At 70.2% G+C, this 230686-nt stretch carries 217 protein-coding genes and 1 pseudogene (2 of these 218 running past the window's edge); 86 read left to right on the top strand and 132 right to left on the bottom strand.

All coding sequences use genetic code 11. The features are described 5' to 3' along the window. On the bottom strand, positions 1-311 hold the beginning of the coding sequence (locus FHU38_RS12430) for a putative protein N(5)-glutamine methyltransferase (RefSeq protein ID WP_167170513.1). The gene continues 487 nt to the left of window position 1, outside the view; 311 of the gene's 798 nt are visible here — the first part of the coding sequence; its start codon is at positions 309-311; its stop codon lies off the left edge, out of view. Positions 312-606: 295 nt separating this feature from the next. Between FHU38_RS12430 and map the strand changes: the two genes are divergently transcribed. Then, positions 607-1431: a type I methionyl aminopeptidase gene (gene map, locus FHU38_RS12435; RefSeq protein WP_167170516.1), complete on the top strand. Its 825-nt coding sequence runs from the start codon at positions 607-609 to the stop codon at positions 1429-1431. Between the two features lie 49 nt (positions 1432-1480). Here the strand turns inward: map and FHU38_RS12440 are convergent, their stop codons facing one another. After that, positions 1481-2062 (bottom strand): AAA family ATPase, encoded by a 582-nt coding sequence (locus tag FHU38_RS12440; RefSeq protein ID WP_313886752.1) that lies wholly within the window; start codon positions 2060-2062, stop codon positions 1481-1483. A gap of 335 nt (positions 2063-2397) precedes the next feature. Further along, complete coding sequence (locus tag FHU38_RS12445; RefSeq protein WP_167170519.1) at positions 2398-2973, bottom strand: CGNR zinc finger domain-containing protein; 576 nt, start codon at positions 2971-2973, stop codon at positions 2398-2400. A 102-nt stretch (positions 2974-3075) separates the two neighbouring features. On the opposite strand from FHU38_RS12445, the gene FHU38_RS12450 reads away from it, so the two are divergent. Beyond that, entirely contained in the window at positions 3076-4209 is a 1134-nt protein-coding gene (locus FHU38_RS12450; protein ID WP_208415649.1) for an MFS transporter, read from the top strand. Positions 4210-4314: 105 nt separating this feature from the next. Here FHU38_RS12450 and FHU38_RS12455 read toward each other — a convergent pair. Continuing rightward, positions 4315-4626: pseudogene (locus FHU38_RS12455) on the bottom strand (hypothetical protein); the annotation flags it as partial. Between the two features lie 66 nt (positions 4627-4692). Here FHU38_RS12455 and FHU38_RS12460 point away from each other — a divergent pair. From FHU38_RS12460 to FHU38_RS12470, 3 genes are all read left to right on the top strand, one after another. Next, positions 4693-5505: a glycerophosphodiester phosphodiesterase gene (locus FHU38_RS12460; protein WP_167170526.1), complete on the top strand. Its 813-nt coding sequence runs from the start codon at positions 4693-4695 to the stop codon at positions 5503-5505. A 76-nt stretch (positions 5506-5581) separates the two neighbouring features. Further along, positions 5582-7006 carry an MFS transporter gene (locus FHU38_RS12465; RefSeq protein WP_167170529.1) on the top strand — a complete coding sequence of 475 codons (1425 nt, stop codon included), beginning with the start codon at positions 5582-5584 and terminating at the stop codon, positions 7004-7006. Positions 7007-7413: 407 nt separating this feature from the next. After that, entirely contained in the window at positions 7414-7758 is a 345-nt protein-coding gene (locus FHU38_RS12470) for an RNA polymerase-binding protein RbpA (protein WP_009154485.1), read from the top strand. Positions 7759-7842: 84 nt separating this feature from the next. Here FHU38_RS12470 and FHU38_RS12475 read toward each other — a convergent pair whose 3' ends face one another. Genes FHU38_RS12475 through FHU38_RS12485 form a run of 3 tightly spaced genes read right to left on the bottom strand, consistent with a single transcriptional unit; the run spans position 7843 to position 11893 of the window. Beyond that, entirely contained in the window at positions 7843-8637 is a 795-nt protein-coding gene (locus FHU38_RS12475; protein ID WP_167170531.1) for a polyprenol monophosphomannose synthase, read from the bottom strand. Positions 8638-8653: 16 nt separating this feature from the next. Beyond that, positions 8654-10258 (bottom strand): apolipoprotein N-acyltransferase, encoded by a 1605-nt coding sequence (gene lnt / locus FHU38_RS12480; RefSeq protein ID WP_313886753.1) that lies wholly within the window; start codon positions 10256-10258, stop codon positions 8654-8656. Positions 10259-10267: 9 nt separating this feature from the next. Further along, complete coding sequence (locus FHU38_RS12485; RefSeq protein ID WP_167170534.1) at positions 10268-11893, bottom strand: amidohydrolase; 1626 nt, start codon at positions 11891-11893, stop codon at positions 10268-10270. Between the two features lie 97 nt (positions 11894-11990). On the opposite strand from FHU38_RS12485, the gene FHU38_RS12490 reads away from it, so the two are divergent. Together FHU38_RS12490 and FHU38_RS12495 are read left to right on the top strand one after the other, a co-directional pair. Further along, a complete protein-coding gene (locus tag FHU38_RS12490; protein ID WP_167170537.1) occupies positions 11991-13370 on the top strand; it encodes a KamA family radical SAM protein in 1380 nt (459 codons plus the stop codon). A 121-nt stretch (positions 13371-13491) separates the two neighbouring features. After that, positions 13492-14574 (top strand): GDSL-type esterase/lipase family protein, encoded by a 1083-nt coding sequence (locus FHU38_RS12495; protein WP_167170539.1) that lies wholly within the window; start codon positions 13492-13494, stop codon positions 14572-14574. Between the two features lie 23 nt (positions 14575-14597). Here the strand turns inward: FHU38_RS12495 and FHU38_RS12500 are convergent, their stop codons facing one another. The 7 genes from FHU38_RS12500 to FHU38_RS12530 form a co-directional block, all read right to left on the bottom strand. Beyond that, positions 14598-14897, bottom strand: a complete 300-nt coding sequence (locus FHU38_RS12500; RefSeq protein ID WP_167170542.1) for a hypothetical protein — start codon at positions 14895-14897, stop codon at positions 14598-14600. Then, positions 14884-15111, bottom strand: coding sequence for a hypothetical protein (locus tag FHU38_RS12505; protein WP_167170545.1), 228 nt, complete (start codon positions 15109-15111; stop codon positions 14884-14886). The genes FHU38_RS12500 and FHU38_RS12505 overlap by 14 nt, the downstream gene beginning before the upstream one ends. Before the next feature lie 31 nt (positions 15112-15142). Beyond that, positions 15143-15598: an Lrp/AsnC family transcriptional regulator gene (locus FHU38_RS12510; RefSeq protein WP_167176006.1), complete on the bottom strand. Its 456-nt coding sequence runs from the start codon at positions 15596-15598 to the stop codon at positions 15143-15145. Next, complete coding sequence (locus tag FHU38_RS12515) at positions 15595-16749, bottom strand: M24 family metallopeptidase (RefSeq protein ID WP_167170548.1); 1155 nt, start codon at positions 16747-16749, stop codon at positions 15595-15597. The genes FHU38_RS12510 and FHU38_RS12515 overlap by 4 nt, the downstream gene beginning before the upstream one ends. A gap of 11 nt (positions 16750-16760) precedes the next feature. Then, positions 16761-18710, bottom strand: coding sequence for a M48 family metallopeptidase (locus tag FHU38_RS12520; RefSeq protein WP_167170551.1), 1950 nt, complete (start codon positions 18708-18710; stop codon positions 16761-16763). Between the two features lie 14 nt (positions 18711-18724). Further along, the gene (locus tag FHU38_RS12525; RefSeq protein ID WP_313886754.1) at positions 18725-19327 is read right to left on the bottom strand and encodes a LemA family protein; all 603 of its coding nucleotides are present in this window, start codon (positions 19325-19327) and stop codon (positions 18725-18727) included. 95 nt (positions 19328-19422) lie between these two features. Continuing rightward, the gene (locus FHU38_RS12530) at positions 19423-20097 is read right to left on the bottom strand and encodes a dienelactone hydrolase family protein (protein ID WP_167170554.1); all 675 of its coding nucleotides are present in this window, start codon (positions 20095-20097) and stop codon (positions 19423-19425) included. Between the two features lie 122 nt (positions 20098-20219). On the opposite strand from FHU38_RS12530, the gene FHU38_RS12535 reads away from it, so the two are divergent. Further along, positions 20220-21212, top strand: a complete 993-nt coding sequence (locus FHU38_RS12535; protein ID WP_167170557.1) for a 5'-3' exonuclease — start codon at positions 20220-20222, stop codon at positions 21210-21212. Here the strand turns inward: FHU38_RS12535 and FHU38_RS12540 are convergent. The 4 genes from FHU38_RS12540 to FHU38_RS12555 form a co-directional block, all read right to left on the bottom strand. Then, positions 21200-21625: a DUF4333 domain-containing protein gene (locus FHU38_RS12540; protein ID WP_167170560.1), complete on the bottom strand. Its 426-nt coding sequence runs from the start codon at positions 21623-21625 to the stop codon at positions 21200-21202. The two genes, FHU38_RS12535 and FHU38_RS12540, sit on opposite strands and share 13 nt — an antisense overlap. Before the next feature lie 36 nt (positions 21626-21661). Further along, complete coding sequence (locus tag FHU38_RS12545) at positions 21662-22867, bottom strand: GNAT family N-acetyltransferase (protein ID WP_167170563.1); 1206 nt, start codon at positions 22865-22867, stop codon at positions 21662-21664. Between the two features lie 43 nt (positions 22868-22910). Continuing rightward, the gene (locus FHU38_RS12550) at positions 22911-23663 is read right to left on the bottom strand and encodes a DUF4333 domain-containing protein (RefSeq protein ID WP_167170567.1); all 753 of its coding nucleotides are present in this window, start codon (positions 23661-23663) and stop codon (positions 22911-22913) included. A 152-nt stretch (positions 23664-23815) separates the two neighbouring features. Beyond that, complete coding sequence (locus tag FHU38_RS12555) at positions 23816-26575, bottom strand: DEAD/DEAH box helicase (RefSeq protein ID WP_167170569.1); 2760 nt, start codon at positions 26573-26575, stop codon at positions 23816-23818. A 90-nt stretch (positions 26576-26665) separates the two neighbouring features. Here FHU38_RS12555 and FHU38_RS12560 point away from each other — a divergent pair, with 90 nt between their 5' ends. Beyond that, on the top strand, positions 26666-27031 hold the full coding sequence (locus FHU38_RS12560; protein WP_167170572.1) for an MmcQ/YjbR family DNA-binding protein: 366 nt from the start codon (positions 26666-26668) through the stop codon (positions 27029-27031). A 2-nt stretch (positions 27032-27033) separates the two neighbouring features. Here FHU38_RS12560 and FHU38_RS12565 read toward each other — a convergent pair whose 3' ends face one another. From FHU38_RS12565 to pafA, 7 genes are all read right to left on the bottom strand, one after another. Then, positions 27034-27915, bottom strand: coding sequence for a diacylglycerol/lipid kinase family protein (locus FHU38_RS12565; RefSeq protein WP_167170576.1), 882 nt, complete (start codon positions 27913-27915; stop codon positions 27034-27036). Between the two features lie 6 nt (positions 27916-27921). Then, positions 27922-28881 carry a twin-arginine translocase subunit TatC gene (gene tatC / locus FHU38_RS12570; RefSeq protein ID WP_167170579.1) on the bottom strand — a complete coding sequence of 320 codons (960 nt, stop codon included), beginning with the start codon at positions 28879-28881 and terminating at the stop codon, positions 27922-27924. 50 nt (positions 28882-28931) lie between these two features. After that, positions 28932-29246, bottom strand: coding sequence for a Sec-independent protein translocase subunit TatA (gene tatA / locus FHU38_RS12575; RefSeq protein ID WP_167170582.1), 315 nt, complete (start codon positions 29244-29246; stop codon positions 28932-28934). A 52-nt stretch (positions 29247-29298) separates the two neighbouring features. Then, positions 29299-29505 (bottom strand): bacteriophage holin, encoded by a 207-nt coding sequence (locus FHU38_RS12580; RefSeq protein WP_167170585.1) that lies wholly within the window; start codon positions 29503-29505, stop codon positions 29299-29301. A gap of 10 nt (positions 29506-29515) precedes the next feature. Beyond that, positions 29516-30496, bottom strand: a complete 981-nt coding sequence (locus FHU38_RS12585) for a helix-turn-helix transcriptional regulator (protein WP_167170588.1) — start codon at positions 30494-30496, stop codon at positions 29516-29518. Then, positions 30493-31476: a helix-turn-helix transcriptional regulator gene (locus tag FHU38_RS12590; protein ID WP_167170591.1), complete on the bottom strand. Its 984-nt coding sequence runs from the start codon at positions 31474-31476 to the stop codon at positions 30493-30495. Before FHU38_RS12590 ends, FHU38_RS12585 begins: the two co-directional genes overlap by 4 nt. A 93-nt stretch (positions 31477-31569) precedes the next feature. After that, a complete protein-coding gene (pafA, locus tag FHU38_RS12595; protein ID WP_009154462.1) occupies positions 31570-32928 on the bottom strand; it encodes a Pup--protein ligase in 1359 nt (452 codons plus the stop codon). Positions 32929-33017: 89 nt separating this feature from the next. Between pafA and FHU38_RS12600 the strand changes: the two genes are divergently transcribed. Then, complete coding sequence (locus FHU38_RS12600; RefSeq protein ID WP_313886755.1) at positions 33018-34535, top strand: bifunctional phosphatase PAP2/diacylglycerol kinase family protein; 1518 nt, start codon at positions 33018-33020, stop codon at positions 34533-34535. A 1-nt stretch (position 34536) separates the two neighbouring features. Here FHU38_RS12600 and prcA read toward each other — a convergent pair whose 3' ends face one another. The 9 genes from prcA to arc form a co-directional block, all read right to left on the bottom strand. Continuing rightward, positions 34537-35349: a proteasome subunit alpha gene (gene prcA / locus FHU38_RS12605; RefSeq protein ID WP_167170594.1), complete on the bottom strand. Its 813-nt coding sequence runs from the start codon at positions 35347-35349 to the stop codon at positions 34537-34539. 73 nt (positions 35350-35422) lie between these two features. Further along, positions 35423-36283, bottom strand: a complete 861-nt coding sequence (gene prcB / locus FHU38_RS12610) for a proteasome subunit beta (protein ID WP_167170598.1) — start codon at positions 36281-36283, stop codon at positions 35423-35425. A 74-nt stretch (positions 36284-36357) separates the two neighbouring features. Next, positions 36358-36552, bottom strand: coding sequence for a ubiquitin-like protein Pup (locus FHU38_RS12615; protein WP_009154458.1), 195 nt, complete (start codon positions 36550-36552; stop codon positions 36358-36360). Positions 36553-36640: 88 nt separating this feature from the next. Then, a complete protein-coding gene (gene dop, locus FHU38_RS12620; protein WP_167170602.1) occupies positions 36641-38143 on the bottom strand; it encodes a depupylase/deamidase Dop in 1503 nt (500 codons plus the stop codon). Positions 38144-38254: 111 nt separating this feature from the next. Next, on the bottom strand, positions 38255-38899 hold the full coding sequence (locus FHU38_RS12625; RefSeq protein WP_167170605.1) for a hypothetical protein: 645 nt from the start codon (positions 38897-38899) through the stop codon (positions 38255-38257). Further along, positions 38896-39834, bottom strand: a complete 939-nt coding sequence (locus FHU38_RS12630) for an aldo/keto reductase (RefSeq protein WP_167170608.1) — start codon at positions 39832-39834, stop codon at positions 38896-38898. Before FHU38_RS12630 ends, FHU38_RS12625 begins: the two co-directional genes overlap by 4 nt. 65 nt (positions 39835-39899) lie before the next feature. Further along, entirely contained in the window at positions 39900-41015 is a 1116-nt protein-coding gene (locus FHU38_RS12635; protein WP_167170611.1) for an epoxide hydrolase family protein, read from the bottom strand. A gap of 134 nt (positions 41016-41149) precedes the next feature. Then, entirely contained in the window at positions 41150-41560 is a 411-nt protein-coding gene (locus FHU38_RS12640) for a hypothetical protein (protein ID WP_390623274.1), read from the bottom strand. A 111-nt stretch (positions 41561-41671) separates the two neighbouring features. Continuing rightward, positions 41672-43489: a proteasome ATPase gene (arc, locus tag FHU38_RS12645; protein WP_167170614.1), complete on the bottom strand. Its 1818-nt coding sequence runs from the start codon at positions 43487-43489 to the stop codon at positions 41672-41674. Between the two features lie 520 nt (positions 43490-44009). Here arc and FHU38_RS12650 point away from each other — a divergent pair. After that, a complete protein-coding gene (locus tag FHU38_RS12650; RefSeq protein WP_167170617.1) occupies positions 44010-44498 on the top strand; it encodes a hypothetical protein in 489 nt (162 codons plus the stop codon). 115 nt (positions 44499-44613) lie between these two features. Here the strand turns inward: FHU38_RS12650 and FHU38_RS12655 are convergent, their stop codons facing one another. Then, positions 44614-45435, bottom strand: a complete 822-nt coding sequence (locus FHU38_RS12655) for a tRNA (adenine-N1)-methyltransferase (protein WP_167170620.1) — start codon at positions 45433-45435, stop codon at positions 44614-44616. Positions 45436-45497: 62 nt separating this feature from the next. Beyond that, positions 45498-46658 (bottom strand): site-2 protease family protein, encoded by a 1161-nt coding sequence (locus tag FHU38_RS12660; RefSeq protein ID WP_313886756.1) that lies wholly within the window; start codon positions 46656-46658, stop codon positions 45498-45500. Between the two features lie 108 nt (positions 46659-46766). Here FHU38_RS12660 and FHU38_RS12665 point away from each other — a divergent pair, with 108 nt between their 5' ends. The 3 genes from FHU38_RS12665 to FHU38_RS12675 all read left to right on the top strand — a co-directional run bounded on the left by FHU38_RS12665 (position 46767) and on the right by FHU38_RS12675 (position 49554). Beyond that, positions 46767-47675, top strand: coding sequence for a RecB family exonuclease (locus FHU38_RS12665; RefSeq protein ID WP_167170622.1), 909 nt, complete (start codon positions 46767-46769; stop codon positions 47673-47675). Between the two features lie 40 nt (positions 47676-47715). Continuing rightward, a complete protein-coding gene (locus tag FHU38_RS12670; protein WP_167170625.1) occupies positions 47716-48513 on the top strand; it encodes a thioesterase family protein in 798 nt (265 codons plus the stop codon). Between the two features lie 111 nt (positions 48514-48624). After that, entirely contained in the window at positions 48625-49554 is a 930-nt protein-coding gene (locus FHU38_RS12675) for a ParA family protein (protein WP_167170628.1), read from the top strand. 25 nt (positions 49555-49579) lie between these two features. Here FHU38_RS12675 and hisG read toward each other — a convergent pair whose 3' ends face one another. Next, a complete protein-coding gene (hisG, locus tag FHU38_RS12680) occupies positions 49580-50425 on the bottom strand; it encodes an ATP phosphoribosyltransferase (protein WP_167170631.1) in 846 nt (281 codons plus the stop codon). Positions 50426-50472: 47 nt separating this feature from the next. Continuing rightward, complete coding sequence (locus FHU38_RS12685; protein ID WP_167170634.1) at positions 50473-50736, bottom strand: phosphoribosyl-ATP diphosphatase; 264 nt, start codon at positions 50734-50736, stop codon at positions 50473-50475. Positions 50737-50892: 156 nt separating this feature from the next. Between FHU38_RS12685 and FHU38_RS12690 the strand changes: the two genes are divergently transcribed. After that, positions 50893-51696 (top strand): class I SAM-dependent DNA methyltransferase, encoded by an 804-nt coding sequence (locus FHU38_RS12690; RefSeq protein WP_167170638.1) that lies wholly within the window; start codon positions 50893-50895, stop codon positions 51694-51696. A 20-nt stretch (positions 51697-51716) separates the two neighbouring features. Here the strand turns inward: FHU38_RS12690 and FHU38_RS12695 are convergent, their stop codons facing one another. Next, complete coding sequence (locus FHU38_RS12695) at positions 51717-52385, bottom strand: HAD family hydrolase (protein WP_313886757.1); 669 nt, start codon at positions 52383-52385, stop codon at positions 51717-51719. A gap of 450 nt (positions 52386-52835) precedes the next feature. On the opposite strand from FHU38_RS12695, the gene FHU38_RS12700 reads away from it, so the two are divergent. After that, positions 52836-53726, top strand: a complete 891-nt coding sequence (locus FHU38_RS12700) for a PAC2 family protein (protein ID WP_167170641.1) — start codon at positions 52836-52838, stop codon at positions 53724-53726. Between the two features lie 38 nt (positions 53727-53764). Next, positions 53765-54943 carry an MFS transporter gene (locus FHU38_RS12705; protein WP_390623321.1) on the top strand — a complete coding sequence of 393 codons (1179 nt, stop codon included), beginning with the start codon at positions 53765-53767 and terminating at the stop codon, positions 54941-54943. Here the strand turns inward: FHU38_RS12705 and FHU38_RS12710 are convergent. Continuing rightward, positions 54883-55707 carry a metallophosphoesterase family protein gene (locus FHU38_RS12710; protein ID WP_167170644.1) on the bottom strand — a complete coding sequence of 275 codons (825 nt, stop codon included), beginning with the start codon at positions 55705-55707 and terminating at the stop codon, positions 54883-54885. The two genes, FHU38_RS12705 and FHU38_RS12710, sit on opposite strands and share 61 nt — an antisense overlap. Positions 55708-55879: 172 nt before the next feature. Between FHU38_RS12710 and FHU38_RS12715 the strand changes: the two genes are divergently transcribed. Next, positions 55880-57502, top strand: coding sequence for an ABC-F family ATP-binding cassette domain-containing protein (locus FHU38_RS12715; protein WP_167170647.1), 1623 nt, complete (start codon positions 55880-55882; stop codon positions 57500-57502). Positions 57503-57581: 79 nt separating this feature from the next. Here the strand turns inward: FHU38_RS12715 and mshC are convergent, their stop codons facing one another. Further along, positions 57582-58820, bottom strand: a complete 1239-nt coding sequence (gene mshC, locus FHU38_RS12720; protein ID WP_167170650.1) for a cysteine--1-D-myo-inosityl 2-amino-2-deoxy-alpha-D-glucopyranoside ligase — start codon at positions 58818-58820, stop codon at positions 57582-57584. 279 nt (positions 58821-59099) lie between these two features. Between mshC and FHU38_RS12725 the strand changes: the two genes are divergently transcribed. Next, positions 59100-60440 (top strand): MFS transporter, encoded by a 1341-nt coding sequence (locus FHU38_RS12725; protein ID WP_167170654.1) that lies wholly within the window; start codon positions 59100-59102, stop codon positions 60438-60440. A gap of 68 nt (positions 60441-60508) precedes the next feature. Here the strand turns inward: FHU38_RS12725 and FHU38_RS12730 are convergent, their stop codons facing one another. Together FHU38_RS12730 and FHU38_RS12735 are read right to left on the bottom strand one after the other, a co-directional pair. Then, positions 60509-62464, bottom strand: coding sequence for a vWA domain-containing protein (locus tag FHU38_RS12730; RefSeq protein WP_167170657.1), 1956 nt, complete (start codon positions 62462-62464; stop codon positions 60509-60511). Continuing rightward, on the bottom strand, positions 62461-63870 hold the full coding sequence (locus FHU38_RS12735) for a sigma 54-interacting transcriptional regulator (RefSeq protein ID WP_167170660.1): 1410 nt from the start codon (positions 63868-63870) through the stop codon (positions 62461-62463). Before FHU38_RS12735 ends, FHU38_RS12730 begins: the two co-directional genes overlap by 4 nt. Positions 63871-63937: 67 nt before the next feature. Here FHU38_RS12735 and FHU38_RS12740 point away from each other — a divergent pair, with 67 nt between their 5' ends. After that, positions 63938-64726: a hypothetical protein gene (locus FHU38_RS12740; protein WP_167176020.1), complete on the top strand. Its 789-nt coding sequence runs from the start codon at positions 63938-63940 to the stop codon at positions 64724-64726. Between the two features lie 44 nt (positions 64727-64770). Here FHU38_RS12740 and FHU38_RS12745 read toward each other — a convergent pair whose 3' ends face one another. From FHU38_RS12745 to fabG, 3 genes are all read right to left on the bottom strand, one after another. Further along, positions 64771-65823 carry a ferrochelatase gene (locus FHU38_RS12745; protein WP_167170663.1) on the bottom strand — a complete coding sequence of 351 codons (1053 nt, stop codon included), beginning with the start codon at positions 65821-65823 and terminating at the stop codon, positions 64771-64773. 63 nt (positions 65824-65886) lie between these two features. After that, positions 65887-66654, bottom strand: a complete 768-nt coding sequence (gene fabI, locus FHU38_RS12750) for an enoyl-ACP reductase FabI (RefSeq protein WP_167170666.1) — start codon at positions 66652-66654, stop codon at positions 65887-65889. A gap of 139 nt (positions 66655-66793) precedes the next feature. Next, complete coding sequence (gene fabG, locus FHU38_RS12755) at positions 66794-67498, bottom strand: beta-ketoacyl-ACP reductase (RefSeq protein ID WP_167170668.1); 705 nt, start codon at positions 67496-67498, stop codon at positions 66794-66796. A 295-nt stretch (positions 67499-67793) separates the two neighbouring features. Here fabG and FHU38_RS12760 point away from each other — a divergent pair, with 295 nt between their 5' ends. From FHU38_RS12760 to FHU38_RS12775, 4 genes are all read left to right on the top strand, one after another. Further along, positions 67794-68621 (top strand): SAM-dependent methyltransferase, encoded by an 828-nt coding sequence (locus FHU38_RS12760; RefSeq protein WP_167170671.1) that lies wholly within the window; start codon positions 67794-67796, stop codon positions 68619-68621. A 42-nt stretch (positions 68622-68663) separates the two neighbouring features. Then, positions 68664-69113 carry a pyridoxamine 5'-phosphate oxidase family protein gene (locus FHU38_RS12765; RefSeq protein WP_167170674.1) on the top strand — a complete coding sequence of 150 codons (450 nt, stop codon included), beginning with the start codon at positions 68664-68666 and terminating at the stop codon, positions 69111-69113. Positions 69114-69177: 64 nt separating this feature from the next. Continuing rightward, entirely contained in the window at positions 69178-69606 is a 429-nt protein-coding gene (locus FHU38_RS12770) for an acyl-CoA thioesterase (RefSeq protein WP_167170677.1), read from the top strand. A gap of 51 nt (positions 69607-69657) precedes the next feature. Next, entirely contained in the window at positions 69658-70125 is a 468-nt protein-coding gene (locus tag FHU38_RS12775) for a tRNA (cytidine(34)-2'-O)-methyltransferase (RefSeq protein WP_167176022.1), read from the top strand. A 19-nt stretch (positions 70126-70144) separates the two neighbouring features. On the opposite strand, the gene FHU38_RS12780 is transcribed toward FHU38_RS12775, so the two are convergent. From FHU38_RS12780 to FHU38_RS12800, 5 genes are all read right to left on the bottom strand, one after another. Then, positions 70145-71125, bottom strand: a complete 981-nt coding sequence (locus FHU38_RS12780) for a VWA domain-containing protein (protein WP_167170680.1) — start codon at positions 71123-71125, stop codon at positions 70145-70147. Next, positions 71122-72072, bottom strand: a complete 951-nt coding sequence (locus tag FHU38_RS12785) for a DUF58 domain-containing protein (protein WP_167170683.1) — start codon at positions 72070-72072, stop codon at positions 71122-71124. The genes FHU38_RS12780 and FHU38_RS12785 overlap by 4 nt, the downstream gene beginning before the upstream one ends. 8 nt (positions 72073-72080) lie before the next feature. Further along, the gene (locus FHU38_RS12790; protein WP_167170686.1) at positions 72081-73112 is read right to left on the bottom strand and encodes an AAA family ATPase; all 1032 of its coding nucleotides are present in this window, start codon (positions 73110-73112) and stop codon (positions 72081-72083) included. A 123-nt stretch (positions 73113-73235) separates the two neighbouring features. After that, positions 73236-73814, bottom strand: a complete 579-nt coding sequence (gene mobA / locus FHU38_RS12795) for a molybdenum cofactor guanylyltransferase (RefSeq protein WP_449314277.1) — start codon at positions 73812-73814, stop codon at positions 73236-73238. Positions 73815-73938: 124 nt separating this feature from the next. Then, positions 73939-75348 carry an NlpC/P60 family protein gene (locus tag FHU38_RS12800; RefSeq protein ID WP_243852246.1) on the bottom strand — a complete coding sequence of 470 codons (1410 nt, stop codon included), beginning with the start codon at positions 75346-75348 and terminating at the stop codon, positions 73939-73941. 141 nt (positions 75349-75489) lie between these two features. Here FHU38_RS12800 and FHU38_RS12805 point away from each other — a divergent pair, with 141 nt between their 5' ends. The 4 genes from FHU38_RS12805 (at position 75490) to FHU38_RS12820 (ending at position 81237) form a co-directional block, all read left to right on the top strand. Then, positions 75490-75975: a hypothetical protein gene (locus FHU38_RS12805; RefSeq protein ID WP_167170693.1), complete on the top strand. Its 486-nt coding sequence runs from the start codon at positions 75490-75492 to the stop codon at positions 75973-75975. A 2-nt stretch (positions 75976-75977) separates the two neighbouring features. Beyond that, positions 75978-77444: a flagellar basal body protein FliL gene (locus tag FHU38_RS12810; RefSeq protein ID WP_167170696.1), complete on the top strand. Its 1467-nt coding sequence runs from the start codon at positions 75978-75980 to the stop codon at positions 77442-77444. 206 nt (positions 77445-77650) lie between these two features. After that, the gene (locus tag FHU38_RS12815; RefSeq protein WP_167170699.1) at positions 77651-80455 is read left to right on the top strand and encodes an aconitate hydratase; all 2805 of its coding nucleotides are present in this window, start codon (positions 77651-77653) and stop codon (positions 80453-80455) included. A 68-nt stretch (positions 80456-80523) separates the two neighbouring features. Then, positions 80524-81237 (top strand): sulfite exporter TauE/SafE family protein, encoded by a 714-nt coding sequence (locus FHU38_RS12820; protein WP_167170701.1) that lies wholly within the window; start codon positions 80524-80526, stop codon positions 81235-81237. A gap of 23 nt (positions 81238-81260) precedes the next feature. Here the strand turns inward: FHU38_RS12820 and FHU38_RS12825 are convergent, their stop codons facing one another. From FHU38_RS12825 to FHU38_RS12850, 6 genes are all read right to left on the bottom strand, one after another. After that, positions 81261-81737, bottom strand: a complete 477-nt coding sequence (locus FHU38_RS12825) for a nitroreductase family deazaflavin-dependent oxidoreductase (protein WP_167170704.1) — start codon at positions 81735-81737, stop codon at positions 81261-81263. 12 nt (positions 81738-81749) lie between these two features. After that, positions 81750-82736, bottom strand: coding sequence for an L-histidine N(alpha)-methyltransferase (egtD, locus tag FHU38_RS12830; protein ID WP_167170707.1), 987 nt, complete (start codon positions 82734-82736; stop codon positions 81750-81752). Further along, the gene (gene egtC / locus FHU38_RS12835) at positions 82733-83500 is read right to left on the bottom strand and encodes an ergothioneine biosynthesis protein EgtC (RefSeq protein ID WP_167170710.1); all 768 of its coding nucleotides are present in this window, start codon (positions 83498-83500) and stop codon (positions 82733-82735) included. The genes egtD and egtC overlap by 4 nt, the downstream gene beginning before the upstream one ends. Before the next feature lies 1 nt (position 83501). Beyond that, entirely contained in the window at positions 83502-84857 is a 1356-nt protein-coding gene (gene egtB / locus FHU38_RS12840; RefSeq protein ID WP_167170713.1) for an ergothioneine biosynthesis protein EgtB, read from the bottom strand. 5 nt (positions 84858-84862) lie between these two features. Next, positions 84863-86146 (bottom strand): glutamate-cysteine ligase family protein, encoded by a 1284-nt coding sequence (locus FHU38_RS12845; protein ID WP_167170716.1) that lies wholly within the window; start codon positions 86144-86146, stop codon positions 84863-84865. A 91-nt stretch (positions 86147-86237) separates the two neighbouring features. After that, positions 86238-87164 (bottom strand): LysR family transcriptional regulator, encoded by a 927-nt coding sequence (locus FHU38_RS12850; RefSeq protein ID WP_009154411.1) that lies wholly within the window; start codon positions 87162-87164, stop codon positions 86238-86240. A gap of 107 nt (positions 87165-87271) precedes the next feature. On the opposite strand from FHU38_RS12850, the gene FHU38_RS12855 reads away from it, so the two are divergent. The 6 genes from FHU38_RS12855 (at position 87272) to FHU38_RS12880 (ending at position 93399) form a co-directional block, all read left to right on the top strand. Then, positions 87272-88459 (top strand): Glu/Leu/Phe/Val dehydrogenase, encoded by a 1188-nt coding sequence (locus FHU38_RS12855; protein ID WP_167170718.1) that lies wholly within the window; start codon positions 87272-87274, stop codon positions 88457-88459. A 136-nt stretch (positions 88460-88595) separates the two neighbouring features. Then, positions 88596-89183: a TetR/AcrR family transcriptional regulator gene (locus FHU38_RS12860; protein ID WP_167170721.1), complete on the top strand. Its 588-nt coding sequence runs from the start codon at positions 88596-88598 to the stop codon at positions 89181-89183. A 188-nt stretch (positions 89184-89371) separates the two neighbouring features. Continuing rightward, entirely contained in the window at positions 89372-90688 is a 1317-nt protein-coding gene (locus tag FHU38_RS12865) for a hemolysin family protein (RefSeq protein ID WP_167170724.1), read from the top strand. Further along, a complete protein-coding gene (locus tag FHU38_RS12870) occupies positions 90685-91734 on the top strand; it encodes a hemolysin family protein (RefSeq protein ID WP_167170727.1) in 1050 nt (349 codons plus the stop codon). The genes FHU38_RS12865 and FHU38_RS12870 overlap by 4 nt, the downstream gene beginning before the upstream one ends. Positions 91735-91736: 2 nt before the next feature. Further along, complete coding sequence (locus tag FHU38_RS12875; RefSeq protein WP_167170731.1) at positions 91737-92636, top strand: 3-methyladenine DNA glycosylase; 900 nt, start codon at positions 91737-91739, stop codon at positions 92634-92636. A gap of 106 nt (positions 92637-92742) precedes the next feature. After that, positions 92743-93399: a substrate-binding domain-containing protein gene (locus FHU38_RS12880; protein ID WP_167170734.1), complete on the top strand. Its 657-nt coding sequence runs from the start codon at positions 92743-92745 to the stop codon at positions 93397-93399. On the opposite strand, the gene FHU38_RS12885 is transcribed toward FHU38_RS12880, so the two are convergent. Beyond that, entirely contained in the window at positions 93380-94183 is an 804-nt protein-coding gene (locus FHU38_RS12885) for a helix-turn-helix domain-containing protein (RefSeq protein WP_449314281.1), read from the bottom strand. The two genes, FHU38_RS12880 and FHU38_RS12885, sit on opposite strands and share 20 nt — an antisense overlap. A 173-nt stretch (positions 94184-94356) precedes the next feature. Between FHU38_RS12885 and FHU38_RS12890 the strand changes: the two genes are divergently transcribed. Continuing rightward, complete coding sequence (locus FHU38_RS12890) at positions 94357-94731, top strand: nuclear transport factor 2 family protein (protein WP_167170737.1); 375 nt, start codon at positions 94357-94359, stop codon at positions 94729-94731. Between the two features lie 51 nt (positions 94732-94782). On the opposite strand, the gene FHU38_RS12895 is transcribed toward FHU38_RS12890, so the two are convergent. The 9 genes from FHU38_RS12895 to FHU38_RS12935 all read right to left on the bottom strand — a co-directional run bounded on the left by FHU38_RS12895 (position 94783) and on the right by FHU38_RS12935 (position 102008). After that, entirely contained in the window at positions 94783-95349 is a 567-nt protein-coding gene (locus tag FHU38_RS12895) for a MerR family transcriptional regulator (protein ID WP_167170740.1), read from the bottom strand. A 364-nt stretch (positions 95350-95713) separates the two neighbouring features. After that, positions 95714-96187, bottom strand: a complete 474-nt coding sequence (locus tag FHU38_RS12900; protein WP_009154401.1) for a bifunctional nuclease family protein — start codon at positions 96185-96187, stop codon at positions 95714-95716. 234 nt (positions 96188-96421) lie between these two features. Next, positions 96422-97174, bottom strand: a complete 753-nt coding sequence (gene ftsR, locus FHU38_RS12905) for a transcriptional regulator FtsR (RefSeq protein WP_167170743.1) — start codon at positions 97172-97174, stop codon at positions 96422-96424. After that, positions 97171-97635 carry a glycogen accumulation regulator GarA gene (garA, locus tag FHU38_RS12910; RefSeq protein WP_009154399.1) on the bottom strand — a complete coding sequence of 155 codons (465 nt, stop codon included), beginning with the start codon at positions 97633-97635 and terminating at the stop codon, positions 97171-97173. Before garA ends, ftsR begins: the two co-directional genes overlap by 4 nt. A 93-nt stretch (positions 97636-97728) precedes the next feature. Further along, entirely contained in the window at positions 97729-98112 is a 384-nt protein-coding gene (gcvH, locus tag FHU38_RS12915) for a glycine cleavage system protein GcvH (protein WP_167170746.1), read from the bottom strand. A 22-nt stretch (positions 98113-98134) separates the two neighbouring features. Further along, entirely contained in the window at positions 98135-98761 is a 627-nt protein-coding gene (locus FHU38_RS12920; RefSeq protein WP_167176028.1) for a CDP-alcohol phosphatidyltransferase family protein, read from the bottom strand. A gap of 76 nt (positions 98762-98837) precedes the next feature. Then, positions 98838-99044: a hypothetical protein gene (locus FHU38_RS12925; RefSeq protein WP_167170749.1), complete on the bottom strand. Its 207-nt coding sequence runs from the start codon at positions 99042-99044 to the stop codon at positions 98838-98840. 241 nt (positions 99045-99285) lie between these two features. Further along, positions 99286-101001: an AMP-binding protein gene (locus FHU38_RS12930; RefSeq protein WP_167170751.1), complete on the bottom strand. Its 1716-nt coding sequence runs from the start codon at positions 100999-101001 to the stop codon at positions 99286-99288. 134 nt (positions 101002-101135) lie between these two features. After that, positions 101136-102008, bottom strand: coding sequence for a crotonase/enoyl-CoA hydratase family protein (locus tag FHU38_RS12935; RefSeq protein ID WP_208415660.1), 873 nt, complete (start codon positions 102006-102008; stop codon positions 101136-101138). Positions 102009-102064: 56 nt separating this feature from the next. Between FHU38_RS12935 and FHU38_RS12940 the strand changes: the two genes are divergently transcribed. Then, complete coding sequence (locus FHU38_RS12940) at positions 102065-102958, top strand: alpha/beta fold hydrolase (RefSeq protein ID WP_167170754.1); 894 nt, start codon at positions 102065-102067, stop codon at positions 102956-102958. Here the strand turns inward: FHU38_RS12940 and cobA are convergent. From cobA to FHU38_RS12965, 5 genes are all read right to left on the bottom strand, one after another. Further along, positions 102894-104147: a uroporphyrinogen-III C-methyltransferase gene (cobA, locus tag FHU38_RS12945; RefSeq protein ID WP_167170756.1), complete on the bottom strand. Its 1254-nt coding sequence runs from the start codon at positions 104145-104147 to the stop codon at positions 102894-102896. The genes FHU38_RS12940 and cobA overlap by 65 nt on opposite strands. A gap of 100 nt (positions 104148-104247) precedes the next feature. Continuing rightward, positions 104248-105678: a pyridoxal phosphate-dependent decarboxylase family protein gene (locus tag FHU38_RS12950; RefSeq protein WP_167176032.1), complete on the bottom strand. Its 1431-nt coding sequence runs from the start codon at positions 105676-105678 to the stop codon at positions 104248-104250. Between the two features lie 32 nt (positions 105679-105710). Beyond that, positions 105711-107045, bottom strand: coding sequence for an MFS transporter (locus tag FHU38_RS12955; RefSeq protein WP_167170759.1), 1335 nt, complete (start codon positions 107043-107045; stop codon positions 105711-105713). A gap of 85 nt (positions 107046-107130) precedes the next feature. After that, positions 107131-108150 (bottom strand): LLM class F420-dependent oxidoreductase, encoded by a 1020-nt coding sequence (locus FHU38_RS12960; protein ID WP_167170762.1) that lies wholly within the window; start codon positions 108148-108150, stop codon positions 107131-107133. Positions 108151-108163: 13 nt separating this feature from the next. Continuing rightward, positions 108164-109084: an oxygenase MpaB family protein gene (locus FHU38_RS12965; protein WP_167170765.1), complete on the bottom strand. Its 921-nt coding sequence runs from the start codon at positions 109082-109084 to the stop codon at positions 108164-108166. Between the two features lie 57 nt (positions 109085-109141). Between FHU38_RS12965 and FHU38_RS12970 the strand changes: the two genes are divergently transcribed. Beyond that, positions 109142-109750 (top strand): TetR/AcrR family transcriptional regulator, encoded by a 609-nt coding sequence (locus FHU38_RS12970; protein ID WP_167170768.1) that lies wholly within the window; start codon positions 109142-109144, stop codon positions 109748-109750. On the opposite strand, the gene dmpG is transcribed toward FHU38_RS12970, so the two are convergent. Together dmpG and FHU38_RS12980 are read right to left on the bottom strand one after the other, a co-directional pair. After that, complete coding sequence (dmpG, locus tag FHU38_RS12975) at positions 109751-110776, bottom strand: 4-hydroxy-2-oxovalerate aldolase (RefSeq protein WP_167170771.1); 1026 nt, start codon at positions 110774-110776, stop codon at positions 109751-109753. It abuts the gene before it with no gap. After that, complete coding sequence (locus FHU38_RS12980; protein WP_167170774.1) at positions 110773-111690, bottom strand: acetaldehyde dehydrogenase (acetylating); 918 nt, start codon at positions 111688-111690, stop codon at positions 110773-110775. Before FHU38_RS12980 ends, dmpG begins: the two co-directional genes overlap by 4 nt. 41 nt (positions 111691-111731) lie before the next feature. Between FHU38_RS12980 and FHU38_RS12985 the strand changes: the two genes are divergently transcribed. Then, positions 111732-112481 carry an IclR family transcriptional regulator gene (locus FHU38_RS12985; RefSeq protein WP_167170777.1) on the top strand — a complete coding sequence of 250 codons (750 nt, stop codon included), beginning with the start codon at positions 111732-111734 and terminating at the stop codon, positions 112479-112481. A gap of 165 nt (positions 112482-112646) precedes the next feature. Here FHU38_RS12985 and xylA read toward each other — a convergent pair whose 3' ends face one another. Further along, positions 112647-113816 (bottom strand): xylose isomerase, encoded by a 1170-nt coding sequence (gene xylA / locus FHU38_RS12990; RefSeq protein ID WP_167170780.1) that lies wholly within the window; start codon positions 113814-113816, stop codon positions 112647-112649. A gap of 112 nt (positions 113817-113928) precedes the next feature. Between xylA and FHU38_RS12995 the strand changes: the two genes are divergently transcribed. Both FHU38_RS12995 and FHU38_RS13000 read left to right on the top strand, forming a co-directional pair. Next, the gene (locus FHU38_RS12995; RefSeq protein ID WP_167170783.1) at positions 113929-115113 is read left to right on the top strand and encodes an ROK family transcriptional regulator; all 1185 of its coding nucleotides are present in this window, start codon (positions 113929-113931) and stop codon (positions 115111-115113) included. A 61-nt stretch (positions 115114-115174) separates the two neighbouring features. After that, the gene (locus FHU38_RS13000; RefSeq protein ID WP_167170786.1) at positions 115175-115561 is read left to right on the top strand and encodes a PPOX class F420-dependent oxidoreductase; all 387 of its coding nucleotides are present in this window, start codon (positions 115175-115177) and stop codon (positions 115559-115561) included. Positions 115562-115582: 21 nt separating this feature from the next. Here FHU38_RS13000 and FHU38_RS13005 read toward each other — a convergent pair whose 3' ends face one another. Continuing rightward, positions 115583-116290: an MBL fold metallo-hydrolase gene (locus FHU38_RS13005; protein WP_167170789.1), complete on the bottom strand. Its 708-nt coding sequence runs from the start codon at positions 116288-116290 to the stop codon at positions 115583-115585. Between the two features lie 95 nt (positions 116291-116385). Here FHU38_RS13005 and FHU38_RS13010 point away from each other — a divergent pair, with 95 nt between their 5' ends. The 3 genes from FHU38_RS13010 to FHU38_RS13020 all read left to right on the top strand — a co-directional run bounded on the left by FHU38_RS13010 (position 116386) and on the right by FHU38_RS13020 (position 118493). Beyond that, complete coding sequence (locus FHU38_RS13010) at positions 116386-117195, top strand: class I SAM-dependent methyltransferase (RefSeq protein ID WP_167170792.1); 810 nt, start codon at positions 116386-116388, stop codon at positions 117193-117195. A 70-nt stretch (positions 117196-117265) separates the two neighbouring features. Then, positions 117266-117721: a hypothetical protein gene (locus FHU38_RS13015; RefSeq protein ID WP_167170794.1), complete on the top strand. Its 456-nt coding sequence runs from the start codon at positions 117266-117268 to the stop codon at positions 117719-117721. Positions 117722-117749: 28 nt separating this feature from the next. After that, entirely contained in the window at positions 117750-118493 is a 744-nt protein-coding gene (locus FHU38_RS13020; RefSeq protein WP_167170797.1) for a decaprenylphospho-beta-D-erythro-pentofuranosid-2-ulose 2-reductase, read from the top strand. Here the strand turns inward: FHU38_RS13020 and FHU38_RS13025 are convergent. Both FHU38_RS13025 and FHU38_RS13030 read right to left on the bottom strand, forming a co-directional pair. Further along, on the bottom strand, positions 118447-120099 hold the full coding sequence (locus FHU38_RS13025; RefSeq protein WP_167170800.1) for an FAD-dependent monooxygenase: 1653 nt from the start codon (positions 120097-120099) through the stop codon (positions 118447-118449). The genes FHU38_RS13020 and FHU38_RS13025 overlap by 47 nt on opposite strands. A 2-nt stretch (positions 120100-120101) precedes the next feature. Continuing rightward, positions 120102-121064 (bottom strand): MBL fold metallo-hydrolase, encoded by a 963-nt coding sequence (locus FHU38_RS13030; RefSeq protein WP_167170803.1) that lies wholly within the window; start codon positions 121062-121064, stop codon positions 120102-120104. A gap of 92 nt (positions 121065-121156) precedes the next feature. On the opposite strand from FHU38_RS13030, the gene FHU38_RS13035 reads away from it, so the two are divergent. Next, positions 121157-121696 carry a MarR family winged helix-turn-helix transcriptional regulator gene (locus FHU38_RS13035; protein WP_167170806.1) on the top strand — a complete coding sequence of 180 codons (540 nt, stop codon included), beginning with the start codon at positions 121157-121159 and terminating at the stop codon, positions 121694-121696. A gap of 56 nt (positions 121697-121752) precedes the next feature. Here FHU38_RS13035 and FHU38_RS13040 read toward each other — a convergent pair whose 3' ends face one another. Continuing rightward, positions 121753-122739 carry an Acg family FMN-binding oxidoreductase gene (locus tag FHU38_RS13040; protein ID WP_167176036.1) on the bottom strand — a complete coding sequence of 329 codons (987 nt, stop codon included), beginning with the start codon at positions 122737-122739 and terminating at the stop codon, positions 121753-121755. A 197-nt stretch (positions 122740-122936) separates the two neighbouring features. Between FHU38_RS13040 and FHU38_RS13045 the strand changes: the two genes are divergently transcribed. Further along, positions 122937-123596 (top strand): response regulator transcription factor, encoded by a 660-nt coding sequence (locus FHU38_RS13045; protein WP_313886758.1) that lies wholly within the window; start codon positions 122937-122939, stop codon positions 123594-123596. A gap of 33 nt (positions 123597-123629) precedes the next feature. Here FHU38_RS13045 and FHU38_RS13050 read toward each other — a convergent pair whose 3' ends face one another. The 3 genes from FHU38_RS13050 to FHU38_RS13060 all read right to left on the bottom strand — a co-directional run bounded on the left by FHU38_RS13050 (position 123630) and on the right by FHU38_RS13060 (position 127156). Further along, positions 123630-125372, bottom strand: a complete 1743-nt coding sequence (locus FHU38_RS13050; RefSeq protein ID WP_167170812.1) for a sensor histidine kinase — start codon at positions 125370-125372, stop codon at positions 123630-123632. Between the two features lie 75 nt (positions 125373-125447). Next, entirely contained in the window at positions 125448-126188 is a 741-nt protein-coding gene (locus FHU38_RS13055) for a hypothetical protein (protein ID WP_167170815.1), read from the bottom strand. Continuing rightward, positions 126185-127156 carry an Acg family FMN-binding oxidoreductase gene (locus FHU38_RS13060; RefSeq protein ID WP_167170818.1) on the bottom strand — a complete coding sequence of 324 codons (972 nt, stop codon included), beginning with the start codon at positions 127154-127156 and terminating at the stop codon, positions 126185-126187. The genes FHU38_RS13055 and FHU38_RS13060 overlap by 4 nt, the downstream gene beginning before the upstream one ends. Before the next feature lie 192 nt (positions 127157-127348). On the opposite strand from FHU38_RS13060, the gene FHU38_RS13065 reads away from it, so the two are divergent. After that, positions 127349-127819 (top strand): universal stress protein, encoded by a 471-nt coding sequence (locus FHU38_RS13065; protein WP_167170821.1) that lies wholly within the window; start codon positions 127349-127351, stop codon positions 127817-127819. A 63-nt stretch (positions 127820-127882) separates the two neighbouring features. On the opposite strand, the gene FHU38_RS13070 is transcribed toward FHU38_RS13065, so the two are convergent. The 3 genes from FHU38_RS13070 to FHU38_RS13080 all read right to left on the bottom strand — a co-directional run bounded on the left by FHU38_RS13070 (position 127883) and on the right by FHU38_RS13080 (position 130355). Then, complete coding sequence (locus FHU38_RS13070; protein WP_167170824.1) at positions 127883-128482, bottom strand: CBS domain-containing protein; 600 nt, start codon at positions 128480-128482, stop codon at positions 127883-127885. Further along, the gene (locus tag FHU38_RS13075) at positions 128482-129375 is read right to left on the bottom strand and encodes a universal stress protein (RefSeq protein ID WP_167170826.1); all 894 of its coding nucleotides are present in this window, start codon (positions 129373-129375) and stop codon (positions 128482-128484) included. The genes FHU38_RS13070 and FHU38_RS13075 overlap by 1 nt, the downstream gene beginning before the upstream one ends. A gap of 68 nt (positions 129376-129443) precedes the next feature. Further along, positions 129444-130355, bottom strand: coding sequence for a universal stress protein (locus tag FHU38_RS13080; RefSeq protein WP_167170829.1), 912 nt, complete (start codon positions 130353-130355; stop codon positions 129444-129446). A 134-nt stretch (positions 130356-130489) separates the two neighbouring features. Here FHU38_RS13080 and FHU38_RS13085 point away from each other — a divergent pair, with 134 nt between their 5' ends. Beyond that, a complete protein-coding gene (locus tag FHU38_RS13085; protein ID WP_167170832.1) occupies positions 130490-131482 on the top strand; it encodes an Acg family FMN-binding oxidoreductase in 993 nt (330 codons plus the stop codon). A gap of 206 nt (positions 131483-131688) precedes the next feature. On the opposite strand, the gene FHU38_RS13090 is transcribed toward FHU38_RS13085, so the two are convergent. Then, positions 131689-134397 (bottom strand): HAD-IC family P-type ATPase, encoded by a 2709-nt coding sequence (locus tag FHU38_RS13090; RefSeq protein WP_167170836.1) that lies wholly within the window; start codon positions 134395-134397, stop codon positions 131689-131691. A 130-nt stretch (positions 134398-134527) separates the two neighbouring features. Between FHU38_RS13090 and gap the strand changes: the two genes are divergently transcribed. Together gap and FHU38_RS13100 are read left to right on the top strand one after the other, a co-directional pair. Further along, positions 134528-135535, top strand: a complete 1008-nt coding sequence (gene gap / locus FHU38_RS13095) for a type I glyceraldehyde-3-phosphate dehydrogenase (RefSeq protein ID WP_167170839.1) — start codon at positions 134528-134530, stop codon at positions 135533-135535. A gap of 1 nt (position 135536) precedes the next feature. Then, on the top strand, positions 135537-136790 hold the full coding sequence (locus tag FHU38_RS13100) for a site-2 protease family protein (RefSeq protein WP_167170842.1): 1254 nt from the start codon (positions 135537-135539) through the stop codon (positions 136788-136790). Here the strand turns inward: FHU38_RS13100 and FHU38_RS13105 are convergent. Beyond that, positions 136726-137889, bottom strand: a complete 1164-nt coding sequence (locus FHU38_RS13105; protein WP_167170845.1) for a lycopene cyclase family protein — start codon at positions 137887-137889, stop codon at positions 136726-136728. The two genes, FHU38_RS13100 and FHU38_RS13105, sit on opposite strands and share 65 nt — an antisense overlap. Positions 137890-138067: 178 nt before the next feature. Here FHU38_RS13105 and FHU38_RS13110 point away from each other — a divergent pair, with 178 nt between their 5' ends. Together FHU38_RS13110 and FHU38_RS13115 are read left to right on the top strand one after the other, a co-directional pair. Beyond that, the gene (locus FHU38_RS13110; protein WP_167170848.1) at positions 138068-138973 is read left to right on the top strand and encodes a universal stress protein; all 906 of its coding nucleotides are present in this window, start codon (positions 138068-138070) and stop codon (positions 138971-138973) included. Continuing rightward, on the top strand, positions 138973-140418 hold the full coding sequence (locus FHU38_RS13115; protein ID WP_167170851.1) for a bifunctional aminoglycoside phosphotransferase/ATP-binding protein: 1446 nt from the start codon (positions 138973-138975) through the stop codon (positions 140416-140418). The genes FHU38_RS13110 and FHU38_RS13115 overlap by 1 nt, the downstream gene beginning before the upstream one ends. A gap of 425 nt (positions 140419-140843) precedes the next feature. On the opposite strand, the gene FHU38_RS26970 is transcribed toward FHU38_RS13115, so the two are convergent. From FHU38_RS26970 to FHU38_RS13130, 3 genes are all read right to left on the bottom strand, one after another. Next, positions 140844-141128 (bottom strand): hypothetical protein, encoded by a 285-nt coding sequence (locus FHU38_RS26970; RefSeq protein WP_208415662.1) that lies wholly within the window; start codon positions 141126-141128, stop codon positions 140844-140846. Positions 141129-141260: 132 nt separating this feature from the next. Next, positions 141261-142241, bottom strand: a complete 981-nt coding sequence (locus tag FHU38_RS13125; RefSeq protein WP_167170854.1) for a DUF3048 domain-containing protein — start codon at positions 142239-142241, stop codon at positions 141261-141263. 67 nt (positions 142242-142308) lie between these two features. Continuing rightward, a complete protein-coding gene (locus FHU38_RS13130) occupies positions 142309-143340 on the bottom strand; it encodes a zinc-binding alcohol dehydrogenase family protein (RefSeq protein ID WP_167170857.1) in 1032 nt (343 codons plus the stop codon). A 191-nt stretch (positions 143341-143531) separates the two neighbouring features. On the opposite strand from FHU38_RS13130, the gene FHU38_RS13135 reads away from it, so the two are divergent. After that, entirely contained in the window at positions 143532-144140 is a 609-nt protein-coding gene (locus FHU38_RS13135) for a DoxX family membrane protein (protein WP_167170861.1), read from the top strand. Between the two features lie 95 nt (positions 144141-144235). Here the strand turns inward: FHU38_RS13135 and FHU38_RS13140 are convergent, their stop codons facing one another. Further along, complete coding sequence (locus FHU38_RS13140; protein ID WP_167170864.1) at positions 144236-144796, bottom strand: CBS domain-containing protein; 561 nt, start codon at positions 144794-144796, stop codon at positions 144236-144238. 12 nt (positions 144797-144808) lie between these two features. Beyond that, complete coding sequence (locus FHU38_RS13145; RefSeq protein ID WP_167170866.1) at positions 144809-145462, bottom strand: Rv1733c family protein; 654 nt, start codon at positions 145460-145462, stop codon at positions 144809-144811. 185 nt (positions 145463-145647) lie between these two features. Here FHU38_RS13145 and FHU38_RS13150 point away from each other — a divergent pair, with 185 nt between their 5' ends. Further along, positions 145648-146067 carry an Hsp20/alpha crystallin family protein gene (locus FHU38_RS13150; RefSeq protein ID WP_167170868.1) on the top strand — a complete coding sequence of 140 codons (420 nt, stop codon included), beginning with the start codon at positions 145648-145650 and terminating at the stop codon, positions 146065-146067. Positions 146068-146147: 80 nt separating this feature from the next. Then, complete coding sequence (gene ppsA, locus FHU38_RS13155; RefSeq protein WP_167170871.1) at positions 146148-148463, top strand: phosphoenolpyruvate synthase; 2316 nt, start codon at positions 146148-146150, stop codon at positions 148461-148463. A gap of 60 nt (positions 148464-148523) precedes the next feature. Here the strand turns inward: ppsA and FHU38_RS13160 are convergent, their stop codons facing one another. The 4 genes from FHU38_RS13160 to FHU38_RS13175 form a co-directional block, all read right to left on the bottom strand. Next, positions 148524-149420, bottom strand: coding sequence for a universal stress protein (locus tag FHU38_RS13160; RefSeq protein WP_167170874.1), 897 nt, complete (start codon positions 149418-149420; stop codon positions 148524-148526). 96 nt (positions 149421-149516) lie between these two features. Next, entirely contained in the window at positions 149517-152177 is a 2661-nt protein-coding gene (locus FHU38_RS13165) for a bifunctional acetate--CoA ligase family protein/GNAT family N-acetyltransferase (RefSeq protein ID WP_167170877.1), read from the bottom strand. A 5-nt stretch (positions 152178-152182) separates the two neighbouring features. After that, positions 152183-152719 (bottom strand): universal stress protein, encoded by a 537-nt coding sequence (locus FHU38_RS13170; protein ID WP_167170880.1) that lies wholly within the window; start codon positions 152717-152719, stop codon positions 152183-152185. After that, positions 152716-153126: a hypothetical protein gene (locus FHU38_RS13175; RefSeq protein ID WP_167170883.1), complete on the bottom strand. Its 411-nt coding sequence runs from the start codon at positions 153124-153126 to the stop codon at positions 152716-152718. The genes FHU38_RS13170 and FHU38_RS13175 overlap by 4 nt, the downstream gene beginning before the upstream one ends. A gap of 400 nt (positions 153127-153526) precedes the next feature. Between FHU38_RS13175 and FHU38_RS13180 the strand changes: the two genes are divergently transcribed. The 6 genes from FHU38_RS13180 (at position 153527) to FHU38_RS13205 (ending at position 162997) form a co-directional block, all read left to right on the top strand. Next, a complete protein-coding gene (locus tag FHU38_RS13180) occupies positions 153527-154531 on the top strand; it encodes an ABC transporter substrate-binding protein (protein ID WP_167170886.1) in 1005 nt (334 codons plus the stop codon). Positions 154532-154541: 10 nt separating this feature from the next. After that, on the top strand, positions 154542-155324 hold the full coding sequence (locus tag FHU38_RS13185; RefSeq protein ID WP_167170889.1) for an ABC transporter permease: 783 nt from the start codon (positions 154542-154544) through the stop codon (positions 155322-155324). Beyond that, the gene (locus tag FHU38_RS13190) at positions 155321-156103 is read left to right on the top strand and encodes an ABC transporter permease (protein ID WP_167170890.1); all 783 of its coding nucleotides are present in this window, start codon (positions 155321-155323) and stop codon (positions 156101-156103) included. Before FHU38_RS13185 ends, FHU38_RS13190 begins: the two co-directional genes overlap by 4 nt. A gap of 13 nt (positions 156104-156116) precedes the next feature. Beyond that, positions 156117-156920: an ABC transporter ATP-binding protein gene (locus FHU38_RS13195; RefSeq protein ID WP_167170891.1), complete on the top strand. Its 804-nt coding sequence runs from the start codon at positions 156117-156119 to the stop codon at positions 156918-156920. 80 nt (positions 156921-157000) lie between these two features. Then, complete coding sequence (locus FHU38_RS13200; protein ID WP_313886759.1) at positions 157001-159820, top strand: patatin-like phospholipase family protein; 2820 nt, start codon at positions 157001-157003, stop codon at positions 159818-159820. A gap of 45 nt (positions 159821-159865) precedes the next feature. Then, the gene (locus FHU38_RS13205; protein ID WP_313886760.1) at positions 159866-162997 is read left to right on the top strand and encodes a BTAD domain-containing putative transcriptional regulator; all 3132 of its coding nucleotides are present in this window, start codon (positions 159866-159868) and stop codon (positions 162995-162997) included. Here the strand turns inward: FHU38_RS13205 and FHU38_RS13210 are convergent. Continuing rightward, the gene (locus tag FHU38_RS13210; protein ID WP_313886761.1) at positions 162972-164150 is read right to left on the bottom strand and encodes an FAD-dependent monooxygenase; all 1179 of its coding nucleotides are present in this window, start codon (positions 164148-164150) and stop codon (positions 162972-162974) included. The two genes, FHU38_RS13205 and FHU38_RS13210, sit on opposite strands and share 26 nt — an antisense overlap. Before the next feature lie 138 nt (positions 164151-164288). Beyond that, positions 164289-164690, bottom strand: coding sequence for an arsenate reductase family protein (locus FHU38_RS13215; RefSeq protein ID WP_167176038.1), 402 nt, complete (start codon positions 164688-164690; stop codon positions 164289-164291). A 147-nt stretch (positions 164691-164837) separates the two neighbouring features. On the opposite strand from FHU38_RS13215, the gene FHU38_RS13220 reads away from it, so the two are divergent. Then, positions 164838-165296, top strand: a complete 459-nt coding sequence (locus FHU38_RS13220) for a hypothetical protein (protein WP_167170895.1) — start codon at positions 164838-164840, stop codon at positions 165294-165296. 81 nt (positions 165297-165377) lie between these two features. On the opposite strand, the gene FHU38_RS13225 is transcribed toward FHU38_RS13220, so the two are convergent. The 8 genes from FHU38_RS13225 to FHU38_RS13260 all read right to left on the bottom strand — a co-directional run bounded on the left by FHU38_RS13225 (position 165378) and on the right by FHU38_RS13260 (position 173304). Continuing rightward, positions 165378-166841: an aldehyde dehydrogenase family protein gene (locus tag FHU38_RS13225; RefSeq protein ID WP_167170896.1), complete on the bottom strand. Its 1464-nt coding sequence runs from the start codon at positions 166839-166841 to the stop codon at positions 165378-165380. Positions 166842-166959: 118 nt separating this feature from the next. Beyond that, positions 166960-167826 carry an IclR family transcriptional regulator gene (locus FHU38_RS13230; protein ID WP_243852247.1) on the bottom strand — a complete coding sequence of 289 codons (867 nt, stop codon included), beginning with the start codon at positions 167824-167826 and terminating at the stop codon, positions 166960-166962. A 167-nt stretch (positions 167827-167993) separates the two neighbouring features. Further along, entirely contained in the window at positions 167994-169232 is a 1239-nt protein-coding gene (locus FHU38_RS13235; RefSeq protein WP_167170898.1) for a styrene monooxygenase/indole monooxygenase family protein, read from the bottom strand. A 52-nt stretch (positions 169233-169284) separates the two neighbouring features. Continuing rightward, a complete protein-coding gene (locus tag FHU38_RS13240; protein ID WP_167170900.1) occupies positions 169285-170535 on the bottom strand; it encodes a styrene monooxygenase/indole monooxygenase family protein in 1251 nt (416 codons plus the stop codon). Continuing rightward, complete coding sequence (locus tag FHU38_RS13245) at positions 170528-171175, bottom strand: GTP-binding protein (protein WP_167170902.1); 648 nt, start codon at positions 171173-171175, stop codon at positions 170528-170530. Before FHU38_RS13245 ends, FHU38_RS13240 begins: the two co-directional genes overlap by 8 nt. Next, entirely contained in the window at positions 171150-171527 is a 378-nt protein-coding gene (locus FHU38_RS13250) for a DUF742 domain-containing protein (protein ID WP_009154330.1), read from the bottom strand. The genes FHU38_RS13245 and FHU38_RS13250 overlap by 26 nt, the downstream gene beginning before the upstream one ends. A 23-nt stretch (positions 171528-171550) precedes the next feature. Beyond that, on the bottom strand, positions 171551-171991 hold the full coding sequence (locus FHU38_RS13255; RefSeq protein ID WP_167170904.1) for a roadblock/LC7 domain-containing protein: 441 nt from the start codon (positions 171989-171991) through the stop codon (positions 171551-171553). Next, positions 171988-173304 carry an ATP-binding protein gene (locus FHU38_RS13260; RefSeq protein ID WP_167170906.1) on the bottom strand — a complete coding sequence of 439 codons (1317 nt, stop codon included), beginning with the start codon at positions 173302-173304 and terminating at the stop codon, positions 171988-171990. The genes FHU38_RS13255 and FHU38_RS13260 overlap by 4 nt, the downstream gene beginning before the upstream one ends. A 314-nt stretch (positions 173305-173618) precedes the next feature. Here FHU38_RS13260 and FHU38_RS13265 point away from each other — a divergent pair, with 314 nt between their 5' ends. Next, positions 173619-174125, top strand: coding sequence for an ATP-binding protein (locus tag FHU38_RS13265; protein WP_167170908.1), 507 nt, complete (start codon positions 173619-173621; stop codon positions 174123-174125). A 182-nt stretch (positions 174126-174307) separates the two neighbouring features. Here the strand turns inward: FHU38_RS13265 and FHU38_RS13270 are convergent, their stop codons facing one another. The 3 genes from FHU38_RS13270 to FHU38_RS13280 all read right to left on the bottom strand — a co-directional run bounded on the left by FHU38_RS13270 (position 174308) and on the right by FHU38_RS13280 (position 178451). Beyond that, positions 174308-175195, bottom strand: a complete 888-nt coding sequence (locus tag FHU38_RS13270) for a methylenetetrahydrofolate reductase (RefSeq protein ID WP_167170910.1) — start codon at positions 175193-175195, stop codon at positions 174308-174310. A gap of 116 nt (positions 175196-175311) precedes the next feature. Further along, complete coding sequence (locus tag FHU38_RS13275; protein ID WP_167170912.1) at positions 175312-177147, bottom strand: bifunctional homocysteine S-methyltransferase/methylenetetrahydrofolate reductase; 1836 nt, start codon at positions 177145-177147, stop codon at positions 175312-175314. Then, entirely contained in the window at positions 177144-178451 is a 1308-nt protein-coding gene (locus FHU38_RS13280) for a PucR family transcriptional regulator (protein WP_167170915.1), read from the bottom strand. The genes FHU38_RS13275 and FHU38_RS13280 overlap by 4 nt, the downstream gene beginning before the upstream one ends. Positions 178452-178786: 335 nt before the next feature. On the opposite strand from FHU38_RS13280, the gene FHU38_RS13285 reads away from it, so the two are divergent. Beyond that, positions 178787-179047, top strand: coding sequence for a hypothetical protein (locus FHU38_RS13285; RefSeq protein WP_167170917.1), 261 nt, complete (start codon positions 178787-178789; stop codon positions 179045-179047). Here FHU38_RS13285 and FHU38_RS13290 read toward each other — a convergent pair. Then, on the bottom strand, positions 179007-180416 hold the full coding sequence (locus FHU38_RS13290) for a pyridoxal phosphate-dependent decarboxylase family protein (RefSeq protein WP_167170919.1): 1410 nt from the start codon (positions 180414-180416) through the stop codon (positions 179007-179009). The two genes, FHU38_RS13285 and FHU38_RS13290, sit on opposite strands and share 41 nt — an antisense overlap. Further along, on the bottom strand, positions 180340-181305 hold the full coding sequence (locus FHU38_RS13295; protein ID WP_167170922.1) for an EamA family transporter: 966 nt from the start codon (positions 181303-181305) through the stop codon (positions 180340-180342). The genes FHU38_RS13290 and FHU38_RS13295 overlap by 77 nt, the downstream gene beginning before the upstream one ends. 69 nt (positions 181306-181374) lie before the next feature. Here FHU38_RS13295 and FHU38_RS13300 point away from each other — a divergent pair, with 69 nt between their 5' ends. The 8 genes from FHU38_RS13300 to FHU38_RS13335 all read left to right on the top strand — a co-directional run bounded on the left by FHU38_RS13300 (position 181375) and on the right by FHU38_RS13335 (position 188331). Beyond that, on the top strand, positions 181375-182232 hold the full coding sequence (locus tag FHU38_RS13300; protein WP_167170925.1) for a LysR family transcriptional regulator: 858 nt from the start codon (positions 181375-181377) through the stop codon (positions 182230-182232). A gap of 47 nt (positions 182233-182279) precedes the next feature. Next, positions 182280-183428, top strand: coding sequence for a cysteine--tRNA ligase (locus FHU38_RS13305; protein ID WP_167170927.1), 1149 nt, complete (start codon positions 182280-182282; stop codon positions 183426-183428). A gap of 273 nt (positions 183429-183701) precedes the next feature. Further along, positions 183702-184415 carry a TenA family transcriptional regulator gene (locus tag FHU38_RS13310; protein ID WP_167170929.1) on the top strand — a complete coding sequence of 238 codons (714 nt, stop codon included), beginning with the start codon at positions 183702-183704 and terminating at the stop codon, positions 184413-184415. A gap of 9 nt (positions 184416-184424) precedes the next feature. Then, on the top strand, positions 184425-184757 hold the full coding sequence (locus tag FHU38_RS13315) for a Rieske (2Fe-2S) protein (RefSeq protein WP_167170932.1): 333 nt from the start codon (positions 184425-184427) through the stop codon (positions 184755-184757). Positions 184758-184762: 5 nt separating this feature from the next. Continuing rightward, positions 184763-186010 (top strand): NAD(P)/FAD-dependent oxidoreductase, encoded by a 1248-nt coding sequence (locus FHU38_RS13320; protein ID WP_313886762.1) that lies wholly within the window; start codon positions 184763-184765, stop codon positions 186008-186010. Further along, positions 186007-187443, top strand: coding sequence for an aldehyde dehydrogenase family protein (locus FHU38_RS13325; RefSeq protein WP_167170938.1), 1437 nt, complete (start codon positions 186007-186009; stop codon positions 187441-187443). Before FHU38_RS13320 ends, FHU38_RS13325 begins: the two co-directional genes overlap by 4 nt. A gap of 52 nt (positions 187444-187495) precedes the next feature. Then, complete coding sequence (locus FHU38_RS13330) at positions 187496-187864, top strand: Rieske (2Fe-2S) protein (protein WP_167170941.1); 369 nt, start codon at positions 187496-187498, stop codon at positions 187862-187864. 11 nt (positions 187865-187875) lie between these two features. Then, a complete protein-coding gene (locus FHU38_RS13335) occupies positions 187876-188331 on the top strand; it encodes a RidA family protein (protein ID WP_167170944.1) in 456 nt (151 codons plus the stop codon). A 64-nt stretch (positions 188332-188395) separates the two neighbouring features. On the opposite strand, the gene FHU38_RS13340 is transcribed toward FHU38_RS13335, so the two are convergent. After that, on the bottom strand, positions 188396-188857 hold the full coding sequence (locus FHU38_RS13340) for a GlcG/HbpS family heme-binding protein (RefSeq protein WP_167170947.1): 462 nt from the start codon (positions 188855-188857) through the stop codon (positions 188396-188398). 136 nt (positions 188858-188993) lie between these two features. Here FHU38_RS13340 and FHU38_RS27995 point away from each other — a divergent pair, with 136 nt between their 5' ends. Continuing rightward, a complete protein-coding gene (locus FHU38_RS27995) occupies positions 188994-190673 on the top strand; it encodes a PucR family transcriptional regulator (protein ID WP_167170949.1) in 1680 nt (559 codons plus the stop codon). Between the two features lie 20 nt (positions 190674-190693). Here FHU38_RS27995 and FHU38_RS13350 read toward each other — a convergent pair whose 3' ends face one another. After that, on the bottom strand, positions 190694-192019 hold the full coding sequence (locus tag FHU38_RS13350; RefSeq protein ID WP_167170951.1) for an MFS transporter: 1326 nt from the start codon (positions 192017-192019) through the stop codon (positions 190694-190696). Positions 192020-192259: 240 nt separating this feature from the next. Between FHU38_RS13350 and FHU38_RS13355 the strand changes: the two genes are divergently transcribed. From FHU38_RS13355 to FHU38_RS13375, 5 genes are all read left to right on the top strand, one after another. Beyond that, positions 192260-193846 carry a hypothetical protein gene (locus FHU38_RS13355; protein WP_167170953.1) on the top strand — a complete coding sequence of 529 codons (1587 nt, stop codon included), beginning with the start codon at positions 192260-192262 and terminating at the stop codon, positions 193844-193846. Between the two features lie 122 nt (positions 193847-193968). Beyond that, positions 193969-194376 (top strand): SgcJ/EcaC family oxidoreductase, encoded by a 408-nt coding sequence (locus tag FHU38_RS13360; protein WP_167170955.1) that lies wholly within the window; start codon positions 193969-193971, stop codon positions 194374-194376. 315 nt (positions 194377-194691) lie between these two features. Further along, entirely contained in the window at positions 194692-197061 is a 2370-nt protein-coding gene (locus FHU38_RS13365) for a wax ester/triacylglycerol synthase domain-containing protein (protein WP_167170957.1), read from the top strand. Then, positions 197058-197954 carry a DMT family transporter gene (locus FHU38_RS13370; RefSeq protein ID WP_167170959.1) on the top strand — a complete coding sequence of 299 codons (897 nt, stop codon included), beginning with the start codon at positions 197058-197060 and terminating at the stop codon, positions 197952-197954. Before FHU38_RS13365 ends, FHU38_RS13370 begins: the two co-directional genes overlap by 4 nt. Continuing rightward, positions 197951-198691 carry an SDR family NAD(P)-dependent oxidoreductase gene (locus tag FHU38_RS13375; RefSeq protein ID WP_167170961.1) on the top strand — a complete coding sequence of 247 codons (741 nt, stop codon included), beginning with the start codon at positions 197951-197953 and terminating at the stop codon, positions 198689-198691. The genes FHU38_RS13370 and FHU38_RS13375 overlap by 4 nt, the downstream gene beginning before the upstream one ends. Positions 198692-198715: 24 nt before the next feature. Here the strand turns inward: FHU38_RS13375 and hpnH are convergent, their stop codons facing one another. The 17 genes from hpnH to FHU38_RS13460 form a co-directional block, all read right to left on the bottom strand. Continuing rightward, a complete protein-coding gene (gene hpnH, locus FHU38_RS13380) occupies positions 198716-199726 on the bottom strand; it encodes an adenosyl-hopene transferase HpnH (RefSeq protein ID WP_167170963.1) in 1011 nt (336 codons plus the stop codon). Next, complete coding sequence (locus FHU38_RS13385) at positions 199723-201234, bottom strand: 4-hydroxy-3-methylbut-2-enyl diphosphate reductase (protein WP_167170966.1); 1512 nt, start codon at positions 201232-201234, stop codon at positions 199723-199725. Before FHU38_RS13385 ends, hpnH begins: the two co-directional genes overlap by 4 nt. Further along, positions 201218-203128 (bottom strand): squalene--hopene cyclase, encoded by a 1911-nt coding sequence (gene shc / locus FHU38_RS13390; protein ID WP_167170969.1) that lies wholly within the window; start codon positions 203126-203128, stop codon positions 201218-201220. Before shc ends, FHU38_RS13385 begins: the two co-directional genes overlap by 17 nt. Continuing rightward, a complete protein-coding gene (locus FHU38_RS13395) occupies positions 203125-204132 on the bottom strand; it encodes a polyprenyl synthetase family protein (RefSeq protein ID WP_167170972.1) in 1008 nt (335 codons plus the stop codon). Before FHU38_RS13395 ends, shc begins: the two co-directional genes overlap by 4 nt. Further along, positions 204129-205463: a hydroxysqualene dehydroxylase HpnE gene (gene hpnE / locus FHU38_RS13400; protein WP_167170975.1), complete on the bottom strand. Its 1335-nt coding sequence runs from the start codon at positions 205461-205463 to the stop codon at positions 204129-204131. Before hpnE ends, FHU38_RS13395 begins: the two co-directional genes overlap by 4 nt. Next, positions 205460-206317 (bottom strand): presqualene diphosphate synthase HpnD, encoded by an 858-nt coding sequence (gene hpnD / locus FHU38_RS13405; RefSeq protein WP_167170978.1) that lies wholly within the window; start codon positions 206315-206317, stop codon positions 205460-205462. Before hpnD ends, hpnE begins: the two co-directional genes overlap by 4 nt. Continuing rightward, the gene (gene hpnC / locus FHU38_RS13410; RefSeq protein WP_167170981.1) at positions 206314-207249 is read right to left on the bottom strand and encodes a squalene synthase HpnC; all 936 of its coding nucleotides are present in this window, start codon (positions 207247-207249) and stop codon (positions 206314-206316) included. The genes hpnD and hpnC overlap by 4 nt, the downstream gene beginning before the upstream one ends. 776 nt (positions 207250-208025) lie before the next feature. Further along, positions 208026-208376, bottom strand: a complete 351-nt coding sequence (locus FHU38_RS13415; protein ID WP_167170984.1) for a sporulation protein — start codon at positions 208374-208376, stop codon at positions 208026-208028. Between the two features lie 25 nt (positions 208377-208401). Beyond that, on the bottom strand, positions 208402-208959 hold the full coding sequence (locus FHU38_RS13420) for an Rv1733c family protein (RefSeq protein ID WP_167170986.1): 558 nt from the start codon (positions 208957-208959) through the stop codon (positions 208402-208404). A 108-nt stretch (positions 208960-209067) separates the two neighbouring features. After that, entirely contained in the window at positions 209068-210123 is a 1056-nt protein-coding gene (locus FHU38_RS13425; protein ID WP_167170989.1) for an NAD(P)-dependent alcohol dehydrogenase, read from the bottom strand. A gap of 3 nt (positions 210124-210126) precedes the next feature. After that, entirely contained in the window at positions 210127-211038 is a 912-nt protein-coding gene (locus FHU38_RS13430) for a universal stress protein (protein WP_167170992.1), read from the bottom strand. A gap of 164 nt (positions 211039-211202) precedes the next feature. Beyond that, complete coding sequence (locus FHU38_RS13435) at positions 211203-212000, bottom strand: PPOX class F420-dependent oxidoreductase (protein ID WP_167170995.1); 798 nt, start codon at positions 211998-212000, stop codon at positions 211203-211205. Positions 212001-212100: 100 nt separating this feature from the next. After that, on the bottom strand, positions 212101-213417 hold the full coding sequence (locus FHU38_RS13440) for an MFS transporter (protein WP_167170998.1): 1317 nt from the start codon (positions 213415-213417) through the stop codon (positions 212101-212103). A gap of 309 nt (positions 213418-213726) precedes the next feature. After that, on the bottom strand, positions 213727-214227 hold the full coding sequence (locus tag FHU38_RS13445; protein WP_167171001.1) for a DinB family protein: 501 nt from the start codon (positions 214225-214227) through the stop codon (positions 213727-213729). Positions 214228-214341: 114 nt separating this feature from the next. Beyond that, positions 214342-215025, bottom strand: a complete 684-nt coding sequence (locus FHU38_RS13450) for a hypothetical protein (protein ID WP_167176040.1) — start codon at positions 215023-215025, stop codon at positions 214342-214344. 98 nt (positions 215026-215123) lie between these two features. Further along, positions 215124-215927 carry an ABC transporter permease gene (locus tag FHU38_RS13455; protein ID WP_167171004.1) on the bottom strand — a complete coding sequence of 268 codons (804 nt, stop codon included), beginning with the start codon at positions 215925-215927 and terminating at the stop codon, positions 215124-215126. Next, positions 215927-216868: an ATP-binding cassette domain-containing protein gene (locus FHU38_RS13460; protein WP_167171007.1), complete on the bottom strand. Its 942-nt coding sequence runs from the start codon at positions 216866-216868 to the stop codon at positions 215927-215929. The genes FHU38_RS13455 and FHU38_RS13460 overlap by 1 nt, the downstream gene beginning before the upstream one ends. Before the next feature lie 60 nt (positions 216869-216928). Between FHU38_RS13460 and FHU38_RS13465 the strand changes: the two genes are divergently transcribed. Then, positions 216929-217717: a TetR/AcrR family transcriptional regulator gene (locus tag FHU38_RS13465; protein WP_243852248.1), complete on the top strand. Its 789-nt coding sequence runs from the start codon at positions 216929-216931 to the stop codon at positions 217715-217717. Positions 217718-217739: 22 nt separating this feature from the next. Here the strand turns inward: FHU38_RS13465 and FHU38_RS13470 are convergent, their stop codons facing one another. After that, positions 217740-218003: a hypothetical protein gene (locus tag FHU38_RS13470; RefSeq protein WP_167171010.1), complete on the bottom strand. Its 264-nt coding sequence runs from the start codon at positions 218001-218003 to the stop codon at positions 217740-217742. Between the two features lie 192 nt (positions 218004-218195). On the opposite strand from FHU38_RS13470, the gene FHU38_RS13475 reads away from it, so the two are divergent. The 3 genes from FHU38_RS13475 to FHU38_RS13480 all read left to right on the top strand — a co-directional run bounded on the left by FHU38_RS13475 (position 218196) and on the right by FHU38_RS13480 (position 220002). Beyond that, entirely contained in the window at positions 218196-218804 is a 609-nt protein-coding gene (locus FHU38_RS13475; protein ID WP_167171012.1) for a TetR/AcrR family transcriptional regulator, read from the top strand. Between the two features lie 121 nt (positions 218805-218925). Beyond that, a complete protein-coding gene (locus FHU38_RS28180; protein WP_390623322.1) occupies positions 218926-219009 on the top strand; it encodes a putative leader peptide in 84 nt (27 codons plus the stop codon). A gap of 63 nt (positions 219010-219072) precedes the next feature. Beyond that, the gene (locus FHU38_RS13480) at positions 219073-220002 is read left to right on the top strand and encodes a sulfite exporter TauE/SafE family protein (protein ID WP_167171015.1); all 930 of its coding nucleotides are present in this window, start codon (positions 219073-219075) and stop codon (positions 220000-220002) included. A gap of 6 nt (positions 220003-220008) precedes the next feature. On the opposite strand, the gene FHU38_RS13485 is transcribed toward FHU38_RS13480, so the two are convergent. Continuing rightward, positions 220009-225507: an ATP-binding protein gene (locus FHU38_RS13485; RefSeq protein ID WP_167171018.1), complete on the bottom strand. Its 5499-nt coding sequence runs from the start codon at positions 225505-225507 to the stop codon at positions 220009-220011. Positions 225508-225744: 237 nt separating this feature from the next. Between FHU38_RS13485 and FHU38_RS13490 the strand changes: the two genes are divergently transcribed. The 5 genes from FHU38_RS13490 to FHU38_RS13510 form a co-directional block, all read left to right on the top strand. Further along, complete coding sequence (locus tag FHU38_RS13490; protein ID WP_167171021.1) at positions 225745-226536, top strand: IclR family transcriptional regulator; 792 nt, start codon at positions 225745-225747, stop codon at positions 226534-226536. An 81-nt stretch (positions 226537-226617) separates the two neighbouring features. Then, positions 226618-227721 carry an ABC transporter substrate-binding protein gene (locus FHU38_RS13495; protein ID WP_313886763.1) on the top strand — a complete coding sequence of 368 codons (1104 nt, stop codon included), beginning with the start codon at positions 226618-226620 and terminating at the stop codon, positions 227719-227721. A gap of 14 nt (positions 227722-227735) precedes the next feature. After that, complete coding sequence (locus tag FHU38_RS13500) at positions 227736-228587, top strand: ABC transporter ATP-binding protein (protein ID WP_167171024.1); 852 nt, start codon at positions 227736-227738, stop codon at positions 228585-228587. Then, positions 228584-229378 (top strand): ABC transporter permease, encoded by a 795-nt coding sequence (locus tag FHU38_RS13505; protein WP_167171027.1) that lies wholly within the window; start codon positions 228584-228586, stop codon positions 229376-229378. Before FHU38_RS13500 ends, FHU38_RS13505 begins: the two co-directional genes overlap by 4 nt. Before the next feature lie 33 nt (positions 229379-229411). Next, positions 229412-230686: the 5' portion of an FAD-dependent oxidoreductase gene (locus FHU38_RS13510; protein ID WP_167171030.1), read on the top strand. The gene runs 15 nt beyond the window's last position; the window shows 1275 of its 1290 coding nt (coding positions 1-1275); its start codon is at positions 229412-229414; the stop codon falls past the right edge of the window.

Consider the following 230686-nt stretch of genomic DNA (forward strand, 5'->3'; position numbering starts at 1 on the left):
CCGCAGCCGCAGCACAGGTCCACCACGACGGCACCGGGCCGGGCAAGCGTCGCTGCCTGTCGCGCGAGGAACTCGGTGCGGCGGCGAGGAACGAACACGCCGGGGTCCACGGCGACGCGCAGCCCGCAGAACTCAGCCCAGCCGAGGACGTGTTCCAGCGGAACACCCGACACCCGCCGGTCGAGCAACAGGCGAAGCTCGGCCGGGTCCGTGGTGGCCGCGCTCAGGAGGTGGGCCTCGTCCTCCGCGAACACGCAGCCCGCCGCCCTGAGGGTGCGGACCAGCATGGCTTGATCAAGGGGGAGTGACATCGAAAGCGCCCTTCGAGTGCCGTGGGCGCTCACGCTCGTCGAGCGGTCAGCGGACCGCCGGGGTGAGCACCCGAACGTTACTGGCGGAAACGGGTCTCACCTCCTCGGCCGATGTTGCTGCGTGGACCGACCCTACCGGACCGCACCAGTGCCTCGGGCCCTTGCCTTGATCAGGGAAGCCGAAGCCAGCCGGACCAGGTGTGCGCCGACTGAGCCGAAGACTGGTATTTCTATACCGACAGACGCTAGGGTGCCGGTATAGAAATACCAACACTCCGGAACGTGCGAGGCACTCGTGATCGAACTGAAGACGTCCGCGGAGATACAACGAATGCACCTGGCAGGCCGGTTCGTCGCCGAGGTGCTCTCCGAGGTCGGCCGGCTTGCCGATGTCGGCGTGAACCTCCTGGACCTGGAGCACCACGTGCGCGGCATGCTCGGACGACGCGGGGCGCAGTCGTGCTACTGGGACTACGCGCCGTCCTTCGGAAGGGGCCCGTTTCGCAACGTCATCTGCCTGTCGGTCAACGACGCTGTCCTGCACGGTTTGCCCCACGACTACACCCTTCGCGACGGGGACGTGCTCAGCATGGACCTCGCCGCCAGTATCGACGGTTGGGTGGCCGACTCGGCGCGCACGATCGTCGTCGGAACCGCCGCCGAGCAGGACCTGCGGCTCATTCGCGCGACCGAGGAGGCGCTGGAGGCGGCGATCGACGCGGCGCGCCCGGGAAACCGGCTGGGGGACATCTCCTCGGCGATCTGGGCGGTGGCCCGTGACTACGGCTATCCGGTCAACGCCGAGTTCGGTGGCCACGGGCTGGGCCGCACCATGCACGAGGAGCCGCACGTGTCCAACCGGGGCAGGGCCGGACGCGGCCTCACCCTCCGCCCAGGCCTGACCCTCGCGCTCGAACCCTGGTTCGCCCGTACGACCGACCGCATCCGCTACGACGCCGACGGCTGGACGATTCGGTCGGCCGATGGCTCACGCACTGCCCACTCCGAACACACGATCGCCATCACAGCCGACGCCCCCTTGGTGCTCACCCGGCGTGAATCGGAGCGCCCCGCGACGCGGTCGAGCACCGCCGGCAGGCTATCCACAACGGACGGCTGATCGCGGAGCCTCGCGACGCCGGGCAGTCCGGTGGCTGTCGCCGCGTCGGCTACCAAGCGGGCAGGCTGACTCGCAGCCGCAGGCCGTGCGCGACGGCCACGCGGTCGACGATCGTGGTCGTGTGCCAGCCGCGCAGCCCGGCGTGCAGGGCCGCGCGCACCCGGGGCAGCCGCCGGACGTGCCGGAGGAACGAACCCCGGCGCAGCACCCGCCCTCGGCTGCGTTGACCGGCGGCGGCCTGCTCGGGCGGGCACTCCACCCACACGAAGTGCCGGGCACGCCCAGCGAGCTGCCCCAGCAGTCGCAGCCATGCCCTGGTCGCCGCGCCGGTCGCGGGATCGTGCACCACTACCGGGCTGGCGTCGCGCAGGACGTGCCACGTCACGCGAAGCCGGTGCAGGACATGCACCAGTGGTCGGTACCGCGAGTACGGCGTCCTCGGCAGCAGAGCGCGGAGTCGGTCCCGCAGCTGGTCCGAATCCAGCACCGTGACCGGAGTGTCCGATTCGGTGCAGCGCAGCAGTGTGCTCTTGCCGGATCCGGGTAGCCCCGCGATGACCACCAGTGCCCTTGGTTCGATCGTCAGACGCCGCATGAAGGGGCCAACGAACGCCGAGCGGGCGTAGTTCACCGCGAGCGGCCTCCTCGTTGCGCAAGTGCCACCACGTGCCGGCGACAGCGACGCGGTGGCGTGAACCATATCTCGACTGGCGTGGACTCAACGGCGAGTTGGAGCCGCTGCTGACGAACCGGACGAGCGGCCCGAGGACGCTACTTGACATAATGTAGCTTATCGGCGCGCAAGGTACGGGAGTCGAAGTAGATGCGACTACTCCCGCCCCCTCGACATTGGCCGCAGTTGACCAAGCTCTGGCCGGTGCCGATCAGCGCCGACGCGCTCGGGTTCGCGAGCGTGCACTCCCGGTGCAGCGCGGCCAGGCGCGAAGTGGGATGATCTCTGCGCGATCAAGCATTGGAGGTTGTCCGGCTTCGCCGGTGGATGGCGTTTTTCACTCGGTTCTGACAGGGGGTGCCGCAGAACCGGCGAGTGCCATTCTTGGAGTGGTCGACATAGACCCGGTCACACCTCGGGGCGCCGCAGATGCCGAGGCGGCCAGCGCCGGTGCTGCCGATGGCCATCGTGAGGGCGGCAGCACATCCGGCAGCCCAGCCGACACCTAGGTCGCTCGTCGGGCCGTGAAAGTGCATGTGCCACTCGTGGCCGAAACGGTCCAGGCGAGGCTGCGGTTGGCACCATTCGAGTAGCGCGTTGACCTTGCTCCCCGCCTCGTCGAGGTCGTCGGCCTCGATGGCCTCGAACACATGTCGTGCTTCTACGGCAAAGCGAGTCAGCAAGCGCTCGTCCTCTTCGGTGACCTCGGGGACATGACCGTCCCGGACTAGCGCCGCGCCCAATGCCTGTCGCCGCTCCATGCCGGTGGGTGGCTGCCAGTCACGACCGGCGGACTCGGTGCCGGTCAACAGATTCACCAAGTCGGTTCCAACGCGCAACAGGTCCATGACGTGACTGTCAAAACGCATTTGACCAGTCTAATGGCGGGCTCTATGTTGGTGTCCGTGACTGCCAAACGCATTTTAGACAGTCCCACTGGGGTGTGCTCGTCGGCGAGACTGCCGCGCGCCGTGAAGGTCCTGCTCGTGGCGCGCTTCGTCAACCGGATGGGGGCTTTCTCGATGCCCTTTCTGGCCTCACTGCTCGTGCATGACCACGGAGCGAGCGCGCGTGTGGCGGGCCTTGTGGTCGGTGCATTCGGCTTGGCGACGATTCCGTCGCGACTGATCGGCGGTCTGCTCGCTACGCGCGTGGGCACCAAGCCCGCAGTTCTGATCGGACTCGCAGGTACCGCCGCTGCTCAACTGCTGGTCGCGGCCGCACCAGGGTTGGCGGTCGCCCTCGTCGGGGCGGTCCTGCTCGGGTTGTGCTTCGAGATCTACGAGCCGGCGAGCCAGGGTCTCGTCGCCGATGTCACCGCGGAAGAATCCCTGCCCCGCGCCTACGGATTGTTAGGGGCGACCTTGGCGGCTGCGGGGTTGCTCGCAGGCCTGCTTGCGGCCGCAGTGGGGCGTGTCGGTCTGTCCTGGCTGTTCGCCGCCGACGCCATCAGCGCGGTCGCTTGTCTGGTCCTGGTCGCCGCATGGCTCCCCGCTACCCCGCCATCCGGCGCAGGTGACGGACCCAATCCAATGTCCTCGCCGTGGAGGGACACGGGGTTGTGGTTGCTGATGACCACCGGCACCACGTTCGCCGCCGTCTACATGCTCATCCCCATGGCCATGCCGCTCGCGCTTGTGGCGGCGGATCGACCCGCGTCGGATGCGGGGCTACTTCAAGCCCTGGCCGCATTGGTCATTATCGCGGCGCAGCCGCTGCTGCGACACAGCGCGAACATCACCGGTCGAATCGTTGCCGGGTACGGTCTCCTCGCCGTGGGGTTAGCAGTCGCAGGACTCCACATGACCATGGCTGGTTATGTCGCCGCGACGATCATCATCGCCCTGGGGGACGTGCTACTCCTTGGATACTCCTACACGCTTGTCGCCGCCATTGCGCCGGAAGGCTCCAAGGCCACGTACTTCGCCATTTACGGCATTACCTGGGGTGTCGCCCTCACGGTGGGCCCACCTGCCATGGGCCAGTTGCTCGACAACGGCTTCGGAACATTCTGGCTAGCCTGCTCCGCCGTGATGCTAGCCACCGGCATCGCTCAAGTGGTCATCAACCGAGTGATCCGGGTCGGCAAACTCGAACGGGCTTGACCGCACTCCACTGGTGATCTCGCCGTGAATCTCCGCCCTACTCCCGGCTCGTGAACTCCCGTTCCCGCCAGTTGATGTCCGTGCCCGAACCGGCGCGTTCTCGGTGTCCTCGGTGGCCGTCACCACGTCCTCGGCCGCGCAGCGCAACTGGAACAGCCGGTCCTGCAACATGGCTAGCTCCGTGGCGGACAGTACGACGGCGTCTTCCGGCAGCCCGCCGCGCTGCACGGCGAGCCGGCGCTCGTAGGCGCGCTGCCTGCAGGACTGGCCGCAGTAACGGCGACGGCGGCCGACCGTGCCACCGTGCCGCAACCGCTGCCCACACCAACCGCAATGGGTCGGCACCGGCTTGCGCAGTCGAGCCAATTCGTCACGTGACGCAATTGCGGGGGTGGTGTGCTCGGCCGGTTCGCTCACTTCGCCGACCCTAACCGGTCACCACACGCTCATGCCTCGGCCACGCCGAGCAGGCACACTGACCGTATGACCGTGGCGCATCCCTACCTCGCCGAGCCGCTGCCACGAGCGTTCGCGCACCGGGGTTGGCATGTAGGCGAGCTGGCGAACATGGAGAACTCCCTGCCGGCCTTTCGGCAGGCCGTCGCGGAGGGCTACCGCTACATCGAGACCGACGTGCACGCCACCTCCGACGGCGTGGTCGTGGTGCACCACGACGCGTCGCTGGACCGCACCACCGACGGCACCGGGCCGATCGCCAGGCAGTCGTGGAACACCGTTCGCCGTGCGAAGGTCGGTGGCAAGGCAGGCGTGTCGCGGCTGGAGGACGTGCTGGAGGAGCTACCGGGCGCGTTCTTCAACGTCGACGTCAAGGCGGGCGCGGCGGTGGAGCCGTTCGTGCGCGCGCTGCGGCGTACCAATGCCTTCGACCGGGTGGCCGCCGCGTCGTTCTCCGACGCGCGACTGGCGCGTCTGCGCAAGCTGGCGGGCCCACGGCTGATCACCTCGCTCGGCCCGCGCTCAGCGGCCGTGCTGTGGGCCAACGGCTGGCTGCCGTTCCTGCGACCGGGCTTCCTCAGCCGGGGCGTCATGGCGCAGGTCCCGCTGCGGCAGGGCCCCATGACGATCGTGGACCGGGCGTTCCTGCGCGCGGCCACCAGGGCTGGCATCGAGGTGCACACCTGGACGATCGACGACAAGGAACAGATGCGGGCGTTGCTGGACCTCGGCGTGCACGGCATCGTGACCGACAGGCCGGACCTGCTGCGCGAGTTGCTGATCGAACGTGGCGCGTGGCAGCCGGGCGCAGGCGGGCAGCACGGCGACGCGGTCAGTTGACAGCCGGCTGAGTGCCAGCACAGCGCGGCCGAGTACTCTCCGCTCACCAACCTGAGAACCGTGCGAGGAGCCCGGCATGAGCACGCTCCCCCATGGCCCCGTTCCGGCCACCGACCCGCGGGAACGCAAGCGCGAACAGCGTGGCTGGTACTTCTACGACTGGGCGAACTCCACGTTCTTCACCTCGGTCATCACCGTGTTCGGCGCGCTGTACATGAGTTCGGTGGCGGCGGCCGACGCAAGGGACGACTTCGCCCGCAACGGGCCCACGCCGTGCGTGAACCCCGACGGCACCGACAACTACCTGCGCGACTGCGACATCAGCCTGCTGGGGTTCGAGTTCCCCGCTGGGTCGTTGTGGGGCTACCTGCTGGCCGTGGCCACCGTGGTCCAGGTGCTGGTGCTGCCGATCACCGGCGCCATCGCCGACCGCAGCCAGTACAAGAAGCGCATCCTCGGTTTCTTCGCCTTCCTCGGTGCCGCCGCCTCGGCGCTGCTGTTCTTCATGACCGACGGTTTGTGGCAGCTCGGCGTCGTGCTCTACATCCTGGGCAACATCGGCTACGGGGCCTCGATCGTCACCTACTACTCCTTCCTGCCCGACATCGCCACGCCCGACGAACGCGATGTCGTGTCGGCGCGAGGCTGGGCTTTCGGTTATCTCGGCGGCGGCATCGCGCTGGCGCTGCAGCTGGCGTTCTACCTCAACCGGGACGCCTTCGGGGTCAGCGAGTCCACGGCCGTGCGGATCTGCTTCCTCACCTCGGGGCTGTGGTGGGCAGCCTTCACGATCATTCCGCTTCGCAGGTTGCGGGAACACCAGCGCCCGCACGGCAGCGAGCACGGAGCGTCGGTGCTGCGGGCGGGTTTCACCGAGTTGCGCCAGACGATCAGCGCCGCCCGGGCGTTCCCGCTGACGCTGGCGTTCCTGGGCGCCTACCTGGTCTACACCGACGGCATCTCCACCGTGGTCGCCGTCTCCGCGCAGTACGGCAAGGAGGAGCTGCGGTTCTCCAACGAGGTGCTCATCGCCACCATCCTGGTCATCCAGTTCGTCGCCTACCTCGGCGGAATGGCTCACGGCCTGGTCGCAAGGCGGATCGGCGCGAAGAAGACCATCCTCGGCAGCCTGGTGATCTGGATGGTCGTCGTGGCATCGGCCTACTTCATCCAGGCAGGTCAGGAGTTGCAGTTCTATGCCGTGGCCGCGGGTATCGGGCTGGTGCTGGGCGGCACCAACGCGCTGTCGCGCTCGCTGTACAGCCAGCTGATCCCGGCCGGCAAGGAGGCGCAGTACTACTCGCTGTACGAGATCGGTGAGCGCGGTACGTCCTGGCTGGGTCCGCTGCTGTTCGCCGCGGTGGGTCAGGCGACGGGGTCGTTCAGGTACGCCATCATCGCGTTGCTGGTGTTCTTCGTGGTGGGCTTCGTGCTGGTGGCGCTGGTGCCGGTGAGAAGGGCCATCGCGGCGGCGGGTAACCGCGAACCCGCCGTGTTGTAGCCGCCGCCCCGGTCGGGGGTTCACCACGTCAGCCGGTGAGGTGAAACCCATGCCGACACGCGCGTCGACGCGTTCGGCTACGGTGAGTTACCGGGTACTTTGACGACGGTACCTCCGCCTCGGCAGAGGCGGAGCAGGTGCCCCTGGTCAGGGGCAGCTCCGGCTGATGTGGCCTGGACCGCACCGCTAGCCCAGGAGGGGGAAATCCCCAGGAGGGGGGCCGTGACGCGTCACGCGAACGCGTCACATGTCTCCCTAGATTGAGAAAGCCGTTCCGCGCGGGGTGAGGCTTGCCCGCTCGTGAGTAACGACATGGTCTGTTGGGAATTCAACCGGCCTAGCGTGTCGTTGCACAGGGTGAGCATCGCCCTGGCTCCTGAACGGGAGCCGACTGAAAGGACCCCATCATGGCCGACCGTGTTCTTCGTGGAAGCCGGTTGGGAGCGGTCAGCTACGAGACCGACCGCAATCACGACCTCGCCCCTCGACGTACCGTTCGCTACTCGTGTCCCAAGGGCCACGAGTTCGAGGTGCCGTTCTCGGACGATGCCGAGATTCCGTCGGTGTGGGAATGCCGGTTGCACGGCAGTGAGTCGGAGATCGTGGACGGCGGGCAGCCTGAGCCCAAGGAGGCCAAGCCCCCGAGGACTCACTGGGACATGCTGCTCGAGCGACGTTCCATCCCGGAGTTGGAGGAGTTGCTCAACGAGCGACTCGCCGAGTTGAAGGGCAGGCGAGGCCGCACGGCGTAGCGGCCGCGAGCCGACCGCTCCCCCTTGGCAGGCGGCGGGCCCCCGCGACAGTGACTGTCGCGGGGGCCCGCCGCTGTCATGAGGTCAGCGCCGCACGCGTGACCGCGACGAGCGCAGCCCGCGCAGCAGCGTCCGCAGTTGCTCGGCCCGGTGGCGCAGGCCCCACTGCGCGACCTTCAGCGCGGCCTCCCCCACGATCGAGCCGCTCATCTTCGACTCACCGGATTCCCGCTCGGTGAAGGTGATCGGCACTTCGAGCACGTCGAAGCCCGCCTGCACGGTGCGCCAGGTGAGGTCGATCTGGAAGCAGTAGCCCTGCGAGGTGACCTCGTCCAGTGCCAGCTTCTCCAGCACCGGTCGCCGGTAGGCGCGAAACCCCGCGGTGATGTCGTTGACCCGCACACCCAGCGCCAACTGGGAGTACAGGTTGGCCACCCGCGAGAGCAACTGGCGGTGCCTCGGCCAGTTGACGACGGCGCCGCCGGGCACGTAGCGGGACCCGATGACCAGGTCGGCGTCGGCGAGGGCGGCCAGGACCCTCGGCAGGTCCTCCGGCGCGTGCGAGCCGTCGGCGTCCATCTCCACCAGCGTGGCGTAGCCGCGGTCGATCCCCCAGCGGAACCCGGTGATGTAGGCGGCGCCCAGTCCGGCTTTCTGGGTGCGGTGCAGCACGTGGACGCGGCTGTCGGCAGCGGCCAGCTCGTCGGCGACCTCGCCGGTGCCGTCAGGGCTGCCGTCGTCGACGACCAGTGCGTGGACCTGCGGGAGCGCGGCGTGTAGCCGTTCCAGCAGTGGCGTGAGGTTCTCCCGCTCGTTGTAGGTCGGGATGATCACCAGCACCGGGTCGATGGCGCCGGTATGGGGTTTCCCCTCCGCCATAGACTCCCCCTTCTCGTCACGTGTCGTCGGCTACGGTGCGCCGCGTGCGCGGCCGGAGCACGAACCCGGTGACCACGGCGGCGAGCGCGGCACCGATGAGCACGTACTCGGTCCACGCACCGAGTCGATCCGACAGCGTAGTCTCCTGCCGCAGTGGCACGTCGGCCACCAGCGTCGCCGCGGTGTACAGGCTGGTCGACTGCTGAACGCTGCCGTCGGGTGCCACGATCGCGCTGATCCCGCTGGTTGCCGCCACGACGGCGGCCCTGCCGTGTTCGACGGCACGTAGCCGGGACATGGCCAGTTGCTGGTGGCTCATCTCCCCCGGCCCGTACCAGGCGTTGTTGGTTGGCACGACCAGCAGTTGCGCGCCCGCGTCGACCGCGTCGCGGGAGGGATAGTCGTAGGCGACCTCGTAGCAGATCACCGGCCCGGCCCTGGTTCCCGCGACGTCGAGGGCGCCCGCATCGGTACCCCAGCGCATGTCGCGGGTGTTGTCCAGGAACGGGGTGAACCACTTCGCGATCGACCGCATCGGGACGTACTCGGCGAAGGGCACCAGTTCCTGCTTGGCGTAGCGCTGCGTCGGCCCGACGCCGGGTTGCCAGGCGATGACGGCGTTCTCGGTCTGCCCACCCTCGCCCGGCTGGTAGAGCGCACCGATGAGGGTGGGCGTGTCCAGTTCGTCGACGAGGGCGTCGATGGTGGGGTCGTCGCCGAGGACGTCGGTGGCGGTCTCCGGCCAGACCACCAGGTCAGGCCGGGGCAGTGTGCCGTCCCGAATGTCGGCGGCGAGTTTCTCGGTTTGTGCGAGGTGGTTGGCGCGGACGATGTCGCGTGCACCGAGCAGGCCTAGCCCGAGGTCGGGGGCGTTGCCCTGCACCACGGCGACGGTGCGGGTGCCGGTTTGCGCCTCGGTGCCGACGGCTGGCCACACGGCCAGGCCCGCGACGGCGGGGAGCACGGTGGCCAGCGCGGGCGCGATCCAGCCACGGTGGGGTCGCCAGTCTCGCTCGCGGGCGCGCACGATCCACTGCGCGAGGCCGAAGCCGGTCACCAGCACGGCGAAGCCGACCAGCGGGACCCCGCCGACCGAGGCCAGCGAAAGGAACGCGCCTTCGGGCTGGCTGAAGCCGACCCTGCCCCAGGGGAAGCCGTTGGTCGGCCAGCGCGAGCGTGCGGCTTCCTGCAGCAGGAACACCAGTGCCAGCCACACGGGCGCGCCGGGCAGCCTTGCCACGAACGGCATCAGCCAGCAGGCGGCGCCGAGGTAGATCGCCAGTACGGTCGACAGTCCGAGCCAGGGGGCGGAACCGAACTCGTCGCCGAGGAAGTTCTCGATCCAGATCAGGTGGGCGAGGTAGAACGCCAGCCCGAACACGGTGCCGTAGCCCGCGCTGCCCCACGGGCCGCGACCGTGCAGCACCAGGCCGAGGCCGGTGAAGGCCAGCGGGGCCAGCCACCACAGCGGGCGGGGTTCGAAGCTGGCGAAGAACACCAGACCCGATGCCGCGGCCAGGGCGAGGCGGCCGAGCACGGGCAGGAGTCGCCGCAGCCGAGCCCGGCGTGGCTGTTGCGTGGTGGTCACGGGGGTCGCTGGGGTCGCGGCCGTGGCGGTCACTCGTCCAGCCTATTCGCCGGAGGTGAACTCGTCGTAGATCACCCGGCCCGCCAGCACGGTGCGTAGGCAGCGCGGCAGCTTCTCGCCCGGGTCCAGTGGGGGCAGTCCGGGCACCCGGGCGCGGGGGTCGGTGGACCAGCGTTGCACGCGGGTGTCGGGGGTGGCCACCACCAGTTCGGTGGCGTCCCAGATGGCGTAGTGGGCGGGGGCGCCGGGCACCAGGCTGCCGGTGTTGCCGTCGCGGTTGCCGGCGGCGCGGTGACCGGCACGGGTGTGGGCGTTGAACGCGGCCCTTGCCGATATGCCCGCGCCGGGTGTGCGGTGGTGCACGGCGGCCCGCACGGTGGCCCACGGGTCGAGCAGGGTGACGGGCGCGTCGGAGCCGAACGTCAGCAGCAAGCCCTCGGCGGCGAGTGTGGCGAACGGGTTCAGCGTGGTCGCGCGGTCGGGTCCGAGCCGGGTGGCGTACATGCCGTCGCGGCCGCCCCAGGCCGCGTCGAACAGTGGTTGCACCGACGCGGTGACACCCCAGCCGGCCAGTTGGCGTGCCTGCTCGCGGTCGATCATCTCCACGTGCTCCAGCCGGTGTCCGCGCGCGGCCAGCCGTGCCCGTCCGGCGCCGTTCGCGCCGAGCGCCTTCTCCGCGAGGGCGAAGCCCGCGACGACCTCGGTGACGGCCGCGTCACCGATGACGTGGAACCCGGCCTGGATTCCCGCCTCGGTGCAGGTAACGAGGTGATCGGCGATGGCGGCGGCGTCGAGGTAGCGTGCGCCGGTGGTGTGTGGCCGGTCGGCGTAGGGCTGGTGCAGCGCGGCGGTGGCCGAGCCCAGCGCCCCGTCGACGAACAGGTCCCCTGCCAGGCCGCGCGCACCGAGGCGGTGGGCCAACTCCGCGGCACCCAACTCGCCCCAGTAGGCGATGACCTCGGGCACGTCCGGCTGTCGCGCCAGTGCCAGCAGGGCACGCAGGTCGTCCTCACCGGAGATGTCCGGGCCCGCGCATTCGTGGACGCTGGCGATGCCCGCCGCTGCCGCCGCGCTCAGGAACGCCTGCTGGGCGCGGCGGCGCTGCTCCCCGGTGATGGCGGCTCGCGCCGCGCGGCGAACCCGGTGGTGGGCCGCACGGGTCAGTGGGCCCTGCGGTGACCAGCCGTCGGCACGCTCGGCGTCGGGGGCAAGCGCGAGCAGCGCGGTGGAGACCAGCGCGGAATGCGCGTCGACGCGGGTGAGGTACACCGGCACGCCGCCCGCGGCCTCGTCGAGTTCGGTGCGGCTGGGTAGCCGCGGGCTGCTCCAGGTGGTCTCGTCCCAGCCGTGCGCGAGCAACACCTCGCCGGGAGTGGCGGCCGCGCGGACGGCGGCGAGCAGTTCCCCGGAGTCGCCGACCCCGGAAAGGTCGAGGCCGGTGAGATGCAGCCCGGTGGCGGTGGCGTGCACGTGGGCGTCGACGAACGCGGGCGTGACCAGCGCGCCGTCGAGTCGCACGACCTCCGCGTCGGGGTGCAGTGCCTTGCCTGGTTCGTCCTGCCCCACCCAGACCACGGTGTCGCCGGTGACGGCCATGGCGGTGGCATCGGGCGTGCTCGGCGAGTGGATGCGGCCCCCGACGAGCAGGGTGGTGTCGGTTGTGCTCACGGGTTGAGTCTGCCAGCTCTACCCGGGAGAGAAGATTTGTGCCTACTCATAGATATGGCAGGATATTTTCACGACATAACCAACATTAGGAGCAGATGTGACTGCGATCCAGGAACCTGCTACCGAGCTTCCCGAGCAGCCCTACACCTACCGGCGTGCCGAGTTGGTCGAACCCGACTGGCGCCGGTTCCCCGGCTGGCGGGATGTCACCGAGGCCGAGTGGCGCGATGCCCAGTGGCAACGGGTGCACTGTGTGCGAAACGTCAAGCAGTTGCGCTCCGTGCTCGGGGACCTGCTCGACGAGCGCTTCTACGCCGATCTCCTCGACGACCAGCGGCACGCGGCGACGATGTCGATGTTGCTGCCGCCGCAACTGCTCAACACCATGGCTGCGCACGCCGGGTCGGACCCCGGCAAGGTCACCGACGCCTTCTACGCCGACCCGGTCCGCCGCTACATGCTGCCCGTGCTCAGCGACCGTGACCCGGACTGGCCGAGCCACCCGTACTCGCAGCGCGACTCGCTGCACGAGGCCGAGATGTGGGCCGTGGAGGGACTGACCCACCGCTACCCCACCAAGGTGCTGGCCGAGCTGCTGTCCACCTGCCCGCAGTACTGCGGGCACTGCACCCGCATGGACCTGGTCGGCAACTCCACCGAGCAGGTCGACAAACACAAGCTCAGCCTCAAACCGGTGGATCGCCAGGACGCCATCGTCGACTACCTCAAGCGCACCCCCGGGGTGCGTGACGTGGTGGTCTCCGGCGGCGATGTGGCCAATGTTCCCTGGCACCAACTCGAGGCGTTCCTGATGCGGTTGCTCGACATCGACACCGTGCGCGACATCAGGCTCGCGACCAAGGCCCTCGCCGGCCTGCCGCAGCACTGGCTGCAACCCAAGGTCGTGGAAGGGCTGGCGCGGGTGGCGGGAACCGCCCGCCGTCGCGGGGTCAACCTCGCGATCCACACCCACGTCAACCACGCGAACTCGGTGACTCCGCTGGTGGCGGAGGCCGCGCGGACAGCGCTGGATGTGGGCGTGCGCGACGTGCGCAACCAGGGTGTGCTCATGCGCGGGGTCAACGACACGCCCGCTCAATTGCTGGACCTGTGTTTCGCGTTGCAGGACGAGGCCAACATCGCGCCCTACTACTTCTACATGTGCGACATGATCCCGGGCGCGGAGCACTGGCGGCTAGCCGTGTGGCAGGCGCAGGAACTGCAACACGCCATCATGGGCTACCTGCCCGGCTACGCCACCCCCCGCATCGTGTGCGACGTGCCCTACGTGGGCAAACGCTGGGTGCACCAGGTCGCCGAGTACGACCGGGAACGCGGTATCTCCTACTGGACGAAGAACTACCGCACCGGCATCGAACACGACGACCCGGAGGCGCTGGCCCGCCGCTACCCCTACTACGACCCGATCTCCACCCTGCCCGAGGCGGGCAAGGCCTGGTGGCGGGCCGCGGACTGAACCGCACCGAAGGTGTCACCACCGGCACTCGGTGGTGACACCTTCACCTCCACCGACCACGATGGTCCGGTCACGGCGGGGCGGCCCAAGCGATCACCGGTTTTGCGTACACTCGTCCCCGATGTCGCGCTCTCGCTGGTGGCTGGCGGGCCTTGCGCTCGCCGGTGTCGTCGTGCTGGTCGCGGTCCTCGTACTTGTCGATGTCGGCGATCAGGGCCCCACCGATCGGCCCGGCCCGCCGGGCACCGGGCCGCTGACCGTGGTTTCCATGGGTGACAGCACGATCTCAGGCGAGGGCGCAGGCGACTACACCCCGCGGACCAGCGGTCGAGGCGGCAACTGGTGCCACCGCTCGACTAACGCGCTGGTGCACAAGGTGCGCTACGGCGGCGCCGTCGAGTCGGTCAACCTGGCGTGCTCGGGCGCACCGTCAGGACACGTCGCACTCGGCGACGTCAAGCAGTACACGGAGCCGTCGCAGGCTGCCCAGCTTCGCGAACTGGTGAAGACCCACCGTGTGGTGGCCGTTGTCGTCGCCATCGGCGCCAACGACGAGCCGCACTTCTCCCGGCTGATCTCGGAATGCTTCACCGCGTGGTTCATGGAGACCGGTTCCCCGTGCAGTGAGCGCATCAAGGCGGACTGGCAGTCCCGCGTCGACGCGATGGTGCCGAAGGTGACGGCCGCGTTGCGCGACATCCGGACGGTGCTGCGGCAGGCCGGTTACGACCGCGAGGACTACGAACTGCTGTTGCAGTCCTACGCCTCGCCGATCGGCGCGGACATCCCCGAAACCCTGCGTAACCTCAACGGCTGCCCGTTCCGGGTGGACGACCTGAAGTGGGTTGAGCAGACCGGGGCGGTGTCGCTGTCGGCGGGCCTGCGGCGGGCTGCAGGCCAGGCCGGTGCCCGGTTCCTCGACCTTTCCCGCGCCGGGGAGGGACATGAGGCGTGCAGCGGCGGCGACCGTGCCGACAACGAGTGGTTCACCCGCTTCACGGTGCAGTGGGACGACCTCAAGGTCGTGGAGCGCGCCTCGCACGCGCTGCAGGAGTCGTTCCACCCCAACGCCAAGGGCCATGAGCAGTTCGCCCGCTGCGTCAGCGAGTTCCTGGCCACCAACGATCCCGCCGCCGCCTGCCTGGAGGGGCAGGACGGCAACCTGCACGCCGCGCCGTCACCGGCCGCGCGGGGCAACAGCTGACCGACGACCGCCTCGCGGCGGTCTCACAGGTCCAGCGCAGCGCGCAGCGCGCTGTCGATCTGCTCCTGCACGTCGGCGCCGATCTCGGCGACGCACCGGTCCAGCCATGGCCGATAGACCCGGGTGAGGTTCAACGTGGACACCCAGTAGCGGCCGTCGACGGCCACGCCGAGGATGTCCTGCGGGTCGTAGTCGAGCAACTCGGTGCCCAGCAGCCACGGCCGCTGCGAGTCGTTGATGCCGTCCGACGACAGCAGCAGCAGCTGGCGGGCGTGAGCCTGTTGTGTTGGCGGGTGGTAGGTCCAGACCTCACCCCTGCGCACGCAGCTCCTCCAGCGCGGCGGCCAGCTCCACCTCATCGCCGTGCGCCTTGCCGTGGGCGTCCTCGGTCGTGGGCCGGTAGCCGGTGCGCACCGCTTCCCGGCGCGCGGCCTTCGACAGCCACGACGAGACCGACACCCCGTCGGCCTTGGCTGCCCGCTCGGCGAACTCCAGCGCGCTCGCGTCCAGCGACAGGGTCACCTTGCGTGTTGCCATACCAATCATCGTACCGCTCACCGTGCCGTCCTCACAGTGTCGGTGAGCGGCCTTCGAACGGTGTGGACAGCACCACGGTGGTGCGGGTCGAGACCTTGGCCGCTTCCCGGATGCGCCGCAGCAGATCCTCCAGCGCCAGTGGTGAGGCAACCCGCACCAGCAGCACGTAGGACTCGTCGCCCGCCACCGAATAGCACGACTCGATCTCGCTGATGTGCTCCAGGCGCTGCGGGTAGTCGTCGGGCGCGGCCGGGTCATTGGGCGTCAGCGAGATCAGCGCGGTCAGCGGCAGCCCGATCTGCTCACCATCGAGCTTGGCGGTGTAGCCCTTGATCACCCCGCGTTGCTCGAGCCTGCGCACCCGCTGGTGCACCGCCGACACCGACAGCCCTACCCGCTCGGCCAGGTCGGTGAAGCTGCACCGGCCGTCGGCGGCCAGCTCCCTGACGATCGCCTGGTCCAGCGGTTCCAGTGCCCCCACCGTCAGGCATCCAGCACGGTGAGTTCGTGCGGCCGGTTGTTCAACGGCTCGGCGCCGTCGGAGGTCACCACCACGATGTCCTCGATGCGCGCGCCCCACCGGCCCGCCCGGTAGACGCCCGGCTCAACGCTGAACGCCATCCCCGGTTCCAACGGCAGGTCGTTGCCGCCCACCAGGTAGGGCTCCTCGTGCACGTCCAGCCCGATCCCGTGGCCGGTGCGGTGGATGAAGTACTCCCCCAGGCCCGCCCCGGCGATGATGTCGCGCGCCGTGGCGTCGACATCCTGTGCCGTCACGCCGGGCGCCACGGCCGCCACGGCCTCCCGCTGCGCTCGCAGCAGCACCGCGTAGCTGTCGGCCACGTCGGGTTCGCTGGGTTGGCCCACCGCGTAGGTGCGGGTGCAGTCGGAGTTGTAGCCCTCGGGGATGGGGCCGCCGATGTCCACCACGACGACGTCGCCTCGCTGTATCACGCGATCGGACACGTCGTGGTGCGGGCTGGCGCCGTTGGGCCCGGACCCGACGATCACGAACTCGGCGCTGGCGTGGCCCTCGGCCACGATGGCCTCGGCGATGTCGGCGCCGACCTCGGCTTCGGTGCGGCCCGGTCGCAGCCACTCGCCCATCCGGGCGTGCACGCGGTCGATGGCTTCGGCGGCCGTGCGCAGTGCCGCGATCTCGGCCGCGTCCTTGCGCATCCGCAGCTGGCGCAGCACGGGGCCCGCCAGTACCTGTTCGGCCGCACCCAGTGCGTCGCGCAGGCCCAGCACGTGCAGCGCGACCATGGTGTCGCTGACCGCCACCCTGCGCGAGCCCGCGAGCCGGTCGGCCACCATCCGGTAGGGGTCCTCGCCGTCCACCCAGGTAACCAGTTCGACGCCGAGGTCGTCGGTGGGCACGTCGGCGTAGCCGGGTGCCTCCAGCTTCGGCAGCACCAGCGCGGGGGTTGTGGATTCGGACTCCGCTGACGGAACCACCAGCGCGGTCAACCGCTCGAACGAGCCGCCCGCCTGTCCGATGAGATAGCGCAGATCCGATCCCGGTGCGACGAGCAGCGCGTCGGTCCTGGCGTCGGCAGCCGCGCCGCGGGCGCGGTCCAGCCGCGCGCGGAGGGTGGCGGCATCAGGGGCTGGCGTGTGCAACGATCGGCGCGACATGGGTGCAAAGCCTAGTCCGGCGCCGCGTCGGGGGCCGCCCCGGCAGGCCGTGCACCCGCCAGCGGCGGCAGCGGGCAGTGCAGCATCGCGCACACGGTGCGCAGCAACTCCGACTCCTCGATCGTGAGTGTCCCGTCGTGGCCGATCACGGCGACGATCGCCTCGACAAGCCGCTCCTTGGCGCGTGCGGGCAACCCGTCCAGCGTTGGCCAGGCCGCGTCCAGCGCGAGGTGTCCCTCGGTGGGCGGCCGGTACGGCAGGTCGGCGGCGGGCAGCATCCGGGTGAGCCCGGCGCGGTAGGCGGCCTCGGCCGCGTCCGGTTCGGAGTTGCCCACGTCGGCCAGGACGGACAGCAGGGTGGCGATCGCACCATGGGCGCGGCGCGGTGAGGTGTGTCGCCGACCCCACGGCGGTGTGCGATGCGCCGCCTCGTACAGCTCCCGGTGCAGCAACGTCGACAGCGAGTACTCGAACAGGCTGCTCCTGCCATCGGCGGCCGCCAGCGCGGTGATGCCCTGCAACACGGTCTCGATCTCTTGCGCCGGGCGGTGCCGCAGCGCGGGAAGCGCCAACTCCGTCAGCGGCAGCCGCAGCTCGGGATCGAGCCCCGCGAGCGAGCCGGCCTCGCGCCAGGCGGCGTCGGCCAGCGGCTGCCCGAATCGCGCGGCCAGCGTCTGGTACTGGCGGTGCCGAACCTGCTCATCGGCCGACAACAGCAGACCGTAGGTCAGCGGTACCACGGCATCGGTGCGGTGAGCCCGGTCGAGCAGGTCTTCGGGGATGCGCGCCAGCAATGCCCCCGCATGCGGGTAGGAGCTGGCGGCGGGGTTGCCGACGTTGGCGACGACCCGGTCGGGGTGGGCAGGGAACGTGGCCGCCTGCCTGGGCGGTGGCGGCGGTGGTGTCGCTGCGGGAGTGAGCCCCAGCGCGGCGTCCTCACGCAGCCCCGACGGCGGGTGGGCCGACCACTGGTCGCGCAGCCGCCGCAGCTCGTCGGGGTCGAACGTGGGGTCGAGCACCCGGATGCGCTCGACCAGCGGCGGGTGGGTCGCGAACAGCGACACGAACTTGCGGCCCTCGCCGAACAGCATGTGGCTGACGTCCTCGGTCTTGCCGCTGCGTAGCTGCGACCCGGTGGGCAACCCGCCGATCTTCTTCAACGCGCCGGCGAGGCCCTCGGTCTGCCGCGTGTACTGCACGGCGGAGGCGTCCGCCAGGTACTCCCGCTGCCGTGACACCGCCGCCTTGATGAGCCTGCCCGCGACCACCCCGATATAGCCCGCGGCCAGCGCCGCCAACGCGACGATCACCAGCGCGCCCGCGCCGCTGTCCCTGCGCCCGCCGCCGCGTCCGCCTGCCAGCAGGATGCGGCCCACCACGGCCAGCCCCACGATCCCGGCGAGCACACCCATCAACCGGATGTTGAGCCGCATGTCACCGTTGACGACGTGGCTGAACTCGTGGGCGATCACCCCTTGCAGCTCGGCCCGGTTGAGCCGTTCCAGCGCGCCGCCGGTCACCGCGACGGCGGCGTTGGCGGGCGACCAGCCCGCGGCGAAGGCGTTGATGCCGGGTTCGTGTGGCAACACGTACAGGTCGGGAACGGGTGCGCCGGAGGCGATGGCGATCTCCTCCACCACGTTGCGCAGCCTGCGCAGGTTCGGGTCAGTGGTGTCCTCTGGCACGGCCACGCCGCCGAGGCTGCGGGCGACCCGCGCGCCACCGCCGTGGCGCAGCATCACCGTCCTGATCCACGAGGTGAGCCCGATCAGCGCCGCGGTCACGCCGCTGACCACGGCCAGCGTGGTCACGACCGTGTCGGTGGGCGCCTCGGCGAGTCCGAACGCCAGGTAAGCCGCGAGGTCGACCACGGCGACAATGCCGACCACAGCCAGCGTGAAGAGCCACACCAGCCGCACCGACACCTTACGTACCGACTGCTGACGTTCGAAGAAGTTCATGGCCACCCGCGGCGTCAGAACGAGATGCGCGGCGCCTCGCGCTGCTCTGGTTCGTCGATGACGAGCAGCGCGGCCGGACCGAACCCGAACATGCCCGCGAGCAGGTTCGTCGGGAACGTCTCGCGCTTGTTGTTGTAGGCCATCACCGAGTCGTTGAACGCCTGCCGGGCGAAAGCGACCCGGTTCTCCGTGGAGGTCAGCTCTTCCGACAGTTGCATCATGTTCTGGTTGGCCTTGAGGTCGGGATAGGACTCGGCCAGCGCGAACAACCTGCCCAGTGTCTGGCTCAACGCCGTCTCCGCGCCGGACAACTGCTGCATCGCGGCGGGATCACCGGGCTTGCCCCTGGCTTCCTGCTGGGCGGCGACCGCGCCGCCCCTGGCCGCGACGACCGACTCCAGCGTCTGCCGCTCGTGCCGCAGGTAGCCCTTCGCGGTCTCGACCAGATTCGGGATCAGGTCGTGCCGCCGGGTGAGCTGCACGTCGATCTGCGCGAACGCGTTCTGGTAGGCGTTGCGGCGGCGGACGAGGCCGTTGTAGCTCGAGATCGCCCAGATCACGAGCAGCAACACCACGACGGCCGCCACCACGAGCCCCACGATGGCTGCGGTACCCACTGCTGGCCTCCCCTGCTCGACGCTGTCCAGCATAGGCGCAGTAGGGGTGTGGGGCGCGCAGGAACAGCCGGGACCCGCGGTTCGGCTCGCTTGGCTCAGTCAGGTTCCGGCGAGCCGCCCTTGACGTGTTCGGCGAAGAAGCGCAGCACTCGCTGCCAGGAGTCGGCCGCCGCGGCGGGGTGGTAGTTGCGCCATTGGTCGTTGAAGAAGGAATGCTTGGCGCCCGGATAGACCTTCAGGTCGTGGGCGGTGCCAACCGCTGCCAGTTCGGTGTCCAAGATCCGTGCGGCTTTGGTGGTGAGGTCCCTTTCCGCCCATGAGCCCACGACCGGGCACAGCCGGCGGATTGCCTCACGCGGCCTGGGCGCGGCACCGTAGAACGGCGCGACCGCGCTCAACCGGTCGTCAGCGCACCCCCAGGTCAGGACAATCGAGCCGCCCAGACAGAATCCGATGGCGCCGATCCGGTCACCGTCGACCGCGGAATGGTCGGCAAGCTGACCGAGCGCGGTCTTCAGTGCCGGAACACCGTAGTGCTCGAGATTCCCGGCCATCGCTCCCACGAACATTCGGGCCATGCATACGACACGGTTGCGGTTGCCGAACAGGTCGACCCCGAGCGCGGCGTACCCCTCAGCGGCGAAACGCCGGCAGATGTCGCGGATGTTGTCGTTGAGGCCAGCCGCCTCATGGATGACCACGACCCCCGGACAAGGTCCTTCCTCTTGGGGAAGCGCCAGGTAAGAGGTGCCAGGCAGTTCGCTCCTCATCGCCTCAGTCTGCCCCTGACAGCGTCCCAGGAGGTATCGCTTGACCGCGGCGTCTCCCACGGGGCTGCGGGCCGGCGATCATCCCGTCGGCGCGGCCGGAAACCGTGTGGCAGGCTGTGCGCGTGACAGCTCCGCTTGCCCTGCTCGACGCCGCGAGCCTGTACTTCCGCGCGTTCTTCGCGGTGCCGGAGTCGCTGACGGCACCGGACGGCACCCCGGTCAACGCCGTGCGCGGCTTCGCGGACACGGTCGCGCGAATCCTCACCGATCGCCGGCCCGGCAGGCTGGTGGCGTGTCTGGATGCCGACTGGCGGCCGGATTTTCGGGTCGAGGCGTTGCCCAGCTACAAGGCCCACCGGGTTGCCGAGCAGGGCGGTGCCGGCCAGGTGGATGTCGAGGAGGCGCCGGACACCCTCGGCCCGCAGGTACCGATCATCCTGGAGTTGCTGGAGGCGGTGGGATTGGCCACGGCGCAGGCCCAGGGGTTCGAGGCCGACGACGTGATCGGGACGCTGGCCACCCGTGAGGACAGGGACCCGGTTGAAGTGATCACCGGAGACCGTGATCTGTTCCAGCTCGTGCGCACCGAACCGGTGCCGGTGTCGGTGATCTACGTCGGCAGGGGCTGGGCCAAGGCGCAGGTGCTGGGGCCGGCGGAGGTCGCCGAGCGCTACGGGGTGCCGGTGGACAACGCGGGGCCCGCCTACGCCGACATGTCCATGTTGCGGGGCGATCCTTCCGACGGGCTACCGGGCGTGCCCGGCGTCGGTGAGAAGACCGCGGCGACACTGATCACCCGGTTCGGCTCACTGGAGGCGCTGCTGGCGGCGGCCGAGGCGGAAAGTCCCGACCTGCCCGCGAAGACCAGGGCCAAGCTGCTGGCGGCGGCCGACTACCTGGCGGCGGCACCGGTGGTGGTCCGGGTCGCCCGCGACGCGCCCGTGGTGTTCTCGCGGCAGGACCGGGTGCCGGACTCTCCTGCCGATCCCGACCGGGTCGCCGAGCTGGCCCGGCGCTGGAACCTCGGCGGTTCGGCGGAACGGCTGCTCACCGCCGTCAGCAGTGTCACCGCCACCCTGACGACCAGGCAGGGTGAGCAGGCTCAACCGGGGTAGCCGACCTCGTACTCGCCGTCCTCGTTCTTCACGGTGATGGGCACCCGCTGGGTGTCGCCGTCGACGACCGCGGTGCAGTCGAACGTCAACCCGACCTCCACCGGCTGCTCGGGCGGGCAGGTAACGCTTTCCACCCCTTCGATGCCGTAGCTGTCGGTGAGGATGCGCAGCACCGAATCCCGCATCACTTCGGGGTCGAACACCCTGGGAAGCGGGGTCAGCGGTGCCGAGGCGGTGCCGTTGGTGTCGTCCGGCGGTGGCGACACCATCGACTCCATCGCCGCCGTCGAGCTGCTTGTGGTCTCCGCCAGGGTCAGCGACGGTGTGGCACCTTTGCCACCGCCGCTGTCGCAGGCGGCGAGCAGCAGGCAGCCACCCGACAACATCGCCAACAGCACAGTGCGTACCCGCAACGCCGGACACCCCGAGAAGTTGATCGTGACTTCGAGTCAGAAGAAGGTACCGCACCACGGCGTGGCGCGCGTACCGAACAGCCGATCCGCCTGCTCGGCGACACCCTCCCCCGCCAGCCGCACGCGCCCGACCCGGGCCAACGCCGACGGTCGCCAGCCTCCGAGGTAGATCATCGCCAGCGCGTCGACGCCGAGCCGCAGCCGCGGTGCCGAGTCGGTGCGCTCGACCCCGTCCGGACCTACCAGGAAGCTACCGGTGTTGCTGGCCAGCATCGGATCGTTCACCTCCACCACCAGCGGTTCCCCCTCCCAACTGCGTGCCGCCAGCGCGGTGGGCACGTCGATCAGCCGCAACCACGTCTCGTCTGCCGTGGCGGTCACCTCGCAGGCTCGGGGGTCGGTGAACAGCAACTCCACCGGTTCCCCCAGCGGCCTGCCGTCGGCCCTGATCTCGTCGACGAGGTCGACTCCGAGCAGGAACCGCCACAGCCCGGCGAAAGCCTCCGCGCTGCCCGCCTGCAGATCCAACAACCGCATGGTTCCCACGAACCCGGACTGCTTGCCCACCACCCGGTACAGCGCGAACCCGTCGGCACCGTGCGGCCCGTGATGGAGCACCGTGACCACGGGCTCGTCGGTCTTGCGCAGCGCGATCCACATCGACCGCCACCAGTAGGAGCTGCGCGTCATCATGCCTGGCAGGCGGGCCATGTCGGCGTAGATCCCGGGCAGTCGTTCCGGTGCGGTGTCGAGGTCGAGCAGTTCGCATTCACCGCCAGCGGGCACCTCGGGCCGCAGCCGGGCCAGCCTGCTGTTCACCGTCAACGAACGGCTGAGGGTGGCAACGCCGTAGCCGAACCGGCCGTAGATCACACCTTCCGTTGCGTACAGGCTCGCCGCGGGCACCGCCCTGCGTGAGAAGTCGTCGAGCTGCGCGCGCATCAGCTCGGTGAGCACGCCACGCCGGGTGCGGTCGGCACGCACACCCACACCGGTGACCGCCGCGAGCGGCACGGTGGCGCCGCCGGGAACGGTCAGGTCCGCGTCGGTACTGCGGGCGGTGCCCAGCAGCTCACCGGTGCCGGAGTCGAACACACCGAGGTTGCGCCCTGGCTGGTACGCCTGCTCGGCAACAGGCCATTCCTCGTCGGAGAGCGGCTTGGCATGCAGCGCGGCCCGAAACAGCCCGCTGGCCGTGCGCAGTTCCTGCGGCCGCAACGCACGTGTCACAAGATCCGTCATGCTGCCGATCCTGTGCGCATTCGCCCGCGCCGCGCCACCGGATTTACTGCTTCTGCTGGATCTGGCCGACCTCGTAGTGCCCGTCGTCGCTCTTGACCTTGATCGTCACCGACTGCTGCTGCCCGTTGATCGTCACCTGGCACTGGAACTCCGTGCCGGCCTTGACCTCCTGGTCAGCTGGGCAGCTCACGCCCTGCACTCCCTCGACGGCGTAGCTTTCGGTGAGCACCCGCTGGATGTCCTGCTGCATCTGCTGGTTGTCGAACACCTTGGTGACGAGCACGCCTGGCCACAGGAACAACACGACCGCCGCCGCGGCGACCACGACACCCAGCGCGGCGATGCCGATCCACAGCCCCTTGCCCTTGGACTGCCCCTGCCCCGGCGGTGGTGCCCCGTAGCCGGGCTGGCCATAGGGCTGCTGCCCGAACTGCCCGAACTGGCCCGGCTGGCCGTACCCCGGTTGACCGTAGGGCTGCTGCCCATAGCCGGGCTGGGGCTGCTGCCCGAACTGCGGCTGCACGCCGTACTGCCCCGGCTGGCCGTAGGGCTGCTGCCCATAGCCGGGCTGGGGCTGCTGCCCGTAACCCGGTTGCTGACCATACGGAGGCTGCTGCGCCTGCTGACCCGGGTCTCCCAGCTGACCCGGCTGGCCGGGTTGGCCGGGTTGGCCGGGTTGGCCGGGTTGGCCGGGTTGGCCGTAGCCACCCTGGTTGGGAAAGCCCCCCGACGGGGACCCCGAAGGCGGTTGCTGGCCCCACTGTTGAGGGTCGTTGCCTCCGTACGGCGTGCTCATCGTGTGCCTCCGCCACTCCACCGACATGTTTGCGCGCATCCCGTGTGCCGACAGCGCCGACTGTGCCGACTGTGCCCGCAACGGTGTCGTGCGCGATCCAACCACACCGGCACGCGCAACACACGCAAAGGGCACGAGGCGGCCCGACCGGGTCAGACCACGCCCGCGGCCACCACACCGCGGCGCAGCGACCGCACCGCCTTGGCGGCCGTGCCTCCCACCGGATGCTCCTTGCCGAGCACGTCCCTTATCTGGTCGAGAAGGTCGATCACCTGCCTCGACCAGCGGACGAAGTCGCCCGCGGACAACTCCTGACCGTTGGCGTCCGCCGCGGTCAGCACGCGCTCAAGCGACTCACCCCGCGCCCAGCGATACACCGGCCACGCGAACCCCGCGTCCGGCTCCCTGGTGCGGTCCAGCCGGTGCCTGCGTTCGTCCTCCACGAGATCGGCCCACAGCTTCACCGTCTGCTGCCACGCGCCCGGCACCGCACCGGAGGGCAGCTTCGGTTCGGCCGCCGAGTCCTTGCGCGCCTCGTACACCAGCGCGGACACCACGGCCGCGAGTTCGGGCGGGGTGAGCCCGTTCCACACCCGGTGCCGGATGCACTCGGCCGCGAGCAGGTCCGACTCGCTGTACAGCCTGGACAGCAGCCGCCCGTGCTCGGTGACCTCGTTTCCGCCTTCGCCCAGGTAGCCGCGCTCGGTCAGCAGCGACCTGATCCGGTCGAACGCGCGTGCCAGCGAGTGTGTCGTGGCCGCCACCTTGCGTTCCAGTTGCGTGTTCTCCACCGACAGCCGCTGGTAGCGCTCCACCCAGCGCAGGTTGGCTTCGCGCTCGGCAAGGCCGTGTGCGGGGTGCGCGCGCAGCTCACGGCGCAGCGACACCAACTCGGCGTCGGAGTTGACGTCGCTGTGCCGCCGCTGTCGCTTCGGCCTGCTGATGCCGGTCTCCCGCAGCGAGGAGGCGATGTCGCGGCGCGTCTTCGGCGATCGCAGTTCCACGTACTTGGGCAGGCGTAGCCGCCCCAGCGGTTCCACGGGTGCGGGGAAGTCGGTCACCGACAGCGCTCCCGACCAGCGGTCCTCGGTGACAACGACCGGCCTCGGCTCCCGGATGGGGTCCAGACCGGGGTCGACCACCACGGCCAGCCCGGCCCTGCGGCCAGCGGGAACCGAGATCACGTCGCCCTTGCGCAGCTTCTCCAGCGACTGCGCGGTCTCCGCCCGCCGAGTCGCCGAGTTCTGCCTGGACAGCAGCTTCTCCCGCTCGGAGATCTTCCTGCGCAGTTCCAGGTAGGACAGTAACTCGTCGAACTCCCCGGTGACCGCCTCGGCGTAGCCTGCGAGCGCCTCCTTGTTGCGCTCGATGCGGCGGGACAGGCCGACCACCGACCGGTCGGCCTGGAACTGGGCGAAGGACTGCTCGAGCAGTTCCCTGGCCTGCGCGGCACCGAACTGGCCGACCAGGTTGATGGCCATGTTGTAGCCGGGCCGAAACGACGAGCGCAACGGGTAGGTGCGGGTGGAGGCCAGGCCCGCCACCTGGCGGGGGTCCACTCCCGGCTGCCACAGCACGACGGCGTGGCCCTCGACGTCGATGCCTCGCCGTCCGGCTCGGCCGGTGAGCTGGGTGTACTCGCCAGGGGTCAGGTCGACGTGGGCCTCGCCGTTGTACTTCACCAGCCGTTCGAGCACCACGGTGCGGGCGGGCATGTTGATGCCCAGTGCCAGCGTCTCGGTGGCGAAGACGGCCTTCACCAGGCCCTGCACGAACAGGTCCTCGACGGTTTCCTTGAACGCCGGAAGCAGGCCGGCGTGGTGGGCGGCGATGCCCTGTTCCAGGCCTTCCCGCCATTCCCAGTAGCCCAGCACCGCCAGGTCGGTCTCAGGCAGGTCGGGGGTGCGCTCAGCGACGATGCGACGCACCTGCTCGGTCTCCTCGGGCGTGTTCAGCCGCAGCCCGGAACGCACGCACTGCGCCACGGCGGCGTCACAGCCGGCACGGGAGAAGATGAACACGATCGCCGGCAGTAGCCCGGCCCGGTCGAGCCGGTCGATAACCTCGATGCGTGAGGGCGGGCGGTAGCGCGGCAGTCGTGGCGGCTGGCCCCTGCGTGCGCCGCGAGGTCCGCGCAGCGCGGCGGGGGCGTGCATTCGCGCGGCGTCCTCGACCTTCCGCAGCAGGTTGGGGTTGATCTTGGGTTCGCCGGTGTCCCTGTGCTCACCCGCGAACAGGTCGAGCAGCCGCCCTCCAACCATCATGTGCTGCCACAGCGGCACGGGCCGATGCTCGTCGACCACCACAGTGGTGTCACCGCGCACCGCCATGAGCCACTCACCGAACTCCTCGGCGTTGCTCACCGTCGCCGAAAGGCCCACGAGGCGGACGTACTCGGGCAGGTGCAGGATGACCTCCTCCCACACCGCGCCGCGGAAGCGGTCGGCCAGGTAGTGGATCTCGTCCATCACCACGTAGCCGAGATCGCGCAGCGTCGTCGAGCCCGCGTACAGCATGTTGCGCAGGACCTCGGTGGTCATCACCACGATCTGGGCGTTGCCGTTGATGGCCGTGTCGCCGGTGAGCAGCCCGACAAGTTCCGGGCCGTACCGCGCGGTGAGGTCGGTGTACTTCTGGTTCGACAGCGCCTTGATGGGCGTGGTGTAGAAGCACTTGCGACCCTCGGCCAGCGCCAGGTGGACGGCGAACTCGCCGACGACCGTCTTGCCCGCACCGGTCGGTGCGCACACCAGCACCCCGTGGCCGTCCTCCAATGCCTCGCAGCCGCGTAGCTGGAAGTCGTCGAACTCGAAGGCCAACTCGCCGGAGAACCGGGTCAGCTCGGGGTAGGAGCCTCGCCGCCGCGCGGCCGCATAGGCGCCTGCGGGGGTCTGTGAAGTGGATGAGCCCACGGCGCCAGGGTTCCATACTCGTGGCAGGCCGTGCATGCGGCGGGTGCGCGAGCGCCGCCACGTGTCGGTGCCGCGCACTAGGCTGGCCGGATGACTCCACGGGACCTGCGCGCAGCCTGCCTCGCCCTGACCGGCGTGCGGGAGGAGTTCCCGTTCAACGAAGCCACCAGCGTGTTCAAGGTCGAGGGCAAGATGTTCGCGCTCAGCGCACTCGACGCCGCGCCGCTGCGGGTGAGCCTGAAATGCGAACCGGACCTGGCGCTGCGGCTGCGGGCGACCTACCCTGCCGTCACCGCCGGCTACCACCTGAACAAACGCCACTGGAACACCGTCGAGCTGGACGGCTCGGTGCCCCACCAACTGGTGCTGGACATGATCGAGGACTCCTACGACCTCGTGGTGGCGCGGCTGCCCAAGGCGACGCGGCAGCGACTGGGCTGGCGCCCCGAGTCATGACCTCAGCCGAGGACGGTGAGCGCCTCGGGAACGCAGGTCACGGTTACCGGCAGTGTGCCGAGCGGCTCGCCATCGGCGTAGGCGGGCCAGTCGTTGCCCGACAGCGTGACCTGCCTGGCGCGCAGGGTGCGCACGGCGGGGTGGTTCAGGTGCTTGCCCGTGCGCAGGGTGGGCAGCATCCGGATGAGCTGGCCGCGGCTGGCCCGCCCCACGACGGTCAGATCGAACAGTCCGTCGTCGGCTCGTGCGGAGGGGCAGATCGGGATACCGCCGCCGTACCACCCGGTGTTGCCTACCGCCACGAGCGTGGCCTCCAGGTCGAGCCGGTCGGTGTCGGTGGTGACGGTCAACCTTCGCGTCCGAAACGAGGCCAGTTCGGCGACGACGGCGAGGTCGTAGCGGCGCGGCCCGCTGGGCCAACGCATCCGGTTCGCGCGCGCGTTGACCGACGCGTCGAACCCGGCGCACAGCACGGTGCTGAACCAGGTGTCGCCGAGCCTGCCGAGATCCATCTTGCGGGTACGGCCCGCCAGCAGCGCCGCCGCCACGGCATCGACAGCGGCGAGCGGATTGGTCGGCATACCCAGCGCTCGGGCCAGATCGTTACCGGTGCCGGAGGGAATCACGCCGAGCGCGATGTCGGTGCCAGCGCAGAACTGCACGGCCTGATGGGCCGCGCCGTCCCCACCGAGCACCACCAGCGCGTCCAGCCCTGCGCCGTGTGCCTCACGCATCAGGGCGTGCGACTCCTCCACCGTGTTGGCCGCCAGCAGATCCAGCCGGTCGGTGGCGCCACGCAGCCGTGCCGCCACGGTTCCGGCCACCCTTGCCGCCGCACCCTTGCCTGAGTCGGGATGCACGGCCAGCGCCACTCGAAGTCCCATCGGCGGCTACGTCACGTCGTCTGTACCGGCGTTGCCGGACTGCTTGGCGCGGGGCTCGTCGTCAACGGACGTGGGGGTGTAGTCGAACGGCGCCGCCTCGTCGTCGGCGAGCTGATCCCAGCCCTCCTCGGCCCGGTGCCGGTCGCGCTTGCGGTCGTGCAGCCTGGTGAGCTGCAGCGCGAACTCGAACAACAGTGTCAGCGCACCCGCGAGCGCGATCATGGAGAACGGGTCGGCTGGCGTCACGAACGCCGCGAAGACGAACAGGATGAAGATGATCCCGCGACGCCACTTCTTGAGCTGCTCGTAGCGCACCACGCCTACCCGGTTGAGCATCACCACCAGCAGTGGCAACTCGAAGCTCACGCCGAAGATCAGCAGCAGCGAGACCACGAACGAGACGTACTTGTCGCCGGTGAACCAGGTGTCGAACGCACCGCCACCGAAGTTGGTCAGCAGCTCCAGCGCGTGCGGGACCATGAGGTAGGCGAGCACGACACCGAAGGCGAACAGCACGCTGGCGAAGCCGACGAAGGTGAGGGCGTACTTGCGTTCCTTGGAGTACAGCCCCGGCGCGATGAACGCCCACAACTGGTACAGCCACGCCGGGGCGAATAGCACGGCACCCGCCGTCAGGCCGACCTTAAGCTGGATCATGAACGCCTCGAACGGCACCGTCTGCAGCAGCCTGCACGGCGGTTCCTTGGGGAACCGCTGCTCGGGCGGGATAGCGCAGTACGGGCCGGTGACGAGGTCACCGAGCGACGGGATGGGACCGACCCGGTTGCTGAACCACAGGAAGCCGACGATTCCACCCGCCACGAGCGCGAGCAACGCGAAGCCCAGCCTGCGGCGGAACTCGTAGATGTGCTCGATCAGCGTCATGGTGCCGTCGGGGTTGTGCCGACGGCTGCGCGCGCGCCGCTTGCTCCCGCGCCGTTCGCGCTTGTCGGGGGAATCCGCCACGGGCAGCTTCCGTTTCTTGTTCGCGGTCGAAGGGTCGGCTCAGGCGGGCGCTACTTCTGGGTCTGGTCGAAGCTGGAAGTGGCCTGCTGCTTCTTGAGCTCGTCCAACTGCCGCTGTAGCTGCTCCACCTGGGTGTCGGTGTTCACCTGTGCGGACTGGGGCAGCTGCCTGGTCTCCGGCTCGGTTGCCTGGTTGGTCTGCGTGGCCGCCTCACCGGACTCGCCACGCATGTCCTTGGTCTCGGCCTTGAAGATCTTCATCGACTTGCCGATCGACCGCGCGGCGTCCGGCAGCCGCTTGGCACCGAACAGCAACACCACAACAAGGACCAGGATGATCAAGTGCCACGGCTGCAAAGCATTCATCGGTGGCCTCCTCACTCGTTCAGGGTCGATCGTACTTACTCGCGGTCGCGGATCAATGCGTTCGGCGGCGCCGACCCCCCACGGCGACCCGGAGTGCAGCCCACCGTGCGCGCAGCAGCCCGAGGTGATCGCGCGTACTCGTAGACACCATGCTGGCCGTGTCGCCATACCCGCGCAAGAGTCTGGCTACACGCGTTCCCAGAATTCCGAGTACTGCGATCCCGATGACGACGAGCACGATGCTCAGCTCGTAGAACACGGTAGGAAGCCTACTGGTTCAAAGTGACGGGAAGATGACGTGCTCGCGCCAGCGCGTCGGCGGCTCGCTTGCGTACGGCTTGCGCCAGAGTCGGCGGCTTCTCCACCGTCAGCTGCCCTCCGAGCCGCAACACCAGCCGCACCAGCCACGACTCGTCGCCGTAGCGCATCCGCACCCGCAGCCTCCCGCCCTCGAGCTCGGCCAGTTCCTCGCACGGGTAGTACTCCGCGACCCACCGCGCGTCCGGTGCCAGCACCAGCTCGGCTTCTGGATAGTCCGGTCGGGGCGAGAACACGCCCTTGGTGAGGTCGGTCGGCTCGGCACCGCGCGGCGGCGCGGCGGGTTCGGGCAGGACCACCAACTCGTCGACCCGGTCGAGCCGGAACAGCCGTACCGCGTTCGCGCGGCGACACCACGCCTCCAGGTAGCCGACCCCCTGCACGATCAGCAGTCGCATCGGGTCCACGGTGCGTTCGGTGATCTCGTCCTTGGATGCGGTGTAGTACCGCATCCGCAGCGCCCGGCCTGCCTGCAGCGCCTCGCGCATCTTCTCGCGGGTGCGGGCGGTGTGCCGGGCTTCCCGGACCCCGTGGCCGACCACAACGCCGGACGGCTGCGCGTCACCGGCGGCCGCTTCGATCTTCGCGATCGCCCTGTGCACCGCCTCGGTGTCGACCACACCAGGAGTCTCGGCCAGCGCCTTCAGCGCGATCACCAACGCGCTGGCCTCGCCGCCGGTCAGCCGCAGCGGCCTGCGCATGCCCGCGTCGAAGGTGACCGAGACGGTATCGCCATCGAAGGACAGGTCGATGAGGTCGCCGGGACCGTAGCCCGGCAACCCACACATCCACAGCAGCTCCAGATCCTTGCGTAGCTGCTTGGCGCTGACATCGAAGTCCTGCGCGGCCTCCGCGATCCGGATACCTGGCCTGGCCAGCAGGTAGGGCACCAGAGCCAGCAGTCGCGGCAGCCGCTCGGCCGAACCGCTCATGCCGACACCCCCTGCGCCACCCGCTCCAACCGGTCGGTGACCGCCTTGGCCAGCACGTCCGGTTCCAGCACGAGCACATCCGGCCCGTATCCGGCGATCCAGTCGGCCGCGCCTTCCGGGTAGTACAGGTCGATCTCGACAATGTCGCCGTCGGTGTCGTCCACAGCCATCCGGTCGAGCACAGTGGCGCGCCTGCGCACACCCGCCGCACGCCCGTCGGCCAGCCACAGCCGCGCCTTGGCCACCGGCGAACGGTCGTGGTCACGCTCACCCGAGCCCGCCACGAACTCCAGCAGATCCACATCGGGTGGCCTGCGCACCGTCGAAGGAGCCCCCAACGTGCGGACCTGACCGGTGATCCGCGACAGCCGGAAGCAGCGCGGAGCGTCGCGGTCGCGGTCGTAGCCCACGACGTACCAGCGCGCCCGCCAGGACACCACACCCCACGGTTCCAGCGTGCGTGGGCGGCGCTCCGGTGATCCCGACCGCCGGTAGTCGAAGCGCACCACCTGTCCCTGCTGCACCGCCGAGAGCAGCGGAGCGAACGCGGGCTCGGTGTGCACCCGCTGCTCGACGATCGGCGGCGCGTTCTCGTCCACCTCGACACCCGCGGCACGCAGCTTGACCAGTGCACCCTGCGCCTGCCCTGTCAGTTCGGGCGAATCCCACAGCCGCACCGCCAGCGCGACGGCGGCGGCCTCGTCCGGCGCCAGCTCGATCTCACCGAGCTCGTAGTCGCGGCGAGCGATGCGGTAGCCCTCCACCGGGTCGAAGGCGGAGTTGCGCCCGGTCTCCAGCGGGATACCGAGTTCACGCAGTTCGGTCTTGTCCCGCTCGAACATCCGGGAGAACGCCTCGTCGGTCGCGGCGTCGGAGTACCCGGGCACAATGCCGCGAATCCGCTCGGCGGTCAGATACTGCCGAGTGGACAACAGAGCGAGTACCAGGTTGACCAGGCGCTCAGCACGCGCGGTGGACACCCTGCCAACCTTAGCTCCCGGGCCGCGCCGTTTCCTCGCAGGTAGGCCACCGTGGCGCGGGTCGCCGGGCCGCAGGCACCCGCGCCGTGCCTGTCACAGCGAGTTGATCAGGCGCTCCACACGCTCGTCGACCGACCGGAACGGGTCCTTGCACAGCACGGTGCGCTGGGCCTGGTCGTTGAGCTTCAGATGCACCCAGTCCACCGTGAAGTCGCGACCGGCCTGCTGCGCGGCGGCGATGAAGTCGCCCCGCAGCTTCGCGCGTGTGGTCTGCGGCGGGGTGTCCTTGGCCAGCTCGATCTCACCGTCGTCGGTCACCCGCTTGACCATGCCCTTGCGCTGCAGCAGGTCGAACACGCCCCTACCCCTGCGAATGTCGTGGTAGGCCAGGTCCAGCTGCGCGACCCTCGGGTCGGAAAGGTCGAGGTTGTTCTTGCTGCGGTAGCGCTCGACAAGACGATGCTTGATCGCCCAGTCGATCTCGGTGTCGATCTTGGAGAAGTCCTGCTGTTCAACCGCGTCCAGCGCGCGGCCCCACAGCTCCACCACCCGCTCGGCGGTCGGGCCCGAACCGTTGGTCTCCACATGCCGCACCGCGCGGGCGTGGTACTCGCGCTGGATCTCCAGCGCCGAGGCCTCCCTGCCACCCGCCAGCCGCACCTGGCGCCTTCCGGTGAGGTCATGGCTGATCTCGCGGATCGCGCGGATCGGGTTGTCGAGGGTGAAGTCGCGGAACTGCACCCCCTGCTCGATCATCTCCAGCACCAGGTTGGCCGAACCGACCTTCAGCAGCGTTGTCGGCTCCGCCATGTTCGAGTCGCCCACGATGACGTGCAGCCTGCGATAACGCTCAGCGTCGGCATGCGGCTCGTCGCGGGTGTTGATGATCGGCCGGGACCGAGTAGTGGCACTGGACACGCCTTCCCAGATGTGCTCGGCGCGCTGCGAAAGGCAGTACACCGCACCACGGGGTGTTTGCAGCACCTTGCCCGCACCGGAGATGAGCTGACGCGTGACCAGGAACGGCAACAGCACGTCGGCGATCCGCGAAAACTCACCCGCACGGGTTACCAGGTAGTTCTCGTGGCAGCCGTAGGAGTTGCCTGCCGAGTCGGTGTTGTTCTTGAACAGGAAGATGTCGCCGCCGATGCCCTCGTCGGCGAGCCTTCGCTCGGCATCGACGAGCAGATCCTCCAGGATCCGCTCCCCTGCCTTGTCGTGCGTGACAAGCTGCGTCAGGTCGTCACACTCGGCGGTGGCGTACTCGGGGTGCGAGCCGACATCCAGGTAGAGCCGGGAACCGTTGGACAGAAAAACGTTCGAGGACCGACCCCACGACACCACTCGCCGAAACAGGTAGCGCGCCACTTCGTCGGGAGACAACCTGCGCTGCCCATGGAAGGTGCAGGTAACCCCGAACTCGGTTTCGATCCCAAAGATCCGCCGCTGCATCCTTCAAGGGTATGCGCTAACCGGCCCACCACGACCAACGAATCCGGCGTCGAAACGGTGTCAGTACCCAACGGCTACCGTGGACCACCGTGCCGGACCCAGTGCCCAACTCGCTGCCCAACTCGCTGCCGAGAACCTTACGCCAGGTAGGCGCGCGCGACCGCGCCCTCGTCGCGCGCAGCGCATCCCTGCCCGCATCCCCCGCCGACGCGCTGCTGCGCACCCTCAGCCGCTCCGCGAACAAGGGACGCCTGTGGTGGACCGTCGCCGCCGCGCTCGCCACCCGCAAGGGCGCCCCACGGCGCGGCGCCCTGCGCGGCCTCGCAGCCGTGGCGGGTGCCAGCGTCGCCGCCAACCTCATCGCAAAGCCACTGTTCCCCCGCCGCAGACCGGCCGCCGAACTGGTCCCCGAACCTCGCAGGCTGGTCAAGCGACCGACCTCGTCATCGTTTCCCTCCGGGCACGCCGCCTCGGCCGCCGCGTTCGTGACCTCGGTGGCCATGGAGGCACCGTCACTGGGCCTCGCGCTGGCCCCCGCCGGCGCTGCGGTGTCCTACTCCCGCATGCACACCGGCGTGCACTGGCCCAGCGACATCGGGGCAGGAATGCTCATCGGCGTCGCCGCCGCGCTCGCCACCCGGCACTGGTGGCCGCTGCACCCGGACACCCCCGCCCGCACCGCACACCGGGCCCACGCCCCCGTGATGCGCGACGGCGAGGACATGCTCGCCGTGGTCAATCCCGGTTCCGGTGACGCCGCCAACGACCCCACCGACCAGGTCCGCTACGCCTGGCCCAAGGCCACCCTGCTCTACCCCGACCCCGGCTCCGACATCCGCACCCAGCTCGAAACCGAGATCCGGCGCGCCGACGGCCGGGTGCGCGCGCTCGGAGTCGCGGGCGGCGACGGGACCGTCGCCGCCGTCGCCTCGGTCGCCGCCGACTACGACCTACCGCTCGCGCTGATTCCCGCGGGAACCCTCAACCACTTCGCCCGCGACGTCGGCGTACGCGCCATGCGAGACGCCGACGCGGCGACCGAAGCTGGCTCCGCCGTGGGCATCGACCTCGGCGAGGTCGAGGTCTCCGGCGCGGGCGCCACCAGCCGCCGCTGGTTCGTCAACACCGCCAGCCTCGGCGGCTACCCGGAAATGGTGCGCCTGCGGGAGAAGATCCAGCAGCGCCACCCCAAGTGGCCCGCCGCCGTCATCGCGCTGATCCGCACCCTGCGCCGCGCCAGGCCGCTGCGGGTTCAGCTCGAAGGCAAACCCATGACCCTCTGGATGATCTTCGTCGGCAACGGCACCTACGCGCCGAGGGGCTTCGGTCCCTCACGCAGGCCCGCGCTCGACACCGGCCTGCTCGACGTGCGGTTCCTGCGCGCCGACCTGCCGTACTCGCGGGCGCGGTTCGTGCTGGCCGTGTTGACGAACACGCTCACCACCAGCCATGTCTACCGCCAGGTCGACCTGCCCTCGCTCGATGTCGAACTGCTCGACGGAAACCGCAGGCTCGCCACCGACGGCGAGGTCGGACCACTGGGCCGCAGGTTTCGGTTCCACTCCCGACCGAGCGCGTTGACGATCTACCGGCTGCCGGACAGGTGACTCAGGCCTGCGACGGGCCGGACTCGCCGGAAGCCTGCCCGTTGCCGTTACCGCCCTGGTCCTCGGCGGGCCGCTGCCCGTTACCGTCCTCGCCCTTGGCGGGCTCCGCCGGGCCCGGCATCAACGCGTCCAGCGCGGCGCCGGTGATACGCCGGAACTTGCGGCCTGGCCGCTCCCTGTCCAGCACGGCGACCTCGAGCTTGCCCGGCTCGCCCTCGCCGTTACCGGTCGCACCCGGCGTGGCAGGGGCCCGCAACGCTTCCACCGCGACCCGCAGCGCGTCGGCCAGTTCCATGCCGTCGGAGAACGCGTCCTTCAGCCTGGAGTTGATCGTGTCAGCCTGACCGCCCATCACCACGAACTTCGGCTCGTCCATCACGATCGAGCCGTCGTAGGTCAGCCGGTACAGCTCGTCCTCGTCCGAGGTCGCCCCCACCTGCGCGACACAGATCTCCACCTCGAACGGCTTGAGTTGCTCGGTGAAGATCGTGCTCAGCGTCTGGGCGTACACGTTGGCCAGCGCCCTGGCGTTCACATCACGCCGGTCGTACTGGTAACCCTGCAGGTCCACGTGCCGGATACCGCCCCTGCGCAGGCTCTCGAACTCGCTGTAGCGGCCCACCGCGGCGAACCCGATCCGGTCGTAGATCTCCGAGACCTTGTGCAGCGTCGGCGACGGGTTCTCCGCGACGAACAACACGCCGCCCCGGTACTTGAGCACGACGACGCTTCGTCCACGGGCGATGCCCTTACGGGCGAGCTCGGAACGCTCACGCATCAACTGCTCGGGTGAGGCGTACAGCGGCATCGTCACTGGAGTTGGCTCCGCTCTGCTCGTCTGGTCAGTGTCATCAACGTCATCAACGCTGTCATCAACGGTCCGAAAGTCAGCCGAGCCGCCCCGGCCGCTCGGACCTGCTCTCCACCACGGCCCGCGCGATTGTCGCGGTCTCCTCATCCGGCGTCTTCACGGCGCCATGCTCGGCCGTGATCGTGACCACCGTCGGGTAGATGTTGCGCACCAGGTCGGGCCCGCCCGTGGCGGTGTCGTCGTCGGCCGCGTCGTAGAGCGCCTCCACCGCCGCGCGGGTGGCCGCCTCGGCGTCGGCATCGGGATCGTAGAGCTTCTTCAACGACGACTTGGCCAGTACCGACCCCGACCCCACGGCGTGGTAGCCGGCCGTCTCCTCGTACCGGCCACCGGTCACGTCGAACGACACGATCCTGCCCGCACGCTTGGGGTCGGCGGAATCGATGTCGTAGCCGACGAACAGCGGCAGCACCGCCAGACCGGCCAGCGCGACGTCGAGGTTGCCCTTGACCATGTTCGCCAGCTTGTTCGCCTTACCGTCCAGCGAAAGCGAAACACCTTCGATCTTCTCGTAGTGGGCCAGCTCCACCGTGTAGAGCCGGACGAGTTCCAGCGCGATACCGGCGGTGCCCGCGATGCCGACCGCGGAGTACGCGTCGGTGACGTAGACCTTCTCCAGGTCCCGTGTGGCGATCATGTTGCCGGTGGTGGCCCTGCGGTCACCGGCGATCAGCACGCCGCCGCTGAACGTAGCGGCGACGATGGTCGTGCCGTGCGGCGGCTCGATGGCGCTGCCCGGCGCCAGCACACCGTCCGGCTTCTTGCTCGGCAGCAGTTCAGGAGCCTGCGCCCTCAGAAAATCGGCGAACGACGACGTTGTCGACGACAGGTAGGCAGCGGGCAGCGCGAAGCCCGAGTTGCGCGGAGTGTGTTCCATGCGTGCTCGTAGTTCCCATCGACGAGGCGGACGACAGTGCGGTCAGAAAGCTTATGGGATGGCGTCTTTCGACCCTACTGCCCGCCCTTTTGCACGTAGGCACGCACGAAGTCCTCGGCGTTCTCCTCCAGCACGTCGTCGATCTCGTCGAGGATCGTGTCCACGTCCTCGCCGAGCTTCTCGCGGCGTTCCTGGCCGGCAGGCGCACCAGCCTCGACATCGTCGTCGGAGTCGCCGCCACCGTGCTTTTCAACCTTCTCCTGAGCCATGCTCGCCTCCCGGTGTGGCCGTTGGCCTCTAGACTACCCAGACCTACCCGCATTCGGGGGTTCGGTGATCCTCCGGTGATCTTCACACTCACCCCGATGTCGTAAGGGCCTCCACCAATTCCTCGGCCGTCTCCGACTCGTCCAGCAGCTTGCCGACGTGCGCCTTCGTACCCCGCAGCGGCTCCAGCGTGGGGATGCGCACCAGCGACTCCTTGCCCACGTCGAAGATCACCGAGTCCCACGACGCGGCGGCGATGGAGTTGGCGTACTTCTCCAGCGTCCTTCCCCTGAAGTAGGCACGGGTGTCCGACGGCGGGTTGGTGATCGCCGCCTGCACCTCCTCCTCGCTCACCAGGCGCTTCATCGAACCGCGCGTGACCAGCCGGTTGTACAGGCCCTTGTCCAGCCGCACGTCGGAGTACTGCAGATCGACCAGATGCAGCCGAGGCGCCGCCCAGCCGAGCTGATCCCGTTGCCGGTAGGCCTCCAGCAGCCGCAACTTCGCGGGCCAGTCCAGCCGGTCGGCGCACTCGGCTGGGTCGCGGGCCAGCGCGTCCAGCACCTCGCCCCAGACCCGCAGCACCTCCTTGGACTGCTCGTCGGCCCCGGTTCGCTCCAGATGCTCCGCCGCCATCTCGTGATAGGCGTACTGCAGGTCCAGGCCGCTGTACTTGCGCCCGTTGGCCAGCTCCACCGTGGTCTTCAGCGTCGGATCGTGGCTGATCTCGTGCACGGCGCGCACCGGCTCGTCCAGCTTGAGGTCGTCGAAGCGCACCCCCTGCTCGATCATGTCGATGACCAGCGCCGTCGTGCCCAGCTTCAGAAACGTCGCGTACTCGGCGAGGTTGGCGTCCCCGACGATCACGTGCAGCCTGCGGTACTTGTCGGCGTCGGCGTGCGGTTCGTCCCGTGTGTTGATGATCCCGCGCTTCAGCGTGGTCTCCAGCCCCACCTCGACCTCGATGTAGTCGGCGCGCTGGGAAAGCTGGAAGCCCGCCTCCTCACCTTGCTGGCCGATGCCCACCCGGCCCGAGCCCGTGATCACCTGCCTGGACACGAAGAACGGCGTCAGCCCGGCGATGACGGCGGTGAACGGCGTGGAGCGCGCCATGAGGTAGTTCTCATGGGTGCCGTAGCTGGCGCCCTTACCGTCGACGTTGTTCTTGTAGAGCTGCAGCGGAGGCTGGCCGGGTACGGTGGCGGCCCGGATCGCCGCCTCCTCCATGACCCGCTCTCCGGCCTTGTCCCAGATCACCGCGTCCCGCGCGTTGGTCACCTCGGGCGCGGAGTACTCCGGGTGGGCGTGATCGACGTACAACCGCGCACCGTTGGTCAGGATGACGTTGGCCGCACCGAGGTCCTCCACATCGGGGTCGGGGCCCTGCTGGCCCGGTCCCGTCAAATCGAACCCGCGTGCGTCGCGCAGCGGCGACTCCACCTCGTAGTCCCAGCGGGCCCTGCGTGCTCGCGGGATGTCCGCGGCCGCCGCGTAGGCCAGCACAACTTGGGTGGAGGTCAGCACCGGGTTCGCCGTCGCATCGCCCGGCACCGCGATCCCGTACTCCACCTCGGTTCCCATGATCCGCCGCATGGCACCAAGCGTACGGGTCTTCGCGCCGGTGTACCCGTCCGCCCGCACGCCGGTGCTGCTCCGGCGGAGTGAGATCGACGTGAGATCGACGTGAGATCGACGCTGCCGGTGTCAGTCGTTGGCCGGGAGTTTGGCCGCGGCTATCGGGGCCATTCGCAGCACGGCCTCCCTCGCCCTGACCTGCTCACCGGCACTGACCTGGATGCCGGAGAGCACCTGGCCCGAGGCGAGCAGCAGCGTGCAGGTGTTGTCGACGCACCAGCCGCGATGCGCCTGGACGTCGGGCCTGCTCGGCAGGGTCAACTCCGCTCCGGGGCAGCGCACCCTGCCGTTGAGCACGTCGGCCGCGGGGCGATCGACGTAGCCCGTGACCAGCTGGTCGAGCGTGGACCCTGTGGGGTACTCCCACCGCAGCAGCGTGCGCTGTCGACCGATCAGGCCCACCGGTACGGCGGCGAGGCATCCGCTCGCCACGCTGGGTGGGTCGACAGCCCGGACTCCCTCGCCCGCGAGGTCCTGCTCGCCGAGTACCGCCCGTTCCACGGCCTGCTCCACCTCGGCCGGGTCCGCGCCGGGTGTGGTGGCCTGCGATTGCGGCGGCGCGGTCGTGGACGGGCGCGTGGCGGCCGAGGTCGACTCGGCGCCGCTGTCCGAGTCGACCTGCCGTTCGCTACATCCGGCCAGCCCACCCGTCACCAGCAGCGTAACCGCGGCGATCAACACCGGTACCGCACGCACGGCTCGGACACTAGTCATTGCCAGTGCATACCCGATCGCCTGGACCAGTAGCGTTCGGGTTCCTCCCGCAGTTCGGCCAGTGCGGCCAGGTCCTCGCTGTCCAGCGCGAGCTGCGCGCCGACGAGGTTGGCGGCCAACTGCTCGGGGCCCGCAGGGCCGAGCAGCACAACGTCGGCCCACGATTGCGCGAACACGAAGGCCAGCGCCACCGCGTCGGTGGACACTTCGTGGGCTTCGGCGAGTTCAGTCAACCGGCGAGGTGGTTCGACGGCGAGCCTGCCATTGGCCAGTGTTTCCTTGACCTGCACCAGCACTCCGGCCGCATGCGCGTCCGCGAGCGCCTGGCCTGCTGAGGTTTCCAGCGGATTCCAGGTCGACTGCACGGCACTGAACAGGCGGACACCCGCCACCTGTAGTTCGAGCGCCCGCCGGATCGTTTCCGCCTGCCCCGGCCCTGAGGTAGTGAATCCCACGGCGACGCCGCGATCGGCCAGCTCGGCCAGCGCCTCGAGCAGTGGTTCGTCGGTGAACAGCCCGCTGTCAGCGGTCAGTGAGTGCACCTGGTAGAGCGTGATGACGTCACCCAGCAGCGCCGCCGTCTCCGCCCACTGCTCGCGGAAGCGCTCCAGCGAGTGCTCCTTGACCTCGTGGACCCGCGCATCCAGCCGCCACTGCCCGACGTAGCGGTATCCCCACTTGCTCGAGACGATGACGTCGGTGTGGCCGCGGTCGGCGAGCCAGGCCGCGAGGAACTCCTCGGCCCGGCCGTAGGAGCGGGCGGCATCGACCCGCCGGATACCCGCGGCGTAGGCACGGTCGAGCACCGCGTAGGTCGCCGACCGCATTGCCTCGACGTCCCGGTGCGAGGGCAGGGCCGCCGTTCGACCGAGATTGAGGTAGGCGGGCCTGCCGAGGGCGGCGAGCCCCACCGCGATCCTTGCGGTGTTGGTCATGTGGGAGACGGTACCGAGGACGTCGTCGTGAGGTGTGTTCGCACACGGCGGTGTCGTATAGGACGTTATACATCGATTTCGGGTGGTGGCGGCTGCCGGTGGTCGCTGTTGCCGAGGAAGAAGGCCCGAACGTCTTCGGCGAGCAGTTCGGGCACCTCCATCGCGGCGAAGTGGCCGCCGTGCTCGAACTCCGACCAGTGCCTGACGTCGTACAGCCGCTCGGCCAGTGGTCGAACCGACTGCGTGATGTCGTGCGCGAACACCGCCACGCCAACCGGCACCTGGCACGGTTCGCTTCGCCTCGGCGCCTCGTGGTGTAGTCGCGCCGAGGACGCCGCGGTGGCGGTCAGCCAGTACAGCGAGACATTGGTGAGCAGCCGGTCGTCACTGATCCGCGACCGCGGGTCCGTCCACTGTGCGAAGCGCTCGGCGATCCAGACGAGTTGCCCGACCGGTGAGTCGGTCAGGGCGTAGCCGATGGTCTGCGGGGTGAGCGCCTGCAGGGCCTGGTACGGCGGGCGATTCGCCAGCAATCGCCTGACCTTGTCCAGCCGAGCCTCGTCCGTTGCCGACAGCTCGATGTCGGCGTCCGGCGCAGGCCGGGTCGGCAGGTAGTTGACGTGCACCCCGACGACCCGCTCCGGGGCCAGCGCGCCGAGCGCCAGCGAGATGCCCGCGCCGAAGTCGCCGCCCTGCGCGCCGTAGCGCTCGTATCCGAGGCGGCGCATCAGCTCGGCCCAGGTCCGTGCCACCCGGGCGACATCCCAGCCGCGCTCGTGGGTGGGCCCGGAGAACCCGTATCCGGGGATGGACGGGATCACCAGGTGGAAGTCGCGCGACAGCGGCTCGATCACGTCGAGGAACTCCAGGAACGAACCGGGCCAGCCGTGAGTGAGGATCAGCGCTAGCGCGTTCGGTTTCGGCGACCGGACGTGGACGAAGTGGATGTTCTGGCCGTCGATCTGGGTGGTGAAGTGCGCGAGCTTGTTGAGCTTGGCCTCCTGGTGGCGCCAGTCGTAGCCGGTGCGCCAGTAGTCGGCGAGTTCCTGAAGCCGTCCCAGCGGGAACCCGTAGTCCCACCCGGCATCGCTGATCTCGTTGGGCCAACGGGTGCGGACGAGCCGGTCGGCCAGGTCGTCGAGATCGGCCTGGGGCACGTCGATGTGGAACGGTTCGATCATGAAGTCTCAGCTCCGAATGGGTTCGCTCAGCCACACCTGTTAGTGCGACTAATGTTTATGCCCCAAACGGTAGCACAGTCATTAGTCGCCCAAACGACTTTTTCTGGGGCCGTCACCGCCGACTCGGCGCCCGGTTAACCGCCGCTGCCCGAACCGCCGCTGCCCGAACCGCCGCTGTCGGAGCGGCGCAACAACTCGAGGAACTGCTCGGCGGACAGCACTTGCCGATGCAGTTTCTCCAACCGCGCCGCGGGCGCCCGCACGTAGCCCTTGCCGAACACCGGTGCGATCTGGCGCAGGCTGGCACCGGCCTCCCTTGCCGCGAGCAGCGCCCAGTCCGACGCATTGGCAAGCGCCGTTGCCGCCTGCCGCAATTGACCGAGCACGCCGATCAGCTCCGCCGCCTCCACCTCCCCCGCCCGCACCGCGCCGGCGATCTCTTCCAGCCACGCCAGGACGTCGGCGTCGGTGACCGGTGCGCGCAGTGATGGGCGCGGTGTTGGTGGACACGGTGTGGCGTCGTTGTCGATTTCGTAATCGCTCACAAAGCCCAACCGTATAGGACGTTATACAGAATGGCCAGTCGGCTCGAACGCAGTTCGCCCCGGCCGCGAGCGCGGCCGGGGCGAACTGCTGTGCTGAGGTTCAGCGCGGTGTCACAGGTACTGGCCGGTGTTGGTCGCCGTGTCGATGACCCTGCCGGATTCTTGGTTCTTGCCGGTGACCAGCGTGCGGATGTAGACGATCCGCTCGCCCTTCTTGCCCGAGATACGCGCCCAGTCGTCGGGGTTCGTGGTGTTGGGCAGGTCCTCGTTCTCCGCGAACTCGTCGACGATCGCGTCGAGCAGGTGCTGCACACGCAACCCCGGCTGCTGGGTCTCCAGCACCGACTTGATGGCCGACTTCTTCGCCCTGTCCACGATGTTCTGGATCATCGCGCCGGAGTTGAAGTCGCGGAAGTAGAGCACTTCCTTGTCCCCGTTGGCGTAGGTGACCTCCAGGAAGCGGTTCTCGTCGGTCTCCTCGTACATCCGCTCCACGGTGTGCTGGATCATCGCGTCGATCGTCGCCTGCCGATCGCCACCGAACTCCAGCAGGTCGTCGGAGTGGATCGGCAGGTCGGCGGTGAGGTACTTCGAGAAGATGTCCTTCGCGCCCTCGGCGTCCGGCCGCTCGATCTTGATCTTCACGTCCAGCCTGCCCGGTCGCAGGATGGCCGGGTCGATCATGTCCTCGCGGTTGGAGGCGCCGATCACGATGACGTTCTCCAGCCCCTCCACACCGTCGATCTCCGAAAGCAGCTGCGGAACGATCGTGGTCTCCACGTCGGAGGAAACGCCGCTGCCACGGGTGCGGAAGATCGACTCCATCTCGTCGAAGAACACGATCACCGGAGTGCCCTCGGACGCCTTCTCCCTCGCCCGCTGGAAGATCATGCGGATGTGCCGCTCGGTCTCCCCCACGAACTTGTTCAGCAGCTCGGGACCCTTGATGTTGAGGAAGTACGACTTGGCGTCGGCCGCCGCCCCGTCGCCACGTGCCTGCGCCACCTGCTTGGCCAGCGAGTTCGCCACCGCCTTCGCGATGAGCGTCTTTCCGCATCCGGGCGGCCCGTACAACAGCACGCCCTTCGGCGGCCGCAACTGGTACTCCAGGTACAAATCCGAGTGCAGGAACGGCAACTCCACGGCGTCGCGGATCTGCTCGATCTGCCGGTAGAGCCCGCCGATGTCCTCGTAGCGGACGTCGGGAACCTCCTCGAGGACCAGGTCCTCCACCTCGGCCTTGGGCACACGCTCGTACGCGTAGCCCGCCTTGGAGTCCACCAGCAACGAGTCACCGGGCTTGAGCGTCTGATCGGCCAACGGGTCCGACAGCCACACCACCCGCTCCTCGTCGGCGTGGCCCACAACGAGCGCCCGCGCGCTGCCGCCCTCGGTCTCCGGCAACAGCACCTCACGCAGCGCGCAGACCTCCCCGGTGCTTTCGAATCCGCCGCTCTCCACCACCGTCAGGGCCTCGTTGAGGCGGACGCTCTGGCCCCTGTGCAGCGTCTCCACCTCGACCGCAGGCGAAACCGACACCCGCATCTTCCTGCCCGCGGTGAAGACGTCCACCGTGCCGTCTTCGTACGCGGCCACGAACACTCCGTAGCCGCTCGGAGGTTGCGCGAGCCGGTCGACCTCCTCCCGCAGAGCCATCAGCTGACTGCGCGCCTCACGTAGCGTCTCCACCAGCTTGTTGTTGCGCTCGGTCAGCTGGCTCACCCGTTCGGTCGCCTCGGCGAGCCGCTGCTCGAGCACCCGGTTCTGCCGCGGCGAATCCGTGAGCTTGCGGCGCAGGAGGGCGACCTCTTCCTCGAGGAAGCGAATCTGCCGTGCCTGCTCGCTCGCTTGCGTTCCCGCGGTTGTAGCTCCGCTCGTCTCTGAAGAGTCGGCCTCGTCGTGCCGACCTCCGGGAAGGTCGTGTTGCATTTCGGCACCTCCTCGGAATGCATTTGCTTCCACGGTACCGGCGATCACCGACATGAAAAGCCCTATCCGCGTTACAGGATCGGCGCGTCGCTCGGTCGCCGCGGAGTACCCGGTGCCGGATGAGTCGACTCTCCAGCCGGTCTTCCCCTTGCCACCGCGGACAAAACGGTCATCAGGCAGGGTAAGGGAAACGGGCCAACGCCCCGCCGCTACGATCGCACCGAATCGGTGCGGGCTGTGAGATACCCGCAGGTTGAGACAGCACTAGGGGGCAACCGTGACGTATCCGCCGCAACCTCCGGGATGGCAGCCACAACACCGACCACACAACGCATGGGGGCAACAACCAGGTGGACACCCGCCACCCGGTGGAGGTGGACCTGGCGGCACACAACAATTCGGCCAATTCGGCCCACCTGGCCCACCTGGCCCGCCCGGCGCTTCACAGCCGCCCGGTTTTCCTTCCGGACCCGGCCAACCGCCCCCTCCGAAGAAGCGCACCGGTCTCATCGTCGGTCTGGTGATCGCCGGAATCGCCCTCGTCGGCGGAGCCATCACGCTCGTGCTGCTGCTGGGCGACGACGAGCAGCGGACAGACGGACCGGGTCCGGTGGCGACGGGCTCCCCCGCCTCGGCCACACCCACCGAGCAGCCGGACACGTCGGCGTCCGAGCCGACCTCCGAGCCACCGAACACCTCCGGACCCACCGACGACGGCAAGGAACCCGCACCCGGCGGGCAGCCATCCAACCAACTGCTCGCCGAGTCGCTGATCAGCGCGATCAACGACCACGACGGCACCTCGATGGTCGACATGGTGTGCCGCACCATCAGCGGCGTGGACGAGCCCGATTTCCGCGACGACACCTCCGCCGAACTCCTCGATGCGCGCGACGACGGCGAGAACGGCTCGATCGACTTCACGGTCACCGAAGGCGGCCGCAGCGAGGACGTCACGTTCAAGACAAGGACCGAGGGCGGCATGTGGTGCCTGGCGGGGCCGGGCTGAGCTCGACACAAGCAGCCCGATACAAGCAGCCCGATACCAGTCCGACACACAGCTGTCCGGCCAGGAGCCCGGCACAACCGGGCGGGCCGCTCGTCGCGGCCCGCCCGCCCACCGTTCAACCCCTGCTCGGCCTGCGCTGCCTCCGAGGCGGGGCTACGCCCTCGGCCAGTCTGCGAGTGGTGAGCAGGAACGCCGTGTGCGCCACCATGCGATGGTCCGGCCGCACCGCGAGACCGACAACGTGCCACGGCCGCATCAACGTCTCCCACGACTGCGGCTCGGTCCAGCAGCGCTGCTCCCGCAGCGCCTCGGTGACCGTCGACAGCTGCGTCACCGTCGCCACGTAGACCACCAGCACCCCGCCCGGCACCAGGCTGGCCGCGACACCCGGCAGTACCTCCCACGGGGACAGCATGTCCAGCACCACCCGGTCGACCTCACCCTCGTGCGCGGCGACGTCGCCGACGTGGAAGGTCCAGTTCGCTGGTCGCTCACCGAAGAACCGCTCGACGTTGCGTTCGGCGTGCTCGGCGTGATCGGCACGCAACTCGTAGGAAGTGACCGTTCCCTCGCTTCCCACGGCCCGCAGCAGCGAGCAGGTCAGCGCGCCAGAGCCCGCCCCCGCCTCCAACACCCTGGCCCCGGGGAAGATGTCACCCCACATCACGATCTGCGCGGCGTCCTTGGGGTAGATGACCTGCGCGCCACGGGGCATCGACAACACGTAATCCGGTAACAGCGGCCGCAGCGCCAGGTAGCTCGTACCGCCACCGGATGTGACCACCGAGCCTTCCGGCCGACCGATCAGGTCGTCGTGGGCCAGCACACCACGGTGCGTGTGGTACTGCGCTCCCGGCTCCAGCACGATGGTGTAGTGCCGTCCCTTCGGATCGGTCAACTGCACGCGATCACCCTCACGAAACGGCCCTGCTGACACCGCACCTCCACCTTCGCGACCCGAATCAACGGTCGATCGTGGCAGACCGCGCCCGACCCGGCTCAGGCGGTGTACCCGACGCGACCGGACAGGGCCGCTCGCAGGTCGTCGCGGTGCAGCACCCCAGCGGGCTTGCCGTCGGTGTCCACCACCAGGAACTGCCAGGTGGGCACCTCACGCACGTGTTCGGCGATGTCGGCCCCAGACTCCGAAAGCAACAACACCGTCTCCGGCCGAATCGGCTCGGCCGCCTGTTCGGCGGGAGACTGCGGCGAGTCCGCCGCCAACCGCTCGGCAGCGGCCTCGTCGAGCAACCCGGCCGCCACCCCGTCGGCGCGCACCAGCACTACTCCCCTGCCCGCCGAAGCGGTCAGCGCCGCGGCGACCGGGCTTTCCGCCGGGAGTTGCAGCACCGGTCGCATCAGGTCGGCCAGTCGCAGCCCGTCCGGCCACTCGCGCCGGTCCTCCGCCGCGAACTCACCGGTGGCGCCGGTGGCCACGAACCACGCCGTCACCACACAGACACCGAGCCGCAGCCACCTGTCCTCGCTGCCGACAGCCAGCCCCCACAGGGCCCACACCAGCAGCGCCACAGCCACCAGGCCGCCACCGGCCACCGCGACCCTGGTTCCGGTCGCCCTCGTGCCGCTGAGCGCCCAGACCCCCGCCCGCAGCAGCCTCCCGCCGTCAAGCGGCAACCCCGGCAGCAGGTTGAACAGCCCAACCGCGAGGTTGGCCACTGCGCACTGGGCCACAAGCAGCCAGGTGGAGCCGTCCGGCGGCAAGGCAGGCAGCAGCGCGCCACAGAACACCGCCAGCAGCACCGACACCACGGGACCCGCTATGGCCACGAGCCCTTCCTGGCCGGGCCGCCGCGGTGAGCGCGCCACCTCGGACAGTCCTCCCAGCAGGAACAACCGCAGCCTGCGTACCGGAAGGCCGAGCCGCAGCGCCACCAGGCAGTGACCGAGTTCGTGAGCCAGTACCGAAAGTCCGAGGAGCAGGGCGAACGCGGCGGCCAGCGTCCACGACGTGGCCGCGTCGGCCTCAGGCAGCAGCCGGGACACCAGCGGCGCGTACAGCACGACGACGATCAGCGAACCGATCCACCACGAAGGGGCCAGCAGCACGGGGACGCCACCGACACGAAAGAGCAGCAGGCCACCTTCCGCCGCGACGGGGCGCCGCCGCCCGGCTCCGCCGACCTCGCTCCTCGCGTCCACCAGGAGAGGGTAGAACGTCCGGCGTTGGGCGCTCGTTACCTCCCGTGGTCGATCACGTCCACGCCGGGTCACGGCGTGTTGTCGTACCGTGCCATTACGCTCCCAGGCATGGCAGAGGGCGCGATCGACACCACCACCACCACCACGAGCACCGTCACCGTGTCACCGCGCGACGGGCTGCGACGGCCTGCCCTTTCGCCGTCCAGAGCGAGCGACTTCAAGCAGTGTCCGCTGCTGTACCGCTTCCGTGCCGTGGACCGGTTGCCGGAGGTGCCGACCAAGGCGCAGGTGCGGGGAACGCTGGTGCATTCGGTGCTGGAACAGCTGTTCGCGCTGCCCCGCCAGCAGCGGGTCCCCGAACGCGCACGAGAATTGCTCGCGCCCACCTGGGAGCAGCTCTCGGCTGAATGCCCGGAATGGACGCAACTGTTCGCGCAGGACTCCACGGCGGAGATGCGAGACTGGCTTGACTCCGCAGGCCGGCTCGTCGACGCCTATTTCGAGCTGGAGGACCCCCGCAGGCTGGATCCGGAGGCCTGCGAGCTGCACGTGGAAACCGAGTTGCGTTCCGGTGTGCTGCTGCGCGGCTACATCGACCGGCTGGACGTCGCCCCCACCGGCGAGATCCGGGTGGTGGACTACAAGACCGGCGCCGCCCCGAGGCAGGTTGGCGAGGCCAAGGCGATGTTTCAGATGAAGTTCTACGCGGTCGTGCTCTGGCGGCTGCGCGCGGTGGTGCCCAGCCAGCTCAAGCTCATGTACCTCACCGACGGGCAGGCACTGGCCTACACCCCCGACGAGCCGGAGCTGCTGCGTTTCGAACGGACACTGGAGGCGATCTGGGAGGCGATCCTGCGGGCGGGCAGGACAGGTGACTTCCGGCCGAGCAAGAGCAAGCTGTGCGACTGGTGCTCTCACCAGGCCCTGTGTCCCGCCTTCGGCGGGACGCCGCCAGAATATCCGGGTTGGCCCGAGCCCGACCCCGGGGAGGAGTCGGTGCTCGACCGGGCCGACTGAGCCGACTGACCTGTTCCGGCACAGGGCGAAGGAGACCATCGTGGCCGAGGCGTTCTACCTGCCGCTGGGGCAGGGCCGGTTCCAGCCCACCGAGCACACCTCCGGGCCGTGGACGCCACAGGCGCAGCATTTCGGTCCGCCTTCGGCGCTGCTCGTCCGCGCGCTGGAAGGGGTTCCCGCCGAGCGGGAGACGCAACTGGGCAGGGTCACCATCGAGATTCTGGGGCCCGCGCCGCTGCGGGAGCTGACCGTCACCGCCCGGCTGGAGCGCCCAGGCCGGTCGGTCGAGCTGCTCAGCGCGGAGCTGACCGCGGGTTCCCGTACCGTTGCCCGCGCCTCGGCCTGGCGGTTGAGCAGTAACGACACCGGTGCCGTCTCGGCGGGTGCCTCGGCGCCGCTGCCGCCGGTGGCGGACTGCGGACCGGCGCGGTGGCCGTCGGACTGGCTGGGTGGCTACCTGCACGCCATGGAATGGAGGACGGCCAAGGGTGACCTGTGCGACCCCGGTCCCGCTGCGGTCTGGGCCCGGCAGCGCTTCCCACTCGTCGACGGGGAGAAGCCCAGCGCGCTACAGCGGCTGTTCACCGTCGCCGATTCCGGCAACGGTGTGTCCAACCGGCTCGACCCGAACCAGTGGTGGTTCATCAACCCGGAGTTGACCGTGCATGTCCTGCGCGAGCCCATCGGCGAGTGGATCGGGCTGGACGCTGCCACCGTGGTCGGGCCCGCCGGGGTGGGCACGGCCACGAGCACGCTGCACGACGAGGGCGGGCAGGTGGCGACCGGATCACAGGCATTGCTCGTTCGCAGACGTGAATCCGCTGCTCAGCAGCCGTGACCGGGAATCGGTGCGAAACCGACGCCGAACACTCCAGGGTCCACGCCACCCGTTCCGGTGACTGATCCACTACCCTGCTCGCAAACCACGAGACCCGGGAGCTGGCGCACAGTGCAGATCACCTCGGTGGTCAACCAGAAAGGCGGAGTCGGCAAGACCGCGCTCAGCGTTGGTGCCGCCGCCGCCCTCGCCGAGCGAGGTCGCAGGGTGCTGCTCATCGACCTGGACCCGCAGGGGCACGCGACCACCGAACTGCTCGGCCTGCCCGAACCGCCACCGGAAGCGCCGAGCCTGGCCAAGGCGCTGACGAAGCTGTGGCGAGGCCCCATCGAGGAACTTGTGGTACCCCACCCCCGCAGCAACATCGGCAGGGGCGGCGCCTTCGACGTAATCCCGACGTCACCGGGCATGTTCGACCTGATCCGCAGGCTTGACCAGTTCCGGGTCCCCGGCTGGCAGTTGGCGAGGGTGATCCAGTTCGCCAACTACGACCACGTCATCATCGACTGCCCGCCCGCACTGGACGTACTGACCAACAACGCGCTGGTGGCCACGCACGGCATCCTCGTGCCCGTGCAGCCCGACCGGACCAGCATCAGGGCACTGCGGCTGATGCGGGAACAGATCAGCTACCTGGAGGCGGCCGCGCGGCGACCGCCGATCGTTTACCACGGCCTGGTCCCAGGGCTGTACCGCCGACCCATCTCGGCATACGCGGTGGCAGCGCTGGAGGAGTTGCGGACCTTCGGCATCCCGATGTTGGCGCACGTGCCGCTCAGCGTCGTGGTCAACGAGGCGGCCGCCAAGGGAGTGCCCGTCACGACGTTCGCACCCGAGACCATCCAGGCGGCGGCCTATCGCGACATCGCACAGGTGCTGGACGCGGTCGCCGTGCGGCACCGGCCCATGGCGCCGACCGCCGACCAGGAGTTCCTGTTCGAGGACTTCATCGCCGACCTCGCGCAAACCCGCGCCGCCAACGACAGCGGCGGGCGTCGTGGGTTGTACGACCTGATGCCCAAGCGGCCGCGCCCACGCTGACCCCGCATCGTCCGCTTCGCCGGCGTCACAGCCTGCAGGAACGGATGTCGGAGGCCAGGATCGCGCGGGCACCGGCGGCAGCAAGCTCGTCCATGATCGAGTTCACCTGCTTGCGCGGCACCATGGCGCGCACCGCGACCCAGTCGGCGTGCGCCAGCGGTGCCACCGTGGGCGACTCCAGTCCCGGTGTGATCGCGATCGCCCGCTCCAGCAGCGATCGGGGGCAGTCGTAGTCCAGCATCATGTACTGCTGCGCGAACACCACGCCACGCAGCCGGGCAGCGAGCTGGGCGATGGGTTTGGAGTCCCCGTTGCCCGCCCTGTGCACGAGAACCGCCTCGGACACACAGATCGGGTCGCCGAAGGCAACCAGGTTGTGCTGGCGCAGCGTCCTGCCGGAACCGACCACGTCGGCGATCGCGTCGGCGACGCCCAGCTGCACCGAGATCTCGACGGCTCCGTCCAGCCGGATCACCTCGGCCTCCACACCCTGGCGGGCCAGATCGTCGCGCACCAGCCGGGGATAGGAGGTGGCGAGGCGCTTGCCGTGCAGGTCGGTGACCGTCCAGTCGCGACCCTGCGGGGCGGCGTAGCGAAACGTCGAGCCGCCGAAGCCCAACTGCAGTGTCTCCTCCACGGGCGCGCCCGAGTCCAGCGCGAGGTCGCGGCCGGTGATACCGAGGTCGAGTTCTCCCGAACCCACGTAGATCGGGATGTCCTTGGGGCGGAGGAAGAAGAACTCCACCTCGTTCACGGGGTCGAGGACGGTGAGGTCACGCTGCTCGTGCCGCTGGCGGTATCCGGCCTCGGCCAGCATCTCCGATGCCTGTCCCGCCAGTGAGCCCTTGTTCGGCACCGCCACGCGCAGCATTCCTCGTTCTCTCCTTCTCGGTTCGGCGACCGCCGCGTGAGTCGTGTTCACAGGTAGCGGTAGACGTCTTCGAGCGAAACGCCTCGCCCCAACATGAGCACCTGAACCCGGTACAGCAGTTGGGAGATCTCCTCCGCCAGCCGCTCGTCGGACTCGTGCTCGGCCGCGATCCAGACCTCGCCCGCCTCTTCCAGCACCTTCTTGCCCTGTGCGTGTACACCGGCGCGCAGCGCGGCCACCGTCCCCGAGTCTTCGGGTCGGGTGCGGGCGCGCTCGGCCAGTTCGGCGTACAGCTCGTCGAAGGTCTTCACGACTCCAAATACTTCCATCCATCGGTCACGGCTCGGCGGCCGGGCCACCGGGCGCCGCGACCGCGCGGGGTGTCGCCCGGCAGTGTTGACGCGCCACGGGGAATGCACTTGGCTGAAACTCGCGCAGGATCCCTTCCGGAACGGAAAGGTTGTGATATGAGCGACACGAGGCCCTCCTCGGAAAGCGCGGCGAAGGAAGCGAACCGGACCCAGCACGACATCAAACTCCCGCGGCATCCCGAGCAGGTCGATCAGGACAGCGAGTACTGCTCGGTCCTGCTCGACGGTGTGTGGCAGGACATCCGATTCCACGATTACGGCCGAATCTTCGCCATTCCCGGCCTCTACGAACAGCTCTTTCACGACATTCTCGACTGCCGTTCCCCCGACGTCGTCGCGAAGTTGCTCAAAGAGGAATTGCAGCGCGACAACGTCACCGCGGCCTCACTTCGGGTACTCGATCTGGGCGCGGGCAACGGGCTGGTCGGCGAGCAGTTGCGGACGGTGGGTGTCGGTCACCTGGCTGGCATCGACATCCTGCCGCAGGCGCGGACCGCCGCGTTGCGCGACCGGCCGGAGGTCTACGACGCCTACCACGTGCTCGACATGACGAACCTGTCCGAAACGGACAGCCTGCTGCTCGAGCGGCACAGTTTCAACGCGCTGACCTGCGTGGCGGCACTCGGCTACGGTGACATCCCGCCCTCGGCGTTCCGGGCCGCGTACAACCTCGTCAGCGACGGCGGCTGGGTGGCGTTCACCATCAAAGACCGGTTCCTCTCCGACTCCGACACCTCGGGGTTCGCCACGCTCATCGCTCGATGCAGGCAGGCGGGTCTGCTCAACGTGCGCGCCCGCGAGCGCTACCGGCACCGGCTGGACATCAGCGGCCGCCCACTGCACTACTTCGCGCTCGTCGGCACCAAGCAGGGTGACATCCCCGCCGACCTGCTGCCCTGATCAGTACTGACCAGGCAGCCTCAGCGGTCGCGCGCCAGCCCGCTGATGGTGGCGGCATCCACTCCGACCAGCGAGGTTCGGAAGATGCGCCGCCGCCCCGGTTCCACCCCAACATCGCAGGGCACCACGAGCACGGTGCAGCCTGCCGAGGCCGCCGATTCCGCGCCGACCGGGGAGTCCTCGACGGCGACGCAGCGGGCCGGGTCGGCGCCCAGCAGGCGGGCTGCCCTGCGGTAGGGCTCGGGGTGCGGCTTGTTCAACCCGTCCACTTCGTCGCCGCACACGGTGGCGTGGAAGAAGTGCCTGCCAATGGTGTCCAGCGCCAGTTCGGTCAGCGAGCGCTCGGTGGAGGTCACCAGGGCGCACGGGATTCCGGCTTCGCTCACCGATTCCAGCGCCTCGCGTGCACCGGGACGCCAGGGCAGCTCGTCGCCGAACAGGTTCGTCGTGCGTCCCCGGATCCATTCGCTCACTTCCGTGACGGCGTCGTGGCTCGGCTCGCGATTCGCCAGTGTGAGCAGGTATCGCGAGGTGGCGGTCAGGTTCGACCCAACCAGCGTGGCCCGCTGGCTAGCCGACAGGCTGCCGCCGAGCCAGTCGGCCGCCTCGTAGAGCGCGACGTCCCACAGCTTCTCGGAGTCGACGAGTGTGCCGTCCATGTCCCACAGCACGGCCGCCGGCGGCCGCACCTCCCCTGCTGTGTGCTGACCTGCAGGTTCACCAGAGAACGCGGTACTCAGGATGCCCTCCGAAGCTCACCGTGCGACGACCCGTGCGACAACTCACCCTAGAGCCACGGTGCGCGGCACCCGCCGCCACGGCGACGCGGATGTGGGCGGCGGCCGCGTTCCCGTGCTTGCGGCCGGCCTCGTCGAACGCGGATCACCAGTGGCGCCGCCACCAAGTTCGCCTGCCTGCTCGCGGCCCAGCGTCACCGACCCTGTTCCCGCCGTCCGCGGCGGGCGGTCGGTCCACGTTGTCTCCCGGTCGTCGATGAGGCCCCCGTTGCCGTAGCGTGCCGCAGCGCGGCGGGGTCGGCGGGCCCGCTGCGCACGCCGAGACAGTAGCGCGATACGGCGACTGCGGCCGCGTGCCGCCTGCGGTCTCCGCAAGTACTCGCCGGGCCGTAGGCTGGGCATGTGAGCACGCCCTTCGACGAGACCGACGAGACGGCTGCCGAACCACGGGAGCCCAAACCGGTGATGATCGTGGCGTTCGAGGGTTGGAACGACGCAGGCGACGCCGCGAGCACCGCCATCGAGCATCTCCAGCTGAACTGGGACGCCAAACCCCTCGCCGAACTCGACCCCGACGACTACTACGACTTCCAGGTCAGCAGGCCGACGGTGAAACTGGTCGACGGTGTCACCCGCAGAGTGGAGTGGCCGACCACGAGGCTCGCGGTGTGCAGGCCGGAGGGGCTGGGGCGAGATCTCGTACTGGTGCAGGGACCCGAGCCGAACATGCGCTGGCGCGCCTTCTGCGCGGAACTGCTCGAGCACGTGGAACAACTCGAGGTCTCGACCGTGGTGACGCTGGGTGCCCTGCTCGCCGACACGGCGCACACCCGGCCGGTGCCGGTAACCGGCACCGCCTACGACGCCGAGGCCGCGGCGAGGTTCGGACTGGAGCGCAGCCGCTACCAGGGCCCGACGGGCATCGTCGGGGTGCTGCAGGACGCCTGCGTGCAGGCAGGGGTGCCCGCGGTGTCGGTGTGGGCTGCTGTGCCGCACTACGTGTCCCACCCGCCGTCACCGAAGGCCACGCTGGCGCTGCTGCAGAAGCTCGAGGACGTGCTCGAGATCGAGATCCCGATGGGGGCGCTGCCCGAGCAGGCGCAGGAATGGCAGCAGACCGTCACCGAGATGGCCAACGAGGACGAGGAGATCAGCGAGTACGTGCGCACGCTCGAGGAGCGCGGCGACGCCGAGATCGTGGTCGACGAGGCCAGCGGCGACAAGATCGCCGCCGAGTTCGAACGCTACCTGCGCCGCCACCGCCCTGACGGGCCCGGCTCCTCGGGCCGCTGAACGGCGGCACCGGCACCTCCCGGCTCACCCGGGGTGCCCTGTACGTCGGTGCGCTGCTCGGCCCGTTCGGCGGTGGCATCGTCACCGCGATCCTGCCCGAGCTCGGCGCCAGCTTCCAGGTGTCGGCATCGGCGGCGGCGACCTCGCTGACCGCCTACCTGGTCCCGCTCGCCGGGCTGATGCTGGTCTCCGGCACGCTCGGGGAGCGCTGGGGTCCAGGCCGCACCATCCGGCTGGCTTACGTGGTGTACGCGCTGGCCGCGGCTGCCGCCGCCGTGGCGCCGTGGTTCTGGCTGTTCCAGCTCACCAGGGGGATTCAGGGAGCGGCGAACGCGTTCACGTTGCCGTTGCTGATGGCCAAGCTGGCCGCGAGCACGCAACCGCAGCGGCTGGGGAAAGCACTCGGTCTGTTCGGCTCGATGCAGGCACTCGGGCAGACCTCTGGGCCACTTGTGGGTGGACTCGCCGCCGAGGTGTCCTGGCGGTGGGGTTTCGCCGGGATCGCGGCCACGGCGGTGGTACTGGCGACGCTGACGCTGCCTCCCGATCCGCCGCTGGACCGCTCCCGTCCCCCTCGGTTGCGTGACGCCTGGACCCGCTCGATCGTGCTGCCCGGGCTACTGGCCCTGGTCGGGTGGGCGTGCCTTTCCGGCATCTCGTTCCTGGTCGCCTTCCGGCTGGAGGACACCTTCGAGCTCACCTCGGCGGTGCGCGGGCTGGTGCTCACCGGGTTCGGAGTCGCCGGGTTCCTCACGGCGAGGCTGGTGGGAAGCGCCGCCGACCGGTTCGGCGTCCGGGTCGCCGGGTTCACCGGCCTGGTCGCGGGGGCGGCGCTGGTGAGCGCGGCCGGGCTGGTGGGTACGGTGCCGGCTGTCGCGGCGAGCTGGGCGCTGGCCGGGGTCGCCGCGCAGCTCGTCATCGTCGCGGTGAACGTGTCGGTGGTGTCGGGACGGCCACGCGGCCGGGGTGGGGCGATCTCAGCGGTACAGGCGCTGCGGTTCCTGGGCATGGCCGCCGCGCCCGCGCTGTTCACCGCCCCCTACCGGTTCGATCCCGTGCTCGGCTTCGTGGTGCCCGCGGCGCTACTGGCGCTCGTGGCGCCCGCCGCCCTCGCACTGGGCCGCCCGCACGGCGGGCGAGGTGACACCGGTGCCGGTCACAGCACCCGCCGCAAAGGCACCGCTCCCCCCGCGCGCCTGCGCCACTCGCGTGGGTAGCCGAGCGACACCTCCTCGAACCGGACCCCGTCCGCGTAGGTGGTGCGAGGGATGTGCAGGTGCCCGTAGACGGCCAGCTCGGCCCGGAAGCGCACGTGCCAGTCGGCGGTCTCCTCGGTACCGCACCACATGGCGAACTCGGGGTGACGCAGCGGTGCGGTCGGGTGTCGGTGCAGCGGCCAGTGCGAGACCAGGACGGTGCCGTGGTCGGCGGGGATCTCGGCCAGCCGCTTCTCGGTGAGCCGCAACCTGCGCGCACACCACTCCTGCCTGCTGCGGTAGGGCTGCGGGTGCAGGTAGTACTCGTCGGTGCACACAACTCCCGCTTCGCGGGCCTGGCGCAGCGCCTCCTCGACCGCCCTGCCGTGAGCGCAAGGGGTGCGCCAACTGTAGTCGTAGAGCAGGAACAGTGGCGCCACCGTCAGCGGCCGCTCCGCGTACCGCCACACCGGGTAGTCGTCCTCCGGGGTCAGCACGTCCACGGCTCGGCAGCGGCGCACCAGCTCGTCGTATCTGGCCTCGCCGCGCGCCCGTACCGGGTCGGCGGGAGTGGTCCACAACTCGTGGTTGCCTGGAACCCACACCACCTTCGCGAAGCGTTCCCGCAGTGTGGCGAGGGTGTCCACGACCACGCCGACCCGCTCGGCGACATCGCCCGCCACGATCAGCCAGTCGCTCGCCGTGGTGGGTCGGATCGCGTCGAGGTGGTCGGAGTTGCCTCGGTGGGTGACATGCAGGTCACTGGTGGCGTACAGCTGCGGCACGGCCCCACCGTATCGCCGCCGCGGGCGACCGGCCCGAAAACGCGTTGGGCGGCCCACAGCCCGCCTGTTAGTCTCGGGTAATCATGAAGAACTGACACCGCGCCAGAACCCGCGTCCGAGGCATCGCGCCCGGCGGGTGCTCCGTGTCCACGAAGCGGCCGGTGATCATCTCGTGTCCACGCATTGCTTTCCGTCCTCTCCCTCGGTTTCGCTGCGCGCTCGCGACCTCAGCTACGGCTACGGCGACCGGATCGTGTTCACCGGCGTCGATTTCACCGCTGGCGCGGGCCAGCGCGTCGGCCTGGTCGGCGAGAACGGCGCGGGCAAGACGACGCTGCTGCGGCTGCTGGCCCGGCGGCTGACACCAACGTCCGGCACGGTCGACGGCGGCGACGACATCGGGCTGCTCCACCAGGAGCTGCCACTGCCGCCGGGGGCGACGATCGCCGAGGTGATCGACGACGCGCTGGCACACTTCCGCACGGTCGCACGGCGGCTGGACTGCCTCGGCGAACGGCTGGCCGAACACCCCGACGACCAGGACGCGCTCTCCGAGTACGGGCGGGTGCTGGAGTGGGCGCAGGCCCACGAACTGTGGGACGCCGATCGCCGCGCCGCGCTGGTGTGCGCGGGCCTCGGCGTCGGACACCTCGGCAGCGACCGCAAGCTGGGCACGCTGTCCGGTGGTGAGCGCTCCCGCCTTGCGCTCGCGGCGCTGCTGGTACGCAGGCCGAGGACGCTGTTGCTTGACGAGCCGACCAACCACCTCGACGACGGGGCGCTGGAGTTTCTCGAAAGCCACCTGGCCGCACTGACGGGCGCCGTGGTGCTCTCCTCGCACGACCGGGTCTTCCTCGACGCGGTCTGCACCCACATCGTGGACCTCGACCCCGCCCTCGGCGGCCCCACCCGCTATCGCGGCCGCTACAGCGACTACCTGCTGGCCAAGCGAGCCGAGCGGGCCCGCTGGGAGCAGCGGCACACCGAGGAACAGCGCGAGCTGCGGCGGTTGCGGCACACGGTGGCGGTCACCTCCCACGACATCAACCACGACCGCCCGCCCCGCGACAACGCGAAGCTGGCCTACGACTACAAGACGGGACGGGTGCAGCGGCAGATCTCCCGCCGGGTACGCGACGCGCGGCGCAGGCTCGCCGAACTCGAACAGACCCAGGTGAGCAAGCCGCCACCGCCGCTGCGGTTCGCGGGCGCGCTGACCGCCGAGTCCGTGCCACCACTGCTGCTGTCGGCACGCGACCTCGAAGTGCCCGGCAGGCTGCGACTGGACGAACTGATCATCGACGGCACAACGCGGCTGCTCGTCACCGGCGGCAACGGCACGGGCAAATCGACACTGCTCGCGGTGCTGGCTGGCAGGCTGCGGCCCGCGCGAGGTGACCTCTGGCGCACCGACGGCCTGCGCACCGCCCTGCTGGAGCAGGACGTCACCTTCGCCGACCACACCCGCACCCCGCGCGAGCTCTACACCCGCAGCGCGGGCCCGGACGCGCCCGCGCTGCCGGAACTGGGGTTGCTGTCGCCGCGAGACGTCGACCAGCCGCTGGGCAGGCTGTCCGTCGGGCAGCGGCGCAGGCTGGCGCTGGCACTGTTGCTCGCCGACCCGCCGCAGCTGCTGCTGCTCGACGAGCCGACCAACCACATCTCACCGGCGCTTGCCGAGGAACTGACCGAGGCGCTGGGCGGCGCACCCGGCGCGGTCGTGGTGGCCTCCCACGACCGCTGGCTGCGCCGTGGCTGGTCGGACCGAGAGCTTGCCGTGGAAGGGTCCGCGTGACGCCACCCGACGTGCTGGACGAGGTGTCGCGGAGCGATGGCCACCCGGCGCGGGCTCGCTCGGGCGAGGCGCAGCCGAGCTACAGCGTCACACCGAGCAGCGAGTCCACGGCGTTCCTGATCAGTGAGCCCGCGCCCGGATCGCCGCCGGCGCGGTCGAGCGCTTCCCGTGCCCACGCGTCCACGGCCGCCAGCGCCTTCGGCGTGTCCAGGTCGTCGGCGAGGTGGGCGCGCAGCCGCGCCACCGTGGCCTCCGCGTCGGGCCCCTTGGACAGCGACACCGCTTCCCGCCACCGCCGCAGCCGGGCCTGCGCCTGCTCAAGCAGGCCGTCGGTCCATTGCCTGTCACTGCGGTAGTGGCCGTCGAACAGCGCCAGCCGGATCGCCGAGGGCTCGACCCCGTCCGCGCGCAACCGCGACACGAGCACCAGGTTGCCCTTGGACTTCGACATCTTCTCGCCGTCCAACGCGATCATCCCGGCGTGCACGTAGTGTCGCGCGAACGGGTGCTCGTTCGACAGCGCCTCGGCGTGCGCGGCACTGTACTCGTGGTGCGGGAAAGCCAGGTCCGAGCCACCGCCCTGCACGTCGAAGCCGAAACCGAGCCGGTTCAGCGCGATCGCGCTGCACTCGATATGCCAGCCGGGCCTGCCGGGGCCGAGTTCGGATTCCCAGAAGGGCTCACCCGGGCGCGCCGCGCGCCACAGCAGCGCGTCGAGCGGGTCACGCTTGCCTGGCCGGTCGGGGTCCCCGCCGCGCTCACCGAAGAACGCGGCCATCATGGCGTCGTCGTAGTTGGACTGGTAGCCGAACCGGCCGGTGTAGGAGCGGTCGAAGTACACGTCCGGGTACCGTGGGTCGTCCACGCGGTAGGCCGCGCCCGACGCCAGCAGTTTGGCGATCGCCTCGACGATCTCCGGGATGCTCTCCACCGCTCCGATGAAGTCACGCGGCGGCAGTACCCGCAGCGCCTCCATGTCCTCGCGGAACAACGCCGTCTCCCGCATCCCGAGCACCACCCAGTCGTCGTGGTCCCGTTCGGCGCGCTCCAGCAGCGGGTCGTCGATGTCGGTGACGTTCTGTACGTAGTGCACCTCGTGCCCGGCGTCGAGCCACTGCCGGTGGATCAGGTCGAAGGCCAGGTAGGTGGCCGCGTGCCCCATGTGCGTGGCGTCGTAGGGAGTGATGCCACAGACGTACATCTTCGCCAGCCGCCCGGGCGAGGTCGGCCGGAGCTGGCCGGTCGCCGTGTCGAACAGCCGCAGCGGGCGCGGGGTACCGGGGACACGGGGCACGGCGATGGAGGACCAGGTCTGCATGCCCCAACCCTATGTGGCCCTGCCGGGAACCTGGCCGCACCTTCCCGCCTGTTGGGAGTGTGCGGGTGGCCGATGTCACCGACCACCCACCCTGCTGCCCCCTGGCAGGTCGCGGCGGGTGAGCGCGCCGCGAAACACGACAGATGACGTAGTGAGGATCGGCTCATGAGCGCATGGTCAGCGGGCCGATTCGGCTGCTTGTATGCATCGCATCGAAGGCGGGCATCGGCCTGGTGTGGTGCGCTGCCCGCGCTCTGGCGTCGAAAGGACTGCGGCACTATGGCAGCCTCACAATCCGGCACCTCCCCGTCGAAACGGGGAATTTTCGCCGCCAGCTTCATAGGCACGTCGATCGAGTGGTACGACTACTACATCTTCGGCACCGCTGCGGCACTGGTGTTCGGCTCCCTGTTCTTCCCCGAGTTCTCGGCCACGGCGGGCACGCTGGCCGCGTTCAGCGCCTTCGCCGTCGGGTTCATCGCCCGGCCACTCGGCGCGGCCGTGATCGGACACTTCGGCGACCGCATCGGACGCAAGTCGATGCTGGTGCTCACCCTGCTGCTCACCGGTGGAACAACGTTCCTGATCGGTGTGCTGCCGACCTACGCGGCCATCGGGCTGGCAGCTCCCGTACTGCTGACCCTGCTGCGCGTGTTGCAGGGATTCGGAGTCGGCGGGGAGTGGGGAGGCGCCGTCCTCATCGCGACCGAACACGCCTCCCCGCGCCGCCGCGCCGTCTACGGCAGCTTCGCGCAGTTCGGCGTTCCGGTCGGGGTGTTGACGTCGAACCTGGCGTTCCTGTCGGTGTCGGGCATGTCCGACGAGGCGTTCCTCGACTACGGCTGGCGCATCCCGTTCCTGTTCAGCATCGTGCTCGTGGTCGTCGGCATCCTCGTGCGAAGCAGGCTGCGCGACGCGCCGGAGTTCGAGAGGGCCAAGCAGCAGAAGGATCTGGCCAAGGTGCCGATCGCGGAGCTGTTCCGGCAGCAGCCACGCAACCTGGCGCTGGCGAGCCTCGCCTCCATCGCGCCGCCCGCCGTCGGCTACACGGTGATCGTCTACATGCTCACCTACGGCACCACCGTTGTCGGCTTCGACCGCACCACCCTGCTCACCTTGATCCTCACCTCAACGGCACTGTGGATCGCGACGATCGTGGTCGCAGCGCTGCTGGCCGACCGGTTCGGCGCCAAGCGGGTCTACACGCTGGGTGCGCTGACCGCCGTGCTGTGGCCGCTTCCGATGTTCGCTCTGGTCAACACGGGCGAGACGATGCTGGCACTGCTCGCCTTCGTCGTCGCCGCGATCGTCCAGGGAATCATGGCTGGCGCCCAGGGTGGGCTGTTCAGCGAGATCTTCCCGGTGCGGGTGCGCTACAGCGGCATCTCCATCGGCTACCAGATGGGCGGCATGCTTGGTGGCGCACTGACCCCGATCGTGGCGACGGCGTTGTACGGCGCCTACAACTCCTCCACGCCCATCGCACTGTACGTCGCGGGAATGTCGCTGCTGAGCTTCCTTGCGGTGCTCGGCATCCGCACCGGTGACCACACCGACACGGCCGATTCCTCGCGGCCTGCTACCGCCGGAGCGGCGCAGCGAGCCGAACTGACCGACTGACACGCTCCCTGCCCGCCGCGGCTCGGCCGGGGCGGGCAGGGCTGCGGCGGTGCCGGCGTCGGTGCCGGTCAGCGTGTCCGGCGGCGCAGGTAGTCGCCCACCACCGCCGCGCCGAGCCCTTCGGTGTCCGGAGCGAGCACGCGCCCGCCGCTTCGGCGGGCGAGCAGATCGACGAACGCGGCGAGCCGCGGATCGTCACCGAGCCGGAACACGGTGAGCGCGACACCCAGCTTCGCGAGGCGATCCACTTCGGACAGGGTCTTGCGCAGTGTGCGTGGGCTCGGCGGGTAGTCGAACTCGGCTTCGCCGTCGGGTTCGAGGTGCGCCGTGGGTTCGCCGTCGGTGACCAGCAACACCACCGGCTGCGCGTCCGGGTGCCTGCGCAGGTGACGTCCGGCGAGCAGCAGGGCGTGATGCGCGTTGGTGCCCTGCTCCCACGTGCCCTCCATACCCACGAGGTCGGGTAGTTCCACCTCGGCCGCGTACCTGCCGAAGGTGATGAGCCGCAGCGCGTCGTCGCGAAACCTCGTGGAGATCAGCTGGTGCAGGGCCAGTGCCGTGCGTTTCATCGGCAGCCACCTGCCCTCGGCCACCATCGACCACGAGGTGTCCACGCACAGCGCCACGGCAGCCCGCGAGCGGTGTTCGGTCTCGGCGACCTCCACATCCGACACGTCGAGCCGGACTCGGCCACCACCGCCCGCCGCCGTCCGCAGCACCGCGTTGCGCACCGTGCGCGAAACCGCCCACGGCTCGGTGTCGCCGAACTCCCACTGCCTGGTGGAACCGCTGGGTTCTCCTGCCGCACCCGCCGAGGAGGTGTCGCGCTGCCCGGTACGCCCACGCAGTGAGCGCACCACGTCGGCGAGCGCGGTCTCCCCCAATCGCCGCAACGCCTTCGGCGACAACCGCAGCGAACCGTCCGGTGCCCGCTGCAACAACCCTTCGCCGCGAAGCTGCTGCTGGAGTTCGGACAGTCGTGCGGCGTCGACCCTCGCGTCCTCACCGAGCTGGCGCTCCAGGGCGTCGAGGTCGATGTCCTCCAGTCGCGCCCCCGGATAACCCTGCGAAAGCTGCTCGGCGAGCGCGTCCAGTTCGGCAAGCTCGGTCATCGCCCGTACACCGTCGGCGAGTCCGAGCGGGTCGTCGCCTCGCAATCGCGCCGACGAGGTCCAGTCCTGATCCGGGCGCAGGCCACGCAACTGGGAGTCCAGTTGGGACAGCTGCTGGGCGATGCGGGGATCGCCGAACGCCTGCTGCGACAGCTGCGCCAGCTCCTGCCGCTGCTCAGGGGTCATCGAGTTCAGCATCCGGGCGGCCGCGGCGGAGCGGGCGGCCAGCGCGTCGATCAACTCGTCGATGTCGCGGGGATTCTCCGGGAAGAACTCACCGTGCCTGCGCATGAACTCGGCGAACCGCTCGTCGATGTCGCCGTAGCCGCGCGCGTGCGCTGCGAGCAGCGCGTTGAGGTCGGCAAGCATCTGGTTGACCCGCTCGACGTCCTGCGGCGTCGTGGAACGCAGCGCTTCCTTCATCCCTTCGAAGCGCGACTCCAGCAGTTGTTGGCCCAGCAGTTCGCGGATGCGCTCGTAGTTCTGCCTGCCGGTCTGCGACATCCAGTCGTAATCCGCTAGCTCGCGCACCGCTGCCGCGGTCCCCGGTGGCAGGGCGTCGAGTCGCGCCTCGCGAAAGCGGGCGTCGTCGCCAGGATCGGGGAACAACGCCTTGCGTTCGGCCCGCAGCGCGTCGTCGAGCAACCGCTGGACCTCGCCCAGTGTGCCGTCGAGCCGGTGCCTGCGCTGCAACTCGGAGCGCCGCTGCCACACCCGGCGGGTCAGCTCGTCGAGTCCCGTGGTGTCGCGGGTTCCCCTGCGCAGCAGCTCCTGCAGCGCGGAGCGGGGCGAGGACCCCGCCAGCACGTCCTCGCCGATCGCGTCCATGGCCTCGCGCAGATCGATCGGCGGCGCCAGCGGGTCGGGACCGTCGTGGTACGGGCCGTAGGAGTACGCCTCCGGCAATGTCATGGCCCGTACACCGTGGTGGTGTCGTCGGCGTCCTTGGCCAGCTTGCGTGTCAGGTACAGCGATTCAAGGGCCAACTCCACCGCCGCGGCTATCCGCCCTGGCGGTTCGTCCGCCGACACCCCGGCGCGCTGTGCCACCTCGTGCAGCACCGGCAGTTCCGGCAGCGCGGCGAGCACGTCCTTGCCCGGTACCCGCTCACCCGTCGCGACCAGGTGCCCGTCTGCGACGGCATCGGCAAGCGGGCGCAGGTCGAGACCGGCGAAACGGTCCCGCGCGGTCTCCGCGATCGCACGGCGCAGCAGATGCACCAGGTGTTCGGTCTCCCTGCCCTCCTCGCCGGGCTCGAACTCCACCTTGCCGCGCAACACGGCGGGAACCGCGTCCAGGTCCACAGGCCGCGCAACGGCCGGAGTCTCACCGGTCAGCGCGGAGCGGCGCAGCGCGGCCGCGGCCACGGTCTCGGCCGCGGCCACGGCGAACCTGGCCGAAACACCGGAACGCTGGTCGACGACGTTGGACTCCCGCAGGTTGCGCACGAACCGGGCCAGCACCTCCAGCAGCGGCTCGCCGACCTCGGCGACCAGGTCGGCCTCCTGCCGAACGACGCCCACCTCGGCCGCCACGTCCAGCGGGTAGTGGGTGCGGATCTCGGCGCCGAAGCGGTCCTTCAGCGGCGTGATGATGCGGCCGCGGTTGGTGTAGTCCTCCGGGTTGGCCGTGGCGACGAGCAGCACGTCCAGCGGCAGCCGCAGCGTGTAGCCGCGAACCTGGATGTCGCGCTCCTCCATCACGTTCAGCAACGCGACCTGGATGCGCTCGGCGAGGTCGGGCAGTTCGTTGACGGCCACGATGCCACGGTGCGCCCTGGGCACGATCCCGAAGTGGATGGTTTCGGGATCACCGAGGCTGCGCCCTTCCGCCACCTTCACCGGGTCTACGTCGCCGATCAGGTCGCCCACCGAGGTGTCAGGTGTGGCCAGCTTCTCGGTGTAGCGCTGGCTGCGGTGCAGCCACGTCACGGGCGCGGAGTCACCGAGCTCGGCGACTCTGCGCCGGGAGGCGGGGGTGATCGGGTCGAGCGGGTGTTCGGCGAGCTCGGAACCCTCCAGCACGGGTGTCCACTCGTCCAGCAGCCCCACCAGCGTGCGCAGCAGCCGCGTCTTGCCCTGGCCTCGCTCGCCGAGCAGCACGACGTCGTGGCCCGCGAGCAGCGCTCTTTCGAACTGCGGCAGCACTGTGCGGGAGAAGCCGACGATCCCCGGCCACGGCTGGCCTCCCGCCCGCAATGTGGCGAGCAGGTTGTCGTGCAACTCGGTCTTGACGCTGCGCGGGACGTAACCGGCGGCGCGCAGTTCGCCGAGGGTGCGGGGTAGTGCTTCGGGTGGTGGGAGTGAGGAGGCGGTCACTCCTATGACGCTACTTGCGGTTTCGCCGTGCGTCGACGTGGAGCGGCTCCAGGTACGCTCGATTCCTGTGTGTTGTCCCAGCGCGACCCTTGCCGTCTGGTCCTCGGCGTGGCTGCATGGTGCGGCCGCGTCCGACGACGCGCTCGATGCCCTGCTGACCTGGGGCGAGGCCCACGAGGTGGTCGCGGCCGATACCGCCACCGCCGACTCGTTCGACGTTCCCGTGACCGGTGCCGTGCCCGCCACCCCCGCCCGGTTGCTCGCGGCGCTGCGGCGACTCGGCGGCACCGATGCGCGGCTCGTGCTGCCGGTACCCGGTGATCCTCGTGGGCTCGGAGGTGGCGGGGCGTTCACCGATGCCGCGCTACGCGCGGGCGAGGCGGTGGTCTTCGTCGGCCTCGGCTACGGGGTGGTGCCGCAGGCGATCGCCGAGGGGCTGATGCGGTGGACGGTGCTGGCCACCTCGGCCGACGCCACGCCGGAATACGTCTCACTCGCCGAGGCCGAGCACGGTCTCACCGACGCCATCCGCGACAGTGCGGGCGCGCTGCAGGCGCTGGACGTCGCCAGCGAGCGCCCAGGGGTGCGCGAGGAGTTGTCGGCGCGACTGCGGGCGACGCCGAGGGCGCAGTGGCCGGACGGCACGCCGGGCAGGGCGCTGCGGGTGCTGCAACGTGCCGAGGAGGTCGCCGCGATCCTCGCGCTCGCCCACGCCGACCAGCCCGGCGGGGCGCTGTCGGCCTCGGCGGCCTCGCGCAGGGCCGACGCGTTGCGGCCGCTGACCGACGCCGTGCGCATGGCGCGTTGTGCCGCCGTCAACGAGGCGGTGCGGGTACTGGCGGGTGCCGCGGGCTGAGCGCCCGTGCCCGCTGTGCCGCTGCTGAGCCCGCTTTGAGCCCGCTAGTGAGCCCCTTTCCCTGCCTTGGGCCGCTTGAGCGGCTCGCAGCAGCGGACCGCGCACGGGCTGCCGTTGACGGTCGACCCGGCGGCGGGAAGCTGAGACAGCTTGCGAGCCCGCACGTCCGCGGTGTGTTCGGAGACCAGCTCGACCACCAGCTCGGCGAACCGGGGGTCGGCGTTGGGGGTGGCTGAACGTGAAAAGCCCATGCCGAGCTCGGCGGCGCGGTCGGCTGCCTCGTTGTCCAGGTCCCAGATCACCTCGAGGTGGTCGGCCACGAACCCCACCGGGCACACCACCACGGCGGGCACACCGTCGGCGTGCAGCGCGTCGATGTGATCGACGACGTCCGGCTCGAGCCACGGCACCTCCGGCGGGCCGGAGCGCGACTGCCACACCACGTCGTAGCTGTCGATTCCCAGTTCAGCTGCCACCAGCCTGGCCGCCTCGGCGACCTGGCGCGAGTAGCGGTGGCCGCCCTCCTCCGGTGGGCCCGCCGCCGCGTCGGCGGCCAGCGGCACCGAGTGCGCCGTGAACACCGTGCGCGCCCTGCCACCCAGTTCGGCGTGCGCCACGCGTACGGCGTCGGCGACGGCGCCGATGAACAGCGGATGATCGAAGAACTGGCGCAGCTTGCGCAGTTCGGGTGCGCCCCGCCCCACCGAGGCGCGAGCGCGCGCGATGTCCTCGTCGTACTGCCTGCACGCGGAGTAGCCGCCGTAGGCGCTGGTGGGGAACACCAGCGCACGCTTGGCCCCGTCGGCGGCCATCCGCGCGACGGTGTCCTCCACCATGGGGTGCCAGTTGCGGTTACCGAAGTACACCGGCAGGTCCATGCCGCGCGCCGCCAGCTCCTTCTCGACCGCGGCGATCGCCTCCCGGTTGAGCCGGTTGATCGGGGACACACCGCCGAAGTGCTGGTAATGCTCGGCGACCTCCGCCAGCCGCTCCGGGGGCACCCCCCTACCCCGGGTCACGTTCTCCAGGAACGGCATCACCTCGTCGGGCCCCTCGGGGCCCCCGAAGGACAGCCACAGCACAGCGTCGTATGTCACGCTGTCCATCCTCCCGCCGCGCCACGGTGCACGCGATACCGGGTGCGGCGGCTGTCGCGGCTGTCACTGACCCGTGGCGTGCACCCCTCCGTCCACCCAGATCATCGAGCCGGTGGTGGCGGGCAACCAGTCGGAAAGCACCGCGCAGATGCTCTTGGCCACCGGCGTGGGGTCGGTGGTGTCCCAGCCCAGCGGCGCGCGGTCGCCCCAGCCGTTCTCCAGCTCCTCGAAGCCGGGGATCGACTTCGCGGCCATCGTCTTCACGGGCCCCGCGGTCACCAGGTTCACGCGGATGCCGCGCGGGCCGAGGTCGCGTGCGAGGTAGCGGTTCACCGACTCCAGCGCCGCCTTGGCCACGCCCATCCAGTTGTAGGCGGGCCAGGCGACCCGCGCGTCGAAGTCCATACCCACGATCGAGGAGCCCCGGCCCAGCAGCGGCAGCACGGCCACCGCCAGCGACTTGTAGGAGTAGGCGGAGATGTCCACGGCCTTGCCCACGTCCTCCGACGGCGCGTCGAGGAACGGTGAGCCGAGGCAGCTCGGCGGCGCGAACGCGATCGAGTGCAGCACGCCGTCGAGACCGGTCACGTGCTCGCGCACGCGGTCGGCGAGGGTGTCCAGGTGTTCGGGGTTCTGCACGTCCAGTTCCAGCACGGGCGCGGGTTCGGGCAGCCGCTTCGCGATCCGCTCCACCAGGGACAGCCTGCCGAACCCGGTAAGCACCACCTGCGCCCCCTGCTCCTGCGCGACCCTGGCCGCGTGGAACGCGATCGACGCGTCGGTGATCACGCCGGTGATCAGTAGCCGCTTACCTTCGAGCAGTCCGGACACCCTGTCCTCCAGTTCGATGTGACGTGCGATATGTGCGGGAAAACGCGCTCGGCGGTGTCGCCGGTGTCGCCGGTGTCGGTCGGCGTGGATCGGCGTCGGTCGGCGCCCGTCACTGCCGTCACTGCCGCCAGTGTCGTCGTCAGTGGCCCATGCCGAGGCCACCGTCCACGGGCAGCACCGCGCCGTTGATGTAGTCGGCCTCGTCGGAGGCCAGGAAGCGCACCGCGCGGGCGACGTCGGCGGCCTCGCCGTAGCGGCCCGCGGGGATCTGCGCGAGCGCCGCCTCGCGTTGCTGCTCGGTGAGTTTGCCCGTCATGTCGGTGACGATGAACCCGGGTGCCACGACGTTCGCCGTGATGCCCCGCGAGCCGAGTTCGCGGGTGAGCGAGCGGGCCAGCCCGACCAGTCCCGCCTTGCTGGCCGCGTAGTTGACCTGCCCGGCGCCACCACTGAGGCCGATGACGGAGGAGATGAATACGAACCGGCCCCACTTGGCCCGCAGCATGCCGCGGGAGGCGCGCTTGGCCACGCGGTAGGCGCCGGTGAGGTTGGCGTCGACAACCCGCGTGAACTGATCCTCACTCATGCGCATCAGCAGCGTGTCATCGGTGATCCCTGCGTTGGACACCAGCACCTCCACCGGACCCTGGTGTTCTTCGACCTGCTTGAACGCGGCGTCGATCTGCTCGGTGTCGGTCACGTCGGCCTGCACACCGAACAGCCCCTCGGGTGCGCCCGAGCCACGGTGGGTCACCGCGACGGCGTGCCCGGCGGCCGCGAGTTCCCTCGCGATCGCCAACCCGATGCCGCGATTGCCGCCGGTGACAAGAACGGACCGTCCCACGTGAGCACTCCTAGCGCCGCCGCTGCTGTTGCTGACGCGGTGAGGTTATCCGTTGGCCTTCGCGACGTCGCGGGCGCCACGACCTACCCCTCGGTAACTGTCAGTTGTCCTCGACACGGCTTCACCGCGCTCGGCAGCCCCAAAGGTGGTACCAAAACGCGATGTGGATCACTACACTCCTCGTGACCAACTGACGACAGCATGCGCTATCTTGGCCACCCTTGACGGGTGGCGAAACGGCGGTGATCGGCCTCGCCGCCCAAACCGGCGCGAGAGGTAACGAGGAGGATCGCCGGTGTCCGAAACACATCCGCCGTCGGCATGGCTCGACACGAGCAAGCCGAGCATCGCGCGCGTCTACGACGCGAGTCTTGGCGGCAAGGACAACTACGAGGTCGACCGGCAGGCCTACCAGAGACTGCTGGACGTGGCCCCGCACCAGAGCGAGGTCAGCAAGATGAACCGGCGCTGGCTGGTGCGGGTGGTGCGGTATCTCGCCAAGGACATCGGCATCGATCAGTTCCTTGATCTGGGCAGCGGGCTGCCCACCGCGGAGAACACCCACCAGGTGGCCCAGCACAGCAACCCGGAGGCCCGCGTCGTCTATGTCGACATCGACCCCGTCTGCAGCGCCCACGGGAGGGCACTGCTGGAGGAGAACGAGGAAACGCGGTTCGTCGAGGGTGACCTCACCAAGCCGGCCGAGTTGCTTGCCGATCCCCGGATCAACGGCTTCCTCGACTTCGACCGTCCCGTGGTGCTCATGCAGTGCGGCACCCTGCACCACGTGCCAGACGAGGGCGACCCGGCGGGCATCATGCGTGCCTACATCGACGCGCTGGCGCCCGGCTCGCATGTCGCGCTGACACATTTCTGGGACCCCTGCGACGAGGACCCTGCGCTGCACGAGCAGGCACGCAAACAGGAGCACATGCTCACCAAGCTGGGCCTGGGCTCGGGGTGGTGGCGCAGCCGCGAACGCATCGCGGAACTGTTCGGCGACCTGGAGCTGCTGCCGCCCGGCCTGGTGGAGCTCGACCGGTGGTGGCCGACCGGCCCCGCGCTGCGCGAGCCGTGGCCCGAGGAACACCTGATCCTCGGCGGCGTCGGCCGCAAACCGTAACCGTTACCCACACTCGGCCCCACGATTCGGAGAACACATCTCATGCAGCTCACCCAGGCCGACGAGCAGACGCGTGACAAGCTGGTTCGCGTGCTCGGCGAGAACAGCTCGATGTTCCTGGCCACCTCGGCCGACGACGTCTGGAACGCCGGTGCCTTCTACGCCGAACTCGACCCGTTCACGCTGACCCTGGTGCTCGAGGCAGGCGGCACCACGCTGCGCAACATCAACGCCAACCCGTCGGTGGCCGTGGTGATCGCGCCGTCCGGCCCGTTCCAGCCGTTCCTGCAGGGCCGGGCCACGGCAAAGGTGCGCGACGCCGAGGGCAAGGAGGAGACCATCGCCGCGCTGCTGCGCAAGGAACCGCAGATCAAGGCGTTGATCGAAGCCGCGCCGGTGGAGGCCGTAGACCTCAACGTTTCCCGCTGGCGGGTGACCGATATCGGCGAGGGCTGGCTGCCCGGCAGGGAGTTGGCCGCTCCACCTGCCTGAGCCCCCGGCACCGCAGCCGGTCTCGCCGCCGGGCGACGCGCGGCGCTGTCGTAATCTGCGCCGCATGGCGAAACAGCAGCGGCAGCCCGTTGTCCGCATGCCCCTCAGGGTCCGTTACCACGAGTGTGACCAGCAGGGCATCGTGTTCAACGCCCACTACCTCGCCTACGTCGACATGGCCTCCTTCGAGTTCTGCAAGGTCCTGTTCGGCTCCCACACCAACCTGATCGAGCAGGGAATCGACATGGTCGTCGCCGAGTCGAACCTGCGCTACCTCAGGCCGTGCCGTTTCGAGGACGAACTGGCCGTGGCACTGACCGTCGACCACGTCGGCAACACCTCGATGGTGCTCGGCATCCGCATCGAGCGCGGCGACGAACTCGTCGTCGAGGGCAGCAACCGCTACGTGTGGGTGGGCACAGCCGATCATCGGCCGACCGTGCCGCCTGAGCGGGTGCGCACGGCGCTGCTGTCGGCACGGGGCGACAGCTGACGGCGCGACCCCGCCGCGCCGTCAGGTCCCGCTTTGGGAAAGATCGGTACCGTGTTCCGCATCGTGTTCTACCGGCCCGAGATCCCGCCCAACACCGGCAACGCGATCCGGTTGGCGGCCAACACCGGGTGTGAGTTGCACCTGATCGAGCCGCTTGGCTTCTCCATGGCGGACAGGTACCTGCGGCGCGCGGGTCTGGACTACCACGACCTCGCGCACGTCCGCGTTCACCGCGACCTGGCGACGGCGCTGCGGCTGCTCGCGCCCGCACGGGTGTACGCGTTCACCGCCAGGGCCACCCACAGGCACACCGACGTCGCCTACGCCGAGGGTGACGTGCTGCTGTTCGGTCCGGAATCGGTCGGGCTGCCCGAGGAGGTACAGCACGACCCGGCCGTGACGGAGCTGCTGCGGGTGCCGATGCTGCCGTCCTCCCGGTCGCTCAACATCACCAACGCCGCCTCGATCGCGGTGTACGAGGCGTGGCGCCAGCACGACTTCCGAGGTGCCTGCGGCTGAGCAAGGCGCGGTCGGCAGCTCAGGGAAGTCGCTGGCCGAGGAAAAGCGAACTGCCCGCGGCGCCGATGAGCACGATGGTGCCCAGCACCACCCATGGTTTGCTGGCGTCGACGTCCTTGGTCTCGTAGCCGATCTGCTCGCCCAGGCTCTCGTACACGCGCTTGAGTTCCTCGGCGGAGGCGGCCTTGTAGAAATCGCCGCCGGAAAGCCGGGCGATCTCGCGCATCGAGGCGTCGTCAACCTCAACGGGTACCTGCTTGCCCTCGATCTCCACCGTGCCGTGCGATGTTCCGAACGAGATGGTGCTGACCGGGATCTGCTTCTGCTTGGCGACTCCCGCCGCGGTGAACGCGCCCCTCGGCGCGTACTCGTCCTGCGGCACGGTCTGCTTGCCGTCGGTCATCAGCACGATCCTGGCGGGCGGTGGGCCGTCGGCGCCGCCCACCACCGCGGAGAAGCTGTCGATGGATTGGACCGCCGCGAAGATCCCCTCACCGGTGGCGGTGGACTGAGCGAGTTTCAGGTTGTCGATGGCACGTACCACGCCCTGCCGCTCGGTGGTGGGTGCGACGAGCACCGTCGCCGTGCCCGCGAACGAGATGAGGCCGAGGTTCACCCCCGGCGTGAGCCCCTGCGCGAACGACCGCGCCGCTTCCTGCGCGGCCTTCAGCCGGGTCGGCTCGACGTCGGTGGCCTCCATCGACAGCGACACGTCCACCACGAGCATCACCGTGGCACGGTTACGCGGCACCTTCTGCTCGGCCGTGGGGCCCGCGAGGGCGAAGGTGAGCAGGAGCAGCGACACGATCAGCAACGCGGCGGGCACGTGCTTGCTCCAGCCCTGCCCGCGTGGCGCCACCCGCTCCAGCAACTCGAGGTTGGCGAACCGCATGGTCCGCCTGCGCCGGGCGCGCATGGCCAGCACGTAGCCCGCGACCACCGCGGCGACCACCAGCAGCAGCAGGAACCACCACGGCGAGTTGAATCCGGTGATACTCACGACGCGGCCCCCGACCAACCGCGTTTGCGAGCCACCGCGAATCGCACCAGATCGGCGATCCAGTCCGAGTCCGTGCGCAGCACCAGGTGGCCCGCCCCCGCCTGCCGCACGGCCCTGGCCACCTCGTCGCGGTGGGTGTGGGCCGCCGCGGCGAACTCCTTGCGCAGCAACGCGGAGGCGTTGACCTCCCGCTGCCTGCCGGTCTCGGGGTCGGCGAGCACGATGGTGCCGACATCGGGCAGGTCGACGTCACGGGGGTCGAGCAGCTCGACGGCTACCAGGTCGTGCCGCGCCGACAGTGCCCGCAGCGGCCGCTCCCAAGTGGTGGGCCCGAGGAAGTCCGACACCACCACGACCAGTCCGCGCCTGCGAGGCGGGCGCCGTAACTGATCGACCAGCCGCGCCAGGTCACCCCGGGTGCCTTCCGCCGCGCGTGGGGTTTGAGCCACCCTGCGCACCAAGTTGCGCGCGTGGCCGAGCCCGCCCCTCGGCGGGACACGCACCGTGGTGTCGCCGTTGGAGATGAGCGCCCCGATCCGGTTCCCGCCGCCGCCGGTCAGGTGCGCGACCGCGGCGACGGCGCACACGACCAGATCGCGCTTCTCGCACACGGCGCTACCGAAGTCCAGGCTCGGCGAAAGGTCCGCGACCACCCAGGTCTCCAGTTCCCTGTCCGCGACGGTCTCCCTGATGTGCGGTGTGGTGGTGCGTGCGGTGACCGCCCAGTCCATCCTGCGCACGTCGTCCCCCGGCTGGTAGGGGCGCGCCTCACCCGGCTCCGAGCCGGGACCCTGCACCAGGCCGAGGTGGTTGCCCTGCAACAGGCCGTCCAGCCTGCGCCGCACGTCCAACTCCAGCGTGCGCAGCCCGGCCTCCAACCGTTCACCACGCAGAACAGGAGGGGCCCATGCGGGCCTGCCGCCGCGAATGTCGTTCGGTTCAGTCATGACGCCCGCTACCTGCCGGGCACACCTGCCGCGACAGGCTGACCCGGTGCCTGCGGCCGAGCCGAGACCTGCGGCAACGGCACCGTCTGCAGGATGCGGTTGATGATGTGGTCCAGCGGCACTCCGTCGGCCAGCGCGTCGTAGGACAGCACCAGCCGATGCCGCAACACGTCGGGAACCACGTCGACCACATCCTGCGGCAGCACGTAGTCGCGGCCGCGCACCAGCGCCAGTGCGCGGGCGGCGGCGATGATGCCGAGGCTCGCACGCGGCGAAGCGCCGTAGGACACCCAGCCCGCCACATCGGTCAGCCCATGCTCGCCGGGGGTTCGGGTGGCCAGCACCAGCCGCACGACGTAGTCCACCAGCGCATGGTGGACGAACACCTGCGAGGCCACCTGCTGCAGCCGCACGAGTTCGGCCGGGCTGAGCACCTCGTTGGGCTCCGGCGGGGTCACCCCCATCCGGTAGACGATCTCGCGCTCCTCCTCCGCCGTCGGGTACTCCACAACGATCTTGAAGAGGAACCTGTCACGCTGGGCCTCCGGCAACGGGTACACGCCCTCGTTCTCGATCGGGTTCTGGGTGGCGAGCACGAGGAACGGGTCGGGCATCGGGAAGGTCTCACCCCCGATGGACACGTGCCGCTCGGCCATGATCTCCAGCATCGCCGACTGCACCTTCGCGGGCGCGCGGTTGATCTCGTCGGCCAGCACGAAGTTCGCCACGACCGGGCCCAGCTCCACGTCGAACTTCTCGCTGGCCTGCCGGTAGATCCGGGTGCCCACGATGTCGGCCGGCACGAGGTCGGGGGTGAACTGCACGCGGGAGAACGTGCCACCCACCACGCGAGCGAACGTCTCCACCGCCAGTGTCTTCGCGACACCGGGCACACCTTCCAGCAGCAGGTGCCCCTTGGACAGCAGGCCGACCAGCATGCGCTCCACGAGCCTGTCCTGCCCGACGATGACGCGCTTGACCTCGAACACGGTGCGTTCAAGCAACTGGGCGTCCCGCGCCGGGGTGCCGGGCTCGGTCACACCTACCTCCTCGCTGGCGACCAATCTGCGCTACTCCCGTGACCGTACCCGCCCCCGCGGGCACGGCTGATCGCGACCGTATCCCCCAGCAAACCCGTTCGGCGGTGTGACGGCTGTGAAGCTCTACCTGCGTTCCAGGTCGGCGGGTGTGTCCACGTCGTCGGCTTCCCCCTGCCGGGCGACGACCTCCACAATGGACAACCGCCCCAGCGTGGACCGCAGCGCCGCGCCCTCGGGCCCGGCGGGCAGCACGGCGCGCAGCCGCGCCACGCGCCACACCCCGATGAGCCACTGTCTGCGGCCGTCGGCGTCCACCAGCACGGCGCCGTCGGCGCCGTCGGTGGCAGCTGCGCCCGCTGTGCCCGCTGTGCTCGACGTGCCTGCCGTGCCGCCGACCGCGGCGACGAGGCGTTCCACCGTGGCGGTGGAGATGCCCGGCAGATCGGCGGCGAGCACGGCGACCAGTTCGGTGTCCACCAGCGCAAGGCCCGCGGCCAGCGCCGCCACCGGACCGCCGCCGGGAGGGTCCTCCCTGACCCACCGCACCCCGGGCAGACCCTCCCGCCGTGGGCCGACGACCACGACGGGATCGGCACCGGCCACCGCGGCCACGGCCCGGTACAGCAACGGCGGCCCTTGCGGGGCGAGCATGGGCTTGTCGACACCGCCGAGCCTGCGAGCGGCGCCTCCCGCCAGGATCACACCGGCGAGCGTGGGAGGCCGTGCGTGAGGCTCGGTACGCGCTGTCGGCTCGAAGGACACGCCTTCAAAACCTAGTCCAACGCCACGCCGAACGCGCACGGCACCCGCGCGCGGCACCCGGCCCTCAGTCGACCAGGCGCACGGCGTAGGGCATGATGCCGCCGTAGCGCACCGGGGCGATGCGCACGTGCGAGCCGGAGTACGGAGCCTCGATCATCCGCCCGTCACCCAGGTACAGCGCGACATGATGGATACGGCTCGGGCCCCAGAACAGCATGTCGCCTCTTCTCGCCTGCGACAGCGGCACCCTGCGTCCCGCGTTGTACTGGTAGCCGCTGTAGTGCGGGAGCGACTCCACATCGGCGAAGGCGTAGATCATCAGGCCGGAGCAGTCGAAACCGACCTTGTTGTAGTCGCCGTAGCTGTCGGCGACACCGCCGTCCCGGATGCCGTAGGTGGGTCCCGACGCGTTGCCCCCACCCCAGGCGTAGGGGACGCCCAGTTGCGACATGGCCCGTGCGATGACGTCCTCGACGGTGGCCGAGGAGGTCGCATGGCTCACGGGCGCGACCCCGCCTGCGGCCACCTGCGCCAACTGCTGCTCCTCTTCGCGGCGCTTGCGCGCGAGCCACTCCTCGTAGCGCTCACGCTGGCCTTCCAGCCCGTGCACGCGGCGCTGCGCCGCGAACAGCCGCTGTTCCACCTGCTGCTTCTCGGCCTCGACCTCGGCGGTGCGCGCGGCCTGGCCGCGCTGCGCCGCCACGGCCGCGGCCCGTGCCTCGTCGGCGGCGACCTTGGCCTGTTCCGCCTCGGCTCTGCGCTGCCGCGCCAGCCGCAGCGCGGCGCGGGCGGCGGCGTCGCTGTTGGCCTTCTCTATGCGGGCCTTGCGAAGCCCCCGCAGTGCGTCGAGTTGGCTGCCGCCGACCGCTTCCAGCAGTTGCGCCCTGTCCAGCAGGTCCTTCGGGGTGTCCGAGCCGAGATAGGCTCCGATGGAGCCGATGGTGCTGCCCTGCTGGTAGCTGCCCGCGACGAACCGGTCGAAGTCCTTCCTGGCCCGCTCGATGGCGGCCGCGGCCGCGTCCGCCTCGGCTCTCGCGGCGGCGGCGTCCCGCTCCGCTGATTCGGCGGCGGAGCGCGCCTGGCTCAGGTCGACCAGCGCCCTGTTGGCCTCCTCCAGCTTCAGCGCGACCTCGTCGCGCAACTGGGCCAGCCGCGCCTGCACCCGCGCCAGCTCACCGGAAAGCCTGCCGACCTCCCCTGCGCGCTGGTCGGCCACACGCCTGCTGTCTTCCAGCTCGGAGTCGCTGGGGTTGGGAGGGGGCGGTGGCACCGCGAGCCCGGTCCCGGTCACGCCGAGCAGGACCGCCGCCGCCAGCGCGCCCGTGACCATGCCGCGACGGACCACGGCGGGTGACGTCGGGGCCGAACCCGCCCGGGGTGGCGCGTTGTGGCGCACGCCGCTGCCGCGCGATTCGTACGACCCGTGCGGCACAGCATCCACCTCCTGCATTCGGACCAGCACTGACTGTGCCATTCGGACCACATCGGCACCAATCACACCAGCAGGAACGGCCGCCTCTTGCGCCACAATTCGCTGACAAGGGGGACCACAGCTCCCCCGATCCGCCTAGTGCGGGATGATCCGTGCTGGCGCATGGCGAGCAGGGGGCGTGGTATGGCGAGGCGGTTCGTGATGCCCACCCGCGTCTTCGCGGGCACGTGCGTGGTGGGACTCCTCGTCGCCTCCGTCGGCACGTTCCTGCCGTGGTTCTCCTCCGGCGGTGTGGAACGCGACAGCTATCAGGCGGCGGCCTTCGCCGACTCCCTTGCGTTGGTGGACAACCCACTGCTGGGCCTGCTGCTACGTGCCTGGATCGGCGTGCCGTCGCTGTCCGCGGTGTGCGTGGCGCTGTTCGCGCTGGGACTCCTCCGCGTGGCGGCGGTCACCACGCTGCCGCTGGCCACACTCGTGGGAACCGTTTCAGTGGTCGCGATCGTCCAAGCTGCCGGTTCGGCGGGAGCGGTCTCGGTAACGGCGACCGGCCCCGCCACGACCACTACAGGGATGACGACCGCGATGCTCAGCGCTGTGGGGGTGCTCGTCTCCTACTGGGGGAAACGCGACCGGCGCTGCGCGGAAACCGGAAGAGCAGGTGTGTGAGCGTGACCAGTCCAGGCCAAGGGGATCAGTGGCCGCAACAATATCCGCAGCAGAACCAGCAGCAGTGGCCTCAGCAGAACCCGCAGCAGTATCCGCAGCAGCCGTTCCCGCAGCCGCAGCAACAGGACCAGCCTGGCGGTTACCAGCAGTACCCTCCCACCGCGCCGCAGCAGCCCTACCAGGGGCAGTACGGCCACACCGCGCAGTACACCCAGCCCGCCGGCTACCCTGCGCCGCCGGGACAGGGCAAGAGCAGGCGCGGCCTGGTCATCACGCTGGTCGTGCTGCTGGTGCTCGCCGTGGGTGGTGGCGCGACGTGGTTCGCGCTCAGCAGGGGCGAGTCGGTGGCCGCCGGTGCGACGAGCCCGAACGAGGCCGCGACCAACCTCGCGAACGCGCTCGGCAGTAGAGACCTCGTCGGGGTGCTGAGCACGCTGGCTCCGGCCGAGGCCTCGCTGTTGGTGGACGCCACAAGGCAGTCCGCCGAGGAGTACCAGCGGCTCGGCGTGCTGACCCAGGATCTGGATCTGGAGAACTTCCAGGGCATCGAGATCAAGACCGAGAACCTGCGGTTCGCCGAGCCGGAGCGGATCAACGACCACCTCGCCATCACCAAGCTCACCGGCGGCAAGATCACCGTCGATATCGACCCCGGCCGGATGCCCATCGCCCAGGAGTTCCTGGACGCGCTGACCGCCCAATCCGGCGCCGGTCTGTCGCGCGAGCCGGAGCATCACACGCTCGACATCGCACAACTCGTGCGTGAGGCAGGCGAACCACTGCGGATCGCCACGGTGCAAGACGACGGCGGCTGGTACCCGAGCCTGCTGTACACGGTGGCGGACCTGGGGTTGCTCGCCAATGGTGAGTCGTGGCCACAGGAGTCGATCCCGCACCGCGGCGCCGACTCCGCCAACGCCGCGGTCCAGCAACTCGTGCAGGCGGCGCTGGACGCCGACCTCAACCGGATGATCGAACTGCTGCCGCCCGACGAGATGGCCGTGCTGCACGACGTGGGCCCGGTGCTGGTTTCCTCGGCGGCCGACGAGGCGGAGCCCACCGGCGTCGAGGTCACCCAGCTGCGGACCGAGACCAGTGACGTCGACGGTGGCACCCGCACCACGATCACCTCCGTCGAACTACGGGCACCGGGCGAGGGCACGGCCTCGGTCACCAAGAACGGCGGTTGCTACCAGCTGGAGAGCCCGGGATTCCGCGAGGAGCTCTGCGGGGACCAGGTCGGGGCGATGATCGCCGCCGAAGCCGACGGGCCCATGCCACCCGCGCTGCAGGAAGCGCTGACCAACCTCATGGGCGGCGTGTTCGAGCAGGGTCTCGGCGTGGTGACCACCGAGGTCGACGGCAAGCACTACGTCAGCCCGTTGCGCACGTTCCAGGAGCTGGGCATGTCGTTCCTGCGCAGCATGCAGCCGCAGGACCTCAAGGCGATGATCGAAGCCGGTAACTAGCCCGCTCCGCGGTGGTCGTGAGGGCCCGGTCTCCCGCCTGCCTCGGCGGGGTGCCGGGCCCTTGGCCTACCCCGACTTGAACCCAAAAAAGGACAAGCGTACTGTTTTAGGTAGCAGGGCGCCGGTGAGCCCACCTCCTGCGGGCACGATGGGGGTGCGCGAGACTCGACCTGCTGACCCGGACAACCGCCGCCATGGAGTGAGACGTGACTGCAGCCAGCAAGGACAGCTTCGGAGCTCGGGACACGCTGAAGGTCGGGGACGCCTCCTACGAGGTGTTCCGCCTGAACAAGGTCGAGGGCGCGCAACGCCTGCCCTACAGCCTGAAGATCCTGCTCGAGAACCTGCTGCGCACCGAGGACGGCGCCAACATCACCGCAGAGCACATCCGCGCACTCGGCAACTGGGACCCCAGTGCCGAACCGTCGACCGAGATCCAGTTCACCCCGGCCCGCGTGGTGATGCAGGACTTCACCGGCGTGCCCTGCGTGGTTGACCTCGCCACGATGCGGGAAGCGGTGAGCGAGCTGGGCGGCGACCCGAACAAGGTGAACCCGCTGGCGCCTGCCGAACTCGTCATCGACCACTCGGTGATCATCGACGTGTTCGGCAGGCCGGACGCCTTCGAGCGCAACGTCGAGATCGAGTACGAGCGCAACCGCGAGCGCTACCAGTTCCTGCGCTGGGGCCAGAACGCGTTCGAGGAGTTCAAGGTCGTTCCGCCGGGTACCGGCATCGTGCACCAGGTCAACATCGAGTACCTGGCGCGCACCGTGATGGCCCGCAACGGGCAGGCCTACCCGGACACCTGCGTGGGCACCGACTCCCACACCACCATGGTCAACGGGCTCGGCGTGCTGGGCTGGGGCGTCGGCGGCATCGAGGCCGAAGCCGCGATGCTCGGCCAGCCGGTGTCGATGCTGATCCCGAAGGTGGTTGGTTTCAAGCTCACCGGCGAGATCCCCTCCGGTGCTACCGCCACCGACGTGGTGCTCACCATCACCGAGATGCTGCGCAGGCACGGGGTCGTCGGCAAGTTCGTCGAGTTCTACGGCGACGGCGTCGGCGCGGTGCCGCTGGCCAACCGCGCCACCATCGGCAACATGAGCCCCGAGTTCGGCTCCACCGCCGCGATCTTCCCCATCGACGACGAGACGTTGCGCTACCTGAAGCTGACCGGCCGCTCCCCCGAGCAGTTGGCGCTGGTGGAGGCCTATGCCAAGGAACAGGGACTGTGGCACGACCCCGAGCGCGAGCCGGAGTACTCCGAGTACCTCGAACTGGACCTTTCAACAGTGGTGCCGTCGATCGCGGGTCCAAAGCGCCCGCAGGACCGCATCGAGCTCACCGACGCGAAGCCCTCGTTCCGCAAGTCGCTGCACGACTACGTCGAGGAGAACTACCCCGTCCCGCACACCAAGCTCGACGAGGCATCCGAGGAGTCCTTCCCCGCCAGCGACTCGCCTTCGCTGTCGTTCGCGGACGAGACAGCGGTGGACGTGCACTCCGCCGCGGACGGCTCCTCTGGCAGGCCGAGCAAGCCGGTGAAGGTCAGCATGCCCGACCGAGGAGAGTTCGTGCTCGACCACGGTGCCGTGGTGATCGCCTCCATCACCTCCTGCACCAACACGTCCAACCCGTCGGTCATGCTGGGCGCAGCACTGCTGGCCCGCAACGCGGTCGAGAGGGGCCTCACGGTCAAGCCGTGGGTGAAGACGTCGATGGCGCCGGGCTCGCAGGTCGTCACCGACTACTACGAGAAGGCCGGGCTGTGGCCCTACCTGGAGAAGCTGGGCTACCACCTGGTCGGTTACGGCTGCACCACCTGCATCGGGAACTCGGGGCCGCTGCCGGAGGAGATCTCCGCCGTGGTGAACGAGCACGACCTGACGGTGGTGTCGGTGCTTTCCGGTAACCGCAACTTCGAGGGCCGGATCAACCCCGACGTCAAGATGAACTACCTCGCCTCGCCGCCGCTGGTGATCGCCTACGCGCTGGCCGGCACGATGGACTTCGACTTCGAGACCCAGCCGCTCGGCCAGGACCCGCAGGGCAATGACGTGTACCTGCGCGACATCTGGCCTTCCCCCAAGGAAATCCAGTCCACGATCGACTCGGCGATCACCCAGGAGATGTTCAGCAAGGACTACGCGAACGTCTTCGAGGGCGGGCAGCGCTGGAAGTCACTGCCCACTCCGGAGGGCAAGACGTTCACCTGGGACCCCGAGTCCACCTACGTTCGCAAGCCGCCGTACTTCGAGGGCATGACGCGGGAACCGGCTCCGGTGACCGACATCCAGGGCGCCCGGGTACTCGCCAAGCTGGGTGACTCGGTTACCACCGACCACATCTCCCCCGCGGGCGCCATCAAGCAGGACTCCCCCGCCGGTCGCTACCTCACCGAGCACGGCATCGAGCGCAAGGACTTCAACTCCTACGGCTCCCGCCGAGGCAACCACGAGGTGATGATCAGGGGCACGTTCGCCAACATCCGGCTGCGCAACCAGTTGCTCGACGACGTGCAGGGCGGCTACACCCGCGACTTCACGCAGGAGGGCGGACCGCAGGCGTTCATCTACGACGCCGCGCAGAACTACGCCGCCGCGGGCATCCCGCTGGTAGTGCTCGGCGGCAAGGAGTACGGCTCGGGCTCCTCGCGGGACTGGGCGGCCAAGGGCACCAGCCTGCTCGGTGTTCGTGCCGTGATCGCCGAGTCGTTCGAGCGCATCCACCGGTCGAATCTGATCGGCATGGGCGTGATCCCGCTGCAGTTCCCCGACGGTGAGTCCGCCAAGTCGCTCGGTCTGGACGGAACCGAGACCTTCGACATCTCCGGCATCACCGCGCTGAACTCCGGCGAGGCACCCCGTACCGTGCACGTCACCGCGACCAAGAGCGACGGCGCCAAGGTGGAGTTCGACGCCGTGGTCCGCATCGACACCCCGGGTGAGGCCGACTACTACCGCAACGGTGGCATCCTGCAGTACGTGTTGCGCAAGATGACGGCCTGACACGTCCAACTCGCGACCCCGGCGCCGAGGCCCGGTGCCGGGGTCGTGTGCGATCAGCGGGGAAACGCATGTCGGTGGTGGTGCTCGCGGGCGTCGTGGTATTCCTCGGCGCGCTGGTGCAGGGCGCGGTGGGATTCGGTATGAACCTCATCGCGGCGCCGCTGCTGGCGTTGCTGGAGCCGGCGTTCGTGCCGGTGCCGCTGCTGCTGGTCGCCAGCGCGCACGCCGTGCTCGCGGTGCTGCGGGAACACACCGACACCGACTGGCGTGGCGTGTGGTGGGCGATGCTGGGCCGCGTTCCAGGCACCGTGCTCGGTGTGGTGGCCGTGGCCACCGTCGCGCAACGTCCCTTCGCGGCGATCGTGGGAGTGTCGGTGCTGGTGTGCGTGGTGCTTTCCGTCCTGTCATGGCGGCCGCGCCCCACGCCGGGCTCGCTGCTCGTCGCGGGTATCGCCAGCGGCACCTTCGGCACGGCCGCGTCCATCGGCGGTCCCCCGCTGGCCTTGCTGTACCAGCACGAACCCGGACCGCGGATCCGCTCCACGATGGCGGCCAGCTTCGTGATCGGCTCGGCGATCTCCATCGCAGGGCTCGGCATCGGCGGACAGCTCAGGCCGGAACAGTTGCGGATGGTGCTGTGGCTGTTGCCGTTCCTGCTCGGCGGATTCCTGCTGTCCGGGCCCGCGCGCAGAATCCTCGACGGCGGCCGGATTCGCGGTGCCGTGCTGGTCGTGGCCGCTGGAAGCGCCACGACCCTCATCGCGCGCAGCCTGCTGGGCTGACGCGGAGCTCCCGGGCCGCGACCTCAGTGCTCGCGCGGGGCGAGCACGAACACGGGCAGTTCCCGGCCCGCTTCCCGAGCCTCCATGGCGTAGCCCGGCCAGAACCGCACCAGCCGCCGCCACATCTGTTCGTACTCCTCGCCCTTCAGCTCGCGCGCCCACACCCGCGTCTGCCCGCCACGCACCGACACGGTCGCATCCGGATGAGCACGCAGGTTGAACGCCCAGTCCGGGGCCCGGCGGCGACCCCAGTTGGAGCCGGTGACCACGTACTCGTCACCGTGCGGGTAGTAAAGCAGATTCCTGCTGCGTGGCAGCCCGCTTTTGCGGCCGAGGGTGGTCAGCCGCAGCGACGGCAGGCCCGCGATCGCGACCAGACTGACCCTGCCTTTCGACAGCCGGTGCAACCGGGAGTCAGCCCACACGATGCCGCCCGCGAGCCGCATCAGCCACGGTCGGGTCCCCAGCGCGCGGGCAAGCATCGGCAACGGGTTGCGCATGCCGCTATTCGATCACGAGCCGTCGTCGGCCCCCGCACGAGCCAGCGAAACACCGAACCGGCCTTGTTGGTCGGTCCACCAGTGCGACAGCTCGAACCCGGCCTCCGCCAGCTCGGCACGCACGCCTTCCCGCCGGAACTTCGCCGAGATCTCGGTGCGCACGTGCTCACCCTCGGCGAAGGTGACCTCCAGGTTCGCCCCCGGAATCCGCACCCGCGTCCGGGCGCGCGCCCGCAGCCGCATCTCGATCCACTCGTTGTCCTCGTCCCAGTAGCTGACGTGGTCGAACGCGGCCGGATCGAAGTCGGCACCGAGTCTGGTGTTGAGCACGCGCAACACGTTGCGGTTGAACTCGGCGGTCACCCCTGCCGCGTCGTCGTAGGCGCGCACGAGCGTGCCGGCGTCCTTGACCAGATCGGTGCCCAGCAGCAGCCACTCCCCTTCGGACAGTACGTCGCGCACCGAGCGCAGGAACTTCGCGCGGTCGGCAGGGGCCAGGTTGCCGATCGTGCCGCCGAGGAAGGCGACCAGCCGAGGTTGCTCACCCGGCAGCAGTCCCAGGTGCTCGGTGAAGTCGCCGACGACGCCGTGCACCACGAGGCCGGCGTAGTCCCCTGCGATGGCGTCGGCGGCCTCCGACAGCGCCGAGGCCGACACGTCCAGTGGGACGAACTCGCTCAGGGTGCCGTGCTCGCGCAGCCCGTCGAGCAGCAGCCTGGTCTTCTCACTGGAGCCCGATCCCAGTTCCACCAGCGTTCGGGCCGAGGTGGCGGAGGCGATGGCGGCCGCCTCGCGCGCGAGCACCTCCCGCTCCGACCGCGTCGGGTAGTACTCGGGTAACTCGGTGATGCGTTCGAACAGCTCGCTGCCTCTGGCGTCGTAGAACCATTTCGAGGGCAGCCATTTCTGCCTCGCCGAGAGCCCCTCCCGCACGTCCTCCCGCAGGGCTTCGGTGACGTCCTCGGTGCTGCCTCGCACGTCGAGTTGCCGCTGGCTCACGCCTGTCTCCGTTCTGTCTCGATGGGACGCAGCTCCACCTCACCGGGTGTGCCACGCCGTGCGACAACCACGTGCCGGTCGGGCACGGGCTGCCACGTGGGGTCGTCGTCTACCGGTTCCGATGCGATCAGCACACTGTCGGGCCAGGTCCGTACCGACAACGCGTGTGTCCACGCGGTGGCGACGAGCAGGTCCGCGTCGGTGAACAGGAGGTTGAGCCGCGAGCCCGGCGCGGCGTGCTCCACCTCGAGGACGAGTTCCGTCACCGCGGCAACCGGGTCGGTACCGCCACGCAGCCGGTCGCACAGCAGTGCCCACAGCAGTGCCGAGTCGGTAGGGGCCTGCAGCCGCAGCAGGTCGGCGACCGGCAGTTTCTCCGCGAGCCCCGCGACCGATTCCGGCCAGCCACGCACGACTCCGTTGTGGCTGAACAGTCCTGCCTCGGCCGAGAACGGCGCGCACGCCCCCTCGCAGACGGGCATTCCCGGGGTCGACGAGCGCGCGGCGGCGAGGAACGACGGCGAGCGCACGGTGCTCGCCAGCCTGGGAAGGGCCTCGTCCGCCCACAACGGCAGCGGCCTTCGGTAGTGGGTGGGGCCGCCGTCGTCGGCGAACCAGCCGAGCCCGAACCCGTCGGCGTTGACGGTGCCACCCGCGCGCATGTCCTTGGGAGCGTAGGACTGCACCAGCAGCGAGTGGGGCGCGTCGAACATCGGCCACGCCGGCGAGGACGGCACACCGAGGTAGCCCAGGTGTCGGCACACGTCAGGGCCTCTCGTCGGAACGCAGGTCCCTCGCGCAGCGGAACCCGGCGAAGATCTGCCTGCGGATGGGGAAGTCCCAGTTTCGAAACGTCCCCCTGATCGCGACCGGGTCGGTGCCGAACGATCCACCACGCAGCACCTTGTAGTCCGGACCGAAGAACACCTCGGAGTACTCGCGGTAGGGGAACGCCACGAAACCCGGGTAGGGCAGGAAATCGCTGCTGGTCCACTCCCAGACGTCGCCGATGAGTTGGTGCACGCCGAGCGGGGATGCCCCGCGTGGATAGGCACCCACCACGGCGGGGCGCAGGTGCCGCTGGCCGAGGTTGGCGTGGTCGGCGTCCGGCTCGGCATCGCCCCACGGGTAACGCAGCGAGCGCGACGTCGCCGGGTCGTAGCGGGCCGCCTTCTCCCACTCCGCCTCGGTCGGCAGCCGCTTGCCCGCCCACGCCGCGTAGGCCTGGGCCTCGTGGAAGGACACATGCACCACCGGTTCGTCGGCGGGCACGCGCTCGTACACGCCGAACCGGGTGCGCCACCAGCCGTCGGGCTGCGCGCGCCAGAACCTGGGGGCGGTGATGCCGTGCTCGTGGCGGTAGGCCCACCCCTGCTCGCTCCACCACCGCGGCTCCTGGTAACCGCCCGCCTCGATGAACCGGGCGAACTGGCCGTTGGTGACCGGAAAGGTATCGATCGCGAACGCGTCGACCCACGTCTCGTGCGCGGGCCGTTCGTTGTCCAGTGCCCACGGCTCCAGCGACGTTCCCATCAGGAACGACCCGGCGGGCACGACGACCTCGCCCGGCAGGTCACCGACCGTGCGTGGCGGTGGCTGCGGTGCGTGCAGCACCGGTTCCCCTTCGCGTAACTGGTGGGTGGCGAGCATGGTCTCGTCGTGTTGCTGCTCGTGCTGGACGATCATCCCGAACGCGAAGGCGGCCTCGGTGAGCCTGCGGCCTTCGAGCGGAGCCTGTTCCAGCACGTCGAACGCCTTCTGCCGGACCTCGGTGACGTAGGCGCGTGCCTGTGCCGGCCCCAGCAGCGGCAACTGCGGGCGCTGCGCCCTCGGATGTTGGAAAGCGTCGTAGAGGTCGTCGATGTCGGGCCGCAGCGGCTCGCGGCCGCCGACGTCACGCACGAGCCAGATCTCCTCCTGGCTTCCGATGTGCGCCAGGTCCCACACCAGGGGCGACATCAGTTTGGAGTGCTGGCGCACCAGGTCCTCGTCGTCGACGGCGTCGGTCAGCGCCCGGCTGCGTCGGCGCGCGCTGTCAAGGGTCCTCGCGGTGTGCGAACGCAGGTCCCGCGGGCTCAGCTCCAGCAGCGGGTTGGGCGACTCGGTGTGTGCCGTGGTCATGTCGATCAGTTCCCTCCTCGGCGCCGTAGTCGGCGTGCGACGTCGTTGGCGATGGCGGCGATGGTGTCGGCAGGAAGGTCTGCTGTGGACAGCGCGGAACAACCGACGTCGGCCACCGCGAAGGCGGCGGTCGAGATGGCGCGGTCGGCCAGCCCGTGCCGTGCGGCGTCGGACCACTTGTCCGCGACCGGTTCACAGATCTCAAACACCTTGTCCACAGTGGAATCGCTTTCCAGCAGCGCGGAAAGCAGCGCCACCGGATGCAGCCAGGTGCCGGGCGGTTGCGCGTCGAGGTAGCGGATCTCGAGGTATCCGTGCGGGCGCACCGGGGTGAACAGCGTGGTGAGGTGGTAGTCGAGGTCGGCGAAGGTGGGCGGAGCGAGCACGGCCGCGGGTCCCCTCGCCTCGATCCAGTCGGCGAAGGTGAGGCCCGCGGGCGCGTCCCACGGTCCGTCCTTTCTGGGCAGAACCATCAGCGGCGTGTCGAGTACCCGCCGCGCCCACGCCTGCGCGGGATCGTCCACCGGCCCCTGCGCGTAGGTACGTGCGTTCTCGGTGTCCATGACGGCCTGCCAGCGCGCCGAAGCCATTCCGGTGTCGCGACCGGCATGTCTTCGCGAGTTGGCGAACAGTGACAGCAGCACCGGCCCCAGCGCGTGCGCGGCGGCCCACCTCGCGGCCGCCTGTGACCGTTCTCCGATGTCGACACACACCTGCAACGCGGCGGTGCTGCACATCATCGTGAGGCCGCCCGGTCCCATCGGGGCGAACCGGCGTTCCATCGCGGCGTACCGCTCGGTGGGCAGCAGCCGCTGCGGACCGCGCACCGGATCGATGCCCTGCGTTCCCAGCCGCAGCCCGGACAGCGCGAGCAGGTCGGTGACATAGCACAGATCGGTACTGGCGACGGTCGCGAGCGCGCGAAGCGATTCCTGCGGCGCCGTGGAGATCTCCACCTGGCAACCGGGTTCGAGAGTGAGTGTGGACCCGCCCGGCAGGGGCGCTGCCTCGCTACCGGGCCGCAGTGTCCGAGGAGTGTGGGGGCCGAGCGCGTCGGCGAGACGATCGGGTCGCAGCGGTTGAGCCGGGTCGTGGGCGTCGTGGACGGTGTACTCGATCTCGACGCCGAGTAACCGGGGCGGGCCGTGCTTGAAGCACACCGAAGCGACGTACGCTTCGCCCTCCGCGCGGCTGGACACCACCCGCGCGGCGATGTCCTCCGCGGTCACGGCCGCACGATCCACGGCTGCTCCGTCCGGGTAGGAAAGCCTGTCACGAACCGCTGTCATCACATCCACCCCCGGGCGTTCGACGGAGTCCGCTCCCTTATTTTCGGACGCTACACGCGGGGTACGACAAGTCGCGACCGATCGAGCGATCTCAGCCGGGAACCGTCTCCGACGCGCCGAGCCCCAGTTCGGCCGCGGCCGCGCGCACCGCGTGAATGACCAGTTGCAGCGCGGGTCGGCGCGCGGCGGTACGGCGGTAGGCCACCGAGACCGTGCGCATCACCGGGGTCGTCAACGTCACGATGTCCACCCCCGGCGGTCGCAGTGTCAGCCCCAGATCGGACACCAGTGTGATACCCAGTCCCGCGCTGACCATCGCCATCGCCGTGGACTGCTCCTCGACCTCGTGGTTGATGGTGGGCTCGAAACCGCTGCGCTGGCAGGCGACCCGGACGGCCCTTCCGAAGTGGCTGCGGGGGCTGGCAAGAATCCACGGCTGGTCGGCCAGTTCGAGCAGGGTCACCGCGCTGGTCGGCACCGTCGCGGCCGGCACGGCCGCGTAGAGCCGTTCCACGGCCACCGCCGCGCGCTCCAGCCCGTTGTCCCACGGCGTCGGAACGTCGGTGTAGTCGAGCACGAACGAGAAGTCCAGCGAGCCGTCTCGCACCGCGTCGGCGGTCTCCTCGGGAGCCAGTTCCCTCGTTCGCACCTCGATGCCGGGGTGTTCGGCCGCCAGCGAGTTGAGCGCGGTGGGCAGCAGACCTGATGCCACGGAGGCCCAGACCCCCGCCGTCAACCGAACCGACACGCTCTCCTGTGCCTCCTCCAGCGCCAGCGTCGCCCGCTCGACGGCACCGAGGATCTCTTCGGCGTGCGCGGTGAGCAGCAGGCCCAGTTCGGTCAGCTGCACCCGGCGGCCAAGCCGCTCGAACAGTTTCGCGCCGACATCGCGCTCCAACTGCGCGAGTTGTTGCGAGACGGCGGAGGCGGTGTAGTGCAACGCGGCGGCGGCCGCCGTGACGGTGCCCCGGCGGTGCAGCTCCCTGAGCATGCGAAGGCGATGAACCGACAGGTCCATGCACCAACCCTAAACGCAACCGTGCATGATCCTTAACTGGACGCGCGCCGCCCCCGGCCCCAGCCTTGCAGTAGAGGGGAACTGCCCAGGCGAGAAGGAGGAGGCGAGTGGGTATCCAGCAAGCTGACGAACCGCTGTTGAGGTTGACCTGGACCGACCCGGTGACGGGCGCGCACGGCTACCTCGTCGTGCACTCGCTCGTCTCCGGACTGGCGACCGGCGGCACCCGGATGCGCGCGGGTTGCACGCTGTCAGAGGTGGAGGACCTGGCCAGGGGGATGGCGGCCAAGACCGCGACGTTCGACCTGCCCGTCGGCGGCGCCAAGGGCGGTATCGACTTCAATCCCAAGGACCCGAGGGCCGACGGCGTGCTCGAACGCTTCTGCGAGGCGATGCGTCCGTGGCTGGACGCGCACTGGGTGACGGCGGAGGACCTCGGCGTGCCGCAGCACGTCATCGACGCCGTCTTCGCCAAGCTCGGGCTGGAGCAGTCTTATCACGCGGCCATCCGCCGCTCCGTCGATCCCGCGCGCACGCTGCGCAGGGTGCAGGCGGGACTGAACGCGCCCGTTCCCGGCGGACTGCTGCTCGGCGACGTCATCGGCGGCTACGGAGTGGCACAGGCATGCCTCGGCGCCGCGGCGGCGTGGGACTGGTCCGCGCGGGAGACGACCGTGGCCGTTCAGGGCATCGGCACGATGGGCGGCGGCGCGGCGTGGTACCTGCACGAGGCGGGCATGCGAGTGGTCGCGGTCGCAGACGCCGAGGGCACGCTGTACCACCCGGACGGCCTCGACATCCCCGCGCTGTTGCGGGCGAGGAACTCCTTCGGTGAGATCGACCGCTCGGTCGTGCCCACCGAGGTGCAGCGGTTGCCGAGGCAGGCTGTGGTCGCGACGAGCGCGGACATCCTCGTGCCCGCGGCGATCTCGTACGCGCTGACTCCGGACAACTCCTTCGACGTCGACGCCCGTGTGGTGGTCGAGGCCGCCAATTCGGCCACCACTCCGGAGGCCGAGTTGATGCTGGCGGCTCGGGGTGTCCCGGTGATCCCGGACTTCGTCGCCAACGCGGGCGCCGCCGCGTGGGCGTGGTGGCTGCTGCTGGGCCACGTGGGTGCGGACCCGACCGAGTCGTTTTTGAAGCTGCGCACGGAGATGCAGGCCAAGGTCGCGCTGCTGCTCGGCGCGTGGAACACCGAACAGGTGCGACCGAGGCAGACCGCGTGGGAGTTCGTCACGGCCCGCAAGTCGAGCCGGGTCTTCGACCAGCCGGCCACGCTGACCATTCCCTGACGGTCGTGCTGCCCGCGCGACTCCACGGGCCGCGCGGGCAGTCGGTCCACGACGCAGTCACAGTCGCAGTGCGTGTCACAGTCACAGTACGTACGTACGGATTGCGACAATTGGGCCCCGGTGTCAAGATCGTGGGATGCCACGGGTCAGTCAGGACCATCTCGACGCCCGGCGCCGCCAGATCCTGGACGGCGCGCGGGTGTGCTTCGCCCGTTTCGGGTACGAGGGTGCCACGGTTCGGCGCCTTGAGGAAGCCACCCAGTTGTCCCGAGGTGCGATCTTCCATCATTTCCGGGACAAGGAATCGCTGTTCCTGGCGCTCGCCGAGGACGACGCCGCCAGAATGGCCGACGTGGTGGCGCGGCAGGGCCTCGTGCAGGTGATGCGCGACCTGCTGTCCGGTGGCAGCGAGCACCCGGCCGACTGGCTCGGCACCCGGCTGGAGGTCTCGCGCAGGCTGCGCACCGATCCGGAGTTCAGGGCACGCTGGGCGGAGCGATCGGAGCAGCTCACCACCGCCACCCGCAAGCGCCTCATCTGGCAGCGGGAGGCGGGCAACCTCCGCGACGACGTCAGCATCGACGTCCTCACCGCCTACCTGGAGCTGGTACTGGAGGGCCTGGTGTCACATCTGGCCATGGGGCTGCCCGCCGACGACCTCGAACCGGTACTCGACGTCGTGGAGGAATGCGTGCGCAGGCATCGGGGGCGCGCCGGGACCTGAACGGGAACACGCGGAACTCACCCCGCGTTTGACGTGGTTAAGATGACGCCACAATAGGCGCTGGCTTGTATTCACTGAGGAGTGAGCACTCTCGTGCAAGACGCCCGGTCACCGGGTGACAGTTGCGAGCCGGGCGATGAGCCCGGCTTACCGGACCCCCTCGCGGCGAACGCCGGTGGTGCAGGCTGATGGACATCCTGCTGACCGTGCTGGGCGCCCTGTTCGTCATCCTGCTCACTGTCGGCACCGGCCTGGCCGTCGCGGCCGAATTCTCGCTGACCACCCTCGAGCGCAGCACGATCGAAGCCAACGTCCGGCAGGTCGGTGACCGCCGGTCCAAGACCGTGCTCAAGGCCCACCGGACGCTGTCGTTCCAGCTATCCGGCGCGCAGGTGGCCATCACGATCACCACGCTCGTCACCGGCTACGTCGCCGAGCCACTGCTCGGCCGCTTCGTGCGGCCCGCGCTGACCGGGTTGGGCATGCCGGAGGGCGCGGCGGCGGGCACCTCGCTGGTCGTCGCCATGCTCCTGGCCACGGCGCTGTCGATGGTGATCGGCGAGATGGTGCCGAAGAATCTCGCCGTGGCGCGCCCGTTGCAGACCGCCCGCGCCGTCGCCGGCTACCACTCCCGGTTCTCCGCGCTGTTTCGCTGGCTGATCACCCTGATGAACAACAGCGCGAACTGGGTGGTTCGCAAACTCGGGGTGGAACCGCAGGAGGAACTGCGGTCGGCGCGCTCGCCGCAGGAGCTGGGCTCCATCGTTCGCTCCAGTGCCGAGTCGGGAACCCTCGACGTCTCCACGGCGGAGCTGCTCGACCGCTCGCTGCGGTTCGGCGACCGCACCGCGGCGGAGCTGATGACGCCGAGGGTGCGGCTTGAGGCGCTGCACGTCGACGCGGACGTGAACGACCTGGTGGCGCTTTCGCGCTCCACCGGCCGTTCCCGCTTCCCCGTCTACCGGGAGGACCTGGACGATGTGCAGGGCGCCGTCCACGTCAAACAGGCCTTCACCGTGCCCTCCGGCGAGCGCGAGAGCACCACGATCGGCTCGCTGATGAGGCCGATGCCGACGGTGCCCGAGTCGCTTCCCGGTGACGCGCTGCTGGATCGGCTCCGCGACTCCCGCTTCCAGCTCGCACTCGTTGTCGACGAGTACGGCGGCACGGCTGGCCTGGTGACGCTGGAGGACGTCGTCGAGGAGATCGTCGGGGAGGTCCGCGACGAGCATGACGAGCGGGAGGAGCCGACCTCCCAGCAGATCACCGCCGACAGCTGGGTCGTCTCAGGTCAGCTGCGCGACGACGAGGTGCTGGACATCACCGGCTTCCGGATGCCCGAAGGCGACTACGAGACGGTCGCGGGCCTGCTGCTGGAGCGGCTCGGCAAGATCCCCGATGTCGGCGACCGCGTGGACATCGACGGCTGGCGGTTGATCGTGACGGACATGGACAGGCACCGCGTGGCCGAGGTGTGCGTGCAGCGACGGGAGGGGTCCGGTTGAGCGACTGGGTCTCGATCGCCCTTATCGGCGTTCTGCTGCTGTCCAACGCCTTCTTCGTCGGCGCGGAGTTCTCGCTGATCTCCTCACGCCGTGACCGCCTCGAGGCCTTGCTGGAGCAGGGCAAGACGCGGGCGAGGATCGTACTCAAGGCGGGCCGCAACGTGTCGGCGATGCTGGCGGGCGCCCAACTCGGCATCACGATCTCCTCGCTGTTGTTGCTGCTGTTCGGTGAGCCCGCCGTGGCGCACCAGCTCGAGGCACTGGTGACGGCGGTGGGGCTGCCGCTGCCCGGATACCTGGTGCACGCCGTGGCCTTCGCCGTCACGCTGATCGGCCTCACGCTGCTGCACGTCCTCGTCGGCGAGATGGTGCCCAAGAACCTGGCCATCGCCGAGCCGGAACGGCTCGCGCTGTGGCTGGTGCCGCCGCACGTGTTGTGGGTGCGGGTGGTCAGTCCGTTCATCTGGGTGCTCAACGGCGTCGCCAACTCGCTGCTGCGGCTGTTCAAGGTGCAGCCGAGGGACGCCGTGGAAACCGGCTACACCTCCGACGAGCTCGCCGCCCTGCTTAGCGAGTCGAGGCGGGAGGGCCTGCTGGAATACTCCGAGCACCGCAGGCTGAGCCAGACGCTGTCGTCGGTGGGCAAGACCGTGGCCGACGTGCAGGTGGGGCTTCAGGAGTTGACGACGCTGCCGCCCAGCCCCACCGTCGGCGACGTGGAACGCGCCGTGTCGTCCACCGGATTCTCGCGGTTCCCGGTACGCGCACCCGGCGGCGGTTTCTCCGGGTATCTGCATGTCAAGGACGTGCTGGACCAGGTGGCCGACGACCCAGCAACCACCGTGCCCGCCGCCAAGACGAGGAAGCTGACCGAGTTGCCGCTGTACGCCAAGCTGGACAGGGCGCTGTCGGCGATGCGGCGGGAGGGCAGCCACCTTGCCGTAGCGGTGGACGGCGACGGCACGGTTACCGGAATCGTGGCGCTGGAGGACCTCCTGGAGGAGTACGTGGGTACCGTTCGTGACGGTACCCACGTCACGAGGTGACCATGCGGCTGACCGAACGGCAGTGGCACGAACGCGAGCGGGCACACGTCGAGCGGATGCGTCGCTGGACGGTGCCGCATCGCGCCCGCAGGTCGAGAGCGGAGAAGCACCCGGTTCTGGACTTCCTGTTCACCTACTACTCGCACCCGCCCGCGCACCTGGAGCGCTGGCAACCGGGCCCTGGCGTGGTTCTCGAAGGTCAGTCGGCCACCCGTTTCCTGCGCGGGGGCGGGTATCACGAGGTGGCAGGCGGGGTGGCGGTGAACGAAGCCACCGCCACCTCCACCTCCACCGCGGCCGGGGGCAGGGCCGCCGAGCGCACGCTTGCCCTGCTGGAGGCGACCGCGCGGCGAGCACCGAGGCTGAGCTGTTTCGGGCTGCACGAGTGGGCCATGGTCTACCGGGAGTCTCCGGAGCGGCTTCGGCACCCACAACTGCCGCTGCGGCTCGGCTCGGCGGGCACCGACGAGGTGCTGGAGTCACTCGGCGTGCGCTGTGGGCACTTCGACGCCTTCCGGTTCTTCACCGAGGCGGCCCGCCCGCTCAACGCGCTTCGGCCCACCAGACAGACCCAACCCGAGCTCGACCAGCCCGGCTGTCTTCATGTCGGGATGGACCTGTACAAGTGGGCGTACCAGCTCGGTGCCTTCGTGCCTGCCGAACTGCTCGGCGATTGCTTCGAACTGGCGGCCGACATCCGGGAGCTGGACATGCGGGCCAGCCCCTACGACCTGTCCGCCATGGGGTACTCGCCGGTGCGGATCGAGACGGCTGAGGGCCGCGCCGAGTACGCCCGAGCACAGGAGTCGTTCGCGCGCAGAGCCGCCCCGCTACGAGCTCGCCTGATCGAGTGCTACCGAACGCTACTCACCGCCTTCGACCAGCGACACAGCCGAACCTGATTTTCGTCACAGTCCGAAATCGTTGCTGGGCTGATAGAGTGATAACGTTTTGGTTTCGTTAACCGAGCGTATTCACTCGGGTATCGAGAGGACGGAGAGGACTCCGATGGGGCGACACAGCATCGTCGACCACCCCGCCGTCGAGCGGTCCGACGCGCTGACCTCCACCGGCACCCACAGGGCGATCGGCAAGGCTACCCGTCGCGGCGTGGCCGCGTGGCCGATCGCGAGCGTCGTCCTGGTTGTACTGCTCGTGCTGGGCTGGTTCGGCTGGAACTGGGCCGACGGCGTCGTGCAGAACAGGGCGCAGGCACAGGCGGCCGACTGCCAGGAGGGCGAAACCTCCATCCAGGTCGCTGTCGCACCGTCGATCGAGCAACCGGTGACACGGGCCGCGCAGACGTGGAACGAGAACCGCACCGTGGTGCACGGCTACTGCGTCGACGTCGATGTCAAGGCCGTCGCCGCGCAGCAGGTGCTCGACTCGCTGCTCGCTGGTTCCCCGGCTGGAATGCCCGCCGCGTGGATTCCCGAGTCCTCCTCCTCGATCGACCAGCTGTCCAAGCAGCGGCCCGGCCTGCTCGGCTCGAGTGGGCGGTCGGTGGCCTCGGGCGCAGCCGGCGACTACCCGTACGTGACGCTGGCCGGTGAGCAGGTCGACGACGTACAGCAGCGGGCCGCTCAGTCGTTCCGGGCCTTCCTGGTGGCGCCCGCGCAGCGAACCGGCTTCAGCGACGTCGGCCTCACCCCTGCCACGCGGTGACGGCCCGGCCCGTGGCCTCGTCCGCGGGGTAGAACGCCTCGATCGACAGTTCGGCGAGCGTGATGTCGAGCGGGGTGCCGAACGTCGCCACGGTGCTGAAGAACGACAGCTCCTCGCCGTCACCGCCACGCAGCCGCAACGGCACCATGATGTCCCCCGGCGCGGGCAACTCCACCTCGGGTACGCGCTGCTCACATGGGTAGCCGCGCAACTCCGCCAGCAGCGCGGCCAGCCCTTCGTCGCCGGTCGCCGCGACCTCGCGACGTAGCCTGCCCAGCAGGTGCGCACGCCACTCCCCCAGATTCGCGATCATCGGCGCCATCCCGCCGGGGTGCAGCGTGACCCGCAGGACATTCATCGGCGGCCGCAACAACTCGGGCGCCACCCCTGCCAGCAGCATCGTCACACCCGCGTTGCTGTCCACCAGGTTCCAGCCGCGGTCCACGGCCACGGCGGGAAACGGCAGGTGAGCGGTGAGCAACCGGCGCACGGCCTCCCGTGCCGCTGCCAGTTCCGGAGCCTCCAGCGACGTCTCGGTGTAGACCGGCGCGTAACCGGCAGCGAGCAGCAACCTGTTGCGTTCCCGCAGCGGCACGTCAAGGTGCTCGCTCAGCAGCAGTACCAGCTGCCTGCTGGGCTTGGCCCTACCGGTCTCGACGAAGCTGAGGTGCCGCGTGCTCACACCCGCCGCGACGGAGAGGTCCAACTGACTGACGCGACGTCGGCCGCGCCATTGTCGTAGCAGCTCACCGAAGGGTTCGCGAGGCGCCCTGGCCGCCGTCATGGTGCTCATGCCGCACAACGCTATGCCGTTGCGTTTCGTCCATGCCATGACCTCACGGGTAATCGACACGCCGCCACGGTGGCGACACCGTATGGATTCGGCACTTCGAAGCGCGCCGTATAGGTCGTTATACACAAGTGCCGGTCCGTGATCAGTAGGCGAAAGGAAAGGCCATGTCGCAACCCGACTCACAGTTCAGCACGCTGGCGCACCGCTACCTGGAGGTGTTCAACACCACCGACCCCACGCAACGGCGGGCGCTCATCGAGCGGTTGTTCACCTCGGGGGCTACCTACACCGATCCGCTCGCCACGGTCACGGGTTGGGACGGGATCGACACGTTCGTCGCGGGAGCCCAGCGCCAGTTCGCAGGCCTGTCCTTCGAACTGGGCGAGCAGGTGGACGGCCACCACCACATCGCCCGGTTCCAGTGGCGGCTGGGCCAGGGCGGCACAAGCGAACCGATCGTGATCGGCTTCGATGTGATCGTCACCGAGGGTGAGCACATCAGCGGTGTCTACGGCTTCCTGGACAAGGTGCCCGCCTGACGCCTCGGCCGCCCCGGGGTCCGTGCGTGGCTCCGGGGCCCGCCGATCGATTCAGCCGGTGCGACGGGCGTTGCGCTTCTGCGTCAGTTCGTCGGGCACCACGGGAGCGACCTCGCCGCCGTCGGCCCGCTCGGCGGGGAACTCGTGGATGGTGCCGCTGATCTCCTGCATGGCTCCGCTCACCGCGATCCCGAAGACGCCCTGACCGCCCTGCAGCAAGTCGACGATCTCCTCCGGCGACGTGCACTCGTACACCGTCGTGCCATCGGAGAACAGCGTCACCCTCGCCAGGTCCCGCACTCCCCTTGCCCGCAGATGCTCGACAGCGACCCGGATGTTCTGCAACGAGACGCCGGTGTCCAGCAGCCGCTTCACGATCTTGAGGACAAGGATGTCCTTGAACGAGTACAACCGCTGCGAGCCGGAGCCGTGTGCGGTACGGATACTCGGCATCACCAGCTTCGTCCTGGCCCAGTAGTCGAGCTGCCGGTAGGTGATGCCCGCGATCTGGCACGCAGCGGTACCGCGGTAGCCAACCAGTTCGTCCGGCAACGACGCGTCGGGGAAGAGTTCACCCTGCTCGCCGTCGGCGGCCCTGATCGGGCTCTCGTCGACCACGCACGCCTCCTCTCGCCCGGCGCACGGCCGGCGAAACAAGACCCCCGCCCCCGGGATGGGAACGACCGGTACGACAACCGCGCCCAACCACCACGCCGGTCCCAGCAGGCGGAATCACACCGGCGCGATTCGTCTTGGCTTCGACGGTAGGCCCGCCTGGGCAAGGGGTCAACGCGACGCGCGGGCACCCTTGGGCGCATGTCGCGACCGGGGTCGGCTGGTGTCGATCACTCAGCCCGTATCACTCATCCGGGTGGGGACCGAACAGCGGGAATCGGGCGGGGTTGGGGCAAGCGGCAACCGGAGGCGCGGGCAACGGCTTCGCCCGACATCGGGCGGCGGGTTCACCGCGCGCGTGCCGGGCTCAGGTGTCGGCGCCGCGGAAATCCTCGGGCGAGACGGAGTCGAGGAACTCGCGGAACTTCTCGACCTCGTCCTCCTGCTCGTCGGGGATGATCAGGCCCGCCTCCTCGAGCACGGACTCCTCGGCGTGTATCGGCACTCCGACCCGCAGCGCCAGCGCCACCGAGTCGCTCGGCCTGGCGGAGACCCGGACGTCACCGTCGAACACCAACTCGGCGAAGAAGGTGCCTTCCCGAAGATCGGTGATGATGACCTGCTGGAGCTCCCTGCCGAGGGCTCCGATGACCTCCTTGAGCAGGTCGTGTGTCAGCGGCCGGGCCGGCCGTACACCCTGCTGCTCCAGCGCGATGGCCGTGGCTTCCACCGAGCCGATCCAGATCGGCAGGTACCGCTCACCCTCGGTCTCCCGCAGCAACAAGATCGGCTGGTTCGCGGGCAGCTCGACCCGTACGCCGACGACGCGCATCTCGCTCATCGGGCTTCGCCTCCCTCTCCTGCGTGCGGGCAGCAGCGCTGTGACGAGGATCCCGCATCGACAACGTCGACGCTACCCGTCAAGCGGGCGCTGTGCTCGCAACGAATTTAGTTCCGTCGGCTCTTTCGCGAACCTCGAACCCACCGTACGGCATCGGTCCCGACATCGATGCACCATCGAGATGTGGCGTAACAGACTCGACACGAGAACGCTGGTCCGGGCACCCGACCGAGTCTACCCGCCGGTCACCGTCCGAATACCGGCCTTGACCAGCAAGGTGTGCAGGGTGACCGACAGTGCGGCCAGTTCGCGTACCACCTCGTCGGCCCGTGCCTTGGCTTCCGCGTCGCGCTGGCGGGACAGCGGCGCGACGATCTGCTCGACGAGACCGACCTCCCGGTCGGCGGAGGCGCGGAAGGCACGCAGGTGCCTCGGCTCGATGCCGAATTCCGTCAGCTTCTTCGCGGTCCTGGCAACGCGGACGGCGTCGGAGTCGTAGAACTGCGCTGCGACCGGGCGCAACAGCCCGTACTGCCGCAGTTCGGCGAACAGGTCGTCGTCGATTCCCGCCTGCGCGAGCAGTTCCTCCCGCGTCAGCCTGGTCTCGTGGTCGCCGACGAAGTCGTCGGGCGTCGGCATACCGGGGAACTCGCCGTCGCCTGGCGTGGCGAGCGATATCAGCCTGCGCGGCAGACGTGGCCCCGGGCCGGCGGGGTGCGACCCGCTGTCGGCCGCGTCCAACTGTTCTTTGATGACCTTCAGCGGAAGGTAGTGATCGCGTTGTGCCGCAAGAACGAAACGCAGCCGCTCCACGTCGGCTGCGGCGAACTGACGGTAACCGGACGGCGTGCGGGCAGGCCTGACCAGCCCCTCCGACTCGAGGAACCTGATCTTGGAGATGGTGACGTCGGGAAAGTCCTTGCGTAACTGCGCCAGGACCGCCCCGATGCTCAACCCATCGCGCTGTGGCCGGCCGGCAGCCGTCACCGTGCCCCCTGGCCCCCGTGTCCCGGGCCGGTGAGGAAGACGAGGCGGAACTTGCCGATTTGGACCTCGTCGCCGCCAGCGAGCACGGCCTGGTCGACCGGTTCCCGGTTGACATAGGTCCCGTTGAGGCTGCCGACGTCGATCACCACGAACTCACCGCCCTCACGACGGAACTCGGCGTGGCGGCGAGAAACGGTGACATCGTCCAGGAAGATGTCACTGTCGGGATGACGGCCCGCGCTCGTGGTGTCCCGGTCGAGCAGGAAGCGGGAGCCCGCGTTGGGTCCGCGCTTGACCACCAGCAGTGCGGAGCCCGCCGGCAGCGCGTCGACACCGGCGTCCTGCGGCTCCACCGCAGGCGCCTCCTGGCCCTCCCCTTCCGACAGGAAGTCGGCCCGGAATACGGAAGTCCGCTCCGGAGACTGCTCCGGGGGAACGCCGGGCCCGTCGTTCGTGCTCACCTGAGCTCTCCTTACGCACTGAAGTGTTGTGGGCAAAACGTGGTGTAGCCAACGTACCGTGCGTGGTCACCGGGCAGTGCCGGGGCTCCCTGATCAACCTTGAGTCACGCGCTGGTAGGCCTCGGCATCGAGCAGCCCCTCGACCGTGCCCGCGTCGCTGAGCCTCAGCTCGATCAGCCAGCCCTCTCCGTAGGGGTCACTATTGATCAGCTCGGGGGTCTCCGCGACGGCGTCGTTGACGGCCACGATCTCCCCGTCCAGCGGTGCGAACAGCTCCGAAACACTCTTGGTCGACTCGACCTCGCCGAACACCTCTCCCGCGTCGACCTGGCGGCCGATCTCCGGCAGGTCGACGAACACCACGTCACCGAGCTGATCCTGGGCGTACTCGGTGATCCCGACCCGCACCCTCTCCTCGTCGAGCACGGCGACCCACTCGTGCTCCTCGGTGTAGCGCAGCTCTTCCGGAGTGGACACCAGGCGTTCCCCTTTCCGCTCGTCACCGGTCCTCGCCGCCCGCATCCTCGCACAACGCCACGCCGGATCGAGCGCTCGCAACGGCTCTGCCGGTCTGCAGCACGTACAGCGCCCCCGACCACAGGTACAGCGCGCAACCCCACGCCGTGAACGCGTAGGCGAACGGGCGGGCGATCTCGGCCACCTGCGACTCCCCCTGGATGACGAGCAGCAACGGCAGCGCGTACATCAGCCCGAACGTCGCCGCCTTGCCCGCGTAGGTCACCTCGGGCGGGGCGAAGCCGTACCTGCCGAGAACAAGCAGAGCGAGGCCGACCACCAGCTCCCTGCCGACCAGCGCGGCGACGAGCCACCACGGAACGATCTCGCGAAGCAGGAACGCCACCAGCGTCGCCATGATGTAGAGCCGGTCCGCGGCCGGATCGAGCAACTGCCCGAGCCTGCTCGTCTGGTCGAGCCAGCGGGCCAGCTTGCCGTCGAGCCAGTCGGTCAGCGCGCTGACCACCAGCAGCGCGAGCGCCCACCCGTCCTCCTTCGGGCCGAGCAACAGCCACAGGAACACCGGAACCCCGGCCAGCCGCAGCAGAGACAGGATGTTGGGTACGGTCAGCAACTGGCCGACGAGCGAGGGTTCTCGATCACCGGTCATACCGACCGGCTCCGCCGAGTCGGCAGGCTGGGCATCGCTCACCTGTTCACGGTAGCGGCACCCAACCCGCCGTCGTTCACCTGGCGCGGCGGTAACTCCAGCCCCGCCGCCGCAGGTCCTCCCCGGTCAGCGCGTGCGGCCTGCCGTGGCTGTCCGTGCCCATCCAGCGCGGCCTCCCGGGGCCGCTCTCGAGCACGTAGGGCCTGCCTTGGCTCCACACCACGGTGCATGGTGTGGTGGGCGGCTCCGGCGCCTCGTTCTCGTAGTCTCGTTCGGTCCTCATCACTGCCTGTGCTCGGTTCCGGATTGTTCACTGTGGGGGTAACCCGTGAGCGCGGCTCTACACATTTCGTGCACGCACCCATCGACGCTATCGGCCGCAGGGCGCGATCCGTTAGCTCGAAGGTGATTCTGCCACCACGCAGCCGCGGTCCGCGCCGGACCCTGCCGGGTCGACCGTCCACAGTAGAAGGGTCGCCGACCGGGCCGGCCATTACGCTGAGTAACTCGAATCGGTGCGCGGCTCAGGACTTCAGACCGGGGAAGTCCTCCTCGCGGTACTCCCCCTGCTGCCTGCCGTCGGCTGCCTCGTTCTCCCTGCCACGAAGCTCCACCCTGCGGATCTTGCCGGAGATCGTCTTGGGCAGGTCGGCGAACTGCAGCCTGCGGATGCGCTTGTAGGGGGCGAGGTTCTCCCTGCAGAACCGCAGAACCGCCTCCGCGGTCTCGGCACTGGGCTCGTGCCCGGCTGCGAGCACGACGTAGGCCTTGGGGACCGCCAGCCGGATCGGGTCGGGCGAGGGCACCACGGCGGCCTCGGCCACCGCGGGGTGCTCCAGCAGCACGCTCTCCAGTTCGAAGGGCGAGATGCGGTAGTCGGAGGCCTTGAACACGTCGTCGGTGCGGCCGACGTAGGTGATGTAGCCGTTCTCATCGATCGAGCCGACGTCACCGGTGTGGTAGTGCCCGCCCGCGAACGCCGTGGCGGTGCGCTCGTCGTCGTCGGCGTAGCCTGCCATCAGCCCCACCGGCCGGTGCGTGAGGTCCAGACAGATCTCGCCCTCCGAGGAGGGTTCGCCGCTGACCGGGTCGAGCAGCACCACCCGAAACCCCGGTACCGCGCGGCCCATCGACCCCGGCTTCACAGGCTGCCCCGGGGTGTTCGCGATCTGCACGCTGGTCTCGGTCTGCCCGAAGCCGTCCCGGATCGTCACCCCCCAGGACTTGCGAACCTGCTCGATCACCTCGGGGTTGAGCGGCTCCCCCGCCCCGACGACCTTCGTCGGCGGCTTGCGCAACGCCGACAGGTCGGCCTGGATGAGCATGCGCCACACGGTCGGCGGCGCGCAGAAGCTGGTGACTCCACATCGGTCCAGTTGCGCCATCAGCGCGTCGGCGTCGAACCGGGTGTAGTTGTAGAGGAACACCGTGGCCTCGGCGTTCCAGGGCGCGAACACGTTGCTCCACGCGTGTTTGGCCCAGCCCGGCGAGGAGATGTTCAGGTGTACGTCACCGGGCTCCAGTCCCAGCCAGTACATCGTCGACAGATGTCCAACGGGGTAGGACACGTGGGTGTGCTGCACCAGCTTCGGCTTCGCGGTGGTGCCTGAGGTGAAGTACAGCAGCAGCGGATCGTCCGCGCCGGTCGGCCCGTCCGGGGTGAACGCGGCGTCGGCGGAGTAGGCCTCGGCGAAGGAATGCCAACCGGAAACCGGCTCGCCCACGGCGGTGCGCGTGTAGTTACCGGGCACCTCGGCGAACTTCTCGGTGTCCGCCGAGCGGATCACGACGTGCCGCGCGTCGCCGCGGTCGACCCGGTCGCGCAGGTCGGCCGGACCGAGCAACGTCGATGCGGGGATGATGACAGCACCCAGCTTGGCCGCGGCCAGGATCGTTTCCCACAGCTCGACCTGGTTGCCAAGCATCAGGATGAGGCGGTCGCCGCGCCGAACCCCGCGCTGCCGCAGCCAGTTCGCCACCTGACTCGACCTTCGCGACAGCTCGGGGAAGGTCCACCGGCCCTGCGAGCCGTCCTCCTCGACGATCCACAACGCGTAGCGGCTTTCGTTGGCCGGGTCGGCAGCGATCTGGTCGAACCAGTCCAGCGCCCAGTTGAACTCGGTGAACCTCGGCCATTCGAAGTTCGCGTACGCGGTGGCGTAGTCCTCACGGTTGTGAAGGAGGTAGTCCCTTGCTTCCCGGAACCGCCGGTGAACCGCCGCGTCGGCGTCGTTGCCCACGATGCTCTCCCTGCGTCTGCTACCTGCTCGGCATGCACTTGTCGGCGTGCCCCTTTTCGGTGTGCCCATCGTCGCCGCCACGTGCCGAGCGCGTCACCTCCGCCTGGAGACCTCGCCCGCACGGGCGCCGGTGGTCACTCGCCGGTGAAGTCCGGTTCGCGCCGCTGCACGAAGGCCTGCACCGCCTCGCCGAGGTCCTTGCTCGGCAGGAACGCCGCGTTCCATGCCGACACGTAGCGCAGCCCGGCACGCACCCGCTCCTCGGTGTTGACCGAAAGGACTTCCTTCACACCCTGCACGACCAGCGGCGGGTTGGCGGCGATCTCGGCCGCCAGCTCCCGCGCCGCGGCCAGTACGGTGTCTGGGTCGGGGTAGACGTCGTTGACGAGCCCGATCTTCTCGGCGCGGGCGGCGTCGATGTCCTTGCCGGTGAACGCGAGCTCACGCAGGTGGCCCTCACCGATGATGGAAGCGAGCCGCTGCAGGCTTCCGACGTCGGCGACGATGGCGACCTTGACCTCGCGCACGCTGAACTTCGCCTCCGCGCTGGCGAGCCGGATGTCCGCGGCGCTGATCACATCGACACCGCCGCCAACGCACCACCCGGACACCGCCGCGATCACCGGCTTGCGGGTGGCCGCGATCGAGGTCACCGAGTCCTGCAGCCTGCGGATCTCGTCGAGCAGCCCCAGTCTCGCCCTCGCCAGTGCCTCCCCGGAGAGGTACTCCGACCACGACGGCATCATCGCGGGCAGGTCGAGTCCGTAGGAGAAGTGCTTCCCGCTGCCGGTGAGCACGATGGCCCGCACCTCGGGGTCGGCGTCCAGCGCGCCGAACACCAGCGGCAGCTCGCGCCAGAAGTCCGGCCCCATGGCGTTTCCCTTGTTGGGGCCGAGCAGCGTTACCTCCGCGACACGGCCGCTGCGCTCCACGCCGAGCGAGACGAGAGCGGGCAGGTCGGCGACTGATCGCGGGCTCTGCGCTCCCGCAGGCTGGCTTTCCGTCATGGTTCACATCCTCGCGTACGGCGTTGGCAGCCAGCCAGCCACGTTAGCCTGACCACATGAGTACCGTCCCCGCCATCGATTTCGCGCCCCCACCTCGGCGAGGCAACACGCCACCGTTGGAGCTGGCCGGGTCGTTCGAGCACCTCGGCCACCGGCTGGCCTACACCGAGTACGGCTACGGCGACGAGGTGATAGTGCTCACGCACGGGATCATGTTCACCCGCCGCATGCACGCACCGCTGGCCAGGGAACTCGCGGCGGCCGGCTACCGGGTCGTCACGCTCGACCTGCTCGGGCACGGCGACTCCGACCGGCCTGAGGAGTCGTGGTCGTACTCGATGCCCGCGTTCGCAGGGCAGACCCTGGCGTTGCTGGACCACCTGGGGGTGGAGCGTGCGGTGGTCGGCGGTACCTCGCTGGGCGCCAACGTGGCGCTCGAGGTGGCCATCGAGGCGCCCGACCGGGTACTAGGCCTGCTGATCGAGATGCCAGTGCTTGACAACGCGCTGGTGGCGGGCCTGCTCACGTTCGGCCCGCTGCTGTTCGCGGCCCGGTTCCTGCCGTTCACCGTGCGGGCCGTCGGCGCTGCCGCGCGCCGGGTGCCGCACGGTAACCAGTGGGTCGATGTCGTCACCGACACGCTCGACCAGCGGCCCGCCGCGATGGCGGCGCTGCTGCACGGGGTGTTCTTCGGCCGCATCGCACCGCCCAAGGAGATCCGGGGGCGGATCCGGACACCGACACTGGTGATCGGTCACCAGCGTGATCCCGTGCATCCGTTCGGCGACGCCGACACACTCGCCGCCGACCTGCCGGACGCCGAGTTCGTCCAGGCGCGCAGCCCTGTCGAACTGCGCCTGCAACCGACGAGGCTGACCGACACCATCAAGGATTTCGCCTGCCGCTGCCATCGTCGCCCAGCAGGCCGGCGACCGGCCCGATCACGGTGACCGCGGGTGGCCGGATGCCCGCGTCGGCCGCGTCGGCCGCGATACCGCGCAGCGTGGAACGGACCACCTGCTGCGTGCGCAGCGTGCCGTCGGCGACCATGACCACCGGCGTGTTGTCGGGCCTGCCCGCCGACACGAGCGCCTCGGCGAACAACTCGATGCGCTCCACCCCCATCATCAGCACGATGGTGCCGCGCATGCGGCCAAGCGCTTCCCAGTCCACGAGGCTCTGCTCGTGCCCTGGCGGGACGTGACCGGACACCACCACAACCTCGTGCGCCACGCCGCGATGGGTCACCGGCACGTCGGCCACGGCGGGAACGGCGAACGCACTGGTGATGCCGGGTACGACGGTCACAGGAACGCCCACCTCCGCGCATGCCAGCACCTCCTCGAAGCCACGGCCGAACACGTAGGGGTCGCCGCCCTTGAGCCGCACGACGAACTTGCCCGCCAGTGCGCGTTCGACCAGCACGCGGTTGATGACGTCCTGGCTGGCCGCGCGGCCGTAGGGGATCTTCGCGGCGTCCACCACCTCCGCGTGCGGTGGCAGCTCGTCGAGCAGTTCGCGCGGTGCGAGCCGGTCAACGACCACGACGTCGGCCCTGGCCAGCAGTCTGCGCCCGCGAACGGTGATCAGTTCGGGGTCACCGGGCCCGCCGCCAACCAGCGCCACTCCCGGCCGTGAACGGCCGTCCCCGGGCAGGCTGTCCTCTCCGGGATCGGCGACGGTGCCGCCGCGCAGCGCGTCGAGCAGGCCGTCCCGCACCGCCGAGGAGCGGTGCGGGTTACCACCGGAGAGGACACCGAGGAGCAGCCCGTCGTGCTCACCCGTCGCCGGGGTGACCGCGCTGCCTTCGACACCGGCGTCAGCGCGCACGCAGAACACCCTGGCCCGCTCCGCGTCCTGGCACACGGCGGCGTTCACGGCGGCGTCATCGGTGCAGGCCATCGCATACCACGCACCGTCGAGGTCGCCTTCGGCATAGCGGCGCCGGTGCCAGGTGAGCTCCCCCGCGTCGGCCATGGCGCCCACCGACGCGGTGGTGTGCGGTGAGACGACCTCCACAGCGGCACCGGCGCGAACCAGACGTGGCAGCCTGCGCTGCGCGACGCTGCCGCCGCCGACCACGACGACCTTGCGTCCAGCGAGGTCCAGCCCGGCGAGGTAGTGCTGCTCCTGAGGCATGCGCCAAGCATGCCGTCAGCACCCGCCCCGCCCGTGCCCGGCCGGTCGATGTGCCGCCAACATCACAACGGGCGCGCGGCCCGGCGATCGGCCCGCGTGGTTACCCGCGGTGCGGGCGGTAGAGCAGCCCGAGGAACTCCAGCAACACCCGCTCCCGCAGCCGGGCAGGCGCGGCCTCCAGCAGGGCGTTGACCTGCGCCATGCGGTCCGGAAGCCCGCCCGCGACGTCGAGCCCCGCGGCCCGCAGCAGCCCCTCGAACTGCTCGGCGGTCAGCGTGTCCGGGTCGAGGGCGGCGATCAGGGTCCGCATCTCCTCGGCCACCACCACGGGACCCGCCTCGCGTGCCGCCGCCACCGCGTCGGCGAGGTCGGTGAGGAAGCCGTCCTCGTCGCCGTGGTTGGCGGCCGTGATCGTCAGGTGCAGGTTCACCGGAGAGGAGCCGTGACCGAACTGCGGCTGCACGTACCAGCCGCGTCGCGCCATCTTGTCGGCGACGGTGAACAGGTCGAAGTCGGCGCCGTCCTCGCTGGTCACGGCCAGCAGGGTGGCGTTGGGCGAGCCCAGCACGCGCAGGCCCTCGATGTCGGCGATGCCGGTTTTGATCCGCTCCATCGCGGCGCGGGTGTCGCGTGCCAGCCGCAGGTATCCGTCGTCGCCGAGGTAGCGCACCACGGCCCATGCCGCAGCGAGCGGTCCGCCGGAACGGGTGGATTGCAGCGTGGTGTTGAGCATCGTGTAGCCGGGCCAGTCGGCGCTGGCGAAGTAGTGTCCGCCGCGCAGTTGGGCGTCGGCGTGCAGCAGCACCGAGGCGCCCTTGGGGCAGTAGGCGTACTTGTGCAGGTCCACCGAGAGGCTGGTGACCCCTTCCACCGCGAGATCGAACGGGGGCACCTCGTCGCCGAGGCGGCGCAGGTACGGCAGCACCCAGCCGCCGATGCACGCGTCGACGTGCATACGCACGCCGCGTCGGGCCGCTTCGGCGGCGATCTCCGGAATCGGGTCCACCACGCCGTGCGCGTAGGAGGGTGCGCTCGCCACGACGAGCACCGTGTCGTCGTCGATGGCGGCGGCCATCGCCGCAGGGTCGGCACGGAAGGTCTTCTCGTCCACCGCGACGTGCACCGCGCGCAGCCCGAACAGGTGCGCGGCCTTGCGAAACGCCGCGTGCGCCGTGCTGGGCAGCACGATGTTCGGTGTACTCGTGCGCTGCTTGGCGCCTTCGCGGGCGGCCAGTACCGCGAGCATGCAGGACTCGGTGCCGCCGGAGGTGACCGAGCCGACCGTGCGCTCGTCTCCGCCCAGCAGTCGCGCGGCCGTGGCCACGAGGTCGTTCTCCATCCGCAGCAGGCTGGGAAACGCGGTCGGATCGAGCCCGTTGGCCGAGGACGCCAGCGCGTGCGCGCGCTGGCCGAGCTCGCCGACCTCGGCGAGGCCGCTGTCGTAGACGTAGGCGAGCGTGCGCCCACCGTGGGTCGGCAGGTCGCTTTCCCGCAGCGCCCGAAGCTCGGCCAGCACGTCGTCGATGCTCACGCCGTCACTCATGCCCTCGCTCATGCCCTCGCTCACGCTGTTGCCTCCGCCTTTCGCGGCCCGGCGTCGAGCACGCTGCGCCGCAACAACGGGATTCCCGCTGCGATCAGCACCGCGGGCAACGCCGAGAACCCCAGCGTGATCGCGGTGAGTGCGCTGTCGGGTTGTGTCACCGTGCCCTCCGAACTCGATACGTAACCCCCAGCGGCCAGCACGAGGCCGAACATGCCGGGGCCCAGTGCCAGCCCGAGCGTTTCGGCCGCCGTCCATACCCCGGCGGTCACGCCCGCCCTGGTGGCACCGGTGCGTTCCTCCTCGGCCGTGATGAGGTCGGGCAGGATGGCCAGTGGGAAGACCTGGATTCCCGCGTAGCCGACCCCCGCCAGCGCGACGAAGCCGAACACCACGGCCAGCGGCAGCGTCCCGGCGAACACCAGTCCGACGAGCGCAGCCGCGAACAGGGCCGAGGCCACGCGGAACCCGGCGAGTTTGCCGCCGGAGCGGCCTATGCGGTCCCACACCGGCATCACCAGCAGCGCGGGCGCGACGAACCCGGCGAACAGCAGCGACTGCAGGTCGGCGTCACCGAGCACGAAGCGGGCCAGGTAGCTCACCCCGGCCAGCAGCGTGGCCACGCCGAGCGCCTGCACGAAGTAGACGGCGAGCAGCCAGCGAAACGACCGCCACGCCCGCATGGTGGCGAGCAGTGCCCGCCAGGTGGGGGTGGGTGCACGCAGCCTGCCGACGGGGGCGCGCCGGATACCGAAGTAGACACTGAGGGTTCCGGCGACGATGAGCACGGCGACGAACCCGCCCATCGCCCGGTAGCCGCCGACCCCACCGACGCCGCTGGCGATGGCGGGCGCGACCGCGCCCGACACCAGGATCGCCAGTGCGAGCACGGCGATGCGCCAGGTGGTCAGCCGGGTGCGTTCGTGATAGCCCTCGGTCAACTCGGCGGGTAGTGCGTTGAACGGCACCTGGAAGAACGCGAACGCGGTGGCGCAGAGGAAGAACGCCACCACCACATAGGCGGCGTCCGCGGCCACGCTGCCGAAGCCGGGATGGGCGAACAGTGCCGCGAACGCCACGGCCAGCGCGAGGCCGCCCGCGAGTACCGAACGGCGCCTGCTTCCCTTGCGTAGTAGGTCGGCGTCGGAGATGCGGCCCGCGATCGGGTTGAACAACACGTCCCATGCCTTGGGCAGCAGCACGATCGCCCCCGCCGCCGCGGCGGGGACCGCCATCGTGTCGGTCAGGTACGGCAACAGCAGCAGGCCAGGCACGGTGCCGAAGGCACCGGTGACGAACGATCCGAGCGAGTAGCCAAGCCGCGTTCGTGTGCCCAGCGTGGACGGCGTGGACATGGCCCTCCCCCAGTGATCGTTCGATTGGGGGAATAGTGGCACTATTGTCCCCCACGGCGGTAGCCACCCCGCCATCCTCACCGGATCAGGAAAGGACGTCGGCGACCTTGCGCAGCATGGCGGCGTCCCCGCGCAGCAGCAGGGTGGTGACCACGGACTCCTCCCAGGCCGCCAGCTCCTCGCGGATCTTGGCGGGTGGACCGATCAGCGAGGTGTCCTCGATCAGGCTGGTGGGGATCGCGGCGGCGGCCTCGGCCTTGTTGCCGCCCAGGTACAGCTCCTGGACCTTGTCCGCCACGTCCTCGTAGCCCATCCTGGCGAAGACGTCGTGGTGGAAGTTCATCGTCTTCGCACCCATGCCGCCGATGTAGAGCGCCAGTGCCGGGCGGATGAGGTCGGCGGCCTGCTCGACGTCGTCGTGCACGATCACCGGCACCGAGGCGGCGACCTCGAAGTCGGCGGGCTGCTCACCGCGGCGGGCGAACCCCTCCCGCAACGCACCGCGGTAGAAGTCGTCGCTCTTGGGAGAGAAGAACAGCGGCAGCCAGCCGTCACAGATCTCCGCCGACAGCGCGACGTTCTTCGGCCCCTCCGCCGCGAGGTAGATCGGGATGTGCCCGCGCAGCGGGTGCACGGTGGCCTTCAGCGGCTTGCCGAGCCCGGTGCCGTCCCGCAGCGGCAGTTGGTAGAAGCGGCCGTCGTGGGTGACGGGTTGCTCCCTGGCCACGACCTTGCGCACGATCTCGACGTACTCGCGGGTGCGCGCCAGCGGCTTGGGATAGGGCTGGCCGTACCAGCCCTCCACCACCTGCGGCCCCGACGCGCCGAGTCCGAGCACGAACCGGCCGCCACTGAGGTGGTCCAGCGTCATCGCCGCCATCGCGGTGGCCGTGGGGGTGCGTGCCGACATCTGCACGATGTTGGTGCCCAGCTTGATGCGCGAGGTCGCCGCTCCCCACCAGGCCAGCGGCGTCAGCGCGTCGGAGCCGTAGCCCTCGGCAGTCCACACCGAGTCGAAGCCCAGCTCCTCCGCTGTCCGGATGGCCTCGACCGCACCCTCCGGCGGGCCGGAGGACCAGTATCCGATGTGGTAGCCGAGTTTCACGCTTGCCTTCCCTTCACACGGCGGGTGAGTAATGCGTCGGCCAGTCCCGTTCGGGCACGGGAGGCAGGTTCCTGGCCGGGGTCTCGACCAGTGGTGCGTCTGCGGGGTCCTTGCCGAACGCGCGGCGCCAGCCCGCCCTGGCCCGGGGATGATAACGCCGCTCGAACGGCACCAGGGTGAACGCGGCGTTGATGGCGCGGCCGACGAGCCGGTGCAGCCGAGCATCGCGGCTCGACCAGCGGTAGCCGAGCAGGTCGCGCACCGGCTGGTCGTACATGCCGACGGTCAGCCACACGAACCCCTTCGCGACCGGCACGCGCAGCAGCTTCCACAGCGCCTCGGGCAGCTGCCGCAGCGCTGGTGGCTTGGCGATGCGGGAGATGTCGAGCACGTCGCGGGTGGCCTTGTTGTCCTCGAGCACCTCGGTGCACATGTGGTGCCAGTACCGCTGGAAGTCCTCCCACGTCTTCGGCACCGGACGCATGCTCATGCCGTACAACCGGTACCACTGGACGTGTTCGTCGAACAGCTTGCGCCGCTGCGCTTCGGTGAGCTCGCCCATGAAGTGCTCCGCGATGAGCAGTGTGCTCACGAAGAAGGTGGCGTGTGCCCAGTAGAAGGTGCCCGGGTTGAGCGCGTGGTAGCGACGGCCACGCGAGTCCACTCCCTTGATGGTGTCGTGGTACCCGCGCACCTGCACGGCCGTGCGTTGCGCGCGTGGCCCGTCGTAGATCACGCCACCGATCGGGTAGAGCGAGCGGTACAACCGCTGCCAGCGCTCGTCGAAGAACTTCGAGTGCTGCTCCACACCCGCACCGAGTTCGGGGTGCATGTTCTGCATGGATCCCGCCCACAGCGCGATAAGCAAGCCACGCCAGTCACCGAAGATGCGCCAGGTCAGCGAGTCGGGTCCGAGAGGTTCGGCGGTCGTCATGAGCTCAGGCTATGATTGACAACGACCGTAGTCAATTGTCTCGCTTAGGGTGGGCGCATGTCGGGAACCGAGAGAACCTGGGCAGGCACCACGCTGGCGGATCGCAAGGCGGCGCGGCGGCGACGGTTCCTCGACGTCGGCGTCCAGCTGCTCGGCACGGGCGACAGCGGTGCGGTGAGCGTGCGGGCCGCGTGCAGGCAGGCCAAACTCACCGAGCGCTACTTCTACGAGAATTTCGCCGACCGCGACGAGTTCATCCTCGCCGTCTACGACGACGTGGTCGGGCAAGCCCACCATGCGCTCGTGGCGGCGGTCACCTCGGCGGAACCGACACCGGCCACGCGCGCCGAGGCGGCCGTCACGGCATTCGTCACGCTGATCCTGGACGACCCGCGCAAGGGCCGGGTGCTGCTGCTCGCGCCACTGGCCGACCCGGCACTGAGCCGATACGGCAGCCAGCGGCTGCCGATGTTCGCCGAACTGGTGCGCGAGCAACTGTCCGACCGGGTCGACGAGCGTGACCGCGCCATGACCGCGACGGCACTGGTGGGTGGGCTCGCCAACCTGTTCATCGGCTACCTCGCGGGCACGCTCGACGTCAGCAGGCAGCGCCTCATCGCCCATTGCGTGCGCCTCGTGCTGGGCGCCAACGCGCTGCACTCCTGATCACTCACCCGCCCCGTCGCCGCGCTCTGCCAGCCGCAGCGCGATGTCGATGATCATGTCTTCCTGCCCGCCGACGTAGCGGCGCCTGCCCACCTCGTACAGGATCTCGTGCGCGGGCACCCCGTAGCGCTGCTCGGCGCGTTCGGCGTGCAGCAGGAAGCTGGAGTAGACCCCGGCGAAACCCTGCACGATCGACGAGCGGTCCATGACGGGAAGCCGGGTGATGTAGGGCTTGACGACGTTCTCGGCGGCCTCCATGAGCACGTCCTTGTCCACACCGGTCCGCACGCCGAGCCGCTCGAACGTCGCGGCCAGCACCTCGGTGGGCGAGTTGCCCGCCCCGGCGCCCAGCGCGGCCAGCGAGCCGTCGATCTGCCTGGCTCCCGCGCGGTAGGCCAGCACGGAGTTGGCGACACCGAAGCTGAGGTTCTGGTGCCCGTGGTAGCCGACCTGTGCGCTGTCGCCCACCTCCGCGACCAGAGCGGCCACCCGGTCGGAGGCGTCCTCCAGGATCAGCGCTCCCGCCGAGTCCACCACGTACACGCACTCACAGCCGGCGTCCACCATGATGCGGGCCTGCTTGGCCAGCTCCTCCGGGGTGGACATGTGCGCCAGCATCAGAAAGCCCACCGTCTCAAGCCCGAGCTTGCGCGCCTCTCCGAAGTGCTGGATGGACACGTCCGCCTCGGTGCAGTGGGTGGCGATGCGCACGGCTCCCGCGCCGAGGTCGGCGGCGGCCTTCATGTCGGTGACGGTGCCCAGCCCCGGCAGCAGCAGCACCGCGATCGTGGCGCTTCTGGCCTCCTCGACGGCGGCGGCGATCAGCACTCGCTCGTCCACTTTGGAGAAGCCGTAGTTGAAGGTGGACCCGCCGAGGCCGTCGCCGTGGGTCACCTCGATCAGTGAGACGCCCGCGGTGTCCAGCGCGCGCACGGTGTCGCGCACGTTCGCCTCGGTGAACTGATGCGCCATCGCGTGGCTGCCGTCGCGCAGCGTGGTGTCGACCAGCCGTACCCGCTCGCTCATGCTCGCACTCCCCTGCTGTCCACGATGCGCTCGGCGAGCAACTCGCCGACCTTGGCCGCCGCGGCGGTGATGATGTCCAGGTTGCCCGCGTAGGGCGGTAGGTAGTCGCCGTTGCCCTCGACCTCGAGGAACATCGCGACCCTCGCCATTCCGTTCCACTCCGGCCTCGGGTCGTCGAACTGCGGGTCGGCGGTGAGCCGGTAGCCGGGCACGTAGGTCTGCACGTCGGCGACCATGCGGTGTACCGATTCGGCGACGGCGTCACGGTCGGCGTCGGGGTCGATAGCGCAGAACACGGTGTCCCGCATGATCATCGGCGGTTCCATCGGGTTGATGATGATGATCGCCTTGCCCTTGTCGGCGCCACCGACGATCTCCAGACCACGCGCGGTGGTCTGGGTGAACTCGTCGATGTTGGCACGGGTACCGGGACCAGCCGAACGCGAGGACACCGAGGCGACGATCTCGGCGTAGGGCACCGGGGTGATCCTGCTGACCGCGTGCACCATCGGGATGGTGGCCTGGCCGCCGCAGGTGATCAGGTTGAGGTTGGGCGCGTCGAGCTGGTCGGGCAGGTTCACCACGGGGCAGGTGAACGGACCCACCGCCGCGGGCGTGAGGTCGATCGCCTGCATGCCCGCCTCGGCGTAGCGCGGCGCGCTGGCCAGGTGCGCTCTCGCCGACGTCGCCTCGAACACCAGGTCCGGTCGCACCTGCTGGGACAGCAGCCAGTCGACGCCCTCCGCCGAAGCCTCGACACCCAGCTCGCGGGCCCGGCGCAGCCCGTCGGAGTCGGGGTCGATGCCGACCATGTAGCGCACGTCGATCCGCTCGCTGCGACGCAGCTTGGCGAGCAGGTCGGTGCCGATGTTGCCGGGGCCGACGATGGCGGCCACCGCTGCCGATTCGCTCATGGTGCAAGACGCTGCTCCCCGAGGTACGGCATTATCAACGTATGTGTCCCGCTGACCGGAACGAAGCCGCATCGACGGCGGCCCGGCTGACCGCACTGCTCACCGCGTTCCGGCCCGGTGACGAGGCGCTCGGCGTATCGGAGTTGTCCCGCAGGACCGGTGTGTCGAAATCCAGCGTGCACCGCCTCACCACGCAACTGCTGGCGGGCGGGCTGCTCGAGCGCGAGGGCGGCGGTGTGCGGCTCGGGCTGAAGCTGTTCGAGATCGGGCAGCTCGCGACCCGGCAGCGTGGCCTCGTGGACGCTGCCCGCCCCTACCTGGCCGATCTGCGGGAGGCCACGCGCAACACCGTGCACCTGGCCGTACTGGAGGGCACCGAGGTGGTCTATCTCGACATCCTGCGGGGGCCCGACGCGCCGACGCTGCCCTCGCGGGTCGGTGGCCGGTTCCCGGCTCACGCCACGGCCGTTGGCAAGGCGATCCTCGCCCACTCCCCCGAGTCCGTTGTGGACAATGTGATCGCGGCTGGGCTGGCAAGGGTCAGCAGGCGCACGATCGCTGCTCCGGGGTTGCTTCGGCGCCAACTGGCCAGCGTTCGCGAGGACTGCCTCGCCTACGACCGCGAGGAGTCGGGCGTCGGCGTGGTGTGCGTCGCGAGCCCGCTGCTCGCCCCAGGCGGGGCGGCGGTGGCGGCGGTCTCCATCTCGGGCTGGACGAACCGGATGCGGCTGGACCGGGTGGCTCCGGCCGTGCGCACCGCCGCCCTCACCATCTCCCGCACGCTCCACTGACCGCGAGTCCCCCACTCCGGACCGCGAGTCCCCCACTCCGGACCGCGAGTTCCCCGCTCCGGCAGGTCGTACGGCGTGATGGCAGACCGGCACGTTCTCGGGCGAGACCGCAGAACTCGCGGGCGTGAACGCAGAACTCGCGGGCGTGGGCGGGGGACTCGCGGGTCAGGCCTCGCCGAGGAGGTGTTCGAAGGCCAGCTGCGACAGCGCCGCGTAACCGTAGCCTCGTCGGGCGGCGGCGTCGGGATCGAAGTCCTCGAAGGCCGCCCTGTCGGCGCGCAGGTCGGCGACGGTCTCCCCCTCGGCCAGCGTGGGCACCGAAAGCTGCGGCACCCGCGAGGCCTCCAGCGCCTCCCGCACCCTAGGGTCGGCCCGAAACGCCCTCGCCCGCTCCCGCAGCAACAGGTAGGAGCGCATGTTGGCGGCGGCACTCGCCCACACACCGTCGATGTCCTCGGTGCGGGGGGGCTTGAAGTCGAAATGTCTCGGACCCTCGTACCCGCCGTGTTCGAGCAGATCGACGAGGAAGAACGCCGAGAGCACGTCGCCATGACCGAAGATCAGGTCCTGGTCGTAGCGGGGACCGCGCTGACCGTTGAGGTCGATGTGGAACAGCTTGCCCTGCCACAGCGCCTGCCCGATGCCGTGCACGAAGTTCAGCCCGGCCATCTGCTCGTGTCCGACCTCGGGATTGAGACCGACCAGCTCGTGGTGCTCCAGCGTGGAGATGAACGCCAGCGCGTGCCCGACGGTGGGCAGGAAGATGTCACCGCGCGGCTCGTTCGGCTTCGGTTCCAGCGCCAGCCGCAGCTGGTAGCCCTGCTCGATCACATACCGCGCGAGGGTGTCGATACCCTCGCGGTAACGGTCCAGCGCTGCGCGCACGTCCTTGGCGGCGTCGGTCTCCGATCCCTCGCGCCCGCCCCACAACACGTAGGTGGTGGCGCCGAGTTCGGCGGCGAGGTCCATGTTGCGCATCACCTTGCGCAGCGCGAACCTGCGGATCTCGCGGTCGTTGCTGGTGAGTGCCCCGTCCTTGAAAACCGGGTGCGCGAACAGGTTCGTGGTAGCCATGGGCACCACGAGCCCGGTGGCATCCAACGCCGCACGGAACCGCTGGATGCGCCGCTGCCGCTCGGAATCCTCGCTGCCGAACGGCATCAGGTCGTCGTCGTGGAAGGTCACGCCCCACGCCCCCAGTTCGGCGAACCGGTTCACGGCTTCGACCGCGTCCAGCGGTGGGCGCGTGGCCTCGCCGAACGGGTCGATCGCGCGCCAGCCGACCGTCCACAGGCCGAAGCTGAACTTGTCTCCGGCAACCGGCTGTACGGCCACGGTGTCCTCCACGATCACGACGGGTGGGCGAATAGTTTGGCGACTGAACTTATCCGGACACGCGAAACCGGGTCAAGGATTCGTTCACTGGATGAACTATTACGATCGCCGGATGACCGAGACCGGGCCCGCGGGGCAACACACGGTGCGAAGGCACAACTGCGCACTTGTGCTCGACGCAGTCGCCCAGTCGCCGGGGATCTCCCGCGCCGGGATCGCGGCGCGTACCGGGCTGACGAAGGCCACCGTGTCGAGCCTGGTCGACCGGCTGCTCGCGGCCGCGCTACTGCACGACGAGGGTCCGCAACAACGCGCGGGCCCAGGGCGGCGCGGGACGTCGCTGTCGCTGTCCCCGCACGGCCCGCACGGCCTCGGCGTCGAGATCGCCGTCGACTACGTGGCCACCTGCCTTGTCGATCTCACCGGCGCCGTACACGACCTGCGGATCAGGCACGGCGACAACCGCGGTCAACCGGTGGACCTGGTACTGGACAAGGTGACGCGAGCGATCGCCGCCGCGCGGCGGCGGGCCACGCGGCGCGGCGTAGCAGTGGGCGGGATCGGCGTGGCCGTCCCCGGCCTCGTCGAATCCGACACCGGTCTGCTGCGGGTGGCGCCGAACCTGGACTGGCACGGGGTCGACCTGCCCGCGCGGTTGCGCCGCCGCACCGGTCCGCCAGGCCGCGACGTGATCGTCGGCAACGAGGCCAACCTCGCCGCGCTCGCCGAACTGTCGGCCATGGGCGAGGGCGGTCCCCGCGATTTCGTCCACGTCTCCGCCGAGATCGGCATCGGCGCGGGCATCGTCCTCGACGGCGAACTCCACGAGGGCTCCCGCGGCTTCGGCGGCGAACTCGGGCACTTCCCCGTCGACCCGCGGGGTCCGCGCTGCCGCTGCGGCGCCCGTGGCTGCCTGGAACGGCTGGCGGGTCAGGAAGCGATTCTCGGCAGTGCGAACGCAACCGACCTCGAGGAGTTGATCCAGCGATTGCGGGACGACGACCGGGCGGCCAAGGATGCGGTCGAGCGGGCCGCGACCGCACTGGGCGCGGCGTTGTCGGCCGCGGTCAACCTGCTCGACATTCCCGCCATCGTGCTCGGCGGCACCTACGCCCGCCTGCATACCTGGCTCGCCGAGCCACTGCTCACCGAACTGCGGACCCGCGTGGTGAGCGCACCGTGGTCACGAATCGAGGTGCTGCCGTCGTCGCTGGGCACCGAGGCCGCCGTTCGCGGCGCGGCCGCCTCGGTGGTGCGCACCATCGTCGCCGACCCGGAGGCCTTCATGTCCGGCTGATCCGCACTTCCAAGCGCGGCCGGCCGGTTCGCGGTGGCTCCCGGCTGCCTAGGGTGTGCCCATGTCACCGAGCGAGGAGTTGCGCGCGTTCTGGCGGGAGCGGCACCTGGCCACGCTGGCCACCCTGCGGCCCGACGGCTCCCCGCACGTGGTGCCGGTCGGCGTCACGGTGGACGAGGCCTTCCAGATCGCGAGAGTCATCTGCTCGGCGGGAAGCGTCAAGGCCCGCAACGTCCGCGCCGCGGGTTCGAAGGGCGCGCGCGTCGCCGTCACGCAGGTGGACCGGCGACGCTGGTCGACGCTGGAGGGCCGCGCCGTGGTCACCGACGACCCCGACGCGGTGCGCGACGCCGAGCGCCGCTACGCCGAGCGCTACCGCCTTCCCCGGATCAACCCGCACCGGGTCGTCCTCGAGATCACCATCGACCGGTTGCTCGGGATGCGCTGAGCGCGGCCGGACCCGAGCCGCTCAGCCGAACATGGCGCGCCACTGCTCCAGCGACCGTGGCCGGAACACGACGTTGTCACGCCGCACGCGCGACAGCGCCGCCGACGGCTGCGCCGAGTACATATGTCCCGGATACACCACCGGGTCGCCGTCGAGGTCGGCAAGCCAGCGCAGGCTGCGGTACATCGCGTCCGCATCGCCGCCGGGGAAGTCGGTGCGGCCGCAACCGTCCAGGAACAGCGTGTCTCCCGCCACAAGACTGCCGTCGAGCAGGAAGCACTGGCTTCCCGGTGTGTGACCCGGGGTGTGCAGCAGCCGGATGCCGATGGCGCCCACCTCGAGCAGGTCGTCGTGGTCGTGGCCAACCAGGTCGGTCCCGGACACACCTGTGACGCGCCGCACCCATTCCGTTTCCTCGCGGTTGACGTGCACCGGCACCTGGACCCGCGAGAGCAGTTCGGCGAGGCCGGGCAGCGAGAAACCCATCATCTCGCCGCCGACGTGGTCGGGGTGGTGGTGGGTGGCGAGCACACCCACCAGCCGCATGTCGTCGGCCGCCAGCACGCCGAGCAGGTCGTCCACGGCGTAGGCGGGGTCGACCAGTACCGCCTCCCGCGTCTCCCGGTCGCCGATCAGGTAGGCGAAGTTGCGCATCTGGGTGGCCACCGGGTCGCCGACGGCGAAGTCACGGCCGGACAGTAGTTGCCGGAAGTACAGGCGATCGGACATGGAGGCGATCGTAACCGCGGTGCCGGACAGGCCCGGCTGTAGAGTTCGGCGGAGTGCGGCAGAGTGCGGCAGGACCCGCGACCGGGAGGAAATCGATGAGCGCGACCGAACGTTGGCGCGCAGATCTGGAGGCGTGGCGCATCCCGGAGCAGGTGCTGGCGTCGGCCGAGGACTCGCCGTGGGTGCTGCCAAGACACGTGTTCACCCGCCGCGCGGACGTCCTCACGGCCGAACCGGAGGGCGCGTCCTTTCCCGCGGCGTGGGAGGCGCTCGACCCGCCCGGCACCGTGCTGGACGTGGGCGCGGCGGCGGGCGCCGCCAGTCTGCCGCTGGCCGCGCGCAGCACCTCCATCACGGCCGTGGACACCGACTCCGGGCTGCTCGGCGAGTTCGAGCGGCGGGCGACGGCACTCGGCGTGCCCGCCCGCGCGATCGAGGGCAGGTGGCCGGACGTGGCGGACCGGGCGGGCGTCGCCGACGTGGTGGTGTGCCACCACGTGATCTACAACGCCGCCGACATCGCGCCCTTCCTCCGCGCGCTGACCGAGTCCGCCCGCAGGCTCGTTGTGGTGGAGACGACACGGCGACACCCGCTGACCTCCCTCAACGACCTGTGGCTGCGCTTCCACGGCATCGTCCGGCCGCAGGGACCGACGGCCGAGGACGCCGTCGCCGTACTGCGCGAGCTCGGTATCGAGCCGAAAGTGGCGGCCTGGCGGCGGCAGCACTCCGCTTCTGAGCATCCCGACTTCGACACGCTCGTCGACGTCACCCGCCGCCGCCTGTGTCTGCCCCGCGAAAGGGCGCCCGAGGTGGCGAAGGCGCTGCGCGACGGCGGTGCCGACGGCACGCGCGATCTGGGCTCTTCCGGTGACGAGATCGTGACACTGGTGTGGAGACCGTAGCGCGCTGGGTATGCCGGGTGAGCGGAGCGGGGCAGCGGGCCCGCCACGGTAGGACAGGGAGGCGAATCGCGTGCGACGCGCCGTGGTCGGCACCACACTGGCAGCGCTCGCGCTGGCAGCCGCCGGCCAGGCGTGCGGCACCGACCCGCCGCCGGCCGCGCCGCCGGCCCCACCGCTGAGCGCTTCCGCACCAGGTACTTCCGCTCCGTCACCTCCCGCCGAGGGCGAGCAGCACCGGGTTCGGGTGACGGTGTCCGGCCCGCACGACACCGTGATGCGGGTGGCCCGCGGCGGCTACTACACGCGGGTGGATCTGCGAGGTGAGCCGTTCGACTTCACCTTCACCGAGTCCGAGGGCAGCGGCTACCGCGACATCTCGGTGTGGGCCGGCACCGAGCACCCCGAGCAGGGCGCGGTGCGGTGTGCGATCGAGGTGGACGGCAAGGTGGTGGCGCAGCGCGCCACCGACCGGCCCGACGGCGAAGGCAAGGCGAGCGTGGTCTGCGAGATCCCCGAACCCGCGTGAGCGCGCTGAATGCGGCACACTGCTGCCCGTGAACGAGACGGTTGTCGTCCTGGGTGGCCGCAGCGAGATCGGCACGGCCGTCGCCACCCGGCTGGCCAGGCAGGGGGCTTCGCGGTTCGTGCTGGCCGCAAGGCGCAGCGCTGACCTCGACGCCGAGGAGGCCGCGCTGCGCGAGGCGGGTGCGAGCACGGTCGACCGGGTGGAGTTCGACGCCGACGACCTCGATCAGCACGAAAGCGTGCTCACCGCGATCATGACCGAGCACGGCCCGGTGGACGTCGTGGTCACGGCGTTCGGTGTGCTGGGAGACCAGCGGCGCGCCGAGGCCGACGCCGCACATGCCGTGGCGATCGTGCACACCGACTACACCGCGCACGTCAGCGTGCTGACCCACCTGGCGAACCTGCTGCGGGCACAGGGCCACGGCACTGTCGTGGTGTTCTCCTCGGTCGCGGGCGTGCGCGTGCGCAGGGCGAACTACGTGTACGGCTCGGCGAAGGCTGGCCTGGACGGCTTCGCCTGCGGGCTGGCGGACGCGCTGCACGGCAGCGGCGTGCGGCTGCTGCTCGTGCGGCCCGGCTTCGTCATCGGGCGGATGACCGAGGGCATGACTCCCGCCCCGCTGTCGTCCACCCCCGCCCAGGTCGCCGACGCCACGGTGGCGGCACTGCGCAAGGGAAGGCACACGGTGTGGGTGCCCGCGCTGCTGCGTCCGGTGTTCGCGCTCATGCGCGCGCTGCCGCGCCCGATCTGGCGCCGCCTTCCTCGCTGAGCGCGGTGCGTAGTGCGGTCGTGATCGCCTCGCCCACGGCCGGGGTGCCGGGGGTATCGAGGGTGCCGCGGGTGTTGATTACGGCGGCGACATGCGCGTCCGGCCGGATCAGCCACACCTCCCCCGCCCTCGCGCCCAACGTCTCGGCGAGTACGCCGGTGTCGTCGAGTTCGCTCAGCGCGTGCACGCGCGCGGGTACGCGCAGCCCGCTCACGGCCGAGGCGACGGCCGCTCTGTCGGCCTCGGGCGCCAGCAGCAGCAGGAACCCCTCGCGGGCCAGCTCACGGAGCCTGGTGCGCCGCCCGTTCACCCGCACCGGGCCGTCGGGCACGAGCACGCCCGGTCCGGCCGCGGGCAGCCTGCCGCGCGGCGGCCTTCCCGCGAACGGCCGGGTGGGGTCGGCGGTGGTGAGCGGGGAGTCGATGTACCAGAACGGTTCGCTGAGCCGGCCGGAGTCCACCTCGGCATGTGCCGAGACGTCGGTGCGGGCGCGTCGCAGCACATCCACCCTGCGAGCGGTGTCGGCCTCGGTCCTCGGAACGAGAAAGCGCATCGTGGCGCTGGTGACCTGGAGATTCTCCAGTGCGGCAGCGTGCCGCTCGTCGTGGTATGTCTCCAGCAGCGACTCGCCGGCCCAGCCACGCAACACGAAGGCGAGCTTCCAGGCGGCGTTTTCCGCATCGGCCACGCCGGAGTTCAGCCCGCGCGCACCGAACGGCGCCACGAGGTGCGCGCAGTCACCGGCCAGTAGCACGCGGCCCACCCGCAACCGGTCGGCCACGCGCGCGTGGAACCGGTACACCGACTTCCACACGATCTCGTACTCCGCCTCGCCGATGATCTGCCTGATCCGCCGGTCGAGCCTGCCGTCGGCCTCCTCTGCCTCGAGGTCGTAGTCGCCGGGCACCTGCCAGTCGATACGGAACGTGGAGTCCGGGCAGGGATGGATCAGCACCTGCCTGCCACGGTTCCAGGAGGGGTCGAAGTAGAACCGGCGCTCGCTGCTCCAGCCCGGCAGCCGGGTGCGGATGTCGCAGATGAGGAACCTGTCGTCGAAGGAGTGGCCCTCGAAGGACACGCCGAGCAGTCGGCGGATGTCGTCGCCACGCGCACCCGCGCATGCCACCGCGTAGGAGGCGGTGATCGTGTCCCCGCCCGTCCCGCCGCACCGCAACCGGACCCCACTGTCGTCCTGGCTGATGTCGGTGACGTCGTGGTCCCATCTGACGTCGATGAGCGGTTCGGCGGCGATGCGCTCGTCGAGGATCTCCTCGGTGCGGGCCTGCGAGATGTTGACGAACGGGGGGAAGCAGGACCGGCCGTGGTCGGGCAGGTCGTAGGCGAACAGTTCGTCGTCGCGGTAGAACGTGCGCGCGGTCGTCCATGTCACGCCCTCCCGAGCCACGCGGCGACCCGCGCCGACCGTCTCCCAGATGTCGAGCACGTCCCGCTGCTGGCAGATCGCCTTGGACCCGACCGCGTCGCGGCCCGGCCGGCGATCGAGCAGCACGACGGGCACGCCCCAGCGGGCCAGCAGCAGTGCGGTGGTCTGGCCGACGGGACCGTTTCCGATCACGGCGACGGGACCGGTGGTGGTCGTGGTCATCGTCAGTCCTGCAGTTGGTCCCAGACCTCGCGGTCGCGTTCGGCCGTCCAGATCACCGGCCGTTCGACACCGCCGAGTTCGTCCCACAGCCTCGACACGTCGAACGGCAACGTGTGCTCGAAGATCGGCCAGTGGCCGTACCGGTCGTACAGCGCCGCGTGGGCGCGTTGGAAGGCCTCCTTCAGTGTCCCTCCACGCTGGTGGACCCCGCCCACCTCGTCGATCAGCACCCGGAGGAAGTGGCGGGTCTGCTCGATCGCCGCGTCGACCGCGTCCCTGCCTCGACTGACCGCGCCTCGCCCGCCGACGAGGGCCTCGGCACGCAGTTCCTTGATCCGGTCGAGCGTGCCCGACACCCAATCGCGGTGGAAGGCGTCGCCGGTGTAGAGCGCCGCCTGCGCCTCCACAAGGTCGCCCGCGAACAGGATGCGGTGCTTGGGCAGCCAGCCGACCAGGTCGCCCTCGGTGTGGCCGCGACCGCAGTACCGCAGCTGCAACTCGCCCCGGTCGCCGCCGAGGTCGATGGTCATCCGCTCGGAGAAGGTGACTGTGGGCCAGGTCAGTCCCGGCACGGAGTCGGCCTGCTTGGCCAGCCTCGGCATGCGGGCGAACTCGCTTTCCCAGTCCTGCATGCCGCGTTCGGCCACCAGCGCGCGGGTGTTTTCGTGCGCCACGATCGCCTGCGCGTCGAACGCCGACGCACCCAGCACCCGCACCGCGTGGTAGTGCGAGAGCACCAGGTAGCGCACCGGCTTGTCGGTGTGTTCGCGAAGCTTCGCCAGCCATTCCCTGGCTGCGACCGGTGTGGCCATCGCCTCGAAGCACACCAGGAAGTCCTCACCCTCGACGGCGCCGACGTTGGGGTCGCCCTCGGCCGTGAGCGCGTACACCCCGTCGGCGAGCACCTCCAGTGTCTGTTCCTTCTCCGCGAGGTCCGCCGAGGAGGCGAATGCCTTCCGGGACACGGGAGCACCTCCCTTTGATTAAAGGTTTGATCATATCGTGTGAGCAGGTTAACCCCGCTGAAGCCGAAAGGGAAGCGGCTAGCCTGAGCCCCATGACCGCCGAGCCGACCGGGCACGACCGACTCGACTACCTCTCGTTCGTCGACTTCGCGGTGGAACGCACTCGCGAGCGGCTGCCCGCCGTCGACCCCGATGCGATGCGGCTCGTGCTGACCCTGCACCGATTGACCAGCGCGCTGGTCTACGACCTCGAGTCGGCCGTGCACCGGCCACGGGGGCTGAGCTGGCCGGGCTTTCGGGTGCTGTTCGTGCTGTGGCTGGCGGGTCCGCTGGAGTCCAAGCGCGTGGCCGAGCTGTCCGGAATGAGCCGCGCTGCCGTGTCGGCGCTGGTCAACACCCTGCAACGGGGTGGGCTCGTCGAACGCGAGCAGGCCGAACACGACCGGCGTGTTGTCCTGCTGCGGCTCACCACCCAGGGCGAGGACACGATCAAGAACGACTATCTGGCCCACAACGAACGCGAGCGGTCGTGGGCGGCCGCGCTGAACCCGGCCGAACGCGACACGCTGGTGGCATTGCTGGAGAAGCTGATGGCCGGTTCCGCGGCGGCGGAGGCCAAGCGCCGCTTCTAGTGTCGCGGGTCAGGCCGGCACAGCGGTCGGTTCCATCTCACGGCCCTGAGCCGCACTCAGCTGTCCAGCCGGTTGAGCAGGTTCGCCGCGCGTTGTCTCGGGCTCTGCGGCAGGCTCGACAACGTCGGGTGCCCGACCCGCATGAGCAGTTGCGGGTAGCCCGCCAGTCCGAGCTTCTCGATGAAGCTCGCCCGTGCCTCGCTGAGGTGCAGCGGCTGGGTCTGCACCGCGGCGGCGAGCCCCATATCGACGGCCGCCAGCCAGGTGTGTTGCATGCCGATCCCGGTGCGCAGGTGATCGAGCCGGGTGTCCCCCGGCGTCAGGAACACCAGGACCGTCTCGCGTTCCAACCGCTGTGCCAGGGTGGCGCGATCCGGCAACGCCGTGTTGGGCCGGACCAGCCCGGCCCATGGCAGCGACGAGTTCGGCAGCGTGCCGTCGGCGATTCCCGTCGAGCGCGCGGGGCCGACACCGTCGTGGACGGTCCACAGCGTCAACTCGCGTTGGTAGCCGCTGTCGCGCGCGACGGTGAGCGCCGCGTACTCCAGCACCTCGGCGAGCGCGGTCAGGTCCTCGCCGCCCCGCAGCACCTTCACCTGCACGCCCTCGGAGGTCGACGCGGCGATGAGGTCCTTCACGTCGTAGTCGGACAGCTCGGTGTCGCCGAACGCGTACCGGTAGCTGCGCCTGCGTGCGATAGCGGAGTAGCGGTGCAGGTCGGTGTCGGTGGGAGGCACCGTCCGCGTCACGGTGAGCCTGGCCACCAGCTCCGGGCGCCCAGGATCGGGGAGCAGCGCGACATCGGGGCGCTGTGCCAGCACCCGCATCCCCAGGTCGAGGTTCGCGATCGCCGCGCCACACGAGATGGCCCGGTCCCTGCCAAGTGCGTCGTGAAAGGGCAGTTCGAGGTCCTTGCGCTCGAACACCAGCGCCTCGCCGTCGGGAAGCTCGAGCCACCACGGCTGGGTGTTGTGCACCGACGGCGCCCGCACCACAGCCCTGGCCAGGACATCTGTCTCACCCGCCGACCACTCGTGCTTCATTCTCATATCTCCAACGATCCCGGACCTGCCCCCCGGATTTCGCGATTCGGAAGTCCCAGCTGTCAGGGCCTTCCGGCCCTCACACAGGTATTCATGCCACAACCGGTGCCCGCTAGGGCCCAAGGTCCCTGGCTCACCGCGCCGCCGAGCGACGTGGTCACGTGCTCAGCCCGCTACCCGGGACTATGGTGTACGCCGTGACCATCAGTGTGTTCCTGGTAGACGACCACGAGATCGTTCGCCGCGGTCTGGCCGACCTGCTCGACGCCGAGGCCGATATGGAGATCGTCGGTGAGGCCGCCTCCGTCAGCGAGGCACTCACCCGCGTTCCCGGTTCGGGCGCCGACGTCGCCGTGCTCGACGTGCGCCTGCCCGATGGCAACGGTGTGGAACTGTGCCGGGAACTGCTGTCACGGCTGCCGGGGATGCGCTGCCTCATGCTTACCTCCTACGCCGACGACGAGGCGCTGTTCAACGCGATCATGGCGGGCGCGTCCGGCTTCGTGCTCAAGCAGGTGCTCGGTTCCGACCTCGTGTCCGCGGTGCGCACGGTGGGCTCCGGTGGCTCGCTGCTGGACAGCAGGACCACCGCCGCGCTGATGAACCGGATCCGGCGCGAGCGCGACGAGGCCGACCCGGTCGCGGGGCTGTCCGAGCAGGAGCGTGCGGTCTTCGACCTCATCGGCGAGGGCCTGACCAACCGCGAGATCGCCGAGCGGTTGTTCCTCGCGGAGAAGACCGTGAAGAACTACGTGTCGCGGCTGCTGGGCAAGCTGGGCATGCAGCGAAGGACACAGGCGGCCGTGCTGGCCACCGAGTTACGCAGGTCATCGGGTAGGAAGCCGCCGCAGGAGTGAGGCGTGCCGCGTGCCGCGAGCGCCCAGCTGGCGTCAGCGCAGCGGCACGCGCCAGGACAGCGTGGTTCCTCGGCCGGGCTCGGAGTCGATGACGGCGTCGCCACCGCACTGCCTGGCTCGGCGCACCATGTTGTCCAAACCGCTGCGTTTGACGTCCTCGCCGATGCCGACACCGTCGTCGGCGACCTCGATCGACAACCCGTCGGCGGTGGCGTCCACCGAAACCGAGATCTCCTCGGCACCGGAGTGTCGAAGCGCGTTGCTCAGCGCCTCCCGCAGCACCGCCTCGGCGTGTTCACCGATCTGCGGTGGCACGAACGTGTCCACCGCACCCGAGATCCGCATCGACGGCGAAACGGCCGAGTCGCCGGAGATGTCCGCGACCACGTCGAGCAGTCGGCGCCGCAGGCTGGCGGGCCGCTCCGAACCGGTAGTGTGCAGGTCGAAGATCGATGTGCGGATCTCGCGCACGGTACGGTCCAGTTGCTCCACCGCCTGCTGCACCCGGCCACGGGCGTGCTGATCGGGAATCCGCCGAAGCGTGCCCTGCAGGCTCATGCCCGTGGCGAACAGCCGCTGGATCACATGGTCATGCAGGTCCTGCGCGATGCGGTCGCGATCGGCGAGCAGGTCAAGCAGCCGCTGGTTGCGTTGCTTGTCGGCGAACTCGAGCGCGACCGCCGCCTGGTCGGCCAGCGACAGCAGCATGGGCAGCTGGTCCTCGGCGAAGGCCTGCGCCCCCTTCGACCGCGCGGTGACCAGCACGCCCCCCGCCCCGGAAGCGCTGGAAAGCGGGACCGCCACGGCGGGCCCGAAACCCGCCGAGGAGACCTTCGGTCCCTCGGGCAGCGCCGAGGTCAGATCAGGCAGGACGCGCGGCTGGCCTTCCCGCATCACCTCGGCGATCAGCGACGTCCCCGCGGTGTCCACGGACAGCCCCGCCAGCGCCGAGCTGCGCTCGCCCGAGGTCACGCTCACCGAAACCGCGTCGGTGGCCTCGTCACCGGCGAGCAGGATGAAGGCGTCCTCCGCACCCGCGAGTTCCCGAACGCGTAGCACGATCAGCTCCAGCGTGGTGTCGATGGAGGCGCCGCCGAGCAGTTCGCCGTTGATCTCGGCGACGGTGCCGAGCCAACGCTCCCGCATGCGTGACTTCTCGAACAACCTCGCGTTGTCCACGGCGACACCCGCGGCCGCCGCCAGTGCCTGCAGCACCACCTCGTCGTCGACGGTGAACTCCGCACCGCCGCGCTTCTCGGTCATGTAGAGGTTGCCGAAGATCTTGTCGCGCACCCGCACCGGCACCCCGAGGAAGCTGTGCATCGGCGGGTGGTTGCGCGGGAAGCCCACCGAGGCCGGGTGTTGCGACAGGTCGGCGACCCGGACCGGGCGCGGGTCGTCGATGAGCAGCCCGAGCAGGCCCTTGCCCTCCGGCAGGTGGCCCATCCTCGACCTGGTCTCCTCGTCGATGCCGACGTAGACGAACTCCGACAGCCCGTTGCCGTCGTCGGAGAGCACTCCGAGCGCGCCGTACTCCGCGTCCACGAGTTCGGTCGCCGCCTGCACGATGCGCTGCAACGTCGAGTCGAGCTCCAGCCCCGTCGCCACCGCGAGCACGGCGTCGAGCAGGCCCTGCAGTCGGTCACGAGTCTTGACGATCTCGGTGAGCCGCTCCTGCACCTCGTGCAACAGTTCGTCAAGGCGCAACCCGGTGAGGGAGGTAGCTCTGGGTCGGGACTCGTCAGGCACCCCTGCCGGCCTCAGCTCCACTGGCATCCAACTCCGATCAGGTCCATTGCCTTCCGACCGTATTACCAGTTCAAGCTGTGCTCAAGCTTTGAATCAGTAGGCTCACGTTCCCAGCCGCAGCAGCAGCTGGGGACTGCCCGCGAGCCCGCACCGCCGCAGCATCCGCTGCCGGAACTCTCTGGACTGGAAAGGCTCCACCCGAGGGCTCGCGGTCAACCCCCTCGTGCGCGCCGCGAGCCAGGCGTGCTGCATCGAGACACCGGCGAGAACCTGGTCGCGCCTGCCGTCGGTCACCGTCACCACGAGCAGGCCGGGTTCGAGGGGCTGCTTGCGGTGGGCTGGGACGAACGAGGTGATCGGGACCAGCTGCACGTCCGTCGAGGCGCCCGCCTGGACGATCTCGGCGAGCACGTCGCTGGGCAGCTCCGTCGGGTCGATCGTCTCCCGATGCCTGCGCCGATCGAACACGGCCTGGAAGTACCGCACGTCCACGGCGGAGGGGCGGTTGCGGGTGCGTGCCGTGACCGTGGCCACCAGGTCGGGTCTCGCCGCATCACCCAGCAGCGCCACCTCGGGCAGCCAGCCCAGCACCCGCACGGCGACGAGCAGGTTCGCGAGCACGGCCCCGCAGGAGATGACACGGTCGCGGCCGGTGGCGTCGTGGCGAAGCAGTGTGCTGTGGAACCGTTCGAAGATCTCGGCACGCGGGCCGTGGATCTCCAGGGTCCACGGGCTGCCCTGCCCGCACGCCTGGGTGTGCAGTGCCGTGCGGGTCAGCACGCCCTTCTCCTGCTCCGACCAGCTGTGCCTCGGTGGTGAAGGCGCCAGCGGCTCCGTACTCACGGCGGCCCCTCCCTGGTGACCTCCTCGACCGGGCGGCGAGGCGTCGCCGCGCTGGGGTAGCCGTAGCCCAGCCGCAACACGGTCTGCGGATGCTCGTGCCCGCCCAGCAGTTCACGCAACCGCCCCCGCACCGAGTCGACCTCGATGGGTTGGGACAGAAACGACGCGTTCAGTCCGGCAGCGGTGGCGCTGAGCAGTACCCGCTGCATCGCCTGCCCGGCGCGCAGCATGTCCAGCCGTGTGTCGCCCCGCGTGGTGAGCACGGCGACGAGCGGGCGGCGTTCGAACTCGCGCTCGGTGGCGACATCGCCACCGAAGTCACGCAGCGCCAGCAGGCCGCCGTCGACCGCGCGGGGGCCTCCCGCCGCCTTCGGCACCCCGTCACTACGTTCCCCATCGTGGGTCCACTCCCGCAGCTCGGCCAGGAAGCGGGGGTCCTGCTGCTGCAGGTGGTCGGCGTGTCGCAGTAGCGCGACGAACTCGTCGAACCGCTGCGCCTGGTCGAGCAGCACCAGCCGGGCGCCCTCAGCGCCTGCGGCCTCGGTGAGCGCGTGCCGCACCGCGACCGGGATCTCCCGATCCAGATACGGCCTGCGGTTGGTGTGCCTGCGTTCGACGGCCGAGGCCAGTCGCTGTTCCTCCGGGGTGGGGTGCCGCTGTCCCCCCACGGCCACGGTCGCGAGCAGCAGCGGCCGCGCCCGATCGGGCAGCGGCTCAACGACGCACTCCCTGCCCTGCTCGGCGATCGTCATCCGCATGTTGAGCACGGCCGCGCCGCAGGCGAGTGTCGCCTCTCGCGCGTCAGGGTCGCAGTAGCCCAGCACCCGGGTGTCGTCCAGCAGCACCTCGATCGTCTCGCCGTGTACCCGAAACTCCCACGGCTGCGTGTTGTGCGGCGACGGTGCGAGGATGCCCGCGTGCAGCGCGGCCGCCACGATGTCGGTGGCGGAGGCGGTCGTGTTGCTCATGAACTCATCCTCCGCATTCGTTCACCGCACCGGCAGCGGCGGTCGTCCCGGTGCGACAGGGTCTTTGGTCCCCCGCTGCGGCACCGCCCGGGTGATCGCGAGACGGCGCGGCGCCGCGTGACTTCCGGCTCTAGGGCCGACCGCTCCGGTGGCGCAGCATCGACAGCACAACCCGACCGAGGAGAAGCAGCCATGTCCGATGCCACGGGCCCGCCGAGCAGAACGATCGTCGTCGGAGTAGACGGCTCCCCCGCCTCCGAGCAGGCGCTGCGGTGGGCGCTCACCGAGGCGCAACGCTGCGGCGGCCAGGTGCACGCCATCACCGTGCGCAGGCGCGACGACCTGCTGCCAGGCACGACGTTCGCCCTGCAGCCCTACGGCCGCAGGCCGACCAGGACCGAGGAATCGCTTCGCGACAGCCTGCGCAGCCAGGTAGCGACGCTCGCGGGCACCGCGGCGGCCGTCACAGCCGTCACCGAGTCCGTCGTCACCGGGGATCCGGCCGCCGAGCTGAGCAAGGCCTCCGCGAGCGCGGACCTGCTCGTGCTCGGCAGTCACGGGCAGCGGGCGTTCACCGAGGTGCTGCTCGGCAGTGTGGCCGCCGAGTGCGTGCGGCACGCGCAGTGCCCCGTGGTGCTGATCCCGGCCGGACTGGCGCGCTGACGAACGACACGAGGGTGCCCGGCGGGCGCTGGCCCGCCGGGCACCACTACACCTACCGCCCGGCTACTCGGCGCCCTCGCGGTAGCGGGTGTCGGCACGCACAACCCCGGGGACCGACTCCGCCAGGAGTGTCGCCACATGCCGGTCGGTGGGGTCGTCGTACTCGTCCACGATGGTCACCACACCGTCGTCGACCTCGACGGTCCAGCGGTCCGGGCCACCGTAGATCATCAGCCTGCGCCGGACGTCCCTTGCGATCGCGGTGTCGTCGCGCGACAGTGCCCGCACCACGTCGCGGCGGGTGACGATGCCGACCAGCCGCTTCCCCTCGACGATGGGCATCGCCCTGAACCCCTCGTCCAGCAGCGCGGCCACCAGTTTCGAGAGGTCGGCATGGCCGTCCATGGACACCGCCGGTGTGGACATGACCGCACCGACGGTCGAAGGGGGCTGCGGTGCCGGGGCACCGCGAGACCGGGCGTCGCCGGGTACCCGGTCGCGCACCAGGTCGGCCTCGGTGACGATGCCGACCAGCCGCTGCCGCGTGTCCACCACCGGCAGGGCCGTGAAGCCGTGCTCGGTGAGCAGCCCGGCCGCCCGCTTCACGGGTGTCTCCGGCGTGACGGTGACGACCGGGCTGCTCATGATCTGCCTGGCCAGCATCAACTGGTCCCCGGCTCGGTCGGCCGCACCACGGCGACGGGGCACGGCGCGTGGATGACCAGCGCCTGGCTCGTCGAACCGAGCAGCATGCCCTTGAAGCCGCCCCTGCCCCTGCTTCCGACCACGATCAACTGGGCCTGCTCACCCCGCTCGAGCAGGGTGCGCACCGGCCTGCCCCTGACCACGACCGGCTCCACCGCCACGTCGGGGAACTTCTCCCGCACCGGGCCCAGCTGCTGCTCCAGCAGCGCCTGTTCCTCCTTGCCGACCTCGGCCGGATCGGCCGAGAGGGACAGCGTGCGCACGGCGCCGTCGAAGGTGACGTCAGTCCAGGTGTGCACGGCAACCAGCGGCACACCCCTTGCCGAGGCGGCCTCGAAGGCGAAGGTGAGCGCGGCATCGCTGTCGGCGGAACCGTCGAGGCCGACCACCACCGGCCCCTCGGTGGGCGGCGGGTCCTCCGGTCGCTTGCCTCGGACCACCACGACGGGAGAGATCCCGTGCGTGGCCAGCGCGACCGCCACCGAGCCGACGAGCATGCCGGTGAAGCCACCCAGGCCGCGGGAACCGAGCACCATCATGCGTGCCTGCCGCGACTCCGCGAGCAACGCGCCCACGGTCTCGCCCTCGACGAGCTCGGTTTCCACCCGCACGCCCGGCGCTGCCTCGCGTACCGCCGACTCGGCCTCCCGCAGCCACTGCCCGCCCTGGTGCCGCATGCCCTCGCGGATCTCGGGGAAGGTCGCCAGGAATCCCGGGTAGCCGCGCTCGGGGACGGCGTAGGTGTGGACCAGCCGCAGCGTGTCCCCGCGGTGTTCGGCCTCCGCTGCAGCCCACACCGCCGCGTTGAGTGCTGACGCGGAACCGTCCACGGCCGCCACGATCTTGGTCATCGGTTTGTCTCCCTCTCGTTACTGGTGTTTCCCGCGCGGCCGGGGCTCGGCGAACGCGGGCTGTGGCCTCAGGTGTTCTGCCTGCCTCGCACGACCAGCAGCGGGCAGGGTGCCGTGTGCAGGAGCGCGTTGCTCGTCGAGCCGAGCAGCATCCCGCTGAAGCCGCCCCTGCCCCTGCTGCCCACGACCAGCAAGCTGGCCTGGTCGGCGTGCCGCAGCAGGCTGCGCACCGGGCGGTCACGCTCCACAACGCGGTGGACCTCCACCTCCGGATACCGCTCCTGCCAGCCTGCGAGCCGCTCGGCGAGCACCGCCCGCTGCGAGGTCTGGATGTCGTTCCAGGGCAGGTCGGCCGACGGCAGCCCGAACGCGCCGGGCAGGGCCGCATCGCTGAAAACATGGACCGCGACGAGCGCGGTTTCGCGCAGCGCCGCCTCCTCGAAGGCGGTCGCGAGTGCCAGTTCGCTGACCGGTGAGCCGTCGACGCCCACGACGACCGCACCTTCGGTGGGTGGCGGGTCGCCGGGCAGCCTGCCACGGACCACGGCCACGGGGCACGGCGCGTGCGGCACGAGCGCGAGCGTCACCGAGCCGACGAACGTCCCGGTCAGCTCACCGAGCCCGCGCGTGCCCAACACCAGCATCCGCACCGAACCGGCACGCTCCAGCAGGGCCGGTACGGCGCTGCCCATGCGGAGTTCGGTGGCGACGGCGAGCTCGGGCAGCTCGGCACCCGCCGCCCGCTTGGCCGCCTCCTCGGCCTCGGCGAGCCTGCGGTGTCCCTCCGCCTCCAGCTCGTCGAAGTAGGACTGCGGCAGGCCGACGCCTGCCCCGTATGCGGCGGGCACGGGCATCGCCGCGAGCAACGAAAGCGGGCAGCCCCGCGTCGCGGCTGCCCTGGCGGCCCACTCAACGGCCCGCAGCGCCGATTCGGAACCGTCCACTCCGGCCAGAATGGGGGCGTTGCCGGTGGGGGTCATCGTCTCCTCCTCCTGGCGGTTCGGCCACCTCATCGTGGCGTCCGGCGCGGGCCGACCGCGTGGGCCGAAAGCCCTTCGTCGCCAGGTATTCCAGCCCTTCCGTGTGCGCGCGAGCTCCCGTGATCGTAACCGTCATGAGGCAAGGACTCCCTGACGACGACACCGTGCGCGCCGCGTTGGCGCTGGCCACGAGGGCACCGTCGGTGCACAACTCACAGCCGTGGCAGTGGAAGGTAGGCGACCGGACGGTGCACCTGTACGCCGATCGGGAGCTGCGACTGCCCGCGATCGACCCCGAGGGCAGGGATCTGCTGCTCAGCTGTGGCGCCGCTCTGCACCACCTGCGGGTCGGCTTCGCCGCGCTTGGCTGGCACAGCCGCGTGCACCGGATGCCCAATCCGGCCGAGCCGGAGCGCCTGGCGGCCGTGGAGCTGACCAGGCACGAACCCACGTTCGACGAGATCTCACTGGCCTCGGCGATTCCGCGCAGGCGCACCGACCGCAGGCGGTTCAGTTCGTGGGAGGTTCCGCCTTCGCGGATCGCTACGCTCGCCGAGCACGCGGCCGCCGAGGGCGCCGTGCTGATCGCCGTGACCGACCCGGTGGCCAGGTACCAGCTGATCGAGGCGATCGGCGAGGCCGCGCGGTTGCATGACAACGATCCCGCCTACCAGGTCGAGCTGGCCCGGTGGACCGGCCGCGACGAGGACACCCAGGGCGTGCCCGCGCGCAGCACCGTGGCACCGGTGCACGTGCCCGGCGAGCCGGACCCACGCCGGTTCCGCGATCCGCGGTTGCCGCAACCGGAAGGCTCGTTCGCCGAACCGGACGCCTCGGTGCTGCTGATGTTGGCGACCGCGTCCGACGACGCCATGTCACAGTTTCGGGCGGGCGAGGCGATGAGCGAGGTACTGCTCGCGGCCACGCACGCGGGGCTGGCGAACTGCCCGCTCTCCGAGCCGCTGGAGATCGGCTCGACGCGCGACACCGTGCGCTCGGAAGTGCTGGGAGACGGCGCATATCCGCAGCTGATCCTGCGCGTGGGTTGGGCCGCGGTGAACGCCGACCCGCTGGCCGCTACCCCGCGCCGACCACTGTCCGAAGTGGTCCACGGCCTCGCCGACTGAACCTTCCTCCGCGAGTCCCCCACTCTCGCCCGCGAGTCCCCCACTCTCGCCCGCGAGTTCTGCATTCCGTACGGCGAGTTCTGCGTCCAAGGGTTCAGGCCGGCCGGGCGCCTTGCCAAGCGGAAACGGAGGACTCGCGGGCAAGAACGCGGAACTCGCAGGCAGGAACGGGGGACTCGCGGGCAGGAACGGGGGACTCGCGGGGTTCAGAGCACCTGGGGGAACAGGCGCTTGTGCACGCCGACCACCACAGACGCCAGCGCGGCCACCCCGAGGATGCGCAGCCAGCTTTCCAGCCCGATCGGGGCGGTGTCGAAGAGGCCCTGCATCACCGGCAGGTAGGTGAGCGCTGCCTGCCCCATGATCTGGAAGGTCACCCCGCCGAGCACCCACTTGTTGCTGAACCAGCCGATCCGCCACACCGAGCGGGTCAGCGACCGGCAGCTGAACAGGTAGAACAGTTCCACGGCCACGAACAGGTTGAGCGCGACGGTGCGCGCCTCGGGCAGGCCTGCCCCGATGGCCAGTTCCCACTGGAACATCCACCACGACCCGCCGACCAGCAGAGCGGACACGAGCAGGACGCGCGCGACCAGCCCGCCGGTCAGCAGCGGTCTACGAGGGTCGCGGGGCGGCCGCCGCATGATCCCACGTTCCTTCGGCTCGAACGCCAGCATCAGGCCGAGCGCGACCGCCGTCGTCATGTTGATCCACAGGATCTGGGTCGGCAGGATCGGCAACGCCGTGCCCACGAAGATCGCCACGAGAATGACCAGACCTTCGGCCATATTCGTCGGCAACGTCCACACGATGAACTTGGTGAGGTTGTCGAAGACACCGCGGCCCTCCTCGACGGCGGCCTCGATGGTGGCGAAGTCGTCGTCGGTCAGCACCATGTCGCCAGCTTCCTTGGCGACCTCCGTGCCGCCACGGCCCATCGCGACACCGATGTCGGCCTGGCGCAGTGCGGGCGCGTCGTTGACGCCGTCGCCGGTCATGGCGACGACCTCACTGCGCGACTGCATGGCCTCCACCAGGCGCAGCTTCTGCTCCGGCGACACCCGAGCGAACACCGACGCCTCGCGCACCGCATCCGGCAGCCGCTCCTCGCTGATCTCGGCCAGCTCGGCGCCGGTGAGCACCTTGCCGTCGGCGGAGCCGTCGAGCAGGTCGATGCGGCCGGCGATGGCGGTGGCCGTGGCCGCGTGGTCACCGGTGATCATCTTGACGGCGATGCCCGCCTCGCGGCACGAGCGGACCGCGGACGCCGCCGCGGGGCGCGGCGGGTCGAACATGGCTTGCAGCCCGGTGAACACCAGTGATCCCGCGAGCGCCTCCTCACTGAAACGCTCGGCAGGCACGTCCTCGGCCACCGCGGTCGCCAGTACCCGAAGCCCTTGCGAGGCAAGGTTTTCCGCCGCTCGTAGCGCGGCGGCCTGCTCCAGCGGCCGCGGGCCGGTCGGGCCGAGTTCGGCGCCGCAGAGCGCGAGCACCCGCTCCACCGCGCCCTTGACGAACACGACATGACCGTGCTGGTTCGGCCGGGTCGGTTCTGGCGTGTGCAACGTGGCCATGTACTGCCGTTGCGAGCTGAACGGGATGGTGTCCGTCCTCGGTGGCACGTCGACGAGGCCCGCCTTGCGGGCGGCGACGAGCATCGCGGCCTCGGTCGGGTCGCCGACAACGGTCGTGGTGTCCGCGTCGTGGTGGAGCGCGGCGTCGTTGCAGCTGGCTCCGGCCAGCAACGTCCACCGCAGCGCCGACGGCATGGTGTCGGGCCGCAGCACCTCGCCCGCGCTGTCGACGATGTCGCCGCGCGCCGAGTAGCCCGCACCGGTGATCTCGTAGCCGCCCTGCGGCGTCCACACCCGAGAGACCGTCATCTGGTTCTCGGTGAGAGTGCCGGTCTTGTCCGAACAGATCACCGTGGTGCTGCCGAGCGTCTCCACCGCGGGCAGCCTGCGGATCACGACCCTGCGCCTGGCCATCCGCGACACCCCGATCGCCAGGGTGATGGTCACCGCGGCGGGCAGCCCCTCCGGGATCGCACCGACGGCGAGCGCGACGGCGGCCGTGAACATCTCGACGCCGCTCTCGCCGCGCACCACTCCGATGGCGAAGGTGATGGCCGCGAGGAACAGGATCACGACGGTGAGCACCTTGCTGAACCAGGCGAGCTTGCGCGTCAGCGGTGTCTGCAGCACCTCGGCGGTGCCGACCAGCCGGTGGATCTCCCCGAGTTCGGTCTCCGCGCCGGTGGCCACGGCTATGCCCGCCCCGCTGCCGCTGGTCACGAGCGTGCCGGAGTGCAGCATGTTGCGCCGGTCCGCGACCGGGGTGGCGGGCGGCAGCACCACCTCGTCCTTGACCACCGGCTCGGACTCGCCGGTGAGCGCCGACTCGTCCGCGGCGAGCTCCGAAAGCCGCACCAGCCGCAGGTCGGCGGGCACCCGGTCGCCCGCCTCCACGAGCACGAGATCACCGGGAACCAGTCGCTCGGAGGGCACGGTGCGGCTCACGCCGTCCCGCACCACCTTCGCCTCCGTGCGCACCATCGCCCGCAGCGCGTCGAGCGCCGCCTCGGCCCTGGACTCCTGGACGAAGCCGACGATCATGTTCACGAACACCACGCCGAAGATCACCGCAGAGTCGACGTGCTCGCCGAGCAGCAGCGTCACCGCGCCCGCGACCAGTAGCACGTAGATCAGCGGGTGGTGAAGCTGGCGCAGCAACCGCAGCAGCGGGCCCGTCGGACGGGTCTGCGGCAACGCGTTGGGCCCGAAGGTGGTTTCTCGCTCGCGCGCCTCGTGCTCGCCGAGCCCGCGTTCGGGGTCGGTCTGCAGCAGCAGGACCGACTCGTGAATCGGGAGGTCGTGGTGCGAATTCGACTGCTCGGCTCGCGCGGTGGTGGGCACCCGTTCAGTTCAGCCGAACAACCGCGCCACCGCAAAGCATCCGTTCGTCACCCGGTGGGGGGCCGTTCGGCCCTGTCGGGCCACCCGGCGTTGCACGCAGCATCAAAACTGACCCGACGGGAGGGCGCCCATGACCGTGTTCCTCGGCATCAACGGATTCGGCCGCATCGGCCGCGATATCGCGCGCTGCGCGCTCGCGCGGGCCGACGACAGCGTCGAAGTGGTGGCGGTGAACGACATCGCGGACGCGCGCACCCTCGCCTACCTGCTCGAGTACGACTCGACACACGGCAGGCTGGGACGACCCGTGCGGGTGCGTGGCCAGTCGATCGTCGTCGGTGACCACCGCATCCACGTGTCCCGCATCCCGCATCCCGCCGACCTCGACTGGCGGCCCTTCGGTGCCGACGTGGTGATCGAGGCCACCGGCCGGTTCCGGGGCAGGAAGGAGGCGGCGGCACACCTGGACGCCGGAGCCAGCAAGGTGATCGTGTCCGCGCCCGGTATCGACGTCGACGCCACCATCGTGATGGGGGTCAACGACGACGGCTACGACCCGGCCAGGCACGACGTCATCTCGGGCGCGTCGGGTACCACGAACTGCGTGGCGCCGATGTTGCTGGTGCTGCACCGCGCTTTCGGCGTCCGGCGCGGCCTGCTGACCTCCATCCACGGCTACACCAACGACCAGTCACTGCTCGACCAGCCGCACGCCGACCTGCGCCGTGCCAGGTCGGCTGCGGTGAACATCCTGCCGACCACCACGGGCGCCGCGAAGTCGATCGGTGAGGTGCTGCCGCAGTTGGACGGCGTGCTCGGCGCGGCGGCGGTACGGGTGCCGGTTGAGGTGGGCTCGCTGGCCGACCTGACCGTCGAGGTCGAGTCGCCGGTGACCGTCGGCCAGGTGAACCGGGCGTTCTCCGACGCGGCATCCGGCCACCTTCGCCGCATCCTGCGCTACACCGAAGCGCCGATCGTCTCTCGTGACGTCGTTGGCGAGTCGGCCTCGTGCGTTTTCGACGCGAGCCTCACCACCACCAACGACAACCTGGTGAAGGTGTTCGGCTGGTACGACAACGAATGGGGCTACTCCAACCGGATGCTTGAACTCGCCGACCTGATCGACCCGGTGGGCTGACATGTTCACAGCGACTGTTCCGCTCGGCCGTATCCGTGGTGTGCGCATCGGCGCGCACTGGTCCGTGCTCATCATCGTCGGGCTCATCGCCTACCTGCTGGCGACCTCGCTGCTACCCACCGCCGTGCCGGGGCGCGCGGGCGGCTGGTACTGGTTCACCGGGATCGCCACCTCCGTGCTGTTCATGGCGTCGCTGCTGGCACACGAGGTGTCGCACGCGATCACCGCGAGGCACTACGGGGTGCCGACCAAACGCATCACCTTGTGGATGCTGGGTGGCGCCGCCGAGTTGGAGAAGGAGCCGCCGCACCCGCGCGCGGACTTCCTCATCGCCTTCGCCGGTCCCGCCACCAGCCTGCTGATCGGCGGCGTGTGCTGGGGACTGGCCGCGCTGGTCCAGGACCTGGTGCCGCCGCTGGCGTTCGCCGCGCTGCTGTGGCTGGGCCTGACCAACGTGGTGATCGCGGTGTTCAACCTGCTGCCTGGCGCGCCGCTGGATGGCGGCAGGCTGGTGCGGTCGGCGGTGTGGAAGCGCACCGGTGACCGGCAGCGTGCCGCCAGGGCCGCCGCCAGGGCGGGCCAGGTGCTCGGCGCCCTGCTGCTGGTCGCCGGGTTCGTCGAGGTTCTCGGTTTCGGTCAGTTCAGCGGGCTGTGGCTGGCACTCATCGGCTGGTTCCTCATCGGTGCCGCGGCGGCGGAACTCAGGCATTCGCAGCTGCACCAGCGCCTCGGTGGGATGCCGGTACGCGAGGTGATGACACGCCACCCAGAGGTGGCTCCCGGTTGGTGGACAGTCGAGTCGTTCCTCGAGCGCACCGCGGACCGCAGCAGGCACCGGGTTTTCCCCGTCGTCTCCTTCGAAGGCGTGCCGCTCGGCGTGGTGAGCCTTGCCGAGCTGGCGCGGTTGTCCGGCGACGAGCGCATCACACGCCGCGTGGCGGATGTGTGCCGTACCCCGCCTGCCGTGCCGATCGTGCCGGCCGACACACCGGTGGAGGAGGTGCTGGCGAACACGCCACTGCGCGCGGGCCGGGATCTGGTGCTGGTCACCGAGTACGCCAACAACTCGGAGAAGACGGGGCTGGCCGGGGTGGTGAGCGCCGACGACCTTGGCAGGACCGTCGAGCTGGCCGCGTTGCGTGAGGACGCGGCCACGCGGTCCGGCGACACCGGCCGCGCGAGCGACCCGGCTACCGGTTCCGCCGCCAACGGCCAGCCGCGGCACGCGCGTACTCGACGGCAGGGAGCGCGGTGAACAACGCCGCCTCCTCCCGCACCGAGGTGCGTTCGTCGAGGAAGCGCAGCACCGGCTCGGCACTGGACCGGTCGAACAGCCTTGCGAAGGCACGTTCCAGCTCCGAGGGGCGTGCGGTGATCACGTCGAGCAGCGCGCCGTCGAGCAGGCGGTGCCGCCGGCTCGGTTCGGCGACCGCGAACGGGTGCCCGTGCTCGGCGAGCGAGTCCGCGATGGCGACGCTGTCGCGTTGGATGCGCTCGTAGGCGTATCCGGTGCTGGGTTTGAGCAACCCGGCCGCGGTGCCGATGGCGAGCACGTGGCCTCGGCGGCGCCGCACCGGCTGGGCCGACAGCGGCAGCGCGGCGGCCTCCTCACGCTCGACGCGGTAGCGCCCCACCCGCAACACCGTGTCCAGGTACTCCGCCAGCGCCGCCCGCTGAGTGTCGCTGTCGGCTGCCACGCAGGCGACCGCGGGCGCGGCGAACGTGGTGTGCTCCACCAGGGCATGCCTGCCGCCGAACGGCAACACGTACACGAAGCTCGCCCCGACCGACCGCGGTGTGCGGAAATCGAACAGCGTCGGCACGCGGGGGTCGAACACCTCGGCCTCGGTCTCCAGGTGCCAGCCGCGAAACACCAGCACGGCGTCGGCAGGGGGTGGGTCGGAAGGGCCGAGCACGCTGTCGAACACCCACCTCGCCTCGGTCGGCTCACCGTCGACGACCACGCGGGCGGCACCGCCCGTCCCGACTCCTGCCTCGACTCCTGCCTCGACAATGTCGTCGACGTGGCCGCGTACCCGGCGAAACCCCGGCGCGGATTCGAGCATCGGTGTCACCGTGGCCGCGAGGTCCGCGCCGCGCACGTAGCGGTAGCGGTAGGCGCCCAGGTCGAGCAGCCGCGACCGGCCGAGGGCGTGCACGTGGACCCGGTCCCAGTGGTGCCGCGCGGCGGTGTCGAGCAGTCCGGGCCGGTCGGACCACGAGCCCCACCCGGCGGCGGTGATGTCCTTGCCGCCGTCGTCGACGATCAGCACCTCGCATCGCGGCGGTCGCCGGGTGAGATGCGCGGCCAGGGTGAGCCCGCTCAACCCGGCACCGGCGATCACGATGGTCATGCCCGCAAGGCAACCAGCCAACCGGCCCGCTCGCCAGGCGGCCCGCCGCGAGTCCCGACTTCGGCGGAAGTCCCGGCGAGCCGGGGACTTCCGGCCGCTGCGTACCGGCGACGCCGGGCCTACCGTCGGGTTCGACAACAACACACACGACAACAACACACACTGAGGGGAGTTCGGCATGAACACGCCCAACCATGACGTGGGCGCGATCGTGGTCGGTGTCGACAGCACCGAGGCGTCGCTGCGGGCGGTGCGCTGGGCGGCGAACACCGCCGCCAAGCACCACGTTCCGCTCCAGTTGGTGCACGCGGCGGGCTTTCCCGACCTCTACGTCGGTTCCACGGTGCCGCCGCCGGAGTCGTTCAAGGAGGAGCTGCGCAGGCAGAGCTGGGAGACGCTGCGCGCCGCGAGGGACATCGCCAGGCAGGCCGGTGACATCGACATCCACCCGCGGTTCGAGACCGATCCCCCCATCCCGTTCCTGCTGCGTGCCTCGTCCGACGCGGCAATGATCGTGCTCGGTTCCTCGGGACGGACCGGGCTCACCGCTACGCTGGTCGGCTCCACCACGCTCGCGCTGGTCGCGCACGGCGATTGCCCTGTCGTGTCGGTGCGCAGTGACTACGCCGAGGTGGCCGCCGACGACCGGCGGCCGGTGGTGGTCGGGATCGACGGAAGCCCGCTCAGCGAGCGCGCCATCGGCTACGCCTTCGACGAGGCGAGTTTCCGCCGGGTGGAGCTGGTTGCCGTGCACACCTGGAGCGACACCGACACCGACGTCTTCAGCGAGGCCCGCATGTACTTCGACTGGGAGCCCATGAAGGACGTCGAACAGCGGCGGCTCGCCGAGCGGCTCGCGGGCTGGCAGGAGAAGTACCCCGACGTGCCGGTGCGGCGAGTGATCGAGAAGGACAAGCCGAGGCACGAACTGCTGGAGTGGAGCCGCAGGGCCCAGCTCGTTGTCGTGGGCAGCCGCGGTCGCGGTGGTTTCACCGGAATGCTGCTCGGTTCCACCAGCCAGGCGCTGATCCACCACGCCGAGTGCCCTGTCATGGTCGCCCGCCCTGAGCGTGAAGGTAAGTGATGTCGGCGTTCGACGAGTTCGCCGCTGTGCACGAGACCCACATCGGTGTGGTGTTCCTCGTGGGTGAGCGCGCGTACAAGCTGAAGAAGCCCGTGAATCTGGAGTTCGTGGACTTCAGCACGCCGCAGCGGCGGCTCGCCGCGTGCCGCAGGGAGGTCGAGCTGAACCGCAGGCTTTCCCCTGACGTCTACCTCGGTGTTTCCGAGGTGTCCGATGTCGACGGCGGTCCCGCGGACTACCTGGTAGTGATGCGCAGGATGCCTGAGGACCGCCGACTGTCCACACTGGTCAAGGAGGGCGAGGACGTCTCCGAGGTGGTCGACCGGCTGGCGAGGATGATCGCCGCCTTCCACAGCACGGCGGCTCGCGGCGAGGAGATCTCCGCCGAGGGCGGCCGCGACGCCATCAGGCAACGCTGGTGCGACAGTTTCGACCAGGTGCGCCAGGTCGGTGTGCTCGACGGCGACCTTACCGCGGAGATCGAGCGGCTCACGCTGGACTTCCTGGCCGGGCGCGAACCCATGTTCCGGCGACGGATCGCGGCGGGGCGGGTGCTCGACGGCCACGGGGACCTGCTGACCGACGACGTGTTCTGTCTCGACGACGGCCCGAGGGTGCTCGACTGCCTTGAGTTCGACGACCGGCTCCGCTGGCTGGACGGTCTCGACGACATCGCGTTCCTGGCGATGGATCTGGAGCGGCTCGGTGCCACGGAGTCCGCGCGGCGGTTGCTCGACCGCTACGCCGAGTTCGCCGCCGACCCGGCGCCTGCCTCGCTGCGGCACCACTACATCGCCTACCGGGCCTTCGTGCGAGCCAAGGTGGCGTGCCTGCGCGCCACCCAGGGCGATGCCGCGTCCCGTCGCACCGCGCGTGAGTACGCCGACCTCGCGCTGCGGCACCTGCGGGCGGGGCGGCCCCGGCTGATCATGGTCGGTGGGCTTCCCGGCACCGGCAAGTCCACCGTGGCCGGGCTGGTGGCCGACGAGCTCGGCGCCGTGCTGCTATCCACCGACCGGCTGCGCAAGGAACTCGCCGGGCGCTCACCGCGCGAATCCGCCGCCGCGGAGTACCAGCGCGGTATCTACGCGCCCGAGCACACCGAACGCACCTACGGCGAGTTGCTTCGCCGCGCCTCGGAACTGCTGGCCGAGGGAGAAACCGTGGTGCTGGACGCGTCGTGGATACGAGCCGACGATCGCACCGAGGCCGAGCGTACCGCCGCGCGGGCTCACAGCGAGGTGGTGGCGCTTCGCTGCGTGGCTCCCGCCGAGGTGGCCGCCCAGCGGATGCGCGAGCGGCACGGCGATGTCTCCGACGCCGACCCGCGCATAGCGGCGGCGATGTCGCGGGATGTCGATTCGTGGCCGTCTGCCTCGGACATCGACACCTCCGGCACCCCTGCGCGGTCGCTGGCGCAGGCGCTGCGGGTGCTGGTGGACTGAGCGCCGATGAGAACCCGGCCACACCGGCGAAGGAAGGGAAATCGGGGCCGTGGCGCCACCTGGCTGATCAGCTCGCGCGGGTCCTTCGCGCTGCCGCGGCGACGAAACACGCGATCGACGCGGAGCTCGCGGCACTGATCAACCGGCCGATGACCGCAGGCCACCTCGGCGAGTGGATCGCCTGCCAGGTCCTCGACATCGAACCAGAGGCCTCGGCCGCCGCACCGCGCGGCTGTCCCGAAACCGCTGGCGCAGGTCCTTGCCCGCGATGAGCGGTGGTGCAGGCGGGTTCACTCGCGAGCGCCGTTGCGGTCAGGTGCAGGAAACGGCCTCGAGGTCCGGCTCGATCACCTCGACCGAGCGCGCGGTCACCGCGCCGCGTTCGGCCGCCTCCAGCAGCGCGGGCAGCGCCGAGCGTCCCTGACTCACCACAAGGGACACTGCCGCGCGCCCCGCGTCGGCTGTGGTGTCGACTGCTTCCACACCCGGCAGCCGGCCGCACTCGCGGCGAACGCCGCGGCGTCGCCGTCCACGGTGAGCGCGACCCGGTCGCGCTCACCCAGCTTCGACACCAGCTCACTGCGGGTGCCCTCGGCGATCAGTCTGCCGTGGTCGATGATGCCGGCGCGGTCGCGCAGCCGCTCGGCCTCCTCCAGGTAACGGGTGGTGTAGCGGACCGCCATGCCAGCGGCCCCGAACGCCCCGGACACTGTCCATGATCGCGTGCCTGCTCTGCGGGTCCACCCCGACGGTGGACTCGTCGAGCACGAGCAGCGTCGGCTCGTGCAGCAGCCCGGCGGGGCGCGACCATCCGGTGCCGCGCCTTGACCACGGGTAGGGGGTCACGATCCGACCAGCAGCACCCACACCGGTCCCTTCGCCAGCCGCAGTGGCTCTCCGTCCTTCGTGGTGAACCGCGTCCCCTCGGCCGCGGTTGGCCTGGACCAGGTTCCCTCGAAGGCGAGGCCGTCGCGCAGCACGGTCACCTTGCCCGTACCGACCGTGCGTGCGAACGGAGACAGCGATCCGGTGCTGTCGCGCACTCCTCGACCGGGTTCGACGCGCACCTGCTGGATGACGACCGTGGCCGCGCCGACCTGCCCGGCGCCGGAGGAGATCAGCGACGAACCGTCCAGCGACACCAGCCACCTCCGCTGCTGGGCCGACCACCGTAGGTGGTAGGAGGCCGCCCGGTAGGACACCGTGTGTTCGGTCGTCGCGCGGCCACCCGCGGGGGCCACCCCGAACCGCAGCACCCGGCTCGGGCCGGCTCCCGTTCCCACGGGGAGGTCGGCGGGCCGGGTGTAGAGGTTGTGCGGGCGCGGCCTGCCCGGGTCCCGGTAGTACGCCCCTGGGTGTGACAGCTCGGTCACGACGGTCAGCGGCGCCGCGCGCAACAGGTCCATGATCGCGGGTGCCGCTCCTGAGAAGACCAGCGTCGGGTGGCCGTACTGAGCGAGCAGTTCCGCGTCGGTCTCGCGGGCGCTGCGCACCGGGCCTGCCACGGGAGGCAGCTGACCGGAATACACCGCGGCGAGCCGGGTGAGTCCACCCTCGACCGGCTCAACGTAGACGACGTCGGCCGCGGCCAGGCCGGTCTGCGGGCGGGCGGCGCTCACGTTGTCGATCTTGACGACCAGCACCGGATCGCGTGGCGGCGGTGTCGAGCTGGGCGCCGACGTCGTCGACGGTGGCCGCGAGGGTGGCGGCGCGGCAGGCCGCTCGTCGTCGCCGCCGAACAGCAACAGCGCCGCGACGGCAGCACCGACCACCACGAACACCGCCACGGCCGCCAGCAGCCTGCGGATGGCCTTCGCCCGCACCCGAACCACCTCCTCGCCCGCACCACTACAGCAGAGGCGTGGCCTCGGCGGCAGGTCCGAATGACCCCTAGCCCGTGCCCGTCGTGAGTACGGCGGCGCCGTTCACGCGGTCGGCAGCCAGGTCGACGAGCGCGCGGTCGGCCTGCCCCAGCGGGTATGGGGTGGTGGTGACCCGCAGCCGGTTGCTGCCCGCGAACCGCAGGAACTCGGTCGCATCGGCGCGGGTGTTCGCGGTGACACTACGCACCTGCCGTTCCTGGAACAGGTGGCGCTGGTAGTTCAGCTGCGGGATGTCCGACAGGTGAATCCCGGCGATCGACAGGGTGCCGCCCCGATCCAGCGCGGCCAGCGCGGGCGGCACCAGCTCGCCCGCGGGCGCGAACAGGATGGCCGAGTCCAACGGCTCCGGCGGCTGATCCGCCGCACCCTGCGTGGTCGCCGCGCCGAGTTCGGCGGCCAGTTGCCTGGCCTTCGCGCTGCGGGTCAGCACGTGCAACCGCGCGCCCTCGGCCAGCGCGACCTGCGCGGCCAGGTGCGCGCTCGCCCCGAAGCCGTAGATGCCAAGCCTGCCGCCGGGTGGCAGCTGCGCGCGCCGCAGCGCCCGGTAGCCGATGATGCCCGCGCACAGCAGCGGGGCCAGCTCGGCGTCGGAATAGCCAGGCGGCAGCGGCAGCGCGTAGTCGGCGGGCACCGTGGTGTACTCGGCGTACCCGCCGTCGGCGTCCCATCCGGTGTAGGCGGAGTACGGGCAGAGGTTCTCCCCACCCCTGGTGCAGAAGCGGCACCGCCCGCAGGTTCCGCGTAGCCACGCGACGCCGACCCGGTCTCCGACGGCGAACGACTCACCCGCGCCCTCGATACCCTCACCGGTCTCGACCACCTCGCCGACGACCTCGTGACCTGGCACCACGTCCGGCTTGTGCACCGGCAGGTCACCCTCCGCCACGTGCAGGTCGGTACGGCACACGCCGCATACCAGCACCCGCAGCAACAACTCACCGCGGCTCGGTTCCGGCACCGGGTCGTCCTCGTGGAACATGAGCGGCCCGTGCGGGCCGATCTGCATCGGTCCCGGCCGCGTCACCCGCCATGCGCGCATCCGCTCGCTCCTCCCCAACCGTGTCCGGTTCGGACACACCGACCGCCGCGACCATAGCCCCGGCCCGGTGAGGCCTTTCGGCCCCGGCGCCGGACGGGCGGGGGTCGAGACACTGATCCGGAGCCTCGCTGGGCCATCCGGCCGTTTTCGACGAGGCAACCCGAAAATAGACAATCGAACAGGAGTGGACCATGTCCGTGAAAGACCAACCGCGAATCGAGTCGATGCGGATCCCCGGCCGCGACGCCGCGGCGACAGCGGCCCGGCACGGGGCGGTCATGACGACCACCGCGGGCAAGCTCACGGCGGTCCTGCGCATCGCTACCGGCTTCGTGTTCCTGTGGGCGTTTCTGGACAAGATCTTCGGCTTCGGCTACGCCACGAGCGCGGAGCGGGCATGGATCAACGGTGGCTCGCCCACCCGCGGCTTCCTCAGCGGCGTCGACGTCGGCCCGTTCGACGCCACGCTTCGCTCGTGGGCCGGTTCGGCCTGGGCGGACTGGCTGTTCATGGCGGGCCTTGCCGGTATCGGTGTGGTGGTGACGCTCGGCATCGGCCTGCGGCTTTCCGCGCTCGCCGGGACGGTGATGATGCTGCTGATGTGGGCAGCGGAGTGGCCGCTCGACCGCGTCACCGCCTCCGGTGAGCCTTCGATGTCGACCAACCCCGTTGTGGACTACCACATCGTCTACGCGCTGGTGCTGATCGTGTTGGCCGCGGTATACGCGGGTAACACCTGGGGGCTGGGCCGCCGCTGGGCGCACCTGCCGCTGGTCAACCGCAACCGCTGGTTGCTCTGACCGGCGTGCGACACCCGTGGGCCCGTTCCTCACCCAGGTCGTGGGGAGCGGGCCTCGCTGCCTCATCGGTGCCTTACCGCCGTTTCAGCGCCGGCTCACCGGGTCCGCAGGTCCACGCTCAGCACACCGGGAACCGTACGCACGAGTGTGCTCACCACGTGCCGTTCCGCGGAATCGCTGAAGTCGCCGCTTACGGTCACCACCCCACCCTCGACGTCGACCTGCCAGCGATCCCGGTGGCCGTCGTAGTCGGTGAGCACCTTGCGGACGTGGGTGCCGACGGTGTCGTCAGGCCGCACGAACGGCCGCAGCACGTCCCTGCGGCTCACGATCCCCACCAGCACTCCCTCCGCCACCACCGGCACCGAGCGCAACCCGTCCCGCAGCATGACGCGGGCGATCTCGGTGACGTCACTGACGGGCGAGACCACCTCGACCGGCGCGGTCATCACGTCGGCGACCTTCACGGTGCCGATCTCACCCGTCATGGCGCGCAGCGCGTCCGCCTCGGTGACGATGCCGACCACCCGCTCCTCGTCGTCCACCACGGGCAGCCCGGCGTAGCCGCCCTCGGTCAGCAGCACGACAGCGTCCTTGAGCAGCGCCTGCGGCGAGGTGTTCACCACGGGCCTGCTCATGATCTCGGAAACGCGCATGTCGATCGCTCCTCACTCCTCCATCGGGGGCTCGTCGGAGGCTTCCCGCCGAGCCCATTCGGCCGCGACGCGTTCCCAGGCGCGCCCCCACGCGCGCAGCCGGTAGCCCGCCAGCACGGCCTTGACCGACCCGTATCCGGCGGCGAGCCCGGCCGCCGCCGCCAACCAGGTACCGATGCCCGCCGCCGCGGCGATCCCGCCTGCCCGCCGCGTACTCACCGGCGAGGGCACCATCTCGCCGCGACGATCCAGCCACACGACGCGCTCGGCGCCCGCCTTCGTGCCCGCGGCGACGGAGATGAGCCCGCGCCGCCGCTGCCCCTGCTGGGTGCGCCAGCGGCCCGGCACGCGTACGCGCGAGCCGACGACGGGTACGCGGGCGCGGGTCGCGTCGGCGAGCACCACGGCGGTCACCGGGTGCCGATCAGCGGCCTGCTCCCGCGCGAGCCGGACCTGGCGGGCGTAGGCACGACCGCCCACCGCCACCGCCGCAGGCACGGCCAGCAGCGCCAGCAGCACCGTGACGGCGAACGCCGCACCCTCCACCCGATCGACACGGCGCACGAGCGGTCCAGGGCCGGGCAGCACGTGCCGCCACGGCCCCCGCTTCGGGCCCTGCGGGCGCTGTGAGCCCTGCGGGCTGCTCAGCTCAAGCAGTTCGGGCACCGCCTTCCTCGCCCTTCCTCGCCGCACCGGACTTTCCCGCGAGCCTGTCCCGCGCGCGGGCGCGGTAGCGAGGGTCTTTGGTCCCGGTCCGGTCCTACTGACGGCCCTACCCGTCCCGACCAGGCGCGGAGTGCGATGGGAGGCACCAAACCGAACCGTGAACCAGTTGGAGGAAAGGGGTCCACATGACTGTGCCCGCACGCCGCCAGAGCCACTCGCTACTGCCGGACTTTCAAGAACTGATGGACATGTTCCCGACCTTCGGGGCGCTTCGCCCGTTCGACTTCCACACCATCCGGGTGGAGGACAAGGTCGAGGAGGGCCGCTACCTGCTGCGCGCCGAACTGCCCGGCGTCGACGTCGACAAGGACCTGAACCTGACGGTGTCGAACGGCCTGCTGACGATCGAGGCCACCCGCTCGGAGGAGAAGGCGGAGAAGGGGCGTTCGGAGTTCCGGTACGGCTCGTTCAGCCGCACAGTGGCGCTTCCCGAGGGCGCCAAGGAGGACACCATCGAGGCCAGCTACGACGACGGCATCCTGACGGTGACGGTCGAGCTGGGCCGCACCGAGGAGCGCGCCAAGCAGATCCCGGTCCGGCACTGAGCAACCCCGATATCCACCCCACTCGACTCGGTGGCGGCCCGCATCCGGGCCGCCACCCGCATGCTTCACAGGAGAAACCGATGGCACGGCACGTCGCCTGGCTGACCGAGCTGACCGCGCGCGACACCACGCTGGCCGGGGGCAAGGGCGCGAACCTGGGCGAACTCGCCTCCGCGTCGATGCCCGTGCCACCAGGGTTCGTGGTGACCGCGCAGGCCTACCGTGACTCGATGGACGCCGGGGGTGTGCGTGCCGAGCTGCGCGAACTGGTCGCCAAGATCGGCGACGACGTGGAGGCCGCCTCGCAGCGGCTGCAGGCCCTGGTGCGCAAGGCCGGGGTGGCGCCACAGGTCGCAGCCGCGGTCAGGCAGGCCTACCACGAACTGGGAGGCAGTGTCGAAGCCGGTGCTGCCGGTGAGGTCGGTGAGGCCGGTGGGGTCACCGTCGCGGTGCGCTCCTCGGCGACCTCCGAGGACTCCCCCGGAGCGTCGTTCGCGGGAATGAACCGTTCCTTCACCAACGTGACCGGGCCGGACGCGCTCGTTTCGGCGGTGCTGTCGTGCTGGGAGTCGCTGTTCGGTGCCCGCTCGCTGGCCTACCGGCAGGAGCAGGGCATCACCGACGAGCCGATCATCGCCGTGGTGGTCCAGCGAATGGTCACCACCGACCGCTCCGGCGTGATCTTCACCGTCGATCCCTCGACCCGCGATCGCGACACCCTGGTGGTGGAGGCCGTGCTCGGCCAGGGCGAGGTGCTGGTCAGCGGAGCCGTCGAACCCGACACCTACCTGCTGTCCAAACCGGACGCCAAGTTGCTCAGCACCCGGCTGGGGCACCAGAACTACGAGATCGTTCGCACTCCGGGTGGCGAGAAGCGCGTCGAGCTTCCCGACGGGGACCAGCCTGCCGTGCTGCGGCCGGAGGAGGCGATGGAACTGGCCCGGATCGGGATACGGGTGGAGGAGCACTACGCAACCCCGCAGGACATCGAGTGGGCGGCATCCGGCGACGACATCTGGCTGGTGCAGACCAGACCGATCACGACACTGGGCCCGAAACGCACCCGAGCGCGGGGACGCACCGGCGGCGACACGGGCGGCGCCAAGGGCGGCGACGTGCTGCTGACCGGCCTCGCGGCCGCCCCCGGCGTCGGCGGCGGGGCGGTGCGCGTGCTCTCCGCCCCGTCGGAAGGCAAGAAGCTGCGCGACGGGGAGATCCTCGTCGCGGAGATGACCAACCCCGACTGGGTGCCCACCATTCGCCGTGCCGGCGCGCTGGTCACCGACCAGGGCGGGATGACCTGCCACGCGGCGATCGTCGCCCGCGAGCTGGGCGTCCCGTGCGTGGTCGGTACCCATTCGGCCACCCGCGACCTCACCGACGGCCAACTGGTGACGGTGGACGGTTCGGCGGGCACGGTCAGCGCGGGCGAGCGGGCGCGGACGCGGCCACAGCCCGAGTGGGCTCCACCGCCCACTGCGGCGGCCGTCGAGTCGCTCGGCACCCGGCTGTACGTCAACCTCGCGATGCCGGATGCCGCGCAGCGGGCCGCGGCGCTGCCGGTGGACGGCGTTGGCCTGCTTCGGGCGGAGTTCCTGCTCACCGAGGCGCTGCAGGGCAGGCACCCCCGCGCGTTCCTGGCCGACCGTGGACCGGAGCCGTTCGTGGCGGCCATGTCGCAGGCATTGCTGAAGATCAGCACCGCGTTCGCGCCCCGGCCGGTGATCTACCGTACGACGGACTTTCGCACCAACGAGTTCCGCGGCCTGCAGGGCGGCGAGCGGTTCGAACCGGTGGAGAGCAACCCGATGATCGGCTACCGCGGCTGCTACCGCTACGTCGATGATCCCGAACTGTTCCGGCTGGAACTGGCCGCGTTGGCCAGGGTGCGGGAACGCACGCCGAACCTGCATCTGATGTTGCCGTTCGTGCGCACCCGCTGGGAACTGGAGGCCTGCCTGGAACTCGTGGACGCCAGCCCGCTCGGCCGGCACCGCGGCCTGCACCGCTGGATCATGGCCGAGGTGCCGTCGGTGGCGTACTGGATCGGCGAGTACGCGCGCATGGGCGTGGACGGGGTCTCGATCGGCAGCAACGACCTCACCCAGCTCATGCTCGGCGTGGACCGGGACTCCCGGCTGTGCGCTCCGCTGTTCGACGAGAGCGACCCCGCCGTGCTCGACGCGATCGCCCGGATCGTGCACGCCTGTCACGACGCGGGCATCACCTCGTCGCTGTGCGGGCAGGCACCCTCGACCAACCCCGACTTCGCCGAGCACCTGGTGCGGCTGGGTATCACGTCCATCTCGGTGAACACCGACAGCGTGACCTCGGCGCGAGCCGCGATCGGGTCGGCGGAGCGGCGGATGCTGCTGGCCGACGCCAGGCGCGAGTAGCGAGCCCGCACGCGGTTCGGGGCTCCGCATCGGCGGCTACCCCGAACCGCGGCCTTCGGCTCACTCCCTCGGGCGGACGATCGCCACCGGGCAGGTGGTGACGGTGTGCAGCAGCGCCTGGCTGGTGGAGCCGAGCAGGGTTCCCGACACCACTCCCCGTCCGTGCGAGCCGACCACGATCAACTGTGCGTGCCGCGCGGCGTCGAGCAGGGCGTCGGCGGGTTTGCCCGCGCGCACCACGTGCTCGCTGACCTCGACATCGGGGTACTTCTCCCGCCACGGCAGCAGATCGGTGCGCAACGCGCGCAGTTCCTGCTCGGTGACCTTGTCGAGTTCGTCCCGGACCGGCAGCCCCGACCAGGCGGCGTCGGCCAGCGACTCGTGCCACACGCGCACGGCGACCAGCCTGGCGCGTCTGGCAGCGGCGACGTCGAAGCCGAGGCCCAGCGCCTCGACGCCCAGCGCCGACCCGTCGGCGCCAACCACCACGTCGCCGGTGTCGACCGTCGCCGTGCCCGCGGGCAGCACCACCACAGGGCAGGCGGCGTGCGCGGCGACCGTCGAGGCCACCGAACCCACCAACAGCCTGCGGAACCCGCCGTAGCCGCGGGTGCCGAGCACCAGCAGCGACGCGCTTCGGGACTCCTCGATCAGGGTGTCGCTGGTTTGCCCCAGTCGCACGTCGGTCTCGACCCTTGCCTCGGGGACCTCGTCGGTGGCCATGTCCTCGGCCTCGGACAGCCACTTACGCCCGGAGTCCAGCCACGCGCTGGCGTAGCTCGGTGGCGGTGCCGTCACATGCGGGTTGAGCGGCGGCAGGTCGGCGACGTAAAGCAGCCGCAACGGCACGCCCAACCGGACCGCCTGCCGCGCCGCCCACCGGGTCGCGTCCATCGCCGACGGTGACCCGTCCACTCCCGCCACCACGGGGCGGTCAGCTCGGTTGCCGTTCGTCATGTCGTTGCCTCCACCTCGGGCGTGTTCGCGGGAAAGCCAGTGCTCTCAGTGCCTTGTGCTTCGGTGTTCTCGGTTGCTTCGGTGTTCTCGGGTGCTTCAGTGCTTCAGGTAACGCAGGTACGGGTCGCCGGACAGGTGGCCGCGCACGCGTACCCGGCTGTCCAGCACCACGCAGCCGTCCTCGGTGGCCACGAGCGGGTTGAGGTCGAGTTCGGCGACGTCGGGCAGCGCCACGGCCAGCAGTCCCACCCGCATCAGCACGTCACGCACGGCGGCCACCGGCAGCTGCCGCAGCAGCTCGGGTGAGCTGCGCAGGCCGGCGATGAGGCGGTCGGCGTCGGATTCGGTCAGCGGAGCGAGCCGGGCGCTTCGGTCGGCGATGAGGTCGGTGTCCACGCCACCGAGCCCGAACACCACCAACGGGCCGAACACCTCGTCGGCGTTGATCCCGACGAGCAGTTCCCTGCCCTTGGGCACCATCGGCTGCACCACCACGCTGTGCAGCGAGCCGCCGAAGCGTTCCCGGAACGTGGCGAAGACCTCGCGCACTCCCTCGGCATCGCGCACGTCGAGCGCGACTCCCCCGCCCGCGCTCTTGTGCAGCAGGCCTTCCGCGTTGGCCTTCAACGCAACGGGGCGCCCGCCCATGCTCTCGAACAGCTCCACCGCTTCCGCCTCGTCGGCCGCGACAGCGGTCGGCACGGTGGGGATTGCGAAGTAGCGCAGCAGCGCGCCCACCTCGGCGGGAGTCAGCCAGCCGTCACCGTGGTTCTGCGCCAGCGCCTCGGCCACGAGGGTGCGGGCACCGTCCACGTCGATGCCGGGCAGGTGAGGCGTCTCACCGGACGGCTGCGCCAGCCAGCGCGCGTAGCCGGCCAGCCTGCCGAGTGCCTGCGCGGCGTGCTCGGGGTCGGAGTAGCTGGCCGTGACCGGGCCGACCAGGTCGTCGGTCAGCGGCACCACTGGCGCGAGCTGGCCTGGCCGTACGACCACGATCGGCTTGCCGCGCAGCGACACCCGCTGGCTCAGCGCGTCCGCCGGGTCTCCCACGGCCGTCGGTGCCGTGGCCACGATCACCGCGTCGACACCCGGGTCCTCCACGACAGCGTCCACACAGGCGCCGAACGCAAGTGGATGCACCGCGGCGGTGGTGTCCACCGGGTTGCGCGGGCTGGCCTGCTCGGGCAGCAGCGCGCGCAGCCGCACCAGTGTCTCCTCCGTCAGCTCCGGCAGTGCGAGGCCGTGCCTGGCGCAGGCGTCCACGGCCAGCACCCCGGTGCCGCCCGCGTTGCTCACGACGGCGACACGGTTTCCCGAAGGCAAGCCCTGCCAACGCAGCGCGGCGAGCACGGTCAGCAGCTCGGTGACGGTGTCGACGGCGAGCACCCCCGCCTGCTCGAACAGCGCGTCCCTGCTGACGGCCGGTGTCGCCGCCGCGGCGGTGTGCGAGGCGGCGGCGCGCTGTGCCAGTGCGGTGTTGGCGCCACGCACGGCGAGCACCGGCTTCTCGCGGGCCAGTGAGCGGGCGAGCAGGCCGAACTTGCGCGGGTTGCCGAAGGACTCCAGGTACAGCACGGCCGCGGCGGTGCGATCGTCGTGCTGCCACCACAGCAGCAGGTCGTTGCCGCTTACGTCGTACTTGTCACCGGCCGAGACCACATTGGACACCCCGAGGCCGGCGGCGGCGAGCAGTTCGGTGAGCGCGATCGCCACCCCGCCGGACTGCGTCATCACGCCGATGTCGCCGCCCGCCACGGCCGAGCGCAGGAACGTCGCGTTCATCCGCACGTTCGGATCGGTGTTGACCACGCCGATGCAGTTGGGCCCGACAACCCTGATCCCGTACCGGCGCACGGCGGTGAGCACGCGGTCGGTGTCGTCGGGCGAAAGCCCCGCGGTGATGATGACGACGGCGCGCACACCGCGTCGCCCGCAGTCCTCGACCGCGTCGGCGACCGCGGGCGCGGGCACCGCCACGACGGCCAGCTCGGGTGTTCGCGGCAGGTCGGCCACGCTGGGACGGCACTCGATGCCGAGTATCCGCTCGGCGTGCGGGTTGACCGCGAACAGCGCGCCGGTGAAGCCTGCTTCGATGAGGTTGGCAAGCACCGCGTGCCCCACCGAGCTCTCCCGCCTGCTCGCTCCGATGACGGCGATGGAGGCGGGTTCGAGCACGTGCCGCAGGCTGGCGACCTCGGCGACCCGTTCACGCGTCGCCACCGTTTCCAGGTAGCGCTCGCCACCGTCAAGTTGCAGCACGATCTCGCGTTCGGGGCCCTGTGCGGTGCTCGTCATCGGCAGCCCGAAGTCTCGCAGCAGCCGCAGCATGCGAGTGTTCTCCGCCGAAACCACGGCGAGCAGCCGGTTGATGCCGCGCGCCCTCGCGGTGGAGACCAGTTGCTCAAGCAGCAGTGTGCCGACGCCTTCGGCTCTGGCGGTGGCGTCGACGGCAAGCGCGATCTCCGCGATCCCGGGGTCGGCCAGTGTCTCGTAGTTGGCGACCCCGACGAGCCTGCCATCGAGGAAGGCGCCCGCGGCGGCATGCCTTGGGCCGGTCTCGGCCGCGATGGCCTCGGCCAGCCTGTCGAGGTGGGCCGGCGCTGGGCCGAAGAAGCGCAGGTAGCTGTCGCGCTCACCGAACGCGCTGTGCAGCCGCGTCACCTCGGGTGCGTCCGACGGTACGAGCGGCCGGATCAGTACGACGCGGCCGTCAGCGAGCAGGCCTCGGTGGCCGAGGTGCTCGACGGTGGTTGTCACCGGGTTCACTCCTCACCGGGCTCGCGGTTTCGGCCCGACCCAGTGGACGCGCCCGCCACCGAAGCCGGTTCGGCGGGCCGCCAGGCATCGGCGCCCTGCTCGTCCTGCGCCCTCGGCGGTACCACGACCACGGGCACGCTGGCGTTCTTCGCGCAGGCGGCACTGACCGAGCCGAGTATGGTCTTGCGCAGCTTCTGGTCACGGTGCCTGGCGACGACGAGCAACGCCGCTCGACGTGCCGCTTCCACGAGCACCGTGCTCGCCGGTCCCTCCAGCACCACCGGCACGATCGTTGGCAGCTCGGCGCGGCCGCGAGCCGCTGCGGCGATGGCGTCGTCGAGCAGGCGCTCGTAGCGGGCACGGATGTCCTCGACGCGCTTCCAGGCGAAGTCGTGGGTGACGTCGACCGACCACACGGCGATGGCGCGGACCTCACTTCCGCGTGCGAGCGCCTCCTCGATGGCCCAGCCGAGTGCCCGCACGGAGGCGTCGGAGCCGTCCACACCGACCACGATCGGTCCGCCGCTCGCGGCGCGTGTCATGCCGTCCTCCCCTGTACCCACTCGGTGTCGTCGCCGTGTGCCCGTAGCCAACCCCGGCAGGCGTCGGCCAGCCCGTCGGCGAGGACCGCGGTGACGTGGTTCTCCAGGCCGATCGGCACCGTTGGCATGCGCCCGGCTTCGGCATCGGTCACCGCGGTGGGTACCCGGGCGCGCAGCGCGCACACGGCGCCGAACTCGCGCGCCGTCAGCTGCTCGCCGACCGAACGGACGTCCACGAGCAGGTCGACGCCACCGGGCTCGTCGAGCGGGCAGCGCGACCCTGGTTCAAGTGCCCTGCACAGGCCGGTGGCGGTATGGCAGGTGCTCACCCGGCAGCCGAGGTCGCGCAGCCGGGGCAGGACCCGCGCGGAGTCCCCGAAGTTCGCTTCGGTAACCAGTACGTGCATTCGTGGGCCTCCTCAGGCGTTCGCCCACTCACGCTCGTTCAGGCCGCCACGGTGCCGGTAGGGGCGAACTGCCTCTCTTACCTAGCGACGCGAGAGCCGGGCCGTATAGGTCGTTATACAGAACTCGGCCAGGCCTTGCCGGGCATGGACAACACTCCCGCAGCTTTTACAACGAAATTGTTGACCATCTTGTCGACCCCTGCGAAGGTTCGACCCGGGAACGACGCGTCCCATGGCAGGCGGCAGCCGCCCGGCTGCGCCGACCCACCGTGGATGGCGGGGCCAGAAGGGATCGAATCGCGATGTCAAGTGATGTATCTATCACCCATGTAGGTGATGAACTGGAATCGCTCTAGAGTCCGCGCAACGTAAACCAAGTTTTAGGCACAAGGGAGTGCCCATGAGATTCGCAAGACCCCGGCCTCGCCCCCGCCGGCGCCTGTCGGCGCTGGCGGCCGTACTCACACTCGCACTGGGCGTGGCCGCCTGTGGCGGCGGAGACGACGGCGCCAGCGGTGACGGCTCCGGCCCGGTGACCGTCCGCGTCGGGGTAATCCCGATCATGGATGTCGCCCCGCTCTACCTCGGCCGTGAGCAGGGCTTCTTCGCCGAAGAGGGCATCACCGTGGAGCCGCAGGAGTTCGCAGGCGGCGCCGAGATCCTGCCCGCCGTGCAAAGCGGCGACCTGCAGTTCGGGTTCTCCAACACCGCGTCGCTGCTCATCGGTGCGAGCAAGGGCCTGCCGGTCAGGATGGTCGCGCAGGGCGTGCAGGAAGCCGCCGACGAGGAGAACTCCTGGTCGCACATCTGGGTGCGCGCCGACAGCGGCATCAAGACCCCGAAGGACCTGGAGGGCAAGCGGCTCAGCGTCAACACGCTGCGCAACGTGCCCGAGGTGACCGCGAGGGCGTCGCTGGAGAAGCACGGCGTGGACCTTTCGAAGATCCAGTTCGTCGAGGTGCCGTTCCCCGAGGCGAACGCGGCGCTGGAGCAGGGCCAGGTCGACGCCATCTACGTCGTCGAGCCGTTCGACACCGTCGCGAGGCAGAGCGGGGCCAGGCCGCTGGTCGCTCCGCTGTACGAGACGGAGCCGAGCCTGACCGTGGCCTCGTACTTCACCACACAGGCCTACATCGAGGAGAACCCCGAGGTGGTCGAGCGGTTCGTACGGGCGATGAACAAGTCGCTGGAGTACGCCGCGCAGAACCCCGAAGCGGTCCGCAAGACCCTTGGCGAGTACACCAAGATCCCGGACAACCTGCTCGGCGAGGTGCGGCTGGGACAGTGGAGCACCGACCTCAACCGGGAATCCATCCAGCGAATGCACGACCTGAGCAAGAAGTACGGGTTGCTCGAAGGCGAGGCCAACCTCGACGAGCTGATCTGGACCTCGAACGGGAGCTGAGTCTGAGTCCATGACCCGTACCGACAACCGGCTGCGCCTGCTGGCGCAGACCTGGTCCGGGGTGGCAGCCGTGCTCGTGCTCGCCGAGCTGGCGTCACGAGCCGAGCTGCTGCCCCGGCGGCACTTCCCCCCGGTCTCGGAAATGCTCGCCGAACTGGGCGCGCAACTGGGCCAGGCGTCCTTCTGGACGGCGCTGGGCCAAACCATGCAGGGTTGGGTGCTCGGTCTGGCCTTCGCGGCGGTGTTCGCCGTGCCGCTGGGCATGATCCTGGGCACCAGCGTCGTCCGATACCGAGCGTTTCGCGCGATCATCGAGTTCCTTCGCCCGATCCCTTCGGTGGCGCTGGTACCGCTCGCCATCCTCGTCTACGGCGTGGGCATGGAGAGCAAGGTGTTCCTCGCGGCCTTCGCCGCGTTCTGGCCGCTGCTGATCCAGACCCTGTACGGGATGCAGGACGTGGACCCGGTCGCGGTGGACACCGCGCGCGTGTTCCGGCTCAGCCGCGTCGAACGGATCACCCGCGTGGTGCTGCCCGGTGCCGTCCCCTACGTCGCCACGGGACTTCGCATCTCCTCGTCGGTCGCACTGATCCTGGCCGTCACCGCCGAGTTGGTCATCGGATCGCCTGGACTCGGGCGTGAGATCAACGCCGCCCGCGTCGGCGCCGCTCCCGACCTGCTCTACGCCCTGATCATCGTCACCGGCCTGATCGGCTGGGGGCTCAACAGCCTGTTCGGGATGGCGGAACGACGCGTCCTGCACTGGCATCCGGCACAGCGAGGTGCGCGATGAGTCCTTCCCGGCGCCGCTGGGCGCTGATCGCACTGGAGGCCGGCGTTCCGCTGGCCGTGCTGGCAGGCTGGTGGATCTGGTCGGCGAGCGCGGGCAGTTTCTACTTCCCACCGCTGGCCGACATTCTGGCCACCTTCGCCGACACCTGGCTGTTCGACCGGTTCGCCACCGATGTGCTGCCCAGCCTCAGGCGGCTGGCCGCTGGCTTCCTCATCGCGGTGGTCATCGGGATCACGGTCGGCACGCTGCTCGGCCTCTCGGCCACCGCGCGCCGCGTCGCCGGACCGATCGTGGAGTTCGGCCGTGCCGTCCCGCCGCCCGCGCTGCTGCCCTTCGGCATGCTCGTGCTCGGCGTCGGCGACACGATGAAGATCTTCATCATCGCCGTGGTGTGCCTGTGGCCGGTGCTGCTCAACACGATCGACGGGGTGCGCGGTGTCGACCCGACGATGCTCGACACCGCCAGGGTCTACGGAATCCGCGGCGGCGAGCGGCTACGCAGCATCGTGCTGCCCGCCGCGCTGCCCCAGGTGTTCGCGGGCATGCGGACCAGCCTTTCGCTCGCGCTGATCCTCATGGTGATCAGCGAGATGGTGGCGAGCACCGCGGGCATCGGCTACTTCGTGCTCGAATCCCAACGGTCCTTCGCGATACCCGAGATGTGGTCGGGAATCGTGCTGCTCGGCGTGCTCGGATACCTGCTCAACGCGGCTCTGGCAGTCGTCGAGCGGCGCGTGCTCAGCTGGCATCGCGGCGCCAAGGCCAGCGCACTGCAGTAAGGAGTTGTAGCCAGTGCTGGAAGTCAGCGGTCTGTCCAAGACCTACGGTGACGGCGAGCGCGCCACCCGCGCCATCGCCGACCTCACCTTCAACGTCGACGAGGGAGAGTTCGTCTGCCTCGTCGGCCCGTCCGGATGCGGCAAGACCACGCTGCTGCGCTGCATGGCCGGGCTGCTGCCGCCCACCTCGGGCGAGGTGCGGCTGCGCGGCAGGCCGGTCGACGGCCCGCCGGAACAGATCGGGTTCGTGTTCCAGGAGTACAGCCGCTCGCTGATGCCGTGGCTGTCGGTGCGGGACAACATCGAGCTTCCGCTGCGGCACAAGCCACTCGGCAAGACCGAGCGGCGTGGGCTGGTGGAGCACGCCGTTGAGTCGGTGGGCCTCACCGGGTTCATCGAGCACTACCCGTGGGAGCTGTCCGGAGGTATGCAGCAGCGCGTCGCCATCGCACGGGCGCTGGCCTACCAGCCGGAGCTGCTGCTGATGGACGAACCGTTCGCGTCGGTGGACGCACAGACCCGCGCTGACCTGGAAGATCTGATGCTGCGGGTGCGGGCGGAGTACGGCGTGACCGTGCTGTTCGTGACCCACGACATCGACGAGGCGGTCTACCTCGGCGACCGCGTGGTGGTGCTGACCAGGCCGCCCACGACGGTGCAGGAGGTGCTCGACGTCGGGCTGCCCCAGCCGCGTGACCAGGTGTCCACCAAGGAACTACCGGAGTTCGCGCACCTGCGGGCGCACATCTTCCGTTCCATCAAACGCAAGCAGGAGCCGGCGCAACCGGCCACGGCAACCCCGGCCGAGCGGGGGTGAGCGGTAGCGTGGCGGGCACGCCCGGCCGGTGACGACCGGCCGCGGCTCACCACGACTGACCACGACTGCTGGGGGTGGAAGTGTCGGTGCGCAGTCCCGCACGCGCGGATGTGCCGTCCCGAAGGGCGGCGGCGGCGTTCGCGCTCACCGCGATCACACTGACGGGGCTCGGCTGCTGGCTGGTGGGCACCGCGAGGCTGGTCACCGTCGAGTTCGGCGCCGAGGGCCGTACCGGGCCGTTGCCGGAGGGCACGGCCACGACGGCGGCCTGGGGCTTCGCGCTGGTCGCCTGCTACGGCGCGGGGTTGTGGCTTGGCACGACGGCGGCCAGGTGGGTGTGGCGCACCCCGGTGGCGCGGCGCGCGGTGCGGCTTGCCCAAACCGCCACCGTGGTGGCCGTCGCCGCGCACGTGGCGCAGAGCCTGACGTTGCTGGCCGCCGCCGGCCCGCACCGGGTGGCGCCGTGGGTGTTCGACCTCGTCACCGCCACCGCCGTGCTGAAGTACGGCGCGCTGCTTCCCGCCGTCGTGGTCGCCATGTCCGCGGCGGCCGTACTGCTGTGGCGCTGTGCCGCCCACCCAGGCACCGAGCTGGCGCGCCGAGCCTCCCACGAACTGCGGACCGTGCCGCCCAGCCCGCTGGAGGAAACCGATCCGCCCGCCGCCACCGACTCCCCCACCACAGGGGCCACCAGGTGGCGCAACGCCTACACGGTGCCGGGCGTGCGCCCGGACCTCGTCAGCGACCGGTGGGCACGCGGCGAGGACACCACCGGCGTATGCCTTTCCGGCGGTGGCATCCGCGCGGCCAGTGTCGCGCTCGGGGCACTGCAGTCGATGCGGGCACAGCTACTCGACGCGCACTACCTGGTGTCGGTATCCGGTGGCGGCTACACCGCGGGAGCGCTGCAGCAGGCGCTGACCGACGCCGGGCACCCCGCCGTGGCGGGAACGGTAATGCGCGAACCAGGGTCGGCCTTCACCGAGGGCAGCGCCGAACTGCACCACATCCGTCGCAACTCCAGCTACCTGGCCAACACCCCCGGCGAGCTGCTCGGCGCGCTCGGCAGGGTCGGCAGGGGCCTGCTGCTGTCGCTGACCGTCCTGTTCGGGCCGGCTGTGGTGCTCGGCGTGGTCACGGGCTGGCTGTACGCCAGGGTGCCGGTGACCGCGATGCCGCTGGACCCGGTGTCGCCACCGTTGCCACGCGCGGGCGCCGTGGCGGCCGTCGCCGCGCTGGCGGCCGCCGCGTTCCTGCTGGCGCTGTTCTCGCACGGCGAGGAAGCCAGGCGCGGCCGATCAGCGAGGTACGCGGCCGAGCTGACCATGCTGGCCGTCGTGGTGTCCGTGCTGGTGTTCGTGGTGCCGGTGCTGCTGTGGGGCTCCGCGTGGCTGCTCGACCACACCGACACCGCGATGGGTGTCGGCGGTTCGGTGGGCGCCGTGCTGCTGACCTACCTGACCACCGTGGCGGCCATGTCCTGGCGACACCGGGCCGTGCTCGGCAGGCAGGTCTCCGGGCTGTTGCGGCGCGGCAAAGGCGGGGTGCCCGCGGCGCTGCCGAAGGGACTGACCCAGCGGCTGCTGGTGATGATCACCACCGGGCTGCTGGCGGTGCTGTGGCTGCTGCTGTTCGGCGGGGCGGCCACGACCTCGCTGGCCCCCGGCGATTCCCCGGCACTGGTGTCGGCGGCCGTCGTCGCGGTGGCCGTGCTCGTGCTCGGCGGCGTGTTCGACGTGACGTCGCTGAGCCTGCACCCGTTCTACCGCAGGCGGCTCGCCCGCGCCTTCGCCGTGCGGGCGGTGCGCAGGCACGTCGACGACCAGGTCGTGGCCGTGCCCTACGACCCGGCCGAGCGCACCAAGCTGTCGGCGTACGGGAAGGTAGCGCCGAAGCTGCGGTTTCCCGAGGTCGTCTTCGCCGCCTCGGCCAACCTCAAGGGGGAGTCACGCACGCCGCCGGGGCTGGGTGCGGTGTCGTACACGATGAGTGCGGAGTGGACAGGCGGCCCGGACGTCGGCTGGGTGCGCACCCCCGACCTGGAACGCATCGTGACGAGCAGGTTCCGGCGTGACCTGACGGTGCAGGGTGCCGTGGCGGTCAGTGGCGCCGCGTTCGCCTCCGCGATGGGCAGGTCGAGCCGCTGGTTCCAGGTGCTGCTCGCCGTGTCCGGCGCCAGGCTTGGCGCGTGGCTGCCCAATCCCGGTTTCGTGTGCCGCGCACGGGAGGCCGCGGCACGCGGCGACTGGGCCCACGCGTGGCTTCCCAGGGCGAGGCGGCTGCCGTACCTGCTGCGGGAGGTGTTCGGCGTGCACTCCCACCAGGATCGGCTGCTGCACGTCACCGACGGCGGGCACTACGACAACCTCGGCCTCGTCGAGTTGCTGCGACGCAGGTGCACCCGCATCTTCTGTGTCGATGCCAGCAACGACACCCCGCCGACCGCGACCACGCTCGCGCAGGCGCTGACGCTGGCTGCGCAGGAACTCGGCGTGCGGGTTGAACTCGACGAGCCGTGGCGGGCCGAGCCCGGCTCGGCGGGTAGCGAGAGCAGCGCCGCAGGCGGCCCGCTGGCCGCGAGGCTGGCGGCGAACCCCGTGATCACCGGCACGATCCACTACCCGCCGGAGAGCGGGCTGGCCGAGAAGGTCACCGGCAGGCTGGTGGTGGCCAGGGCGGTGCTGTGGCCCGAGCTGCCCTACCCGCTGCTGTCCTACGCGGCACAGCATCCCGAGTTCCCGCACGACAGCACGGGCGACCAGTGGTTCGACCACGGCCAGTTCTGCGCCTATACCGAACTCGGCAGGCACATCGGCCGGCAGGCCGTGGAGGCGCTGTCCCAGCGGCCCGCCGACACCGGCACGACCACACCGCCACAGCAGCCCAGCCCGACGCCGTGACCGTGACCGTGACGAGTGGGGCACGCGCCGCGGAATAATGAACTGGTGAAGTTTGGTGTGCTCGGGCCCTTGCTGGTGCTCGCGGACAGCGACCAGGGCCCACACATCGGCGGGCCGCGAGCCCGGTCCCTGCTGGCGCTGCTGCTGCTGACACCCGGCAAGGTAGTCACGACTGAAACACTGATCGATGGCGTCTACGGCGAGCGGCCGCCCGGCGACGCCACCAACGCCCTGCAGGCGCAGCTGTCCCGGCTACGTCGTGCGCTGGGTGAGGCGAGGCTGATCGTCGCGCGGGCGGGCGGCTACCTGCTCGACGTCGAACCAACCGACGTCGACGCCCACCGTTTCGAGGCGCTGACGCGGCGCGGTCGCCAGGCGCTGGCCGAGGGTGACCCTGGCACCGCTTCGGCGCTGCTCGGCGAGGCGGTGGCGCTGTGGCGCGGGCCCGCGCTCGCCGATGTGCGCGACGCTCCGTTCGCCGAAGCGCAGGTGGCCAGGCTGGAGGAGTCGCGCGCGACGGCCGTCGAGGACCTCGTGCGGGCGCGGCTTTCCCTCGGGGAATCCGACGCCGTGCTGGCCGACCTGTCCGAGCTGATCGCGACGCACCCGTTGCGGGAGCGGCCACGGGCGCTGCTCATGCGCGCGCTGCACGCCTGCGGGCGCAGGTCCGAGGCGCTGGCGGTGTTCGCCGACGCGCGAAGGGTGCTCGCCGAGGAGTTGGGCACCGAGCCTTCCGGTGAGCTGGCCGCCACCCACCTGGAGGTGCTGCGGGCCGAGCCCGCCGCCAGGCTCACGAATGCCCCCGCGCAGTTGACCAGCTTCGTCGGTCGGCAGGCCGAGCTGGCACGGATACTCGAACTGCTGTCCGCGGCGCGGCTGGTCACCGTGACCGGGCCGGGTGGCTGCGGGAAGACCCGGCTGGCGGTGGAATCCGCCGCCGGCTTCGGCGGGCGGACCTGCTTCGTGGACCTGGCGGCCGTCAGCGGCGACGCCGAGGTGTTCACCGCCACGCTCGCCGCGCTCGGCCTGCGGCGGACACGGCTGTTCGCCGAGCCCGGCGCGGCGGACGATCCTGCCGAGCGGCTCGCCGCGGCGCTGGCCGACCGGGAGTTGCTCCTGCTGCTCGACAACTGTGAACATGTTCTCGACGCGGTGGCCAGGTTGGCGCACACGCTGCTCGCCGCCTGCCCTCGGCTGCGGATACTCGCGACCAGCAGGGAACAACTCGGTGTCACCGGAGAGCACCTCCTCGTGCTGCTCCCGCTGCCCGTGCACGCCGAATCAGAGCAACTCGACTCCCCCGCCGTACGGTTGTTCGCCGAGCGGGCCGCCGCTGTGCGCCCCGGTTTCAGCATGGCGGGGGACGCGGCCACCACCCAGCTCGTCGCAGGAATTTGCGTGGCGCTGGACGGCCTACCGCTGGCCATCGAACTGGCTGCCGCCAGGCTGCGCTCGCTGACCCCGCGACAGCTACACGACCGGCTCGGTGACCACTTCCGCCTGCTCTCCACGGGCGGGCGCAATCCGCACGCCAGGCACCGCACGTTGCGCGCGGTCGTGCGGTGGAGCTGGGACCTGCTGCCTACCGGAGAGCGGCGACTGCTGCGCAGGCTCGCGGTTTTCCGCGCAGGCGCCACCGCGTCCGCCGCCGCCACCGTGTGCGGTCAGCAGGGCGAACCGGATGTCGGGGCCACCGAGGAGCTGCTGTCGGGGCTGGTGGACAAGTCCTTGCTGGACTTCCACGATGGTCGGTACCGGATGCTGGAGACCATCCGCGCGTACGCGGCCGAGATGCTGACCGGGTCCGGGGAGCACCACCAACTCGCCCGCGCCCACGCCGAGTTCTTCCTGGCGCTGGCCGAGGAGACCGAGCCCGCACTTCGCGCGGCACAGCAAGTGCGGGTGCTGGAAAGGCTGGCGCCGGAGCAGGCCAACTTCCACGCGGCGTTGCGCTGGGCCGTCGATGCCGATGCCCGGCTCGCGCTGAGGTTGGTCGGCGCGCTCGGTTCGTACTGGCGGCTGCGGGGCGCTCACGGCGAGGTGGCGCCGTTGGCCGCGCGGCTGCTGGACCGGATCGGCCTCGACCCACCGGCCGGAACCGAGGAAGAGTACGTACTGTGCGTGCTCGCCGCCGAGCCCGCGGCGCCGCCACGCTGGCGCGAGCACGTACAACGGGCAGAGCGAATCATGCTGACGGCACCGTGGCCGGTGCGCAGGCCCGAGCTGCTCATCGGGTGGGCCACCCATGCGGGGCCACCAGCCCCGGACACCCCCGCGTCGCCGATTCACGTGGGGTTCGCACGCAGCGGCGACCCGTGGCACCGCGGGCTGCGACACTTCTCACTGGGCTATGTGAAGCTGTTCCAGGGTCACCACGCGGACGCGGCCCCGCAGTTCGCACTGGCAGACGAGGCGTTCCGCTCCGTCGGCGACCGCTGGGGCAGCGCGCAGGTGCTGGACGGCATGGCCACACTCGCCGAACTACGCAGCGACCACGACACAGCCTTGGCGCTCACCGACGAGGCGATCGAACTGGTCGGTGAACTCGACGCGGCCGAGGAACTGGCCGAACTCTGGTGTCGAAAGGCCGACCGGTTGCTGCGCGGCGGGTACCTCGCCGAAGCTGCCGGATGCTACGAACACGCCGTCGAACGCGCGAAACGTACCGGGCTCGGTTCGACCCTGGCACTGGGCTACCGCGGCCTCGCCGAGTTGGCCACGGCAGCCGGCGAACCCGAGCACGCGAGTCGGCTGTGCGAACGGGCACTGCGGCTTTGCGGCACCGGTTGGCAGGACACGGCCGCGCGCTGCCGGGTGCTGACCACGTTGGGCCGCGCCGCCGAGTCCGAAGGCAAGCTGACCGCCGCACGCGAAAGCCACCACAACGCGCTCGCGCTCGCCCTCGCGCACCTGCCGCCCTCCGACATCGCCGAGGCCGCCGAAGGGCTGGCGGGCGCCGCGATCGTGGCCGGGGCAGCCGAACGAGCAACGCTGCTGCTCGGCGCCGCGGCGGCCGTACGGGGCGCGGCAGCGGTGTCCGCGCACGCCCAGCGGGTGGCGCGCGACTGCCGCCGGGCGCTGGGGTCCGCGGGGTACGGCGCGATCCTCAACCGTTGTGCCGCACTGTCGCGCGAGGAAGCGCTGGCAGCGCTCAGAGCGGGTATTCACGAGGCTTGAGCACGTTGGCCGCCTTGGTGCTCATGCTGTCCAACCAGCCGATCAGCAACCGCGATGTCAGCGCGCGGTAGGCCCGGTCGCGCAGCCAGAGCCCGGTCCTCGTCGCCGGGGCCAGAAACGGTCCCGCACCTTTCGCCTGCTTGAGCCCGGCCGAAGCGGCGGGGCGAACCGCGCGCTCGAACCGCTGGAAGGCCGCACCGTGGTCGGCATCCGCGTGCGCCAGCTCGCCTGCCAACACGTAGGCCGCTGTCATCGCCAGACCCGTGCCGCCACCGCCGGGCCCCGCACCCCACGCGGCATCGCCGAGCAGCACCGTCCGACCCCGCGAGTACCCGGGCAGGTGCACCTGGCACAGCGGGTCGAAGTAAAGGTCGTCGGCATCCCACAAGGCATCCAGCAGGCGCGGCACCTCCCAGCCCACGTCGGCGAACCGGTCCGCGACCAGCTTGCGCTGCTGCGCGACATCGTGCCTGTCGAAGTCCAGCGGCTCGGAGGCGAAGACCAGCGTCACCCGCACCGAGGCCTCGGGACGAAGGCCTGAGACCGTGATCCCCCTGCCCGGCACGTTGTACATCAGCCCGACATGGTCCAGACCCAGGTGGTTCGGTGCGCCGAACCCGGCGACGTAGTAGCCGAGGTCGGTGCGGAACCGCCCCTCAGGGCCGAAGGTGAGGGCCCGAACGCCAGAGTGCAGCCCGTCGGCGCCCACGACAAGGTCGAACAGCCGCGTGCCGCCGCCGGCGAAGGTTACCGCCACCCCCTCCCCCGTCTCGGTCAGTTCCGTAACCCAATCGCCGAAGATGTACTCGGTGTCCTCGGCGGTGGCCTCGTACAGGATGGAGCTCAGCTCCCCCCTCGCGATCTCCACCTCTCCGCCGGCGAACTGTGGCGGCAGGCTCAGCACGTGGCGGCCCTTCGAGTTCAGTACCCGAAGCTCACTCCTGCCGGTACCCGCCGCGACAACACGTTCCAGCAGGCCCATTCTGCGAAGCGCCTCGACTTGCGCGCCACGGAGGTCGACGGCGTGCCCGCTGGTGCGCAGTCGAGGTGAACGCTCGACGATCGTGGTGGTGAACCCGCTACGCGCCAGCCAGAACGCCGCGGCCGGGCCCGCTATGCCCGCGCCGGAGATAAGGACGTGTCGTCTTTTCACGGTTTTGCCTCCCTGGTATCGGTACCGGTGCCCGAGCATGCGGGCACCGGCTTACCGATCACCTACGGTCGGCTGACCGCGGACAGACGCGGTGACGACAGGTCGACGGCTGGGCTCGCGCGACGCCGAGCCCGGCGTTCACCTGGTCCGGCCGGTGTCTGTGCTGGCCGTGCCGGTTTCGGGGTCGCCGAGCGCGGCCCGCACCGACTCCGGTGAGCGGGCGAGGACCGCGCTGCCGTCGTCCGCGGTGATGATGGGTCGCTGGATCAGGATCGGGTGCGTGGCCAGCGCGTCGATCCAGCGGTCACGCTGAGTCGCATCGCGAGGCCAGCCGTCCAGCCCCAACTGCGCGGCCACCGGTTCGCCGGTGCGGGTGATGTCCCAGGGCTCCAGACCAAGCCGGGTGAGGACGTCGCGGATCTCCTGGGCGGTCGGAGGCCGCTCGAGGTAGTGGCGCACCGTGTAGTCGGCTCCCTCGGCGTCCAGCACGGTGAGCGCGGATCGGCACTTGGAACAGGCGGGGTTGATCCAGATCTCCACGGCGACAGCCTCGCACGACACGACACACCACCGCCGCCGGGCCTTTCGGCCCTGGGACGAGGAGACCAAAGCCGCGTCCGCGCGGGGCCGCGGCCACGCTAGGCAGGCCGAAACAGCCGCGTGATGCCCATCGCCGGGAGGCAGCAGATGAGCAGATTCGGGACAACTTTGCCCGCCGTCGCGGCCACGCTGGGTTGCGTGTTCGGTGCGCTCGGCGTCGCCGCCTGCAACGGGACGCCGACCACGACAACGCCCACCCCCACAGCGGAGTCGCCCACCGCGGAGTCGCCCACCGCGGAGTCGCCCACCGCGGAGTCGCCGACGACAGGCGAGGACATCGCCGGGCTCCCCCGCTACCAGCCGTCCGCCACGATCAGCCAGGCCGGGGGATCGACGGTGCTGCGGACGGCCGACTCGGTGCAGCAGGTGCAGCGCTTCTACGCCGACGCGGTGTCGAGCGGCGGCTGGCAGGTCGTCTCGCGGGCCGATACCCCCAACTTCGCCAGCTTCGTGGTGAAGCGATCCGGGCAGGGCGCCTCCATCACGATCGCGCCTGGAACGGACTCGCGGACCCTGATCACCATCAGCACCTATCCGTCGCCATGAGGGCAGCCTCACCGTCCCGGAGACCGGGAACTCGCGGGCAGGAACGCAGGACTCGCGGGCAGGAACGTGGGACTCGCGGGCTCAGGCCGTCATGGGTTCGGCCCCGCTGATGGTCACCGTCTTCACCTGGGTGTGTTCCAACACGGCCTCGGGGCCCATGGTGCGGCCGTACCCGCTGTGCTTGTAGCCACCGAAGGGAGCGCCGATCACGCCGAAGGCCCCGGAGGTGTTCACCGCGACCTGCCCGGCCTCGATCCCCTTGGCCAGCCGGGCGGCCCTTCCGACGTCGGTGGTCCATACCGACGCGGCGAGTCCGTACACCGTCCCGTTGGCCACTTCGAGGGCCTGCGCCTCGTCGTCCACTCCGATCACCGAAAGCACGGGGCCGAAGATCTCCTCCTGCGCGATGCGCATGCCCGGATCGACGTCGCCGAAGATGGTGGGCTCGACGAAGAAGCCCCGCTCGAACTTGCCGCCGGAGATCTTGTGCCCTCCGGTGACCAGTGTCGCGCCCTCCTTCTGTCCGATCTCCAGGTACTCGAGCACCCGCTCCTGCTGGCGTGCGCTGATGAGCGGCCCCATGTCCACGTTCTCGTCCCAGCGGCCAACGCGAACCTTGCCGAACCCCTCGGCGAGCGCCCTGACCACCTCCTCCTCACGACTGCGGTGCACGACCACCCTGGACCCGGCCGCACAGACCTGCCCGCTGTTCAGCGTGATGCTGCGGATGATCGCCGGAACGGCTCTGCTCAGGTCGGCGTCGTGCAGCACCACCTGCGGCGACTTGCCGCCCAGTTCCAGGCGTAACGGCGTGAGGTTCTCCGCGCAGGCGGCCGCCACCGACCGTCCCGCACGCGGCGACCCCGTGAAGCTCATCCGGCGCACGGCGGGATGCGCCGGCAGCGCCGCGCCCGCCTCCTTGCCGTATCCGGTCACCACGTTCACCACGCCCGCCGGGATTCCCGCCTCCATCGCGAGCCTGGCGAGCAGCAGCGCTGCCAGCGGGGCGTCCTCCGCGGGCTTGACCACCACACAGTTGCCCGCACCGATGGCGGGCGCCACGTCGTTGACGAACATCGGCGCGGGCGCGTCCCACCGGATGATGCTGCCGACCACGCCGTACGGTTCGCGCAGCGTCAGCGCGAGGTCGTCGGCGTTGTGCGTCGGTAACGACCGGCCGACCACCTTGTCGGTCTGGCCCGCGATGTACACCAGCATCCGCCGCAGCGGTGACGGCCCCCAGTGCGGGCGCCCCACCTCCATCGACTCGAGCTGGTCGAGTTCCCGCTCGTAGCCGCCGACGAGTTCCGCCCAGCGGTAGAGCAGATCGGCACGGACGGCGGGGCTGGTGTCCCGCCAGCGCGGATGGGCCTGCGCGGCCGCGGCGACGGCGTCGGCCACGTCGGTGGCCTGCCCGCGCGGCACGGTCAGCAGCGACTCACCGGTCGCCGGGTTGATCACCTCGATCGTGTCGCCTCCGCGTGCGGGAACCCACTCGCCGCCGATCAGGTGCGTGTTGTCGGTCAGCAGCTCGTCGATGTTCATCTACCGGCTCCCCCTGTGGGCGACACGTATCGAGGCACAATGGTCGAAGCGGGCAAAGCCGGTAACAACACGCCTTCCACCTCGCGGAAAGGCGGCCCATATGGTCCTAACAGGACAGTTACCCGGCGAGCGCGCGAGAGATCCGCCGCGCCGTCGTCACCACGGCGGGCACGATCGTCTGCTGCTTCCAGCCTCCCGGCGGCGGTTTCTCGTTGCCGCGCGGTGCGAAACCCGTCGTGGGTACCACGACGCCGACCGCGGAGACCACGTCACCGTCGGGGCCGTGGATGGGGCTGGCGATGGCCACCGCGCCCGGCGTGATCTGGCCTTCCGTTATCGCCACCCGGGTACGTTTGACCTCGGCGAGCGCGCGCCGAAGTGTGGGCGAATCGCAGATCGTCTTGCTGGTGAACCGCTGCAGCGGTCCGCTGAGTACCTGTTCCTGCACGTCGTAGTCGGCGAAGGCGAGCAGCACCAGGCCGGTGCCGGTGGCGTGCAGCGGCCAGCGACCGCCGATCTTGCTCAGCAACTCCACGCCACCCGGCGCGTGCAGCCGCTCGACATAGACGACTTCGAGCCCTGCGCGCACGGCGAGGTGCACGTTCTCCCTGGTGGCCGCGTGCAGATCCATCAGGTACGGCATCGCGACCTCGCGCAGCTCCAGTCCCCTGGTCGACGACGCGGCGAGTTCCAGAACCTTGATGCCGATGCGGTACTGCCGCTCGTCGCGCTCCAGCGCACCCCACTCGGTCAACTCGCCGACCAACCGGTGGGTGGTCGTCAGGGTCAGCCCGGCTCGCCTGCTGATGTCGGTGAGTGACAACGGCGCTCCTCCCGAGGAGGAGAAGGCCGACAGCACGGCGAGCACCCGCGCGCACGCGGTCTGCTTCTGTTCCTTGGCCTCGTCACCGGCCCTGGATCGCACGTGCATCGACTCGACCGTCACCGCGCCCTCCTGTGCTCCGCTGCCTGGGGACGGCCTCATCGTGACGCACATTTGTGACGCACGTCAACATTCGTTCCTGCCATCCGGACAGGTTGCTGGTCACGGTTTGGTTTCCGTACCACGAAAGAAGCGAAAGCCGCCCCCCTGGAAAACGCTCGTACGCGAAGGGGGCGGCTTGCACCGGGCTCGCCGCTGGGCGTGCTGTTTCAGCCGCTGGGCGTGACCCGCTGGAGGTAAGCTGCCGCGTCCTCGGGTTCGAAGTACCAGTCCGCGAGATCGGAAGGGTTGTTGACGCCGTTGGCGAACCGGTCGGCCACCACCTGGTTGGTCTGCGCCGCGCCCAGGATCATCTGGACGTGCTCAGGCGGCGGCTCCAGCATCATGTTGGTGAACCGGGTGACGTGACGGGCGTGCTCCCAGTAACGCTCGAACGTCTGCCGCATCCACGCCGCGTCGAACGGTTGGTCGGCACGGCTGAGGATGCCGTCGAGATAGATCTCCGCGCAGCGCGCGGCATTGTTGGAGCCCTGCCCGGTCACCGGGTCGTTGGCCACCACGACGTCGGCCATGCCGAGCACGATGTTGCCGGAAGGCAGCTCACCGACCGGCTTGCGCACCACCGGCGGGTAGCCGCCCGTCAAGGTTCCCTTCGGGTCGGTCAGCTCGGCGTCCTTGAACCGCTCGTACTCCCACGGGATGTACTGTTTGAAGAGTTCCAGCTGCCTGCGTACCTGCTCGTAGGGGTCTGGCCGGTCGGAGAAGGCGTCGAAGGGGCCTCCAGGAATTCCGGACATGTAGAGGATGTCGCAGGCGCCGCTGAGCGTGTAGCCGGGGATGTTGATGTTCTCGCCGATCCCGGGAATGATGTTCATCCACACGTAGACCGAGCCAGGCAGTTCCGGGCGCGGCCCCACGCCGTGCAGGTAGGCCACCGACAACGCCCGCTGTGGCCGCGTGTGCACCGACCGCGAGTCGTCACGGTCGAACAGCTCGACCAGTTCTCCCTTGCCCGCCGCCACGATCGTCAGGTCGTACATTCCGGCGAGCGTGTTGAGGTCGGCCGTGGTGACACCGTGGATGATGACCTTGCCGCCCCAGTCCTCGAACAGCTCCAGCCAGCGCGCCATCTTGACCCGCTGGTCGACCGACTGCGCAGGACCCGGCCACTCCCCCGCCCAGTTGAGCGCTCGATCACCGTCCGGTCCGGCCAGCGAGAACCCCTGGTGGGTGATGGCGGGCGCCACGTCGTCCCACAGGTTGATCCGGTGCTTGCGTTCGATGGTGAGCGCGTCGTCGAACATGCATTGGGTCGACATCACCCGCGCGGCCCGGATCTCGTCCGGTGTCCGCGCCGACATCACGGTGACGTCGTAGTCGTGCTGCCGCAATGTCAGCGCCAACTGCAGGCCCGACTGGCCTGCGCCGACGATCAGGATCTTGCGCATCCGCGCGAGCCCTCCCGTATTTCGTTGTTATCCCCTTTTGTGCCGGTACCGGTCAGCCGCTGTTGGCCCGATCAGCGCCGACGGACGCGAGGTAGGCTGCCGCCTTCTCCGGGTCCATGAACCAGTGCTGGAAATCCGAGGGGTCGCAGAAGCCGTTGACGAACCGGCGTGCCACCGCCTCGTTGTGCTGTGCCGCCCCGAGGATGTCCATGACGTGGGGCGGCGGTGGCTGCAGCATCGCGTTCGTCCACTGTGTCACGTGCTGGGCGTAGTCCCAGTAGGTTTCGAACGTGCCGTGCATCCACTGCCTGTCGAAGGGCTCGCTGCCACGTTGCAGGATGCGGTCCAGATACACCGCGGCGCACTTTGAGGCGTTGTTGGAACCCTGCCCGGTGATCGGGTCGTTGGCCACCACGACGTCGGCCATGCCGAGGACGATGTTGCCGGAGGGCAACTCACCAACCGGCTTGCGCACCACCGGCGGGTAGGAGCCGGTGAGTGTGGCCTTGGAGTCGGTGAGTTCGGCGTTGCGGCTGCGCTCGTACTCCCACGGCAGGTAACGCCGCATCAACTCCAGGGTCCGGTTGAGGTGCTCCTGCGGTTCCGGCCGGTCGTCCCAGCAGTCCAGCGGGCCACCAGGGATGCCCTCGAAGAACAGGATGTCGCAGTTGCCGCTGAGGGTGTAGGCCGGGATCATGAACAGCTCGCCCACACCCGGGATGATGCTGAAACGCACCGCGGCGAACTCCGGGTGTTCGGGCCTGCGCTCCACCCCGTGCGCGTACACCACGGACAGGATCCGCTGCGGCGTGGAGTAGGGCGAGCGGGCGTCGTCGCGGTCGAACAGACCGACAAGTTCGCCCTTGCCCGCCGCCACCACCACCAGGTCGTACATCGACGACAGCGAGTCCAGATCGGCGGTGGTAACCCCGTGGATGATCAGCTTGCCGCCACGCTGCTCGAACAACTCGAGCCAGCCCGCCATCTTCACGCGCTGGTCCACCGACTGCGCGTAGTCGTCCAGCCTGCAGAACCAGTCCAGCGCCCTACTCGAATCGGGTCCCGCGATGGACAGGCCCAGTCCCTCCACCTTGACCGTCTGCGACTCCCACAGGTTCAGCCCGTGGTCGCGCTCGTGTTGCAGAGCGTCGCGGAACATGCACTGCGTGGACATGACTCGCCCACCACGAATCTCGTCCGGCGTACGTGCCGACATCACCGTGACGTCGTAGTCGTGCTCCCGCAACGTCAGGGCCAACTGCAAACCGGACTGGCCCGCTCCGACGATCAGGACGCTACGCATTCGCCCTGACCCTCCCGGGCTCCGACAGCTCCGCCAACGACAAGGTGTAGGAGACGAGCTCCCGCAACGCCTGCGCGGTGGAAGCCGGGTCGCGGGCGTCGCAGGTGATCAACGGAACCTTGGGGTTGAGCGCCAGCGCGTCGCGCACCTCGTCGAGGTCGTGCGCGAGTTGGCCGTCGAACTTGTTGACGGCGACGATGAACGGCAGGTCGGAGTCGTTCTCGAAGTAGTTGATGGCCGCGAACGACTGGTCGATGCGCCTGGTGTCGACGAGCACGATCGCGCCGAGCGCCCCGCGCGAGAGGTCGTCCCACAGAAACCAGAACCGGGCCTGGCCGGGCGTGCCGAACAGGTACAGCAGCAGGTCCGAGTGCAGGGTGATACGTCCGAAATCCATGGCCACCGTGGTGGTCGACTTCGTCCCGTTGGGCGGAAGCTCGTCGATGTCGGAGCCCGCCTCGGTCATCCACGCCTCGGTGTTGAGCGGTGGCACCTCGGAAACCGATCCGACGAACGTCGTCTTGCCGACACCGAAACCGCCCGCGATGACGATCTTCGCGGAAACCGTGAGCAGGCCCGCGTCGTCCTCTCCCTCCGGTGCTGCGAGCCCGGATTCAGGCCGGTAGCCGCTTGAGTCCATCGAGGATCCTCTCGAGTACGTTGCGATCGTGCTGGTAGGCGTGCGCCGTCGGGTGTATGTAGATCGCGCCCTGTGCGGCCAGGTCGCTCACCAGAACCCGGACTACCCCCAGCGGGATGCCGAGCAGGACGGACAGCTCGGCGATCGACACGCGTGTGCGGGCCCGCTCGTACAGCTTCCGCGACTCTGGCATCAGCGAGTCGCTCAGGCTGGGGTCGTAGTGCGGCACGGAGATCAGCGTCTCCACCAGCAGGTCGTAACGCGGTTTGGTGCGTCCTCCGGTGAGTGCGTAGGGACGGATGCGCTTGCTGCGCATCTTCTTCGGCTGACCGGCACCGTTTTCATCGGACATGCGTTCTCACATCCTCGCCGCTGTCAGCCTTGTGTCCTGCGCGCTGTCAGCACGCGGCGCAGGTCGGCACGTATTTCTGGGGTCAGCGCATGACCAGCGTTGGTGACGAACTGCGTCATCTCGTATGCGACGACCTTCATGTCGCAGTCCGGACCGGTCAGCACCGCGAGCCCCGCTCCCGACCCGATGCCCATGAACAGGAAGTACCCCTGCGACAGCCGGATGATGATCTGCTCGCAGGTGCCCTTGTCGAACAACGTCGCGCTGTTGCGGGCCAGACTGAGCAACCCGCTGGCGATGGCGGCGAGTTGCTCGGCGTCATCGCTGCTGACCTGATCGGAGCAGGTCAGCGGGAACCCGTCCGACGACATGATCAACGCGTGCGTGACGCCGTGGACCTTGCGGACGAAGTCGTTGATCAGCCACGAGAAGTTCTGGTTGTGGGATTCGATGTCGGCCGTCACTGCTCTTCCTCAGAACTCGAGTCCGCTTCACCGCTGTCGCGCCGCTGCGCGCGTGCGGTCTGCTCACCGTCGGAGAAGGCGTCGAGGTCGGCGAGCAACTTTTCGTGGCCCTCCGGGTCCGGCCAGTCCGGTTCCTTCTCCACGCGGGCGGGGGCCTCGCCACGCTCACCGGAGGGGTTCTTCAGACTCCGGGACACCCGGCGCGGCAGGCCGCTGGGTGTGGTCCCTCCGTCCGACGGCACCGGCCTCGGCTTGGGTAGCCGGGTGGGTTCGTGCTCGCGCGGCGGCGCCGACATGGCGTTGCGCTGCGGCAGCCCGCTCGCGGTGGTGGCGGGCGGCTCCGTGAGCACCGACGAACCGGGTGCGGCCGCCGGTTGGAAGGCGCCTGCCGGACGCGGTGTGCTGCCGTTGGGCGGCGGCTGCGACACGACCACGGTCTGTGTGCCCGACCAGCTCGCCTCCGGCAACTCGGCCACCAACGAGCCGGGAAGCAGCACGGTCGCCGTGGTGCCGTGGGGAAGCCTGCGCTCGAGGAACACCCGCATCTGGTGCCTGGCCGCGAGCCTGCGCACCACCGCCAGCCCCATGTGCCGCACCGCGTCGTCGTCGAGCACCGGGGCGGTGGACAGCCGCTCGTTGAGCTCGCGCAGCCGCTCAGGAGGCAGGCCGATGCCCTCGTCCTCGATCCGGACAAGCACGCTGCCCTGCTCGGTGAGGTGTGCGCTGACCCGCACCAGCGAGTTCGGCGGGGACTGGTTCGCGGCGTTGTCGAGCAGCTCGGCGAGCAGCCTGCTGAGGTCCTCCGCGGCGAAGCCGACGACGCCAAGCGAGACCACCCGGCCGATGGTGATGCGGGAGTACTGGTCGATGGACGACATGGCGGCGCGTACGGCGTCCACGAGCGACGCCGTGTCGGAGGTCATGTCGCTGGCATCGCGTCCCGCGAGCACCCGCAGGTTCTCGGCGTTGCGGCGCAGCCTGGTCGCCAGGTGGTCCAGCCGGTAGAGCTGGGCGAGCCGCTGGTCGTCCTCCTCCTTGCTCTCCATCTCCTCGAGCTGGGAAAGCAGCGAGTCGACGAGGTTCAGGTCACGCAGAGCGATGCTCGCGCAGATGTCGATGAGCGCCTGCTCGGAGTCGCCTCCCGCCGGCGCGGGCGGCGGCGCCTCGATAGCAGGTCGTTCCGAAGCCGGCAGCGGCACAGGCGCCGTTACCGGCCTTGGATTGGCCAAAAACTGGGCCGCCGCCACTCGCGAACGGTCCAGCAACACACGTGAGCGATCCAGCAAGTCGCGTGCTCTTGCCCGCCTCGCCATGGCAGTCCACAACCTTCTTGTCGCGTACGGGCCCTCAAGGGAGTTCGGTCACCCCGCTGACCGACGGAGGCTATGCAAGCACGGACGGGTTATCTTGTCCACAACCGGTCCGTGAGTCGTCGCTACGGGTGATGTGCTATTAGCCCCTCCGCGCCACGTCGGACCGGTCGACACCCGTTCGAGGTGCACAACGCGGGGCAGGACGCACACCCTGGGTTGCCAGCCTGCCGGTGGCCTTTGGCAAGATACGAGCCCTGGTGCGCAAGGTTGGCCGTCGACAAGCTCGGTGAGGCGTGATCGTGGAAGGATTCGCAGTGAACTCCCAGACCGCGCAGGTCGACGATCTTCGGCTCGTCGCGCTGCAAAGCGCCGTCAACTGCACCGATCTGTTCGTCCGCTTCCAGCTCACCGAATGGTCGCTGCTGGACATGTTCGACGACGTCGCCGCCGCCGCGAGGGAGCTGGTGCAGGCGGTGGTGGACAAGACGGCCGCCGACGCGCCCGGCTTCGTCACCGTGCGGCTTCGACTGTCCGGCGACTGCCTGCTCGTGGAGGTCGAGGACGACCAGGTCGCGCGGGCCCACGACGAGGCACCGGTCGTGCGTGGCAGGCAGACCGGCTCGGTCCCGCTGGAGGGCAGGGGCAAGCTGGTGTGGTGTGAACTCCCGTTGCCGCCGGGAATGACCGCCGAGCGGGTCCGGCTGCCCCGCCGCGACCAGCGACGGTCGCAGGTTCCCGAGCACCCCGACGGGGAGGCACCCGGGCCGGACCCGGAGCTCGTCGACCGGGTACTGGTGGGCCTGCAGCGCCGGGAGTGGTGACGCCGCCCGCCTCGCCCGCGAGTCCCCCGCTCCCGCCCGCGAGTTCCCCGTTCCCGCCCGCGAGTTCCCCGTTCCCGCCCGCGAGTTCTGCCTTCCCGCCCGCGAGATCCCCGCTGCGGGAGCGTCGTGGCGCGGTAGCGGCGCCCGGTGTAACGGTTCGGCACGGCAACGACGGCTCGGCCTTACCCAGCAAGGCCCGCATGCTCGACGATCTCGACCACGGCCGCCTCGTCGCCGAATGCCATCACGTGCACACCCGCGACGCCCTCGATCTCGCGTACCCGGCCTACGATCTCGGTGCACAGCCGTAGCCCCTCCTGCCGGAACCGGCGCGGCGCCACCCCCAGCAACCGGTCGGCCACCGCGTCCGGGACGCGCACGCCGGGCAGCCCGGTGCGCAGGTGGTGCAGCATCGCCGGAGTCCGCGGGTAGCCCACCCCGGCGAGAATCCGGCAGCGCTCGTGCAGGCCCAGCGCCCGCACCGCCGCCATCCAGCGGGCGAACCCGGCCACGTCGAACACGAACTGCGTCTGCACGAACTCCGCGCCCGCCGCGATCTTCTTTCCGAGGCGCGCCGCGCGCTCGCGCACCGGCGGCACGAACGGGTTCTCCACCGAGCCGATCCGCCAATGTGGCGGGGGATCCACGCGGCTGCCCGACAGCAGCCGGCCGCGGTCGCGCAGCATGCTGGCCGTCCACACCAGCTGCACGCTGTCGAGATCGAACACCGGCACGGCCTGCGCGCCGGGTGGGTCGCCGGCCAGCAACAGCACGTTCGGGATGCCGAGCGCCCCAGCACCCAGCAGGTCGGCCTGTACCGCCATGCGGTTGCGGTCCCTGCCGGTCAGCTGCATCACCGGCTCCACGCCCGCGCGCAGCACCAACACAGCCGCCGCCAGGCTCGACATCCGCACCGTGGCACCCGGATTGTCGGTCACGTTCACCGCGTCGACCCGGCCGCGCAGCAGCCGCGCCCTGGCCTCGACCTGCTCGGGGTCGGCGCCCCTCGGCGGCCCGAGTTCGGCGGTGACGGCGAACCGCCCCGCCGCGAAGGCCTCGGCGAGGCTCACCTGATCACCGGCCGGGCCCCGACGCCACCGACCGGGCCGACCCCAGAGCCGGCCGGGTTCGCACTCATCGCTCCACTATCGGCCCCACCTCGGCTGCTCGCTCAGCGAGCTCGGATTCAGCCTGGCGCTGTTGTCGCCGCCGCCAGCAACCGCGCCGCCGCGTCCACGTCGTGTTCGCGCACCACCACCAGCACGCCGTCGGCCAGCGAGCGGGCCTGCTCCACCAGTTCGCTCGCCAGCAGAAGACCGACGCCGCGGCCGTCGTCACCCGCCCGTTCCCGCTGCGCAAGCGTCGACAGTGTCGAAAGCGGAACCGTGACGTCGGGTACCTCGTAGGCGAGGAACTCCGCCTCTGCGAACCCGCTCAGCGGCGAGACGGCGACGAGTATCGGGACGCCCTCGTCGGACAGTTCCGCCACCATCCAACGCAACGTGGTCAGCTCGTACACCGGTCTGGTGATGAGGAACTGGGCACCCGCGGCGATCTTGGCGCGGGTGCGCGCGATCTCCGCGTCGACGTCCTCGGCACCCGGGTTGCAGCGGGCCCCGATGTGGAACGACGTCTTCGTGGCCAGCGAAAGGCCGTCGCAGTCACGGCCGTCGTTGAGTCCTGCCACCAACTCGACGAGGCCGACCGAGTCGACCTCCCAGATGCCGTCCGCGTTGGGATAGTCGCCACGCAACGGCGGGTTGCCGGTCTCGCACACCACCGTGCGGGTACCGAAGGCGTGTGCGCCGAGCAGGTCGGCCTGTAGGGTCATGATCGTCTTGTCCCAGGTGGTGACCGTGGCGATCGTCTCGATGCCCACCTCGGACTGCAGGTGCAACGCCAGGCTGGTCGAGCTCAGCTGCGCTCCCGCGCCACCCGCGGCGGAGACGAGGATCAGCTCGGCCCCCCGTTGCCGCACCTCGGTTGCCAGCTCAGCGGCCTCGTCGGCGACACCGCCCCGCGGCGGCGCGATCTCGGCCGCGACGACGAAGCCGCCCTCTGCGAAGCGCTGCGCGAGCCCACCCTGCTCCTCGGGCGCCGCGGCGGGTGGCCTGGCCGCCCGCCCGCGCGAGGTTCTCCTGACGTCCAAATCGGACACAGCGGCGGCGACCGCCCTGATATGCCCCGGGGTGGTGCCGCAGCAACCGCCGACGATCGAGACGCCTCGCTCGGCGCAGCGGCGGGCATAGCGGGCGAAGTAGTCGTGATCGAGGCTGTACTCGAACCGGCGCCCGCGCACTCTGCGCGGCAACCCGGCGTTGGGCTGCGCGCTCAGTGGCAGCGTGGTGTGCCTGCGCAGCTGCTCCGCCACCGCAAGCGTGCGTTGCGGCCCGACGGTGCAGTTCACTCCGAGCGCGGTGACGTCGAGTTCGGCGAGTGCTGTTGCCACCTCGCGCGGGGTCTGCCCTCCAGGGGTACGGCCCTCGGAGGTGAACGTGGCCTGAGCCAGGATCGGCAACCCGGTCGCCGTGGCCGCGGTCAGCACCGCCTCGGCGAGTTCGTCGAGGTAGCCGAACGTCTCCAGCACCAACAGATCGACGCCCGCGTCCGCCAGCGCCAGCACCTGTTCGCGAACGGCGGCAGCGCGGTCGGCGGCACCGACCTGGTTTCGCCTGCCCGTGCTCACCGCGGGCGCGACCGAACCACCGACGAAGACCTGCCGCCCGGCCCGCCTTGCCGCCTGCCTCGCCAACCGGACCCCGGCGCGGTTGATCTCGCCGATGTCGCCGGAGAAGCCGTGTTCGGCCAGCCTCGGCCTGCTCGCGCCGAACGTGTTGGTCAGCAGGATGTCCGCCCCTGCGTCGACATAGCTTTCGTGGACCGTGCTGACAAGGTCGGGATTGGACAGATTCAATTCCGGCAGCGACCGGTCGAGTGAGTTGCCCGCCGCGTGCAGCATGGTCCCCATCGCGCCGTCGCACACCAGCAGCCGCTCGCGTACGGCTTCGGCGAAGTCGCTCATCGTCCCTCCCCGACCGCGTCCAGGATCTCCAGCGCGACCTGCGCCAGCAACCGGTCGCGGTAGCTGCCGAAGTCCAGTGAGGTCAGCTCCTCCACCCTGCGTACCCGGTAGGTCACCGTGTTCGGGTGCACGTGCAGTACCTGCGAGGCACGCTGCGGGCTGTTGTTGGCCCTGAAGTAGCAGCCGAGCGTAGTGAGGTAGTCGGCGGCGTTGCCGCGCCCGCCCGCGGTGAGCCCGCCGAACACCTCACGTGCGAACTCCCGCAACTGCTCGGGATCGGCCACCTGCAGAAGCAGCCGGTGGATTCCGAGGTCCTCGAAGGCGACGGCGACCCCGGTGCGGCCCATCCGCCTGGTCACCTCCACCGTGCGCCGCGCTTCGCCGTAGGAGCGGGCGATCTCCGTCGGCGGACGGCACACCGCCCCGATCCCCGCGGTGACCGCGACCGTGCGGAACAGTTCCCGCATCCGGCGCAGGCAGTCCCGCGCCAGCCGCTCGGCCCTCGGCGCCTCGGGGTCGGGTTCGCCGAGCACCACAACCACCTCGGCGTCGCGCACCGCCGTGATCGCCTCCGGCGCGTGCGTGGTGAAGAAGCGTTCAACGGCCGAGGCCACGCGCCTTTCCAGTTCCGCGCTCTCGCCACCGGAGCCAGGCTCGTCGTTGTCGTACACCAGGCAGATCACCCGGTGGTCGCGCTCGGTGTCGTAACCGAGGTGGCGTGCCCACCGCAGCACCTCCTCGGCGTCGCCGCCGGTTCCGGACAGCAGGCCCTCGACGAGGTCGTAACGGACCTGTGTCGCGGCGGCGGCCACCACGCGCTCGCGGCCGAGTATCACGCCGCAGATCGTGGCCGCGTGTTCGGTCAGCAGCAGCCGCAGGTCCTCACCGGTGCGCTCGGCGGCATCGTCCAGGGTCATCAGGTAGGCGGGGACCTGGTCGCCGACGAGGATGGGAGCGACGATGACGGGCCCGGCCTCCTCAACGTCGGGAAGCCGCAGCGCACGCCGGGTCCTGCCCGCGACGCCGAGCACCTGCGCCAGCCGAGGGTGCACCATGCGCTCACCCACCAGCCGCGCCGCCTCGTCGGTGCTCGACGTGGGCGACGCTGCCGCGAGCACGGTGAGCTTGTCGTCGACGACGGCCACGGTTGCGTCGACACGCTCGGCGATCAGTTCGGTGACCGCCTCGATGCCGTCGTCCTGCACCGCCAGGCTGGACAGGTGACGGTAGACGGCGACAAGGCGTCGCAGCGCGACATTCTCGCGCCCGATGTCGTCGGTTTCCGCCAGCCTCGGCGCCACCATGCCGGGAGGTTAGCAGAAGCGGCGCCGCACCCGATGTCGAGTCGTTGTGCTCGACCACAACAAGAACCCGCCGAGAATCCTTTCGGTGACCGAAAACCCCGGTTGCGCGGCCGGGAAGGAGTTGTTTCGCGGCCCACGCGATTGGCGCTCACCTGCTGGTGAAGCCGCGCCGATCGGCGAGGGAACCGCGCAGGAAACGTCCGACGTAGTGGACCGCACCCGGTATTGTGCCCGGATCACAGATTCGCCCGGCACGGTTTGTGCCCGCACTCATTGTCGCCGCGAGAACGGCGCGCGTAGCGTCGGCGCTCTACGGCAAGCGATCGGGGTGCGATATGAGCGGCGCGAGCGGCACGGAATCTTGCCCGCACTGCGGGCTTCCACTGGCGAGCACGGACCAGGATTCGGTGCGAGCCCTGACGCGCGAGGTCGAGAAGCTGCGCGGTATCGCCCGCGACCGGGCAGGAGCGGAGGCGGCTTCGGCCAGGCAGGACCGGCAGCGCATCGAGGAGCTGACCCGCGAGGTGCGGTACCTGCGCGAAACGGTCGCCCGGCTCAGGGGTGCTCCGGCGGCACGTCCCCTGCTGCGTTCCTGACATCGGCCGCGCAGCGCAGGATGGCGGCCGCACTGCGGTCGACGTCGGCCTCGGTGGTGGAGTGGTTCGACACCGCTATCCGCAGGTAGCGATTGCCCCGCCAGGTGGTGCCACCCAGCCAGCAGGTGCCCTCACGCTGCACGGCCTCGATCACCCGCTCGGTCTGTTCGTCGTCGCCGAACCGGACGAGCACCTCGTTGAGCACCACCTCGTTGGCGACCCACGCGCCGCCGTCGGCCAGTGCCGAGGCGAACCGGCGAGCCAGCGTGTGGCAGCGCAGTATCAGCCGGGCAAGGCCGTCCCTGCCAAGTTCGCGCAGCGCGGCCCACACCGCGAAACCCCTGGCCCGCCGCGACGACTCGGGAACGAGGTCGCCCAGCGCGGGCGAGCCCGTGCCGGACCCGGCGAGATAGGCGGCGGTGTAGGACATCGCCGCCGCGTGTACGTCGGGGCGCGAGCAGAACGCGAAGCCGCTGTCGTAGGGCACATTGAGCCACTTGTGCCCGTCGCAGGCCCACGAGTCGGCGAGTTCGACGCCGTCCACGAGGGCCGCCGTCGCCGGGCTCGCCGCCGCCCACAGCCCGAACGCGCCGTCCACATGCGACCAACCGCCGTGCCGCCGCACGAGCCCGCAGGCCGCGCGCAGGTCGTCGCACGCGCCGGTGTTCACGTTGCCCGCCTGCAGGCACACCAGCACGGGGCCGCGGCCGCTGTCGAGCACCCGTTCCAGGTCCGCGATGTCGATCGCACCGTTGCTGTCGGCGGCCACCGGTTCCAGCACCGAGGTTCCGAAACCGAGCAGCCGCAACGACGCGTCGATCGTGGCGTGCCGTTCCCGGCTCGCCACGACGCGAACCTTCGGTGCACCCGCGAGCCCGTCGCGTTCGACGTCCCAGCCCGCCCGCGCCAGCAGGTGGTGCCGCGCGCAGGCAAGGCCAACGGTGTTGGCCGCCTGGCCGCCGGTGACGAACCCGACCGAGACCCCTTCGGGCAGGCCGAGCACGTCCGCGAGCCATTCACCCGCCACCTGCTCGGCGGCGGCCGCGGCCGGCGCGACGACGGCGTTGAAGGCGCACTGGTCCCAGCCGGTGGCGAGCATGTCGGCCGCGGTAGCGGCAGGCAGCGAGCCTCCGACGACCAGTCCGAAGAACCGGGGGCCGACGGTGGCGACGAGACCGTCCTGCGCGGCGGCGCGCAGCTGGCGCAGCACCTCGCCGGGCGGGGTCGGCTCACGCGGCAGTTCGCCGCCGAACCGCTCGCGAAGCGTGTCGGCGTCGATGCGGGCGCCGACGTCACGAAGGTGCGCGCCGCGCCGGTAATCGGCCGCGGCGGTCGCGGCCCGCGTCAGCAACTCCGTCAGCTCGTCCACGAGGCCTGACTGTACGCATGCGTACCGCGCCCGCGCTGGCGAGCACGACCGCCGCGATGCCCACCCATTCGACGGCGGCCAACCGCTGGCCGAGTACGGCGAATCCGGCGAGCGCCGCGATGGCCGGTTCCAGGCTCATCAGCACGGCGAACGTCGCAGAGGGCAGCGTGCGCAGCGCCAGCAGCTCCAGCGTGTACGGCAGCATCGACGACAGCACCGCCACGGCGAGGCCCAGCGCCAGCGTGACCGGATCCAGCAGCGCCGTACCCGCGGCGGCCGCGCCGACCGGCAGGCTCAGCACGGCACCGAACACCAGCGCGAGCGCCAGCCCGTCCGCGCGGGGGAAGCGGGCGCCCACCCGCGAGCTGAGCACGATGTAGCAGGCCCACAACACGCCTGCCGCCAGCGCGAAGGCCACGCCCGCTGGTTCCAGCCGCGTGAACCCGCCCCGCCCGAGTAGGAACACCCCGGCCAGCGCCAGTGCCGCCCACCCCCAGCTCGCCGGGCGGCGTGAGGTGGCCGCCGACAGTGCCAGCGGCCCCAGCACCTCGAGTGTCACGGCCGATCCCAGCGGGATGCGTTCGATCGCCTGGTAGAACAGGGTGTTCATCCCAGCCAGCGTTGCGCCGAAGGCCGCCACGTGCAGCCAGTCCCGCTGCCGGTACCCGCGCACGGCCGGCCTGCACACCACCAGCAGCACGGCGGCGGCGAACACCAGCCGCAGCGCCACCACCCCGAGCGATCCGGCGCGAGCGAACAGCAGCGCGGCCACGGCCGCACCGAACTGCAGCGAAAGTGCCCCACTCAGCACCAGCCCCACCGAGCCGAGCCGCCGGGTGGAACCGGGTGGATGGGGCGGGGAATCGGGTAGCGAATCGGCGCGAGTCACCAGCTGGACGCTATGGGCGCGGCCGTCGGCTGTGAAATGCCGATCGAGGTGGCATTATGCTTGCCGCGCATGACCGTCGAGCTGCGCCACCTGCGTTGCTTCCTCGCCATCGCCGAGCAGGGCAACATCACCCGCGCCGCCGAGAAGCTGCACCTGTCCCAGCCCGCCGTGTCGCGGACACTGCGCCAACTCGAAGCGCATCTCGGGGTTCGGCTGGTCGACCGCTCCACCCACAAGCTGGCGCTCACGACGCAGGGCGAGCGGTTACGCGAGCGGGCGGCCACCGCGCTCGCCGCCGTGCGGGAGGCGCTCGACCCCGCAGGGGTGGGGCCGTCGCCACTGCGAGTGGGACACGCGTGGGCCGCGCTGGGCCCGCACACCGCGACCCTGCTCCGGCGCTGGGAGCGCGAGCATCCCGGGTCACCGCTGGAGCTGCTGCGCGTCGACGAGCGCACCGCGGGGCTTACCGACGGCAAGGTGGATGCCGCACTGCTGCGGACGAAGGTGTCGGTGAGCGCCGTGGTGTGCGAGCCGGTGCTCACCGAGCGGCGGGTCGCGGCCGTGCCGACAGGGAGCCGCCTCGCGGGGCACCGGACGCTGAGCATGGCCGACTTCACCGGCGAGACGGTGGCCGTCAACCCCGTCTCCGGTGTCACCACGCTCGACCTGTGGCCGGTGCGGACCCGCCCGACCAGGACGCTGGAGGTGGCCAACACCGACGACTGGCTTGCCGCGATCGCCGCGGGCCGCGCGGTCGGGCTCACCACATCGGCGACACCGAGTGTGCACACCTATCCGGGTGTCACGTTCCTGCCGGTCACCGACGCCCCACCCATTCGGGTCGTACTCGCGTGGCGGCGCGACCGCCCTCATCCCGCCGTGCCTTCGCTGCTCGGGCTCGCCCGCGACGTGGTCGCCACTCGCTGAACCCCGCCGGGCGGGCGGCCGGGATGCGCCAAGGGCACGATGGGCGCATGACGTTCGAATCGATGACGAGACGGCGACCCATCGCGGGCGCGACGGCCGTCACCCTCGGCGACCGCCGGGTCAGGCTGCTCGACCGCGCCAGGATCTACAACTGCGGGATCACCCCCTACGACGTGACCCACCTCGGTCACGCCGCGACGTTCGTCTGGGTGGACACACTCAGCCGGGTGCTACGGGTGCTCGGCGTCGAGCCGATCGTGTGCCGCAACGTCACCGACATCGACGACGTGCTCGACGACGCGGCACGGGAAGCCGGGGTGCGCTACGACCACTTCGCGGCGTTCGGCCAGTTCCGCTTCGAGGGCGACATGACCGCGCTGAACGTACGCACCCCCGACTACGAGCCAAGGGCACATCGCTACGTGGACGCGGTGATCCGGCTGGCGGCCGCGCTGGCCGAGGGGGGCTCCGCGTACGTGCGTGAGGGCGGGGTCTTCTTCCGAGGCAGCCACGTCGTGCGGCGTTGGGGGCTCGAAGAGCGGGAGGCGCTGCGACTGGCGAGGGAGTTCGGCGGCAGGCCGGACGATCCGGCGAAGGACGACCCGTTCGACGTCGCGGTGTGGCAGCCCGCCGAACCCGGTCACCCGGCATGGGACTCACCGTGGGGTCCCGGCAGGCCGGGCTGGCACGCCGAGTGCGTGGCGATGTACACTTCCACGTTCGGCGTCGGCGTGGACATCCACGCGGGTGGTGCGGACCTGCGGTTCCCGCACCACGCCTACCACGCCGCGATGGCGGAAGCGCTGACCGGCGTCGCGCCGTACGCGCGGGCCTGGATGCACGTCGGCGCCGTCACCGTCGACGGGGCCAAGATGGCGAAGTCAACGGGCAATCTGGTGTTGCTCGAGGATCTGCTCGCAACCCACCCCGCGCCGGTGGTGCGGCTGGCGATCATCGACCGGCCGTGGGCGCAGTCGTGGGACTACTCGCCAGGCGTGCTCGACGTCGCCGCGGCCCGGCTGGAGGACCTGCACCAGGCGGCGGGCAGCCGGGTCGGCGTGACCGATGAGGACGATGTGGAACGGCTGCGCCAGCTACTGAGCGCTGACCTGGACGTGCCTGCCGCGCTGGACTTCGCCATCGAGCGTGGCGGCGGCGCGGCGCGGCTGCTCACCGCGGCGCTCGGGCTGAGCTGAACCTCGACACTGAACCTCGACACTGAAGGTCGACACGGACGGCGGCGGTGAGGTGGCGGGCAAGAACTCCTCACCGCTGCCTTCTCGGCAGTGACTTCTCGGCAGTGACTTCTCGGCAGTGCCTGCTGAGCGGCACGTTTCCGCCGTGGCCGTGCCACAGGGTGCACAGCAAGACTGGCTGACTCCCGTGCACTGTGTCCATGGAGGGTCGGCGCGTCCGCTCCGTAGCTTCGGGTGAGCGCAACCGCACCGACTCCCCGGAGGGTGGTCCACATGACCGAGCTTCTCTCGCACGCAGAGTTCCGCGCCGCGCTGGAGGACGCCATCAAGGGCCGAGAGGCGAAGAACGCGTCGTTCAGCAGGGCATGGGCGGACGGCGAACTCAAGCGCCACCACTTCGCCCGCTGGGCGGAGAACCATTACCACTACGTGGGTCCCTTCGCCGACTACCTCGGCTACATCTACGGCAACACGCCCGATTCCTGCACAGGGGCGAAGGACTTCCTGCTGCAGAACATGTACGAGGAGGAGCTCGCCGACATCCGCCACACCGACCTGCTCATCCGGTTCGCGCAGGCGTGCGGCACCACCCGAGAACGGGTGGAGGACCCGATGAACATGAACGCGGTCACCCGTGGCCTGCAGGCGTGGTGCTATGCCACCGCGATGCGTGAGCACTTCGCGGTGGCCACCGCCGCGCTGGTGGTCGGGCTGGAGTCGCAGGTGCCGAGCATCTACCGCAAGCAGATCGTGCCGTTGCGGGAGGTGTACGGCTTCACCGAGGACGAGATCGAGTTCTTCGACCTGCACATCACCTCCGACGAGGTGCACGGCGAGCGTGGGTTCCAGATCGTGCTCGACCACGCCGACACCCCGGCACTGCAGCAGCGCTGCCTCGACTTCGTGCGCTGGGGCGCGGAGATGCGGTTCGCCTACACCAAGGCGCTCTACGACACCTACGTCGCGCCCGACCTCGTCACCGCCTGAGCGCCCGCCATGGCCGAGTGGCTCCACCTCGCCGACCTCAGCGAGCTCGTCAGGCGGAAGAAGAAGCGCGTCGTGGTGGCGGGCGAGCAGATCGCACTGTTTTTGGTGGACGGTCGGGTCTACGCGCTGCACGACGTCTGCGTGCACAAGCAACGGTCACTGAGCAAGGGCGTCGTGCTTGGCGGCGCGGTGGTGTGCCTCGGCCACCAGTGGCGGTTCGACCCGGCGACAGGGCAGGCCCACGACCAGCCGCTGTGCCAGCCGACCTACGACGTACGCGTCGACGGCGACCGGGTGTATGTCAACCCGGTCCGCCGCGGGCGCGTCGGCGCGGCGGGGTGAGCCGGGTGAGCGGCACCGACGGCACCGCAAGCATCGGCACCATCGCGATCGTCGGCGCGGGGCAGGCGGCGGCAGCGGCGACGCGGACGCTGCGCAGGCGCGGCTACGAAGGGCGGATCGAACTGATCGGCGCCGAGCCGGAGCCGCCGTACCAGCGGCCACCGCTGTCCAAGGAGTATCTGGAGGACCCGACCACCGCGGGTGAGTTGGGACTGCTGTCGCAGCGGTGGTGCACCGAGAACGCGGTGCGGCTTCGGCTAGGCCGTACCGCGGTGGGGATCGACCCGGCCGAGGGTGCCGTGCTGCTGCAGGGGGGCGGCTCGGTGAGGGCCGACCGGGTGCTGGTGGCGACCGGCGGGCGGCCGCGCGCCTTGCCCGGGGTCGCAGGCGAACGCGTGCACACCCTACGCACGCGCCGCGACGCCGATCGGCTGCGCGAGCGGCTTTCGCCGGGCGCACGGCTCGTCGTGGTCGGCGCGGGGTTCATCGGCTCGGAGGTGGCCGCCACCGCACGCGCGCTCGGGGTGGATGTGGTGCTGCTGGAGGCCCTCGACGTGCCGATGCGCCACCTGCTCGGCCCCCGACTGGGCGCGGTGTGCGCCGAGTTGCACCGCTCCAACGGGGTCGAGGTGCGACCTCGGCAGGCGGTTGCCTCCGTGGTGCACGGCCGCGACGGGGTCACCGTGGTGACCGAAACCGGAGCACGAATCGACGCCGACGCCGTGGTGGTCGGGATCGGAATCGAGCCCAATGTGGACGTCGTCGCGGACGCGGGCATCAAGGTGGACAACGGGATAGTCGTCGACGGCTGCTGCCGGACGAGCTCGCCGTCGGTGTTCGCGGCAGGCGACGTGGCCAACCATTACCACGCGCTGTTCGGCGAGCACATCCGCGCCGAACACGTCGAAGCGGCCAGCAGGCTGGCAACCACCGCGGCCGACGCGATGCTCGGCCACGCCGCACCGTTCACCGAGCCGCACTGGTTCTACTCCGACCAGTACGGGGTGAACCTGCAGTACACCGGGTACGCGCCACGCTGGGACGAGATCGTGGTCAGGGGTTCGCTGTCCGATTTGGACTTCTGCGCGTTCTACCTGCTGGAAGGTGTGGTGCGGGCGGCGTTCGCCGCCGAGCGGGGAGAGGACGCGATGGCGGCGAGGGAGTTGGTTTCACAGCAGGCCGTGGTGGAGCCGGACGTGCTGCGCGACGACGACGTCGACCTGTTCGAACTGATGATGGAGGGTGCCGGGTGAGCGCGAACTTGATCGGTGGCGAGTGGAGGGGCTCGGCGAGCGGCAGGGTGCGAGACCGCCACAACCCGGCCGACACCAGGCAACTGGTGGCCACCGCGCCCGACTCCACGGCCGCCGACGTCGATGCCGCCGTCAGCGCGGTCGCCGACGGCCACGTCGAATGGTCCCGCACCTCGCCGCAGCGGCGAGCCGAGGTCCTGGACACCGCAGCGGCACTGCTCGAACGCGACCAGGAGAAGCTGGCGGCCGAGCTGGTGGCCGAGGAGGGCAAGACGCTGGCCGAAGCCACCATGGAGGTCCGCCGCACCCCGGCGAACCTGCGCTTCTACGCCGGCGAGGCGCTGCGCGCGACGGGCAGCACCTACCCTTCGGAATCCGGACTGGTCTACACCGCACGTTCCGCCGTGGGTGTCGTGGCGGCCATCACCCCGTGGAACTTCCCGCTCAACATCCCCTCCCGCAAGCTGGGTCCTGCGCTGGCGTGCGGCAACGGCGTGGTCTACAAGCCGAGCGAGGTCACACCGCTGCTGGCGACGCGGCTGGTGGAGGCGTTGCTGGAGGCGGGGGTTCCCGCTGGGGCGCTGGCACTCGTGCACGGTGGCGCGGAGGTGGGCGCGGCACTGGCGAGGGACCGGCGGGTCGCGGCCGTCACCTTCACCGGTTCCACGGCCGCGGGCAACAGCATCCATGGCGCCGTGGGAGCCAGCAGGCGCTGCCAACTGGAGATGGGTGGCAAGAACCCGGTGGTCGTGCTTCCCGATGCGGACCTGGACCGGGCGGCGGCGATCGTGGTGCGTGGCGCGTTCGGCCTTTCCGGACAGGCCTGCACCGGAACCAGCAGGGTGATAGCCGCCGACACCGTGCACGACGAACTGCTCGCGCGCGTGGTGCGGCGGGCCGAGGCGCTGCGACTCGGCGAAGGGCTCGCCGACGGGGTGGAGATGGGCCCGCTGGCCACGGCGCAGCAGCTGGCCAAGACCGCCGAGTACGTGCGGATCGGGCTCGCCGAGGGCGCGGTGCTGCGCACCGGCGGGCAGGCGCCCGACGGCGCGCGGTACGAACACGGCCACTTCTTCCTGCCCACGGTGTTCAGCGAGGTCGCCGCTGGGTCGCGGCTGGCCCGCGAGGAGATCTTCGGCCCGGTGCTCGCGTTCCTGCGCGCCGGTTCCTTCGACGAGGCCGTGCGGCTGGCCAACGACAGCGACTACGGGCTGTCGGCGGCGGTGGTGACGCCCGACCTCGGTGCCGCGCTCGACTTCGCCGACCGGGTGCGGGCCGGTCTGGTGAAGGTCAACCAACCCACCACCGGAATGGCCATGAACGCGCCGTTCGGTGGGCTGAAGGAATCGAGCACGCAGACGTTCAAGGAGCAGGCGGGCGAGACGATGTCGCGCTTCTACACCGTGGAGAAGACGGTGTACGTGGCGTCCTGACCTGACCCGGCGGTCACCGCTTCCCCACCACAGCCAAGGAAGGAATATCGCGATGGAGTACGTCAGGGTGGCCCGTTCCGGCCAGGTGCCCGACGGCTATGTCCGCCGGTTCTTCGCGGGCGAGCTGGAGCTGGCCGTCGCGAGATTACGCGGCACCGCCTACGCGACGTCGAACTACTGCACCCATCTGGACTGCCTGCTGTCGTCGGGCAAACTGGTCGACGACGGCATCGGCTGCTCCTGCCACGGCAGTGTGTTCGACCTGCGAACCGGCGAGGCGGTCTGCCCGCCCGCGACGGAGCCGATCAAGACGTTCCCCGTCAAGGAGGAGAACGGCGAGATCTTCGTCGGGTTGACCGAGCACGACATCGCGCAGGGCCGCAGGCTCGCGGGTCCCCGGCGTCGCGGAACCGCCGGTTGAGGAGGTAGGCGGTGACCGGCGAGACCGACCGTGCCCACGACGTTCCGCCTCGGGCGGCACCGCCGCCGCAGGGTGACTACGTGCCCGCCGTGGTGTACGGCGGGCTGGCGTTCAGCGCGGGCATGACGCCGAGGAGCGGTGGGCGGCTGCGGGTGAGGGGGCGGGTCGGCGAGGACGTCGGCACGCGCGAGGCAGGCCAGGCCGCGGCGCTGTCGGCGGCCAACGCGCTGCTGGCGCTTGCCGAGGCCGCGGGAGGGTTGGACCGCATCGAGCGGTGCCTGCGGTTGACGGTGTACGTGGCGTGCGCGGAGGACTTCACCGAGCACTCGGCCGTGGCCGACGGCGCGTCACGGACGCTGCGTGGCTGGCTCGGCGAGCGCGGCGCCGTCGCGCGTACCGCGGTGGGGGTCCGCTGCCTGCCGTCGGGCGCGGCCGTGGAGGTGGACCTCACCGTCGCCGTGCGGTAGCCGAGGAGGTGTTCGTGGCGGGCGGTGCTTGCGGCCGGGAAGGGCAGCACCGCCCGCGGTGTCGCTATGCCACGGGCAGCGTGGTGGTGTGCTCGGTGTGCTCGGCGAAGGCGCGCAGCGCCGCGGCACCGACGGCCTTGTCCTGCTCGCCGTTGCCGCCGCTGATGCCGACTCCCCCGACGATCTGCCCCTCGTACTCGATCGGGAAGCCGCCGACGAAGATGGCGAACTTGCCCGGCAGCATGTGGCTGATCCCGAACGCCTCGTTACCGGGAAGCGCGGGTCCGTCCGGCGGTTCGTTGAACTTGTGGGTGGCCCGCTCGTGCCCCGCCGCGGTGAACGCCTTCGCGATCGCGATCTCCACGCCGGTCAGCCGGGCTCCTGGCAGCCGGTGCAGCGCGACGACGTTCCCGCCGTCGTCGCAGACGCAGATCGTCTGCCGCACCCCGAGTTCCTCCGCCTTGGCGCGAGCCGCCGCCAGCATCGGCAGCGCGTCGTCCAGCGTGATCCGGTTGACCGTGTGCACGTTCGTCCTCCTCGCGGTCGCTTTCGGCGTCACCAATCTGACGCTTGCGCGCGGGGGGCGGCAATGGTCAAGCTGCCGTATCGCCGTCGAGGAATGCTGTGCAGTCTGTCCATGAGGGGGCAGTGTGGAACCCAGCGTGAGAAGCACCGTGGAGGACTCCGTGCGGGACGGCACGGACCCTGGTGAGCTGACCCTGGCCAGGCTGCTGCAGGAGCGCCCGTTCAGGGAAGCGGACGTGGCTGGGCCGACCGACGTGGTGGTGACCTGGTGCCTGCCGTGGGAGCAGGCTGTCAGCGGCGCCGCGTCGCTTCGGGGTGTGCTGGTGTTCGCTCGCGGCGAGCAGCTCGCGGACGCCGACCTGCGGCGGCTGTGTGACCGGGAGGCGGCCGCGCTGCTGGTGTCGGGCAACTCGGCCGCGGCACCGGGCCCACCCGCGACACGGGCGCGGTTGCCCGTGGTGTCGGTGGGCGCGCATGTCGACTACCGCGAGATCGGCAGACTGGTCGCCGAACTCGCGCTGGCCCGCGAAGCACACGTGCTGCGCTACGGCGTCACCGTGCATCGCTCGCTCGCCGAGTTGCTCTACCGGGGCGCCGGGGTGTCGGCGCTGTGTCACCAACTGGCCAGGCTGTCGCGCTGTGCCGTGGCCGTGCTTGACGCCGATCGACAGGTGCTGGCGTTCGCGCGGTCCGCGCCGGCCACCCTCGACTCGGCGGAGGTCGCGCGGGCACTCGCGGAGGAGCCGCCCGGGCTGGTCGCCGAGTCACTGCGCGGCGGGCACGGTCCCGCCGTGGTCGGTGACGCGACCTTCGGCGGCAGGCCGTACACGTGCGTGGTGGGACCGATCGTGCTTGGCGGGCGGCACGACGGTTGGGTGCTCCTGATCGAGCCGAACCGCCCGCCGCATCCACACGATCTGGCGCAGCACCGGGTCGTCGTTGAGCAGGCGGTGACGATCGTGGGAACGGAGCTGCTGCGAATGCGCAGTATCTCCGAGGCCGAGGAGCGGGCGCGCGGCGACTTCGTGCACGCGCTGCTGCACGGCCGTTTCGGAAACGCCTCGGACCTGCGTGCCAGAGCGGCCCACTACCGGTTTCCCACCGACTGCGAGTACGCGGTGCTGGTGGGTGCCGCACTGGAGGGGGGCGTGACGGCCGCCATGGCGAGGGAGGCCACCAGGCTGGCACCGCAGGGGGCGGGGCAGACGTTGGCCGCCGCCGTTGGCGACGTGCTCGCCGTCATCCACCCGTTCGACCCCGGCCACGTCGCGACGCCGGACGCGGCCGACACCGCCGTGGCCGCCTACGCGGCCACCCTTGAACGTGATCTCGGGCTGCGGCTCGGCAAGCCGGTGCGCATCGCGTACGGCAGACCCGTCACCGGCGCGGTGCGGATCGCGGAAAGCTACCGCGAAGCGCGGATCGCGCTTCGGCTTCGGCTGCGGCTGGGATTGCCCGACGTGTGCGGGTTCCACCACCTGCGGGTGTACGCCGCGCTGGTGGAACTGGCGGGCACCGAGCACGGCAGGACCTTCGCCCGTGACCTGCTCTCGCCGCTGCGCTCCGGCGCGGCGGTGGGGTCGGAACTGGAACGCGCGGTACTGGCGTATGTGGAGTGCGGGGGCAACGTCAACGCCGCCGCGCGGCGACTGCACGTACACCGCAACACCATGCTCTACAAACTCGACCGCGCCTCCCGGATGTTGCGGTTGGACCTGCGGGAGGCCGAGCACCAGTTCGCGCTGTGGCTGGCGTACAAACTGGACCTGCTGGCCGAGACGACGGCGGCGGTGGACCGGGAACTGGGACCAGCATGAGCGCTGGCGAGGGCTGCCGGTCAGCCCGCGGGGGCCTTGCCCGCGAAGCTCACCGCCAGCGCGATCAGCGCGAGCACCGCACAACCACCGAACAGCAACAGCGGCTCGCCCCACGGGTAGGCAAGGCCCACCCAGGCGGCCCCCAGTGCGGCGCCGCCGAACCGAAGCGTGTTGAACAGGCCGAGGGTCGCGCCCGCACCGCCCGCTGCCGCCGGTCCGGCCGCCGCCGACCTGCTGGCGCCCGCGGCCGCCGGAGTCTGCACCAGCGCCACCCCGCAGCCGGTCACCACCAGCAGCGCGACCAGCACGGCGAGCTGCCCGCCCCACGCGGTCGCGTGCAGCCCCATGGCGAGCTGTGCCGCGGCGAGCGTGAGCAGGCCCGCCCTGAGCACCCGCCGCGGCCGGGTGCGCTCGCACAGCAGGCCCACCACGGCGGCGAGCGACGCCATCGTCGCGGGCAACGCGAACACCACCAGCCCTGCCGACGCCGTGGGCATGGCATGCCTCCCCGTCAGGTACAGCGGCATGGCCACCAGGGTCGCGCCGAGACAGAACATCTGCGCGCAGGCCGCGACCGCGCTTCGCAGGAAGCGGGACTCGGTGAGCAGCCGCGCCGGCACGAGCGGGTCGCGCGCCGTTGCCGACATCGCCGCGAACGCGGCGAGCGCCAGCGCACCGGCGCCTGCGAGCACGGCGAGCACGGCTGGCGGCAGCGAACCCCCCGGCGCCAGCACGACCGCCGCAAGCAACGTGGCGGTTCCGGCGGTGAAGGCAACCGCACCCGGCCGGTGCAACCCGGACCGCCGCCCCTGTTCGGCCGGCACCAACGTGACGAGCGCGAGCACCAGCAACAACGCCAGCGGTGCCAGCAGCCAGAACACGGCCCGCCAGCCCCACGGCTCGGCCACCAGTCCACCGAGCGGCGGGCCCAGTGCCTGCCCGATCCCGTTGGCGGCCGCCCACGCGCCCATCATCCGGTTACGCCGGTTCGGCCCGTAGTGGGTGGCGAGCATTCCCATCACGCACGGCGGCGCCGCCGCACACGCCAACCCCTGCAGCCCTCGGAAGGCGGCGAGCGTGGGCAGGTTGGGCGCGAGCGCGGCCCCGATCATCGCGCCGGCCAGCAGCAGTTCGGCGGCCACGAGCGTGCGCCCGCGGCCGAACCGGTCACCGACCCAACCCAGCAATGGCATTGTCGCCGCGAGAACGAGCGGGAACGAACTGACGGCGAGCACGCCCGACGACAGCGGCACACCGAGGTCGGCCGACAGCTCCCGCAGTGGGACATTCACGACGTTGTTGCCGACCGTGCCCAGCAGTGTCACAGCCAGCAGAGTGAACAGCACGAACGGCAGACCTTTCGGAAATCACGGTGTCGCGCACGAAGAGCGCCCACCCGTCGCGGCGCTGTTACGGGCCGGTTGCGCTGTGCTCCATTTGAGACTGCCTCGGTCAAGAACGTGTTACCAGGGCATCGTGCACAAACTTCGGCGCGGCTGATGTGCACATGATTGATAGACGAATCGCCGTCGCTGCGCGGAACCTCTTGCGTTAACGCTGTGCCGTCCCACTCGAAGGGCAAACAGATGCAACTGTCAGCAGCACACTGGGTCTACCTGGCAGGTGTCGTCGTCATCCTGGCAACGATGATCGCGCGCAAGAACATCGTCGTACCCGCCGTGGCGGCGACGTTCCTGACGGCGCTCGTCCACTCCGGAAATGTCATCACCGGCACCACCGCCGTGTTCAACGCGAGTCTGGTCGCCGCGACGAACCTGTTCAATATCTTCCTGATTATCGCGCTGGTGACCGCGATGCTGCACTCGCTGCAGGTGCTCGGCGCCGACCGGTTGATGGTCGCGCCGTTTCGGCGGGTGATGCGCAACGGGCACATGGCTTTCTGGGCCCTGGTGGTGATCACCTACTTCATGTCGTTGTTCTTCTGGCCGACACCGGCGGTGCCGCTCATCGGCGCCGTGCTCGTGCCGGTGGCGATCAGGGCGGGGCTGCGGCCTATGGCGGTCGGGCTGGTGGTCGCCTGCGCGGGCCAGGGCATGGCGCTGTCCTCGGACTACGTCATCAGGGTCGCGGGCGGGCTTTCGGCTCAGGCGGGTGGGCTGGACGCGGGCGCGGTGACGGACAAGGCGATGGTGCTTTCACTGGTTGTCGGCGGCGTGGCGCTGCTCATCGGGTACGCGATGGAGTTCCGCAAGATGCGCGCGCCGTCGGCCCAACTGCTCACCGAGTGGGAGGCCGCGGCCGAGGACGGCACCGTTCGCGAGGCGGCGCCGCCGAAGGAGGACGCCGAGGAGCGCGAACTCGTGGAAGCGACTGCGGGTACCGCCACGGCGGCCTTGCCACCGACGCCCGCACCTGGCCAGGCGCGCGAGGCAGGTCAGGCACTACCAGGCCCCACCCGTGGCGGCGGCACCCCACCCGGCACCCCACCCGGCGGCACGGCCGAACACCCCGCGGCGGCGACGTTGTTCGCCGTGTTCGTTCCGCTGGCCTACCTAGGCTTGATCGTCTACATGGTGGTGGCGAAGGTGTCGGAGTCCGTACCGGATCTGGAGGCCGGGCAGGCGGCTGGGCTCGTCGGCGGGGTGGCCGCGCTGATCGTGCTGCTGGCCTCGCTCGTGGGCGACGGCAAGGGTTTCCTGGAGTCTTCGGCCACGCACGTTGTCGACGGGCTCGTCTTCGCGTTCAGGGCGATGGGCATCGTGTTGCCGATCGCCGGGTTCTTCTTCATCGGCAACGGCGAGTTCGCCAGCCAGATCCTCGGCACCGACGAGCAGGCGCGGGGCATCCTGTTCGACCTGGTCGCCGCGGCGCAGCAGTACATTCCGGACAGTCCGTTCGTTGCGGCCTTCGGCATCCTCGTCGTCGGGGTGATCGCGGGCCTCGACGGTTCGGGGTTCTCCGGGTTGCCGCTCACCGGCGCGCTCGCGGGAAGCCTCGGCGACGGTGCGGGCATGAACGCCGAGACACTGGCCGCGCTGGGGCAGATGGGCAACATCTGGTCCGGGGGTGGCACGCTGGTGGCCTGGTCCTCGCTGATCGCCGTCGCCGGGTTCGCGCGGGTGCCGGTGCTGGAGTTGGCCCGCCGCTGTTTCCTGCCGGTGATCTGCGGGTTGGCCGTGGCCGCCGTGTTCGCGGTGGTCGTCCTCGGCTAGTCGGCCAATCACTTGGTGGCGAGCACGCCCGGGATCGGGTCCGCGACGCCGGTCCCGGGGGCGCAACCCACCCGCACCGCGCCGTTGACTTCGTGTTAACTCGAGATTCTAGGGTGATCGGCATGGACGCGAACCACGATGCCGACAGCGAAGCCATCAGGCAGGTCGTCGCCACCATCGAACACGCACAGGCGGGTGAACTAGTCGACGAGTTCGTTGCCCAGTTCGCCGAAGACGCCATCTGGACCACCGCCCACGGCAGGCGCCTTACCGGCCGGGACGAGATCGCCGCCTTCACCGGCAAGGTCCTGCCGGGAGCCATGAAGGACCGCAGGCCGAGCTACGAGGTGGTGCACGTGCTGTTCATCCGTCCCGACGTCGCCGCGGTGAAGGTCCGCCAGCGGTACTTCAGCCATGACGGGCAGCCGATCGAGGGTGATAAGGAGGGCAGCCCGCTGTACGTGATGTCCAACGAGGACGGCCGCTGGCTGCTGAGGGCCTGCCAGAACACCGAGGTGCTCGACTCCTGAGCCGGCGATGAAGGCGGCGCGGGCAGGGGATGCTCAGCAGCCCGCGTCCGAAAGCGACGTGCTGCGGGCGCAGACCGTGAGCTGGTCGCCAGTTCGACACCGCGCGCAGCGACGACCCGCGGCCCGCGCGACCGTGGCCAACGGTGCCTGCGCGCACGCTGACCCGTCGCCAGCCGTCACCTCGGTGCGTCCGCCGTCCGCCTGGTTCGCTCGCGGCCCACCAACAACTGGAAACGGCTTTCGGTACGCGACCGGCAGGCGAACACTCTCGTGTCACGGGACACGCGACGCGCCCTTACGTGGCAGGCTGTTCCAGTGACGACTGCCAGCACGCGGCCAGGGCGCCTGCTGATCGTGTCGGCGAACATGGGCGAGGGCCACAACGCCACCGGCCGGGCCCTGCACGAGGTAGCCGAGCGACTGTGGCCGGGCGTCGAGGTGCACTGGGTGGACGTGCTCGACGCCATGGGCCACGGCACCGGCCCGGTCTTTCGCAAGGTCTACGCGCTCGGCGTCGAGCGGGTGCCGAAGCTGTACCAGTTCTTCTACGCCTCGCTGTGGCACTACAGGTGGTTCGCGCGCGCCGCCAAGCGAGTGATCGGCGCATGGAGCGGGCGCAAGCTCGCCCCCGTGCTCGACAGCCTGCGCCCTGATCTGGTGATCTCCACCTACCCGATGGGCAGCACGGGGCTGGAATGGCTGCGGCGGCATCGCGGTCTCACCGTGCCGACCGGCGCCTGGATCTCCGACTTCGCGCCGCACCCGTCGTGGGTGCACACCGGCGTCGACGTGAATCTGGTGATGCACCGGGTCGCGCTGGCACCGGCACGACGGGGAGTTCCCGGCGCACCCGTCGAGGTGTCGGCTCCCCCGGTGCCGAGCACGTTCCGACCTGGTGACCGCGGGCTGGCCCGCACCACGCTCGGCCTGCCCGCCGACGGCATGGTCGTGCTGGTCTCGTGTGGGTCGCTCGGCTTCGGCCGCACGGATGAGACCGTCAGGGAGCTGCTGGCCGGGGACGCCGGCGCGTACGTGATCGTCGTGGCGGGGCGCAACGGACGGCTTCGCGACGAACTCACCGACCGGTTCGGCGGCGAACCGAGAGTCGACGTGCGCGGCTGGGTACGGGACATGGCCGAGCTGATGCGCGCCGCCGACGTGGTGGTCAGCAACGCCGGTGGCGCGACCGCGCTGGAGGCGATCGCCTGCGGCCGGGCGCTGCTGCTGCACAACCCGATCGCCGGTCACGGGCAGGCCAACGCGGCGTTGCTGGCCGAAGCCGGACTCGCAAGGGTGTGCGCTGGCAGCGGCGAGCTGGCCCGCGCGATGAGCGAGTACCGCCGCGACCCCGAGGCGCTGCGCGCGCTGGAGCGCGCCGCCAACCGGCACGCCACCGGCCACCGTCTCGAGGACGCGCTGCGCTCGCTCGCCGCGGCCGTGCCTACTTCGGGTTCGCGCCCGCTGCCGCCAGGGGACGCGCTGTTCCTGCACGTCGACACACCCGCCGTGCCGCAGCACGTCGGCACGGTGCTCGTGTTCGAGCCGGGGCCTGAACTGACACGGGAGCAGGTCGCCTCGCTGCTGGCCGGGGTTCCCGGGGTGGACGGCGTCCTTCGGCGGCCCGGCAGGCTGCGCGGCTCCCGCTGGGTCGGCGGCATGCGGGACCCTGGCGAACTCGCCGACGAGGTGACCGCCGACGACCTCGCCGCCGAGGTGGACCGGTTCTTCTCCGATCCGCTGGATCATCGGCGCGCCGTCGGCGCGGCGCGCCTCGTCAGCGGGCTACCCGGCGGGCGCAGGGCGGTGCTGGTGAAGGTGCACCACGCACTCGGCGACGGCATCACGCTGCTGCAGGCGCTGCTGTCCCGAACCGACGACGCCGCGACGCTGTCGTGGGCGAGCAGGCCGGCGGCACCGCTGCGCGACACCCGGATACGCGCCGACCCGAGGCTGCTGACCCGTGGTCTGTGGCGACTGGCGCGCGCCGGCCGTGCGCCGGTGACGCCGCTGGACGGGCAGCTCCACACCCCCCGGCGGCGGCACGAACTGTTGCGGCTGCCCGGCAAGCAGGTCCGTGCCGCCGCCCGCTCGCTCGGGCTGAACCCGACCGAACTGCTGCTCGCACTGTTCGCCGAGGCACTGCACGACACCCCACAACCGTGGCAGTCCGGCCGGTTCCGGCTGATGGTGCCGTGGTCGTTGCGTGGCACCGAGAACCTGCGAGCGGCCGGCAACCACACCGGGGCCGTGTCGGTGGACCTGCCGATCGGCGCGATGCCGCTTTCCGGGCGGGCGGACCTGCTGGCACGGGCACTGCGGGAACGCACGGCAGCGGGCGTGCCAGAGGCCGCGCACACGGTCGTGCGCCTGCTGGGCACGCTGCCACCTCGGTTACACGCCGTGGCTGCGCGGCGGGTGTACCGGCGGGAGTGGTTCAACGCGATCGCGACGGTGATGCCGGGACCACGCAGGCAGGTGCACTGGCACGGGGCCGAGTTGTCGGCCGCCTACCCGGTGCTCGCGCTCGCGCCCGGAACCGGCCTGGCGTGGGGTGCGCTGACCTGGGGTCGGTGGATCACGCTGTCCTTCACCACGACACCTGCCCTCGCGCCGCTGGTCGAAGGCATCGCCAAACACATGGACGCGGCACTGCGCGACCTGGCCGGTGATCTCGGGGCCCGATGAGCCACTCCGGCACGCTGTTGTGGGTCGCCGTGCCCGCCGCGGTACTCGCCGCCGCCGCGTTCGGACTGACCAGCGCGCTACAACACCGCGCGGCACGCCGGGTACGGGGGGCGGCGACCGTGCAGTGGGGTCTGGTGTTCACGCTGCTGCGGCAACCGCTGTGGCTTGCCTCGCTGCTCGCCAACGGCCTGGGAATCGTGCTGCAGTGGCTGGCGCTGAGCACCGCGCCGCTGGTGCTGGTGCAGCCGCTGTTGGTGACGTCGCTGGTGTTCGCGGTGTTGTGCAGCAGTGCCATGCGAAGGCAGCGGCCGGACAGCACCGTGCTGTTGGGCGCGGGGTTGTGTGTGGCCGGTCTGGCGGCGTTCTTCCTGCTCGCCCGGCCGCAGCCGGGGGCGGGCACGCTGACGCTGCCGGAGGTGCTGCCGCTGGCCGCGGCGCTGGCCGCGATCATCGCCGCGAGCCTCGGCGTCGCCGTGCACTACCCGGGCCGGGTGAAGGTGCTCGCGCTGGCCACCGCGACGGGAGTGCTGTACGGGGTCACCGCCGGGCTGGCCAAGCTCGCGGCGGCCGACCTGCGCCACGGCGTGGTGGCACTGCTGGCTGGATGGCACTTCTACGCTGTCGTGGTGTGCGGCGTGACCGGGTTCGTGCTCAGCCAGAACGCCTTCCGTGTCGGCGTGGCGCTCTCGCCCGCACTCGCGGTGATCGTCGCGCTCGATCCGCTGGTGAGCATCGGTGTCGGGGCGTTGTGGCTGGGTGAAACGCTACGCGGTGAGCCGCTGGCGGTGGCGGGCCAGGTCGTCGGCCTGGCTGTCGTCATCGCGGGCATCGCGGTGCTGAGCAGGCGAGCACCGTTCACGGTGAAGGCGGCGCAGAGTTGGGAGGCGGCGTGATCGGACCTGGTACGACGGCGGTGGTCACCGGTGGCTCATCGGGTATCGGTGCGGCGGCCGCCGAACTGCTCGCGGGCAAGGGCTGCGAGCTGGTGCTGGTCGGCAGGGACGCCACGGCACTCGCCGAGGTGGCCGACCGCACCGGTGGCCGGGCCTGCGTGGCCGATCTCGCCGACGCCGGTGCCGCCGACAGGGTGCTGCGACAGGCGGGCGAGGTGGACCTGCTGGTGTGTAACGCGGGGGTCGGCTGGGCGGGCGGGCTCGCGGACATGCCGACCGACGACATCGACCGGCTGGTGCGGGTCAACCTGCTCGCGCCCGCACAGCTGGTGCGGGCGGCGTTGCCGGGGATGCTGCACCGGGGCAGCGGGCACATCGTGCTGGTGTCGTCGATCGCGGGCAGCATGGGTGTGGCCGAGGAGGCCGTGTACTCGGCGACCAAGGCGGGGCTGAACATCCTCGCGGCCAGCGTGCGCCACGAGGTCGCGGCGCGTGGTGTTGGCGTGACGGTCGTGGTGCCGGGGGTGGTGGACACGTCGTTCTTCGACCGCAGGGGCGTGCCCTACCGACGGCGTTCACCCCGCCCGGTTCCCGCGGCCACGGTCGCCAGGGCGCTGGTGCGGGCGGTCGAACGCGACCGGGCGGAGGTATTCGTGCCGGGGTGGCTGCGGCTGCCCGCCCGGCTACGCGGTCTCGCGCCCGCGCTCACCGACGCGATGCAGCGCCGGTTCGGCTGAGCCGCGTTCCGGTGCCCGTGCGCGTCAGAGACCGCGGGCGGCGCGCACGGACTCCTTCAGCGAGCCCAAGGTCGCCAGCACCGCCGTCGGCTCGTACCCGCAGTGCGCCATGCAGTTGGCGCAGCGCGGGTCACGGCCTCGGCCGTACTTCTCCCATTCGGTGGTCTCGACCAGCTCCCGGTAGGTCTTGGTGTAGCCGTCGCTCATCAGGTAGCAGGGCTTCTGCCATCCGAACAGCGAGTACGACGGGATGCCCCACGCCGTGCACTCGAAGTCCACCTTGCCTTCGAGGAAGTCCAGGAACAGCGGCGAGTGGTTGAGCCGCCAGCGCTTGCGGTTGCCGTTGGCGAACGACTTGCGGAACAGTTCCCGGGTCTCCTGCACCCCGAGAAAGTGTTCCTGGTCGGGCGCCTTCTCGTAGGCGTAGGCCGGCGAGATCATCATCTCGTCGACCCGGAGATCGTCGTTGAGGTAGTCGAGCAGTTCGATGACGGTTTGCGGGGTGTCGGTGTTGAACACGGTCGTGTTGGTCGTCACCCGGAAACCTCGCCGCTTCAACTCCCGCACGGCCGCCACGACCTCGTCGAAAACGCCTTCCTTGTCCACCGCGGCGTCGTGCCGCTCGCGCAGCCCGTCCACATGGACGGCGAACGCGAAGTACTTGGAGGGCTTCAGATCCAGCTTGTCGATCTTGCGCCGCAGCAGTGCGGCGTTGGTGCACAGGAAGACGTACTTCTTTCGCTTCACCAACTCGTTGACCATCTTGTCGATCTCGGGATGCATCAGCGGCTCGCCGCCCGCGATCGACACCATCGGGGCGCCGCACTCCTCGATCGCACCGACCGCCTGTTCCACGGGCATTCGCTGCTTGAGTACGTTCGCGGGATGCTGGATCTTGCCGCAGCCAGGGCAGCTGAGGTTGCAGGCGAACAGCGGCTCCAACTCCACGATGAGCGGGAACTTCTCACGTCTCTTCAGCTTCTGCACCAACAGGTAGCGCGCGATACGCAGACTTTGGTGCAACGGCATGTTCATCGGTGCCGCACCTCCTTGGGAAGGCTGAAGTTCACGGTTTCGGTGGCGGTGGTCCGCTCGGAGACATCCACGGCCCCGAGACCGGAAAGCGCGTCGACGATCTCGTCCACGAGAACCGTCGGCGCGGAGGCGCCCGCGGAAAGCCCAACCGTTCTCGCGCCTGCCAGCCAGTCGATGTCGATCTCGTGCACGTTGTCGACGAGGTGCGCCTGGGCCCCTTCTCGTTGCGCGACCTCCACCAGCCGCCGCGAGTTCGAGGAGTTTGCCGAGCCGGCAACGAGCACCACATCGGACTCCCTTGCCACCACGCGTACCGCGTCCTGCCGGTTCGTGGTGGCGTAGCAGATGTCTTCGGAGCCGGGACCGCGCAGCGAGGGGAACCGCTCCCGCAGCGCCTGTGCGACCCCCTCCGCCTCGTCGAGCGCGAGGGTGGTCTGCATCAGGTAGGACACCCGCTCCGGGTCCTCCACCTCGAGGTCTGCGACCTCGTCCGCGCTTTGCACGAGCACGGTTCGATCCGGTGCCTCACCGAGCGTCCCCTCCACCTCCTCGTGCCCGGCGTGGCCGATGAGGAACACGGTGTCGCCGTCGCGGGCGAACCGCCTGGCCTCACCGTGCACCTTGGACACCAACGGGCAGGTGGCGTCGACGACCTCCAGGTTGCGCTGCTTGGCGGCCTCGCGCACGGCAGGTGAGACGCCGTGCGCGGAGAACACCACCGTCGCGTTCTCCGGCACCTCGTCGAGTTCGTCGACGAACACCGCACCTCGTTGCTCGAGCTCACCGACCACACGGGAGTTGTGCACGATCTGCTTGCGGACGTAGATGGGTGGTTCGTGCCGCCGCAGCAGCCGCTCGACGATCTCCACGGCGCGCTCCACCCCGGCGCAGAACGAGCGCGGACCGGCCAACAACACCTTGCGGTCGCCGGTGGCCGCCGCCCACCTGTGCAGCGCGGGGCCCATCGCGCGCAGCGAGGACAGTGCGGCGATCCCACCGGGGACCGTGGCCGGGTGCAGCAGCGACCGACTCGGCGTGTCCACAACCGACCGAACCACCGCGGCGGGTCGCGAGCCGATCAGGTCCAGCAGCCGCGCGGACTCCATGTCCACGGCTATCGCACCGTCAGCGGCGAGCCGGGCGCCTTCCGGCTGCCACACCACGTGGTCGGTCTCGACGATCGGACCGATTCGCACCCGCAGCCCCTGCTTGCGCAGTGCCGAGGCGAGCAGCGGCGCCGAGCGGCAGTGGTGGGTTCCCTGGGCGGACCTGACCTCGTCGGCCACCACGACATCGCCCGGTCGTAGGTCGTTGACCAGTGCCCCGGCGACACCCGCGACGGCCACCGGAGCCTGCGGGTGTCCGCGCAGCGCGGCTTCGACCCGGCCGGACCGCCGGGCGTGCGGCCCCGCCCGCACCACGCAGCCGCCGCCGAGGCCGCGCCGGACGCTGCTGGCCTCGAGCATCAGCGGCGACACCACCACCATGTCGTCATCCGGTGTGCTCATGCCTGGTCACCTCCACGTATCGGCCGAGCGCGGTCAGCGGGAAGACGAGCCGGTACAGGTGGTAGTTGATGTAGAAGTCGCCGGGGAACCCGACGCCGGTGAACTGCGGTTCGTCCCAACCTCCGTCGGCTCGCTGGGTACGTGCCAGCCAGTCGACACCACGCCGCACCGCCTGCCCGCGCTCCCCGGCGGCGAGCATGGCGAGCAGCGCCCAGGCCGTCTGCGACGCCGTGGACGTTCCCTTCCCGATCCATGACTTGTCGACGTAGGAGCGCAGGTCCTCGCCCCAGCCGCCGTCGGCGTTCTGGTGCGCCACGAGCCAGCCGATCGCGGCGCGGACCGCCTTGTGCGTCGGGGGCAGACCGCACGCCACTAAGGCGGGTACCACCGCACCGGTGCCGTACACGTAGTTGGCACCCCACCGGCCGAACCAGGACCCGTCGGCTTCCTGGTTGTCCAGCAGCCAGCGCACGCCGCGCCTGGCCTGCTCGGAGTCGGCCAGTCCCCTGGCCGCGAGCATCTCAACGACATGGGCGGTGACGTCAGCCGAAGGTGGGTCGATCACCGCGCCGAAATCGCAGAACGGCAGCTTTTCGCACAGCGTCTGGGTGTTGTCGGCGTCGAACGCGCCCCAGCCGCCGTCCGCCGACTGCATCCCGGTCACCCACACGGTGGCGCGCTCGAGCACGGTCGCGAGCCGTCGCGGTTCGGGGTGGTCGACCCTGTTCATGGCGAGCACGACCTCGGCCGTGTCGTCGGTGTCGGGATAGTTGTCGTTGGCGAACTCGAACGCCCAGCCGGATGGTTCCAGTCGCGGCCTGCGTACCCGCCAGTCGCCGTCGGTGCGGATCTCCTCCCGGATGACCCAGTCGGCGGCGCGCAACAGTGCAGGGTCGTCGGCGGGCAGTCCGGAGTCCAGCAGTGCGGTCAGGGCCAGCGCGGTGTCCCACACCGGCGACTGGCAGGCCTCCAACCGCCTCACCCATCCTTCGTCGGTGTGTTCCCTGATCGTGAAGCCCTCCAGGCCGTCGAGCGCCTTGCGGATCGCCGGGTGCTCCACGGGGTACCCGCGCAGGTGCAGGGCCAGGATCGAGTACACCCACGGTGGCTGGATTCCTCCCCAGCCGCCGTCGGCCTCCTGCCGGTCGAGGATCCACCGCTCGGCCCTGGCCAGCGCGATACCGCGCAGCGGCTTCACCGGGAACTTCTCCAACCGGTGCAGCACGGCGTCGAGACCGTGGAAGGCACCTGCCCAGCTCAGCCACGAGTCCGGCTGGCGGGTTCGCCTGCCCGTGCGCAGCTCACTCACGCTCACCCCGAGTTCGCGACTCGGCCTGGCCGAACCCACAATCGTCAGCGGCACCACCGTCTGGCGCGCCCAGCACGCCCAGTCGTAGATGTTGAGCGGGAACCAGTCCGGCAGCAGCATCAGCTCCGGCGGCAGCACCGGCAGGTCGTTCCAGGACCACTCGCCGAACAGCGCGAGCCAGATCCTGGTGAACACCCGCGTGGCCTCCAGCCCTCCGCTGTCCAGGATGTACTCCCGCGCGCTGCGCAGGTGGGCCGCGTCGGCCGGGTCTCCCGCGAGTCGCAGCGCCGTGTACGCCTCCACCGTGGTGGACAGGTCGGCGGGGCCGCCGTAGAAGTTGGCCCAGGTTCCGTCGTCGCGCTGGCAGGAGCGGATCCAGCGCGCGGACTCGGCGGTAATCCGCTCGTCATCGACGCCGATGAATCGCCGCAGCAGCAGATCCTCGGCGTCCATGGTCACGTTCGTCTCGAGCTCACCTTTCCACCAGCCCTCCTCGTGCTGCAGCGAAAGGAGGTACGACCTCGCCCGTTCCACCGTCTCGAGCACCCCGCCGTCCAGCGCGGCTTCGGTGTGGACCTCACTCATCGGTCACGCTCCACGATGAACCGGGTGAGATCGCTCAAGGCGGCGTGGATCGGAGACGGCGCGGCGATCCGGTCGAGGCAGGATCGCGCCTCGACGACATAGTCCTGTGCCCGCTCCCTTGTCCAGGCGAGCGCCCCGGAACGCTCGATGAGATCAGCCATCGTGCGAAGCTCCTCCTCTGTCGGTGGATGCGATTGCCGGTAGAACTCGCGCAGCGCATCGCCCTCGCCCGTGCCCGAAGTCAGCGCCGCGACAACGGGAACGGACTTCTTGCGCACCCGCAGGTCCGCCAGCACCGGCTTGCCGGTGATCTCCTGACTTCCCCAGATTCCGAGCAGGTCGTCGACGAGCTGGAACGCCATCCCCAGGCAACGGCCGAACTCGGCGAGCAGCTCGGTCTGCACCGGGTCCGCCTTACCGAGCAGGGCACCGAGTTCGGCGGAACAACGCATCAGTGACGCGGTCTTGCCGTCGGCCATCTCGAGGCATTCGGCGAGGCCGACCTCGACGCGGTGCTCGAAGCCCACATCGGCGCTCTGGCCGTTGATCAGCCGCTGTACCGCCGCGGTGAGGCAGCGGGTGGCAACCGGGTCGGCTGCCCGTTCCAGCGTGTCGACCGCGAGCGTCAGCAGCGCGTCCCCGGCCAGGATCGCGGCCGGGGTGCCGAACAACCGCCACACGGTGGGACGGTGCCTGCGTTCGAGATCGCCGTCCATCACGTCGTCGTGCAGCAGCGAGAAGTTGTGCACCAGTTCGACCGCGACCGCGCCCGGTAGCGCGGCCTCCGGCGCGGAGCGCACGGCCTGTGCGGCCAGCAGCGCCAGCGCGGGCCGCAGCGCCTTGCCTCCGCCGCCGTCGGCGGACTCGCCGTTCTCGTCGGTCCAGCCCAGGTGGTAGCTGACGACCTTGCGCATCGCCGGTTCCAGACCGGCCACCGCGTCGCGCAGTGCCGGTTGCACGATCGCGTGGGTGGCTGTGACTTCCGTGGGCAGGGTAGCTGTCATGACTGCGCACCCCCAGCCAGTTGCGCGGTGACCAGGTCGGCGGCGCGATGTCCGCTTCGCACGGCTCCCTCCATGGTGTCGGGCCATCCGGTCGCGGTCCAGGAGCCCGCGAGCGCCAGGCCGCGGATACCGGTCGCGGCCGGCGGCCTGAGGCGACCGGAACCGGGGCCCTGCCGGAAGGTCGCCCGCCGCTCGCGGGTGACGAAGAACTTCGTGTGTGGCGTCGTCGCCGCGGCGGGCAGCAGCCGGGCGAGTTCGGCAAGGAACACCTCCCGCAGCTTCGGCATCGGTGTGTCCAGCCAGGTGTGCGCGGCCGACAGCGAGATCGTCAGGTACTGCCCGGACGCGACGCCCGCCACCTCGGTCCGGTCGAAGATCCACTGGACGGGCGATGCGACAGTGGCGGCGAACGGCAACTCGGTGACGGGCCGTTCGTAGACCACGTGCACGTTGACGATGGGTGCCGCTCCCAGCCCGGAGGCCTGTCGCGCCGACAGCCCCGCACGGGGCGGGCACACCCTCGCGGCGGCGTCCGGCGGCACCGCCACCACGACGGCGTCGGCCGCCAGCTCCTCGGAGTCCAGCCGCAGCCGGAACCGGCCGTGGTCGCACTCGACGGCGCGTACCGCGCTTCGGGTGCGCACCTGCGCGTCCCTGTCGAGCAGGTACTTCTCGGCCGGGCGGACGTGCAGATCCTCCAACGGCAGCCGGGGAACGCCGATGTCGGCGGCATCGGCGCGGTCGAGCAACGCGGTACGGAACACCATCGCCGCCAGCGCCAGCGACGCCTCGGCGGCATCGCAGTTGAGTGCCGCCACCGCGATGAGGTTCCACAGTGCGCCGAGGGTGGCGTCGTTCTGGCCGTGCCTTGCCAGCCAGTCGCCGAAGGTCTGCTCGTCCAGGGCCGGGTCGGTGGGGTCGAGACCACGCAGCGCCACCGCGGCACGCAGCACGCGAAACCGGTCGGCGACCGAAAGCGCGGCATAGCGCGCGATTCCCGTTGCCAGGTGCAACGGCGCGGGCGCGGCGGTGCGAGCCAGTTCGGTGGTACCGCCGTCACGGGTGAGGATCGGCATCCGGAACCGGTCCTGCATCGCGATCCCGTCCGCGGTGCCGAGCCTGCGTAGCAGCGACCGATACTCGGTGCAGCAGCGCAGTACCACGTGCTGGCCGTTGTCAACGGCAACGCCGTCGCGCCGGAACGAGAACGTGGCACCGCCGAGCCGCGCCCTCGACTCCAGCAGCGTGACACGCAACCCGGCGTCGGCGAGGTCGCACGCGGCGGTAAGCCCGGCCAGCCCGCCACCCACCACCACCACGTGCGGGCTCACGGGACGCCCCCGGCGAGCGCACGGGCGGCGACGAGCGCCTTCTCCCAGTCGGGCAACGACGTCCGGCCTCGCAGCACGAGCCGGGGCCGCAGCGCCATCCGGTGCAGCAGGCGGTGGTAGATACCGGCCATCGCGGCGCAGCACGCTCTGCTCCTGCGGTCCAGCGAGGGCAGCAGCCGCAGCCCTCGCGTGTACCACACCTCGGCGCGTGCGGCCTGGAACTGCAGCAGCGCCACCAGTTCGTCCTCGCCGTCGCGGAACCGGCCGGAACCGTCCAGCCGCAACGTGCAGCCGAACCGGCGCAGGTCCTCTGCTGGCAGGTAGACGCGGCCGGACATGGTGTCCTCGAGTACGTCGCGCAGGATGTTCGTGAGCTGCAACGCGACCCCGAGGTCATCGGCGACACGCTCGTCGCGGGTCCAGTCGGCGGCTCCGAACACGGCGAGTGAAAGCCTGCCGATCGAGCCGGCCACGCAGCGGCAGTAGTGGTGCAGGTCGGCGAAGGTCTCATAGCTGGCACCGAGTACGTCGGCCCTGCAGCCGTCGATCAGTTCGTCGAAGGCGCCCAGCGGCAGCCCGAACCGCTGCGCCGCGTCGCCGAGCGCGAGCAGTACCGGGTCGCCACCGTGCTGGTCGAGCGCGTGCAGTTCCTTACGAGCGTTCTCCAGCCGCTCGAGCTTCACCTCGCGGGTGAGGTCGCCGTCGCCGATGTCGTCGATCCGCCGAGCGAACGCGTACACCGCGCTCAGTGCCCTGCGCTTGGGCGCGGGAAGCAGTCGTATCCCGTAGGAGAAGTTGCGCGCCTGCTGCCTGGTGATCCGTTCGCATTCGTCGTACGCCTGCTCCGCTCTCACCGCGCACCGCCGGCTGCCAGCAGGCGGCCGAACTCGAGCAGAGTTCGCGCGCGGGTGGGGCGGGGAGTGGCTGTGAGCACGTCGAAGCCCGCGGAGGCGAGCGCGTGCGCTGTGGCGCGACCGCCCGCGACGTAGCCAGCGACCGCGAGCCGCGCGCTGCCGGACAGCGAGTCGACCAGCGGCGCGCCCTCGTCTAGCAACCGCACCGCACGCTGGGTCTGGAAACCGACGAGCGCTCGCACGGGGGTGTCCGCCCGGCGTGCCAGCAGGTCGTGCTCCGTGACGCCGAAACGCTCCATGTCCTCGGTGGGGAGGTAGATCCGGCCCGCACGCGCGTCCTCCGCCACGTCCTGACAGTGTTCGAGCACCTGCAACGCCGAACAGATCCGGTCGGAGAGCACGCGGCGGTGTGCCGTGTCGACACCGAACACCCCGAGCACCAGCCTGCCGACAGGTTCCGCGGACAGGGTGCAGTACCGCAGCAGGTCGTCGAAGGTTCGACAGCGGTGCACCACCTGATCCCGCCGATTGGCTTCGACCAACCGCTCGAACGGTTCACGCGAGAGTCCGCACTCGCGCACGGTCATCGCGAGATCGCGGTAGACCGGCTCGGCGGGCGGGGTCGAGGAGAACACCCCGTCCAGGTTCTGCGAGACCTCGTCGAGGCGCCGCAACCGCTGCGAAGCCGGTGTCGGCGGTGTTTCCGAGTCGGGAGCCGATCCGGTCGGCCCGTCGTCACCGATGTCGTCCACCATCCGGGCGAAGGCGTACAGTGCCAGCAGATGCCGCCTGTGCCGGGACGGCAACACCCGCGAGGCGACTGGAAAATTCTCGTGCCGCGCCTGCGCATACACCCGTTCGAGTGATGGCAGGGTGTCTTGAGCAGCGAGGGCGGTCAGCCCCTCGCTCGTCGGCTTTGCCGATGGTGTCAATCACGCCTCCAACGCAACGGGCACGGGTTGTGGAACGCCTGCGTAACGCCCGGAGCCAGCCGGCCGTATCGCGCCATGGCGTTCGTGTGACGGGTGTCGTCGGTGGCGGACTCTTAGGCACGCTCGCACGAGCCAGGCTTCCCGCCGAAGCGTAGTGCCGTTCGCCGGGTGCTGCTTGCCGAACGTGTACATGCGATCCGCCTCGTCCCGTTCGGCCGGCGCACCGACCGTCGGCATCTGGGAATCCTCATTGTCGTGCAGTTCCACGACCCCGGGCAACTCCGAAAAGGCATGTCCCGGCAGCGCCGGGGAATCGTTTCCCGCACGCTGCCGGGACATGTCATGGCTGTGCCAACCGTGCCGACAGCCTTGCCGACAGCCTTGCCGCCAGCTGTACCGCCGACCTCGGCCGCCCACCGCACCGGCAGCTGTCACAACCGAAACAGCCGAGACTTTCGCGCCCCCCGGGCCCCTGGTTCTGCCTGCCGCGTCCACCAGGAGAGATCATATTTCCTCGGCGGCCTGGCGCAACACTTTTCGGCGTCGGCCAAAAGCGTTAATCCCGTTCACCGTTTTGTCGCGCCGCCGGCCGAATATTCCCGTTGTTGACACCGCACCTTGTTGACGCTGCGCCATCAACCGGTTTCGGGGTATAATCACCGACCCCCGAACAGCGACTTCTCACGCCCACACCCCAGGCAATCCACAATGGACCTATCACCGAACTCGGCAGTGTGTGTCCACATCGACCGCCGACTGTTGGGGGTGCCGGAAGGTCAGCTCGCCGAGTGTGCCTTGGCCCGCGCTCTGGCGATGCGCGCCCGCGTGAACAACAACGTCATGGCTACGGCGGCCACCAGCATCAGCATCCGGTTGACATCGACGGCGGGCACCCAACGGACGTTGCCGTCCTTGAGTACGTAGGCCCCGGTCGGTGCGCCGCCGAGGCCGAAGCCGCCACCCTCACCCTGCTGGCCCTTCTGGTCGTCACTGTGACCGGCTCCGCCTCCGCCTCCCACGCTGGCGGCCGTCACCACCACGACACCGTCACGCTCGATCGGCTCGGAGTACACCCTTTTCACCGAGACCGCGTCCTTGACCACCGTGAACAACTCACCGACAGCCATGTCCCCTCCTTTCGCCGAAAACCGCTCACGACTGGTGTCGTTCGCGCTCCAACTGTTCCCACTCGCGCTGCCAGCGCTGGTACCGTGAGCGGTCGAGAATCCTGCGCACCGACAGGAAGAACAACGCGCTCGCCACCGCCACCAGCAGCCATACCGTCGCCGCCAGCGCCGCGGCGTTCCAGCCGGCGGCGGTTGTCGTCGTCGGTGGTGGCACCACGGCACCCGAGTCGTCCACCCAGACGTGAACCTGGCTGCCCTTCTCCTTGGCCGGGTCCGCCATGACGGTTCCCGTCCTGCTGCCACCGTCCGGCACCGACCATCGTGCCCTGACCGGCACGGGCTGCTGGGCACTCGCCGGGTGCGCGGTCGCCCGCGCCGACGGCGGCTCGGCGAGCAGCACCGCGGTGGTCTGCTCGCGTGAACTCTGCTGTTCCTGCGCCACCCGCACCTCGCGGGTGTAGGTTTCCGAGCCCAGCGCTGCCACGAACGGTGTCGCCAGCAGCGGCACCGCGAGCGCCATCACGAGCACGAGGCGCTCCAGCCGGTCGCTCGTGCGAGCAAGCGGGTTGCTGCCAAGATGCACCCGCCTCCACAATCTCAGCAGCCAAGTGTCTGACCGCGGCGTCGCGGGATCCGGCTTCATGTCTGCCTCCCTTCGATGTGCGCCGAGGTAGTCAGTCCACTGTGGTTCTCAGCCGAGCGAAGGCGTCACCACGGCGCGCCCCTCGAGCTCACCCTGCGCCAGCTTCCGGTAGGCCGTCGGCGCCTCGTCGAGCGAGAACCGCGTCAGCTGCGTGTGCAACAGCCCCCTCGCGCCCAGTTCGAGCACCTCGATCAGTTCCGGCCTGCTGCCCCAGTACACCGACTGCACCGACATCTCGTAGGGCAGCGAGAAGAACGAAACCGGCAGGGTGCCACCACCGAGTCCCACGATCGTGAGGTCGCCCAGCGACCGGCCGACCGCGGCACCCAGCGCGAGCGTGGAGTCGTTGCCGACGCAGTCGATGACGACGTCGACCCCTCGCCCCTTCGTGAACTCCCGGACCGCCGACGCCGCGTCCTCATCGGGGGCCAGTGCCAGGTCCGCCCCGAGTTGCCTTGCCAGGGTCAGCGACTCCGCGCGGATGTCGACGGCCACGATCCGCGCCGCCGTCGTCGCGCGCAGGATCTGCACCGCCATGTGCCCCAACCCGCCGATACCGATCACCATCGCGGTCGCGTCCGGCGTGAGCCTGGGCCACGAGCGACGCACCGCGTGGTACGGCGTAAGGCCGGCGTCGGTCAGCGGCGCCGCGGTAACCGGGTCCAACCCTTCCGGCAACGGCAACACGTGCCTGGCGGCGGGTACCAGTAGCAGCTCCGCCATCCCGCCGTCGAGCCCGAGCCCCCCGCCGCCCCCGGGAACCGGCGCGGCGGCGGGATTCTCACAGTAGGTTTCGATGCCTGCCAGGCAGCGCGGGCAGGCACCGCAGCCCCACGGGCCGTAGACGGCCACCGGTTGGCCCACCGCCAGCCCGGTAACCCCCTCCCCCACCTCGTGCACCCAACCCGCGTTCTCGTGGCCGAGCGTGAACGGCGGTCCCCACGGCAACTGACCGGGCTCGAAATCGTGAGCGAGGTGGAGGTCCGAGTGACACACCCCCGCACCACCGACACGGACCACCACCTCACCACGGCCGGCGTGCGGCTCCGGAACCTCGGTGAGCACCGGATCGGACTTCCACTCCAGCAACCGAAGCGCACGCATGGGTCACCCCTCTTCGCCGGAGGGTCGAACGATCATCACCGGGCATTGTGCGTGGTGTACCAATGCCTGGCTGGTCGAACCGAGCAGCAGCCCGGCGAAGCCACCGCGGCCCCTGCTGCCGACCACGACGAGCCGCGCCGTCGCCGAACGGTCCAGCAGCTGGTGCCTCGGCTTGTCCCTTGCGACGACCCGCTCGACGGGCACGTCGGGATACTTCTCCTGCCAGCCCGCAAGCCGCTCAGCGAGCAGCCGCTCCTCGTCCTGCTCGGCGGGGCCGCCCTCGAAGTAGACGCGGGCCCTGTTGAACGCGCTCTCGTACTCGACGTCGAGCCAGGCGTGCACCGCCACCAACGGCGCGCCACGCATCGCCGCTTCCTCGAACGCGTAGGCGATCGCCCGCTCGCTGAGCGGGCTGCCGTCGACACCCACCACGACGGGTCCTTCGGTGGGTGGTGCGACCTCACCGTCGCGCGGGCGCACCACCACGACGGGCGAACGCGCGTGCATGGCGACCCCGACGGCGGTGGAGCCCGCGAGCATGCCCGTGAAGCCGCCGAGGCCCGACGAGCCGAGCACGACCATCGCGGCGTCCTTGGACAGCTCGGTCAGCAGCGGGACCGGGGGCTCGTCGATCACCTGCACGTCTACCGACACCCCGGGCGCCACGGCCTTTGCCTGTTCGGCGGCCTCGGCGACGACACGCTTGGCGTCGTCACCCACCGACTCCAGGATGTTGGCGGGGATGGTGAAATCACCGCCGTAGTAGCGGCCGATGAGGCCGTAGCCATAGGTGATGCGCAGCGGCAACCGCCGCTGCCCCGCGAGTTCCGCGGCCCACCGCACGGCGTAGGTGGCCGATTCCGATCCGTCCACACCGACGACCACCGCGCCGGTGGCGGAGCCTTCAACAGTCATGTCATCTCCCAGTGATTCGCTTTTCGCCGGTTTCACGCTAGGAGTGCGCGCGCCTTCGCGATGCGGCCGTTGGTCCCCACCGGCGCGGGACTTCGGGCCTCGCGTCCCCGGTAGTGCGGTGGGGCCGCTCCGGCCCGCCTGCTCGCGCCGGGCGAGTCCGCGGATCAGCGGGGGGTGAATTCGAAGTGGACGGTACGACCGGTTCGCGCGCGAAGGACCCGGTGCGCCGCGGGCACGAGCAACCCGTGCAGCAGCGGGTACTTGCGGCGAAGCACACTCGCGGCGTGCCGTGCCCGCGCACCGTCGAGCCTGCGCACCCGGCCCGCCACGGCTGGGCCCGCGATGGTCCTGCCCAGCCCGTCGCTGGGCGCTACCTCGGCCTTCGGGTCACGCGCGAGCCGTCTGGTCTTGAGCGCCTTCTCGAAACTGCGCAGGTAGGCGTGCTCGCCCTCCACCGCGATACTCACCGGCGTGCGGCCAGGCGTCCCGTCGCGGCGGTAGGTGGTGAGCACGACGGTCTTCTGCCGCAGGAGGCGGGCGAGTTCACCGGTCGCGGCGGTGCTCACCCTGCCGACCACGTAGCCGATCTCACGCAGCCGCAGGTACAGCGCGGCCGCGACGGCCACGCAGGTGCCGCCGAGCAGCCACGCCTGCCATGCCGCTGCGCCCTCGTCGAGGTCGACGATGTGGTTGACGGCGTGCGCGGTGGTGGCGACAAGGAAACCTGCCAGTACGGTCGCCAGCGAGTCCGCCCAGGCGGGCGCGAGCAGCAACCCTACGCCGAGCCCGAGCTGGAACGCCCCGGTGTCGGCGACGAAGTGCCCCTGGCCTGCGAAACCGGCCAGGTCGGCGAAGGAGCTTGGCGCGACCATCGCCCACAGCCCCGCGATGATCACCGCCACTCCCAGCACGGTGGTCACCGCCACCACCAACCGTCCCGGCCCCGCTTCCCGCTGAATCATGGCTCTTCCTCTCCTCGTCGCTGACTGTGCTGTCACAGCGGGGACGAGACAGGCGGGCGATGCGTGACCGCGCCCAGGCCAGAAACAGGCAGGAACAGGTTCAGCCAGGTCGGCTCAGGTCGGCCCCTGGCCCGCTGCGAGCCGCGCGCACCGGGGCCAACACCGCCATGACGATCATCAGTACGGCGGCGGCCGCGGCCAGCCAGCCGTAGGAGGCCACGGCGACCACGACGCCAGCCAGCGACCCGCCCACGGCGGCGGCGCCGTTCATGACCAGGTCTGATGCGCCCTGAGCACCGGTCCTGGTCTCGGCAGGCACGGACTCGGAGAGCAACGCCGACCCCGCGACCAACCCGAACGACCAGCCGAGGCCGAGCAGGAACAGGCCGATGCCCAGCAGCACGGCGTCATCGGCCCGTGCCGCGCCGCTCACGATCGCGGCGGTGGCCATCACCACGGCCCCCGCGACGATCACGGGCACCCGGCCGAACCGGTCGGCCAGGTAACCGGTGAGCGGCGAAAGGCCGTACATGCCGAGGATGTGCACGCTGATGACCATGCCGATGACGCTCAGCGACACATCGACGTGATGCATGTGTACCGGGGTCATCACCATCACCGACACCATCGCGGCGTGGGAGGAGGCGATGGCCAGCAACCCCACCAGCGCCTTTGGCCTACCGGCGATCGCGCGCAGCGAGGCCGTGAAGCCCGCGCCCGCCTGCCGCGTCCCGGTTGCGGTGTCGACCTGTCGCAGTCCCGCGAGCCGCAACGGGTCCGGTCGCAACAGCAGGAACAACACAGCGGCGGAGCAGGTGAACGCCGCGAAGGTCACCAGGAACGGGCCGGTCAGTGGCGGCAGCCCCAGCGAAGCACCCACCTTGCCCGCCGGGTCGGCGAGGTTGGGTCCCAGTACCGAGCCGACCGTCGTCGCCCACACCACGATGGACAGCGCACGCGCCGTGTGCCCCGGCCGCGCCAGGTCGGTGGCGCCGTATCGGGCCTGCAGCCCCGCCGCGGTGGCCGAACCGAACAGCAGCAGACCGCCGAGCAACAGCGGCAGCGAACCGATCGAGGAGGCCGCGACCACCACCGCGGCGCCGAGCGCGCCCAGCAGCATGCCGCTGACCAGCCCGGCGCGCCTGCCCCGCAACCGGGTGAGCGCGGCGAGCGGAACCGCCGCGACCGCCGCGCCCAGCACACCGAAGGTCTGCGCCAGCCCCGCCACGCCCTCCGTGCCCGCGACGTCGGCCGCGATGAGGCCGCCGACGGCCACGCCGATACCGACCCCGAGCCCGCCGAGCACCTGCGCCACCGACAACACCGCCACGGTCCGTCGCTGAACGGAGGCGGTGTCCGGTTCCTGGTCCGGCTCCTCGCTGTCGGGTGTGGGCAGCCGTGTTCCGACCTCGCTCACCGTGTCGACCCCTTTCCGGGCTGTGCCCACCATCGCCCACCATCGCCACCGTCGCCACCGTCGCCGACCATCGCCCACCGTCCGCCTGCCCCGCGGCGGCAGGCCGTGGGTCGTCGGCCACCGAGGCGGAAGCTCAAGGACCCATCACCTGGCGGCGACACTCCCAAAACGCCGGGCGCGCACCTTCGCCCGCGCGAGGGCACCGGTTCATAATCGCACGATCGCCACCCCCGCCCACCAGCCTGATTGCTGTGCTCCCGGTGTGTTTCCGGCCTCAGTGAACCGAGACAGTGGGCCGTCAACCCGCCGTCAACCCATGGTCTTGGCGCCGTCCAGCGACTCGCGCAGGATGTCGGCGTGCCCGGCGTGCTGCGCGATCTCGCCGATGAGGTGCAGCAGCACCCGGCGTGCCGACCAACGGGCACCGGGCTCGAACCACGGCGCCTCGGGCAGCGGCCGCGCGACATCCAGGTCCGGCAGTTCGGTCACGATCTCGGCGGTGCGCCGCTGCGCCTCGTCGAGTTCGGCGAGCAGGCCCCGCAGGGTCTCCCCCGGCAGCATCCGGAACTGCTCCTGCCAACCCTGCGACGAGCCAGACACGGCGTCCCGGTCACCGAGCACGAAATTCATCCACCGCCGTTCCACCGTGCTCACGTGCTTGATGAGGCCACCGAGACACAACTCGCTGGCTGTGGTCCGGCACTCGGCCTGCTCGTCGGTAAGTCCGCGCACCGTCTGGCGCAGGAAGTAGTGCTGCGTCGCCAACGACTCCAGCAGGTCGGCTCGCTCGCCGGTCATCGCAACGGTCATGATCTTTCCCCTCGTCGTGTCGCATCGGCCATTCCTCGATGAGCCCTGACCACAACCGTATGGAGAATTCAGGACGGTTTTCGTCCGCAATCGCGCGAGCCACGAAGTCGCGAATCAGGCGCCGCTTCCTCCTGATTCGCGGGCCCGTTGCAGCGCGGGACCGAACCGCTGCTGCACGGCGTGCCAGGCCTCGACCACCTCGCCGCGCTCCGGTTCGACCGGGTCGGGATGGGCACGGTCGCCCTGGAAGGACAGCAGCGTCTGCACCACGCGACCCACCACGTCGGGATGTCCGAGCGGGACCGGTGGCTCGACCCGCACGGCGGGGTCGCTCTCCCTGCTCAGGAAGGCACCGACCCGGACGTCACGGGCACGCAGCGCCGAGCGCGCCTCCTCGGTGGCCCGGTCCCACCAGTCGGCCGTGGTGCCGTAGTCGTCGACGTGTGCGGTGCCGGGGTCCGCGGGCGCCGGGTCCACCGCGACCACGGTGCGCACGACGGGAAACTTCAGCGCGAGTCGCAGCGCGGGTTCGGCGGCGGTGCCCGATGCCACCAGATGCACCCGGCCGGACAGGCCACCGAGGATCTCCTCCACCGAAGGCTCGTCGCCGACCTCGGCGGGAAGTCGGCACCACCCGACCCGCAGGTGCTGCGCCAGTGGCCGCCAGGTCGCGGGGAGTTCGTTGTGTTTGGCCTCTCCTGCCGGGTCGAGCACCAGCACCACGGGGGCACGTTCGGGGCCACGCCAGACCACCGGCGGCCCCGCCCCCCGGATGCCGTCTTCGCCGAACTCACGCACCATGGGCCACGCGTACCCGATGCGGGCCGGAGTATGCGCCCGCCCCGCCGCGGGCTCGCCACACCGGCACGGGCACCAGCCGTTGCCGCCGCCGCTCGTCAGCCTCGCAGCGACCTGCGGCGAAACAGTCTGCCCGCCAGCGGGACGACGACAAGCAGGATGCCGGCCCACCACAGCGCGGCCAGCCACGCGGTGTTGCCCAGCGGCGTTCCCATGAACAGCGCTCGCACGGCGTCGACGACCACGCTGACGGGCTGGTCTTCGGCGAAGGCCCGCAGCCCCGGTGGCATCGTGCTCGGCGGGACGAACGCGCTGCCGACATAGGGAACGAACACCAGCGGCATCGCCATGCCACTGGCACCCTCGACCGTCCTGGCCAGCAGACCGAGCACCACGGCCAGCCACGAGACCGCCAGTGCGAACAACGCCAGCAGGCCCAACGCGATCAGCCACTGCCCTGCACCGGCGACCGGACGAAATCCCACCAGCAGTCCCACGCCCACCATCACCACGATCGACACCAGGTTGCGCAGCATCGCAGCCGCCACGTGCCCGACCAGCACCACCGCACTGACCATCGGCATCGAACGGAACCTCTCGACGATGCCCTCCAGCATGTCGTTCGCCACGGCGACACTGGTCGTTGTCGCGTTGAACGCGATGCTCACGACGATGATGCCCGCCACCACGTAGTTGACGTAGGTGACGTCGCCGGTGTCGATCGCGCCACCGAACAGGTAGCGGAACATGAGCAGCAACGTGGTGGGCAGGAACAGCATCAGCATCAGTTCCTCGGGGCTGCGCGAGATCCGCCTGAGGCCGCGCCCTGAGAGCACCCACGCATCGCGCAACGCCCACGACCACCTCGGCCGCGGCGCCCCGCTCGGCTGCTGAACCGACATCACTGGCCTCCCCCTTCGCGGCCCGTCAGGGTGAGGAACACGTCGTCGAGGGTCGGCTTTTTCAGGGTCAGTTCGCTCGGCTCGACACCGGCCGCGGCGACCTTGTCGAGGACACGCCTTACGTCCTTGGCGTATTCGACGGCGACGTCCAGGGTGAACGCCCGCCCGTCGAGCATGGGCCGCTCGGCTGCGAGCACCTCACGTGCCACGCCGAACGCCACCGCGTCGGTCATGGTCAACGTCAGCCGCTCGGCCCCCACCTGTCGTTTCAGCTCGGCGGGGGTCCCCTTCGCGATGATGCGCCCGCCGTCCACGACGGCGACCCGGTCGGCGAGTTCGTCGGCCTCCGCCAGGTATTGGGTGGTGAGCAGGATGGTGGTGCCCTCGGCCACCAGCCGCCGCGCGGTGTCCCATACCGCGTTGCGGCTGCGTGGGTCCAGCCCCGCCGTCGGTTCGTCCAGGAAGAGCACCGGCGGCGCGGCCAGCAGGCTGACCGCGAGGTCGAGCCTGCGTCGCATTCCACCCGAGTACGTGCGCACCTGCCGGTCGGCCGCGCCTGCCAGGTCGAACAGTTCCAGCAACTCGGTGGCCCTGCGCCGGGCCGCGCGAGCGCCGAGTCGGAACAGCCTGCCCATCAGCACCAGGTTCTCGCTGCCCGTGAGGTACCGGTCCACCGCCGTCTGCTGCCCGGCAAGCCCGATCGACGCGCGCACCGCGTCGGCCTGCGTGACCACGTCGAAGCCGTTGACCAGCGCCGTGCCGCCGTCGTGCCGCAGCAGCGTGCTGAGAATGCGCACCGTTGTCGTCTTGCCCGCGCCGTTGGGTCCGAGCAATGCCAGCACGGCACCCCTCGGCACTCGAAGATCCACCCCGTCGAGCACTTCCAGCTCCCCGAATCGCTTTCGCAACCCAGTGACCTCGATCGCCTGAGTCCGTTCCATCGCACCCCTCCAAAACTGTGTATCACATACACTAATGATTAGGTAATACACAGTTTTACGATGGTCGTCAACCGAGGCGATGGGATGTTGATGCCGGGTAACCCGAAGGACGCGCGCAGCCGAGTCGAACTGCTCTGGGGCGAGGGGCGCGACCGCAGCAGAGGACCGCGACCGAGGCTCAGCCTGGAGCGGATCGCGGCGACCGCGATCGAGATCGCCGACGCCGACGGCCTCGATGCCGTCTCCATGCAGCGGGTAGCGAAGGAACTCGGCTACACGACGATGTCGCTCTACCGCTACGTTCCCGACAAGGACCAGCTCATCGAGGTGATGCTCGACCACTGCGCAGGCGAGCCACCACCGGCCCCCGACAGCGGTTGTTGGCGAGCCGACGTCGAGGCCTGGGTTCACGGGTTGTGGCAGCTGTACACCGAGCACCCGTGGATGCTGCGGGTGCGGATCAGCGCGCCGCCCATGGGTCCAGGGCAGCTGCAATGGCTCGAGGCGGTCCTCGCGCCGCTGGCCCGCTCAGGACTGGCCGACGCCGAACTGGTACCGGTGGCCACGATGCTGCTGGGTATGGTGCGCCAGTTCGCGGCCCTGGCCACCGACATGACCGACAACCGCGAGCAGCTCGGCATCAGCACCGCCGAGGCCGAGGCCGAGTACGAGGCCACGCTACGGCGGTTCGTCACCGAGGACCGCTTCCCCACGCTGGCCAGGCTGACCGAGGGTCGGGTCTTTCGGCCGAGCGGCCTCGCCGATTCCGGCATCGGGCTGGATCTGGAGTTCGGGCTGAAGCGCTTCCTTGACGGTGTCGAGAGCTACGTCGGCGGCCGCGCCCGCTGAGGCCACACGGCAGGCTCGGCGGTCACGGCATCGGGCCCGCGCCCTTCACCTCGCGCAGGCAGTCACGGGCGATGGCGAGGACCCCCGGATCGCTGGTCTCCCTCCTTGCCATGCCCAGGTACCAGTTCGCCAGCCGCAACGCGTCGTCGTAGCCGGCTTCGGCGACGACATGCCGGACCACCCGGACCGCGTGGCACGACTGCCTTCTGCGGGCGGCGCCGAGCAGTTCGCGGGCCTGAACGGCGAGATAGGCCTGCTTGTCGACCGTCGGCAGGTTGGCCTCCATGTGCGGGGTTCCTCTCTGGACAGTGGCGACATTCGCGACAGCGGCGCTCCCGCCGGCCGTATACCGCCTACCCGACCCGATCGCCGCGAAACCAGGTCGCCGCGTCACTCGCGCCGACGGCGCAGGCGGACCCAACGGCACGCGGGCACCCGCGAACTTGGCAACGGCTAGATCCGCCGTAGGATGCCGGGTATGGCACAACAGCGCGGCTACCACCACGGGGACCTCCGTCGTGCCGTACTCGACGCCGCGATCGAGGTGATCAGCACAGCAGGACCCGGCGCGGTGAGCCTGCGCGACCTGGCACGCCGGGCAGGGGTATCCCACGCGGCGCCAGCGCACCACTTCAAGGACAAGGCCGGGCTGCTCACCGCGATCGCGGTGGAGGGCAACGAACTGCTCGCCGCGGCGCTGGCTGGGCCGCCCGCAGGCGAAGCGCCCGGACTCAAGGAACTCGGTGTCCGGTACGTGCGGTTCGCGCTCGATCATCCCGCTCATTTCGAGGTGATGTACCGCCCTGACCTCTACCACGGCGACGCTGCCGAGTTGGTCGCCGCCAAACGGCGCACAGCGGATCTGCTCAGGCAGGCTGTCGGCGCGCTCGCCGCCGACGCCAGCGGTGACGGCAGGGGTGCAGGCACCGACGTCGCGGTGCTCGCGGCCTGGTCGCTCGCGCACGGCTTCGCGACACTGTGGCGCGGCGGCAACATCGACCATCTCGTGGCTGGAGCGGGCCCGGCCGAGGCGTTTCGCGACGTCGCGGCCACCGCCTTCCAGGGTCGTACCGATCGCGCGCCGTAGCCGGCATTTGGGTGGGCCCGGAAGTCGGCCTGGAAGTCGGTTTGGAAGTCGGTTTGGAAGTCAAGGCCCACGATGTGGGAGCGATGGACCGCTGATCGCCGTCCTGCGAGGATCGGCGATCATGAGCGGTCCCACGACAGCGCTGGTGCAGCGCCGCCACATCGACCTGCTCCGGGTCAGCTCCGCACTGTGCCCCCTCGGCTGACGCCACTTTCCGTCGCCCTCGTGCCGCGGCCAGCGGCGCGGTACATCGAAGCCGAGGTATCCCATGCTCACCCTGCTGCTGTTCGGCCTCGCCGGTTTCCTCGCCCAGCTCGTCGACGGCTCGCTCGGCATGGCGTTCGGGGTCACCGCCACCACCACGCTCGTCGCAACCGGAACCGCCCCCGCCGTCGCGTCGGCGGCCATCCACCTCGCCGAGGTCGGCACCTCACTGGCCTCGGGCGCGGCACACTGGCGGCTACGCAACATCGACTGGCGCACGGTGGGCATCCTCGCCCTGCCCGGCGCGGTGGGTGCCGTACTCGGCGCCTACGTACTCACCGCGCTGTCCACCGAATCGGCGTCGGTGTGGATCGCCACCATCCTGCTGCTGCTCGGGCTCTACGTGCTGATCCGCTTCGCGTTCCTGCGGCTCGGCAAGTTGATCACCAGCAAGCGGCCGGGCGCCCGCTTCCTCGGGCCGCTCGGCCTGCTGGCCGGGTTCATCGACGCCAGCGGGGGCGGCGGTTGGGGGCCCGTGGCCACGACCACCCTGCTCTCCTCGGGCAGGCTGGAGCCACGCAAGGTGGTCGGCTCCGTCGACACCAGTGAGTTCATCGTCGCGCTGGCCGCGAGCGCCGGGTTCTTCTTCGCACTGTCCACACGACACCAGCTCAACTACACGGTGGTAGCCGGCCTCATGATCGGTGGTGTCGTCGCCGCACCGCTGGCCGCCTGGCTGGTACGCAGGCTCCCGCCCAGGGTGCTGGGTGCCGCCGCGGGCGGGATGATCGTGCTCGCCAACGCGCGCACGCTGCTGAGCGCCACCGGTGCGGGCGCGACCATCACCACGATCGCGGTCGCCGCGATCGGAGTGCTGTGGGTCGCGGGGGTGACCACCGCGATCCGCTCGGTGCGCCAGGAGCGCCATGTCAACGCCCTCGCAGGGGAGACCGGCCCGCCGGGCAGGCGCGACGCACGGTCCGCGCGGGCCTGACCGGCGTCACACTCCCAGCCCGCGTTCCACCGCGGCGATCAGCTCGGGGCGCAGCGCGCTCGGCGGGATCACCGCGTCGACGGACCCCACCCGCACGGCACGCTGGATGCTGTGCACCCGGTCGAACTCGGCTGCCACCTCTCCCAGCTTCTCGGCACGCACCGCCGCCCGGACGTCGGCGAGGCGGGTGATCAGCTCAGCGCGCCGCGCACCCTGCGCATCGGCCAGCTCGGCCTGCAGCCCGCGCACCCGCTCATCGCTCGCCGTGCGGGTATCGACGTCGCCCGCGAACACCACCGCCGCCGCGGGGGCTCCACCGATCACCGACGCGTACGAGCCGTCCACCGCCAGCACCGTCATGTTGGGGTTGAGCGCCTTGGAGAACACCACGAACGCTCCCCCGTGGTAGCGGGAGATGACGCAGAACACGATCGGGCCCGAGAAGTTCACGACGGCCCTGCCGATCTCGGCGCCGTACTCGAGTTGCAGCTTGCGCATCGACTCCGGCGAGCCGTCGAAGCCCGACAGGTTCGCGAGCACCACGAGCGGCCGGTTACCGCTGGCCGCGTTGATGGCCCGCGCCACCTTCTTGGACGACCGGGGGAACAACGTGCCCGCCGTGTAGGTGTCCGGGCCGTCGGTGGGCGGGAAACCGCGCCGTGGCACGGACCGCGACTCGATCCCGACCAGACACACCGGCCAGCCGCCGAGCTTCACGTCCTGCACCACGGCGGTCTCGGCGTCGGCCATGCCTGCCCAACGCTCGAGCACCGGGTGGTCGGCGTCGGCGACGGCGCGCATCACGGTGCGGATGTCGAACGCCTTCTTGCGGTCGGGATTGGCCTCGGGTGAGAAGATCTCGCCGACCGTGGTGAAGTCGCTGCCGACCACGTTGTGCGGGTAGTCGCGGACGTCGCGGTCGGTGGGGTCGGTGGTCTCGGCTCGCCGTGGCCCCGGCTCACCGGGCACCACGTAGCTGTGGTCGTAGTGCGCCATGAGCACATCGCGCGCCCCGGCAAGGTCGGGCGCCCAGTACTGGGCCTGCCCGTTGGGACCCATGACCCGGTCGTAGCCGCCGATGCCGAAGTTGTCCTCCGCCGATACCCCTCCGGAGAAGTCCAGCGACTGCTTTCCGGTCAGCACCATCGCCGAGTCCGGTGTCATCACCAGGATTCCCTTGGTGTGCATCAGCATCGTGGCCTCGGCGTTCCAGTACGGCTGCGCGCCGACGTTGATCCCGGCCACCACCACGTTGATCTCGCCGCCGTCCTGGGTGAATCCCACGATGCGCTTCAGTACGGCCGCGATCCAGTCCATGTTCTCGGTGCCGGAGTCCATCGCGATCCTGGCCCCCGCCGACAGCGCGAACCACTCGACGGGAACGCGCATCCGCTGCGCCAGGTCCAAAGCCGCGACCACCCGCAGGCACTCCGGTTCCGACAGCGCGCCGAGCGCCTTGGTGGGGTCACCGAGCAGCGCCACGCGGGTGACGCCTTCTGGATACCTCGGCGTCGGTGTGGTCACCACGCCCGCCACGACGGCGGCCTTGTTGAGCCCCTTCGGACGGTCGACCGGCACCAGCACGCCGGTATCGCCGAGGTCGTACTCCTGGAACGTGCCACCGACACCGGCGAGCGCGTCGAACAGTTCGTAGGGGTAGACGGTGCCGCGACGGCTCGCCCTGAGCACCTTCTGCCCGTAGTCGTCCAGCGGTTCGATCGGCTCACTCGACGGCTCACCCATGCGTACCCGCACCCCGGAGCCCGCGTGGTAGGAAATGCGCACCGCCACGTCTCTCAACTCGCCGCTGACGTGGTCGCGCTGCCGGCCGAGGAACTGCACCTCCTCCAGTCCCGCGCCCGCGGTGCTCGGCACGACGCGACCGGCGACGGCTCGCAGGTCCTCCATGGTGAGTTCGCTGGGCGGCCAGACGTAGATGAACACGCGGTTGGTGTCGAACCGTTTCTTGGCGGGCCTGCGCGCCTGCACCTTGCGGATCGCGTCGAGGCAGGCGTCCAGGGTTCCCTCAACGGCGGGCAGCGCGAGAACGTTGCCCTCGCTGTCGCGCAGCGGGGTAAGGTCACGCACCTGGCCCATCGCGACGAGCCGCTCGTCGGAGGGGTTGTTCGCGGCGACACAGCGGAACAGGTAGACGTCCTCGTCGGCGGACGGCAGCCGGGTGAGGTCGAACTGGCTGAGCCTGCGCAGTTGCAGCCGCTGCGCGACAAGCGGGTGCAGGCCACGGATCAGCCGGTCCTCGGTGAGTCCCCGCTCGCCGGGTCGGAAGGTGAAGTGGTGGTGCATGGCCGCGCCGCTGCGACCGGCGACGGTGGTGGTGATGCGCCGGACCCGGCCGGGCAGCGGTGTCTGCTCCAGCACCGCGAGCAGCTTGTCCGACATCGTGTCGTCGTCATCGGGTTGCTGCGGCCACGTCAGGTAGATGTCGGCGACGAGCGCGGCGCCGTCCGCTTCGGCATCGGCCACGCCCGCGACGGCGCGCAACGCCTCTGGCAGCCCGGAGAAGTCCGCGGCGGTCGCGACAAGCCGCAGCCTGCTGCCGTCGAGGTCGTACTCCGCCGTGACGCACGCGCACCCGTCGTGGATGGCGGTGCGCATGCCCTCCAGCGTGCGTTCGCGGTAGTACCGCCTGCTCATCACCTCAAGCAGCGGACCGAGGTCGGCTCCCGGCCTGCCGATGCGCTGCCCGAGCACCCTTACCAGCGGTTCCGGGCTGGCGACCATCTCCGCGACCCGCTCGTCGCGGTCGGCGGCGCCGGGGTGCTCGTCCAGGTAGCGCAGGTGCTGGCGCACCCGTGCGTAGATCTCCGCGCGGTTGCGGCGAAGCATCGGCTGGGCGAACCAGCGGAACACCAGGCTGCGGGCCAGGTCGCCGACCGAGGGGAAGCGCAGCTGGGTGGCCGTGATGAGGTGTTCCAGCGCGCGCCCGACGGTCTCTCGCCAGCCGTTTCCCGGTGGTGGCTCGGTGAGCCACTGCCGCAGCAGGGCGGTGATCACCGCGACGTCGGAGGCCGCGCGTTGCTGCGCGAGGAAGATGCGGAACACCGCTTCCTCCAACTCCGCGCAACGTTCCAGCTCCTCGACACCGTAGTGGCCCAACGCCCTGGCCAGCCGCTGCTGGAAGGTCTCGGACAGCCCGGCCCGCTCCACGTCGAGGCTTTGCAGGTAGGTGTGGAAGTACTCGCGCGGGCTGTGCACACGGGTGTCGGCCGTGGTCTCCTCCCCCGCGGGCCGGTTGCGGCTGAGTTCGGACAGGTCCGCGAACACGCGCAGCAGCGCGACCTCGTCGCCGATCAACCGTTCCCGGTCGGCACCCGGCTCCGCCCGCGCGGCGAGGTAGTCCGACAGCGCCCTGCCCTCGTCGTGCGGGTCGACGTCGAACCCGAGCAGTCGGCTGCGCAACTCGGTCAGCGCCTGACGCGCGCGCTCGTGCGGCACACCCGCTTCGGGTTCGGGCGGCAGCTCCAGATCGATCCGTTGCCCGGCTCCGGTCGCCTGCTCGGCTCCATCCGTTTCCAGCGGTTCCAGCCGCAGCAGCGGCGCACCGGTCTCCACCTGGCTGCCGACGGAGACCGGCCGCTCCCGCAGCACCGCCCTGAACGGCGCGCGCAGCACCGTCTCCATCTTCATGCTCTCCAGCACCAGCACCGGCGCGCCGGACTCGACCTCGGTGCCGATCTCCACCGGGGTGGCCACCACGAGCGCGGGTGCCGGTGAGCGCACCACCCCGCCCTCGTCGCGGCTGACGCGGTGAGTGACGCCGTCCACCTCGACCACGTGACTGGGCCCGTGGGTGCCGGTAACCAGGCTGAACCGGCTGCCGTGCACGAACAGCTGGGCGCGGTGCTCGTCGAAACGTTCCAGCTCGACGTCGACGGGCCGGACCTCACCGTCGTCGACGATTCCGACGCGGAACCGGCGAGGACCGGTGCGCGCCACCGTGACGCGGTACGCGACGCCACGCAGCTTCAGGTCGGTGGCGGCGCTGCCGGAGTGGCGCACCTGCGGGCGGCCGCCGTGAGCGGTGGACAGCAGGTGCTGCCGTTCGACGAGCTCGCCCTCCTCGTAGGCCTCGATCGCCGCCGCGGCGAGCGCCACCCCGCAGTGCCGGGTCGAGGCCAGCCGTCCCTGCCCGCGTACCCGGTCGATCCAGCCGGTGTCCGCGCCCGCCTCGATCACCTCGTCGGCGTTGAGCAGGTCGAGCAGGAAGCTCTTGTTCGTCGCGCCGCCCTCGATGAGCACAGTGGTCCCGGCCACGGCGCGTCGAAGCCTGGCGAGCGCCTCGTCGCGGGTGCGGCCGTGGGCGATGATCTTGGCGATCATCGAGTCGAAGTCGGCGGGAATCGTGTCACCCTCGCCGACGCCGGTGTCGACGCGGATGCCGGGACCGGCGGGCAGCTTCAACAAGGTGATGCGACCGGGCGCGGGAGCGAAGTCGCGGTCGGGGTCCTCGGCGTTGAGCCTCGCCTCCACGGCGTGGCCGGTCTCCGCTGGCGGCTCGCCCTCCAGCTTGCCGCCCGCCGCGACGTGCAACTGGGCCTTGACCAGGTCCATCCCGGTGGTGGCCTCGGTGATCGGGTGCTCGACCTGAAGCCTGGTGTTGACTTCCAGGAACGCGAACAACCGCTCGCCGGGGTGGTACAGGAACTCCACCGTCGCGGCACCCCGGTAACCGACGGCCAGCGCGAGCCGCTCGGCGGATTCCTTCAGCTCCCTGGTCTGCTCGGCACTCAACAGCGGCGACGCGGACTCCTCGATGATCTTCTGGTTGCGGCGCTGCACCGAGCAGTCGCGCACCCCCAGCGCCCATGCCGTGCCCTGGCCGTCCGCGATGACCTGCACCTCGACATGCCGGGCGCCGGTGACCAGCCGTTCGAGGAACACCACACCGCTGCCGAAGGCGCGTTGCGCCTCCTGGCTGGTGCGTTCGAAGGCATCGACCAGCTCGCCCTCGCCGGTCACCACGCGGATGCCACGACCGCCACCGCCTGCGGTGGCCTTGAGCATGAGCGGGTAGCCGATCTCCCGCGCCGCCGAAAGCGCGGCCTGCTGGTCGGCCACCGCGCCCCTGCTCCACGGGGCCACCGGCACGCCGACCTCCTCGGCCAGCAGCTTCGCCCCGATCTTGTCACCGAGCTTGCGCATCGCCTCGGGGCTCGGCCCGACGAACGTCACACCGATCCGCTCGCACAGCTCGGCGAACGCGGGGTCCTCGGCGACGAAGCCCCACCCGACCCATGCCGCGTCGGCCTCGGTCTCACGCAGCGCACGCTCCAGCACGGCCAGGTCGAGGTACGGGCGGGCCGAGGCTGGGCCGAGGCAGTAGGCGTGGTCGGCCTCCCGCACGAAGGTGGCGAAGCTGTCGGCCTCGGTGTAGAGCGCGACGGTCTCCGGCCGCGCCCCGCCCTCGGTGCCGAGCTCCCGCACGGCATGGATCAGCCGCATCGCGGCCTCTCCCCGGTTCACGATGGCGACACGACTGAACACCGAAGACCTCACCAGCTCCCACGACGACATCCGAAAAGCGACATGCGAAAGCGAGGCCCAGCCATGGGCAGGCCGCCGCCTCGACCTACCCCACTGTGTCGGTTACCGGCCGGTCCCGAAATGATCGCCACTCACCACGTCGCGGGAGCAAGCTTTGTAGGAAGTCACCAAACGCGGTCGCAACCACAGGTCATCGGCGGTTGCGCCGGATTCGGGGCCTGCTCGAGACTCACCGGCATGTCAACCCAGCGCCGCTCCGTGCTGCGGCGGGCCCTGCGCATCCTCGACACCTTCTCCGATGCCGCCGACGGGCTGAGCCTCTCCGAGCTCAGCCGCCGCGCGGGTGTACCGCTGACGACCACCCACCGCATCGTGGGCGAACTGTACGAGTGGGGGGCGCTGGAGCGAGACGACGCGGGCAACTACCGCGTCGGGCTGCGGCTGTGGGAGATCGCCGCGCTGGCCCCGCGCTCGGTGGGGTTGCAGCGCATCGCGCTGCCGTTCATGCAGGACCTCTACGAGACCACGCACCGAGGCGTGCATCTGGCGGTGCGCACTGACGACGAGGTTGTGTTCGTCGAGCGGTTCGTCAGCCCGGAGCGGGCGAGCGCGCGCCCTCGCGTGGGCGGCCGCTACGCGCTGCACGCCACCGCGGTGGGCCTGGTGTTGCTTGCCCACGCTCCCGTCGAGGTGCAGCAGGAGGTGCTGAGCAGGCCGCTGGAGCCCTACACCCCACACACCTACTCCAGTGAGCGGGAACTTCGTGAGGTGCTCGCCGACGTGCGGCGCAGCGGCTACGCGGTCAGCGACCGGCAGATCGACCCGGAGTACGTGTCCGTGGCCGCCCCGATCTACGGCAGCGACGACACGGTGGTCGCCGCACTGTCGCTGATCGTGCCGCACACCGAGTCGCACGGGCCCGGCCTGGGACACCTGGTGCAGGCCACGGCGCGCGGCATTTCCCGGGCGCTCGGTGCGACGAGACCACCGCTGCCGCACCCGTCTTCCGGTATTCGGAAAGGTGGGTAGCAGCACCGAACCCGTGGGCGCGAACCTCTGCCGTGCCGGTCACAGAGTGGTGATCGGCACGGAGGAACAGGAGACGACATCGTGCCCACCCACCCGCTGTCCCGTTCGCCACTGTCCCGTTCGGCGCTGTCCCTTCCCGCGCTGTCCCGCAGGTCCTTCCTCAAGCGCTCAGCGATCGCCACGGCCGCCGTGGCCGCTGGTCCGACGCTGCTCACGGCGTGCGGCTCGGAGCCGGCGGGCGCTGGCGGTGACCGCGAGGCGATCACGTTCCTCAGCTACCTGCCGCTGGAGACGCTGTCGATGGCGCCCGAGTTGCTCGGTGTGGCGGGCGGTTACTTCGCCAAGCACGGGCTGGATGTGGAGTTGCAGCCGGTGAAGGGAACCGCGCAGGGCATCCAGACGCTGATCTCTGGTATCGGCCCGGTCTGCCGGGCGGGGCAGATCGATCTGATGACGACCATGTCGGAGGAGAACCGACCGTTGGTGGCCATCGGCACACTGTATCGCGGCTCGGGCCTGCGCATCCTCTACAGCAAGAGTGATCCGTTGACCAAGCCGGAGGACTTCGTCGGCAAGACCATCGGTGTTCCTTCGGAGGGCGGCACGAGTTCCAAAGTGGTCTCCCTGGTACTGGCCGCCGGCGGTTTCGACCCTGCGCGGACCCCACGCCAGGTCACCGGTCTGACGCCGGGAACGTTCAACCTGGTGCAGCAGGGCCGGATCGGCGGTTATGTCACGAGCATCGACACGGCGAACATCGTGCTGTCGCAGCACGAGGACGCGGGCGTGTTCGACCCTGGAACCGTGGTGAAGTCCGACTCACAGGTTTATCTCACGACCAGGGACGTCATGCAGCAGAACCCGGACATGCTGAAGGCGTTCCTGGCGGGCATCCACGACACGCTCACGGCATTCGTCGCCGACAAGAACTTCGACAAGACGATCGCCAAGATGCGGGAACAGTACTCGTTCGCCACCCTCGACGACGACGTGATCGCCAGGAAGAGCCTGGGTATCAGTCGCGAACTGTGGACCGGTGGTGACCCGAACCAACCGTTGTTGGTCACACACGAGGACGCCTGGCTTGCCGGCTATCGGGAACTGGTCGATGCCGGAGTGGCAAAGCCCGGCGGCGACGCGTCGTCGTGGTTCGACAACAGCCTGTTGCCCGAAGCCAAGGCCTGAGAATAGGGAGTCGTATGTCCGCTCAGGACATGGATATCGTGCCCGCCGCCTGCGACCCGACTGACTCGGCACCGAAAGCCGTGCCGAAGTTGGAGTTGGTGGGTGTTGATAAGGAGTTTCGGAGTCGGCGTGCGTTCACGCATGCGTTGGCGGATATCAATCTGACGATCTCGGACGGGGAGTTCGTGTCGGTGATCGGCCGGTCGGGGTGTGGTAAGACCACGCTGCTGCGGATGCTGGCCGGGTTGCTGGCCCCGACCACCGGGCAGATCCTGGTAGAGGGCCGCTCCCTGTGGAACGGCACCCGCGTGGACACCTCCGTGGTGTCCCAACTGGGCGTGGTGTTCCAGGACGCCAACCTCTTCCCCTGGTACAGCGTGGCCGACAACATCGCCCTGCCGTTGAAACTCCGCGGCGACTCAAAGACCACCCGCCGCGACCGCGCCCACGAACTCGCCGACCTGGTCGGCCTGACCGGATACGAAAAAGCCTACCCCCGCGAACTCTCCGGCGGCATGCGCCAACGCGTCGCCATCGCCCGCGCCCTGTCCACCCACCCCACCCTGCTCCTCATGGACGAACCCTTCGGCGCCCTAGACGCCCTCACCCGCGAACGCATGAACCTCGAACTCCAACACATCACCCACACCACCGGCGCCACCGTCGTGTTCATCACCCACGACATCACCGAAGCCGTCTTCCTCGGCGACCGCGTCATCCAACTCACCCCCCGACCCGGCCGCATCGCCGACACCCAACCCATCCCCTTCCCCCGACCCCGCCACATCGACCTCCAAACCGAACCCCACTTCGGCACCATCGCCCGCCACCTCCGCCACGCCCTCGACGGCCAGGACCAACCATGACCAACCCACGCCTCACCAAACTCCTCCCCTGGATCACCACCCCCCTCATCCTCCTGACCTTCCTCACCACCTGGGACCTCTTCGCCCGCATCAACAACCTCTCCGAACTCGTCCTCCCCCGACCCCTCACCGTCCTAGCCACCCTCACCAACCTCGCCACCGACCCCCAAACCTGGTACCACGCCCACATCACCACCACCGAAACCCTCACCGGCTTCACCATCGCCCTCGCCACCGGCATCACCACCGGCACCATCCTCGGCAAAATCCCCTGGATCGAACGCAGCCTCCGCCCCATCATCATCGCCTCCCAAGTCATCCCCAAAATCGCCCTCATCCCCCTCTTCGTCATCTGGTTCGGCTTCGGCATGACCTCCAAAATCATCATGGCCGCCATGCTCGCCTTCTTCCCCATCATGCTCAACGTCCAACTCGGCGTCCGCTCCGTCCAACCCGGCCAACACGACGTCATGAAAACCCTCAACGCCACCCGCTGGCAAACCTTCACCCACCTCGAACTCAAAAGCACCCTCCCCCACATCTTCACCGGCATGGAAGTCGGCATCGTCTTCGCCATCATCGGCACCATCGTCGGCGAATACCTCGGCGGCAACGAAGGACTCGGCTACCTCATCGTCCGCACCCTCAACGAACTCAACGCCCCCGCCCTCTTCGCCGTCATCACCCTCCTCTCCACCCTCGGCCTCACCCTCTACCTCCTCATCAACACCCTCAAACGCCTCACCATCCCCTGGCACGAATCCATCTACCAACACGACCACAACACCTAACAACCACAACAAACGTCCAAGAGAGACACGAACATGCCACATGAGCTCACCGAGCTGCGGGTCAACACGGTCACCAAACGAGGCACCATGTCCACAGAGGACCTCACGGCTGACGTCTGCGTCGTCGGAGCCGGCATCGCGGGGCTGTCCGCGGCCGTGGAGTCGCGTAACCTCGGCCGCTCCGTCGTCCTCGTCGACGCACTGCCCGTACTCGGCGGGCAGTGCGTCAACTCGCTCATCGGCCTGTTCTGTGGGGTGTACGGCAACGGACCCGAGTACCGGCAGCTCAGTCACGGGATCTTCGACCCGATGTTCGCCGACCTCGGCGGTACCGGCGACATCCACTTCAACCGAGGTCACACGACGACCGTGAGCTACGACGAGGTCGTGCTGGGGCGCTGGATCGAGAATCTGGTGCGGTCACTTGACATCCAGGTGGTGCTCGGCGGTTCGGTGCTGGACGTCGGGATGGACGGCGCGAGGCTCACCGAGGCGACGTTCGCCACCAGACACGGCACTGTGCGGGTGCGGGCGAGCGGTTTCGTCGACGCGACCGGCGACGCGGCGCTGACGTGGGAGGCTGGGTTGCCGTGCCGCGTCCCGGAGCGCACCATCTGGGGCTCACAGCAGATCCGACTGGAGAACCTGCGGGAGGAGCACAAGCCCAGCCACGCCGAGCTCACGGCGCGGGTGGCGGAGAAGGCCGAGCAGTACGGCCTGGTGCGCCGCGACGGCCTGGCGTTCTTCTTCCCCGGCCGCGGCACGGCGGTGATGAACATGACGCACGTCGAGGCGCCGCTACGGGCGGTGCCCGCAGCGCGGGCGCAGTTGGAGGGGCGCGCACAGGCCGACCGGGTGGTGGGGTTCCTGCGGGCGGAGTTTCCCGAGGCCTTCGCCGACGCGAAGGTCCGGCTGTACGGCCTGCCCGGCCGCAGGCAGACCAGGTGGATCGCCTCGGAGCACCAGCTCACGGTGGACGAGGTTCGCACAGGGGTGCGCTTCGAGGACGCGGTGGCGCGCACCGCGTGGCCCATCGAGTTGCACGACCGGATCGAAGGGTATGTGTGGGAAACCTTCGACCCCGATCACGTGCATTACGTTCCGCTGCGCAGCCTGATCCCTGTCGGGGCGGGCAACCTGGTGGCGGCGGGCCGGTGCGTGGACGGGGACGCCGCCGCGCTATCCAGCGTGCGGGTGATGGGGCCGTGCGCGGCGATGGGCTTCGGTGCCGCGCACGCACTGGACCTGGCGGGCGACGCGAGCGTGCGCGAGATCGACCTCGCGCAGCTACGCGAGCGCCTCCACGAC

The organism is Saccharomonospora amisosensis, from assembly GCF_011761185.1.
GTDB lineage: Bacteria > Actinomycetota > Actinomycetes > Mycobacteriales > Pseudonocardiaceae > Saccharomonospora_A > Saccharomonospora_A amisosensis.

What these genes read in the sequence shown, in the direction of transcription:
- FHU38_RS13465 (WP_243852248.1), top strand. Translation starts at nt 216,929, where the DNA reads ATGGTCGTCAACCGAGGCGATGGGATGTTGATGCCGGGTAACCCGAAG.
- FHU38_RS28180 (WP_390623322.1), top strand. Translation starts at nt 218,926, where the DNA reads ATGAGCGGTCCCACGACAGCGCTGGTGCAGCGCCGCCACATCGACCTG.
- FHU38_RS13490 (WP_167171021.1), top strand. Translation starts at nt 225,745, where the DNA reads ATGTCAACCCAGCGCCGCTCCGTGCTGCGGCGGGCCCTGCGCATCCTC.
- FHU38_RS13035 (WP_167170806.1), top strand. Translation starts at nt 121,157, where the DNA reads ATGACCGCCGAGCCGACCGGGCACGACCGACTCGACTACCTCTCGTTC.
- FHU38_RS12955 (WP_167170759.1), bottom strand. Translation starts at nt 107,045, where the DNA reads ATGTCCACGCCGTCCACGCTGGGCACACGAACGCGGCTTGGCTACTCG.
- FHU38_RS12495 (WP_167170539.1), top strand. Translation starts at nt 13,492, where the DNA reads ATGTCGCGCTCTCGCTGGTGGCTGGCGGGCCTTGCGCTCGCCGGTGTC.
- FHU38_RS12785 (WP_167170683.1), bottom strand. Translation starts at nt 72,072, where the DNA reads ATGACTGAACCGAACGACATTCGCGGCGGCAGGCCCGCATGGGCCCCT.
- FHU38_RS13240 (WP_167170900.1), bottom strand. Translation starts at nt 170,535, where the DNA reads ATGCGTAGCGTCCTGATCGTCGGAGCGGGCCAGTCCGGTTTGCAGTTG.
- FHU38_RS13310 (WP_167170929.1), top strand. Translation starts at nt 183,702, where the DNA reads ATGACCGAGCTTCTCTCGCACGCAGAGTTCCGCGCCGCGCTGGAGGAC.
- FHU38_RS12875 (WP_167170731.1), top strand. Translation starts at nt 91,737, where the DNA reads ATGCGGCTGACCGAACGGCAGTGGCACGAACGCGAGCGGGCACACGTC.
- FHU38_RS13415 (WP_167170984.1), bottom strand. Translation starts at nt 208,376, where the DNA reads ATGGCTGTCGGTGAGTTGTTCACGGTGGTCAAGGACGCGGTCTCGGTG.
- FHU38_RS12935 (WP_208415660.1), bottom strand. Translation starts at nt 102,008, where the DNA reads ATGACGGAAAGCCAGCCTGCGGGAGCGCAGAGCCCGCGATCAGTCGCC.
- FHU38_RS13395 (WP_167170972.1), bottom strand. Translation starts at nt 204,132, where the DNA reads ATGACAGCTACCCTGCCCACGGAAGTCACAGCCACCCACGCGATCGTG.
- FHU38_RS12890 (WP_167170737.1), top strand. Translation starts at nt 94,357, where the DNA reads ATGTCGCAACCCGACTCACAGTTCAGCACGCTGGCGCACCGCTACCTG.
- FHU38_RS13470 (WP_167171010.1), bottom strand. Translation starts at nt 218,003, where the DNA reads ATGGAGGCCAACCTGCCGACGGTCGACAAGCAGGCCTATCTCGCCGTT.
- FHU38_RS12625 (WP_167170605.1), bottom strand. Translation starts at nt 38,899, where the DNA reads ATGACTAGTGTCCGAGCCGTGCGTGCGGTACCGGTGTTGATCGCCGCG.
- hisG (WP_167170631.1), bottom strand. Translation starts at nt 50,425, where the DNA reads ATGCTGCGCGTGGCGGTGCCGAACAAGGGCTCACTGGCGGGACAGGCA.
- FHU38_RS12530 (WP_167170554.1), bottom strand. Translation starts at nt 20,097, where the DNA reads ATGAGGAGCGAACTGCCTGGCACCTCTTACCTGGCGCTTCCCCAAGAG.
- FHU38_RS12965 (WP_167170765.1), bottom strand. Translation starts at nt 109,084, where the DNA reads ATGACGACCGCCGAACCTCTCGGACCCGACTCGCTGACCTGGCGCATC.
- FHU38_RS12820 (WP_167170701.1), top strand. Translation starts at nt 80,524, where the DNA reads ATGTCGGTGGTGGTGCTCGCGGGCGTCGTGGTATTCCTCGGCGCGCTG.
- FHU38_RS13300 (WP_167170925.1), top strand. Translation starts at nt 181,375, where the DNA reads ATGACCGTCGAGCTGCGCCACCTGCGTTGCTTCCTCGCCATCGCCGAG.
- FHU38_RS13235 (WP_167170898.1), bottom strand. Translation starts at nt 169,232, where the DNA reads ATGCGCAAGATCCTGATCGTCGGCGCAGGCCAGTCGGGCCTGCAGTTG.
- FHU38_RS13220 (WP_167170895.1), top strand. Translation starts at nt 164,838, where the DNA reads ATGAGCAGATTCGGGACAACTTTGCCCGCCGTCGCGGCCACGCTGGGT.
- FHU38_RS13060 (WP_167170818.1), bottom strand. Translation starts at nt 127,156, where the DNA reads ATGAGCAACACGACCGCCTCCGCCACCGACATCGTGGCGGCCGCGCTG.
- FHU38_RS13065 (WP_167170821.1), top strand. Translation starts at nt 127,349, where the DNA reads ATGTCCGATGCCACGGGCCCGCCGAGCAGAACGATCGTCGTCGGAGTA.
- FHU38_RS12900 (WP_009154401.1), bottom strand. Translation starts at nt 96,187, where the DNA reads ATGAGCGAGATGCGCGTCGTCGGCGTACGGGTCGAGCTGCCCGCGAAC.
- FHU38_RS13140 (WP_167170864.1), bottom strand. Translation starts at nt 144,796, where the DNA reads ATGCGCGTTTCCGAGATCATGAGCAGGCCCGTGGTGAACACCTCGCCG.
- FHU38_RS12505 (WP_167170545.1), bottom strand. Translation starts at nt 15,111, where the DNA reads ATGGCAACACGCAAGGTGACCCTGTCGCTGGACGCGAGCGCGCTGGAG.
- dmpG (WP_167170771.1), bottom strand. Translation starts at nt 110,776, where the DNA reads ATGAGCGAGCGGGTACGGCTGGTCGACACCACGCTGCGCGACGGCAGC.
- cobA (WP_167170756.1), bottom strand. Translation starts at nt 104,147, where the DNA reads ATGCCTCAGGAGCAGCACTACCTCGCCGGGCTGGACCTCGCTGGACGC.
- tatA (WP_167170582.1), bottom strand. Translation starts at nt 29,246, where the DNA reads ATGAATGCTTTGCAGCCGTGGCACTTGATCATCCTGGTCCTTGTTGTG.
- FHU38_RS13460 (WP_167171007.1), bottom strand. Translation starts at nt 216,868, where the DNA reads ATGGAACGGACTCAGGCGATCGAGGTCACTGGGTTGCGAAAGCGATTC.
- FHU38_RS12475 (WP_167170531.1), bottom strand. Translation starts at nt 8,637, where the DNA reads ATGGCGGAGGGGAAACCCCATACCGGCGCCATCGACCCGGTGCTGGTG.
- pafA (WP_009154462.1), bottom strand. Translation starts at nt 32,928, where the DNA reads ATGCAGCGGCGGATCTTTGGGATCGAAACCGAGTTCGGGGTTACCTGC.
- FHU38_RS13330 (WP_167170941.1), top strand. Translation starts at nt 187,496, where the DNA reads ATGGAGTACGTCAGGGTGGCCCGTTCCGGCCAGGTGCCCGACGGCTAT.
- FHU38_RS13115 (WP_167170851.1), top strand. Translation starts at nt 138,973, where the DNA reads ATGTCGGCGTTCGACGAGTTCGCCGCTGTGCACGAGACCCACATCGGT.
- FHU38_RS12515 (WP_167170548.1), bottom strand. Translation starts at nt 16,749, where the DNA reads ATGTCGCGCCGATCGTTGCACACGCCAGCCCCTGATGCCGCCACCCTC.
- shc (WP_167170969.1), bottom strand. Translation starts at nt 203,128, where the DNA reads ATGAGTGAGGTCCACACCGAAGCCGCGCTGGACGGCGGGGTGCTCGAG.
- FHU38_RS13180 (WP_167170886.1), top strand. Translation starts at nt 153,527, where the DNA reads ATGAGATTCGCAAGACCCCGGCCTCGCCCCCGCCGGCGCCTGTCGGCG.
- FHU38_RS13480 (WP_167171015.1), top strand. Translation starts at nt 219,073, where the DNA reads ATGCTCACCCTGCTGCTGTTCGGCCTCGCCGGTTTCCTCGCCCAGCTC.
- FHU38_RS13370 (WP_167170959.1), top strand. Translation starts at nt 197,058, where the DNA reads ATGAGCCACTCCGGCACGCTGTTGTGGGTCGCCGTGCCCGCCGCGGTA.
- FHU38_RS13230 (WP_243852247.1), bottom strand. Translation starts at nt 167,826, where the DNA reads ATGAGGCCGTCCCCAGGCAGCGGAGCACAGGAGGGCGCGGTGACGGTC.
- FHU38_RS12730 (WP_167170657.1), bottom strand. Translation starts at nt 62,464, where the DNA reads ATGACATTGCCGGAGGCGTACTCCTACGGCCCGTACCACGACGGTCCC.
- hpnH (WP_167170963.1), bottom strand. Translation starts at nt 199,726, where the DNA reads ATGAACATGCCGTTGCACCAAAGTCTGCGTATCGCGCGCTACCTGTTG.
- FHU38_RS13075 (WP_167170826.1), bottom strand. Translation starts at nt 129,375, where the DNA reads ATGACCAAGATCGTGGCGGCCGTGGACGGTTCCGCGTCAGCACTCAAC.
- FHU38_RS13150 (WP_167170868.1), top strand. Translation starts at nt 145,648, where the DNA reads ATGACTGTGCCCGCACGCCGCCAGAGCCACTCGCTACTGCCGGACTTT.
- FHU38_RS13010 (WP_167170792.1), top strand. Translation starts at nt 116,386, where the DNA reads ATGAGCGCGACCGAACGTTGGCGCGCAGATCTGGAGGCGTGGCGCATC.
- FHU38_RS13105 (WP_167170845.1), bottom strand. Translation starts at nt 137,889, where the DNA reads ATGACCATCGTGATCGCCGGTGCCGGGTTGAGCGGGCTCACCCTGGCC.
- FHU38_RS13050 (WP_167170812.1), bottom strand. Translation starts at nt 125,372, where the DNA reads ATGCCAGTGGAGCTGAGGCCGGCAGGGGTGCCTGACGAGTCCCGACCC.
- FHU38_RS12550 (WP_167170567.1), bottom strand. Translation starts at nt 23,663, where the DNA reads ATGAGCACGCCGTACGGAGGCAACGACCCTCAACAGTGGGGCCAGCAA.
- FHU38_RS12985 (WP_167170777.1), top strand. Translation starts at nt 111,732, where the DNA reads ATGTGTCCCGCTGACCGGAACGAAGCCGCATCGACGGCGGCCCGGCTG.
- FHU38_RS13110 (WP_167170848.1), top strand. Translation starts at nt 138,068, where the DNA reads ATGAACACGCCCAACCATGACGTGGGCGCGATCGTGGTCGGTGTCGAC.
- FHU38_RS12560 (WP_167170572.1), top strand. Translation starts at nt 26,666, where the DNA reads ATGACTCCACGGGACCTGCGCGCAGCCTGCCTCGCCCTGACCGGCGTG.
- FHU38_RS13040 (WP_167176036.1), bottom strand. Translation starts at nt 122,739, where the DNA reads ATGAAGCACGAGTGGTCGGCGGGTGAGACAGATGTCCTGGCCAGGGCT.
- FHU38_RS12770 (WP_167170677.1), top strand. Translation starts at nt 69,178, where the DNA reads ATGGCGAAACAGCAGCGGCAGCCCGTTGTCCGCATGCCCCTCAGGGTC.
- FHU38_RS13355 (WP_167170953.1), top strand. Translation starts at nt 192,260, where the DNA reads ATGCAACTGTCAGCAGCACACTGGGTCTACCTGGCAGGTGTCGTCGTC.
- FHU38_RS12630 (WP_167170608.1), bottom strand. Translation starts at nt 39,834, where the DNA reads ATGACCAACACCGCAAGGATCGCGGTGGGGCTCGCCGCCCTCGGCAGG.
- FHU38_RS13185 (WP_167170889.1), top strand. Translation starts at nt 154,542, where the DNA reads ATGACCCGTACCGACAACCGGCTGCGCCTGCTGGCGCAGACCTGGTCC.
- FHU38_RS13385 (WP_167170966.1), bottom strand. Translation starts at nt 201,234, where the DNA reads ATGAGCACACCGGATGACGACATGGTGGTGGTGTCGCCGCTGATGCTC.
- FHU38_RS12805 (WP_167170693.1), top strand. Translation starts at nt 75,490, where the DNA reads ATGGCGAGGCGGTTCGTGATGCCCACCCGCGTCTTCGCGGGCACGTGC.
- FHU38_RS12860 (WP_167170721.1), top strand. Translation starts at nt 88,596, where the DNA reads ATGCCACGGGTCAGTCAGGACCATCTCGACGCCCGGCGCCGCCAGATC.
- FHU38_RS12465 (WP_167170529.1), top strand. Translation starts at nt 5,582, where the DNA reads ATGAGCACGCTCCCCCATGGCCCCGTTCCGGCCACCGACCCGCGGGAA.
- egtB (WP_167170713.1), bottom strand. Translation starts at nt 84,857, where the DNA reads ATGACCACGGCACACACCGAGTCGCCCAACCCGCTGCTGGAGCTGAGC.
- arc (WP_167170614.1), bottom strand. Translation starts at nt 43,489, where the DNA reads ATGCAACACGACCTTCCCGGAGGTCGGCACGACGAGGCCGACTCTTCA.
- FHU38_RS13025 (WP_167170800.1), bottom strand. Translation starts at nt 120,099, where the DNA reads ATGACCACGACCACCACCGGTCCCGTCGCCGTGATCGGAAACGGTCCC.
- dop (WP_167170602.1), bottom strand. Translation starts at nt 38,143, where the DNA reads ATGCGGCGGATCATGGGAACCGAGGTGGAGTACGGGATCGCGGTGCCG.
- FHU38_RS12615 (WP_009154458.1), bottom strand. Translation starts at nt 36,552, where the DNA reads ATGGCTCAGGAGAAGGTTGAAAAGCACGGTGGCGGCGACTCCGACGAC.
- prcB (WP_167170598.1), bottom strand. Translation starts at nt 36,283, where the DNA reads ATGGAACACACTCCGCGCAACTCGGGCTTCGCGCTGCCCGCTGCCTAC.
- FHU38_RS13445 (WP_167171001.1), bottom strand. Translation starts at nt 214,227, where the DNA reads ATGACCGTTGCGATGACCGGCGAGCGAGCCGACCTGCTGGAGTCGTTG.
- FHU38_RS12585 (WP_167170588.1), bottom strand. Translation starts at nt 30,496, where the DNA reads ATGAGCGGTTCGGCCGAGCGGCTGCCGCGACTGCTGGCTCTGGTGCCC.
- FHU38_RS12940 (WP_167170754.1), top strand. Translation starts at nt 102,065, where the DNA reads ATGAGTACCGTCCCCGCCATCGATTTCGCGCCCCCACCTCGGCGAGGC.
- FHU38_RS13225 (WP_167170896.1), bottom strand. Translation starts at nt 166,841, where the DNA reads ATGAACATCGACGAGCTGCTGACCGACAACACGCACCTGATCGGCGGC.
- FHU38_RS13170 (WP_167170880.1), bottom strand. Translation starts at nt 152,719, where the DNA reads ATGACACGCGCCGCGAGCGGCGGACCGATCGTGGTCGGTGTGGACGGC.
- FHU38_RS13435 (WP_167170995.1), bottom strand. Translation starts at nt 212,000, where the DNA reads ATGATTCAGCGGGAAGCGGGGCCGGGACGGTTGGTGGTGGCGGTGACC.
- FHU38_RS13100 (WP_167170842.1), top strand. Translation starts at nt 135,537, where the DNA reads ATGTTCACAGCGACTGTTCCGCTCGGCCGTATCCGTGGTGTGCGCATC.
- FHU38_RS13475 (WP_167171012.1), top strand. Translation starts at nt 218,196, where the DNA reads ATGGCACAACAGCGCGGCTACCACCACGGGGACCTCCGTCGTGCCGTA.
- FHU38_RS12850 (WP_009154411.1), bottom strand. Translation starts at nt 87,164, where the DNA reads ATGGACCTGTCGGTTCATCGCCTTCGCATGCTCAGGGAGCTGCACCGC.
- FHU38_RS12690 (WP_167170638.1), top strand. Translation starts at nt 50,893, where the DNA reads ATGAGCGACACGAGGCCCTCCTCGGAAAGCGCGGCGAAGGAAGCGAAC.
- FHU38_RS12445 (WP_167170519.1), bottom strand. Translation starts at nt 2,973, where the DNA reads ATGCGTTTTGACAGTCACGTCATGGACCTGTTGCGCGTTGGAACCGAC.
- FHU38_RS12980 (WP_167170774.1), bottom strand. Translation starts at nt 111,690, where the DNA reads ATGAGCGAATCGGCAGCGGTGGCCGCCATCGTCGGCCCCGGCAACATC.
- FHU38_RS13505 (WP_167171027.1), top strand. Translation starts at nt 228,584, where the DNA reads ATGACCAACCCACGCCTCACCAAACTCCTCCCCTGGATCACCACCCCC.
- FHU38_RS13245 (WP_167170902.1), bottom strand. Translation starts at nt 171,175, where the DNA reads ATGGACTCAAGCGGCTACCGGCCTGAATCCGGGCTCGCAGCACCGGAG.
- gap (WP_167170839.1), top strand. Translation starts at nt 134,528, where the DNA reads ATGACCGTGTTCCTCGGCATCAACGGATTCGGCCGCATCGGCCGCGAT.
- FHU38_RS13085 (WP_167170832.1), top strand. Translation starts at nt 130,490, where the DNA reads ATGAGGCAAGGACTCCCTGACGACGACACCGTGCGCGCCGCGTTGGCG.
- FHU38_RS13250 (WP_009154330.1), bottom strand. Translation starts at nt 171,527, where the DNA reads ATGTCCGATGAAAACGGTGCCGGTCAGCCGAAGAAGATGCGCAGCAAG.
- FHU38_RS13175 (WP_167170883.1), bottom strand. Translation starts at nt 153,126, where the DNA reads ATGCACGTACTGGTTACCGAAGCGAACTTCGGGGACTCCGCGCGGGTC.
- FHU38_RS12920 (WP_167176028.1), bottom strand. Translation starts at nt 98,761, where the DNA reads ATGACCGGTGATCGAGAACCCTCGCTCGTCGGCCAGTTGCTGACCGTA.
- FHU38_RS13425 (WP_167170989.1), bottom strand. Translation starts at nt 210,123, where the DNA reads ATGCGTGCGCTTCGGTTGCTGGAGTGGAAGTCCGATCCGGTGCTCACC.
- FHU38_RS12995 (WP_167170783.1), top strand. Translation starts at nt 113,929, where the DNA reads ATGACCGAGACCGGGCCCGCGGGGCAACACACGGTGCGAAGGCACAAC.
- FHU38_RS12545 (WP_167170563.1), bottom strand. Translation starts at nt 22,867, where the DNA reads ATGACGGATCTTGTGACACGTGCGTTGCGGCCGCAGGAACTGCGCACG.
- FHU38_RS13130 (WP_167170857.1), bottom strand. Translation starts at nt 143,340, where the DNA reads ATGCGCGCATGGCGGGTGACGCGGCCGGGACCGATGCAGATCGGCCCG.
- FHU38_RS12470 (WP_009154485.1), top strand. Translation starts at nt 7,414, where the DNA reads ATGGCCGACCGTGTTCTTCGTGGAAGCCGGTTGGGAGCGGTCAGCTAC.
- FHU38_RS12925 (WP_167170749.1), bottom strand. Translation starts at nt 99,044, where the DNA reads ATGAGGACCGAACGAGACTACGAGAACGAGGCGCCGGAGCCGCCCACC.
- FHU38_RS13500 (WP_167171024.1), top strand. Translation starts at nt 227,736, where the DNA reads ATGTCCGCTCAGGACATGGATATCGTGCCCGCCGCCTGCGACCCGACT.
- FHU38_RS13135 (WP_167170861.1), top strand. Translation starts at nt 143,532, where the DNA reads ATGTCCGTGAAAGACCAACCGCGAATCGAGTCGATGCGGATCCCCGGC.
- mshC (WP_167170650.1), bottom strand. Translation starts at nt 58,820, where the DNA reads ATGCAGACCTGGTCCTCCATCGCCGTGCCCCGTGTCCCCGGTACCCCG.
- FHU38_RS13260 (WP_167170906.1), bottom strand. Translation starts at nt 173,304, where the DNA reads ATGGCGAGGCGGGCAAGAGCACGCGACTTGCTGGATCGCTCACGTGTG.
- FHU38_RS13315 (WP_167170932.1), top strand. Translation starts at nt 184,425, where the DNA reads ATGGCCGAGTGGCTCCACCTCGCCGACCTCAGCGAGCTCGTCAGGCGG.
- FHU38_RS12880 (WP_167170734.1), top strand. Translation starts at nt 92,743, where the DNA reads ATGGGGCGACACAGCATCGTCGACCACCCCGCCGTCGAGCGGTCCGAC.
- FHU38_RS12970 (WP_167170768.1), top strand. Translation starts at nt 109,142, where the DNA reads ATGTCGGGAACCGAGAGAACCTGGGCAGGCACCACGCTGGCGGATCGC.
- FHU38_RS13305 (WP_167170927.1), top strand. Translation starts at nt 182,280, where the DNA reads ATGACGTTCGAATCGATGACGAGACGGCGACCCATCGCGGGCGCGACG.
- FHU38_RS12885 (WP_449314281.1), bottom strand. Translation starts at nt 94,183, where the DNA reads ATGACGGCGGCCAGGGCGCCTCGCGAACCCTTCGGTGAGCTGCTACGA.
- FHU38_RS13070 (WP_167170824.1), bottom strand. Translation starts at nt 128,482, where the DNA reads ATGCTGGCCAGGCAGATCATGAGCAGCCCGGTCGTCACCGTCACGCCG.
- FHU38_RS13430 (WP_167170992.1), bottom strand. Translation starts at nt 211,038, where the DNA reads ATGACTGTTGAAGGCTCCGCCACCGGCGCGGTGGTCGTCGGTGTGGAC.
- FHU38_RS12460 (WP_167170526.1), top strand. Translation starts at nt 4,693, where the DNA reads ATGACCGTGGCGCATCCCTACCTCGCCGAGCCGCTGCCACGAGCGTTC.
- FHU38_RS12635 (WP_167170611.1), bottom strand. Translation starts at nt 41,015, where the DNA reads ATGATCGAACCGTTCCACATCGACGTGCCCCAGGCCGATCTCGACGAC.
- FHU38_RS12865 (WP_167170724.1), top strand. Translation starts at nt 89,372, where the DNA reads ATGGACATCCTGCTGACCGTGCTGGGCGCCCTGTTCGTCATCCTGCTC.
- FHU38_RS13190 (WP_167170890.1), top strand. Translation starts at nt 155,321, where the DNA reads ATGAGTCCTTCCCGGCGCCGCTGGGCGCTGATCGCACTGGAGGCCGGC.
- FHU38_RS12565 (WP_167170576.1), bottom strand. Translation starts at nt 27,915, where the DNA reads ATGGGACTTCGAGTGGCGCTGGCCGTGCATCCCGACTCAGGCAAGGGT.
- FHU38_RS13160 (WP_167170874.1), bottom strand. Translation starts at nt 149,420, where the DNA reads ATGACGAACGGCAACCGAGCTGACCGCCCCGTGGTGGCGGGAGTGGAC.
- FHU38_RS12845 (WP_167170716.1), bottom strand. Translation starts at nt 86,146, where the DNA reads ATGACAGCGGTTCGTGACAGGCTTTCCTACCCGGACGGAGCAGCCGTG.
- FHU38_RS12520 (WP_167170551.1), bottom strand. Translation starts at nt 18,710, where the DNA reads ATGAACTTCTTCGAACGTCAGCAGTCGGTACGTAAGGTGTCGGTGCGG.
- ppsA (WP_167170871.1), top strand. Translation starts at nt 146,148, where the DNA reads ATGGCACGGCACGTCGCCTGGCTGACCGAGCTGACCGCGCGCGACACC.
- FHU38_RS12800 (WP_243852246.1), bottom strand. Translation starts at nt 75,348, where the DNA reads ATGGCACAGTCAGTGCTGGTCCGAATGCAGGAGGTGGATGCTGTGCCG.
- FHU38_RS13360 (WP_167170955.1), top strand. Translation starts at nt 193,969, where the DNA reads ATGGACGCGAACCACGATGCCGACAGCGAAGCCATCAGGCAGGTCGTC.
- FHU38_RS13080 (WP_167170829.1), bottom strand. Translation starts at nt 130,355, where the DNA reads ATGACCCCCACCGGCAACGCCCCCATTCTGGCCGGAGTGGACGGTTCC.
- FHU38_RS12765 (WP_167170674.1), top strand. Translation starts at nt 68,664, where the DNA reads ATGCAGCTCACCCAGGCCGACGAGCAGACGCGTGACAAGCTGGTTCGC.
- FHU38_RS13280 (WP_167170915.1), bottom strand. Translation starts at nt 178,451, where the DNA reads ATGGTGGCGCCGAGGCTGGCGGAAACCGACGACATCGGGCGCGAGAAT.
- FHU38_RS12825 (WP_167170704.1), bottom strand. Translation starts at nt 81,737, where the DNA reads ATGCGCAACCCGTTGCCGATGCTTGCCCGCGCGCTGGGGACCCGACCG.
- FHU38_RS13285 (WP_167170917.1), top strand. Translation starts at nt 178,787, where the DNA reads ATGAGCGGCGCGAGCGGCACGGAATCTTGCCCGCACTGCGGGCTTCCA.
- FHU38_RS12665 (WP_167170622.1), top strand. Translation starts at nt 46,767, where the DNA reads ATGGCAGAGGGCGCGATCGACACCACCACCACCACCACGAGCACCGTC.
- FHU38_RS13455 (WP_167171004.1), bottom strand. Translation starts at nt 215,927, where the DNA reads ATGTCGGTTCAGCAGCCGAGCGGGGCGCCGCGGCCGAGGTGGTCGTGG.
- FHU38_RS13005 (WP_167170789.1), bottom strand. Translation starts at nt 116,290, where the DNA reads ATGTCCGATCGCCTGTACTTCCGGCAACTACTGTCCGGCCGTGACTTC.
- FHU38_RS12725 (WP_167170654.1), top strand. Translation starts at nt 59,100, where the DNA reads ATGGCAGCCTCACAATCCGGCACCTCCCCGTCGAAACGGGGAATTTTC.
- FHU38_RS13000 (WP_167170786.1), top strand. Translation starts at nt 115,175, where the DNA reads ATGTCACCGAGCGAGGAGTTGCGCGCGTTCTGGCGGGAGCGGCACCTG.
- FHU38_RS13275 (WP_167170912.1), bottom strand. Translation starts at nt 177,147, where the DNA reads ATGAGCGACTTCGCCGAAGCCGTACGCGAGCGGCTGCTGGTGTGCGAC.